Source organism: Streptomyces sp. AHU1 (assembly GCF_045343905.1).
GTDB lineage: Bacteria > Actinomycetota > Actinomycetes > Streptomycetales > Streptomycetaceae > Streptomyces > Streptomyces triticiradicis.
In genome coordinates, this window is sequence record NZ_CP174283.1 from 1 (window position 1) to 227938 (window position 227938).

Genomic DNA, 227938 nt, shown 5'->3' on the forward strand with positions numbered 1-227938 from the left:
GCGTCCCCGCGCGAAAAGCATTCCGCTTCCGGCGGCGGTTTATGAATTTGCCCTCCGGGCGGAATTCATAAACCTGCAGCCTCCGGCACGAATTGGGCGTGTCAGGAATCCTCCGGATTCCTGGAGAGAGAAAGAGAGGGGATCGGATTCCGTGGGGAGAGAAGACCACGGAATCCGGGAGGGTTGGTCCCTCCGGGCCCAACCCGGCCGGGCCGGTGCGGGCGTGAGGGAGTGTCAGAGGGGGTGAGAGGAGCTGTGGGCACCCTCCGGGCGCCCACCCACCCGAGCGCCGCCCAATGGCGCTCCACGCGCCTCCGGCGCCAGCAGGACAACGAACCCCGAATCCCACGAGGCGACCCCGTCCCGTGCCCGCCCGCCTATCAGGGCGGGCACAACGGGACGGGGGAGCTGAGGGGATGTCAGAGCATCACACCACCCGAAAACGCCCTCTGTGCAGGCATGTTCGGCGAGTCCCAGAGGGGAGCGGGAAGAGCTAGCGCAACAGCCAGCGCAACACCTAACGCAACATCAAAAGCCGATCCCGAGGGGGTACCAATCACACGCTAGAGCATCTATTATGGATGCTGCAGGGGCAAGGCGAGCCCCGGCACCGACACCAAGCAGGACAACGAAGGGGAAACCGTGGAAATCAAGATCAGCGGCGGGATCGTACGGCGCGCGATCGGAGGCATTGACGCCCCCATGACGCCTGTTGCAATTCAGGCTCGCACCATCGCGAACCTGTTGCCGCTCATGTGCCAGCGGTTCGGCGCCACGATCGTCCACAACGAAGACGACCTCTACACCGGAATCCAGTTCCACACGAAGGCCGGGGCGGTTGTGCTGGAAATGCCCAAGGCAAACGAGTCCTACCGTCTGGTCCATGAATTCATTGAGCCCGACGCGAAGACGGGCCGCACTCACAAGGTGATCTACCAGATTCCCCAGCTCTACAACGCAAACGGAATTGCTTTCATGGCATCCGAATTCCTGCGCTCGCGTGGATTCCTCGGATAGCGGCAGCACCGCACCGGGGCGCCCGCCGGGCGCCCCGGTATCGACCGGACAGGAATCCACGAAAAGGAGCGGCAATGAACGAGACCCAGACGGGCGCAGCGGCAAAACTCCCGGGCGAGCCGTATTCGGATCTTGAACTGGACCAGTCAGCGCACGCACTCCAGGAGTTGGCCCGAAGCGAGCGCGACCCCGAAGCGCTGCGGGTGCCCGCGCGCTACCTCGAAACGGTGCGCCCCTTCTTCCGGCTGGGTTGGGCAACCGCCGTACGGACGGGGCACACGGGCCCGGCACTGGCCGGGGTGCCCGTCGACGGCGAGACCGTCAACATCGCATTCGTCACCCTCATGGCGGAAACCGTGGCGGACAGGCTTGCACTGGAGACAGCGCGGCGCTTGCCGACCGGCAGCCTGGCACTGTGGCAGAAGGTCACTTACCACGGCAGTCTGACGCTCGCGCACGGTGACTATTGGGTGGTTGGCATGCACATCCACAGCCATGATCTGGGGCAGGAACCGGAAGTCCGGTACGACCTGGGACGAGAAATCGACTCCACCGCCGTGCCGCTGATCAAGACGGTGCGCCGCCAGAGCCTGACTCCGCATGAGGAGTTCCACCGGTACTCATAGCAGCAGGTCAGAGGCAGGGTTCACAGAACCCAAGAAGCATCTATTATCAGTGTTGCCGGGGGGCGATGGCCCCGCCCCCCGGCTCCAGGCAACAGCAGCGAAGGGGAAACGCAGCGATGGCACATCAGATCGAGCAGTTCACCGACGGCACCGCCGCATTCGTGTCCGCCCGCGAAAGCGCATGGCACGGGCTGGGAACCGTCACCGCCGGGGCGCTCACCGCCGAAGAGGCCATGCAGAAGGCTTCGTTGGCCGCGTGGAATGTCCGTCTCCTGGGACTGGCCGCAACGGAGATCACGGAGGACGGCGCCACTCGCGTAGAGGTCCCCGAGCACTTCGCGTCCGTCCGCACCCACCCCAAGACCGGCCGGACCGAGACCCTGGGGGTTGTGGGCAGCGACTACCACCCCGTCCAGAACGAGGAACACGCCGAGTTCCTGAACCTGCTGGCCGACGAGTCTGGAGCGCACTTCGAGACGGCTGGATCGCTGAAGAACGGCCGTCAGGTATTCCTCACGATGAAGATGCCGGAGTCGTTGACTGTCGGCGGAACCGACGTCACAGACCTGTACATCGCCGCGTTCAACAGCCACGACGGATCCGCCGCGTTCCGGATCGTCACCACGCCGATCCGGGTGGTGTGCGCCAACACCCAGCGCGCCGCAATCCAGTCCGCACGATCCAGCTTCACCGTGCGGCACACTGCCGGGGCAAAGGCCCGCATCGCGCAGGCCCGTACCGCGCTGGGACTCACCTTCAAGTACGCGGAAGCGTTCGAGAAGGCCGCAGAGCGCATGGTGCAGGCCGAAATGACGCTCCGCGAACTCCGGGACGTCGTCGACGCCATGTGGCCCGTGGCAGCGGACGACAGCAAGCGGAAGACGGCGAACACCGACCAGCGGTGGGGGCAGATCTCGCACCTGTTCGAGCAGGCCGACACCCAGGCACAGATCCGGGGTACGCGGTGGGCCGGATACAACGCGCTCACGGAGTACCTGAACCACGACGCGCCCAGCCGGGGCAAGAGTGACGACGACAAGCGCCGAGCCCGCGCGGAACGCATCATCAGCGGTGCCGCCGACTCCCTCATGGAGCGCGCGTTTGCTCTGACCACGGTCTGAGGCGGCACAAGCCCCCGTGCGGGCCGGGTGACCCCGGCACCCGGCCCGCACGGGCCCACCCCAGAGCCTGGAGCGCCCCCGAAGCCACCGCATGCACTGCGCACAGCCCCCGTGCGGGCCGGGAAACTCCCCGGCCCGGCCCGCACGGGCCCACCCCAGACCGCGCGCCGAAGAAGCCCGGCGGTGACCGGGTGCGGTGCGCTGCACCCGGTCACCGCCCCACCGCCCCACCGCCGTCCCCGGGCGGCCCCGCCGGCTTTTGCTGCTGCCCCCTCTCGCCAAGGAGTGATTCGTCATGCCCGCGCGCCCCGGCATCAGCCGCCCGGACGAGGCCGCCACCGAAGCCGCCATGGAGCGCACCTTGTTGGCGTTGGCCGCCGTGTTCGAGGCCATCGGCCCCGGGCATCGGACCTTGGATATTGCGATCCTGCGGACCGATGACGTGTCCCTGTGTCAGGCAGTCGAGTTCTCTCCCGCAGCGGCCGTCCAGCTCAGCGGCATTGTCGGTTCTGACGACTTCTACACGCTGGCCGTGTTCCTCGCGTTCGCGCTGGAGGGCAGCACCGTGACCGGCGCCACGCTCATAGCCACCACAGCCGCCGAGCCGCGCCCCCGCACCTGCGGTTGGACGGTACGCGACGGATGGCTGTACCCCATGGACCCCGTCACCGTCGAAGTCGCGCTCATCCCCTGCCCCGGCGTCCCCGCCGAGGACCGCGAGATCTACGCCGCCCCCGCCCTCCAGGAGCCGCCCACCGCCGACAAGGAAACCGGACATGCCTGACACCCCCGCCACCGTGGACCCCATCGACATCCCCGCCCGGCAGCCGCTGCCCGGGACCCGGCTGATTGCCTACCGGGTCCCGGAGTGGGGCATCGAGGGCCCGTACATCCACATGAACGCCGCCGACATCCACGCGCGCTACACCCAGACGGCAGGCCGGGCAGGGGACTTCCCCGCCAGCACCGCCGGGTTCGGCCGCCAGACCGAGGGCCAGGGGCTGGACAACTTCCTGCGCGGCAGCCTCAACTTCTGGCGGTTGAGCGAGGCCCGGATGACGGCCGACGGCGTCATCCGCTACCGCCAGACCCGCAACCACTCCACGACCACGTTCGTCCCCGACAAGGCGTCCGGTGTCCTGATCAACCGGCCGGACGAGCAGGTGACCGCCGCCGCGTACCGCGTCACCGGACCGACCGGCGTCACGCAGCTGTGGCGCGGCCGCGCCGTCCGCGATGCCGTCGCCAGGTGCCGCCGTAAACCCGTTGTCGGGTGGCCCGCAGGGTGGGCCCACCTCATGCCCGACGCGTCCGTCCGGTTCGACCCCGGAGGGTTCCCCTGGAGCACCCCGGACGTCTACACCGCCGCACCGGCCGACGAGCCCGAATCCTGGGGCGCGCCGTGTGCCGAGTGCAGGTATCCGGAGTCCGAACACGATCTCTCGCACCTGTGGCCCCGATCCCGGGCCGACGGCAGCGGTCACACCTGCTGGACCTACACCCTCCCGCAGGCGTAGCCCCCGACTCCGTGTGTCTTTCCGCAGCTCCGCGAGGGGCGCACGGCCCCCGGCCAGCACGCCACTGGCCGCAGTCCGTCTCCCCGCGCCCGCCCTTCCCCTTCGTCGGGCGCGGGGAGGCCGCAACCACCCACCAAGCACCGACCGACCACCCCTGAGGAGCAGACATGCCCACCGACAGCACGCACACATTCCGCTGGACACACCTGCCGTTCGAGGAGGAGGACGAGCCGCAGTCCCTTCTGCTCACCGTGGCGCGGCAGGTTGTCGAGCTTCTCGACGGCCAGTGGGGTGCCGCCGAAGGGCCCGGGGGACGTACCGGGCACCTGCGCGACGCGCAGCAGGGTGTGTTCACCATCGGGGTGTGCGAGGCCGGATGCGTGTTCCTGCGCAACGACGGCTCCGGCGCCGTGATGCACCTGCCGCACGTCGACGCGGACAGCAGCGCCGACGAGATCTCCGAAGTCGTGCACGAGCACCTGCACGAACTGTTCTGACCCCCACCGCCCGTGTGGCCCGGCGCACCTGCCGGGCCACACGGGCGGGGACCGGCCCCGCCCGCGCGCAGCGCGCCGACCGCCCCCAGGAGCAGCCGCCCATGAACCCGAGCCTCACCATCGAGACGCCCGCCGGCGCCGTCCACGCCACCGCCCGGCCCCGTGAGAACGGCTCCGTCGTGTTCGATCTCGGCGGAGTGATGCGCGGGAGTGTGCACGTCACCGGCACCCACCACGTGCGGCACTGGAACCAGTTCACCGCCGTCCGTGCCTGTCTCGGCCCCGTCAACAGCTTCCGGGAGGGCGAGCCCGCGCCCGGCGATGTGCTGCCGCGGCTCGCCCGCAGCCGCGCCGGCTACCGGGGCAGCCTCACCCTCTACCGCGACACCCAGGACGAGCCCGCCCAGGTGTCGGTGTACCCGATGGAGTCCGCCACCGGACACGAACCCTCGCCCAGGACAGCGGCCACGCTCACCGCCGTCCTGCGCGCCTGCGCCGAACACGTCGAGCAGCGGCCCGACTTCCCCGAGATCCTCACCGCCTCCCGCGACCGCGACACCCCCGCCCTGCTGCGCTTCCTCACGTGGTCGGCCGCCTACCACCGCAGCGCAGCCGCCCGACTGGAGGACAAGGCCCGCGCTTCTGGGCCCGCGCTGCGCGCGGCCGTGGCCGCCTGGTGGACCGTCGCCCGATGGTTCACCGCCCAGCCCCACCCCGTCCTGCTGCTCATGCTCGCCGACCGGGACGGATCACTGGCCCGCGAAGTCGACGTCCAGGCATGGCTGGGCCCCTACTGCCTCACCGAAGCCGCCCGCGAACACGACCGCGCCCGCACCGCCGAGGCCGAAGCCGCCTCCCTGCGCGCCCAGCAGCGAACCCCGCGCACGGTTCGCCGCCCGTACACCGCTAGGCCCGCTGTCATAGGTTAAGAGGGGGTTTACACCCCTCTAAAAACATCTATTATAGATAACGCGAGCAGGTACCGCACCCCTCCCGCCCCGCCACCTCTCGCACTCATGCCGGACCGCCGCATGCCGCACATGGGCGCGCACGCGGCCAACCCGGCCAGAACGCCACTGGCCGATGACTGTCGTCCCGCACCCTGCACTCCCCCTCGGCGGGCGCGGGACGACAGAACACCTTCCTAGGAGAGCATTCATGCCCCAGGCCCACGCGTCCGCGCAGCTGATCGGCGACCGTTCCCACCAGTGCGACGCCACCGCCACCTACACCCACGACGGCACCCGCGCCTACGTCCTGTGTGATGGGATCGGATCCAGCGATGAGGTACAGGCCTGGACGCGCGCCGCCGCCCGCCGCATCGCCCGGGCCGCCGCGCGGAGCGGTGAGGCCGAGGCCGGCCTCCGTGCCGTCTACGACCGGTACGCCGCCGAGCCCGCGCGCAAAAGCCCGTTCGCGGACCTGCCCAACGCGTGTGCAGCTGTCGCAGTCGCCGTCCCCGGCAAGTCGCTTACCGTCGCATGGTGCGGCGACGTCCGCGCCTACACCCTCACCCCCGGCGGCACCTTCCGATGCCTCACCGCCGACCACAACTTGCGACGCGTCTTCAAAGGCAACCGCAATGTCGTGACGTCCTACCTGGGAGCCGTCGAGTCCGACGATCAGTGCAAGGGCCGGTACGGACACCCGGCGATCGAGTCCGCCACCGCCCCCGCGGACGCCTGCCGCCTGCTGCTCGCCAGCGACGGCGCGTACGAGCCGCTGGAGGACTCCGCGCGCGACCTCACCCGCTACCTCACCGGGAGCGCGAAGCGGGCCGCCGACACCTTCGTTACCGCCGCCATTGAGCACGCCACAAGCTACGCCGACAACGCGACCGTTCTGGTCGCCGACCTTCCCGCCGGGCCCTGACTGCGTGCGCCCGGAATCCGCCGAGTAGGTATGCGCAGGTCAAGGTGGGGTTCACACTCACAGAAATTCATCTATTATAGATAGCGCGAGAGGGGGGCGCCGCCCACCCCGCCCCCCTCTCGCACCGGAATCCGGCATCCCACCAAGACCGCAGCGTGCGCGACCAGGAGGACGAAGTGCCCGACGGACGCCCCTTCTTCGTCATCGGACAGTGGTCCGGCCCCGACCTCACGGTCTGGCAGATCCAGCAGGCGCCGGACGACCCGGACGAGCTGAACGACGCCTACGAGGAAATCCGCTGGGCCGCCTACGACGCAGACGGAAGCGTCGAGATCGTCTACGCAGCCAGCGCCACGGAGGCCGAGGCAGCCGCGCGCCGCGAGGCGGCGGAGACGGCCGAGCGAAGCCGCCGGGACATGGCGCGCCAGCGGGAGCGGCGCAACGGCACTTCACGCCGCCGCAGGAGGGTCCGCCACCACTACATGTAGCGCGCATCGCGGCCGCCAGCAGCGCGCGACCGCCGGACGAAGGAGAACCGCCCCGTGGCCACGTTCGCCCACATCACCCCCGCGCGCTGCGCCCGGCTGGGCGGCGCCCTCACCGCCGCCGGCCTCGCATGGGAGGACAACGGCAACCAGGACCGCCCCGAGCTGCTCACGTACACCGTCACCGACCCGCACGGCCGTCGCTGGACCATCGACCCGGCGACCAGCAATCAGATCGTCCCGTCTCGGCCGGCGAGCCTGTGGCAGGCCGTGTGCACGGCCCCGTTCCACCGCAGCCAAGTCGTGTCCGCGCGCGTGGTGGCCGCACACATCCGGGACTTTCCCGCGGCCGCGTAGACGGCACGGACGCACCCACCGCCCCCTTCGAAGGAGGAACTCCTCGTGCCAGTGGAGTTGAGCACTCAGGCGCAGTTCGACGTATTCACGGATGCCGTCGCCCGGGAGCTGGGCACGCACTGCCGCACCGCCCCCGGTCTTGACCACATGCTGTCGCGCGTCATCATCGACGACGAGGGGCGCGCCCTGAGTCTGCGCCAGCACGACTCCGACCAGCCCGCCCGCCTCAAGGTCTACGCCGCCCTGCCGGGCGACGCCGACCTCCTGACCCCGTCGATCGGCGTCACGGCCAGCAGCGCCCGGCACGTCGCCCAGCAGATCACCCGGCGGCTGTACCCGCTGCACGCCGAAATCTCCCAGTTGGCCGCCGAACTCGCCGCGAAGAAGGAGGCCGAAGCCCGCGCTCGCCGCACCGTTGCCGAGACCATTGCCGGAGCACTCCCCGGCGCCCGGGTCCATGAGCAGTACCGCCGCACCGACGTGCACTGGCAGCGCGCGCCCCATCCGCAGGGCCAGCCCGGCCCCGTCCAGATCGACAGGGTGGACGTCGTCATCGGGGCCTCAGGAGAAGGCGTGAACGTCGAAGTGTCCGGCCACCTCCAAGGGATCGCCGCCATGCTCGCTGCCTTCGCCGCCGTGCGACAGGACTAGAAAATGCAGGTCAGAGACCGGGTTCACATCCACAATATTCCATCTATTATGGATCTAATCGCCCTCCCCGTACCCAGGAGACGCCATGTTGGGATCGCTGCTCCGCGCCCTGCTCCCACCCGTGATCCGGCTGACCGCTCGCGCGCTCACCACGGGCACCACGCCGCTGCCGCCGACCGCCCGCGACGTATTCGGTCCCGACCTCACGGCGGAACAGGCCACCACCTACAACCGCAGCCGCGTGGCCACCGCCACCGCCCTTGCCCTGTACCGCCACGGCCAGAAGCTCGACGGGCTGAGCGATGACGAACTCGACAGCGCAGTGCGCGCCCTGAAGTTCCCCTACTCCCGCCCCAGCGAAGAGACCCGCGCCGCCATCCGTGCCGCCCTCGGCGTACTGGAAGCCGATCCGACCATCACCCTCATCTGACCCGCCGACCGGCGGCCTGCCGATGGGCTGACCCATAGACCGCCCGGCGGCAGGACATGCGACCGTGTCACGGCGCACCGACTCGCTTCCTGCCGCCGGGCCCAGTACCACCGAACAGGCCGACATACGAGGCCGATTGCTCACGCCGCAACCCGAACCGGAGGGACCCCGTGACCGAGACGACCCCCACGCTCACGACCAACGACGTCACGGTCACGACGGACCACGCCAACCGTCCGTACGCCGTCATCCCCGACGACATCGCCCGCCCGCTCGCCATCGCCTCGCTCAAGGGCATCGACCCCGAGGTGCGCGGCATCTTCTTCGAGTCCGACGCGCACCCGGCCGACTCCTGGGCCGCGACCACCGTGCGCACCATCTTCGAAGCCCTGCTCGCCTCGCCCCTCGCCCGCGAGGACGTCCACACCTGGGGCCTTGGCCAGTACCGGGAGTTCGACGGCGGCACCTTCTACGGGTTCATCGTCGGCGAGAGCGCCTGGGACCCCGAAACCCGCTGGTGGCGCGACTGCGACCGCGCCAGGGACCTGTGCGTCCGCGGCAACGCGTCCATCGCGCCCGCATGCCGCCGCGCCTTCGCCGGGACCTGCACCTTCTGACCGCCACACCGCCCACACCCGACACACGCGCACCCACGGGCGGCCGTCAGCCCAGGCCCGGCCGCCCCGCCCTCGCTCAGCAGCAGGAGAGCCAGCCTTGAGTGCGACCCCGACCAACCAGCCCCGCCCGTGGCAACCCTCCGTGGACTTCCAGGAGCCGTGCGAATCCTGCCACGCCCCCGCCGGACAGTACTGCCGACCGCACTGCGCCAGCGGATACACCGCCGAAGACGCACGGCTGGACAGCGAACGCCGCGAGCAGCAGCGCCCGCCCACCAGCTGAGCCCTTGAACCGTCCACGACGCAGCGGTCCCGCCGGCGCAGCACCTGAAGGGGAGTCCCGGCCATCGATCTGACCACCGCCACCGCCTGACATCCCTTCGCCCGCGACGCCGCCGAGCTCCTCCACCGACGGCCGCATCCTCGAACTCGGCTTCAACTGCCGCCCTCCACCCACGTGACTGTTCGCCCGGTCCTGCCCGCCCAGGCACTCGCGCACGACAGCGAAGTCACGGCGATCCGGCCTACCTCCCGACCCGAACGCATCCGGGCAAGCCCAGAGCCCGCGCAGATCCTCGCCGACCATCCGCTCACACATCGAGCAGGCGCACACCGTGGCGCTGGCCGAGCCGAGCAAGCACATCGCCCCCGGCCCGGCCGCTCCGAAGGCTTACCGCCACCTTGTCCCAGAAGAGATACCTCCGTGTTCCCCGAACCCGAGCCCAGCGAGCACCTCCACCTGGACCCTCACCCCAGCTGTATCTGCACCCGGCTCCCCTGCCGTGGCTCCGTGCTGTCTCCGGGATGCCCCGCGCACGGAATGCTCTCCGGTCGCACCTTCACCTGGCACGACGCGCACGCGTGCCCCGCCCGGCCCCGCCCCTGAGACCCCCGAAGGGACCACACCGTGTCCGACCTCATGCCCCTGCTCGCCACCGCGGACCTTTTCGGGCTCGCCGACCGTGAAGGCACCTGGTTCGCCACCAGCCGCGGCCGTGTCTTCCTCCGCCGCTACGCCCGGCACGGCGACTTCGTCCGCGCCGCCGTACGATCCGGCAACGGCCACGACCGCGCCGCCCTGCTCACCTTCCACCCCGACGCGTACCCGCTCGCCCCGGCGTGGCTGGCCGCCATCGCCGAGGCCGCCCCGGACACAGCCGACCACCGCCCCCCGTCCGCATCCATGGGGTCGGTTCGGCTGCTCGCCCGGATGACACCGGACCACCGCAACGGCATCCCGAGGCTGCGCGACGGATCGGTTGGCTGGAGCATCCCGGGCGCCACCACCCGCGTCTGGCCCAACGGCCGCCTCGAGCTGTGCAGCACCACCGGTCCGGTCCTTGCCGGACAACTGGAGGGCTCGCAGTGGGACCACTTCCAGGTCGCCGCCGTGGCCGACGCCGGCCTACGTCTGCTCTGCGCACCCGAAGCCCGGCACATGACCCGTACCGGCCAGCCGAGCGGCTGGTCACGTCCCTACGACCGCCCCGGGAACACCAGCAATGGGCGTGAACGCAAGGGTGGCCAGATGTACGACGGCTCCACCGCGTCGTCGTGCTCCTGCAGCTGGACCACGACCTCGCCCTCCCAACTCGGCGCCCGCGCCATGGCCGAACAGCACCGGCTCGAAGCCACCGGCAAGGCGCCCGCAGCCGACCGAGCACCGGACGCGTAGCCGAGCCCGCACCGCCGCCCCGGGCGCCCGCCGTGCCCGCGCACCGCACCGCCCACCAGGCGCCGAGGCCCCGCCGTATCCCCGCACCGCCCGAGGAGAGTCCGTCATGATCACGTGGAGGGTCATCAGCCCGGATGGCCCGCTGGCTACCGAGCTGCGCGCGGAGTTCACCGTGTGCCGCCGCCGCGACCGAGCCGTCAGCCGCGCGCCCTGGGTCGACGCCGACCCCGGCGAGGCATGGGCGGCCTGCGGTGCCCCTACGGGGTGGAGCGGCTCGATCTCCCTGTCGGCCGACTGGGACCGTATCCGCATCGCCTTCCAGGCCGGAGAGTTCCACGGCACCGAGTGGGAGCTGCGCCGGACGCCCGTCACCGTGCTGCTCCTGTCCGCGTGGATCAGCGAGGACGGTGCCGTCACCGAACTGCCCGAGACCACCCGGGACGCTGCCTGGACCGAGGGCTTCACCGGTGACTGGGACCGGCACGTCCAGCGCGCCGCCCACTGGATCACCTGCGTCCCCGACCCGAAGGACCCGTTCGACTACAGCCAGACCCACCGCTACCGGGAGGCCTCCGACCGAGCCCTCAGCCGCCTGAAACGGTGGGCGTACCAGCAACTCGCCGCGACCGGCGTCCCATTGCAGTGGCACGTGCAAGACCACCGCATCAGCCTCGCCCACGGCCACTACCGCACACGCGTCGTACTGGCCGGGTCCGACGTCGCCGCCGTGCGCGCCGAGTGGGCCGGCGCCCTGGCCGCCACCCGCGACCAGGTCCTCGCCGAGGACCGGTTCCGCCGGGCCGTCAACAGCCGCGGTACCGTCGTCGACGTCACGAAGATCAAGGCCGGCCCCAGCCTGCTGGACAGGCTTCGCCGCCAGCTCGCCGCGGACCGCGTCCCGCATCCCAGCACGGCACCCTTCAACACGTCATCCTGGGTGGCCTGGACCTGCCCGGACACCGGCACCGAGCGACGCGGCATCGTCGTCGGCGCCACCCGCAGCCGCAACAAGATCGCGGCCGTGCTGATCCTGCCCGACGACGGTACAGACGAGATCGAGGCTCTCGTCAGCGGGGACGCCGGACGGCTCAGGAGCTGCGGACGGATCAAGAAGGGCGAGCCGGGAACCGTGCTGCCCGTGCCGGTTCCCCTGCCTGTGGACGAACCCGCGTAGACACGGGTGCGCTGAGGGTCACCGTCGGCGGGGCCGGGGTGCACCAGCGGCAATAAAAGTGCAGTTCAAGAGGGGGTTCACGTCACACCGATAGCATCTATTATAGAGTTATCGTCAAGGAATCGACCACCTGGAAGGGCGCCGTTCATGAAACCTCCGGAACTGGCAGCGCTGCTGTCCGAGCCGACAAGTCCGCTGCTGCGCGAAGCGATCCGCAGCCTTCCCCTGGATTCGCTGGAGGCACTCGTCATCGAAAGCCTCGCGGCGACGGAGAACGCGCTGCGGCAAGTCGTTGTCGACCGGGTCACTGCATTCGTGGCCGAGCAGGAGGGGGACGGCCCCGCGCCTGTGGCCGCGTACTTCACGCCGACGGAGCGCCGGGCAGCGGGAGGTGTCACGTGGAGCCCGTTCATCGCGGCGCTCGCGAGCACCGAGGAGATGCCGGACCTGCGGCACACCAGCACGCGGGTCGTCAGCGTGCCGGTGGGCGAGGCGGAGCTGGCGGATGCACTGTTCGCCGACCCGGAGCTGGCCAAGGCGCTCGCCCGGCTCGCGGCCATAGATGAGCCCGGCCACCAGGACGTGCTGCGCGTTCACCTGCCCACCCGCCAGGTCACCCGCTTGACGATCTGAACCGCCCCGCCGCTGAGCGCCCACCCACCCTCGGGAAGGAGGAGGAAACCACATGCCCGTTCCGATCCTCTGCGACTGGTGCCGCGAGGGCCGCTACCAGGTCCGGGCAGCCGACACCTACGTCTGCCAGGTGTGCGGCAACCAGACCACTCGTGCCGCGCTCCCTGTCGGGGACGACGAGCGGCTTGTCACCGTCGCGGGCATCCTTCAGATCCTGGACGCGCCGGACGGCCATCAGGTGATCACCCCCGACCGGCGCTGCTACGCCCCGCACCTGGGCGCCAGCCTGGCTCTTGCGCTGCGCCTGCACCAGGCGCGCCCCGGTGCGTTCTCCCGTCCGGAAGAGGTCGAGGCCGCCGAAGACCTTTTGGCACTCCTGGACGCCGACGAGTTCGGCCCCTGGGTCCTCTCACCCCTGCACCTGGATGTTCTCGTCCGCGCCATGGACGTACGCAGCGCCGCCCTGCCCTCGACGGCCCAACAGCACCCCGAGTTCGACGCGAAAGTGCGCAAGGCCCACGCCGACAGTCGGCGACTGCCGGACCAGTGACCAGACCGCAGCGGCTGCGCCCCTGTCGACCCGCACCGACCACAGATCGCCGACGGAAGCAATCCGCCGGCGAGCAGACCCAGGAGACCTCCCTTGCTCCAGCACTCGGTCTACGCCGTCTACGGGGTGGCCATCGAACCACCCGAGGACTTTCGGGTCCTTGACTCCGCCCTCGCGACCCAGGGGCCGCCGGCCGAACTTCCGGGCCCGGAGTGCGCACACGTCGCCCTGTTCAACGTCGGCGACACCGACCACGTCATTCTGGGGACCGCCAGCAAGCCGCTGGCATCCAACGAACTCCTGCCCGCGTCCAGCCTGGCGGCCCGCCCGGCCGACAGGAAGGCACTGCGGCGCATGGTCGAGAAGCTGGGGCTGACTGTCCTGGTCGGGCCGGACTGGCTGCTTGTGCACGACCTGGACTGAACAGCCCCTGGCGCAGCCCTGCGCCGCGCCGGGCCTCCAGACCGCATCACCGCAGGTCAAATGGGGGCTAGCCACACAGCAAGAAACATCTATTATGGATTTTGTCACCGGGTGCTCGACACCCCGCCGCCATCGCAGATGCGGTTCCTGACAAGGAGAGATCCCCATGAGCACAACGCTTTCCCCCACCCCGGACGCCTCCGTCCAGCAGCAGGAGGAGGCCAACCCGCACATCGAACTCCTGGACGCCTCCCGGCTCGTGCGGGACGAGCACAACGCCCGCGAGCACGACACCGAGCCGGACGAGAAGCTGATCACCTCCGTCAAGGAACTCGGTGTCGAGGAGCCCATCAGTGTCCGGCCCAGGCCGGATGGCACGTACGGAGTGTTCAAGGGCTGGCGCCGCGCGCAGGCCGCGCAGATCGCCAACGAGACCGCCGGGCAGGACGGCCGCCCCGTCCGTACGGTCAAGGCGTTCGTCCGTGCCGACCTGGTGGGCAGGGACGGGTACACCCGCTTCCTGTCCCTGGTGGAGAACGACAACCGCCAGGAGATGGGCGCCCGCGACACCCTCAAGGCCCAGGAACTCGCTCTCGTCGGCATGGACGAGGTCGACCAGGCCAGGGCCGCCAAGGCGATGGGCCTCAGGCGCGGAGCGGTCAAGCACCTGCGCACCGCGCAGAAGCTCGACGACGCGACGCTGCGGCAGGCCACGGCCGGAGGCATGGATCTGGAGCAGACCGCCCAGCTCACCGAGGTCGAGGACGTCCCCCAGGCCACGCAGCGACTCCTCAAGGCCCTCGCGAGGGACCAGGCAGAAGGCCAGGGCGGCCGAGGGCACTGGGACCAGGAGTTCGCCCTGCTGAAGGAGGAGCAGGCCAGCTCCCAGGCCCGCGCGGACGCCTTCGCCGCTCTCAAGGAGTCCGGCGTCACCCTGGTGTCGAGCCTGCCCTACGGACAGAAGCAGTCGGCCAAGCCGCTGTCGGGCCTCACGACCGGCCTCGGGGCCCCGCTCAGCGCCGACAAGCATCACGCCTGCCCGGGCCACTGCGCCGCGCTGGACGAGGACAATCAGCCCGTCTGGTACTGCGCCGACCCGGCCACCCACGGCCACAAGGTCCGCAAGCAGCCCAAGCCCTCCCTCACCGCCGAGGAAGCGGAGCGGGCGGCTCAGAAGTCGGCCGAGCGAGCGCAGGTAGTGGCCTGCAACCGGGCGTGGAAGGCCGCAGCCGGACCCCGCCAGCAGTTCATCAGCCGCCTGGTCAGGAGCAAGGCCCTGCCCGACCAGGCCCGGCTCTTCGCCCAAGGGGTGCTGCTGGACCTGCCCCGCTTCTACGGCACGTGGGCCGACAAGGCCGACACGAAGACCCTGGCGCGCTTCCTGGGGGCGAGCGAGGAGGACGAGCGGACCATGCCGTCCACCCTCGCCGCCTCTTTCCCGAAGGCACGGCTGGCGAACCTTGTATTCGCCCAGGTCGCCGCTGCCTACGAAGCCGACATCCGTGAGCCGAAGGTGTTCGACACCTTCCTCTGGAAGAAGATGCACCCGCGCCAGGCCGCCTACCTGCTGCTCCTCGAATCGCTCGGGCAGGCCGACAGCGGCAGCTACGCCCTCTCCGAAGTCGAGGAGCAGGCCGTCGCCGCGCACCGGCCGAAGACGCCGGACGCCGCCTGACCTCACGCCCCACGGCCGGGGCACGGCGTGCCCCGGCCCCATTCCCTCCCGAACACGACCAAGCGCCATGGGAGTTCGTCATGCCATCACCCGCCCCCGCCGACCCCGAGGACACCACGGTCCGGCGAGACCAGCCCCTCACTCTGGCTCACCTGCGCCAGCTCGTCCGCACGGAGTGGGTGCGTGTCCCCGGCAGCACGCTGGTCGTCATGTCCGGCGACAGCGAAGGCAACCGTTACTCGCCGTTCAGCACCTACGGCCGAGGCCGGTACGCCCCCGTCTACGAACTCACCGGCGAGGTCTACCCGCTGGAGAGCGAGATGGCCAAGGACAAGGAACTGCGCGAGCTGTTCCCCCAGATCCCCAGCAACGCCGTCGCGGCCCTCGTCCTGTACCCGCTGGACTGACCGCCCCGCACCGCCCCGGCGGGTGCCACGCACCCGCCGGGCCCGGCCGACACCAGGCCACCCAGCCCCGGTCGCCAGATCCGGCGCCCGGCCCCCTCCCACCAGGAAGAGACCCCTCCCCATGACCACCACGCTCGACGAGGTCCGCACGTTCATCCGCGACCTCCCCGACACCGAAACGCTCGCCGTCGTCCAGGAAGCAGCCACGTCGCGACTGCTCGAACTGGACGCCGCACGGCGCCCGGTCATCACCCCCGGCCGCACCGGAAAGATCAGCAACGACATCCGACCGGCCTGCCTGCGCAAACTGACCGGCACCGTCCAGCAGCCCAACCGCACCAAGACCAGGTTCGACTTCCTCCTCACCGAAGAAGCCACCACCCTGCTGCGCCACCTCCAGGACTCGGACAACCCCCGCTTCAAGATCCCAGCGGGCGTGAAGCGCTACCGCCTGGCCAGGGTCCCGGCCACATGCATCGAACTGGACGACCCGGCCGACTCCTAGACGCCGCTGCTCCGGGGGCAGCCCACCGCGTTGCCCCCGGAGTCCGGCACAGCCCCTCTCCACAGACCCTCGCACGTCGGCGTGCAGGCTCCACGGCTCTCCGGCCGCGCTGCCCAACCCCTGTATCGCCCCAACTGCGCACCCCCGGAAGGGACAGTCCCCGATGCGTGTCCACCTGCACCGCTCTCAGCGCGACTTCCTGCTCGGCTGCTTCCAATCGAACCACCCGTCCGTGCGAGGAGGCCCTGCACTGCTCGCCGCCGTGCAGTCCGCCGGCCTAATCCGCGAGCACTGCTACGTCGAGATGGACGACGAGATGGTGGAGGCCGCCTCCTACCTGTTCCGCTTCGCCTCTCTGCGCAGCGGCCTCTACCGCGCTTTCTCCCGCAACTTCGACGCCTCCAACATCCTCCGCCCCCGCCAGCAGACGCCACGGAAGCGCCTGCTGGCCGCCCTGGAGGCGGGAGCCGAGATCCGCGAGGTCCGCAGCTTCCAGCCCACCTCGTACAAGCCGCGGCGCGAGGGGGACCGCACCCCCTGGGTTGTCCACGACCCCGGCCTCCGCAGAAATTTCCGGCTGCCGGACCGTGACGTCCACCCCGTGTGGCCCCTCCAGCCCACCGCCCCCGAGCCCTCCGCGGCGCACGCCCCGCTCTCAGACGAGGACCCGTCGTGATCGTTGAACTACTCGACCCGCTCGATGCCGCTTCGGTGCTCCGCACGGCAGTAGCGCTCTGGGAGGACAGAGAGCGCGAAGCCCTTTCGCCTGAGCAGCACGGCGCCGTTCACCGGGCCAGCCAGGCGATCACCACAGCCGACGCGGGCACCGTGCTGGCGCCCCAAAGTGAAGACGGCGTCGTGAACAACCCGGCGCCGCTCGCCCTCGCAGAAGGGTTCATTGCGATGTCTGCACGCCGCCGCTCGCAGGGCGGCCAGGACACCAGTGCTGCACGGATGGGGGCTGCGGGCCCGCAGCGTGGCTGGCCGGCGCCGACCTTCCAGGGAGGCATCCGGTGACCGGTGTTCTCCTGATCAGCGACGCCCGGGGGGACGATCCGGCGGGCTTGGGCCCGTGTCGGGTTCCCGCGCAGACGGCCACCGCCGCGCTGTTCACTTTTGACCAATTCCGCAGCGCCTCGCTCGTCATTCTCGACGACCGCATCTGTCAGACGTTCGTCGCGCGACGCATGCCCCGGCGACAGGATCTCGTCGTCGTCAACGCCCACCCCGACGACGCCACGGTGTACGGCCGGGCCGCCGCCTTGGGTGCCTCAGAGGTCCTCGCCGCTGGCGAGGGCTCCGACTGGCTGCGACTGAAGATGCACGCGGCAACGGACTGCCGGTATGCGGACTGGGAGTCCCTCCTAGGCCCCGGTCCTGACGGACCCGCACAGCCGGTCGGCTGATCCCTAGGCGCAGGTTGAGGGGGTAGCCACATTCGATTTTTCATCTATTATGGAAAATGGCGGACGGGACGCTACCCCCTCGCCTCTTCCGAGGGCACCCCGATACTTGTCGCCTTCGTCTACGACGCGGACGAGACCTCGTCATTCATCGACCAGCCGATGGAGCACCGCGCCGGTACCTGGCGCGTGACCTTCGACAACGGCACAAGCGAGCGCGACGTGTTCTACGGACGGCGCGCCGCCCCGGCGACCCCGACCGCCCTGTGCGCCGAGTTCATCGCCGAGTACCTCAGCGCCCCCTCCGCCTGACCCCATCTCCGCCGGGGCGCCGCGTGCGCGCATGCCCTGGCATGCGCCCGGCCTGCCTCAGACCCGCCAGATGCCCGAGGCCGGGCGGTGCAGCCCCTCACCTTGCGAGGCACCCCTCTGCACACCGTCGGCCGTCCCAGCGAAGGAGTCCACGTGAAAGTCACCTTGATCATGGAGCACGCCCAGCTCACCTTCGACGCGCCAGCGCCGGACCTACCGGTCGCCCCCGGTGCCTCCTTCGAACTTCCGCTGGCGGGTTACGTCGTGCACGCGGAGGTCGAGGAAGTCACCCTCTCCTACCCGGCATCCCGGATCGTCCTGGCGAGCCCGGCTCCCAGGGGCCGGAGCTTCCGGGACGTCGCAGCCGCCCTTGCCCGGACCGACTACGCCAGCAACGTGACGGCCGAGGACCTGGAGGACGACGGAGCCGACTGACCGGTGTTTCGGCAGGGGCGTGGGGCGAATCCCCGCGCCCCCCATCCCGCCGACCACAGGCCCGGGCGTGGAGCCCGCTTGCACCCAGTTCGGCCGCCGCTGACCGCCGCCCGGCACGCGCGCACTCCAGACCGCACCGGCCTCCCCCATGCCCGACAGACGCCCGAGGACGCACCATGCAGCCCCTCACTTCGTTCGACCTACCTTTCTCCCCCCAGAACCCGCCGCACACGCCCATGACCACTGCGCAGGCAGGGCCGAAGGCGCGGCAGAAGCGGAAACGGACGGTGCACGCCTCCGTTCCGTTCGTTCCGCGGACGACGGTGCCCGAGGAGCTGTTACGGGACGCCGACTGGGTCGTCGTCTCCAGTTCGGGCGGCAAGGACAGCCAGGCGATGCTCTCCCACGTGGCCCAGCGGACGAGGGCCCTCGGGATGCTGGACAAGGTCGTCGTCGTCCATGCGGACTTGGGCCGGGCAGAGTGGGCCGGTACCCGCGCACTCGCCGAGCTCCAGGCGCGCCTGTGTGGGGTCCGCCGGTTCGAGGTGGTTCGCGCGTCGGGCCCCGATCTCCTCGACCGCGTCGAGATCCGCTACGGCAAGCTCAAGACGAAGGCGGAGAGGGAGGCCCGCGAGGCCGGCGAGGACCCGGCGCGGGCGAAGGTTCCTCCGGCCTGGCCGTCGAGTTCGGCCCGCTGGTGCACCAGCGACGTGAAGCGGGGACCGATCCGGACCCTGTACACGCGGCTCGCCCGTGAACTCGCGCACCTGGCGCGGCCCGTGCGCATCCTGGCGTGCATCGGACAGCGGGCCGCTGAGAGCGACCAGCGGGCAAAGCTTGCCGCAGTAGAGATCGACCGCGGGGCGAGCAACGGCAAGCGGCACATCACCACCTGGCGGCCCATCCACGCGTGGAGCGACCGGAAGGTGTGGCGCGAGATCGCCCGTTCCCGTCTGCCGTACCACCCGGCATACGACTGGGGAAACAGGCGTCTGAGCTGCGTTTTGTGTGTCCTGGGGTGCAACAGCGACCTCGTGAATGGTGCGCGGCGCGTGCCGGGGCTCGCGGCGGCGTATGCGAGGACGGAGGTCACGGTCGGGGCCGACTTCAAGAAGGGCTTGTCGATGCGGGAGATCATCCGGCGCGCTCGGGTGCTCGACGCGCTGGAGGGTCCTGCGGCGCGGCCGCCGATGGGTACGGCGATGGCCGGGTACGTCGGGCGCGCGCAGACCAACAGGTACCGCAGCCGTCAGTCCGTGTTGTACGGCTTGATCGCCTGATCTCGCCGTGACGGCCTGGGGGCGCCGTGGGGGTGTTTCCGCAGGTGAGGGGCGGGTTCACACTTCACTATTTCAATCTATTATGAGCTTGTAGCTTGCTCGCCCCTACTCAGAGACGAGAGACCCGTGCAGCAGATCAGCATCTTCAGTCCGGCCATGAGCCTCGGTCCGGCCGGACCGTCACAGGATCGGGCGGACTTCTCTCCGCACCGCGGACGCGCCGACGCCCGGGAGCTGGCGGAGCGCGTATCGCGGGCCTGGCACGCGGAGCACATGCCGGACGGCATCCGGGTCCCGGTCGGAGTCATCGCTTCGCTCTCACAGCTCGCCGACGCGCCCGGGACCGAGGCGGCGCTCAGGGCACTGGCCCCGGAGGCGCTGTGGCGCCTGCTGGAACGCGTGTGGGCGGTCCGATGGATCGAGCAGCCCGAACTGGCCTCCTGGGCGGCCCCGTTGCACCAGTGGTTGATGATCCAGCCGTCCCTGCAACAGGCCCGCTCCGTGGCCGCGGTGACGCACGCCGCACTCGATGCCGGGTTACTGCAGCTGACCGGCACCCAGGACGCCCAAGCGCGCCGGGAGGCCGACCCACTGGGGGCGGTCCTGACGACCTTACGCAGCAAGGGTGCCCGCCAGGCGAACGCCGAGGAGCACACCCCGTCCGATGTCGCCGAGTTGATGGCGCGGCTGGCGCTGGGGCCGGACCTGCCCGTTTCGGGGTCGCTCTGCGAGCCGACGGCCGGCACGGGCGGGCTGTTCCGTGCAGCAGCTTCCCAGGCAGCGCAGGCCGGGCGTGAGGTGCACGCCTTCGAGTGGGCGATGAACGACGTCGACCCGCTGGCGGCGGCCAGCTGCGCCTCCAACGCGCTTACCTGGGATCTGGGCCCGAACGTCCTGGTGGGCTGCTCGGACGTCCTGGTCACACCCGACTGGGTATCGACCGCCCGCAGGGAGCGCGCGCAGATCCGCACGCGGCACGCCAGGGAGGTGGCGGACGCCCGGGCGCTCGCAGGCCTGCGAGCCCTCATGTCGGGGCCTGCGCCGGAGGCCGGGCAGGCCAGCCCGCCCCTGGGCAGGGGGGATTGACGCCCACCAAAGTGAATCTATTATGAGTAATGGAGGTGTTGTTCATGCCCAAGGCGCCCACTGTCCCGTTCGTCGGTACCGTCACCGGCTCTCCGGAGACACGGTTCACCGGCTCCGGTATCACCGTCACCCGCTTCCGGCTCACGACCGTGCCGAGCGAATGGGACGCCCAGGCCCGCCAGTGGCGCGACGCAGCACCGGTCCACTACATCTGCACCGTTTGGCGAGACCTGGCCCGCAACGCCGCCGAGTCCCTCGTCGACGGCGTGGAGGTCATCGTCCACGGCCGCATCACGGGCGCCCGCGACGGCGACATCCTGGTCAGCGCCGACGAGATCGGGGTGAGCCTGCGCGCCCGGATCGCCTACACCGCCGCCAGCCTCCCGCCCCAGGCAGCCCTGGTGCACGCGCCTCACACCAGCACCCCCGCTCCCCCGCCACCGGCAGTCCAGCCCGCCGCCGCAACCGCGCGGCCCGCGCCCGGCCCCGGCCACCCGCCGCACTGGTGGGAAGAGAAGCGCGCCGAAGGCTGGCCCCGCCGGGTGTAGGCCGCCGCCCGCCCTCGCGTCCTGTCCTTCCCTCCACGCCTTCATCCGACCGACGGAGATCAGCCGTGCCCTCATCCGCCCTGTCCGAGCGTGCCGCCCGTGCCGCGCTCGCGGCCAACTTCACCCCCGAGCAGGTCACTGCCGACCTCGCCCAGCACTCCCCTGCCGAGGTGTGGGAGCAACGTGTGAGCCGCGACAACACCGGCCGCCTGACCCAGTACCGGCCGGAAGCCGAGCTCGCCAACGCCCAGCTGACGTGCCGCTTCCTCATCCCCTCCGACCCGCAGTGGCCCGCCGTCCTAACCGATCTCGGCCCCGCGAGCCCGCTGGGTCTGTGGGTCCGCGGACACGACCGCTTGCACGAGCTGACCACGAGCGCGGTTGTCGTGACCGGCAACCGCGCGGCCGGCCCGGAGACCATCGCTCGCGCCCGGGAGTTCGCTGGGGCCATCGCCGAGAGCGGCCACACCGTCGCCGCGAGCCTCGCCTACGGCGTGGACGCCGCCGCCCACGAAGCCGCCCTGCTCAACGGGCCGACGCTCGCTGTCCTGCCCCGCGGCCTGGACCAGGCCCACCCCCACACCCACGCACCGCTCCTGCGGTCCATCATCAGCGGCGGCGGTGCGGCCGTCAGCCTCTACCGCCCCGGCACCGTGCCCAGCGGCGCAACCCTCAAGGCCAGCGCTCACCTACTCGTGGCCCTCGCCCACGCAGTGATCCTCATCGAGGCCCTGGACCACTCCCAGGCCCTGCGCACCGCGGAGGCCGCCATCGCGCTCAAGCGCCCCCTGCTGGCCCTCCCGTCCGACGGCGGCATCCGCTCCGGCGGCAACGCCTACCTGCTCGCAGAAGGCCTCGCTCGCTCCTGCTCCACCGCCGCCCGGGCGCTCGAACTCCTGTGATCCCACGCCTGCAAGACCGCCCGGGGTCCGGAACGCATCGCATTCCGGGCCCCGGGCTTGAAGAAGAAGGACCTCCGCCGTGACCACCTCCATCACCTGGAACGAGTTCGTCGACGCGACCGCTCGCATCCGTGAAGCCAACGACGCCTTGGCACGCCTGATCGCCGACACCCTCTCCGCGCAGTTCGGCGGTGCTGCCGCCTACCTGGTGCTTCATGAGGCCGAGTCCGCCGATTTCATGGGGCTCGTCAGCGTGCTCGACGCCAAAGGCTTCTGCCTCTTCGAGTTCGGCGACGACACCGCGACGCTGCCTCCACTGCCGCCGGGCTCCCCGCACGGCAGCGCATGGGGCAGCCGCGATCCCGCCGAGCCCTGGACCGTGTGCAGGGCCGTTCAGGGCCTGTACCAGACGGGAGCACTCTTCGACCGGCTGCCGCTGGACTGCCTGCCGCTGGCCTGCGAATCCACGGCCGCCGAGGAGCACTACTGCCTGCTGTTGTCCACCGCCGCGCGACCCGACTTCTGGGACTACGACGCTGCGGACACGGCGCGCCTGGTCCGGCCCTACAGCGCACCGCGGCCCCCCAGCGGCCATCAGGCCCCGCTCCCGATGCCGTCCGACTTCCGGTGAGGACCTCGTCATGCCGTCCGCGCGCACCACCTACACGCCGGCCCTGCCGGGCCTCACCGCTACCGACGACATCGACACGGTCATCAACTGGGGACTGGGCGCCGACTCGACGGCCTACCTCGCGAAGATGCTCACCGACCCGGCGGGCCACGGCATCGACCTGGACCGCACCGTGGTCCTCTACATGGCCACGGGCAGCGAGTGGCCCGAGACCCGGCTCCTGGCCGAGGAGTTCATGCTGCCGCTGCTGCGCGAGCACGGTGTCAGGTTCGTCCAGCTCGCCCGCAACGGGCATCTCGCCGCCGACGGCATCACCGTCCTCGACGACTCCCGGCGTCCCGAGCGTCTTCACGTCCGCGGCGCATGGACGCTGTGGGAGGAGATGGAGTCCGTCGGCACGGTTCCCCAGCAGGCCGGCACCCGTAAGTGCAGCTTGCGGGCGAAGGGTGACGTCGGTGACCGGTGGATCCTCGCCATCATGGGCGGGCGGCCCTTCCGTCAGATCATCGGCTTCAACGCGGATGAGGCCGGACGGTGCCTGAAGGACCAGGCCAACTCCAAGCTCCCCGGCCGCACGGGGGAGTTCCCGCTCGTCGACTGGGGCTGGGGCCGCGCGGAGTGCGAGAACTACCTGTTCGAGCGCTTCGGCGTGCGCCGCTGGCCCAAGAGCTACTGCACCTTCTGCTGCTACCCGATCTCCATGGGCTCACTGCCGGTGCACATGGAACGGATGCGCACCCACCCCGACATCGCGGGCGAGGTGCTGCGGCTGGAGTACACGGCGATGAGCCTCAACCCCAACGCCCGGCTGTACGGGAGGAAGAGCCTGCTGGAGCTCTTCGACCCCACCCGGGAACAGGACCGGGCCTGCCTGGAGGCCTTCGAGCGCGAGCTCGACATGCCCTGGGCCCTCTACCGCGTCCGACAGCTCTTCCTGCTGTCCGCCGACGGCAGCAACCGTCCGGTCATGCGCTCCACCGAGCGCATCGATCTCGGCCGGCCCCAGCAACTCGCCCGCAAGCTGGTCCGCGCGTCCCAGCGGCACGGCATCGACGTCGAACGTGATCACCAGTACGGGCGGGCCCGCGCCTGGCTGCGTCCCCGCGGCGTGGCCCGGCCGATGGCGGAGGAACTCTTCACCACCGCGCCCGCCCGTGTGATCGACAAGCGGGACAAGAACTTCGAGAAGCAGTGGCAGGCGCACCTCGCGGACGCCTCCGCGCAGCTGCCCCTCACCTGACCACCCCTCCCCCATCACGGTCTCGTCCGGAAGGACTCCCTCATGCATGCCCGCATGCCCCCGCGCCCTGCCCATCTCCCGCCTTGTACGCGCCGTGCTGTACCTGGCAACGCCCTCCGGTCCTGAGGTCCGGGCCGTCATGCAGGCCGGTCTGCTCGGCTGCATGACGACACCGGCCCAGGGCAACCTGATCCCGGCCGGCGCCCGGTACGCCTGCGACAACGGCAAGTTCGGCAAGGGGTGGCCCGGCGCCGGCGCCTGGTTCGCATGGCTCACCGCCACCGTCCAGCGCTACGGGCCCGACCTCTGTCTGTGGGCTGTGGCCCCCGACGTCCCCATGGACGCCGCGGCCACGCTCGCCGAATCCCTGCCCTGGCTGGGACGCATCAGCTCGCTCGGGATTCCGGTCGCCTTCGCCGCCCAGGACGGCAGCGAACAGGACGGCCTCATCCCCTGGGACGCGATCGACGTGCTGTTCCTCGCAGGCTCCACCGAGTGGAAAACCTCACCGGCCGTCCACCGCCTGGCCCAGCAGGCCCGCGACCGCGGCCTGGCCGTCCACATGGGCCGGGTCAACTCCCGCCGCCGGCTGCGCATCGCGCAGGCCTTCGGCTGCACCACTGCCGACGGCACCTACCTCGCCTTCGGCCCCGACACCAACCTGCCCCGCCTCCTGGCGTGGGTGCACGAACTTCACACCACGCCCACCCTGTTCGGAGACCTGACGTGACCCCCTCGACCGCCGCGGGCGCACCCCTCACCGGGAGTTCTCGCCCCGGTCCCGCCTGCCCCCGCCTTGCCGGTGAGCGGCGGGCATGTTTGGGCCCGCGTCCCCTCGACACCGGTCACACGCGGCAGGTCACCTGGGCTCGGAATCGGTGATCAGGCTGTTCAGGTCATGGAAGACCTCTTCCACGTCGACGCGGAGGGCGTCAGCCAGGGCGAACACCTTGTCCACGGACACGTTGCGCCGGCCGCCCTCCACTCCCACGTAGAAGACGCGGTTCATTCCGGCGGCCAGCGCCAGCTGGGCCTGGGACAGGCCCGCGCGGCCGCGCAGCTCCTTCAACCGCCTGCCAAGAGCCTGCCGGCGCGCCAGAACGGCGGGGTCGGCGGGGTCCGCTGGCTCGTTCGGCATGAGCAAACGGTATCCGACACAAGGGGTGTCGCCTATACGCGACACCGGGTGTAGCTTATAAGCGACATTGAAGTTGTTTCGCTCTGCCCAGCCCTCACCTCAATTCCTCATCAGGGGTCATCGCGACGGCCCTCGATCAGCTGTCGAACGGTGAACACCCCTGATGTCACGCCGACGGGCGCTCACACGCACGCCCTGCACGAACCGACCCGAACCGGAGGAAGACCGTGGCTCTCCCGCCGCCGACCGACGAACAATGCATCAAGCTGTCCACCTTGCTGGGCGACGTCGAGCCTGCCCCTGACAGCCTGGTCCACCAGCTGGCACGGACCGTGTACGCCTGCATGAACCTTGACGACCACCCGACCCTTCACGGCCTGAGCCTCACCGTGCTCATGGGCGAGGAAATGGGGCCCGTCCTGCGCCGTCTGCTGGACGCCGAGGCCGCGGTCGAGCGCCTCACCGCGGAGCTCGGCACGCTCCGCCGTGCCGCAGCCGGCAGCATCGGTGCCGCCGTGCGCAGCGTCCATCAGCGCGGCCATGAGGTCGACCTGCCGATGCCGCTCCTGGAATTCCTCACCGGCGCCGCCGAGAGCGCCGCCCTGGCCGACCCGGGCGCCCTGCCTCGGGACGGGTTCGAGGTGGTCATCTCCCGCTCCGGTGGCAGTCACACGATCGCGGAGGAGGTCCGCTGCATTCGGTGTGGCGGTATCACCACGCAAGGGGGGTTCGACGGACAGGGCTGGACCCTTGAGCGCCTGGACCGGCTGGCCGACCGGCACCGGTGCCTTCTCAGGGTCACCGTCGACGCCGCGCTGGACGAGATCCAGGACTGCACGTGTGTGGAGTTCTGCAACGAGGACCCGAAGACGGCGTGCAGCCTCTCCGGGCGCCGCCATGTGCACCCTGCCGGTCAGGGAAGCGGGTTCGGGCCGTGCCCTGTTCATCCCGACGCCCCCGGCGACATCTGATTCACCCGTGCACCCGAGGCAGGGGCGCGGCCTGCTCTCTCGCAGGCCGCTCTCCGCACCGGCCGGTGAACGGCACCACCTACCGACGGGCTGCCGCTCCCATCCTGTCCCGCCAGGCGATCTCCATGGGCACTTCCGCCCGCGTCGACCCGCCCGCGGCAGTGCAGCCACGAGCCCAGCGTCGCGCGGGTGGCCAGCGAGCCGGACCCCACAACACGGCGCGCGAGGCGCCCGTTCGCAGCTCTGCACCGGGCCATTCCTCGCTTCACTTCCCGTCCCTTGACTGAAGATCAGGAGTTCGATCGTGCTCGTCACTCTGACCGATCTGTTCTGTGGCGCCGGCGGCTCGACCTGCGGCGCCCTGCTCGTCCCCGGCGTTCGGGTGGTGATGGCTGCCAACCACTCCCGGCACGCCATCAACACCCACCAGCACAACCACCCGACCACCGACCACGACTGTGCCGACATCTCGCAGGTCGTGCCGACCCGCTACCCGCGCACCGACATCCTGTGGGGCTCCCCGGAGTGCACACACCAGACCCGGGCCAGCGGCCGCAAGCGCGGCCACGGAGAGTTCAGCGGCGGCCTGTTCTCCACCGACGGCACCGACGAGGCCGCCATCCGCTCCCGGGCCACCATGCACGACATAGCCCGCTTCGCCGAGCACCACCGCTACCGAGCGATCATCGTTGAGAACGTGCCCGACGCCCGCTGGTGGGGGCCCGAGGAGGCGCCCGGGTTCGCCTTCGACAACTGGGTGCGCAGCGTGGCCCTGTGGGGCCCCTACGAGTACCGGATCATCTACCTAGACTCCGCGCACGCCCAGGCCGCCGGACCCGGCTCACGCTCGCGCCGGCCACGTATGTACGTCGTCTTCTGGCGCAAGGGCGACCGCAAGCCGGACTTCGACAAGTGGCTGCGCCCGTATGGCATCTGCTCACGGCACGGCTGGGTCCGTCTCATCCAGGTGTTCAAGCGGACCAGGGTGTGCAGCCCGGAGCGACCGTGGGGTGTCTACGGCATCAAGAACGGCCAGTACTGGTACCGGTGCCCCGACCGCCGGTGCAGCACCACGCCCGTCGAACCGCAGGTGCGGGGCGCTGCCGAGGCGATCGACTTCACGCTGCCCGCGCGGACCATCGCGGAGCGGAACAGGCCGCTCGCCCCCAACACCATGCGCAAGATCCGCGACGGATGGGACACGTACCGGCAGCTTCATGGCGGGGGCGCGCTGATCGAGCCGTACATGATCGAGCTGCACGGAGGCGGGTCGAAGCACCGGCCAGCAACCCGCCCCATGTCGACGCTCACGGCCGGAGGCCTCAACCACGGAGTCGTCTTCGCCGATCCGGCAGCGCACGCCCTGCTGCCGTACTACGGAAACAGCTCCGCACAGCCGGTCACCGCCCCCATGCCCACCCTCACCACCCGAGACCGACACGGGCTGATCGGCTACGCCGCCAGCCTGGAAGAGTGCCGCTACCGGATGATCCGGCCCCGCGAGGCAGCCCGGGCCATGGAGTTCCCCGAGGAATTCGTCTTCCTCGGCGACCGTGAGCAGACGATCGAGATGATCGGCAACGCCGTCACCATCAACGCCGGCCGCGACCTGGTCGGCATGGTCGTGGAAGCCCTGACGGGCCAGGACATCGACCTCCCTACCCGGAGCGGACCCGTCCTGGCGGTCCCGTCGGGCGGGGAGGCAGCGTGAGCTCCTCGACTCACCTGCTGCCGTTCGAGCACACGCCGGAGGTGCCGACGGTGTCTCCTTGGTGTCAGCGGTGGCGCGAGGGAAGGCACTCCTGGCGGCATCTGCGGGACGGCGGGTTTGACGCCCGGCGCTACCGGGTCGACGTCGTCCCTGAATCGGTGGCCAAGCCTTTCGTCCTCACCCACCACTACTCCCACTCCTACCCGGCAGCGAAAGTCCAACTGGGCCTGTTCGACGTCTCCGGACGGGCACGGCGCCTCACCGGCGTCGCCGTTTTCGGAGTGCCGGTCAGCAGTGCCGTCCTGACCAAACCGTTCCCTGACCTGGAGCCCTTCACCCAATCCGTCGAGTGCTCCCGGTTCGTGCTCCTCGATGAGTGCCCCGGCAATTCGGAGAGCTGGTTCCTCGCGCGCTGCTACGCCGCACTGCTCGAGGACGGCGTGCGGGGCGTCGTCTCCTTCGCCGATCCCGTCCCCAGGCGCACCGCCTCCGGCATCCTGGTGATGCCCGGACACGTCGGGACGATCTACGCCGCCACGAACGCCATCTACGCCGGCCGAGCCACCCCCGGACCGTGAAACTCCTGCCCGACGGCACGGTCTTCAACTCCCGCACCGCACAGAAGATCCGCCGCCAGGAACCCGGCCACGGGTACGCCCAGGAACAGCTCATCGCGCTCGGAGCTCCGCGGCCGCGGCCCGGCGCCGACCCCGCTCTTTGGCTGCGCGAGGCCCTGGCCGCGGTCGGCACCCGCAACGTCCGTCACCGCGGCGCCCACCGCTGGCTTTTCCGCCTCGGCCGCACCGCCTACGAACGCGAGCAGATCCGGCTCGGTCTGTCGGCACAACGTCCCCACCCCAAACAGCCCGACCTCGAGCACGTCGCTTCCTGAATGCCTTTGGGCGCAGTCCCTGGGGCCCGCCTCCGCACATCCCACCTCACCGCCCCCCGTTGGCGGACCGCCTGGAAGGCATACTGAGTGTTATGGCCACCGTCACTGAGCTCCTCCTGCAGCTCGCCGCCGAGTCCGCAACGTCTGCGGATGCACGGTTGCGGCGGCTGCTGTACGAGGGCAACGCTCTCTACCACCAGGGGCTTGAGGAGATGCGCAGCGAGCTCGCGGATCGCTCTCGCGGGGTGTCCACCAGGCAGCTGTGCCTGGACAGCGAGGAGGCGGGCTTTCCCGGTGCCGAGAACCGGGAGGAGGCGTTGAGTCGGCTGGCTCTGGCCTCGTGGCAGCACACGCCGGGCGCGATGGCGTTCGACGAACTGGCCGCGCACGCTGCGCGCCAGGGGGTCTGCCTCCTCGCTGAGAGGTACTGACCCGGCGCAATCGTCGAGAATGATGGCGCCAGCCGCTGGACACCCCTCCGAAATTGCTGCCATTATGGGTTTTGGGTCGGAGGGGCCGGCCCGTCTCGCTCAGAACGGATGCGACCACCATGGCCGGCAAGCCGAAGAAGCAGGACCCCGTCGACTCCAAGGAGCTCGCCGCGGAACTCGGTCTCAGCGTCGGTCGCATCAACTCGCTGTACGCCGAGCGCGAGAAGAACGACTTCCCTGCCCATGTCGACCAGCGCGGCCGCGCACGGCTGTGGGATCTGACCGAAGTCCGCGATTGGTACGAAAGCAGGGAGCCCTCACGCCTGCAGCAGCTTTCGCTCGCTGGCGGGGATCCGGACGAGCTCCTGAACGCCGCGCAGGTCGCGAGGGAACTGGGGTACAAGAACCGCAGCCAGATCACCACCTACCTGATCGAGCACCCCGGCTACTTCCCGGAGCCCGACGAGGTCGAGGATCTCGGCACCTACAGGCGGCAGAAGTGGCGACGCCGAACCATCGCCGACTGGCGCGCCAGTCGGCCGGGCAAGGGCAAGCGGACAGGAGCGACGCGGCAGGCGCCGGCACTGCCCGACGTGCCGGCCGACGGCGACCCTGACGAACTGCTGGCAGGAACACAGGCCGCGGCTCTCCTCGGCTTCAAGAGTCTCAACTCCTTCAGCAGTTCCCTCTCCCAGGGCAATCTGCCGCTGCTGGAGGAAACCGACGGGCTCTCCGACCGCGGCAAGCGGGCATGGACGCGCCGGCGCATCCTCGAGCAGAAGGCGCAGCGCGGCTGACGGGGCAGGTATGTACACCGCCTCCACAATCGCGGTTTTCGGGTATGGGGCTCGTTGTCCTCGCTTGGGCCCGGAGACTGCACGATGGCTGGTATGACGCGGCTCGCCACCACGTCCCGCGCTGGGCTTCAACCCCGGCGCGAGCCAGCCGTCACTCACGGAGCCCCGCCCAACTGGGCGGGGCTCCACCTGTTGAGCATGCGACTCCTTGGAGGAGGCAGCGCCAGAGAGGCCACCGAGCCAGCCAGGCGAGCGGCTCCCTCACTGCTTAGCTGTTCGCTGGGGCCGCCCGGCGGCCCCAGGGGCGATCATCGCCTCCAGGAGTCGTGAGGGTCGCGTTCGGGCATGCGGCTGGGATGGGCGAGTTGGCCGGTCGCCGCTCGGGCGAGCCAGTCGGCCCACCGGCTGATGAACTCGTCCAGGCATCCGAGGACAAGCGGAGTGAAGGGCCAGGCCACCTGAAACATGGCCATCTCTCGGCTGACGGCAGCAAGTGATTCCCGGTGCGGGTCGCGTGTAAAGGGCTCCGTGGTTCCGGTGACGTGCCGCAGCGCGGAGTTCATGAAGGCGGTCTCGAACCACTGGTACTGGCCTTCCGTCTGCGCGTCGGCGTACCAGAGGGAGTGACTACGGCCCTCGTATCCGTGGTAATTGGCGCGGGTCTTCAGGGAGAGGGTGGCGGACGCGATGACGTCGAACGGCGCCGGATTTCGCGTCAAGGTGGGCCAGTCCTTGGGGTCGGTCTCCTTCGGCCCGGACAAGGTCAATTGGGCGTCGTTGATCCGGACGGTCCAGCCTCCCTGGTTGCCCCTGCGGACCTCCGCGCTGGGGGCGGCGGTCGTAAGGGTCGTGAGGAAGGCATCGGCGATGAAAGAGAAGGACGTCGTCGCGGCCTCGAACAGGATCCTACGGCGGCCGGCCTCAGTGGCGTGCTCCGAAGCCAAGCGGTCATCTTCGGCTTGGCGCGCGACCGCGCCCTGGTTGGCCTGTGCGAGCGCGGCCAGCCCGCCGGAGAGCGGGGCCGCTGAGATCTGCCCCAACCGGGCAAGGACGTTACCGGGCGCCGGGCGGCCCTGCGGGGCCCGGAAGAGACACTCGGTGATCAGCGCCGCCAGGAGGGGTGGAGCGGTGGTGAGGGGTGGCGCGACTCCGTGCAGGTGCTGATCTTGGTAGTCGTACTCGTACGGTCCCGTGAAGGGCGGGGTGCCCTGCAGAAGTTCGTACGCCAGAATGCCCAGGGCGTAGATGTCGCTGGCGCTGGTGGCCCGCTGGTTGTTCCAGCGTTCGGGGGCCATGTACGCGAAGGTGCCCGCGAGTTTGAAGGTGCGCTGCGCGGTGGTGGCTTCGGCATAGCGGGCGATGCCGAAGTCGGCGACGCACCAGCGGCCACCGAGCAGCAGGATGTTCTCCGGCTTGAGGTCTCGATGAACGACCTCGCGGTCCTTGAGGTCGGCGAGTGCTTCGGCGACGTCGGAGAGGACGGCGACCACCTCGTTGAGAGGCAGTCGGCCGTGCTCCTGGAGGTGGTCGCGCAGGGACTTCTCCGCGCGGGGCATCACCAGCACCCATTGGTCTTCGCGCTCACCACTGTCGATGACCGGCACCACGTTGCGGACGCCATCCAGGTCGGTGAAGAGCATCTCGCGCTCTGCGCCCGGCGCCTTGGGCACGAGCTTCACCGCCGCCTTCTCGCCAGCGATGTTCTCAGCCTCGAACACGGAGCCGAAGCCGCCGTCCCCGATGCGGGCGCCGACGGCCCACTCCTCGTTCAGTGCCAGTCTCATGGTGCGTGTTGTCTCCATCGTCAACAACTGTCCCGTGAAGGCGGCTTCGCCCTGCTTCCATAGTCTCAGCCATCCCTGACACCGGCGGGTCCCTGTTGTCCCGAGCGCCCCGAGGCAGGCCGCCCACCTGGCCCAGGACGGGGAACCGACGAAATGCGGCTCCTTGAGTGACGGAATGCGTGTTCGTAGCCATCAGCACGGCGGTCGCAGCTTGGGCATGCGAGGATCGCTGGTTGTGGCAGAGGTGTTCACGGTAAAGCTTGAAGTGGGATCACGGGCTCCCGTTCACGTCGTGGCTGGGTTGGTCGCAGACTTCAACGTGGTTACTCAGGGCGCGCTCGAAGTTGCGACCCATGTGGCGGAGGCAGAAGCCGACGCTCACATGGTGCGGCTCGTACGAGAAGGCGGAGTCACTGCTCTTGTGCAGGAAGCTCGCCGGAGAGAGCTCCCAGTCGCAGTGCAGGCAGAGGGGCGCGATCTCGAGCTCCTTGAGCATGATCTACAGGAGTGGCTGTATGGCCCTCCTGACCGTGGCTCACGTTCGCTGTACTGGCTCCTGCTCGGTCCAAGCCAGCGCTACGACCCACTGCCAAGTCTCGTGGGGCAGTTGCGTTCAGGCGAGATGGCGCGGCGCATCCCCGACGTGCCGTACCGATTCGGATCCATCAGGTACAGCAACCCGTTCGTAGTGGAGATCATCACTGCTCTCGGCGGCGCGGCGGGGCTGGCCGCAATTCTCGGAATCATCCGAGACTGGAGCCCGCGGCGTCGTCGGCAGCAGCTTGAGAACGAAGATCTGCAAGACGCGAACTGGTTCAAAGCGCAGCTGCGTCGCGCATACCTGAAAGCGGTCGAACGGGGGGAGGCACCCCCCCTGCCCCCGCCGACCTGGACAGACTCAGCTCTGCCGACTTGGCCTTGGCCGTCGACCGTCTAGCAAATCGGGAATTGGAGGTACAACACTCCAGCACTCCCGATGAGTGATAACCCGGGGACCCCACCCCGAGATGTCGTCAGCCGGGAAATCGCTTACGCGACCACGGGATCTCCACAGAGGGCACCGGGTAACCATGCAGGTCACAGAGTTTCGTCGGTGACCCAGGACGACGCCGCCCACCAGCGGTCCGGCTGTCAGCTGCCGTCGTGGGCGACGTGCCGGCCAACAGCGGTCCAGACCGGCTCGGCCGGCTCTTCGGGCACGGCGCCGGTGAGGCCGTCCAGGTGCTGGACGGCCTCATGGGTGATGTAGCGGTCAGGGTCGGGGGACTGCAGGTAGCGGCACAGCAGGTCGGGGTCGAGGTCCTGGCGCTGGAGATAGGCGGCGAGGGTACCGACCAGGAGGTGGTTGTGGGCGAGGGCGTCGGTCAGGGGGTACAGGACCAGGCGCTGCCACTCGGTCATGCTGACGCCGTGCAGGCTCTGCAGGTGCTGGGCGCGGGCGAGGTAGGCGTTGATGCGACGGCAGTGATAGTTCACCAGCGCCAGCAGCTCCGGTGGCACCTCCTCGCCCACCGGGCGCGGGGCGGGCTCGACCGCGCAGGGTGCGGGCACGGGCGGCAGGGCGTCACGGATCTGCTGCAGGCCCGCGTCCTGCTGCGGACCGCGGGGGATCTCGCTGCGCCGCTGCGGTCGCTTACGCGGGTAGGTGGAGGTCATGGCCGTGCCGTCCTCGCGGCCGGGCCCACGATCCGGCGCCTGACGGGTGGCGTGGCCACACGGGCGGGGCGCTGTGAGTGACGCGGCGCGTCTGGGGCCTACCTGTCCGCGTCAGTCGTGGGCTGATGCAGCACTCGGCCGGGCACCGTCACAGCGCGAATAAGGAGCGGCACCAGCCAGGACAACGACGGTCGTCCTGCCCAGGTCACGGCCCGGCGGCCGGCCGGCCGGGGCCCGGTTGCTCAGCGGCGTGCGAAGGCCGTGGGCTGGATGCTCTTGCGGGCAGGTGCACCGTCTCGGCTAGGACCTGTCTCTTTGACTTCGCGCTGATCGCGCTACGTGCGAGGGTGAGGACCATGCCGCAGCTTGGTCACCGCCTCCGGGCCTTCAAATTCAGGTTCGGGCTTGTCCCGACGAGCTTCGCCGCATGCCTTGAGACAGGTGGCTCGGCTCTGGAGCACGCCATGGCGGATAAGGCGACGCTCTGTGGCATTCCTCAGCGCCAGGTGACGGTCTATCGGCACCTGTTCGCGGCGAGGAGGTCCGGGAGGTGCTCAGACTGCCGGGCGAGGGCAGCCGAGGCATCGTCCAGGCCCTGAGTCAGCCTGGGCGGCGGGCACGGGATGGGTGAGCCAGGTGACCACCTCGCCGGTCAGGTGCTGGAGCCGGTCGAGGGTCTGCGGCGTTCGTGCCCGCTGCCGAGCAGGTAGGGGCCGAGCGGGCTCTTCGCGCGACCGCGATCGTGCTCCGTTGCAGGAGGCCCGCTCAGGCAGGCGCGGATCGCGGCCACCTGGTCGACGAGCTGGACCATCAGTCGCTCGCGGAGAATGAGCGCCCCGGAGACAACGCGGGTGTCGTGCTCCTGCAAGAGGTTGGCGGCATCCCACAGCATGTGCTGCCCGACCTGCGCCGAGCGCCGCAGCTCGTAGCAGTCGCTGCCGTCGGCAGCCTGGTCAAGGAAGCTCTGCATGCTGGTGAGGCGGTGCAGGTAGCGGACGGATGCCTCGCCGTCGACGGTGCGGACGTGCTGCCTGGCTCGAGCGTCCAGTGGCGCGGGCAGGCACTCGGTCAGAAGCGGTGCGAGCAGCATGGCCGGCCACACCACTTCCCAGGGAAGGCCGTGGCGCAAGGCGAACAGGCAGGCGGCCAGGCAGGCGAGCGCGGTGATGGCCGTGCAGGCTCGTAAAGATCCGGGGATGCAGGGCGCAACCGCGATCCGGTGGGCGGGGTGGCGGGTCAGCCAGCGCAGGGCCAGGCGCTGGCAGCGGGTCGCCGTGGGGGTAAGGATCCCGACGTACAGCGGGAGGTCGGGAAGGCTGCCGTCGGCGGGGACGGGCCAGGCGAGCCAGCCCCATCGTGAGGACTCGTGCACCAGCGCGGGCCGGTAGTCGGGCGAGTGGTCGCGGACGTGGCCGCTCGTGCGCAGGGCTCGTGAGCGTTCGACCTCCCACCGGCCCGGGTCGTGCAGGAAGGGGCGCCGGTGCTCCGGGAATGCGGATGTGATCTTGCGGCTGTCCGTCACTGCGTCGTCCTTCCTTGGCCAGTCAGGTGGAGGTGCACGTCGCGCAGCGCCCGTCGCCGTCGGGGTGGGCGCGCCTGCGGGTGGGGCCCGGGCAGGTGCGGCACAGGGGCCAGTCGAGGCAGGCGGGGCAGAGGTCTTGGCCGTCGGCTCTGCCGGGCCGCCCGCAGCCGGCGCACTCGGTCAGTGCTCTGAAGGTGAGGGCTTGGCTGACCGTTCGCGGCTGGTGGGATGCCTGGTCGGTGTCCAGCTGTCCGAGCGTGGGCGCGGTCGCTGTCCAGGCTGATGGTGGCGGGAGGGCTGCGGCGGCTCGGATCCGGGCGCTCACGATGGCGCCCACCGAGGTGTGGATGTCGTCGGGCAGTGGCCGGCCGACGATGACCTGCTCGATTCGGGAGGGGCTCCAGCCCGCGTCGAGCATCTGGGTCACTGTCGCTCCCTGGTCGGCGAGGGTCGGGCCGGTGAGGAGGTAGGCAGAGTGCCGTGCTCCGATCGACAGCAGTACGGCGACGCCCGGTGGGAGCTGGCTGCGGCTGGGCTGTTCGTCTCGGGGCGCGGGGTTGGGTGTGTCCTCGCGCGTGCTCGCGCGCGCGTTAGGGGCGGAGGGACGGACGGATCTGGTGTTCTGCTCGGTGGTCTTCTTGCTCCTGGTCTTCTTAGGGGCACTGCCGCCCAGTGGTGGATGGTCCTGTGGTGGATTTCCCGATCCTGGTGGTGGCCTGCGGGTTTTCTGCCGGGTTGGCGGCGTGGGGGATGCGGTCTCGCCGACGAGGTCGGAGAGGTGGGCGGGCATATCGGTGATCGCGTAAACGGCCTCGGCGAGGGTGCCGTCCTCGCGGCGTGTTCGCTCCCGGGTGAGGTAGCCGAAGCGTTCCAGCTCCTTCAGCCCGGTGGACACCGCGGTGGTCCCCTCGGTGCCGCTGCGCGCGAGCATCGTTACCGTGACCCGCCAGCCGTCCTGGTGGGTGGAGATGAGCCCGAACAGGCCTTTGGCCTTGAAGGAGATCCGCGGGTCGCGAAAGAGCGCGTTGGAGATCTGGGTGAACCGGTCCCCCGCCATCGCACCGCGCCTGATTCCGGCGCCGAACCCTTTCATCAGGCACCCCCGGCGCAACGGTCCGGGACTCGCCGGGCGGCAGGCGGCAGCCGGCCTGCGCAGAGGACGTGCCGTACTGCGACGTTCAGTTGGGTTGCTGAGTGGGCGAAGTCCATGTCGCGATCTCAGCCCGCAGGCCCCACCGATCTGGCACCTGCCAGACCCACATGCGCATCACGATCCGGCGACAGCAGCAGTGGTGGACAGGAAGACCCTCCCGTGGCGGCGCGACTCAGCCGTGCGCACTGGCCGCGCGTCAGCCTGCCTGAGAGTTGCGCAGTGAGAAGTCGAGACGCACCGGAATTGCGCACCGTACCCGTTGCGCGGGCCGTGATGCCGACCCGTGCGCAACACGGCGACCGCATATCCGGCAGTTGCGCAGTGGGCCGTCTACGGGTGTTGCCTTGGTTGCGCAGCCGGTGGATCCGAGGGCGTCCATCGCGGTCGACTCACTCTCTCAGGGCTCTGATCGCTTGCGTCTGGGCGAGGAGTGGTGGGGGTTTTGGTGGGGCCCCACCAAAACCCCCACCGGTGCTTCGTACCGCGTTCGTGATCGTGGTCGGGGCTTGATGGTCGGCAGTTCGGTGGGGGGCGACCGCTTGTCTCAGGTCAGCACCGAATCTGTTCTGACCTGGGAGTGTTCGAGATGGCATCAACGAGCCAGCCACGCGGGGGGCAGGGCCCGTCGTCGGTGGCGGGCATTTCGCTGCGTCGCATGCACCGCAACGTCCGCATCGGCCGGGCGGGGGTGTGGGCGGCTGTAGCCAGCGGTCCGGTCGCCCTCGCCATCGCACTGATGCCCACCTCAGCCGCGGTACCGGCGGCGGCTTCCAAGCCCGTCCCGCAGGCGGCTGCGCAACCGGCACAAGACCCGTCCGGCTACGCGGAGCTGTTCGTGTCGTCGTGGCTGCGCAGCAATGCGCGAGACGAGCAATCTGCGCAGTCCCGCCGCGCACGGGTGCTGGCTCCGGACGTTGCGCTGCCCGAGCCGGCTGCCGCTGTGCAACTGCGCCTGGAGGGGGTGTGGGCGGTGCGCAGCGTGCAGCACGGCCGCGCCTGGGTGGTGACGGTGGCTGCGCAGTACGCGAACGCGGATGTGCGCTACCTCGCGGTGGAGATCAACTCCACTGCTGGGGGCGGGACGTTCACGGTCGCTGGTACCCCGGCTGTGGTGGCCGGTCCGGCAGCCGGTACGGCTTCGGGCTCTCACTTCCGCGTGAGTGTTCCTTCCGGTCCTTTGGCGTCGACCGCGGCTGAGTTCCTGCGGACGTACCTGACGGGGGCCGGGGAGGTCGAGCGTTATCTCGCGCCGGGAACGTCGCTGAGGGGGCTCGAGACGGGTGCCTTCACCTTCGTCGAGGTGGAGGAGGTCATGGCTGCGGATCAGGCTGCGGCAGCCGCGAAGGTGCCCTCCGACCGGACGCGGGTGCGCCTTGAGGTGTCGGTCACCGCTCGCACCGAGGACGGCGGGAGGTGGCCGCTCAGGTACGCGATGACGCTGGCCGTGCGTGATGGACGGTGGGAGATCGCGTCCATGGACTCCGGCGCTGGCTCGACGACGGGGGGTGCCCGATGAAGACAGCGCACTCGCTGATGATGGCCGGGCCCCTGCGGGACTTGGGGAACTCCTGGATCGACATGCTGCAGAACTGGGTGACGCGGGGCCTTCCGGTGGTGCTGCTGACGATCGTGGTCGTGTACGCGCTGCAGCGGTTCTCGTTGAAGGCGGCGATCGGGGCGCTGCTGCTGATGGTGATCGCGCTGGGCATCTACCTGGCCCGCAACACCTTGGCGGGGATGGTCCAGGACGAGGTCGACCATCCGAAGTCGGCGCCGGCCTCAGTGGTGCAGCCCTGGTCTGACCCCGGCGTGGTTCCGGCCCTGGCTTCCGGGAGCACGCTGTGAAAACGGTCGCGGACACGGAGCGGGTGAGCCGGTACTACACGAGAGCTCGTCGCCATCCCTGGGTGCTGGGCAAGGTCGGCGACTTCAAGCTGCTGCTCGGCCCGTACACGCCCGCGCAGATCGTCGTCGGGGCTGTGGGCGCGGTGCTGCTGGGAGCGACGACCTCGTGGTGGCTGTGGATGGGGCCGCTCCCGCTCATCGCGTGGGTGGCAGCGATCTGGCTGGTGCGTAGTCCGCGCATCGCCGGGCGGGCGCCGTTTTCGGCGGCTGTGGGATGGCTGTCTTTGGCGGCGCAGCCCGCGCCGGGGCGGCTGAACGGGCGGGCGGCCCGGGACGCCCGCCCCACCGCCCTGCACGGCGGGTTCGGCATCGAGGTCCTCGAGCCTGCTGTCCCCGGTCCTGCCCGCACGGTCGCCCGCGTCCGTGAGGAGCGGCGTGTGCGTGCGCCGCGGCGGGTGGCCCGCCGTCCGGTGCCGGTGACCGTGGTGCGCCAGCCGGCCCGCACGGCAGTGGAGCGGCTGCTGGTCCAGGCGGCGGCCCGTCATGAGGGGGGATCACTGTGAGGGTGCCGATCCGGCACATCGCCGGTCATCTGGTGTGGACGTCGCACGGCACGGTGTGGGCGCTGTACCGGCTGCATCCGGGCCCCGGTGGGGACGGCCTGCACACCGAGTCGGTGCAGGGCGCCTATCTGCCGGCGCAGGTGCGAGACGAACTCATTGCGCAGGCTGCGCACTTGGTGCGGTCCTTGGCGCTGGCCGGCTCGCCTCGCCTGTACGGGTTGTGTGCGCAGGTTGATGCCGGTGAGGTCGCCCTGAAGATGCTGAAGGGCGCGACCGCGTCGGCGGCTCCGGCCTCGTCGTCGGGTCTGCACCCGTGGGTGGAGGTCGCGGATGCTGCGCTCGATCTTCTGGGCGACCAGGAGATGCATCACCGGACGTTGTGGCTTGCCGTCCCGTTGGCCGCCGAGCGGGGCAGCATGCAGGTTTCTGCGGCCGTCGGCGCGTTGTGGGCCGAGCTGTCCGCCTCGCTGGGGGTGAAGCCTGCCGCGGTGACCCGCCGCGACGTGTCCGCCTACCAGCAACGGGCGGAGCAGGTCGAGCACCAGCTGACGGGGTCGGTGGCGTTCCGGGCAGCGACGCCTGCGGAAGTCGTGTGGATGGTGCAGCACGTGCTGTGCCGGGGCCTCGATGAGCCGCTGCTGTCTCAGGCCACGGCCAGCAGCCTGTACGGCGGGCAGGTGCGGGGCGAGTTCCTGCAGTCCCCCAGCTACGCGGATCTCGGTCAGGTGCGGTTGCTGGAGGGCGGTACGGACGGGCAGCTGGCCCTGGCGCAGGACCAGGTGGACGAGGACGCGGTGAAGGATGGTCGCCGTCCGCGCGGTGGCTGGGGGGCGAGGGGCCCGTGGTGGCGGCGCGGTGACAGCTCGCCGCTGGTGCGCCGCTGGCTGCAGGTGGAGACCGAGCAGGGAGTCGGCTACCAGGCGCATCTGGCGCTGGCAGAGTGCCCTCCGGCGGTGAGTGTGGAGTCCGCCGATCTGTTCGCGCAGTTGGAGTCGCTGGAGTTCCCGGTGGACTTCTGCGTCGACCTGACCATCGTTTCCGCGGACAAGGCGCGGCGTCAGGTGCAGCGCAAGAAGACCGAGCTGGTCGACCAGTCGGACCAGTACGAGGCGCGGCCCACCGGCATGCCGGCGTCGTTACTCAGTGCGGCCCGTGACCTGGGGGATCTGGATGCCCGGCTGGCTCGCACAAGTGTCGAGGTGGAGGTCCAGTCCGTGACGACGCTGACGGTGTGGGGGCCCGATCCTGCGGTGTGTGACGGTCGGGCGCGGGCGCTGGCCTCGGTGCTGGCGATGGCTGACTACCGGGCGGTTCGCCCCGCCGGGATGCAGGAGGCCTTGTTCACGCTCGGTCTTCCGGCCGCCCCGCGGCCGCCTGCGGTGCGTGAGTTTGTCCAGCACCAGGTGTCGGAGGACTGGGCGATGCTGGCGCCGCTGACCTTGAGCGAGTGCGGTGACCCGGACGGGATGCTTTTGGGCGTCGATCTGGACTGCGGGACCACCCGGCCGGTCCTGTTGAACGTCGCTGACGCGCCGAAGGCCGATGCTTCGGCGTCGCTCGCCGTCGTAGCGGACCCGGGCGCGGGCAAGAGTGTGATGCAGAAGCTGGTGACGCAGGCCGTCGTGGACCGCGGGGGCCGGGCGATCTGTATCGACCGGACCCCCCTGCGGGAGTGGGCGACCTTCGCACGCAGTGCGGCGCCGGGCCGCTGCCAGGTCATCGACGCGGCGGCCGCGGGGCTGTCCATCGATCCGCTGCGGATGTTCCCCGGGCGGGCGCAGGGCACCCACTACGCGCTCAGCTACCTCACGCTGCAGTTGGGCATCGGACCGATGACCGTGGCCGGCGGGATGCTGCACCGGGCGGTGGAGCTGGCCGCCGTGAGCTCCCGCCCCTCGATGCAGCAAGTCATCCTCGAGCTGGAGGAGATGGCGGCCACCGCGGAGGGCCCTCGCAAGGATGCCGCGGCCACCCTCGTGGATCTGCTGCGGATCGTCGCGTCCACTCCGCTGGCCGCGATGGTCTTCGATCCGGACCTTGAGCCGGTACAGCTGGGCGACGACGCCCGGGCCGATTTGATCGTCATCACGACCGCGGGCCTCACCCTGCCTCCGCGGGAGGCGCTGGCCAATCCGGAGGTGCTGAAGCAGCAGCCGCTGGAGGCCCTGATCGGCCGGGCGGTGCTCTATCTGATTGCCGCGATCTCCCGGCAGACGGCCTTTGAGGATGTGTCCCGGTTCTGCGCCATCGCCATGGATGAGCTGTGGTGGCTCTCCAGCTCATCGGAGGGCGAAGCTTTGATCGGTGAGGTGCTGCACGACGGCCGCAAGCACTTCGCCGGCCTCATCGCCGGCGCCCAGGACGCTCTGGAACTAGGCAAGGACCGGGGGCTGTTCGCCTACCGCGTGTGCGGGCGCACCAGTGACCGGGAGCGTGCCCGGCGGGCGCTGGAGTTCGTGGGGCAGCCCGCCAACGAGGACATGCTGCGTCTGGTGACAACGGGGCTCTCCCCGGTCGGACACCGGGGCCGGGAGGGCGAGATGCTGCTGACCGCGCCCCGGATGAACACCTCCCGCGTCAAGGTCCTCATACCCCGCGTGCAGCGGCTGGCCGCCGGGGTGACGACCACACCCGGGGACCGGCCGGAAGACGCTTCTCCAGCGGCCGGTGCGGGGTCCGGCCGGGATGCGGCGGGTGCCCTGTGAGGTGGCGCCGGGGTGTGCGGGTGTGGGTGGTGTGCGGGTTCGTGCTGGTGGCCGGCCTCGTTGCGGGGACCTGGCTGCAGCCGTCACGGGAACAGGAGCCGTGTGCCTGGGTGGCTGGGCCTGCGCACGACTACTGCGTCCGCTCGGATGACGAGGTGCAGCCTGCGAAGCAGCCGGAGCCGTTCACGGCCGGTCAGGTCTGGACGCTCACCGGGACGGCGGGCGCTCTGGCCGGGTTGTTGGTGGCCCGGTCGGTGCGGGCTGGCCGTGCCCGGGGACGGGAGCGTAGTCAGTGATGCGCAGGCTGGATCGCGGGTCGCTGCGGACGGCGGGTTGCGCCGTCGTCGTGGCCGGGGTGTTCCTTCTCGTCAACGCTCAAGTCGCCTACGCCGCGGACGGTGGGGACGGGCTGCTGTCTCCGCTGAACGTGGACAGTTCCGAGGGCGCACCCATCGACGGCTACGAACTGTCGGCGCAGGGAGGCTCGGTCTTCGCGCTGAAGTCGAATGCGTACGCGTTCATCATGAGCGGCCTGTTCACGTTGGTGCGTCTGGTGGTCGGACTCGCGTGCTGGGCGATCGAGTTCGCGTTCCGGTTTCCGCTGATCAAGCTGCTCGCCGATCCTGCGCAAAGGGCTGCGGATTCCTACAACCACGCTGTTGTGGACACCCTGGGGCTCAAGGGTCTCCTCCTTGCGTGGGCGTTCGCCTTCGGGCTGGTGCTGTTCGTGCGGGGGAAGGTCAGCAAGGGCCTCGGGGAGATCATGCTGACGCTGGTGATCGCCGCGTTCGCCGCGAGCGTGTTTGTGCGCCCCGACTACTTGCTCGCTGAGAGCGGGCCGCTCGCGCAAAGTGAGCAGGCGGCAGCGCAGGTCGCGCAGGCCACCGTCGATTCTCACAACTGGGGCGGCAAGATCAGTTCGGGTGGGCCGTGCGACGACTTGGCGGGCAACGCCGAACTTCGGTGTCTTCAGCGCGACGACGACACGCCGCTGTCGTCGACCGAGGTGGCCCGCCCCATCCAGGATTCGATCACCAACGCCTTGATCGTCAAGGGGTACATGCTGCTGGAGTACGGGCGCGTCCTCGACCCGGGGAAGGCGTCCGACCGTCAGGCCTATGCGGTGCACCTCAAGTGGGTGATCGGCGGCTACAAGCCCGGCCCGGTTGCCAAGGACGAGAAGGCGGTGAAGGCGTGCGCGCGGATCCGCGGTCCGGCCAGGCCGTACTGCGAGCGTTCGTTCCGCGATCAAGCCTGGGAAGATCGAAAGCTGCCGGAGCTGACGCCGGGCGGGCAGTTGCTGGACAGCGCCACGCCCATCCTTGGCTCGGAGGACGCCCAGTTCGCTGCGTTCCTCGAAGACATGAAGAAGGCCGGGCCCGTCGGCAAGGCGTGCGCTGACTATGCGGCCGAGCCCACGGGATGGCGGGCGTCCGGAGCGCTCATGCTGCTGATCGCGGCGCTGCTGATCTGCGCCATCCCTTTGTCCGCTGCCGTCGTCCTGCTGGGAACGCAGGCCGCCGACGCGGCGGCCGCCGCGGTGGGCGGAGTGACGCTGGTGTGGGCCATGCTTCCCGGGCCCAGCCGGCAGGCGGTCTGGAAGTGGCTGGCTCTGCTGGCCATGAGCATCGCTCTCATGTTCGTCACCTGCATGTTCCTGCCGTTCTACGGAATCGGTATCGATGCCGTCTTCACCGACGGGCCCCAACTGCCGGCGGAGCGGCTTTTGGCCCTGGACATCCTCGGCATCGTCGGCGCGGCCGCCCATCGCCAGCTTCTGCGGTCCGTCACCACGTTCGGACACCGCCTGGCGATCCGCATGCGGTACGCCAAGGTGGGCGGAACTCATCTCCCGGGTGACACCTCAGAATTCGGCGCCGCCCTGGCCGTGCATATGGCGGGCCTCGGCTCCGGCGGATCGATGTCCGGCGGCAGCTGGCTGGGCACCCGGCATCGGATCATGCAGTCCGTGTCGGGGCTGTCCGACGGCACGGGCATGCCCCTCAACTCGGGGCGGATCCTCAGCGACGCCGGCGCGGAGGTCTCCCGCGGCCTTGCGCCCCTGGGCCTCGCCGTCGGCGGTGCCCGTCTCGCAGCACGCGGTGCGTGGGGACTGGTGGTGGGCAGACGGCCCGAGGAGGCCGAGCTGGAACGGCTGCGCAAACCCGTCGCCGACGTCGATGCACCGCCCGGCAGCCTGCCCGCAGGGGCCGGTTCGAACGGCCAGTCCGCCGGGCGGATGCCTCACCGAGGCGGGCCGTCCGACCGGTACCGCGACGCGGAGGGCCAGATCTGGGACCAGGACCGCGGCGACATCCTGCACGACCAGGCAACCGATCGGACGCTGCTGTCGACGCGGGCTCACAACCGGCTCGTGCGGCTGCGCGGCTACCGGATGCTGCACCGCTCGGGCCGGCTCGCCTACGGCGCCACGCTGGGCCTGCCCCGCACCCTCGGTTCGGCGCGTACCCGCTCCTCGCAATACCGCGAGGACGTGGCTCAGCAGTTGCGGGTGTGGGGCCACACCGCCCGCCAGGACCGGCACGGATGGCGGCGCAGGCCGTGACCGGGCAGGTACGTGCTCCCCGGCGGCGTCTTCGGTGGCTGCTCGCCCTGCTGTTACCCCTCGTCGTTGCCGGGTGCTGCGCCATCCCGCTGATCTCCACGATGGACGCGCTCAGTGCCGTCGCGGCGGCCGACAGTGCCGGGGTGGCCGGGACAGGTGACGAGCCGGGCAGTGCCGCTGACATTCCCGCACGCATGCTGACGGCCTACAAGAAGGCCTCCAGCAGCATCCGTGACCAGGTCCCCAGGTGCCGGGGGATGTCCTGGCCCGTGCTGGCTGGCATCGCCAAGGTCGAGTCGAACCACGCCGCAGGCCGGTCCATCGCTGCCAACGGGGACATCCGGCCCAAGATCTACGGGCCGCTGCTGAACGGGTCGGGGGCCGGCGGCAACACCACGCTGTTCCCCGACACCGACCGCGGGAGGTGGGACGGTACGGCTGGCGGTGAACGGGCCGTGGGGCCCTTCCAGTTCCTGCCTTCCACCTGGGAGACAACCGGGCGTGACGGCAACGGTGACGGTGTCCGCGATCCGCACAACGCCGACGACGCGGCACTGGGGGCGGCGGTCTACCTGTGCGGGCGAGGACGCAACCTCAGCGACTCCGGACAGCTTCGCTCGGCGATCTTGCAGTACAACCACTCGGACGCCTACGCCGATACGGTGCTGGGCTGGATCAGCCGGTACCGGTCTGCGGCAGTGCCCGGCGCGGGAGGCCTTTCCGGCCCGGTGAGCGTCGTCGTGAACGCGGCGCTCGCCCAGCGCGGCGTCCCTTACTCCTGGGGCGGCGGCACCGTGCAGGGGCCGAGTTTGGGTATCTGCTGCACGCCCAGCGGCAAGTCCGGGGCGACGGTGCGGGGCTTCGACTGCTCGGGCCTGACGCTGTACGCGTTCGCCAAGGCCGGCATCCGGCTCCCTCACAACGCGGACGCGCAGGCCGCATTCGGGCAGCGGATCCTGGCACGTCGGGGTGTCGGCGCCCTCAAGGTCGGTGACCTTGTCTTCTACGCGGACAGCTCCGGAGTGATCTATCACGTCGGGATCTATCTCGGGAACGGCACGATGGTCGACGCACCCCGCCCCGGCACAAGCGTCCGGACCGACCCGATTGATGCCATGCCCGGATATGCGGGAGGGGCGCGGCTGTTATGACATCGCACACCATCGACCGGCGCCCGTGGTGGATGCTCGGCTGCGCCGTCTTGTGCGCGGTCATCGGCTGCTGGCTACTCACCCCGGACAGCGAGGCCCCCGCCGTCCGGTCTCCGGCACACCAGCAGGCAGACCCGCAGCGGCCACCGCGCGGGGCCCCACCTCAGGCGGTCACGGCCGACGTGCCTGCCGGCACCCACCCGGCGGCCACCCCGGCCAGCTCGCCGCACGCTGCCAAAACCAGTCCCGAAACGGTCCGCGTCGATGCCGCCCTGCAGCGCCACCTGGAGCGCTCCTGGCCGGCGGACCTTCCCCCGACCACGGCCCGTTTTCTGGTGCGCGATGCCAAGGCGGTCCTTGCTGCCGACGCAACCGGTGTGGGCCGGGGCCGCTGGCCGACGGTGTTCGGCGCCGGGCAGGACCCGGTTGTGGCCTCGTTCAGCCGTGTCCGGGTCCAGGCGGCAGTTGCCCGGCGTGACGGCAGTGCCCGTCAGGCCGTGGTGCACCTGGTGTGGGCCGCTGCCGATGCCGGCGGCAGCTACGCCCAAGGACGCATCGCCGACGTGTACTTCACCCTCACCTCCACGGAAGGACATCCGGTGTGGACACCGCAGTCACTTCACTGACCCCTCTTGCCTCCCAGCACCTGTCTCGGTGGATTTCCGTGCCCTTCAACGCGGCATGGTGGCTGGCTGACCACTGGTACTGGCTGGTGCTGGGCGTGATCGCGCTCTGCGTGGCAGGTGAGTGGCTGGCGCGCCGGCTGGCGGCCAAGGCCTCTCGTGAGCGGATGGCGCTGGACCTCATTCCGGCTCCGTACTTCGACCCGAGTCACGAGGAGATCTTCCGTCGTGGTGTGGAACTGATCCGGGCGTGCACGGCGCTGCCGTGGTGGGCGCCGCGGCGCAGCAAGTCGGTCCGCATCCGGCTGTCTGCCGACGGCAGTCGCCCGGTCGTCTACCGCGTCGAGGGGCCGGCCGGCGCGGAACGTCTGCTGTCGACCACGCCGTTCGGTCCACACGTGCGAACGGTGAAGGGGGCGGCGCTGCGGGATGTTCCTCGGGAGCATGAGGTGCGGGCCGAGTTCACGCTGCGGGGTAATCCGGTGGCCGCGTTGCGGGAGGTGCCGCTGGTCCCTGATCCGCTGCAGCCGCTGATCGACGCGGTCGCGGACATCCGCGCGGACCTCGGTGATCTCGCAGAGGTGTGTATCGACCTGCAACGCGCCCCGAAGTGGGCGCTGCGCGCGCGGCGTTTTCAGGTGATGCAGCGCGCCCGCCAGGCCGAGCAGCGGGAGACGGCCCGGACCTGGCGGTTGATGCACCGCAACGCTCTGCGCTGGGGCGATTCCGTGCTGGGGGAGCTGGAGCATCTGACGACCCGCGGCGGCGGGGCGCGCGGCCGGGAAATGGGGCGGGTGCTGGCGCCCCCGGCGCCGGAACGCATCAACCGTGAAGAGGTGCTGGGGAAGCTCGCCGAGGACGACCATCTGGTGCGGGTGCAGATCCTGGTGCGGTGCGCTTCGGATGTGGAGGGCCGGGCGCAGGCCAGGCTGTCGCGGATCCAGGCCGGATTCGACGTCTTCGGTGGTTCGGCCCGGTGGGCGATGCGGGGGCTGCGGATCGGTCCGTGGCGGCTGGGCGCCGACCGCTGGCCGCACCGCAGGCGCTTCGACTTGCGTTGGCGTAGCGGTCAATGCCAGCCGCCTGGCACGAACTGGGTCCGGATCAACGAGTTGCTGGGGCTGTTGAAGCCGCCGACGACGCACTGCCGTCTGCCGCTGCTGCCCGTCCAGCTCCCGACGTTCGCAGCCGGTGACGCGTCGCTGTTGCTGCAGGGCTGGTACTGCGGGCCCGATGGCCGGCGTCGTCTGGTCGCCACGTACGCCGAGGAGACCTTGTTCGCGCTCTCGCTGGGCAAGGCGGGGGGCGGGAAGACGGAACTGGCTCTGGCTCAGGCCATCGCGTACGCGCACGCAGGTGGGGGGTTGTTGTTCATCGACCCGCACCATGATTCGTGGAAGCGGGGTGCCCCGTATCTCGCCGCCGGTGACGTGGTGCAGCGGATCGCGCGGATCGACCTGCGGGGGCAGGGCGGTGGGGTCAGTTCGTGGAATCCGCTCAGCATGCACCACAGCCGGGCCCGCCATGAGGTCGTCGAGGACGTGGTGGACGCGTTCGCGTCGGCTTTCGGCTGGGACGACCAGTCCGCTCCCCGGGCTCTGGCCATCTTCACCGAGGCCTTGACCGTTTTAACCGCCGTCAACGCGGCCGCGTGCCGGGAACAGCGCTTCGAGGACCAGGCCACGCTCTTCCACGTCCGCGCGCTGCTGACGGATCTTGCCTTTCGGGCTGAGGCGCTGGCGGCGGTCGGTGAGGACCTGGATGGCGAGTCGCTCGCGTGGTGGCAGACGGTGGCGCCGACGCTGCCGCCGGACGCTTTCGCGGTCCTGCTCAACCCGCTCGGCAGGCTGGCCGCGAATCCGGTGACCCGGGCGTTTCTCGGGCAGGGCCGCGGCGTGTACGACATCCGTTGGGCGATGGACAACCGGATGGTGGTGTGGATCTGCACTGCCGGCAGCGGTCCCACCGACCGGCTTCTGGTCGCCTTGCTCGCGCGGGACTTGCTGCGGGCGGGACGCTCTCGCGTCGACATCCCGGAGGGGGACCGGGTGCCGTTCCGCGGCTATCTCGACGAGATGATCACGCTGGCGGGGTCCGCGTCCGGGTCGCTGGCCAGTATGTTTGAGGACTTCCGTAAGTTCCGGGTGCAGCTGCATGGCATGACGCAGTTGCTGGGCCGGCTTCCGCAGGCGGTCCAGCACTCCTTGGTGCAGAACGCCTCCACGCTGTCCACGACCCGGGGCGCCAGGGCAGCCGTGTCGCCGATCACCGATGAGTGGGGCGGGTACCCGGAGCCGTCCCACGTGGCCGGGCTGCCGCAGTTCCATCACTACGCGAGTTTCACCGTGCGCGGGCAGCGGATCGGTCCGGTGCTGCTCGAGGGCCCGCACCTGGACGAAGTGTTCGCCGACCTGTCCCGGCCCCAGAAGGTTGCCGCGCTGGAGGCGGCAGCCGACGGACGCGCCCAGGTCCAGTCCGTCCAGCAGCTCAACCGGCAGGCATCCGAGCAGCTGGCCCGTGTGCGGGGTCTGCTGTCAGACCTCGCCGCGGTCTCCGCTATGAGCACCCCGACCAGCCTCTCCGAGCCGAAGGACTACCAGTGACCGCTTCCGTCACCCAGCACGGGCCCTTCGTGCCCCCCGTCCACGAAGCGCTTCCCCATCAGATCGTCGGCGCCCTGGCCCAGCACCGCATGGCCACCACCGCGCAGCTTGGTGCGCTGCTGCGCCCCGATGCCAGCCGGCAGACCGTGTCCAACCCGTTGAGGAGGCTGCACCGCGAGGATCTGATCGACTTCGTGACGCTGCCCGGTACCCGTGCCCGTGCCTGGTTCCTGACCGCCCAGGGAGTGCGGCTGTCGCGGGACTGGCCGCACCTGCGCGGGCGCCCGCCATATCCGGTGACATCGAAGTCGGCTGCCTCCATGAAGACCGCGCACACGCTGACAGCTGTGCGTGCGCATCTGGCGTTCTTGAGCGACGCGCGGCGCCGGGGCGACGAGTACGGCTATCTGGACTGGACTCCGGAGGTGGCCCACCCGCTCGGTGACAGCGGGCGGGTCATCGCCGACGCGCTGATGCACTACGTGCTGCAGGGCGCTGACGGGCGGCGGGCCAAGCTGCGCTGCCTGGTGGAGATCGACCGGGCGACGAGCAGCAGTGAGCGGCTGGCGCGCAAACTGATCGACTACGCGCGGCTATACGCGTACACGCCTGTTCCGGGGCGGCGTTCGCTGGCGGGGCCGGTCGGGCCTGTGTGGCAGCGTTCCTACCCGGTGTTTCCCCGGATCCTGTTCGTCCTGACGGGGGCAGGGGCTGTGACGTTGTCGAACCGGCTGAAGGATCTTCAGGCGATGGCCGCGGAGCATCCGGCGGTTGCCGCATTTGCCCGGACGGTGCCTTTGGGAGCGGCGGTTCTGGAGGACATGGAGGACGGCGGGCCGTCCGCTGCGGTGTGGACCCGGCTGAACGGACGGGGCGGCACGTGCTCATGGACAGAGTTGTGACGCACGCCACACCATTTCAAGGCGTCGCAAATGCACAGATCACCTTGTCGACATACAGCCATTCCGGTGCCCCGGTACGCCCACGTATGCCGGATTCAAGTCCCGGAACTTGCTGGGCAGTTGACTGTCCACTGCGTAGCCTGCCGACTACGGAAGCACGTCGCCGCAGGTGGACCAGGCCGTGTTCAGCGGCTGCCGGCAGCGGGATGCGGCCGGACGCACAGACTCGTTCACACATGCTGTTGGGGGAGACATCGTGACACCGCCACGCCGCCCCGGGAACCGTTTCACCGTTCGCGGACGGAACCGCATCGCAGCAGTCACCCTCACCGGGGGTCTGTTGGTCACACTCGCTGGCTGCAGTTCCAGCGACGACGGCAAAACAGCGGATCCGTCGCCCTCGTCCTCTGCCCGCTCCTCGGCTGCCGCGCCTTCCTCCCCCGCCGATCCGCAGGCCGGTGAGAAGAAGGCGCTGCTGGCCGCCTACGGCAGCTACTGGGACGAGCAGGTCAGCGCCTACAAGTCCGGCACGGTCCAGGGCACCCGGCTGACGAAGTTCGCCACCGGCGACGCACTGGCCCGTGTGAAGAGCGACCTCGCCTCGATGAAGAGCAAGGGTGTCACCGCGAACGGCCACCCCGCCCATGACGTGCGGGTGACGGCGCTGACGACGAGCACGAAGGTGCCGAGCGCGACGCTGTCGGACTGCCTCGACATCTCGTCCTGGCACTTCACCTACCGCAAGACCGGCGCGGCCGTCCCGGCGCCGAAGACGCAGCTCACCCGGTATCGGACCGTGGTGAAGGCCGAGAAGTGGGGGACCCAGTGGATGATCCTCAGCGCCACGCCCAAGGCCACGAAGTGCACCCGCGCCTGAGCAGCAGCCTGGCCCTGCTCGCCGCCTGCGCCGTCCTTGCCGCAGGCGCTCTCACCGGCCGTGCGGCCGCCGCGGCTCCGGACGGCGGAGGCCTGTGCGCGGCGCAGCCCTCGAGCTGGGTCGCGGTGTGCGCGGACGACAAGAAGTCGCAGGGCGGCGCGAGCGGCCACGGCAGTTCACGTGACGAGCCCGCTGGCAAGGGCAACGGCCATGCCGAGGCGCCGGCGCCGTGCGTGGTGCAGAAGATGTCGCCACCCCCGGCTGCGGGCAGCTCCCTGTGGGAGGGCCACCAGCCCGGTGACGGCGCCGTCTACATCCGGATCTGCCCCGTCGCTGCTGCCGGGGCTCAGGCGGCCAGCGGTACCGCCCTGCCGCCGTTCGAGACGTTCTGGTCGGCGACCGAGCCGGTCGCGGCCGTCGACCCGCGGGTGCTCGCGCAGCAGGCCGTGGACAAGATGCTGCTGCGCGGCCCGGACATCATCATCAGCCCCCGGCCCGGCGGGCGGGGCCTGGTCGGCATGCCGGTGTGGATGGCCGCAGGCCGCTCCGCGACTACCTGGGGCCCGAACACGGCCAGTGCGTCGGCGGGTGCGGTCACGGTGAGCGCCACCGCCCGGGTGTCCCAGGTGGTGTGGGCGATGGGGGACGGCACTGCGGTGACCTGCCACGGTCCGGGCTCGCCGTACAAGGCGGTGTACGGGCTGAAGAGGTCGCCGACGTGCGGGCACGTCTACACCCGGCCCTCCAGCACGCAGCCCCGCGGCAGCTACCAGGTCACCGCGACCGCGACGTGGGTCATCGACTGGCAGGTGACCGGTGGCGGACAGGCCGGTCAGCTCACCGAGGTCCGCGATTCCCAGGTTGCGCTGACGATCGCCCAGTCGCAGGCCGTGAACTCCTGACACCGCCTGCCCGTTGACACGAAAGGCACGTGGGCCATGGACACCCAGACATCGTTCGCCCCGCACCTCGACGGGCGGCGGCAACCGGACCTGCCGGTCAGTGCCGGAACGAAGAAGGCGCCGGGCCGGCGCTGGTCGACGACGGTGCTGCTGGTGCTGGTGACCTTGATCGGCGCGCTGAGCGGGGCGGTGGTCGTGGCGCGTGCCGGTGACCGGGTCGACGTCCTGGCCGTGGCCAGGGACGTCCAGGCCGGACAGGTACTGAGCGCACACGACCTGACGACGGTCTCGTTCGCCGAGGATCCCGGGCTGTCCTGGGTACCGGCATCCCGCCGGACGGCTGTGATCGGCAGTCGGACCGCGGTGGACCTGCGCCGGGGCGGGCTGCTGTCCATGGCACAGCTCGCCCCAGGCGGTGGCCTGGGGGATGCGCTGGAGGTCGTCGGGGTGGAAGTAAGGCGCGGGTTCGCGCCGCGTGATGAGCTGCGCCCGGGCGACAAGGTGGCCGCGGTGGTGCTGCCCGCCCCCACCTCAGCAGCCCCAAGTTCCGGTGACGACGCCGGTGACGGCAAGGACTCGGTGCCCCTCACCATTGCCGCAACCGTGCGGTCGGTGGGCACGCCGGACTCCACCGGTTCGCTGGTCGTCAACCTGATCGTCGATCCGAAGGACGGGCCGCTGCTGGCGACGAAGGCCGCGGCCAAGCAGATCGCGCTGGTGCGTGAGCCGCGCGAGAAGGGCGCCTGACATGGCACTGATCGCTCTGGTCTCGGCGACGTCGGGGGCGGTGACCACTGCGGCGGCGGCGCTCGCTTTGGCCAGCCGGCGGCCCGTGCTGCTGGCCGAGCTGGACATGGCGGGCGGCAGCCTGCGGCACGGCCTGCTGCGGGATGTGCCGCGCGGCCCACACCGCGAACCTCTGGACGGACGCATCGGAATCCATCGGCTGCCGCAGGCACAGTGGGAACAGGCGGGCGCCGATGGCGAGTTCACCCCGCAGATGGCCGAGCATCTATGGCCGCTGGACGACAGCGACTACCGGGTGGCGCTGCCGGGCCTGACCGATCCACGGCAGGCTGCTTCCCTGGCGGGGATCTGGCCGACGCTGCTGAACATGCTGCAGCTGACCGACCAGCAACTGCGGTGGGACGTGGTGGTCGACGGCGGGCGCGTGGCCTGGGAGGGCGGGCGGCTGCACCCCGTGCTGACCCCGGCGCCCGTCCTGCGGGAGGCGGATCTTGTGCTCTTGGTGGTCCGCGCGGACGAGGAAGCACAGCAGGCTCTGGCCTACCCGGCCGTGCAAGCCCTGCAGCAGGAACTGACAGGTCACAGCCGTGGCATTCATCCGCTGGGCCTGCTCTTGGTGGGCGACGGCTATCGGGGCGCCGAGGTGGCACGTGCGCTCGGTGCGCCGGTCTTGGCCGCCCTGCCGTGGGACCCCGCGGCGGCCGGCTATCTGCGGTGCGGCGGGCGGATGCCGCGGGCGGTCGGCCGGTCGCGGCTGCTGCGTGCGGCCCGGGATGCGATGGGCCCGCTGCGCGAGCACGCCGACCGGCGGCGCCTGATGCTGCAGATGCGCGGCGCGGTGCCGGCCACGGCCGGGGTGGCCCGCGTAGTGGAGCAGCTCGCCCGGCGCGGCGGCGGACATGACTGACGCCCCGCAGGTGAACGGCAACAGCCTCTCGCACGGGACGACGAGGCTGGGCGGCCTGCTGGCCGGGCACACCCAGGCGGCACCGCCGCTACCGTCGCCCGGTACGACGGGCCTCCACAGGCCGGGACCGGGGCCTGCCGGTGACGCGGGTGGTGCGGCGGGGCCCGCGGACGTCGGCGTTGCGGCGTCGATGCCCGGGGTGCTGCCAGTCGGCTGGGAGGAGATCACCGGACTGCGGCAGCTGGTCGCCGACGACATCGACGTCCTGCGCAAGGAACGGCGCGCCGCCGGCTCCCCGCTCAGGGAGCAGGCGCTCGAGGAGGCGGTGCGGGGCCGGGTGCGGGCCCGGGTCGCCGAGTGGGCGCAGCAGTGGTCGCTGGAGCATCCGCCGTTGACGGCCGGTGAGCTGGAGCGGGTGAGGACCGAGGTCTTCAACCTGCTGTTCTTGGCGGGTGCGCTGCAGCGGGTCCTGGACCGGCCCGGTGTCGAGGACGTCCTGATCGACGGTGTGTGGATGTACATCGACAGCCATGACCGGCCCCGCCAGCGTGTGCCGTCGCCGTTCGCCACGACCGGGCAGGCCGTGGAGTGGGTGAATCAGATGGCGGCGGCCTCCGGGCACGGCGAGCGGCAGTTATCGTATGCCAGCGCGCGGGTGGAGTTCGATCTGCCCGACGGTGCGCGGGTGGCGGCGACGCTGCTCACCGAGGATGTGGTGATCGCGATCCGCCGGCACGTCCTGGAGAAGGCGGGCCTTGCCGAGCTGGTGCAGTGGGGCGCTGTGGACCCGCTGCTCGCCGCGTTCTTGTCTGCGGCGGTCAAGGCCGGACAGTCGATGATCATCGCCGGGGATATGGCGAGCGGGAAGACGACGCTGATGCGGGCGCTGGGGCGGGAGGTCCCGGCCCGGGAACGGCTGGCGACGTTGGAGAGCGAGCCCGAACTACGCCTGAACTTCGACGATCCGGGCTTGCACGCGCACGTGCTGGCTTTCCGGACCAGGGAGGGCAACGGGGAGCGGGACGCGGCCGGCCGGGTGAACCTGCATGACCTGGTGCCGGTGTCGCTGCGCTACAAGGCGACCCGGGTGATGGTCGGTGAGGTCCGGGGCGAGGAGGCCGTGGCCATGCTGGAGGCGATGATCGCAGGCGGATCGGGGTCGATGTGCACCCTGCACGCCAAGGATCCCCAGTCCGTCGTCGACCGGCTGATGGTGCCGCTGGCGCGGGCCGGACTCAGCGACCAGGCCGCCTACCGGCTGATCGCCGCAGCCGTCGACCTGATCGTGTACGTGGACCGCATCGACGAGACCGACCTGGGCGGCCGCGAGCACCGGTTCGTGTCCCACGTGTGGGAGATGGCCGGGCGGGGTGAGGGCGGCGGCGTCGCCCTGTCGCCGGTGTTCGCGCCGGGCGAGGAGGCTGGGGAGGAGCGGGCCGTGCCCACCCGCACCCCTATGTCGGAGCGCCGGATGCGCAAGCTGGAGCGCAAGGGGTTCTACCGACGGTGGCTGAGCGAGTACCCGCACGGGCAGTGGCAGCCGATGCGCCGGGCCGGAGGTGCGGCATGAGCCTGTCGTACCTGTCGGTGCTGGGCATGGCGGCCGGGGCCCTCTGCACGCTGGGCGGTACGGGCGTGGTGGCCGCCGCCCGCGGCTGGCGCCCGCAGATCAGGGCGGGCGGATCGCGTGGTGTGCGGGGAAGGCTGGTCCGTGCGGTGGGAGAGCTGCCTGCCGGGTGGCGGGACAACTACCGGCTGCTGCTGGCCTGTGCGGCCGGCACCGGGGTCGTGATGTGGGCGGTGACCGGCTGGCCGGTGCATGGTCTGCTGACTGCCGCCGCGGTGGCCGGGTTGCCGTTCGTGCTGCACCCGGGCGGCTCGGCGCGGGCGGAAGTGGCCCGGCTGGAGGCGCTGGCGGAGTGGCTGCAGCAGCTGGCGAGCGTCCGCTCCGGAGGCAAGCCGCTGGAGGCCACGATCGTCGGGCTGGACACGGTGCCGGTGCTGCTGGGCGGTGAAGTCGGCGCGTTGGCGGCCCGGTTGTCGTCCGGGATGCCGGCCCGCAGCGCCTACCGGGCGCTCGCCGACGATCTCGGCGACCGGATCGGCGACGACGTCGCCCAGCTGTTCATGGACCACGTCACCACCCGCGGCCCGGGCCTGGCCCGCGCGCTGGCCGCGCAGGCATCGCTGGTGGCCCGGCAGGCCGCGGACCTGCGGGACATCGACGCGGAGCGGGCCAAGGCGCGCTCCGAGGTGCGCCGGGTGTCCTTGTTCGCGATCGCGGTGGTGGGGGCGATCTTGGCCAACACCTCCTACGCCGCCCCGTTCGCAACCCCGCTCGGGCAGCTCGGACTGCTGGCGCTGGCCGCCTTGTTCGTCCTGGCGCTCGTGTGGCTGCGGAAGATGGCCGAGTTGGACGTCGAGCCGCGGACCCTGCTCCCCGCCGGTGAGCGCCCGCTCCCAGGCGAGGAGGGGGTGTGATGAGTCTGTCCGTTGCGGGCATGCTGCTCGGCGCGATGACCTCGGCAAGTGCCGTGCTGGCCGTGCGCAGCATGCTGCCTCGCCGCCCGCCGCTGCAGGAGCTCCTGCGCCGCACCCACTCCCCCGCCCCGCACCAGCGCCCCGCCGCATCCGCGGGCCGGGCGCCGGTGCGCGGGGCGGCGGCGGTGGCGGACCGGGTCGGGGCCCGGCTGATGGCCACGGACGTCTTTGCGGCCCGGCTTCCCGCCCGTGACCTTCACCTGCTGGAGATGCAGCCCGCCGCCCTGCTGGGCCGCTGTGCCCTGTACGGGCTGGCCGGCCTGCTCATCCCGCAGTGGATCCTGTTCCTGCTGCGCATCGGCGGGATCACGCTGCCGTTCGGCGTGCCCGTGGCAGCCGGTCTGGGCTGCGCCGCATTCATGGTGGTCAAGTGCCTGGACGATGTGCGGTCTGTGGCGCGGGATCGGCGGCGCGAGTACCGGTACTACACGGCCTCGCTGCTGGAGCGGGTCGCGCTCGCCCGCAGCTCGGATGCCGGGGCGGCCGAGGCGCTGACGCGGGCGGTGCAGTCCGGGGACGGGCGGGCAGCCGTGCGGATCCGGGACGCGGTGGAGCACGCCCGCCTGGCCGGGGTCAGTCCCTGGGACGCGCTGGGCCGGCTCGGCACCGAGCTGGGTGTGCCGGAGCTGGCCCGTCCGGCGGCGTCGCTGGCCCTGGCCGGGGAGGAACAGGCCGCCGTGTACGAGCAGTTGGAGGCGCAGGCCGAGGTCGTGCGCCGCGCCCTGCTGGCCGATCGCAAGGAGGCCGCGAACGAGGCCACCGAGGCCATGCACACCCCGGCGCTGGCGATCGTGTTCCTCATGGCGGCTTTCCTCATCGCGCCCGCCCTGGTCCGCATCACCGCTTTTTGACCCGGCAGCCGCTGGCCCAGGAACGGGCCGGCCCCCTTTTGTTGAAGGAGGAAGTTCATGAACGTCTTAGTCCGCGGCCGCGTGGCCCGAGTCTGCTCGGCCTGGGTCCGCTCCCGGCTGCTCGCCGTCACGCGAAGCGCTGACCGGGGAGCGTCCGCCATGGAGTGGGCCCTGATCATGGTGGCGGGCGGAACGCTGGTGGGAGTGGTCGCGGCCGCCGCGAACACGACGGTCGGCGAAAAGGCCCTCCAGATCATCGGGTTCTGACCATGCCCCGACCACACCCGAACCGTGTGCGGTGGTGGGCCGCAGACCGCGGGGCCACCGCTCTGGACTTCTCCATGACCGTGCCGCTGGCGTTCCTGCTGCTGTTCGGCCTCATCCAGGGCGGCCTCTTCTTCCACGGCCGGTCCGTCGCCCATCACGCCGCACAGCAGGCGGTCGACGCCCAGCGTGCCTACGACGCCGCCCCCGGCGCGGGAGCGGTTGCCGCCCGCGACTATCTGGCGCGCATGGGCGGCTCCCTCACCGATCCCGGCATCCACGTCGACCAGGACGGGAACAGGGTGCGCGTACGCGTCGAGGGCACCGTGCTCAACCTGGTGCCGGGCTGGAGCGGGCACGTCAGCCAGAGCGTTGCCGCGCCCGTCGAACGGTTCCGGCCGTGACGTGCTTCAGCCGCGTGGCAGAAGACCGCGGGTCCGTTGCCCTGACCACGGCTGTCTTCTGGCCCGTCGGACTGGTCCTCTTCGGCCTGCTCATCGCGTGCGGGCGCATCGCGCTCGCCGAGGGCGCGGCCGATGCGGCCGCCCGGGACGCCGCCCGCACCGCGTCGCTGTCCGCCGACCCGGCCACCGGCCAAGCCAAGGCCCTGCAGGCTGCCCAGGCCAGCCTGGACAGTTCCGGGGTGCGCTGCGCCGACATCACCGTCGCCGTCGACGTGAGCGGACTCTCTGTTCCGGTCGGGCAGGCGGCACAGGTCACGGTCACCGTGTCGTGCACTGCACCCCTCGCGGACCTGCTGCTGCCCGGAGTGAGCGGGGCGAAGACGCTGACCAGCACGAAGACGTCGGTCGTGGACACCTGGGCCAGCCGGAGCACCTCATGACCAGCGCCTGCTGGCCATGGGGGCGCCGGCAGCAGGGCGACCGAGGGGGGATGGAGCTGTTCTACGCCGGCGTCGTCCTCATCGCCTTCCTCGTCATCGGTCTGGTCATCGACGGCGGTCTGGCCCTGGATTCCCAGTCCGACGCCGACTATCTCGCGCAGGAGGCGGCCCGGGCCGGCGCCCAGCAGATCGACCCGGCGCAGGCCATCACCGGCCAGGCCCTCGTCCTCGACCCGGACGCCGCCCGCGCGGGCGCCCGTGCGTTCCTCACCCGGCAGGGCCTGGATGGCGACGTCACGGTCAGCGCCGACGGGCAGATCCTGACCGTGACCGTCCACGACGTCTACCACCCCTACTTCGCATCCCTGATCGGCGTGGACGCGATGCCCGTCGCGGGACACGGCACCGCCACCTTGCTCCATCAGGCCGGAGGCTGACGCATGCCCCATTCCCCCACCCCTCTGCCTGCCCGCGCCCCGGGCCGGGTGCGGACGGTCGTGCGCGGGCTGCTGGCCCTGACGGCACTGGCCGCGCTCGTTGTAGGGACGCCCGTGCTGCTCTGGGCCCTGGGCACCCTGCCCGCGCGCATCCCTTCGATCGGCGAGGCACGCAACGCTCTGCTGTCCCCGGACGACAGCGGAAGCGGCCTGATGACCACGATGACGGTGGCTGCCTGGACGATGTGGCTGTGGCTGACGGTGCCGGTCCTCCTCGAGGTGGCCGCGGTCCTGGCCCGCCGCACCACACCGCGGCTGCCCGGGATGAGCACCGGGCAGCGGCTCGCCGGCTATCTGATCGCCAGCGTGCTGCTCGCCTCCCCCGCCGCGGCCGCCGTCGCCGCCCCCGCCGCAGGGCCTGCGGCCACAGCGCCGCGCACCCCGGCCGCCGCACCCATCTCGGCGCCTTCGCCCGCATCTTCCGCACCTGCCTCCCCGCAGCAGCCGGACGGCGCCACGTCAGCAGCAGCTGCACCCGGGATCGCCTCGTACACGGTCGGTGCGGGCGGCACCACGTGGTGGGAGCTCGCCGAAGAACTCCTCGGCGACGGAGCGCGCTACCAGGAACTGCGCACCCTGAACCCGGGCATCCCCGCCACCGTCTCGGTGCTGCCCGAGGGCACCACCCTGCGCGTCCCGGCCCGCTCCCCCGCCAGCCCCGCGCCGTCCGGGATCCAGCCCGCGGCCTACAGCAGTCCCTCCGCCACGGGGGACACCACTCGTAGCGGGCAGGCGGCGAAGGTGTACACGGTGCGGGCGGGCGACAGCCTGTCGGCCATCGCCGCGCGTGAACTCGGCGACGCCGCCCGGTGGCCGGCCCTGTACACGGCAAGCCGGGACCGGCCACAGCCCCACGGCCTGCCCCGGATCACCAACCCTGACCTGATCCATCCCGGCCAGAGGGTGCAGATGCCCCAGCACGTCGCACAGCCCTCCGGCAACGACGCGGGCGACAGCCGGAACCCTGACCGCACGTCGCCTATACCGCCCACGCACAAGAGTCCCCCCGGGCCTGGAGGACCAGGGCACGACGGCCCGTCCGCCAGCACCTCGAGCCCCACGCCGTCTCGCTCGCCTGCCCGGACGCGGGCACCCGGCGCACAGCGAACCGATCCCGCACCCTCCGAATCGCGCAGCTCTTTGCCCACCGCGAGTTCGGGCAGTCACACGCCGGACCCGGCTGAGCAGCCCTCCGGAGCCTCCAACCGCAGCACCGAACTGCGCACCACACTCGGGGCTTTCGCTCTCCTGGCCGCCGCGGTCACCGGCGCGCTCGCAACCCGCCGCCTGCTGCAACGCCGGCGCCGCAAGGCAGGCGAGACGATCGCCATCGCCGATGCACCGTCCCCGGCCGCAGCCCAGCTCGCCGAACTCGCCGAGCCCACCCTGTCGACGCGCCTGGACCGCGCGCTCCGTTCACTCGCCCGGCACGCCGCCGAAGCCGGGCACACACTGCCGGCACTGCGGGCCGCCCGCCTGAACTCCGACACCCTTTCCGTGCTTCCCGCCAGCCAGTCCCCGCCTCTTGCCCCGTTCACGGCCGGCACGGGCAACTGGTGGATCCTGCCCGACGACGCGCAGCTCCTCACCGAGGAAGAAGCACGTGACGTGCGTGCCCCGTATCCGGCGCTGGTCACCATCGGCGCCGACGAGGACACCGGCGACCTGATCCTGCTGAACCTGGCCGCCGACCGGGTCCTGCTCCTGGACGGCGGTGAGGATGGCCTCCGGCAGGTATGCCGGTCCCTGGTTCTGGAGCTGGGCATGAGCGGATGGGCGGACCGGCTGGAGATCGTCACGGTCGGGTTCGGCGAGGAGCTCACCCAGCTGCTGCCCACCTCACGCATCGCGCACAAACGGCAGGCCGCACATGCGGTCCGTGACCTCGCCGACTGGCTCCTCACCGCCGTCCAGATCCCCGAGGAGGCCGACCAGCACTACCTCCTGGTCTGCGCGTCATCTCTCGACGCCGACACCGCGTGGCAGCTCGCTGAGACACTCGACAAGGCGGCCAGCCTTCCTGCTCTGCTGATCGCCCCGGCCCAGAGCACGGGCCGGCACTTCGCGGACGCTCTGGTCATCGACGCCACAACCACCAGTTCCCAACCGCTCGAAGGCACCGAAATTCAGTTCGTCCTGCAGCGTCTCACCGACGCCGCCTATCAGCAGATCGCCACCGACCTTGCAATCTCCGGTCAGCCGGCGAATCCGGCCGAGGGTGCCTGGCAGCACGTCCCCGACGAGCCAGATGCGGTTGCCCCTCCCCCGGCCAAGCCCACCGGATCGGCAGCGGCGAAGGTTTCCGTCACCGACGACGGCGCAGACACAGACCCTGCGGGCCTCGACGTGTTCCCCGCACTGCTGTCCGCACGGCCCACACCGGAACCGTCCGGCAACCCACCCCCGCCGTCCGGCAAAACCCGGCACGGCTCGGATGAACCACCCGCTCCCGCTCCACCGGACGGAACCGAAAACGAGCCGCGTTTTCCGGCTGCGGACCAGCCGCCCACTCCCCTGCTCAAGGTCCTGGGGCCAGTACAGATCACAGGGGTCAGCGGCAGCAGCCACGGCCCGCGGGAGGCCCAGCTTGCCGCCTTGCTCCACTTCAAGCCCGGCCGCGGCGCGGACACCCTGTGCACGGACATGGACCCGCTCGCCCCCTGGACGAAGCGGACCCTCAACTCCCGCATGGGCGATCTGCGCCGCACCCTCGGCGATGATCCAGAAGGAAATCCCTACGTACCGCGACGGACGACCAGCGACGACCCCTACGTCATCTCCACCCTGGTCCGGTGCGACTGGGACGAGTTCCAACAGCTCGCCGAGCACGCCCTGGCCCTCGGGCCGACGGGCGTCGACAGCCTCGAAGCGGCTCTCGCTCTGGTGCGCGGACGGCCCTTCGGCTCGCAACCCCTGCCATGGGCGGAACCCCACGCCCAGGAAATGACCACCCGAATCATCGACGTGGCCCACACCGTGGCCACCTACCGCACTCCCGCGGGACCGCTCCACGATCTCAGCACGGCCCGCCAGGCCGTCGCCACCGGTCTCGACGTCGACAACAGCGCAGAGCTGCTCTACCGCGACTGGCTCCGGATCGAACACGCCGCCGGAAACCGACAAGGCCTGCACACGGCAGTCACCCGCATCCAGCAGGTCAACCTGGCACTCGACTGCTCGCTGGAGACCGAAACAGAAGACCTCATCAACCAGCTCCTGCACAACAGAACTATCAGGATGCCTGCATTACGACCACGGCCACAGGCAAGAACCAGCAGCACGAGAGCATGAAAATGGCCTCATCTGTCCAACTCAGCCGCTCACACAAACTCCTGATTGGCGTAGTTGTCGTCGGTGCGCTCGTCATCGCCGGAATCGGCTTCGCCGGTTCGTACGCGGCGGTCCGTGAGCTGGCGCTGAAGAAGGGGTTCGGGAACTTCTCGTACGTCTTCCCGATCGGCATCGACGCGGGCATCGGCGTCCTGCTCGCCCTCGACCTCCTGCTGACCTGGATCCGCATCCCGTTCCCGATGCTGCGCCAGACGGCGTGGCTGCTGACGATGGCGACGATCGCGTTCAACGGCGCGGCGGCCTGGCCGAACCCGCTGGGCGTAGGCATGCACGCGGTCATCCCGGTGCTGTTCGTCGTCGCGGTCGAGGCGGCCCGGCACGCGATCGGCCGCATAGCCGACATCACGGCCGACAAGCACATGGAGGGGGTCCGCCTCACCCGCTGGCTGCTCTCCCCCGTCCCCACCTTCCTGCTGTGGCGCCGGATGAAACTGTGGGAGCTGCGCTCCTACGAGCACGTCATCAAGCTGGAGCAGGAACGTCTCGTCTACCAGGCCCGGCTGCACTCCCGCTTCGGCCGCGCCTGGCGCCGCAAGGCCCCCGTGGAGGCGCTGATGCCGCTGCGCCTGGCCCGCTACGGCGTTCCCCTCGCGGAGACGGCCCCGGCGGGTCTCGCGGCGGCGGGCATCGAGCCCGCGGTACTGCCACCGGCGCCCGGTAGCAGCTCTACATCAAACGCTCCGCAGCTTTCGGTACCGGCCGCCGGTCATATCTCCGAGATCGATGGTGTGGGAGAGCGGCGCGCTCTTCCGATACCGGCACGCAAAGAGATCACTGCGGACGCCGGGTACCCGCCGCATTGCCACCGGAAGGCTACCGGTCCGCGCATCGAGGCAAACGGTGTGTTCGCCGAGGCTTACCGGACCTGGCTCGGCCACTTCCAGATGGAACCGACACCCCTGCAGTTCGCAGCCTTCCTCCAGGACCAGTACGCCATCACCACTGCAACCGGCCGTCCTCTCTCCGACGAGCAACTTCACCCCATCCTCCGCAGCCTGCAGGAGCGCTACGCAACGCCCGACGAATCTGCCACTCCGCAAGACTCTTCGCCGGAGCCGGTCGAGAGTGCGGCAGGTGGCCTCGAGTGGGAGGAATTCTTCTACCGAGCCTGGCAGGACTACGGCCAAGAACACAGCCGGTATCCCGACGCCGAACAGCTTGCCACCTACGTCTTCCGACGCGACGGCATCACGAGCGCCAAGGGGCAACCCCTCGCAGGCGCTGACATCGACTCGTTTATCGCCGCGTTTCGACAGCGCGATCTCGACGACGCTGTACCGGACTCCTCGGATCCCGCAGACACAAGGGTGTCCTTGCCCGTGCAGACCGGCCCCCAGGACGAAGGCAGCAAGACGGCCCAGGACAACGTCACGGACGGCAGATCAAAGGACTGGGGTTCGCTGACCACCGTGGACCGCTACTACCTGGCATGGACCGACTACCAGACGCAGCACGGGCAGGAACCCAAGGACCGCCAGCTCTCGATCTTCCTCGCGGAAAAACACGGGATTCTCGGGCGTGGAGGCCAAAGCGTCAGTCCCAGCACGCTGCGCAGGTACCTGCTCGGCTTCCGTATCTACACCGCATGGTCCGCATTGCGTGAGCAGACGAAGACTCCCACCGCACAAGACGTCGCCCGCGAATGCGTAACGCGCGAGATCACCGTACGCAAAACACCCGTCACTGCCGAAATGATCGAACCTGACTTCCCTGACTTCGAACGCCGCTGGCAAGCCATCCGAGCAGATCAAAGCCGAGGCGAAACACGGTCCTGATCCTGCCTTGCTGATCAGCCTCTGCAGAACGGACAGCGGCTGCGGCCACCTGCATCCGACCGAACGAGTACAAGTGCCGAGCCGTCCGTCGGGAAAGATGTCTCGACCTGCACGACGCCTTCGTCTCCCTGGCCTGGGCTTCATTTGCCGAAGACTCTTCAAAAACCGCACCCGGTGAAGATGGTAGTAGGCGTCTCGAGGACGGCGTGGGGGGCAGGCAGACCGGCACCGTCGGCAGCGGACGAGGGATCCCTCTGTCCCGTGATCACCGATGGCGCCACAATGTCACGATGGATCACGTGGAGATCGCCGGGGAACTGGTGCGGAACCGTTTTCCCGGGGCTCGGGCCGCCTTCCTGGCCGGCAGCGTGCTGACACACCGCCGTACGCACACCTCAGACCTGGACGTCGTGGTGCTGCTGGCCGGGCCGCCCGCTCCCTTCCGGGAGAGCCTGATGCACGAAGGCTGGCCGGTGGAACTGTTCGTCCAGACCGAGGCCGACTGGCGTCTGTTCGTCGAGCGGGAGACAGCGGCCCGCAGATCCCCGCTGCTGGCCATGTGCGCGGAAGGCGTGCTGCTGACCGATGCGGACGGGCTCGGAGCCGCCCTGCAGGCAGAATCCCGGGAACGACTGGCGGCCGGGCCTCCTCCCGCGTCAGCGGCAGAACTGGAGGACCGGCGGTACGCGCTCACCGACACCCTGGACGATCTCCGCGGCTGCACCGACCCGCTGGAGCGGACATACATCGTGGCCGACCTGCTGCAGCGAGCCTCGGAACTGGCCCTGCTGACGGGCGGGCACTGGCTCGGCGGCGGCAAGTGGCTCTCCCGGCGGCTCGCCGCGGCCGAACCTGAACTGCACAGTCACCTGACAGCGGGCGCGGCTGCAGCGATGTCCCACTCGGTCGACGGAACGGACCGCTTCACAAAAGTGGTGAACGACGTGCTGAAGTCGGCCGGCGGGCCCCGGTGGGCCGGGTACAGCCGCGGATGAGACCGGGCGGCAGCTGCCATCGGCCGGGACGTCTCGCGCGTTCCCGCCTCAGCGAGGAGCAATCTCAAGATCGGTAGCGATGCGCAAGATCGTGCTAGCCGCTCTCACTCGGCTGATTCCATCGACGTCTTGACGCCCTGGATGAAGGTTGTCCAGGCAGCGGGCGCAGCCCGTAGAACCCCACGGTCACGGCCCTTGGTGTCACGCACCATGACGATCTCCGGGTCGTTGTCGGCCACCTCTACGCAGGAGTCCTGTGACGTGTAGGTACTGGTGTGCCAGTTCGGCTTCTCGAGCATGGGCAGGTGGTCTCCTAGTTTGCAGGCATGCGGTCGTAGTGCTGGATTGCTGTGAGGATCAGCTCTCGAACGGCTTTTCCGTATACGGCCGACTGCTGCAAGAGAGCGAAGGCTTTGGCATATAGCTCGATCTCTCGGGGCTGAGAGACGGACAGTTCGGCGGAGTAGGTCTCCACAAGGACGAGTTTGTCGTCGAACATCGAAAACGAGTTGCCGGGCCAGATGGCGGCTGGCGCGGATCGTGGCACGATGCCGAGGCTGAGTCGGGGAAGTCGCATCACTGCCAGGAGCCGGTCGAGCTGTCCTTTCATCGTTTCGGGGCCGCCGAAGTTGGTGTAGAGGGCCTGCTCTCCGAGCAGTACGTTGAAGATCCGTTCGCCCTGGTAGAGGTACTGCTGGCGCTCAAGGCGTTTCGCGACGGCGGCCTCGGAGTCGTCGAGGATCTCGTAGTAGTTGACGACCTGTTCGAAAACGCGGGCGGCGTAGTCGGTGGTCTGCAGGGTTCCCCAGACGACGGTGGGGTGCCAGATGCGGAATACCTTGGTTTTGGCGTACACCGGGATGGCTTTGTGCTGTCGACGTTCTGCTCCGGTCTGGAACTGGCGGCGCCACTCAAGCCAGAGTTCATCGACGTGGCGGACGATCGCGATCAGGTCACCCAGTTGATCAGCTTGGCCGGTGATCGCGCACCATGTGCGGATGTCGTCCTCGCTCGGGCGTTGTTTGCCGTGTTCAATGCGGGAAATCTTTGATTCGTGCCATGCGATGGCATGCGCGAAGGCCCGGCCGCTGGTGAATCCGGCGTCCTTGCGAAAGCCGCGCAGCCGGGCGCCGAGCGCTTGCAGTGCTTCGTCTACTTGTGCAGTCACGGGTGGTTCAGGGTTTGTAGTCGGCGTGAGGGATGGCAACGCTCCACAGCTGGTCGCGTAGGGCTGCGCATGCGGCGACTGTGGCCGGGTCCCGGATGAGCTGTGAGCCGAGGACTCGGCCGTCCGTGTCGAAGTGGCCCACTGCCAGGAGTTGATCGTCGTACAGCCACCAGTCTCTCCCGTCGAAGGGGAAGGTGATGGTCTGGGGCAGGAGGTGGCGGGGCAGCCAGCGGATGTCTTCTCCTGCTTCCTCGTTCTGCGGTGTGAGCGCATGCTCCCACTGGATGTAGGGAGTTATCGGCTCGGTGACGACGCGGACCCGACGTACGGTCATGCCCCGCTCGGTGCACTGGCGCACGAGTTGTGTCCAGGGGGTGAGGTAGGAGGGGTCGGTGTCTCTGCCGTTGAGCCAGGTGCGGAATGGAGTGTCTTCGTCGGGAACCGAGTAGTCGTCTCGCAGCTCGAGGTGGAAGGCATCGCGTCTGAAGCGAGCGAAGAGCAGGTTGCGCTCAGTGCTGGAAATCAGTTCCACTCGGTTCCTCCGCCAAGCCGGCGATCTCTGATTTCGTGACCTCGACGCAGGTCTCGTAGTGCGGGATAGACATCTGCGACAGGGCTTCCGCGTCGGTCACTACTTTGCCCTGGACAACGCAGGTGCCCTGCGGGGTGATGATCATGACTGGTGCCTGGGCATGTGCGATTTGGCCGTCTGGGAGTCCGTCCTCCTTCAAGTACTCGAACAGTTCGGTGGGTACCTCGACCGCGCTCTCGCCATCAGGGATGTCGAGTTGCATCAGCAGGTCGTTCGCGAAGAGCTGCCAGCCCTGGACGATGTAGGTGTCCCGGTCGGTTGCATACAGCGTTGGGCAGTCTCCCCCAGTGGAGTTGCTGCCAAGGAAGCGTAACTTCACGGCCTGTCTCCCGTCTTCATCCTTGCTCAGGTTTGCTGGACATATCGATGGTCGTCTGGGTGTCCATGCTCGTCAATCAGCCTGCTGCAAACTCGTGCAAGTTCTTTGAGAGTTGAGCCGCAGGAGTCCTACGGTCTTCCTCAGCGGTCAGCAGGCCCGGCATCTGCATCGGAATCCAGCCCTGCTGCCGGTAGCCGCGCACCAGCAGCAGCTGTCTTCGATCGCCGAAGTGCCCGCCCGAGCACAAACCCATGGGAGTCTCCCGTGAACCCACCTGAGCAGCGCCCAACCATCTCTGCAGAGGCAGCGGTGGCATCACCGCCCGCGAGCACGACCGCGCTGCTGCCGGTCACGGTGGACAAGCCTCTGTTCCAAAAGTCCTGCCACCTCACCGCCAACGTGGGCGCGGGGCCGAATGCCCGGCTGCGCGTTCGTACATGGCTCACGGTCGGGCACTGGAGTGGCGACATCGACAAAGCCGCGCGTATCGCCGACAAGCTCGTCGACAACGCCGTCAGGCACGGCAAGCCTCTTCCTGATGACCGCGTAGCCCTGCGGGTGATCGGCCTCGCCGACACCGGCGAGCTGGTCATCGAGGTCGAGGACGCGCTTTCCGACTTTCCCGGCTTCGAAGAGGTCGCCCACCAGGCTCATGACGTGCAGGAAACACGCACGGGGCTGTGGTGGGTGGCTCACTACCACGGTCGGCTGTTCTGGGACGTCATGAAAGACGTCGACGGTCTGGTCGTCGGCAAGACCGTGCAGGCGCTCCTGCCCGTGACCTGGAAGGACTCTCAGTGATGCTCACGCCACTTCCCCAGCGCGCGGCGAACCCCCGCGGCAGCGCCCCGGCCGGCAGCGTCGACTTCACGGCGCACGCCCAGAACGTCGCGCCCGAGGACGTCGCACCGGACATGCGCGATCTTGCCGCGCGGGTGCGGAATCTGATGAATCTCCAACGGGGGCGGCCGCTGCGCCTGCCGTTGGGCGGCCGGTTCTTCGACATCGTCGTGACCGCCTCCGGCCCCGAGGCCTACGCCGTCGTGGACCTCATGGACCAGGTCCAGCACGTCCCCGGCTGGCGCCCCGACGCCTGCGGGCCCGTGATCGAGGACCCGGAACGGGACTGGCTCATCTGGCTCGTTCCCCCGGGCACGCGTGAGAGCTGGGAGCCCCACCGCTACGGGGCGTGCCTGGGCAGTCCGTACGAGCTCGCGCTGCCGCCGCTGCTGCAGACGGAGCCGCCGGGACCGTACTGGCTGCGCCCGTGCCGCGGGGACCGTCTCGTGCCGCCCTTGCCGCTGGCCGACTTCCTCAACCGGTTTCAGCCCGGCCCCACACCGCATGAAGAACTCCTCGGATCCGTGCTGAACACGATCTCCTGATCTCCGCATGCGGTGGCGGTGAACACTCCCGAACCCCTCCACCGCACGCGGTCCCACACCCCCGCCCCCGGACAAACCACCATCCCCGCTGGCGGCAGGAACCCCCTTCTGGGGGAGCACGACGTGACCCCACCCAGCCGGCACCCGGCACTCTCCGCCACACCTGGAAAGACGCTTCCTCCATGCCTTCCACCGCAGCCGCCGTCGTTCCGTACATCATTCAGCGCAGAGGTGAGGAGCCTGCATCCGAGAGCAGTCTCGTCATCGAGCAGGCCGCGCCGGGCCGAAGCCGCCTGTGCTACCACGATGAAGACCCCCGGGACCGTGATCCGCGGGGAGTGCTGTACGGGCGCGTCGGTTGGAACCCGCTGGGGGCGGACGGCATGCCGAGCGGGGAGCCGCAGTGGAAGTTCATGCATCCCCACCGGCAGATGATGACCATGCAGGCCCTGCGGTGTCAGGTGTGCACCCAGCCCGCCCGTACGAAGGCGGGTCTGATCTTCCTGGCCGGCCCCGATGACGAGGACCTGGCCCAGCCGGAGATCCTGACGAATCAGCCTCCCGTCTGCGCGAAGCATGTGCGCACCGCTGCCGCTTTGTGCCCGCACCTGGAGAAACGGCCGATGGTGTTCCTCGCCCAGAGCGCGCCCCTGTACGGCGTGGGCGGAGTCCTGTACGGGCGCCTGGCCCGCGGGGGACTGCACGTCGTTGCCCGCCCGGACTTCGCCGTGCCCTACGGAAACCCGGACCTGGCCACCTTCCTCGCCTCCCAGATGGTCCGCCGGCTGTCCATCTTTCGCGTCCTTGACCTCGACGAACTCCTCCACACCCTCGGCGTGACCGCGCAGGCCTCTGCCCGGTAGCGCGCACGGCATCGTCGCCATCGCACGAACCGTCCTCACCACCGACAACAATGCGTACACGGAGCTGCTCGAACGGCTCCACCACCGCGGTGTGTTCCTGCCCTCGAACAGGGTGTGGGACACCTCCGCTCGAGCGGAGGTGAACCGTGCGACTGTGTCGCGCTTTCGTGCACCCAGGCCTTTCGGACCCACGCTAGGAGACAAGTCACGCCAGCTGATGTTCCGACGGCTAACGGCGCCTCCGCTGGCCCGTAACTGAGCCTGAGTCGCTAATGTTTCCTCAGCGATCCGACGAGGATCGGGAAGACGGCCACAAGAGGCCCTACCCCTGCAGGGGTAGGGCCTCTTTGCGTCGCAAGGGGTCTGCGTCGGAGGTGCTTTCGTGCCCGGCGCTTCAGCTGGAAGCCCTCCCGGCTGTAGCCGGGACGGCCTGCTGACGGGGGCTTCCCTGGGTCCAGTCTGGGTCCGGAAGGACGGTGCAACCCCGTGAATGATCAACACAGCCGAGGTAGCACCACGGCTGCTGACCTGCACAGACGAGGAAAAGGGGGTGTCCAGAGAAACCCGGGGCAAGGTTTTGACGAGGCGGCGATGCGCAGGGCGGCTCGCCGACTCGGGTGGAAGGTCACCACGATCGGGATGATCGGCACTCGCTTCGGCACGATGGTCGCCATCCAGGACACCCGGGAGGTCCCCGAAGAATTCCGGGCGGTGGTCGAGGCAGCGATGTACGAGCGCATGGGTGCCGCGGTGGTCAGGATTTCGGGTGAGCCGGGCGAGGTTCCTGTCCAGCGTGGCTCGATCACTCTCATGACGCAGGAGTTCCGCGCGGCGGTCGCCTCTGCGACGCCCGTCTGATAGGGCACGGCTTACGGCCGTGCCCGGCACATCGGGCCGCCGCTGTGCTCTCTGACCGGAAAGCGCGCGGCCCGCCTCTACCCACCGGACTCGCCTTCTCCACGCTCGAGATCGGAACCGGTCTCGGTGCTGTCACCGGTGATCAGACGCGTCTCCTCGGCGGTTTGGCCGCGCTAGGGCCTGTTGTGAAAGTCCCGGTCGCGCGGGGTCTGGTGCCAGGAGGCGGTGCCGTTGTCAGCGGTGCTGTGCATGATGGGCGCGTCAGCTCGTCCTGGAGAGGGAAGTGCCGTGCCGATCACAAACCAGCAGGTGTTGGGACACGCGTTCCTGCAGGAGATGTTCGACGACTCGTTCTTCCCTGATCGCGTAGTCGGCCGGGGCCGAGCGGTCCTGCTGCAACTGTGCGAGCGCATCGAGGCCGAGCGGCCGTCGGATCTGGAAGCCCTGTATGCGCTCACTGAGGCTGCCACCGAGGAGTTCAACCTGCTGGAAAGGGAGTTCGTAGCGGCCGGGAGCGAGATCGAGACAGTCGCTCGCGAGTGGATCTGCGACGAGTTCCGGTTCGTCGCGTCGGCCTACGGGTTCGCGGACGCGGATGCCGAGAAGCTGACCGCTAGCCGTGACTGGTGAGCACGGACGGGATAGCGACCGCGGTCAGAGCCATTCGTTGAGGACTGCGATCAGCACGGTCGCCTCGTAGCGGACGGCGAGCTTGTCGTACCGCGTGGCGACAGCCCGGTGCCTCTTGAGGCGGTTTATGCCGCATTCGACCGCATGACGCTCACGGTAGTCAGCCTTGTCGAACTTCGGCGGTCGACCGCCTCGGGAGCCGAGCTTTCGCCGGTTGCGCGCCTGGTCTGCCTTGTCGGGGATGGTGCAGCGGATCCCGCGGCGGCGCAGGTAGGCACGGTTCTTGCGGGAGGCGTAGGCCCGGTCCGCACGCACGCGATCGGGACGGACCCGCGGCCGACCCGGTCCGACGCGGGGCACGCGGACCTTCTCCAACACGGCCTCGAACTGCGGCGAGTCTCCGCGCTGTCCAGCGGTCACCACGATCGAGATGGGCTTCTGGCCCTGCTCCACTGCGAGGTGGAGCTTCGTGGTGAACCCGCCGCGCGATCTCCCCAGCCCATGGTCACCGGGCTCGGTGAAGATGCCGCCCGGCGGCTCCTTCTGCAGGTCGCCGTGCGTGCGGGCGCCGGCCGCATGCTGATGCGCGCGGCAGACCGTGGAGTCGACGCTCAGGTCCCATGTGATCGCCCCCTTCGCGTCGGCCATGGACTGGAGCCGGGTGATGATCCGCTGCCAGGTGCCGTTTCGTTGCCATCGGCGGAAGAGGTCGTAGACCCGGCTCCAGGGTCCGTACTCAGCGGGGACGTCCCGCCACGGAACGCCCGTCCGGACACGGAACCGTATGCCGTCGATCAACTGCCGCCGAGCCCACACCGGCGGTCGTCCCACCCTGGCGCCCGTCGGCAACAACGACTCCAGCACCGCCCACTGCTCGTCCGTGAGATCTCCGCGACCCATGAAACGTGATCATCCACAGCCCAAGATCCACTTTCGATACACGGCCTAGCGGCCCCGCCGCGGACATCCCGCCCGACGGTGCCCAAGTCAACGCCACCGGGGATCCACCGAACGCCGACCCGGATGAGCTGTCGGCGTTCGGCGGATCAGTCCTCGGCCGTCCCAGGATTCAGATGCGGGATGCGGCCGGTCTGCTGTGGCTGCGCGCATCGTCCAGGGTCACGCCAAGAGAGCGGAGACGGGCGATGAAGTCCGTCGGCCCGGTGAACAGATGGGCCTGCAGCCCCACGGCTTGTGCGACGTGGACGAAGGTGGGCTCGTCATCGAAGTAGGCCAGGGCCTCGGCGGGGATGCCCATGCGTTCGGCGGCGGCGCGGTAGGCGTGCGGGGAGGGTTTGTCAACGCCGAGTTCCGCGGAGGAAAAGACGTGGTCGAAGGTGATGCCGTGGAGGCGGAGGTCGTTGTGCAGCGCGTCGGTGCAGTTGGACAGAACGCCGACGGGAAGGTGGCGGCGAAGCTGTGCGAGCAGGGCGGCCATGACCGGGTCGGGTTCGCCTCGGTCGGTGCGCCAGGGGCCGAGGGCCTTGGCGGCGGCGGGGCCGAAGTCTGCGGTGATGCGGGCAGCGACGTCGTCGGCCCATTGCTGGTCGGTGAGGACGCCGACGCGGGCCAGGCGGTATGCGGGGTGGTCGTAGGCGTAGCGGGCGATGGTGCCTTCGGGCAGGCCGGCCAGTTGTTCGCTCTTGCGCGCGCCGGTGTTGTGCCAGTGCCGGAAGAGGCCGTTCATGTCGAGCAGCAGCCCGTCGATGCGGGTGGGCATGGGACTCCTTGGGTGCGTGGCGGGTGTCAGTTCGCTGTGCCGGCGGTGGCGTAGACGGTGAGGTAGTGGTCGGCTGTACGGGTCCAGCTGTAGGTGTCTTCGATGTGGCGGCGGCCGTTTGCGCCGCGGCGCTGGCGTTCGCGGGTGTCGGTGACCGCGGTGATGAGGGTGCGGGCCAGGTCGTCGGGGTCGTCGGGGCGGACGAGCCAGCCGGTGGCGTTTGGGCCTGTGGGGTTGATGGTGCGGGCGGGCCCGCCGGTGGCGGTGGCGATGGGTGCCGTGCCGGTGGCCATGGCTTCGAGGTAGACCATGCCGAAGGGTTCGTTCACGGCCGGGGCGACCATGAGGTCGGCGCAGTTCAGTTCGGTGACCAGTTCCTCGTGGCCGCGCCAGCCGGCGAAGAACACGTCGCGGGTGATGCCGAGTTCGGCCGCGAGGTCGGCGGGATGGTCGCCTTCGCATTCGCCGGGGTAGCCGCCCCACAGCAGCAGGGCGGGGGCCGGGTCGAGGCGGGTTCGGGCAGCGGCGAACGCCCGCAGCAGGACGGGGAGTCGTTTGAAGTCGAGGAAGCGGCCCACCCACAGCAGGATCGGGCGCAGTCGGCCGTCGGGGGTGCGGAGGCGGGCCAGGTCGTGGTCGGTGTAGCGGATGCTGCCCGGTGTGCCGCCGGGTTTCCAGCCGCGGGGGTCGGTGACCAGCCAGCGGCGCAGGTGGGCCAGGCGCTGGTGGTCGTCGAGCGGCTGGGGCTGGAAGGCGGTGGTGTCGACGCCGTTGGGGATGACGGGGAGGTCGTGGGGCAGGTGGAGCAGGCGGGCGGCAAGTTCCTGGTCGTGTTCGGAGACGGTGACGAGTTGTCCGGCGTGCTGGACGCTTTGGCGCAGGCGGGTGAGCCAGTACGGCGAGTGGAGCCACTTCTGCCAGGGCGTGTCGATGAGGAGCCGGGTGTCCTGGTCGTCGAGGCCGGCGGTCTTGGCCAGGCGCAGTGCCTCGGCGGTGCGGTGCGGGTTGTCGCTGTGCAGGAGGCGGGCCAGGTCGGTCAGGGAGGCGCGGACGGCGTCGGCGAGGCGGATCCGCTGCTGCATGGCGTCGATCAGCTTGAGTTCGGTGCCGTGCAAGGTGGTGATCCGGGGTACGCCGGGGTAGGCCGCGCGGGCGCTGGTCTGCAGGTGGCTGAGGTGGTGCAGGTGAACCAGGCTGGGGCGGGTGCTGCGGTGTGCGGTCAGGTGCCGGGTCCAGGCGCGGGTGAGGTGGTCCGCGGCTGCCGGTGATACGGCGCTGAAGAGGGGGTCGGGGCAGTTGCCGCGGTCTTCGTAGGAGGGGTGGAACGGCCAGGCGGTGCGCTGCGGGTCCTGGCCTGTCTTCCATGCGGCCAGGGCGTCGCTGTGGTCGTAAGAGTGCAGGTCCAGGCCCCGGTAGAAGGTGGGCGCGTGGGAGGGCTCGCCTGCTTCGCCGAGGGATCCGGCGTGCAGGCGGGTGGTGTGGCCGCGCGTGTTGAGTTCGCGCAGGAGGTAGCGGATGACCTGGGCGCTGCCGCCGCGGGGCCAGAAGAGTACGGCGGTGTCCACGGTGATTTCGGGCATAGCGAATCCCTTGCATGGGCTGACGGGCGGGGCGGGGGCCTATTGCGGGGCGTCGATGACCAGGGGTTGTCCGCCGGCGAGGCGGCCGGGCCAGTAGCGCTCGGCGGGGTGGTCGGGGGCGCGGACGGTGAGCGCGAGGACCTGGGCGATGTTGTGGCGGTCGCGCAGGGGCAAGGGCTCGGCGAGTACGAGGGTGCGGGTGGCCGCGTTCAGGGTGTACGGCACGTGGGGGTGGCCGAGCCGGGCGAGGTGCTGGTCGATGTCCCTCTCGTGCACCGGCTGTCGGGGTGCGGCGTGCCGGCAGCGGTCGCGCTGGGCTGTGGGGCAACGGTTGGCGCTCAGACAGGTCGGGGTGTTCAGGACGCCGGCCCGGTCGGATCGGTGCAGGACGTAGGCCAGGGCGCAGCTGTTGGTCTGGAAGATGGGGTGGTGGGCGTAGCGGTCGGGGACGTGGCGCAGCCACTCCCAGGCGGGCCGGGGCCACAGGGAATCGGCGGCCTGCGGGTCCAGGTGCGGGTCGGCGAGCTGCGGCCACAGGCCGGTGATCTGCTGCAGTGCGGTGGGTTTGATTTTGGTGCCCACCGCGACGGTGGCGTCGGCGTACCGGGTGACCCAGTCCATGACGTGGTCGATGACGTCCGGTGTGCTGTTCTGCGGCAAAAACGGCCGCCAGTAGTGGATCAGCGGGATACCGGCGGCGTGCAGGCGGGGGAAGGTGGCGCGCAGGGCGTCGTGGTCGATGCCGCGCTCGATGTCGGGGCCGAGTCCGGAGTAGCTGAGGTAGACCTGGATCGGCAGGCCGGCCGCGCGGTTGCGGGTGATGCAGTCCACGACGTCGTCCGGGACGGCGCATTTGGTGATCAGGCAGACCGGGTTGCGGACCGGGGAGGCGCCAAGGACGTCCAGGAGCCTGGTGAGGTGGGCGCGTGTGACGGGGGTGGCGAGGGCGTCGGTGCAGGTGTAGAGCGCGAGCGTCAGGTCGCGGTGGTAGTAGCGGTGGGCAAGGAGCTGGCTGAGGGTTTCCTCAGGGGTGACGAGGACTTCGGGTTTGGTGCGGGTGAGGCCGAGGTCCTGGAGGTAGCAGTAGCCGCAGTTCTTGGGGCACCCCTGCACGGGGTTGATGGCCAGCCAGGTGTCGTGCTGGTCGATGACGGGTTCGAAAAGGCGTTGAGATGCCACGGGGGTCTCCCTGTGTGGGCCGCCGGCCGTGGCCGGCGGCCCACACAGAAAGGGCGGCAGCTCAGGTCACGGTGGTGGCGGATGTGTCGGAGTCGGGGCGCTCGTCGAGTTCGGCGACGAGGCCGCGCAGGACGGGCCCGTACTCGGGATGGGCGAGGGCGAAGGCCATCTGGGCGACCAGGTAGTCGGACGGGTTGCCGGTGTCGTACCAGCGGCCCTGGATGACCTGTCCGTAGACGGCGCGGGTGGAGGCGTAGGCGTTGATGGCGTCGGTCAGGTAGATCTCGCCGCCCTGGTGCTCGGTCCAGCGGCGGGTCTGCTCGCGCAGCTCGTCGATGATGCCGGGGGTGATGACGTAGCCGCCGATGGCCGCGTACGAGGACGGGGCGTCCGCGGGCTTGGGCTTTTCGACCAGGCCGGTGATGCGCAGCAGACCGTCGTCGAGGTCTTCCTTGACGATCGGCACGCCGTAGCGCTGCGAGTCACCGGCGTCCATCGGCATGAGGGCGAGCACCGGGCAGCCGGTCTGTTCGTAGGCGCGGATCAGCTGCTGGGCGCGCGGGACCTTGGCGACGAACACGTCGTCGGGCCACAGCACGAGTACGGGTTCGTCGCCGGTGTTGCGGGCGGCGTTGAGCACCGGGGTGCCGTTGCCGTAGGGGCCGTGCTGGTCGAGGTAGGTGATGTGGCCCTGGCGGGCCAGTTCGGCGACCTCCTCCACGGCGTCCGCGTACGCGCTCTTGCCGTCCGCGCGCAGCTGGGCGACGAGTGCGGGGTTGGGCCGGAAGTGGTCTTGGATGAGGGACTTGCCGCCGGAGATGACGATGGTGATGTCCGTGATGCCGGACGCTACGAGTTCGCGCACCGTGTGCTCGATCACCGGCTTGTCGCCGACCGGCAGCATTTCCTTCGGGGTGGCCTTGGTCAGGGGAAGCAGCCGGGAGCCGAGTCCGGCGGCGGGGATCACGGCCCTGCGGATCGTCGGGGGCATCAGGTCTCTCTCGGTCGAACGGCCCACCGTGCCGGACGGCACGGTGCAAACCGACGCTATCAACGCGAGGCGGCACGCCCGGACGAGACTGCTTTTTCCCCGATGTCCTGATCGTCACCGGCACAGGAAGCTTCCGGTGTACTTGGTCACCGCGAAGTACCCGGCATCGGCGATCGCCTCGAGGACCTGGGTGCGGACCCGGTCGCGCAGCTCGTGGAAGAAGCCGTCGGTCAGACGTGCGTCGGGTTCGGAGGAGGCACAGCAGTGGTTGTGGCCGACCTGGTAGAAGGCCATGAACGGCTCCGGGTCGGTGAAGCGGAGCTGGTCCTGCCAGACCACGGTCTCCACCTGGTCGAAGTGCTTGCCAAGGAGCTGTCCGCCGTTGGTCAGCGATAGCCTTCCCTTGGGGGATGCCTTGAAGAGGTCCTCGGGGGCGTTCATCGCCTTCAGCGCGGCGAAGTGGACCTGGTACATCTCCAGCATGCTGTCGGTGCGGTCGGTGGTGAGCTGGAAGATGCCGCCGTCGCGCATCACACGGCGGACCTCGGTGAAGCACCGGTCCAGGTCGGGAACGTAGTGGATCATGTAGTTGGCCATGACGCGGTCGAACGCGTTGTCGCCGAGCATGGACAGGTCGTCCGCGCTGCCCTCGATCCACCGGCACGGTGTGGCGGTGCCGCGCAGCCGCTGTGCGGCGGCCTCCAGCACGGCCGGGGCGATGTCCAGGCCGGTGATGGTGCCCTCGGCGAAGTGGGGCCGCAGGCCTTCCAGGATGAAGGCGTTGCCGCATCCGAGGTCCAAGAGGTCTTCGGTGCCGGTCAGGGCAAGGTTGCCGATCATGTGGTCGAGCATCGACTGCGGGTTGGTGCGAAAGGCGTTGTGGACCCACTGCTTGGCGTCCAGCATGCGGGTGTCGTTAAAGAACCGGTCCCGGGCGGTTTCGGTCGAGAACTCGAAGTGCCGGGCCGGGATGATCTCCTGCGCGAGGGCGTCGAGTTCGGGGGTGCGGAAATCGGTCAGGTCCATGGGATATCTCCTGTTCCAGGGGTGATACGGGCCGGGTAGGGATGGTCGGGGGTGGCGGGCCACTTGGTGCCCACGTACTTGTGCGGGAGCAGGCCGGCCAGCGGCGCCAGAGCGGGCGTGCGGCCCGGCGTGACGGCGCGCAGGTTCGGCGCGTGGTCGAGGAGGAGTTCACGGCACAGACCGCACGGGGGAACGATGCGGGCCACCGGCGGCTCGGTCGGCTTGGGGTAGCGGACCGCGGCCACCGCCACTAGGTCGGCGCCGGTGGCCAGCCGGGCCGCTGAAAGGGCACCGGCCTCGGCGCAGACGGAGGCCCGGCCGACCATGGCGTCCAGGTGCAGGCCGATGTGAATGGTGCCGTCCGCGTCCTGGAGTGCTGCGGCGATCTGATGGCGGGCGAGCACGTACCGTTCGCTGATCGTGGCGAAGGCGACGGACACCAGAGCTCTGGCCAGCGGGTCGGCGCAGTCGGCAGCCGGGTCGTCCACAGTGCGGCCGGTCATCGCACGGCCTGCGCCATGTCGTGGTGGATCTTCGAGGGCTGCGGGCCGCGGGAGCCCTGGTACTTGCCGTCGTACAGGACGATGTCGCCCTGCACGCGCCAGAACGTCACCTGCGCGAGCCGGTCCCCGGCATAAACACGGACCGGCTGGACCGCGTGCAACTGGAACGTGACCTGCCCGATGGATCCGATGTCGATCAAATCGGCGGTGACGTGGAGGAACAGTCCGAGCCGGGCGGCGCCCGAGCGGGAGCGGATGATCGGCACATGGTGCCGGCTGCCGAGGACTTCGATGCTGGAGCCCAGGTAGATGCGGTCCGGCTGGAGCACGATGCCGCCGTCGGGGATGGTCAGGATGGTGTGGGGGTTCTCCTCGCGGGTGTCGAGTACCTCGCTGGTGTAGACGGCCAGGGTGGGGCCGAGCGTGAGGTCGAACGAGTTCGGCTGGACGCCGTCCTGGTGGAACGGCTCCAGGATCAGGCGGCCCATTTCGCGTTCGCGGGCGATTTCGGGTCCGGTGAGGATCACGGCAGTGCCTTTCAGCGTGCAGGGGGCTGGAAACAGCACGATCAGCGGGCGGGGGCGAGCAGACCGGCCGACGGGAGGGTCGCGTCGGAGAGACGGCCAAAACGTCCGCGGTAGGCGAGGGCGTCACCGGCGGTGGACCAGAACGTCACCTGGCCCGCGGGCATCCCCGCATAGACGCGGGTGGGCTGAACCACCTTGATCTCCAGCGTCCAGCGGTGACACGACCCGACCTGTCCCAGGTCCGCGCTGTACTGCAGGAACATGCCCAGACGCCCCAGTGAGCTGCGTCCGATCAGCGACGGGACGAACTCACTGCTGCCGATCACCTCGGCGGTCGTCCCGAGATACACCCGCCCGGGACGAAGGACGAAGCCGCATTCCGGAATCTCGAACTCGTCCAGACCGTGATCGGCGTGCGTGTCCGTCACCAGGGCCTGATGAGTCTTCAAGACGGTGCCGAGACGGTAGTTGTAGGACACCGGGTTGAGCTGGAGGGGACGGAAAGGCTCGATCGTCAGCGCGCCGCGTCTGCGCTGGCGCACGATTTCGGGGCCGGTGAGGATCACCGTCGTATCTCCGCTGCCAGGCAGGCTGCTTGCGCGCGCAGGTCCTCGAGGCTGCCGTTGTTGTCCACCCGCCGCCACGGAATGGCGGTGACGGGGGCTTCGGTGGGGTGGCTCTCGCTGCCCGAGGACAGGTCGGCTCGGTACCGCTTGCGCAGCCGCCGGACGGCATCGGGCGCGGTGACCTCCACCAAGCTGAACCCCAGGGCCCTTACCGCGTCGATGTCCGGGGCCCGCAGGTCGTCGCACACCAGCACGGCCGACGGGTCGCTCCGCTCCGCCTGGAGAACCCGGAGGGTGAACGCCTCGGTCAGCGCGTGGGGGTTGATGCGCCGCAGGTGCATGCCGAGCGCGTTGAGGAGCTGGCCGTCCTGCGCGCTGCCGTCCAGCAGGGGACGCCCGGCCATCGCGTGGACGATAGCCTGCAGTTCGTACAACGGAGCCGCGAGCTTCAGCTTCACCGCCGGTGATCCCCCTGCCGCCAGCTCCTGCATGAGCAGGCCAGCGAAGGTGCTCTTGCCGGCACCAGGCCTGCCGTGCAAAGCGATCCTGGGCATGACTGATCTCCTCTCGGCGGATCCGGATGGCAGGCCTGAGTCGAAAATCCAACGCGTTGGCGTGTGACCGGCGTTGGTGCGCGTTTCGTGCGCTCAAGGGCCTGTGACGACCATGGTGGCCGTCCGCGGTGCCCTGCGGGAAGTGGTGGCTGTCCGCACTTGTCCGCACCTCACGGACAGACAGCCGAACTGATGTCCGAATGGTGTGTGCTGGTCACAGCAGTGCAGGGGCTGTCCGCACGGCGGTGCGGACAGCTGCAGCGCCACAACGATGTGGAGACCGTGATGGCAGAGAAGGTGACCTTCGCCGCGGAACTGCGACGGCTACGGGGAGAACTGACGCTGCGCGACCTCGCCCGCCGGGCCTTGTGCAGCAAGAGCCTGATCAGCGACCTCGAACACCGGCGCAGATCACCGACACTTCCGATCGCTGCCGCTCTGGACAAGGCACTCGGCGCGGACGGCACACTGGTAGCCCTGGCCGAAGCCCAACGAAACTCAAGCAGGGTGAGCGCACAGGCGGCTCCGGAGGGAGACGCGGACGACATCCTGCGGGAATGGGACGACGTGTGGCGACGAGACTTTCTCAAGAACGCCGGCGCGGCTACTGCAGCCCTGGCCACCGGTCTGCGCCCAGGAACCAATGCCGTAGGTGGCCGCGACCTGATGGACGCGCACATCGCACTGCGGGCCGCTCACGGCCGGCTGGACAACCTTCGCGGAGCATCCGCCGTCTACGCGCAGGCCATCGACCACCACCAGCAGATCTTGTCCTGGCTCGGCACAGCCACCACCACAGCCGAGCGGCAGCAGATCGCCGCCCTTGCCTCCGACACCGGGGGTTTTGTCGGCTTCCTCACCTACGACCTGGGCATGAGCGAAAACGCTGTCACACACTTCCGTGACGCTGCTGCCCATGCCCGCCAGGCAGGCGACCTCTCTTCCTGCGTCTACCAGGTCGGCCAGATGAGCCGCATCCTGACCGACCAGGGCCACCACCGCCGCGCTCTGGCTCTCGCCGACGGCGCCCTCGATCTTGGCGGCACCGCGGCCCACCCTGCCGTACGGTCCTGGCTGCACGCCGTCCGCGCCCACCATCACGCCTGCCTCAACGAGGCCCGCAACGCACAAACCGACCTCCATACCGCCTGGAAGCTGCTCGAACGCGCCGACGACGGAGAGAAACCCCCCTACATCGGCTATCTGAGCGAAGCAGAGCTGAACAAATGGACCGGCCATGCCGCAGTCCGACTCGGCCCGACCACCCCAGCACTCTTCAGCGCAGGCAAGACCGCTCTCGACGAAGCACGCGCGGCCTGGCCGACGACCATCGTCCGCGGTTCGGCGGAAGTCCTGACCGCCAGCGCCCGCCTCTACGCGGCCTGCGGCGACCGCGACGTCGCTGCCGAACTCGCCTCACGTGCCGTCGCCATCGCCACCAACACAGGATCAGCAAGGAACCTGCGCGCCGCACTGGCCGCTGTGAACGCATGATCACCGCCGTCGGTGATCCGGAGCCGCTTCCCATTCACCCCTTGCCGTAGTCACAGGGAGTCTGGAGGGGTCTGCCACATCTGGCGCAGCCTTTCGCAAGCCCTCGCGGCTTCCGCGTGCTCGCGAAGGTGCTGGAGCCATGCACTGTCAGGCGGAGGCATGGCGCGGCCTCGGCCGGGGGCATCTCCGCATGCTCGGGCTGCGTAGATCTCCCGAGGACTGGGGGCGTCGGTCCAGGTATCGGTTGGCAGAGACGCAAGGAATTCTTCTTCGGGCTCGCGGAGCGTCGGCCGGTACACGTACCCGTTCCTTTGATCGTTTTGCCGGCGTCGACGGCGGGCGAGTTCGTCACGCAGGGGTTGTCGCAGCTGCTGGATGTAGCGCTGCCAGGCGGGAGTGTGGCGGGCCCGGTCGCGGAGCATGGCCTCATAGCGTGTGCCGTCATCGGCTAAGAGGCTGTGTGCGGGCGACACGGTGGGCGGGAGCTCGCCGAGGTGCTGTCGGCGGTGCAGTTCGTGGTGGAGGTAGGCGGCCGGGTCCCTGAGGTGGGCGGGGACGCCCCAGGCGGACACTTCGGCGGCGAGTTGCGCTGCCGTCCAGCCGGCTGCGATGAGGGGGCGCAGCGCGTAGGCGATGCGGCGGGAGCAGGTGTCGTAGAGCCACCACACCTCGCGCTGCAGCTGCTTGGCCAGAGCGATTCCCTGCCGGCATTCATCGGATGTGAACGGTGCAGGCAGGCCGCGGGCGCGGCACTGTGTCCGGGCTCGCCGCGTGTTCTTCTTCTCCCCCGTGACTACCTGCAGACGAGATGGGGCTGAGGTGACCACAACAGAAGGGGTGCAGCGGGCGGGCGGCCGTGGCCGCGTTCTTGGCTTGTGGGCCCGGGCGGCGGCGGCCCGGGCCCGGCCCTTTGCCGTGTAGCCGATCAGGCGGGCCCGGTAGCCGGTTCCGCGGATCCGGTGGCCCTGGACCTGATCCCAGAGGAGCGGGGCGACCGGAGCGTAGATGGTGGCTGTTCCGCGGTAACCGTCGCCGGGCGTCCAGGAACTGCCGCGAGTGCGGAGGACGTTGCGTTTCGAGCCATGCTCGACCCAGGCGATGAGACCGAGCTCGCGCAGGTAGCGGGCGTGGGCCAAAACGGTGCGGCGGCTGACGCCCAGTTCATCGACGGTCGCCGCGAGGTTGAAGGCAATATGGCCATGCTGGCTGCGGTGCATGCGGGCGGCGAAGGCGGCGGCTAAGCGCAGGGTGGTCGTCCCGGCTCGCGGGTGGTGACGGATCATGTAGCGGGCCGCGGTGAGGAAATCGGAGCCCCGGCGCAGCTGCCGCGAGGCTGTGGTGTTCACTTCCTGCTCGCCCGGCGCCTCGATGAGCGTGAACGCCGTGCGTGAACTCGGTTCGGGCGTACGGGTGTTGCCAGCAGATGGTTTCCGGCAGGCGTGGCGGCTGACTCTGCGGTCGGGCATCATGGTTCCTGTCGCGGGGCTGCGCCTCGTGGCATGAGGCCGGAAACGGTCTGGTTCGTGGAGAACCTGTTGTGCCGGACGGGGACTGCAATCCCTTGATCCGGTGTATTGAGCGGTCGAAGGCTCGGTGGGGACCGGGCCGGTCGACAGAGGGGCGGCAGCGGCCGTGACGGCCGCGGTACCGCCCCTTTCTCTTTGGGTGCTGCTAGCTGCTCACCCGCGGGCGATCTGGGTGATGAGCAGGGCGGCCCACACGAGCGGGACGAGCGCCACGTACGCCTGGGGGCGGCGCAGCACGGGCTTTCCCGGCACGATCGAGTCCCTGCCCGCTGGGGGTGTAGAGACGGGCAGCTGTCGGAACTTGCGGTAGGCGTGCGCGTTGCGGGCCAGGGTCAGCGGTGTGTGGACGAGCAGGCTGAGCAGGCCCCACCAGCCCTGCCAGAGGGTTCTGGTGGTCATGGTGCGTACCAGGGCGATGCCGCACTGCCGGCAGAAGGGGCCGGGGACGGTTCGGGTCTGGCCCCAGAAGATCATCCCCGTGTGGGATCTGATGTCCGCGGGGGCGGCCGGCCGGGCCTGGCAGACGTGGCAGCCGGGCTCCGGCGCGGGGGCGGCGCCGGCCGTGTGCCATGGGACATTGCTGTCCGGGCCTCCCGCGGTGAGCGGGTCTGTGTACCAGGCGGGCGCCTCGTACGGCGGGAGTCCGTCGTCGAGGGAATCACCGAGGGGACTGCTCATCGGCCGGCCTCCATGGAGTCGGCCGGTGCGACTGCCTGGGGATGGAAGTCGGGCGTCCATTCGGGGTGGCGGGACCAGCGGCTGTGGGCGGCCTGCCTGAGCACCCAGCCGACGGTGTCGAGACAGGCCCGTGCGGTGGGGTCCTCGAGGCTGTCGGCGCGTGCGGCCGTCCATGCGGGCAGGACGGTGAGAATCCAGCCGAGTGCCTGCAGCTCGCCGTGGCAGCTGGTCGTCTCCGCGATACGCATCCGCTGGGCGAGGAAGGCGGCGAACCGGCTGTCACGGTCGGCGGCCCATGCGGCAGCGTGCTGGTCACCCGCAGGGGCAAGACCGGGAAGGAGAGGAGGGGAGGTGGTCTGCGCGGTCACCGGGAATCCACCATCCGGTACTCGTATGCGAGTACGTGCGGCGTGCCGGAGGGTGTCAGGGTCGCCAGGGCCTGGCCCTGGAACTCGTCGGTGATGACGGTTCTTCCGGCGGGGTTGTAGAGCGCCTCCACCTTGTTCGGGTTGATCTTGTAGTTACTCCGGTACGCGGGGCGGAGCAGGGTTTCCTGGTTGTGCGCGGTCGGGAAGGCGGCGAGGACGCCGCCGTCGGCCAGGTGCAGCGCGTACACCTTCGAGGCCTTCACCTTGGTGGCGAAATACTTGGTGGTGGCGTACTTGCTGTCATCGCGTTTGCCGCGGTTGGTGTAGAGCGTGCGGGCGTCCTTGACGGCAGGGGTGGATGCGAGTTTCTTCCCGGTCTTCTTGCCGCCGGTCTCGGCCAGGTCCTCGAAGGCGCTGCTCAGCTGGGCCGGTGCGAGGGAGCCCACCGGTGTGGCGGGGTCGGCCGGCTTGGCCAGGCCGTTCTTGTCGAGGGCGACTGCGGGAATGGTGCTCTTGTCGACGTAGAGGGCCAGCACCATCTTGTAGGCCGGGCCGTCCTTGTCGAAGATCAGCAGTGAAGGGCTCTTGCTCTTGGTTCCGGTTGCTACGGCCTTGACCGCGAACCAGGTGGCCGTGCCCGCCGGGGGGATCATGTAGGACCGGTGCGTATACCGGAACGGGCTGCCGTAGTAGGCCTGCTGCTTTGCCGACCACGTCTTGAATTGCCGGTAGTCAGCCCGCGACTGGGCGTTCAGCTGACCTCCCTCGACCTTCGCCAGGATCTCCTCGCTGCGGACCTTATTCGCACGATTGTTCGAATTTTCGTAGGCGGTTAGGAGCCTGGATGCTTCCTGCACCGTGACGACGCCCCGGGGCGCGCGGTTCGCCCTGGCGGTTGTGTGGGTGCTGGTCGTAGGGGTGCTGTCCGGGCCTGACGAGCATGCGGTCAGGGCGATGGCCGTGAACGCGCCCGCGGCGAGGAGCGGCAGACGGTGCGAGCGCCGGGAAGGGATGGTCTGACGGGGCATAGGGGTGTGTTCCTCCTCCTGGAACGGCGGGTTGACGAGCGTGAGAAGGGTGTGGGGTCCTGGGCGGGCCTCGTTCACCTGGTGATCGCCAGCGGCTACGCGGCTGCCTCGTGGGAGGTGCTGAGCGCGGACACCGTGGAGGTCCACCGGGGCCCGTAGTTGCGTTTGTAGGACTCCTGCGGGCCGGTGGTGCGGCCCAGGTCGAGGGTGTGGAAGCCCTCGCCGGCCAGGTCCTCGATGAGGTGGCGCAGCAGGGCGTGGCCGGGGGCGAGATGCCGGTGGGCGGCGTTCATCGCCGGGATGAGGGAGTAGCAGCGGGTGCCCCGGGTGAGGAGCAGTTGCGCGGCGATGACGGTGTCGTCGACGGCAAGGCTGGCGATGCAGGCGTGGGCGGCGCCGAGCTCACGCAAAACGCTCCGCCACTGCTCGTGTTCGGCTGTCCGAAGGCTCCCGGGCAGCGGGGTGTGGCCTTCCCATTGCCGCTGGTGCAGCCGGCACAGAACGTCGAAGCCTTCCAGCAGGTCCTGCGTGTGCCGGGTACGGGAGTAGGTGATGGTCCGGGTGTCGGCCAGGCGTGTCCAGGTGCGGCGCCGGCGGGCATGCTGGCGCTGCGCGGAGGGCGGCAGGCTGTCGTAAGGGACCGGCAAAGGGATGGCGGCGCAGGCCGTGGTGGTGCAGTCCCAGCCGGTGTCCTTGCACAGCAGCGTCAGGAATTCGCCCAGGGCGCTGGTGGCGGGCACATCGGTCATGACGACGTCGGCTCCGATGTCGTCGGCGAGCAGCAGGTGGAAGGCGAATGCTCTGGCGACCGTGGGGTCGTCGGCGTGCGGGCCGACGGGGCGGACGCATTCGGCGTGGGGGGCGGACAGCGGCAGGATCCGGGTTCGGCCGGTGCCGGTGTCGGTGTGGCGGGCCAGGGCCAGCGCGGCGAGGATCCTGCCGGTGGGGCTGGTGGCGGCCAGCACGATCGGGGTGGCGGTGAACGGCAGGTGCCGGGCCCACGCGGTGAGCCAGAGCGGTGACTGGTAGGGCGTGGCGAGGTCGTCTTCGGTGTACAGGCTGCCCCACTGGGTGGCCAGGAGGTCCATGGCGTCAGGACCAACGTGCTCGCGGACGGAAACGGTCGTCATCGGGGACCTCGGTCTGGGTCGGGCTGGGCATCTGGGCGCAGGGCGGCCGCGAATTCGCGGCTCACGGCGGCCGCCGCGGCGATCTGTGCACGGGGCCTGGCCTGCATGCGGCGGATGACGGCGGAGCCGACGGCCACGAGGTCGGCTGATGCGGCGGCTGTTCGGGCCTGGGCCGGGGTGGAGATCCCCAAGCCCGTGGCTATCGGCAGGCTGGTCAAGGCGCGAAGTTGGGCACTCAGGTCGGGCAGTTGTGGGCTGATGGGCTGCGCCGTGCCGGTCGGACCGTCGGTGGCCGGTGCGTAGACCATGCCGGTGGCGCCGGCGACGATGGCGGCCAGCCGGTCGGGCCGGGTGCGCGGGGAGATGAACGGGATCACGGCCAGGCCCACGCCTGCGGCGGTCTTCAGCCACCCGTTCTCTTCGTGGGCGGGCAGGTCAGGGATCATGACGCCGCAGATGCCGACGGACGTTGCCTCGGCTGCGAATTCGGCCAGGCCGTGATCGCGTATGGGCTGCCAGGACGCTGTCACCAGCAGGGCCGTCGACGAGGTCGCGGCCAGCTCGCTGGCCGCGTCGAAAACGTCCTTCATACAGAAGCCGGCGGTCAGCGCGATGCGGGAGGCTTCCTGGATGTCCGGGCCGGCCAGTACTGCCTGGGGGTCCGGGACGCCCAGCTCGATGACATCGGCGGCCTGCGCCAGCAGGTGCAGAGCGTCCCTGCCGGTGAGCCGGTCGGGAAAGCAGACCGGCAGGTAGAGGGACAGCGCGGACCGGTTCTGTGCCTGCGCCGCCGCGACGGCCTGGGCCAGGCCATCGCCTGCGGGCGCAGACGGCAGCCACCACCGCCACGCGGAACCGGAGACCGGAGCCGGGGCCGGGGAGGCAGAGTCCGGCCTCACCGGGGCACCGTCCCGGCGTAGAGTCCGTGCGCCTCGAGCGCACGGATCGTCTGGTAGTCCTCGGTGATGGCGCGGGCGTTGTCCGAGGCCAGGACCAGACGCCCCGGCGAGGTCAGCAGGTCGACCGTGCGGCGCACGGCGGCGCCGGGGACCAGGTTTCCGACGTGGCCGCGGACCGTCGGGAGGGCCAGCAGGGTGTGCAGCAGTGCTGCATCGAGCGCACCGTCGCGCTCCGCGATGAGCGATACCTTGGTGACGAACTGGTGCGGACGCCGTACCGCCAGCCGGTCCGGCCTCCCTGTGATCACCGCGTGGACGGCGTCCCGTACATGGTCGCTGCCGGTTGCCGCCCGCATCGCCGCCGGGTCGTAGGACCCTTCCGGCCGTGCCCCGCTCTCGATCAGAACCGGACCGCGGCCAGGTACGGACATCACCTCGGTGTGGGCCGGCCCGACGACGATGCCGAGCGCGTCCAGGACCTGTGCCGTGTACGTGGCCAGCACGCGCGGCATCAGCGCGGTGGGCTTCAGCAGGTCCAGCCGGTCGTAGAGGTGGGTGCCGGTGCGGTGGTCGGCCCAGAATTCGGTGAAGGCGTGCCGGGTCCTGCCCGCGGTGGGCGCGGACACGGAGTTGATGACGTACTGCGTGCCGCGCAGCCTTTCCTGCAGAACCAGGCAGGTGTTGGTGCCGCCCATCGCGTTGGGGACCTCGTGGAGCATCTGCCACGCGGCACGGAGCTCGTCCGGGCTGGAGCAGAACATGACGCCGTCCGAGCCGGCACTGTCGGCCGGTTTGAGGACGAATTCGGCTCCGTCCTGCATGTCCGCCCAGGCCAGCGCCTCCGTGAGCTGTCCGGTGACCAGGCTGCGCGGGCCGTCGATCCCCGCCCTCACCAGCGCGGCCGCCATGGCGCCCTTGTCGCGGCGCCGGGGCGAGGTCAGGGGTGCGTTGCCGGGTAATCCCAGCCGGTAGGACAGCTGTTCCGCCAGGGGCACCCCGATCTCGGTGCCGGCGACGATCGCGGTCACCTGCAGTGCGCGCAGCGCCCGGGCGCTTGCCTCGAGGTCGCCGTCATGCACGACCACGGCCAGGTAGTCGGCCGGATCGAGGCTGCCGCGGAACAGGTCGGGCAACGCGTCGTCGGCGGGGGTGACGGCGACGCACTGCCAGCCGTGGCGGGTGAACTCCTCCCGGTAGTGCCTGCCGGTCGAGTAGGGGGCGACCACCGCCGCGACCCCGGCAAGCGGGAGCGTGCTGGTACGGGGGATGGTGGTGCCGGGAGAGGACAAGGCCATCAGGGCCACTCCAATTCGGTTGCAGGGTAGTGGGGGCTGGCTTGGGCGGGTCAGCGGACGCACGCAGTGGTCCGGCCGGCCGGGTGGATTCGAGGTGGGGTGCCGGGCGCGGCAGTGGTGAGCGCCATGCCCACCAGCGCGCGGGGATTGGTGAACCAGCGCGTCAGCTCCAGCCCGGCGCTGTGCAGCTCACCGGCCAGCGTGCGGAGCCGGAACTTTGCGCTGATCTCGGTGAGCAGGTCCTCGCCCTGGCCGAAGTGGACGAGCAGGTCGAGGGCGGGGATCTTCACGGTCTGCTCGGTACGGGACCGCAGCCGCATCTCGATCCACTCGCGCTGCGCGTCCCAGAGCGCGACGTGGTCGAATGCGTCCAGGTCGAAGTCGGCGTCGAGCTCGCGGTTGAGGACGCTCAGGACGTTCTTGTTGAACGCGGCGCTCACCCCGGCCGGATCGTCGTAGGCGGCGACCAGGACCGATTCGTCCTTGACCAGGTCGGCACCGAGCAGGAACGCGTCGCCCGGCTCCAGCAGGGAGCGCACCGCGGTGTAGAACGCTGCACGTTCAAACGGCAGCAGATTGCCGATCGTGCTGCCCAAAAGGGCAACGAGCCGCGGTCCTGGACTCGCAGGGAGAGCGAGACGTTCGGTGAAGTCGGCGATCAGCGCATGCACGCTCAGCGCGGGCCGCTCGTCGGCCAAGGCCGAAGCGGTCTTCCGTAGCGCGCTTTCACTCACGTCGACGGGAATGTAGGTGTGCAGGCCAGGCAGCGCGTCCAGGAGGCAGCGGGTCTTGTGCGACATGCTGCCGGACCCCAGCTCGACGAGGGTGCGCGCACGGGTGGCCGCGGCGATGTCGCCGGCCCGCGCGGCAAGGAGCTCTTGTTCGGCGCGGGAGGGGTAGTACTCGGGGACCTCGGTGATCTGCGCGAAGAGTTCGCTGCCGCGGCGGTCGTAGAACCATTTCGGCGGCAGCGACTTGGACGTCTGGGTCAGGCCGGCACGGACGTCGGCGCGCAGGGCGGCCGCGGTGGCGGACTCGGGCATCGTGCGCGTGATGCTGAACGTGCTCATCAAAGAACTCCCTCGAGGGCCGGGCAGGACGCGGGCGGGGTGCGGTCGGCGACGGCCAGAAACCGGCGCGCCAGGACGAGGACGGCTGCTGCAGCTCCGGCCCCGGCAGGCAGGAGAGCGGGGGCGGGCAGCAGGCCGGCGGCCGCCGTGCCGAGCGCGCAGCCGACGTCCAGCGCGGCGACCAGGAGGGCGTAGGCCTCGGTGACGGCCCGGTGCGGGGCGAGGACCCCGGTGAGGGCGACCGCGCTGCCCAGCAGGGGAGCCATGGCCAGTCCGGCAACCGCTGCGGCAGCAGCTGCTGCTGCCGGGCTCCTGGCCGCTGTCAGCGGCAGCCAGCCGACCGTGAAGGCCGCGGACAGGACCGTCAGGTGCCGGAGCGGGGTGCCCGGCCAGGTCCGGGATCCGTACAGGAGGCCGCCGAGCACGGCGCCGGTCGACAAGACGGCGGGCAGCACGCCCGCCAGAACCGGAAGGCGGAAGCGGGCGCCGGCCGCGACGGCGAGCGGGGTGAGCGCTCCGATCGGCATGCCGACGCCGATCATGGCCGCGTACAGGATGCGCAGACGCGCCGACCGCACCGGGCCCAGCCAGTCGAGGCGGCCGGGCGAGGCCTTCCAGGACCGGGAAACGGGTGTGCCGGTGACGACGGCGGTGCTGGCCAAGCCCAGAGCGGCCGTCGCCAGCAGCGCCCCGTACCCGGAGGCCGTCACCGCGATCACCACCACCATGAGCGGCCCGAACACGTACAGGACTTCCTGCGCCGCGGCGTCCAGGGCGAGGGCGGTCTGCTGATGTTCGCGGCTGGGCATCACCGAGCCGGGAGCTGTCCCCCCCAGGGCCCTGAGCCCTGATTCGAGCGGTGGCCGGGCGGCTCCCGCCACCAGCACGCACGTTTCAGCCCAGCCGGGCCGGGATGGTCCGCTCACCACCGCCACCAGGGCGGTGCTGCTGAGGGCCGCGCATGCCAGGAACGCCCGCGGCTGCCCATACCGGTCGACAGCCCGGCCCGCCAGCGGGCCTCCGGCCGCGCTGGCCAGCGGATACAGCGCGGCGAGCACACTGGCCGCACCGTATCCGCGGTCCTTAACGGTGCAGACGAGCAGGGCGAGCGGGGCCATGGCCGTGGGGAGCCGGCCGACCAGCGTCCCCACCAGCAGGCGCCGTGCGCACGGCACCCGCAGGACGTCCCGGTATCCGATCCTGGGACCGGGCCGTGCCGGCCGAGGCAGGGGAATGTCGGCGGGCAGCAGGGCTCCCGGGCGAGCCGCCCCCGGTGTCGGCAGGACGAGCGGAGAGGGTTGGGCCGCGAGCGGGCCGGGCTGGCCGGGGACGAGTGCGCGGCGGCGGAGGGCGGGCATGGGGGTCAGGCGGTGAACTCGTGGAGAGCAGAGCAGTACTGCGGCCTGCCGCCCGTCTGCACGACGCAGACACGGATCTTGTAGGTGGCGCCTTCCTGGAGATCGAAGGACGAGGCGCCGCGTGACGTGCACCGGCCATCGACCTTGGTGTCGGCGACCTGGTAGAGACGGCTCTCGTTCACCGTGGCGATCTGCACCAGGGCCAGGTAGCCGTCCCCCGCGATGTCGCAGGCGGTCGTCTTGTCGCCGTACGCGGTGAAGTAGCCCGACGCACCGCCGTTGGTGCTGAACCACCAACCGGAGTTGGCGTTGGCGGGCGTGGTCATCGTCAGGGTGAGAGCGCCGCCGAGCGCGAGTGCGCCCAGGGCTCTTTGGGAACTGCGCGTGAGTCTCATGAAAGCCGTCCAAGGATCGAGGGCACGTCCGGCCGACTGGCCGGTGTGCGAGGTGTGTAAGTGAGGTCCGGCTGTGCGGTCCGGGCCCGGCGGTGGTGCCGTGCGCCGGCCCTGCCTCGGTTGCTGCGGTAGGGCTGTTGGGCGCCGCGGGGCGTGATGGTGGCCGGGCGGCAGCTGAGCCGGGTGAGCGGGATGCACAAGACGGCCCCCAGGGCGCCGGCGCCGAGCGTGGTGAGCGCGACGAGGCGGTGGCCGCCTGCGGTCAGGGATGTGGCGGCAAGGACAGGGGCGATGATCACCGCGATGGCGAGGGTCGAACCCCAGATCCCGGCGTACAGGCCACGGTTGTTGTCCGGGGAGATCTTGTTGAGGACGTCGGATGCGGCGATGAAGAAGGCGATCTCGCCGGGGACGGCGGCGGCGACGGCGAGGCAGTAGCCGGTGGTGGTGTCGGCAAGGCCTGCGCTTCCCATGCCCGCGCCCAACAGGAGCGTGCTGGCCGCGAGCATCCCGATCATGGGTCGCTCTGCGGCACACCGGCAGCTGAGCCAGGGCGTCAGAAACGGGGTGAGCAGGACCACGGTTGCGGCGTTGGCGACCTGGGTCCATCCGTAGGCGCCGGCGGGGAGCCCGTCGTCCTCCATCAGCATCGGCAGCGCCGTGAACATGCTGGTCACGCAGGTCAGGGCGGAGATGCTGGCTGCCGACACCAGCCACAGGCGCCCATCGCGCATCGTGGCGTGGAGGAGGACGCGGGTGCGGGTCGGGCGGGAAGCCACAGAGAGGGCCGGGGTGGCGTCCAGATAGTGGTGGGCGATCAGGGCGCAGGCCGCGCAGGCGCCGGAGTTCAGCCAGAACAAGGCCTGGAAGCCGAGACGCTCGGCCAGGAAGGCGCCGGCAGCCCCGGTGGTCGCCGCCCCCAAGTTCACCGCACCATGGCGCCAGCCGTTGACCGCGGCGCGCTGCGCGTCGTCGGTGATGAGATCGGCGATGAGTGCGGAGACGACCGGCCGCGGTGCGTCGTAGACGATGCCTGCGATGAGGGACCCGGTACAGACCGCCGCGACGGCGTGCAGCTGCGCCAGAATCGGAAGGCAGCAGGCGGCCACCGTCATGGCGGTCACGAGGGTGCGCCGCTTGCCGAGCCGGTCGGCGGTCCATCCGATGAGCAGCTGACCGATGAGCCAGCCGATCCCGAAAACGGCGAGGGTCCGCCCGATGACCTGGGTGGAGAAGCCCAGGCTGTTGAGGTGGTAGCTGAGGAACGGATACACGAAGCCGAAGCTGCGCGCCATGAGGGTGATGGCGAGCACGGCCCAGACGGCGGCGGGCCAGCGCGTTTGCCGCGGGCGGAGGCCCTCGGCGGTGACGGCGTTCATGGTGGTGGCTGACACGGACGCTCCAGGAAAGGCGGATCCGGGGACGCTTCTGGGGGTTGCCGGAGGCAGCGTTTTGCTGCGTTGGGCGCAGGGGTGGGGACGCCGTCGTCAGGGGACGGCGTCCCCACCGGGGCAGCCGGTGCCCGGGCCGCGCAGGGGGTGGCGGCGCGTGACCGTTCGGGGGTGTGAACGGCGGGCTGACTGCGTCTTTGGCGCGGCACGGGCCGGGCCTGGGCAGTTGCCGAAGGGTTGCGTCAGCTCAGGGGCATCGAGGGCCGGTCAGAGTTTCTGCGCCGCAAAAAGGCGCAGTCCCTGGAACCGGGAGCGGACGGGCAGGCCCAGCACCGGCAGGCGCTACGGCACGAACAGCCGCCAAGGGATCGGTTCCTGCCGGGTGCTGCTCGCTCGGGCACGTATTCCTGTCCGGCGGTGGCCAGCTGCGGCCGCACGGTCCTTCTCTCCCCGCAAGCCAGGCCAGTACTGGCCGCTAAGCCTGATGATGCCGAGGTCCTGAATGCGGAGAGGCTTTGTCGGGGAGTGCCGGCCGCCGTCGGCCGTCATCACCTCTGACCGCCGTGCTGGTTGGACCGTGTGGTGCGTGTTCATTCGCTTTGCCCCGATGCTTGGGGGGCCTGGCGCTGAGAGGAGACGGACAGCCACGCTGTTGCGGTGGGTCGTCCTCGTCTATTCTGAGCTTCGCCGACGTGCTCGAACACGACGGCGCAAGACCCCAGTTGGTTGATTCCCTGCTGGTGGTGGCTCTGCTGAGAGTCGTTCTGAACTGGCCCGGTGCAAGGGCCTGGTTGTGCACTGGCGGCGGGCAGTCCGGCGGAAGCGGCGCCAACCGCTCCCCGGCTCCCGCCTCCTGGTGTATGACGACGGCTTCCGTCATTCACCCCGCAGATGCGCCCATCTCCTTGGCCGAGCCCGATGTCTGGCCGTGCCTCCGTGTCGAGGTGTCCGGCCCGGGGCCCGTTGCCGTGCGCGGCAGTTGCCCCGCGCGGGTTCAGAGCATGGGATCTGGCTGGGCTTGCACGGGCAACGCTATGCATATGCGCAGGGCACCGCCATGACGTGCGTGCACAATCTGGCCGCTGTGACCTATCGGTTGTGCACCACTGTCCATGATCGTGGCTCTGCGGTGCACTTTTGCCGCCTCCGGACTTACGCAAGTGCACAATGGCGCATGCAATTGCAGCCTGCAATTGCACGGATTTACCTTTCGATACAATGGTCAAGATTTCCTAAATTCCCTTTTCCTTTTCGGTGGGCCAGGGATGCTCCCGCAGGTCCACTCCGGACCGGCGGCGAGCAGCGAGGGAGCACCAGAGAGGCCGGCTCGCCCCGGCAAGAGCGCCGGACCGTACCGAATGCCCGAGGAAGTCGCATATGGCTTCACCCTCAGAGAGTGCGGCGCCCGGGGCGGGAGGCGCGGAATGCAGGCGGTCCGCCGAGAAACGTACAGCGGAACCGGTTTTCCTGCTGGCTGGGCAGGGAAACTCAAAGGGCATTCCTCGTGAAAAGGAAGACTCCTGGAATTCGGTTTTACTGCTCGCCCGGGATGCGGGCATGGCCGCTGACCGCTTCGCGGCAGCACCGAAGCCCATGTTCGGCAGACCCCCGCCGGCTGGAGCCGGGCAGGGGCCTGCTGGGTGATGTGGCACAACTGGCCGCTCTCGCCACGAAGAGCTGAGCGTTGTCCTCTCGGCTGCCTGGCTGGACAGCGCGTACCCGTCTCAGCTGTGGCGCGACAGCGGCCTGGCACTCATGCGACCGCACACAGCTCGCGGCTCGCCTCCGGGATCCCCGGCTCTCCTGTCATCAGATACAGCGCGACCAGCAGGTCGCGCATGCCGTTCAGAGACGAGAGGTCCCGGCCCAGATGGCCTTCCAGCGCCCTGATGTGGGAGCGGACCGTGGCCTCGGAGAGTCCAAGGGCGCGCGCGGTCGGTTCGAAGTGCGCGTCGAAGGTGAGCCAGGCCGTCGCCGTGTCGAGCAGAGCGCGCTTGTCCGTACGGGCGGTGCTCAGCTGTGATTCGGCCCAGGCGCGGATGTGGGGAGCATCGAGCAGTTCCTGCAGCGTCGGCGCCTCGCCGCTGAGGGGGCCGGCGTCGCTTTCGGGCAGGTCGTGGTGGGTGACGAGTTCGAGTGCCAGGCTGACGGCGATGCGGTCCTTGAGCGTGGCGAAGTCCCTGTCCAGCAGCTCGGCTGCTCGTGCCACGCGCCGGGTCACTGTGTTGCGGTGCAGGTCCAGGCGGCGGGCGGCGACGATATAGGGGTAGGCCAGGGCCGTGGGCAGGGTCTCGCGGAGGTGTTCCCACTGGGCGTCGGGCTGCATGAGGGGCTGCAGAAGAGTGCGGGCCCACGCCTGCGCTTCGCGCGGTGCAAGGAGGCTGACCAGGCAGGTGTCCTGTACGGACAAGGCCACCGAGTCCGGCTGGTGGACGGCGAATCTCTGAGCGTTGACCGCCTCCTGGAGGGCGTCGGCGAGCAGAGTCAGGGAGTAGATGCCGCTGCCTCCCAGCGAAGTCCGGGCGCCGAGCGCGGAAACCAGGCGGGTCAGTTCCACGGCAACGATGTCGTCGGCATCGTCCGGCTGCACTGGTTGGATCACGAGGATCCGGCTGCGCTGGCGCGGGTCGGCGATGACCAGGGCGTGGCCGGCTGTGGCGGTCTCGCAGCGGCGCACGACGGCATCCCGGCGGTCGTTCGAGGTCTCGACGACAAAGACGCGGACGGACTCTGGATCGAGAAGTCCTGGTGCCAGGCTCGCCATGACCCGTCGGGCTTTGCCGACTTCGCCGTCCAGCAGGAGTTCCACTGCAGCCGTGCGCGCCGCGGCGGCGGCGGTGTCCGCAGCTTGGTATTCACGGCATGCCTGGTCGACGAGGCCGAGGAGCTTGGCGGCGTGCCGCAGCAGCCGCAGGTCGGCCTCGTCGAAGGGGGTTTTGCGGGCGACGGCCAGGACGCAGTGCCCGCCGGAGGCCGGGGCCAGCGGAATGAGCTGGGTGTGGGGGCCCGAGGGGCCTTCGGCGTTGTTGCCTTCCACCGACTGGTGGATGATCGCGTGGGCCAGGTGCTCCACGGCCGTGGCCGGTGAGGCGGCCAGGACGCGTTCTTGTTCGCTGACGAGGACCTGGGCGTCCAGGGCCTGGGCGAGCCAGTCCGCGATGCGCTGCATGGACTGCTCGTCGCCGAGCTGCGCCGGCAGTTGCTGGACCAGGGAGCTGAGCCGGTTCGCGCGACGCTCGGCGGCCGCGAGGCGGTGTCGTTGGATGCCGGCGTGCACGCCTGCCCAGCATTCTTTGGGGGCGGTGGTGACCAGCAACGGAATGTCGACCTTGTCTGATATGTCGCGGATCGACTGCGGGAAGGGCTGGTGTACTCCTGGTGCGGCGGTGACGATCAGACCGGCGCATTCCTCGAGGGCCATCTGCTGCAGAAGGGTTTCCATGGCGGCTTCGATGCGGCCCCGGACCCGGAAGGGCATCGTTCCGGTGACCAGAATCAGGGCGCCGGCGAAAAGGGTGTGCGGGACGCTGGCCTCCAGCAGCGTCGTCAGGGGCAGGGTGATCAGCCCTGTGACGGCCGTCGGCTGGTGAGGTGCGGAGTTCCGCGGCCACACGAATGCGAGCTCGAGGGAGGGGTGGTGGGCGGACAACGAGCCAAGGGTCGGCATGAGCTCTCCTCGCGGGCCCTTCAGGCAGCCCGGTCCTTGCACGAGCGGAAAGGCTGGGGATCCTTCTGCTTCGGCCAGCGGGCGTGCCGGGCCGGTCTCAGTGCCCCATGCCTGCGCCGCCGTCGACGGGAATGACGGCCCCGGTGATGTAGGAGGCACCGGGTGAGGCGAGAAAGGCCACCGCGACCGCGATCTCCTCGGGGGTGGCCATGCGCTCCAGCGGGATCTGCGCGATGAGAGCCGTGCGCTTGTCTTCGGGGAGCTGGCGCACCATGTCGGTGTCCGTGAGCCCGGGAGCGACGACGTTGACGGTGATGCCGCGCGGCCCGTACTCGCGTGCGAGGGAGCGGGCGAGTCCGATCAGACCGGCCTTGGAGGCGGCGTAGTTGCTCTGTCCCGCCTCACCGCGAAGGGCGACGGCGGAAGCGATGAGGATGATGCGGCCGCTCCTCTTGCGCAGCATGCCTTTCAGCGCTCGGCGCGCTACGCGCGCGGGGCCCAGCAGATTGGTGTCGACGACGGTGGTGAGGTCGTCGTCGCCCATGCGGAGCAGGAGCCCGTCGCGGGTGATGCCCGCGCTGGCGACGACGACGTCGACGGGGCCGTGGGCGTTCTCGACCTCGGTGAACGCCTTGTCGACCTGATCGGTGTCCGTCACGTCGCATCGCACGGCGAGCACCCCGTCGGGTGTGCTGCCCGAGCGGTGGGTGATGGCCACCTGGTCGTCCAGCTCAAGGAACCTGCGGGCGATCGCCTCGCCGATGCCGCGGTTCCCGCCGGTGACTAAGACGGAACGGCTCATGGTGTCTCCCCCTGCCTGGGCCGTCCCGGAGTTCCCGGATCCGGCGTCCTCAACTCACATTTTTCGAACTAATGAACGACGCATCGTGGTGCGCCGCTTGTATGGTTACCGCCACGTAGCGGGCTCCGCTGCAGGTCAGCCGAAGCGCCCACCCCCGGACGGGAGAGCCGTGAAGATCCGGACGCACCCCCTGCGCGCAGCTTTCTGGGCCGGCCCGGGAGGAAGGGCGCACCATGCCGCAGGCCGCGGCCGGCAGTCAGCGCTGCGCGGTCGTGCACCGTCAGACATGTGCGCATGAGAGGGCACCCCCACCCTTTCCGCGATCCGGGAATCCGAGCCGTTTCCCGATCCTGGCTGACCGGAGCGGACTGTTCTACGGCAACTTTTTTGCACCAATTCCCGTCCCTGGCAACGCAGGGTTCACAGCAGTCACAGGCAAGGAGAGAACGTGGCGAAAAAGGTCAGGACGCGTCAGCACCCTCTGGGACTGCTGCTTGCACCGAAGCGGCGACTGATCCGCCCGGAGTCCCTCGGGCTGCCCAAGCGCGTCGCCGGCCGCCCCGGGCCCAAAGCCGAGGGCCTGACCCAGAGCCACATGGACATCCTGCTTGAGCGGGCCCAGCGGACCTACAACCGTTTCGAGCGCGGGCAGTTACCCCACCCGCCCGAGGACTTCCTGGTCAAAGTCGGCCAACTGCTGGAACTCACGCCGGACGAGTACACCATGATGTGGCTCTACGCCCGCGGGCACCGCCCCACCCATCCGCTCGCCCCGCCGGCCGGCCTGCACTCCCCCGAACTGTGGCAGCAGGCCTGCGAGGGCATGAGGCACATGATGTACGTGACCGACCTGGCCTGGAACACGGTCGCCCACAACACCGCCTTCGCCGACATGTTCATCGGCGGTAAGGCACCCAAGAACACGGCGCGCTGGATGCTGCTGACCGAAGAGGGCCGCACCACGCTCATGGACTGGGAAACCACCTGGGCCCCGTCACTGTCGGCGCAGCTCAAAGCCGCCATGGCCGAGCATCCCGACAACCTCGATCTGCGCCAGATCGACGCCGACGTACGCGCGGACCCGGTCGCCGGACCGATCTACCAGTCCGACTCCAAGCCATCGATCGCACCCGACGGCGTGGTGCGCAGGCTACGCCACCCGCTGTACGGACCCGGGCTCGCCAAGATGGTCGCGGCAACCCCCATCGCCTCCCCCGGCTCACGGCTGATCATCGTGATGTTCAAACCTGAGGCACCATCACCAGCCACCCCAGACGCAATACTTGCCGCTACACCCAAGGCAACCTAGAGCGATACGTGGCCTTCGTCACACCGTTCGAACACGCGAGCCTAGCCACAATGCGCATATGTACATTCCTTCTGGCCTGACCGAAATCGCTCCAGGAGTCCACGCGTGGCTCCCTGACTTTCCCGGCACCTGGGGCATGGCGAACTGCGTGCTCATCGCGTCCGGTCCGGCTGCCCTGCTGGTGGACACTCCCTACACCGCGGCGCTGACACGATCCCTGACAGCCGCCGCACACCGCGTCCTGCCGCCACAGGCCGCGATATCCACCGTCGTCAATACTCACGGCAACGGGGACCACTCGTACGGAAACGGGCTGTTCCCCGACGCCGAGATCATCTCCACGCACGCCAACCTCGGACACCTGTGCGCCGAGCCGGAACCGGAGCAGTTACACGCACTGCTCGACCAGTGCGACAGCGGCGATCTCTTCCAGCGGTACATGCTGGCCCACTTCGGCCGCTACGACTACCAGGGCCTGAAGCTGACCCCGCCAACCCGCACCTTCACCGGCCGACTCGAAGTGGAAGTCGGCTCCACAGCGGTGGAGTTAATCGAGGTCGGTCCCGCCCACACCTCAGGCGACCTGATCGTGCACCTCCCGGACAGCCAAGTGGTGTGCGCCGGCGACGTGCTCTTCATCGGCGACGTCCCCGTGCACTGGGCCGGCCCCCTCGGCGGCGTCATCGACGCCTGCCAGCGCATCCTCGACCTCGACCCGCGCATCGTCGTCCCCGGCCACGGCCCCCTCGTCGGCCCCGCCGAGGTCAGCACCTACATGAACTTCATCGACGACGTCCGCACCCGCATCCACGCCCTGCACGCGAGCGGCCTGAACACCGAAGAAGCCGCCCGGATCCTGCTGCGGGAGCACCAGGACACCGACCTGGGCCTGGTCGAACGGCTGGCAGTGCTGACCGCCACCGAGTACCGCCACCTCAACCAGGACACCACCCCGCTCGAACTCGTCGAGGTCCTCGGCGCCGCGGTACGCCTTGCTCCCGACTGCGTCCCGGCCACCGTCCCCGAGCGCGCTGTCCTTCTCGCGGACTTCCACGCACGTCTTTGATCCGCAGCCGTCCGCCACCCTGCCCTCCCCCGGAGCTCTCATGCCGTCTGCGTACGTCAGCCGTCCGCGCATCGCCCTGCCGGCCCACCGCGTCACCGTCGACGAGATCTGCGCGAACATCCAAAGCGCCCATCCGACCCTGCCCCGCCTCGGCGCCATGCTGCGCTACGCCCGCCACACCCAGGTCGCCACCCGCCATTTCACCCGGCCTCTGGCCGACCGGACAATATCGGGCGAGGCGCAGATAGCCGAGCGCAACGAGGTCGCGTTCGCCGACGCGGCCGACCTCGCCGTCCACGCCGCCCACCAGTGCCTCGACGACACCGATCTCAGGGCATCGGACGTGGACTGCGTCATCACCTCACACACCACGTCATGGACCGTGCCGGGACTGGACGTGCACCTCATCGAAGAACTCGGCCTGCGCCCCGACGTCCGCCGGGTGCCGCTGAGCACCCTCGGCTGCGCCGGCGGCGCCCACGCCCTGACCGCGGCCGCCGACCACGTGACCGCCCACCCTGGCAGCACGGTGCTCGTCGTCGTCGCGGAGATGCTCAGCACCGTCTACTCCCACCACGACACCAGCCCCCAGGCCATGATCTACAAGACGCTGTTCGGCGACTCCGGCGGAGCGTGCCTGGTCACCAGCGAGCCCCTTGGACCGGGCCTGCGCATCGACAGCACCTGGCAATACGTCCTTCCCGACAGCCGACGGCGCTACGCCGGACGGCTCGACGCCCACGGCCTGCACTTCGACTCGGAAAAATCCGCCATCAACGCGGTCACCGACATCATGCCCGCCCTGCTGAACTACCTGAAGGAACAAGAAATCGACGACATCCAGTTCACGGTGCTCCACCCCGGCGGCCCACGGATCATCGAGGACGCCGAACGGGGACTTGGCCTGGATCAGAGGAACGGCCTCGAAGACAGCGCCAAGGTGACCCGCCACACCTGGGCCACCTTGCGCGAGGAAGGCAACCTCGGCGGTGTCGGCGTCCTGGCCGTCCTCGCCCGCACACACGACGATCCCCCCGCCGACGGCACCCGTGGCCTGCTGCTCGGAGTCGGACCGGGCTTCGCCGCCGCCGGAGGCACCGCCACCTGGCAGACCTGACCACCCCCAGCTGCCTTGAGCCCCTTCCAACCTCCCAAGGGCGACTGGGTGTTGGGCGGGCCTGCGGAATGGCGAAGCTCCTGGTAGACGAGTTGTCGATCAAGATCAACCGTCGTTCCAGGAGCTCCGTGTGCTTGTCTACCCGTCGGCCATCGACCTGTCCACCGCGCAGCTGCGTCACCTGAGCCGGGAGCTGGCGGCACGACGTCGGGAGATAGGCAGTCGGTGGCGGCGGCTGACTCCCCGGCGCCAGGCCCTGCTGGCCCTGGCCCACCTGCGGTGCGGCGACACCTACGCACAGCTCGCGGCCGGGTTCGGTATCGGGATCGCCACCGTGTACCGCTGCATACGCGAGGCGATCGACGTCCTGGCCGCGCTCGCGCCCACGCTCAACGAGGCAATGGTGACGGCCCGTTCGAAGGCGTACGTGATCCTGGACGGCACCGTGCTGCCGATCGACCGGATCGCCGCGGACCGGCCCTACTACTCCGGCAAGAAGCGGCACCACGGTATGAACGTGCAGGTGCTGACCGATCCGTTCGGCCGGCTGCTGTGGGCCTCGCCCGCGCTACCCGGCGCGACACACGACCTGAAGGCGGCCCGCGAGCACGGCATCATCGACGCCCTCGCCGAAGCCGGCCTCAAGTGCTGGGCAGATAAGGCGTATCAGGGCGCGGCCCGCAATGTCCGAGTCCCGTTCAAGGGGCGCCGCCTCAAGCGGTGGCAACGACGTCACAACACCACCCATGCCAAGATCAGATGCGTCGGCGAACAGGCGATGGCCACGCTCAAGGGCTGGCGTCTCCTGCGCAAGCTGCGCTGCAGCACCAACCACATCACCGCGATCGTCAAGGCTGTCCTCGCCCTTCATCTCGCGGCCGCGTCAGGATGAAAACACCTCAGTGAACCGGCAGCGCGGTGACAAGGCGAGCAGTGGGCCATCATCCCCACCGCAGCCACCAGTTCCACGCCCGCAAAGGCCACCTGCGTCCTGTACCGAAGGGTCACGTCGTTCGTTTCGGCGCCAACCAGCGCTCTGCCCGATCCCGCATATTCTGATCGCTGGAAGTTTGAGCCTGTTGCAGGAGACGGAGTCTCACAGGTTCGGGGAGGCGGGCAACGTCTCTTTGCTGCTTGCGTCGACTCTTCCAGCCAGTAAGATGACGCACTGCCCCCATATAGTGTCGAGAGTCGGCCTGAGGGTCCTCCAAAGCGGCGATGATCTCGGCGATAGGCATGTCCTTGAGCAGTAGGCCGGGAACTGATTCGTGCAGAGGATATCCGGAAGCACGTCCGGTTCCTGCGCCGAACCAGGCCATCAGCGCCAGCGCCCGGTCGGCCGGATCAGGGAAAGCTAGATTCATCCGGTCCTGCAGTTCGGTCCACAGCTCAGGAGATGCGTCTTCGCCCGTCTCTGACATCGCGAAAAGTTGGTCGGCGAGGTCTTGTACTGCAGTCGGCATCGATGCCCGCCAGTGGGCTCTCGCGTCTTGTCTTCTTTCTTCCTCGCGCTGATCGGCTTCCATCTGGCGCAACGGACCGGGCACTCCATGGTCATTGAGCCAGCGCAGGAGACGGTGCCCGTCGGCAAGTACCGCATGGCCGTTCCAACCGAGCCAGCGTAGAGATTCACCATGATGAAGGACCACGACTGCCAGCGACTGGGCATCCGCATCGAAGAATTCAAAACGGATGTCTCCCCCGCAGGCGCACACATATCCGGGCAGGGACGTGACCGACATGACACTTCGCAGCCTGTCGAGCTCGGCCGGATCCGAAAGATCCACCTCGATTACACCCTTAAGGAATCTTTCGGGCGCAACCGGAGCGGTCATCCGGACACGGCTAGCGTCCTGCAAGACGGCGTCCAACGAGGACGTGTCAGACATGATCAGTTCCAATCCATTCATTTTGTAGCAATTTCAGTGCCGAGGGCTGCTCTGACATCGCAGCTTCCCGCAGGGTATGCGAGACCTATATAGCTGGCCGAACGGTTCCGGTCACGGCAGCGTCAAGATCAACATAGGTGATCTTCGGGCCGTTCCGCCGACGCCCGATAGAGGTGGGGCTGCGGCATTGCCGAAGCCCCACCTCTACGTAAGATATGAAACGAGTACCTCTCCGACTACAGGGAGGGATTCACAATCCCAGTGCGTCGTTGCGACTCAGGGTTCTCTATTTTCTTACACCCGGTTCAAATTCTTCCCAGGAGCCAAGCGGCCCGCGCTCCGTCTCGGATACTCGAGTACGGCCATTCGACCATATATGAACCGTATGCGTTGGCGCTAGGACCTTCACGCCCAGCGAATTGGCCAGGTTCTGGGCCGCAGTGCCATTGCAGGCGCCTGTCGAACAAGACATCAACCGGATCGGCCCGCCGTTCCAGTTCGGATCGCTCCTGATGAATTTTGCAAGAACCCGATGGCTGAAGTTTTGCCCCAGCCCCCATGATGCTTCAGCGTGCCCAAAGTCGCGGGGTGTACCGTGCACGATTACATCGTAGTACCCCTTCTTTTCAAGCGTTTTATGGGCTAGCTCTCCGAAAGCGTCACCCTTATACATGAGATTGAGCTGTTGCCTGCCACCCTTACTGATGGCGCCGATGAGATTCGACGACTGGTTTACGCCAGCACCGCCGGCAGCTGCGCTTGACGCCTCTTCTGCGCAGGCGATGATGGCCGCGAGACAGGCTGGCACCGCAACAGATGCGATTGGCGCTACTGCTACGGCAAGGCCTACAACTGCGGCAACCCCAATTACGACCTTCTGGATGGTTGACCGCTTTCCGCGGTCAATCCAATCATCGCCGCCCTCAAGGCTGTAGTCCTTGTTCATTCCCATGCCATAGACATGAGAAATGACTTCCTTGCGCGGCTTAGGCCCCTTCTTGAATACGACCTTGACCCCGGTGTATACGCCGTCGTGGTTCGTCACCGTGGTGGTCAGGGTCCCATTGACTCCCTGAATCGTTACCTGGGTTACATAGATGGTGGTAGTGGGGACGTATTTCCATCCGCCATGGCCGTCAGGTGACATTTTGTCGAAAGCGGTACCGCCGTGGCCATCACTACAGCCGCGATCACATTCCGTGACGGGCTTGAGGCCGGTGGGGTCGCTTGCGGTGACGGGCGTGTTGTTGGCGTAGGCGTAACCGTTGAGGGATTCGTGGTCGTCGGCGGCGAAGACGGGGTCGACGGACAGGAAACGGCCGATGGCTGGGTCGTATTCACGGGCGTCGACGTGGGTGAGTCCGGTAGTGGCGTCAGCCGTCTTCCCCAGGAACCCCTTGTCGTCGGGCCATGAAGCGAGAGTGCTGCCGCGTGCGTCACCGAAGGGCTTCATGTAGCGGCGTGTGACCTGCTGAGTCGCGGCGTCGACGACCATGGTGGCTGTGCCGTGGTGGTCTTCCTTGATCCAGTAGAGGCCGGTGTTAGTCCGCAGAGCAGTGCCGTCGCCGGCGCTGTAGTAACGCTGCGCGGTGAACTTCTTGGCGACGGGGTCGTAGTGCACCTCTTGGCCTGGCAAGTACAGAACCGTCTCAGACGGGCCCTGACGGATGAGGAGCTGACCGGATGCGTCGTAGAGATAACTAGTGGTCTTGCCGCCCTCGGTGAGGGTGGCAAGGTCGGCTTCGGTGTTCCAGGCGAGGGTCTGGGTACCTGATGCTCCGGGCCGCTGAGCGGTGTTGCCCTGTTCGTCGTATTGGTAGGTGGTGGTCTTACTTCCGGTGACGGTCGAGGTCAGCGTGTGAGGCTGGCCGCCGCCGTTCGCGTTGACGGGCGCGTAGTTGTAGGTGGTTTTGGTGTCACCGCTGGCCGTGTGGACGGTCTGCGTGTCCCGCATTCCTCCGACGGTGTAGGTCCAGGAGTTCCAGTACGGAGCTGGGCCGCCCAGAGCGTTCGCCGAGCGTGTGGCGGAGCAGTCATTGGATGCGGGTGTCCATGCCTCGGTCAGACGGCGGTGTCCGTCGTAGGCGAAGCACTGGGAATCCGCTGTGCCCGCCTTTTCGGCGATCGACTTGACGTTGCCGCTGTCGTCGTAGGCGTAGTCGACGTCGCTGGTGTAACCGGTGTTCGTCTGGTCGAGAGTGTGGGTGTTGAGAAGTCGCCGGGTGCCGTCTTCGTAGCGGTTGACGACCTGGAACTGCTTGGCCGTCGTGGAGGTGCCGAGAGTGGTCTGTAGGGGTTCTCCGTACTGCGTGTAGCCGATGCTGCGGACGTAGTCGGTGTTGCCGCCGACGGTGTTGACCATGCCGAGTTCGTTGTAGGTGTAGGAGACGGTCTCGACCGGCAGTCCGCCTGCAGCCGGCAGGATCGTGTTGTTGACCGTGTCGTCCAGGTTGTAGGCCGTCGTGGTCGTGAAGGTCTGCGGCAAACCGGCCTGGACCAGCGGGTCCGTGGCTGCGAGGACCGTCTTGATTCCTGTGGGCCGGTACAGGTTGTCGTAGCCGGTGACCTGGCTGGCGTAGATCTTTCCGGTGGTGCCTCCGACGTAGCGGATAGATGCTGTGAGCTGGCCCTTGGCGAGGCTGTCGTAGGTGAACTTGGTCAGCTGGTGGGCGTTGTCCTTCACCCCGTCCCAGGTGCCGGTCTTGCGGCCGAGGGTGTCGTACTCGTTGATGAGTGTCTTGAACGTGCCGTCCTTCAGTTTGAGGGCGGCGGTCAGGACCTGGTCGGCGTCGTCGTAGGTGAGGCTGACTGTGCCCTTGTCAGGGTCAGTTGCTTCGATGTCTCGGCCGAGAAGGTCGTATTTGTGGCGCCAGACGGCACCATCGGGTCCAGTGACGGTGTCGACCAGTCCACCGGCGGTGTAGGTGTACTTGGTGCTCGTGTAATCAGTGCCGGTCGGGTTCGGCCCGGAGTACTCGCGGCGTTCGCTGACCCGGCCGCGGGCGTCCTTGATGGTCAAGGTGCCGGAGCCGCCCTGTGCTGCTGTGACAGCTACCTGGTCACCCTGATCGTTCGTCTTGGTCCTCCACCGTTCCTGACCATTGACGCGGAAGATGGAGTCGGTGGGGCGTCCGGCGCCGTCATAGACGGTCTCGGTGGACGCGGGGACAGAGCCAGGCAGAGTGTTGGCCAGCACACCGGTCGGCGCGTTGTTGTCATAGACCTGCTCGTTGGCGAGGTAGGCGAGCCCCCGGTCGTCGTACAGGGTCTCGGAGATCGTGCGGCCGCCACCAGGGACGGGAGCCTGCATCTGACGGCCACGCAACTGCGCGTCGTAGATTTCGTAGGAGGTGTTATACGTCTTGCCGTCTGCCTTCAGCGTGTCCGTGCGGACCCAGGGAGCTTGGTTCTTGGTGAGGCTGTAGGCATAGACGAGGCTGGCGGCATCCGCGAGGGCGCGGGACCGATTCGGCTTCCAGATCGAGGTGACGCGGCCGAGGGAGTCGAACTGCCACTCGGTGATTTTGCCGTTGGCGTCAGTGATCTTGGTGGCTTGCCCCCAGGCAGGGTCTACTTCGGTGGTGGAGGTGTAGCCCTTCGGGTCGGTGACGACCGTCTTGGTGAGGGGGCCGTAGCTCGTGTCGTTGGGGGTGTAGTCGGTGGTCGTCGAGCGGTTCAGCGCGTCGGTCGTGGTCTTGGGCCGGCCGAGCGCGTCATAGGTCGCGGTGGAGACCTTCTGGTAGTCGGGAAGCCCGCCGGTGTAGCCGCTGACCCGATAGGAGGTGGTGCTTTCTCCCTTGGTCGGCGCCGTGCCCACGGCTTGGTTGTCGTAGCCCGTGGTGAAGTCGGAGATGGTGTCGTCGGGAAGCTTCGGCGTGGTCGAGCAGCCGACGGCGTACGTTTCGACGCGGGAGGAGAACTGGACGAGGTAGTCCGCGGTGTTGCGGGCGTAGGTGGACTTGGTGCAGGTCTCATCGCCGGTCTTGGCGGTGTCGCCCTCGTCGTCGACCTTCAGCGGCATGCCGTAGGTGGTGTCGTAGCTGGTGGTGCTTTTAGAACCCCTAACGAAATGATCTTCGAAGTGGTTGGATCACTCCGGGACCGATGATCCGGAGGTGTGCGGTGGCGCGGCCGAAGCCGTGGGAAGTCGACGACGAACTGTGGGCAGTGATCGAGCCACTACTGCCCAGGGTTGAGCGCCGGACCCGCCACCCAGGACGCAAGCGGCATCCGGACCGGCTGGTGTTCCAGGGCATCCTGTTCGTGCTGCACACCGGGATCTCCTGGGAACACCTGCCGCAAGAACTCGGCTTCGGGTCGGGCATGACCTGCTGGCGCCGCCTGGCCGAGTGGACCGAGGCGGGGGTGTGGTCCCGGCTGCACGAGGTTCTCCTCGCCAGGCTCCGCAGTGCGAACGCGCTGGACTTCTCCCGGGCGGTGGTCGACGGCTCTCATATCCGAGCATTAAAGGGGGAGCCAAGACCGGACGAAGCCCTGTCGACCGGGGCAGAGCGGGCAGCAAGCACCACCTGATCACCGATGCCACCGGCATCCCGCTCGCCGCCACCTTGACCGGCGGCAACCGCAACGACGTCACCCAGCTGATCCCTCTTCTCCAGGCCGTGCCGCCCGTGCGGGGCAAACGCGGCCGGCCCCGGCGCCGCCCGGACGTGGTGCTGGGCGATCGGGGTTACGACCACGACAAGTACCGCCGACTGGTCTGGGATCTCGGCGTGAAGCCGCTGATCGCCCGCCGCGGCACCGAGCACGGCTCCGGTCTGGGCACCCAACGCTGGGTCGTGGAACGAGCGTTCGCCCATCTGCACTGGTTCCGCCGTCTGCGGATCCGCTGGGAGATCCGCGACGACATCCACGAAGCCTTCCTCACCCTTGGATGTGCACTCATCTGCTGGCGGCGACTGTGCGCCCTGGCGAGCGATGCCCTGGTCTAGTCAGCCGCCGCCAGTCGGTTGAGAACTTCCATAGGGGTGAAATCCCAGCCGACCAGGCGCGGCCCGCTCCAGTTGATGCCGATCTTGAGTCTATCCCGGGCACAATCGGGCAGTTCGCGATCGCGCCAGGTCTCCAACGGCATGGATTCAACGCGTAGCCCATGCCCCCAGATCTTCGCTGCCCTCTGGGCGCGGGCCGAGGTCGACCAGAAGGGAAGACTTCGTGTGCCGTCCGCAGAGAGGTGGGTCGGCATTCCGTCGTCATCCCGGACAAGCCAGACGACTCTGCTTTGGCGGACATCTCGGAAGAACACTGCCGCTTGCGAACCGCTCTGACTCATGGCCACTGAGACTAGCGGTACCCGCCACTCATTTCGTTAGGGGTTCTTAGAGGTCGCGCAGATAGGCCGGTTGGGGACCCCGGCAGCAGAACGGACACAGATCCGGGTGATCATGGAGTTATGACGCTCTGTGAGCGTCGGGGAGACCTGTGCCCGTGCTGCCATCATGGCTGGCAGAACCGCTCCGAGGCCCATTGGTGGCTCTGCTTCCCAAGAACCCGGAATTCCACCCGGGCTATCCACTCGGCTGCCACCGCCGATGCATCGGTGACCGGTTCATCTTCGACAAGATGCTGCAACCGCTGCGCTTCGGCTGCTCTTATGAGGCCATCGCCGACACAACCTGCTCGGCCACCACGATCCGCAGCCGCCGCGACGAGCAGGTCGGGGGGGCCGATGTGGCGTGTCACGGCCTATTGCCGCTCCGGGGCGCGCCTGCACCGGACGCCGGTCAGCTTGCGGTTGCCCGCCGGATGTGTTCAGGACGGCACTGAGTTGACAGTCCGGATGAACGCCGTCGTCGCTGAGGGTTGCCGCGAAGGCGAGCGATCGTCGAACGGCAGCGGCTCGTAGCGCCGCACCGCGTCAACTCGTGCGTACCACCCGGATCCCAAGTGTGCTGGAACGGTAACAACAGCGTTGTGGATCAAGGAACTCACGGGTCACAGGGTTCCGAGCAAGGCATGGTGATCACAGCACAGTTCACAGACGTCAACCGCTCGCATTCCCCGGAAGGATCCTCCCCATGGCCTCCCTGCGTACCCGTTCCATTCTGGTCGCCGCCGCGTTCATCACGGGCGCCACGCTGCTGACCGCTTGCGGCAGCAGCAGCGACGGGGCGTCCTCGGCCGGCACCGCCTCGGCCGCCTCGGCACAGGCGGCCGCCGGGGACCAGAGCGATCCCGCCTCGCCCGTCGCCACCGCCTCGGCCCCGGCCGCCTCCGGCAAGTCCACCTCGAACCCGTCCGGTTCGGGCAGCAGCTCCGGCGAATCCGGTTCGGGCTCGTCCGGCTCCGGGTCGGGCAGCTCGACCACCACCGAGGGGATCAACAGCGGCAAGGGCGTGAACGGCCAGTGGCACGGGATCGTGCGCTACATGGCGCCCGGCAAGTTCACGGTGAGCGACCTCAAGGACCAGGAGCAGCAGTTCTTCGTTTCGGACAGCACCGCGATCTGGAGCGCGGGCACGGTCTGCGCTCAGGGCAAGGAGTGCACCGAGGCCCAGCTGGAGACTGCCGCGAAGAAGGGCTTCGAGGCCGACGTGAAGATCAACAACGGGATAGCCACCGAAGTCCGGGAGGGCTGACGGCACCTTCGCCGGCCCCGGCTTGCTGACGCCCCGGGTCGCTTCCCCCGCTTCGGCAGGCAGAGCACCCGGGGCAACTGGTTTCAGCGGCCGCCATGGTGAACGACACCACCGAGGCCCTGGTTCAGCGCGTGCGCAGCCGGTCCTTCGTCCAGCCAGGCGGCGAGCTGAGAGGTCGCGCGGATAGGCGTGCGGTCATGGTCGGCGGTTCGGGCATTCGTCCCGGCGGTGAGTCGTCCATGCCTGCCGGATCAGGCTACGCACGGTGATGACCATGTCGGCGAGGTCGAAGAAGGCGTCGGTGACGGTGGTGCGCCGCTGGTAGTAGCGGGCGAGCCGGTAGAAGGCGTTCTGCCAGGCGTGGGTGCGCTCGACATGCCAGCGCCGGCTGGCCTGGATGGGTGCCTTCTCCCTCTTGCGTGCAATGCGTCCGCGCAGGCCGCGCTCATTGAGCAGAACCCGGGTCCTGTCCGAGTCACAGCCGGTGACCAGGTGCACGGTGATGTCGTCGGGCAACGGACCAGATCGTCCAGGCGGTCCAAGGCCGTGGCGAGCAATGGGGGGTTGTGGCAGTTGGCACCGGCCAGGACACGCCCCAACGCAATCCCGTACTCGTCCGTCATGCCCGACGCTTGAGCCCCTGTTTGCCGCGGTCGACCGGCGCCCCCGCCGCCTCCAAGCACCTCGGTGATGGAGTCGTCCACGGCGATTTGATCGAGGACGAGGCCGACGATCAGGTCGTAGGACTCCAGCGCGATCTGCTTGAGCCGGGCAAACACACCGAGTCGGCTCCACTCGTCGCGGCAGCTGCGGATCGTGGTGGCCGAGCAAATCGTGTCGGCGATGGCCTCATAAGAACAGCCGAAGCGCAGCAGTTGCAACATCTTGCCGAAGATGACCTGGTCACTAATGGGTCGGCGGTGGCAACCGAGCGGATGGCCCGTGGCTTCGTAGGTGAGAACGGGGTTCTGGCACAGATCTTGGGCTCTGGCTCACTTTCGGTGGTAACGCCGAGTAAGTTCGAGTGCGCAGAGTAGTAGCTGCTGGTCAAATCGCGATATGCGCTGCCGGGGCCTCTGAGATGCAGCTCCCAGAGCGTGACCCCGACGGTCGGGAGCGTCTCCCTCGAGCTGCTGCGGAGGCCTTCAGGGGCGACCTCCGCAGCATGACGCTCCGTTACCACCGAAAGTGAGCCAGAGCCTACTTCACGTGAACGAAGAAGCCACTTCCCACACCGCCACGGGCTTGAGGAAGTCAGCGGGAACGTCGCGATGCGGGTCTCTTGTCAGCGGCACCTCCTACACTCCGCAGATGCGACAGGCCAGGATGATGAGCTGCCTGGCCGTGGCCTCCAGGCCACCAGGGCTGACGGGCACGGCGTCTGCCAGGCTCCTGCATGTCCCACAGGTCGCCGACAGCACGCGCCGACAGAGCTTTCACGAGGTGTGACGGTCTCCGGTGCGGATGTCGGAGAGGGTTCCATTACCGTCCTTGTCCAACAGGGGGATTAGAGCTGTGCCTTCCGCTACTGACTTGACCGACCTGCGCGAGCAGTGGATCCAGAAGATCTGCGCGGGGATTGCCACCTCTGTCGGTCGCCACCACCCGTTGCTGGATCCGACGCGGATCGTCGGTAACCCGAGTGATCTGGATCTATTGCGTGCCCTCCTGATCCTGCGGATCGCCGTCTTAGACGCGCGTGGCCGGTCCACCGCGCACATCACGGGACTGCTGGCAAAGCACCCGGTCTTCGCCGATCCCAAGCCTGACACGGATCAACTCACCAGCCTGGTCGAGCATGTCCGCCGACACGTGGAGCGCGATGGCCTTGTCGGTTCCGTCCTGCTGTTCGGCCTCGGACTGCGCGCTGCGGATCCAGAGAGCACGTATGCCCTCGTCCTGGACCACTGGTCACGTCGGTCGTCCCGCGCGGCGACCGCCGCCCAGGTGGCCAGGGAACTGGCCCGGCACTGGGGCGTGGAGGCTCGCACCGGAGAGGCTCTGGTGCCTCTCTCAGTCATATCTCTTGATGCGTACTCCGACACCATCTGGTCCAGGCTGGAAGCGGAACGCGACGCTCATGTGCGGCGTGCCGCCTCAGTTGCCTTGATCAGGAAGGGCAACGACGCTCATCGCCTGTGGCTGGCGCAGTTTCCCGCCGACGAGGCCAAGCACCTATGGAAGTTGGGCGCAGATGTGGCCTACTGCACCGCGGCCAAGGAGCACCTTCGAGAGGTAAGCCGACAGCTCCAGACGAATCACGCTCTGCGGCCAGTGATCGCCCGAGCCTTGAAACTGGTCAACGAGCAGCTAGAGATGCTCGGCGAGGCGATCGGCTGCCTGAGCGACACAGAGCGCGACATGCTGCGGGCGCGCACCCACCAGGAGCGCTTCCAGGACGCCTGCATTCAGACCTTCCTGAACCACTCCCTCGACTTCCGGCAGTCGTCCCCCCGCAGTTCCTTCGTTCCTGATGCCGAAGCGGTACACGGCACCTTCGGCCCTCTGCCCTGGTGGAACATCATCGTCCGAACCGCAGCAGAGGCGGAGGCTGCCCTCGCCGCATTCACAGAGGGGGTGCTGCCCCTCGGTTTCGAGCGGGATCCCGAACACCGGAACCGCCTTCTACTCATCTGCCGTAAGCCCAGGACGGAGTCCCCGGGCATGCACGCCCACTTCGTCTTCGACCTGGACAACCCAGGCCACGCCTGCGAGCTGCTCCTCATCGCGAAGCGTGCCGGCGTCCCTATCGACCTCTATGCCCAAGCACACAACGAGTACGACGAAATCGAGTCCACCCACCTAGGCACTGTTTACGCACACATCGGTCCGGAGCTCGCCAGTCTGATCACGGAAGCCGCCACCAATGCACTGGCCCGATCACTGCCAGACTTCCGTAACCGCGACTACGACGAACATGAGGGGACCGAACCGCTCGAAGAAGCGTTGCGCTGTCTGTCTCGCGCTGAGGTGGAGCACTTCTCCTCGGGACGCCGCATCACCGTCTCATCCCGTCACAACCTCGAAGGTGGGATCGAAGTACTGTCGTCCGACCCTCCAGTCACGCTCTCCGGATTCTCCAGGGGCACCAAGAGGCACCAGAAAACCGGCAGCTCACGGAAGACGGGCAACGGGACTCCTCTGCCCCCTCCTCGGACCACTGGGTTCGTGTACGTCCAGCGGAACCCTGCCTTCCCAGACATGCTCAAGATCGGCTACACAGACCTGCTCGCGGAGGACCGAGCCAAGAACCTGTCGGGCACATCGGTCCCCTTCCCCTTCGACGTGCTCTTCAGGACCCACACATCCCGACCCAAAGACGTCGAACAGGCTGTCCACCGCCTCCTCACCGCCCAACGCGTTAACGCAAGCAAGGAGTTTTTCCGCGTCTCCCTGGACACGGCCATCGAGGCGATCCGCCGGTGCCAGAGGGAGGTAACCGGTATCAACAGCTGGGAGCCGATCCCTGCGCTTCATCGCCTGCCCGCGAATGACCGAGTCGTCCTGCCCCTGAGGGAAGGGCAGTTGTTCGTGCTCACCGCGTACCCCCATCTGCTCAGCTCGTCCGCTGAGGTTCTCAACATCTGGATGGCCCACGCGGACGGCGACCTCCTGGAGATCCACTCCACGCATGACCCCGGGCACGTGGCCGGAATCAGCGACAACGATCCCGGCGCTTACGAGGACCCCGTTCCCTTCCTCGACAGAGACGGAACCGTGCGGAACGGCATGCTCCATGGCAGGGAGCGCCTGGTAGCCGGCGACCGGCTGATCTGGTTCTCGGACGAGGAGGGGCCGACCGACGCCCGCGGCGTCGTCTTTGAAGCGAACGCCTCCTGCCAGGTCACCTACCGGACATCAGCCCCCCGACGGGGCCCGCTGGGTATTCCTCTCCTGCTGAACGACCCTGACCGGGACCTTCCTAATGCTATGGGGGCACTCCTCAAGGATGTCCTCGCGCTGCGCCCACCGCGCACCTGGGCTCCCCGGAACCCTCAAGAAGAGGACGGCTGGGCGGTAGCAGCCACCGATCCCCAGCCACCCGAGCACTGGCTCCCTCAACTCGAACGACGGCGCAAGGACGTGCGCCGGGACCGACCCTGAGTACCGTGCGGTATGGGGGGCCAGCTCGACGAGTCCATGTCCAGCGCCAGGACCGAATTACCAGCCGGATCGATTGCGCCGCGGCTCCGTAGACGGCTCGATACCCGGCTCCGGGAGCGGTCTGAGCACATGCCAGAGTGAACCGCATGATCCCCGCGCACATCCCCGACGAGCCGCCGCTAACCTACCCCGACAGCTTCGACATACCAGTCCTGTTCCGAAACGGACCCGCGAAGAAGCCTCGGCGGCAGTGGCGGACGGCCAAGCACAAGGCGTGGGCGGGATCGGACGGGCTCCCGGCGGCCGACGGCTGGTACGCCCCGACCACCACGTGGCGGGAGATCATCAAGGCTGCAACCGAAGTCGGCCGGGACGTCACCCCGCACCTGCAGAACCAGCCGCGCTACGCACACGGGGAACTGGTCGCTCGGGTCTCTCCGCTGTACGCCTACCTTGGCGCGCACGTCGTCGAGCCCCGTCACCCCGTGCCTGGGTACAAGGGGCGGCGCCTGACCTGGAACCCGGTATACGCGCACGGCACCGAGCGCAGCGCGAAGAACGCCGCCGGCTACCGGCTGGGCATGACGATGACCGAGTGGGCCTGCCGTGCGTTGCTGGGCCTCGGCCAGACCGAGCACCTCGAACTCGGCGGGCCCATCCCCGCTCTGTATCACACGTTCAAGGACCCGAAGAAGAAGCTGCCCGACCTGTGGGGGCGCCACGAGGCAGAGGAGAGGTACTGGCTGATCGAGGCCAAGGGTGGCGACGTCGGCCTGGGCACGCTCCGCAAGGGGTGGGCGCAGCTGGCGGCCGGCAGCAAGATCCTCGGCGCGTATGCGCATCGCACCGTCCTGGTCGGAGCGTCCGTACGGCCCGGTGACGATCTTTTCCTCACCATCGACCACGACCTGCATCCTGGCCAGCCGCCCCTCCGCCCTGACGGGTCCGGCATCGACGAGGAGGCGGCGGGCGCGGGCAACCTGGAAGACCGCCTCGGCGACAGCGACGACGCGCTCATCGGCGCGGCCCGCGCCCAGATGCTCGCCTATCTCGCCTTGCGCTCCGCTCCCGCCTCGCAACTGCGCACAGTGCCCGTGCCCGCCGACCGCACTTCTCGCCATCGGCGCACCGGACTCACCACGCCCCTGGAGCACGACGGCCTCACCCTCGCCATGCGGGCCGATGCCCGCGGAGCAGCGCTCCAAGCCGAGCAGCACACCTTGCGCACCGGTATTCGCTCCATGGGGCTCGACGACTTCCTAACCTGCCGCATCCCCGGAACCGAAGTGCACCTCGGCATGTCCCGGAAGCTCTTCGCCGCCTGCAAGCGCCTCCATGAGGAAGACCTCGCCATCGCCCGGCGCACTCCAGGACTGCGCGCCGAGGACGAGCCGAGCGCTGACCAAGAGCTCAGCGACGAAGCCCAGGAAGAGCAGCGGCTCACCCAGCGGCGGATCTTCCGCGAGCAGCAGGAGGAAGCCCGCCCCCGGCTGCGCCTCCTGCTCCGCGACGCCTACGAGCGGGGCGCAACGAGCGACTGGAGCAGCCTGCTGCGCCGATCCCAGGAACCGGCACTCGACCTGGAAGGCAACGAGAGCCTCCTCGAAGCGGCGACACCAGAGACGTACCTGGCGGTCAGCCGCTACGACCTACCCCCGGCACGCGCCTGAATCTCCACATCAGCCGATACCAAGCGTGCGGGGGTGCGCCAAGGAGCAGCTCCCCTTGTCGGCATGACGGGCAGCAGCTGGCGCCTGGCGGTTGGATCGCCGAACGCACAGAGCCGATTCGCCGCTGTGGGGGCGTGGCTGAACAGTCGGGCGCGTGATGGCATCGATCGAGGTATCAGGGTAGACCGAAGGGTGTTCGCAATGGGATCTCTGGCCGCTGCCGCGAGGGCTGCCCAGCAGCAGCCGGGCTGATGGCGCCCTACGTTTTTCCTACGGAACGATCGGGCCACTCGTAAGGTTCTGTCACCCGGGGGCGCTGGGTGTGGCTGTGACGGCGCTGCCGCTGGTGTGGCTGGCACGAGCGAGCAGTCCACGGGGCACGGCCGCGATGTGGGTGCGTGATCGGCTGGACGGCCTGTTCACGGATGCCGATTTCGCCAACTGGTATCCGGCTGACGGACGGCCTGGGTTGTCGCCGGCTCAGCTGGCTCTGGTGTCGGTGCTGCAGTACGCGGAGAACCTCACCGACCGGCAGGTGGTGGACGCGGTCCGCTGCCGCCTGGACTGGAAGTACTGTCTGGGACTTGAGTTGGACGATCCGGGGTTCGACTTCACGGTCCTGAGCGAGTTCCGTGGCCGGGTGGCCGAGGGCGACCGCGCGGACCGGCTCCTGGCGCTGGTCGTGGACCGGCTTGCGGAAGCCGGGCTGATCAAAAGGCGGGGACGGATCCGAACGGATTCCACCCACGTGCTGGCGGCGGTCCGCCGTCTGAACCGGGGCGAACTGGTCGCCGAGACGCTGCGCTGTGCTCTGGAGGAACTCACGCTGCAGGGCGAGGAATGGCTGGCCGGGCTCGTCACTTCCGGCTGGGCAGACCGCTATAGCCGACCGGTCCGCTATGAGCGGCTTCCCCGTGGCGGTGACGCACTGGTTGCCTGGGCGCTGCAGGTGGGTGAGGACGGGCTGCATATCCTGCGCACCGTTTATCGTGACGATGCCCCGCCTGGCTTGCGGGAGTTGAGGTCGGTGCAGGTCCTGCGACAGGTCTGGGTCCAGCAGTACTGGCACGACGAGACGGGCCAACTCCGTTAGCGGACAGCGAAGTCGACACGTGACCGGGCCACCCGGAGGGCGACCGATCAAAGGAATACGGGCAAGTCCTCAGCGGACGGCCGACCGGATCCTGCTTCAGCACGAGTGCCGTGGTCGACGATGGAGATCGTCACCCCGCACGATCCCGAGGCCCGTTACAGCCAGAAGGTCACCGCGGCCGGCCAGCGCGACTGGATCGGCTATCGCGACCACCAGACCGAGACCTGCGACGAAATAAGCCCCAACGTCATCGTCCAGGTCCTCACTCAGCCGGCGCCGCAACAGGACATCGACGCCCTCGACGACATCTACCAACAGCTCGCCCACCAGGGTTTTCAGCCCCTCGAGCACATCGTCGACGGCGGCTATGTCACCCCGGACAGCATCCACCAGGCAGCCATGACCTGGGATATCTCCATGCTCGGCCCAGTCCGCGAGGACCCACACGCCGCTCAGCGGCCGGGCTTCACGAAGGAGAACTTCCACATCGACTGGGACAACCGCACCCTCACCTGCCCGAACGGCATCACCAGCCCACCCTGGAAACCCACCCTCGGCGACGGACACCCCCGACTGTCCGTCCTCTTCCCCCGCAAGGCATGCCGGGAATGCGGGGACCGCCTGAAGTGCACCGGCAACGTCGATGGCAAAGGACGCCACATCCTGCTGCTGACCGAGCCCCAACAGAAGATCCAGTCCAAGGCCAGGAAAGACCAGAAGACCAGCAGTTGGCAGCGGCGCTATGCCATCCGCGCAGGCTGCGAGGCCACTGTCTCAGAAACCGTTCACGCTCACGGCCTGCGTCACTGCCGCTATCGAGGGCTGGCGAAGACACACGTCCAACACGTGCTCACAGCAGCCGGAACCAACATCATCCGACTCAGCGAATGCTTCCCGCCCGGCACCACACCGGCTTCTCCACCACGACCATCCAGCCACTTCCGGCAGCTCTGCGAAAGGCTGCCGACCTAGAGATCACCAACAACATCCAGAACCTGAGCCAGAGCCACTTCTCGTGAACATCCACGAGCCGGCTGAACATGAACAAAGCCAGGTGACGCGGCCGCAGAGTGCTCCCGCGTCGACTGTCCTTCTACCGGCCGCGGAGGCCGAGGCCGAGGCAGAGCCGTCGCAAAACACCTGGGTGTCAGGAGCGCTTCACATGCCGCGATCAGGGCCGTACCAAGACTCGGGCCGTTCGCCGGGGGACATCGGCAGGTGCCGCAGTTGTACAGGGCCTGGATAGAAGGCCGCGCTGTTGGAACCGGTCATGTCTTCACCGATGAGATACCGATAGAGCCATTCGGCGCAACACATGCGGTGCTCTGCTCAGGTTTCGTCATAGTTGACCACGATCCTGGTGGCATCGGCGGCTGCGTCGAGGAAGGCCATCTCTCCCCGGTCGGTGCTCGCGATCGGCCACAGGCCGTTTCGGGTGCCGAAGCTCAACTCCTCGAGTCCGAAGAGCTGGCGGGGGTCCTCGTCCTCGTCCAGGTCGAGCTCGTCCCAGGGCACTTGTGACCACGCCTGGATGGTGTCCCGGATCCACTGGCCCAGGTTCCAGCGCTCCGTCGCGGGGTGCGGCAAAGACAGATGGCCGTTGAGCCGGATCGGGACGTACCCGTCGACGATCACACGGTAGTCGGGTGGCAGCCGTATGCCGAGATCGGCGTGGAGGCGGTCCCATGCCGACGGCTCGGCATAGCGGTTCTGGGCCGGTCCAAGTATCGCCATGGTGCCAGCCAGGTAGTCGGTCATGAGATATCTCGTTGCTATGGATCGTCACTGAGCAACAGGCCAGCGGCAGGGCGAGATCGCCGAAATGCGTTAAGACAGCGTTTCTGATGGCTGTCTCGGCTCGTTGGTTTGGTGTGATGAGTCTTGCTGAGCGGCTAGGCCGTGTGTCGAAAGTGGATCTTGGGCTGTGGATGATCACGGTTCATGGGTCGGGGAGATCTCACGGACGAGCAATGGGCGATGCTGGAACCGCTGCTGCCTAAGAGCACGAAGGCAGGTCGGCCACCTGTCTGGTCCCGGCGGCGGTTGATCGACGGCATACGGTTTAGGGTCCGGACCGGTGTGCCGTGACGGGACGTGCCCGCCGAGTACGGACCGTGGAGCCGGATCTACGACCTGTTCCGCCGATGGCAGCGGAACGGCACCTGGCACTGGATACTCACCCGGCTGCAGTCCTTGGCCGACGCGGAAGGTGCGATCACATGGGACCTGAGCGTCGACTCCACGATCTGCCGTGCCCATCAGCATGCGGCCGGGGCCCGCAAGCAGGGTGATCTACAGAAGGAACCGCCGGGCGGTGTCTTCAGCGAACCTGGTGATCACGGACTTGGGCGCTCGCGCGGCGGGTTCACCACCAAGCTGCACTTGGCCGTCGAGCAGGGCCAGAAGCCCCTGTCGATCGTCATCACGGCCGGGCAGCGCGGCGACTCGCCGCAGTTCGAACCCGTACTGGAGAAAGTGCGTGTGCCCCGCATCGGGCCGGGCCGGCCACGAGTCCGCCCCGACCGGGTCCGCGCGGACAAGGCATACGCCTCCCGCAGGAACCGCGCCTACCTGCGTCGCCGCGGGATTCGCTGCACCATCCCTGAGAAGGCCGACCAGGCGCGCAACCGCCGAAGGCTCGGTTCTCGCGGCGGCCGGCCGCCGCGCTTCGACCCGTTCGACTACCGCGAGCGCCATGCGGTCGAGTGCGGGATCAACCGCCTCAAGAGGAACCGCGCGGTCGCCACGCGCTACGACAAGCTAGCCGTTCGCTACGAGGCGACAGTCCTGGTCGCGGCGATCAACGAGTGGCTGTAATCCTTCACTGAAAAGGCGTCGGGGTCCACGGCAACGCCTCCCGCCATCCCTGTCGATCGTGAGCCCAGTCCATCATGACCTTGGCGGTCGACTCTTCCGGGCCGAACACTTCATGGAGCCTTGGAACGTGGGCCTGGTAGTGCTTGTCTGCGCTGCCTTCGCGGTACTCGACCTGGTAGCTGAGGTCGTCGTTCAGGTACACCTGAATGTAGTGCTGATCCACAGGCTCCAGATCGAGTCTTTCCAGGATTACAAACCGGTGCGACAGGTTCATCTCGGACAGCAGGTCGTGCAGAGCCTCCTCGGTCGGATCGTCCACGGCACGACCGCCCGCTTCAACTACACGCAGCAATGGCTTCAGCATGCACGCGACTGTACCGACCCACAGGAGTCAACTGCCCCGCAAGGCACTTCCGCAACAGGCCCTAGGCCGTGTGTCGAAAGTGGATCTTGGGCTATGAATGATCACGGTTCATGGGTCGGGGAGATCTCACGGACGAGCAGTGGGCGGTGCTGGAACCGTTGTTGCCGAAGGGTGCCAGGGCGGGGCGGCCACCCGTCTGGCCTCGGCGGCAGCTGATCGACGGCATACGGTTCCGGGTCCGGACCGGAGTTCCGTGGCGGGACATCCCCGTCGAGTACGGGCCGTGGAACCGGGTCTACGACCTGTTCCGCCGCTGGCAGCGGAACGGAACCTGGCAGCGGATCCTCACCCGGCTCCAGTCCCTGGCCGACGCGAAGGGCGCGATTGTCTGGGACCTGAGCGTCGACTCCACGGTCTGCCGCGCCCATCAGCACGCGGCCGGGGCCCGAAGACGGGGTGACCTGCAGAAGGAACCACCGGGCGGCATCTTCACCGAGCCCCATGATCATGCGCTGGGACGGTCGCGCGGCGGGTTCACCACTAAGCTCCACCTGGCCGTCGAGCAAGGTCAGAAGCCCATGTCGATCGTGGTGACGGCAGGACAGCGCGGGGACTCTCCGCAGTTTGAACCTGTGTTGGAGAAGGTCCGCGTGCCCCGCATCGGTCCGGGCCGGCCACGCGTCCGCCCCGACCGCGTCCGGGCCGACAGGGCATACGCCTCCCGCAGAAACCGCGCCTACCTGCGCCGACGCGGGATCCGCTGCACCATCCCGGACAAGGCCGATAAAGCGCGCAACCGCCGGAAGCTCGGTTCCCGCGGTGGCCGGCCGCCGTACTTCGACCCGGCCGACTACCGCGAACGCCATGCGGTCGAGTGCGGGATCAACCGCCTCAAGAGACATCGCGCCGTCGCCACCCGGTACGACAAGCTCGCCGTCCGCTACGAGGCGACCGTGCTCGTCGCGACCATCAACGAGTGGCTTTGAACGGAGGTAGCCCTCCCGTCCTGGTTCACCAGTCCCGGCCGGAGGTCAGCTCCTCTGCATCCGCTTCCGTGAACCCGTATGCCGACGCGACGAAGCAGAACTCGTCACAGATCCACTCCCGCGCCACAGTCTCGATCTCGCTCCCGGCCGCCACGAACTCCCTCTCCAGCAGGTTGAACTCCTCCGTCGCAGCCTGGGTGAGTGCATACAAGCTCTCCAGGTCCGACGGCCGCTCGGCCTCGATGCGCTCGCACAGCCGCAGCAGGATCGCCTTCCCATGGTCGACCACGTGATCAGGGAAGTACGAGTCGTCGTACATCTGCCGCAGGAATGCGCGTCCCGCTATTTGCTGGTTTGTGATCGGCATGACACTTCCCTACCTCCGCGAAAAGCTGACGCGTCGATCATGCACAACACCACTGACAACGACGCCCCCATGGACGCCAAACCTCACGCGACCAGGACTTTCACAACAGGCCCTAGCCCGGTGGCAGCTCCAGCCCAAGGTCTCGGAGCCACCCTCTCACCGTCTTCGACCACAGGCTGGTGGCCCTACGTGTCCGTGCGCGTCTTACTGGCCGCGGGCTTCTGCTGATAGAAGGCGTCTGCTCCGAACCCTTCCCAATCAATGGTCATGGACTTGCTTGACAGCCCATACACGCGCCCCACGGTCCGGTCAGTATTGCCGTCATCGCACTTAAGTCTGATGACATACAGTCCAGCCTCTTTGGACGCGTTGCCTCGACAGTGATGTTTGCCGTTCAGCTCGACTTGTTGGCCGTCGACAAGGAGGATGACGGCGCTTCCGCCGTTATCCCAGGCGGGGTAGAGCCACTGGCCATCGAGTGAGGGTTCAGCCTCGCCTCCGACAGCCTGAGCGCTGGGTGTGCCGGCCTTGCCGTCAGAGCTCGCCGTCGACGTGGGCTCCAAGGAGGACCCCGCTCCCCCAGGCCCTGCGCCGCCGCACCCGGAAACAACGACGGCTGCCACCAGGACCATCCCGGCAACCTTGCGAACTCGCTTGATCACGTCATCCCCTCGAAAGACCCACCTGGACACGCCCAAAGCGGCAGGTCAGCAGCCGATCATAGCTTCCAGGGAACCCCTGACACAGCCCCAGCACATCAAGCCAAGACCGCCACGGTCCTGCAGCCCGCGGTCTGGAGCAGCGCGGCAACGTCGCAAACTGAATAGGCCAGGTCAAGGATCGCCCCGTCTGCGCGGACGCGGCGGCCACCGCCCTCGTCAGGCGGGTACACGATTACCGGAATGGTCAGACACTCAGCTTGGCCGGCTACAGGGCGCGGTGGGCTCGTCAGCGCGAGGGAATGCCGAGCCCGCCCGCCCTCATGTCGCCTGGGGTGCTGAGGACGGGCGGCCAGCCGACACCAGCCCGCCCTTGGCCCAAGGAGCGGGTCGGCCCTCTACGCCGCCGACCAAGGGGCCGACCCACGTCAGATGCGGGTGCCCACGGCGAGGGTGTCGCTGCCAGCGAGGCGTGCAATGGCGCGGAGCATGATCGCCAGGCGCCGTTCGTCGAGGTCGGACACTGCGGCCAGCGAGACGCTGCCCATGCCGGTCATCGAGAGGGCAAGGCCGAGGAACGCCCACTGCTCCTCGTCCAGGCCGAGGCCGTAGACGCGGCCCATGAGCCCCTCCCAGCAGACCGGGAACCAACTGGGTCCATCGAGGAGGCCCAGCGCCCGCTGACCCTCTCGCGGGCGAAGGTCGGTGGAGGATGCGGGCAGGCCTCGGGGAAAGCGTTGTCATCCGATCGTGCGGTGATCCCGGACGCTCGCTCAATATTGATCATGCTGTGACCTGGCTGTGCACACCTTGGAAGCCCTGATCAATACGGTCTCACTGTGTCTAGCAACGAGAATCCACTTCCGAACAACCACAGGCCAGGCGACGACCAGTGGAACGCGGTGCGCAACGATGACTTCGTGCAGTGGGCCAGCATCGAAGAAGGCTTGGTTCCCGTCCGGAAGCGTATATGGCCCCGGAACGCCGCGTTGTCGGCAGCGGCGGCCGCCCTGGTCACGGTAGCCCTCCTTGCTGTGAATCACAGAACCTCGTCGTCCCCTGACCACAAAGCTGCCGCACCCACGGCTACAACGGCCTCACCCACACCGCGCGTCTCAGCGACGACCGCTCGTGCGGCAGAGCGACCAATCATCCACCTGTCTGAGGCGTTCCCGGTTCAGGTGGCGGACGGTGACGGTGGGACCTTCACCAGACTGGGCTCCGCCGTGTTGAAGTCCTGCACCGAGCCCGACTCGGTCGGGTCGGTACTGGCCGCCGAGATCGCCGCCGGCAAAGGCTGTCTCGGCGAGGAGATCGCTCTCTACAAGGACACACACGACAACCAGTTCAACCTGGCCATCTTCACAATGAAGGACCCTCAGGAGACGGTGAAACTGGTGACCCAACTGACCATGAACTTCAACGACTATGAGGTGGCCGCGCAAGCTCCACCGCCCGAATCCGGCCTGTCGGCCCTACCGGCTGACAGCGGAATGGTGCAGGCCTTCACCGGGCAGGGCCGTGCCATGGTGGTGGGACTCGGTCAATGGTCGGACGGTCGGACGGTCGAGTACCAGAAGCTGGTTGATCGCTTGGAACCCTTGCTCAAGGCTGTCTCGAAGAACGTCGCCCGCTATGAGACCGCACACTGAACCTCTTTCAGGCTCGGGCTGCTGCACGGCGGGCCCAGTGTCCTGATCCAGCACGACGGGGAGCCACTGCTGGGCCAGGAACGCGGGACGCGGTCGGAGCGTCGATCACGTCGATGTCGACGGTGATGGGCCTGACCGTCGAGCTGCTGGAGGAGCTGGATCTGCGCCCACGGCTTCGGGTGCTGGACGTCGGGACGGGCGCGGGGGTGACCGCCGCGGTGGCCTGCCAAGTCTGCGGCAACCAAGGGGTGGCCACCCTCGACCAGGACCGGCACATCACCGCCGCGGCTGCCGCCCGCCTGGCAGATCTCGGCTTCCGGCCGCAGGTTGTGTGCGGATCGGGTGGACAGGGCTTGCCGGGAAGGGAGTTCGAGCGGATCTTCGTGTCGTACGCGGCGGAGTGCGTGTCAACAGCGTTGGTCGAGCAACTCGCTCCCGGTGGCACACTGCTGGCACACGTGACCAGCGCGTGCCCGTCGCGGCCCGGCCTCGCCGTCGTCCGGCGCACTATCGACGGGCATGTCACGGCGGAGCTGCGGGCCGTGGAGTTCGCCCACCGTGCCGGGCACGGCATGGCGCGGATCTGGCTCAGCAAGGAACTCCGGTAGCGCATCGCCACCGAGCCCGGCACGTGGACCCAGCGGAGCAAGCGAACACCGCCCGCGGACCGCGACCGCGGTTTTTGGCTGGCTGCCGACCACTTCCTCAGAGGTCTGGTGCGAGACTTCGGCTCTGAGCACCTCGCGATAGCCGCACGCGCCTGCGGATCCTGGATGCGCGCGGAGCCGGTGGGCCACCTGCGCTGGAGCCCCACCGTCCACAGGCCGCGGGCCGCGGGACATCTGGGAATTGCGAGGACGGCTGCAGAACCAACCGTCTCAGCCGTGATATTTAGTGAGCAGCGAGCAGGGCCAGCAGTAGCGCGGAGGCCGTGCCGGAGATGTCCACCGCCCAGCGGACATCATCTGCCAGCTCCAGGATCTCGCCGAGCGCGGTCGGAATCGCCGACTCGTCGTTGTCGATCTTCTTCGACCACAGGGTCGCCCCGGGCTCGTCGACCGCCGCGGCCCAGTGGTGGCGCTTACCCGCGTCGATGCCAGCCCAGATGCGGGCCCGTCGCTTGCTCACTTGCCCCTCCTCGTTCCCCACGGTATGCCGTCGGCCCGAGGAACACCCCGCTGTCATCTCCGCAATCAGCGACCGAAGTGCACATCTCAATCAGCGGCCAGGGCGCCCTGGAGGGCCGGGCGGCCACTCCCGCAGAGCCACTGCAGACAAGAACGCCTGTGCCACACCCAGCCCTCCCGGGCCACCCAACAACTTACGGAGAACGCCTGGGTGGGGGTGCCCCCGGACGGAGTCTGGGGGAGAGTTCACCTCGCTCCTGCGGTTCGACACCGGGATACGGCGCATCGTCTGCACGACGAAGGCGACCCGGGCGGTCAGGCGTCTCGGGATTCGTTCACTCAGCGAGGAGAGCGGACAGCTGCGGCGAGAACGTCGAGTGCAGTACAAGGGCGGCACCGCCCACCACGGCGGCGTCCGCGCCGAGGGGGGACGCTTTGGCCTCGACAACCCGAACGCTGCGAGACAGCGGTCTGGTTGCCAGCGCCGAGGCGACGGCGTCGACGTACCGCGACTCCACATGTTGGATGCCGTGGCCGCCGAGAACGATGAGATCCACGTCGATAAAGTTGACGACGTTGACCGCGACCGAAGCGACGTGTTCTGCGGCCTCGTCGATGACGGCGACGGCGACGGGGTCGCCGGCCGCAGCGGCGAGCCGAATCGCAGCATGGTCAACAGAAGCCGGATCCCGGTCAAACGCTTGCGACAGCTCACTCCCGTCTTGGGGCCGGCGAGCGAGCCGACGACTCACCTCGGCCACGATCGCCGAGGGGTTGACCAGCCGCTCCAGGCAGCCCCGGTTGCCGCAATAGCATTCCGGTCCATCGGGCAGTACAGGCGAGTGGCCGAACTCTCCCGCGTTCAGCGAACCACCTCTGTACACCTGGTGGTTGAGGATGAGGCCGCCGCCTATACCGGTTCCGAAGAAGAAGTAGGCGAAGTTCGCCACGCCCTTGCCTGCACCTGACCAGCGTTCGCCGACCGCGGCAGCTGTGGCGTCGTTGTCCAGCGTCACCGGCAGTCGGGTGGCGACGCTGAGCATTCTTTGCAAGGGAACACGGTTCCAGTGTGCGAGCTGGGGCGGAGTGACGATCATGCCGAGCTCCTGGTCGATCGGTCCCGGGGCGGCGAGGCCCAGGCCAAGCACCTTGTCTCGCGGGACGTCGGCTTCGTCCAGCACTTCGGCGACCAGCTCGGCCATGGCCGCCACCACATGGGACGGGTCGACGCTGGGAGGAGTAGGGCGCTTCTTGACGAGCAGAGGGCGTCCTTGCAGATCGACCACGGAGCAGGTCAGCTCGATCGGGTCGAAGTGCAGTCCGACCGCGTTGCCCGCGTCGGCGTTGAGCCGCAGCGTGGTGCGGGGTTTTCCGCCACTGGCGACCCGGCTGGCGCCGTCTTCCCGGACTATGCCCTCGTCGAGCAGACGGCGCACGATGCCGGAGACGGTCTGCGGGGTGAGGCCGGTCTGCTGGGCGATCTCGACCCGGCTGACGCCGTCGGCGAGCTGGATCTGGTCCAGGACGACTGCCCGGTTGTACCGCCCGACCTTGGGGAGGTTGGTTCCTGCCTGCCGCACCTGCGGTCCTCTCTGTCGCTCTGCATAACCATTCTGTCACGAGCGTTGACCTTGTAAATCAAATGGATTTACTGTCCCGGCACGCAGTTGTTAGCACCCCGGAAACAAGGCACAGCCCAGTGCCATCGGAGGCAAGCCGATGTTCACGAAACCCCGCATCCCCGAAGGCTCGGCCCCAAGAGTCCGGCGCGGACCGAACGGTGCGGAGCCCTGCTCATGACCAAGGTCCCGCCCCTGCTGGAGATGCGGTCGATCACCAAGGCCTTCCCCGGCGTCACGGCACTCGCCGACGTCAACCTGGCCGTCCGAGAGGGCGAGATCCACGCGATCTGCGGCGAGAACGGCGCCGGCAAGTCCACTCTCATGAAGGTGCTGAGCGGGGTGCATCCGCACGGCAGCTACACCGGTGACATCGTTTTCCGGGGGGAGCAGGTCCGGTTCGACGACATCCGGGCCAGCGAGCGGTCCGGCATCGTGATCATCCACCAGGAGCTGGCTCTGGTGCCCGGTATGTCGATCACCGAGAACCTCTTCCTCGGCAACGAACCGCGCCGACGCGGTGCCATCGACTGGAAGACCGCCCAGCGCCAGGCCCTGGAGCTGATGGAGCAGGTCGGACTCCGGGAGGACCCGGACGCCCTGATCAAGGACATCGGTGTCGGCAAGCAGCAACTCGTCGAGATCGCCAAGGCGTTCGCGAAGGACGTCAAGCTGCTGATCCTCGACGAGCCGACCGCGGCCCTGAACGAGGATGACTCCCGTCACCTGCTCGATCTGCTGCGCGGCTTCCGGGAACGGGGCATCACTTCGATCATCATCTCGCACAAGCTGAACGAGATCGAGGCGGTGGCCGACACCATCACGATCCTGCGCGACGGCCGCACCATCGAGAGCCTCGACGTCAAGGCCGACGGCGTCAACGAGGACCGCATCGTGCGGGGCATGGTCGGCCGGGAGCTGAGCAACCGCTTCCCCGACCACACGCCCGACATCGGCGAGATCTTCTTCGAGGTCCGCGACTGGACGGTGCGCCACCCCAGCTCGGACGAGCGGCTGGTGTGCAAGGGCTCGACGTTCCACGTCCGCCGTGGCGAGATCGTCGGTTTCGCCGGGCTCATGGGCGCGGGCCGCACCGAACTCGCGATGAGCCTCTTCGGCCGCACCTACGGCACCTGGCTGTCCGGTCAGATCTTCAAGGACGGCGAGGAGATCCGGCTGAAAACCGTGCCGGACGCCATCCGGCACGGACTGGCGTACGTCAGCGAGGACCGCAAGTCGATCGGCCTCAACCTTCTCGACGACATCAAGACGTCGATGGTCGCCGCCAAACTGCCGAAGATAGCCAAGCGCGGAGTCATCGACCCGGTGCGCGAGCACCATGTCGCCGAGGAGTACCGCCAGAGCCTGCGGATCAAGACGCCCAGCGTCGACGAGGGTGTCGTCAAGCTCTCCGGTGGCAACCAGCAGAAGGTCGTCCTGGCGAAATGGATGTTCACCGACCCTGACCTGCTGATCCTCGACGAGCCGACCCGCGGCATCGACGTCGGCGCCAAGTTCGAGATCTACGGGATCATCCAGCGGCTCGTCGCCCAGGGGAAAGGCGTCGTCGTCATCTCCTCGGAGCTGCCGGAGTTGATCGGCCTGTGCGACCGCATCTACACGGTGTTCGAAGGAACCATCACCGGTGAGGTAGCCCGCCGCGACGCCGACCCAGAACTCCTTATGAAGCAGATGACCGCCAAGAAGAAGAGCCCCACCTCATGAACCGTATGAAAGACCTGCAGAAGAACCTCTTCGGAGGTACGACCTCCAACGCTCGTCAGTTCGGCATGATCTTCACTCTGGTGGCGATCGTCCTGCTGTTCCAGATCTTGACCGCAGGCCTGACCCTGACCTCTGGCAACCTCATCGCAGTCGTCAGCCAGTACTCGTACATCCTGATCCTGGCCATCGGAATGCTGATGGTGATCGTCGCCGGACACATCGACCTGTCGGTCGGCTCCGTCGCGGCATTCACCGGCATCATCGTCGCCAAGGCGATGGAGGAGTACTCGCTTTCCTGGCCGCTCGGCATTCTGCTCGGCCTGCTCGTCGGCGTGCTGATCGGCGCGTGGCAGGGCTTCTGGGTCGCCTATATCGGCATACCGGCCTTCATCGTGACTCTCGCCGGGATGATGTTGTTCCGCGGCGGCAACCAGTACATCGGCAACGCTGACACGGTTCCGGTACCTGAGGGCTTCCGCGAGATCGGCGCCGGCTTCCTGCCCGAAGCAGGTCCGGACACCGGATACAACAACCTGACGCTGCTGCTCGGGCTGGCCGCCTGCGCGGGCCTGGTGTGGCGCGAGTTCAAGGCGCGCCAGACCCGCCATGAGATGAAGGCCGACGTCGCGCCGCTGTGGATCACGGGCATCCGGCTGGCCGTCATGATCGGCGTGATCGTCTTCGCGACCCTCCGTTTCGCTGGCGGCCGGATCGGTACCAGCCTGCCGATCTCCGGCATCATCCTGATCGTCCTGGTTCTCGCGTACTCGTATTACACGCGCAACACCATCGGCGGCCGGCACATCTACGCCGTCGGCGGCAACGCCCGTGCGGCCGAACTGTCGGGTGTGAAGCTCAAGAGGGTCAACTTCCTCGTCATGATGAACATGTCAGTGCTGGCTGCCCTGGCCGGCATGATCTTCGTGGCCCGGTCCGCGGCCTCCGGCCCTCAGGACGGTCTGAGCTGGGAACTGGACGCCATCGCGGCTGTGTTCATCGGCGGTGCGGCGGTCTCTGGCGGTCTTGGCACGGTCAGCGGCTCGATCGTCGGCGGTCTCGTCATGGCCCTGCTCAACAACGGCCTCCAGTTGGAGGGTGTCGGCTCGGACATGGTCCAGATCATCAAGGGTCTGGTCCTGCTCCTCGCCGTCGCCTTCGACGTCTACAACAAGAGCCAGGGACACTTCTCGATCATCGGGGCGCTGATGCGTCCGCTCCGGCGTGACGACGCCACGGCCATGCCGAAAGAGCCGCAGCCCCCGGTCCCCGACACCGACACGACGAAGGTCGCGGGCTGACGCCCGCAGCCTCAATCGCCCCTTCTCCCCTCCCCCTCGACGACCGGGTACCCGGTTACCTGACCACCGGGTACCCGGTTCCGCCCCCCGGTACGACCGGACACGGGCACACAGTCCGGCGGTGTCCCACCGCACCGCCATCGCTGCGCTCGACGGCGCAGCGCAACTCCTGCAACCAGCACAGCACGAAGGGTTCGACTCCACCATGCGCTCACTCGTCATCAGAAGCATCGCCGCAGCCGGCGCCGTCGCACTGCTCGCCCTGGGTACGGCCTGCTCCAACGAACGTGAGGGTTCCACCGCCGGCGACAGCGCCGACGGCAAGGGCTTCGCAAAGGACGCCCTGATCGGCGTCGCCCTGCCGGCCAAGACCTCGGAGAACTGGGTGCTCGCTGGTGATCTGTTCACCAACGGTCTGAAGGACGCAGGTTTCAAGGGCGACGTGCAGTACGCGGGCGCCTCGACCACCGTCGCCGACCAGCAGGCGCAGATCTCCTCCATGGTCACCAAGGGGGCGAAGGTCATCGTCATCGGTGCGACCGACGCCTCCCAGCTCGCCACCCAGGTGAAGCAGGCCAAGGAGGAGGGTGCCACCGTCATCGCCTATGACCGCCTGATCACCAACACCAAGGACGTCGACTACTACATCGCCTTCGACAACTACAAGGTCGGCCAGCTCCAGGGCCAGGCGCTCATCGACGGCATGAAGGCCAAGAAGCCCAAGGGTCCGTGGACGATCGAACTGTTCTCCGGCTCGCCGGACGACAACAACTCGAAGGTGTTCTTCGACGGCGCGATGAGCGTGCTCAAGCCTCTCATCGACAAGGGTGACATCGTTGTCGGATCCAAGCAGACCGACATCAAGCAAACCGCGACCCAGGGCTGGAAGGCCGAGAACGCCCAGCAGCGCATGGACTCGCTGCTGACCTCGGCGTACGGCGGCAAGAAGACCCTCGACGGTGTCCTGTCCCCGAACGACACCCTGGCCCGCGCGATCCTGACCTCGGTCAAGGGCGCTGGCAAGGCGGTCCCGGTCGTCACCGGCCAGGACTCCGAGGCCGAATCGGTCAAGTCCATCATGGCCGGCCAGCAGTACTCGACCATCAACAAGGACACCCGCAAGCTCGTCGCCGAGACCATCAACATGGTCAAGTCCCTGCAGAAGGGCGGCAAGCCGACCGTCAACGACACCAAGTCGTACGACAACGGCGCCAAGGTCGTCCCGGCCTACCTCCTCCCGCCCGTCATCGTGACGAAGGAGAACGCGGCCGAGGCCTACGCCAACGACCCCAAGCTGTCGCTGCTCACCAAGTAGCACCGTCCCGTACCGTCGCGCGCCCCAGGAAACCCGTCGGGGCGCGCGACGACACGGGACACCACGCCATCAGGGAAGAGACAACGTCATCGCGCGGTGACACCTGCCTGAGAAAAGCCCCAAGAGAAGGAATGGATGCGCTCGTGTACGGAGCACTCGACATCGGTGGTACCAAGATCGCCGGAGGAATCGTCGACGCCGACGGTCACCTGGTGGCCCGGTCGCAGTGCGCCACGCCCGCCCACGGCACGGCCGAGGACATGATGGCCGCGATCGGCGAGGTCCTGGATGACCTGGCCGTTCACCCGGGGTGGACGTCACTATCCCGCCTCGGCATCGCCAGCGCGGGCCCGGTCGACACCGCAGCCGGGACAGTCAGTCCGGTCAACATTCCGGCCTGGCACACCTTCCCACTCGTCGACCGGGTGCGCGCGCATCCCCACGCCCCCCGCGGCGTCGAGCCCGTTGTGGTGGGGGATGCGGTCGCGATGGCCGCCGGTGAGCACTGGATGGGCGCCGCCAGAGGAACCGACAACGCCCTGGGCATGGTGGTCTCCACCGGCATCGGCGGCGGCTTGATCCTCAACGGGACGTTGCATGCCGGCCCGTCGGGCAACGCCGGACACATCGGCCACATCAGCGTCGACCACACCGCAGGGCCCGAGTGCCGGTGCGGGGCGCGCGGCTGCGTGGAACAGTTCGCCAGCGGCACCGCGATCGCCGCCCACGCCGTGGAATCCGGCTGGGTGCCGCCCACTGGTGTCGCCCCGACGGCCGCAGCGGTTGCGAATGCCGCCCGCGCCGGTGATCCACGAGCCGCTGCGGCGTACGACCGTGCCGGACGGGCCCTTGCCGCCGCGATCGCCGCCACGGCCGCCCTCGTCGAACTCGACCTGGTCGTCATCGGCGGCGGTGTCGCCCAGGCCGGTGGAACACTGTTCGAGCCCCTCCGACGCCACCTTGCCGACTACGCCGCCCTGGATTTCACCCGCAATCTGCCCGTCGTGCCCGCCAAGCTCGGGACGGACGCGGGACTCATCGGAGCGGCCGCCGTAGCCGGGCTGAAGCATTCCGGATGCGGGGCGCCCCGGCCGCCCGCTATCCACCCATAGCCGACCGGAGCCAAGATCTCGTGGATCTGCTCACCACCACCATCCAGCCCTACGCCTGGGGCTCCACCACCGCCCTCGCGGAGTTCATGGGTCTACCACCCACCGGCGAGCCCCAGGCCGAACTGTGGCTGGGCGCCCACCCAGCCGCCCCGTCCTGCATCGACCGGGGGCGAGGGCCCCTCGCCCTCGACAAGCTGCTCACCGCCAGTCCGTTGCCGGAACTGGGGCCTGCCCTCACGCGCCGGTTCGGCCCGCGGCTGCCATTCCTGCTGAAGGTACTGGCCGTCGATGCCCCCCTGTCGGTCCAGGTACACCCCGACCCAGCACAGGCAGCCGCCGGCTTCGCGCGGGAGAACGCCCAGGGGATCCCTCTCGAGGCTCCTCATCGCATGTACCGCGACGACCAGCACAAACCCGAGATGATCGTCGCCCTAACCCCCTTCCGGGCCCTGTGCGGCTTCCGGTCTCCCGAACGCTGCGGCGATCTCCTGGAATTCCTCGGTGTTCCCGACCTCAGGCAGTATGCCGCGCTGCTTCACTCTCACCCGGGAGAGACCGCCCTCCGACAGGTCTTCACCGCATTCCTTTCACCGCCGCGCGGCCTCCTCACTGCCGTCACCGAGGCCGTGCGGCGGGCGTCCGCACGCGGCGGGCCGTTCGAGGCAGACCTTGCCGCGTACGCTGCCATCACTGACGCTCACCCGGACAACCCCGGCCTGCTACCCGCCCTCATGCTGAATCACGTGGAGCTGGAACCCGGGCAGGCGCTGTTCCTCGGCGCGGGCATCGCACACGCCTATCTGTCCGGCCTCGGCGTGGAGATCATGGCGAGTTCCGACAACGTCCTGCGCTGCGGACTGACATCGAAGCACGTGGATACGGCCGAACTCCTGAAGATCGTACGTTTCACCACGCGCCCGGTCCAAGCCGTCGCCGCACGATGGGACGCGGAGAGCGGCGAGCACGTATACCCGGCGCCTGTCGACAACTTCAGACTCTCCCGGTTTGATCTTGTGCGAACGGACGCGCCGCACACGCTCACGGCCGCCGCGCCGCAGATCGTGTTGTGCGTCCGCGGTGAAGCAACCACCGCTTCGGAAGGGGGCTCAGTGAAACTCGGTCCTGGCCGCGCCGTATACGCCCCCGCAGGCGACGCCCTCCGACTCAGCGGAGAGGCAGTGGTATTCCGCGCCACGGTCGGACCCGCTCGCCCAACCGCCTGAGGACTCGGCCCGCACCCATGGCTCGCCTCAGACCGTCTGTTCCAACTCGCGCTCTAGGCTGCGTGCCGGGAGGCTCGTCACGTCAGGCTGGACGGCACGATCCCGTAGCGACGCATCTTGCGGTACATCGTGGCGCGGGAGATCCCGAGGTCCTGCGCGGTCTGCTGGACATTGGAGTTGCGGGCCATCAACCCACGCAGAATGGCGTCGCGTTCCAGCGCCTCGATGGTGGTGAGGACCTTGCTCGACGACACCCGGCTTTCCGGCGGCAGGTCGTCCACGTGGATCACCTGGCCCGAAGGCCGCCGTGCCAGGCCCCGGATCACCGAATCGAGCTGTCGGACGTTCTCGGGCCAGGGGCAGTGCTGCAGCATGGTCAGCGCGTCCGGGGAGAACCTGCACTCGCCGCTCGGCCGGTACTTGCGCAGGAAGTACCGCATCAGGTGATCGATGTCCCCGAAGCGGTGACGCAGGGGAGGTATCTCCACCGACGCATGACAGAGCTGGTCGAGCTGGTCATCGGCGCTGACCATCGACGGCTGGCTTGTCATGACCAGTTGCCCGGTCGGGCTGCCGTCCAGTTGCACCAGCAGGTTTGTCAGCTGCTGCCGCAGTCGGTCGCCCAGCAGGTGGACGTCGCTGATGACGAGCACGTTGGACGGAATGACAAGAAGCTGTCCGACGTCGTGCAGCCAGCGCTCGGTGACGGCCGGCGCAGCGGACAGCGGCGCTTCCGTCATCTCCAGTCGGCGTCCGGTGGGATGGGCCCGGTGGAGGGCCTTGACCAGTGTCCTCTTGCCGACGCCCGCTTCGCCCAGGAGATGGAGCCATGTCCCGGCGACGAACGCGGTTTCGCTGTCGGCGACCGCACGCAGCCAGTGCGGGGATGAGCCCACCAGTCCCAGGTTGGAGTGGGCGAGCCCGGCGGAGACTGCAGGTGTGGGCTGGGGCCGTCCGATCAATCGGACTCGGAAGACGGCGCCTGCGTCGTTGTCCTCGCGCCGGCAGCGACTGATCCTGAGTTCGGCGACCCGCCCCGAGGGCAGGGCGATGCTGCGGGTCCCCTCCAGCTCGGAGTGGCCGGCGATCTCACGGGCGTGGTCGAGCAGCGCATAGTGATCCGGGCCGGTTACGGCGGCACTGAGCTGCTCGTTCATCATGACGACGTCGCGGTTGAGGGCCAGCACAGGTCCGGGGCGCGTTGAGGAGCACGCCTCCATGTAGTCCTGGAAAAGGGCCCGCTCGCGCCGTGAGGTGATCGCGGCGATTTCGGCCTCGATCTGGGCCGCGACCGAGCGGGCGAAGGCCATCAGCATGCCGTCGGAGCCGTCACGGATGGTGGTGAGGTTGAAGGCTCCCAGCAGGGTGCGCCGGGTGGGATGCAGGATCGGTACGGCCGCGCAGCGGAAGTCCCGCAGGGCCTCGACGTAGTGCTCCGTTCCGGCGATCATGACCGGGCGGCCGCTGGCCAGCGCGGTGCCTATGCCGTTGGTGCCTACGTAGCGCTCGGCAAACACATGACCCGGGGCCAGGTGCACGCGGTTGAGGTTCGTCGTCAGTCCCTGGTGAGAGACCTTCCGGGAGAGGACCACGCCATTGCGGTCTGTGATCATCATGGAGACGGGGTCGTCGGCGAGCTGCTCGTGCAGCTTGTCCAGGATCGGCAGCGCCGCCTTTGCCAGGGGGCTGTCCAGTTCGGGGTTGTCCAGGTACGGAGCGTCGAGGCTGCTCGGCTTCACCTCGAATTCCATCGAGCGATGCCACGACGCCACCACGAGCGGCCGGGCGCTTGGATCCTTGGTGACCTCCACGTAGAAGTCTCTGGCTGCTCTCAGCGAGCTTCTGGCTGGTTGGCGGGGCATTAACACTCCCGTACTGCGCGCGTCACAATCCTCGGTTCAGTGATTGGACCAGTTCGATCGCGTGACACCTAAGGCGTGTCTCACATTGAGACATTCGAGGACGGATTCTGAGACATCGGCCTGGAAACGGCGGCCTGTGTAATCGGCGCATCATCCGCCGATTCACAGGGAGCCTCTATGAAAGCCGTGCAGGTCATCAAGTACGGCGAGCCGCCTGAGCTCGTGGACGTGCCGGACCCGCAGATCACCGGTCCGCTGGATGTGATCGTGAAGATCGGGGGCGCCGGAGTCTGTCGGACCGATCTTCACATCCTCGAAGGACAGTGGAAGGAGAAGAGCGGGGTCGCCCTTCCGTACACAATCGGTCACGAGAACGCTGGCTGGGTTGCGGAGGTCGGGCAGGCCGTCACCAACGTCAAGGTCGGTGACCCGGTTATCCTGCACCCCCTGCTGACCTGCGGTCTTTGCCGGGCCTGCCGGGCCGGCGACGACGTGCATTGCATGAACTCGGCCTTCCCCGGCATCGACACCGCCGGGGGCTATGCCGAGTACCTGAAGACCAGTGCCCGCTCGGTCGTACCTCTTGCCCCGTCCCTGGAGCCGGCCTCGGTGGCAGCTCTTGCCGACGCCGGGCTCACGGCGTATCACGCCGTCGCCAAGGCTGCCCAGGTGCTGCGGCCGGGTGACAAGGCCGTGGTCATTGGCGCCGGGGGACTCGGACACATCGGAATTCAGGTGCTCCGGGCCCTGTCGCCGGTGGAGATGATCGTCATCGACCGCAGCCCGGAGGCTCTGGCTCTGGCCAAGGAACTGGGCGCCGACCACACCCTGGTCGCGGACGGAAGCGAAGCCGAGCACGTACAGCACCTCACCGGCGGTCACGGGGCGGAGGTCGTCCTGGACTTCGTTGGCGAGGGGGGTGCCGTGGAGACGGGCGTGGCCTGCCTGCGCCGCAACGGCAACTACTACGTCATCGGCTACGGCGGCCACCTCCACGTGCCGACGATCGACGTCATCTCCACTGAGATCAACTTCATCGGCAACCTCGTGGGGTCCTACAACGACCTCTCCGAGCTGATGGTCCTGGCAGCCCAGGACAAGGTCACCCTGCACACCCGGCGATACCCTCTCGCCTCCTTCCGGCAGGCCCTCGATGACCTGGACACCGGGGCCGTACGCGGCCGAGCGATCTTGATCCCCTGACACCGCAGGAGAAGCCCCCATGCGCAGCAGACCGTACACAGCCCTGGTTGCCGTCGCCGTGGCCCTGACCGCCACCGCGTGCACCGCCCAGAGCCAGGAACAGCAAAAGCCCAAGGACAAGGCAGCGCTCTTCAAGTCCGGCTCGGAGATCAGCTACAAGAAGTACGGCAGGGACTACCCGGCGACCAAGGTCAAGGACATCCCAGGTCCCTGCAGCTACGAGTCGATCAGCCGCAAGGACTACTCCGGACAAACGCTGAAGATCATCAGCCATGCTGTTCCCGTCATCGGCGAGCCGACCCAGCTGCACGCTAAGCAGTTCGAGGACATCACCGGCGGGAAAGTCGAAGTGGTCAACGTTCCCTTCGGCGAACTGCATCAGAAGATCCTCACGCCCCTCCAGGCGGGCCAGCCAGCGTATGACGTCATGTTCTACCCGTCCCTGTGGATAGGCGACATGGCCCCGTACCTGGCCGCGGTACCGAAGTCGTACCTGAACACGCCCGGCATGAAGGACGTCACCAAGGCCTACATGGACGTGGCGACCTGGAACGGGAAGGTCCTGCAGTACCCGGTGGACGGGGACCGGCACTACCTCAAGGTCCGCACCGATGTGCTGATGGACCCTAAGCGGCAGGCGGAGTACAAGAAGGCCACGGGCAAGGAGCTTAGGGTCCCCAAGACGTGGGACGACTACCAGAAGACCGCTGAGTTCTTCAGCGGCAAGGACTTCGATGGCGACGGCAAGGCCAACTACGGCAGTGCCGAGGTGACCAAGCGCGACGATCTGACCTTCTCGGCGTTCATCAGCCGTGCGGCGCCGTACGTGAAGAACCCTGACGTCAAGGGCGGTGTCTTCTTCGACGTCAAGACCATGAAGCCGCTGATCAATACCCCGGGCTTCGTCCGCGCCCTGGACGACATGGTGAAGGCCAAGTCGACCTGGGCGCCCGGCGGCGCCAACTTCGGCCTGGGGGACGAGATCTTCTCCTTCGGAGGCGGCCAGACACTCATGTCCTACTCATGGGACGACGCTTTCATCCAGGCCCAGCAGTCGGACAGCAGGATCCGCAACAAGGTCCAGGCGGCGCCGCTGCCTGGCTCCACCGAGGTCTACAACCGCACCACGAAGTCGTGGGACAAGAAGGCGAACCAGGCGCCCTATTTCACATGGGGATGGACCTCAGCGGTGGCCAAGGCATCGCGCCACCAGCAGATGGCCTTCGACTACCTCTGCTTCTTCGGGAACGAGGCCAACACCGCCCTCGACCTGACCATCGGCCGATTCGGAGTCAACCCCTACCGCAACGCCCACTTCGACCCGGCGTTCTGGGAGAAGCTGGGCTGGAACAAGGACGTCGCCGAGTCGTACGTGCACACGCTCTCCGGCATGGAGAAGAGCACCAACCGCGTCTTCGACCTTCGCGTTCCCGGTGTCAACCAGTACATGTCCGCGCTGGCCAACGGCGTCGCTGCGGCTCTGGCGGGACAGAACTCCCCCCAGCAGGCACTGGACGACGTGGCCAAGGACTGGTCCAAGATCACCGACCAGATCGGCAAGGACAAGGTCCAAAGCGCCTACCGCAACGTGGTCGAGCTTGAGGACAACTCCTGACCCACCGCAGGACGCCCCGGGCGGCCGGACCGTAGGGGCCGGCCGCTCAGGGGCTCCCGCCCCCTTCCGCAAGGAGAACTATGGACGGCCTGCGCCGGCACAAGAGCATGTTCCTGTTGCCGGGACTGCTCACCCTCTTCCTGATCATCATTTTCCCGCTTCTGTTCACCATCCGCGTCAGCTTCTCCGGCTGGAACGTCAGCAACCCTCAGATGGACTTCATCGGAGGCGCCAACTACACGGCGATGCTGCATGACAGCCGCTTCTGGGAATCCATCACCCGGCTGATCCTGCTCGCGGGCGGCACGGTCCTGATCCAGTACGTCATCGGATTCGGTATGGCCCTGCTGGTCTGGCGCGAGGCACGCGGCCGCAGACTCTGGCGGGTGCTCTTTCTCGTCCCCATGATGACCACGCCCGTCGTGATGGCCGCCATCTGGCAGACGATCTTCCATGAGTCCCTGGGGCCAGCGAACGACCTGCTGGAGATGCTAGGACTGACAAGAATTCCCTGGCTCACCGAGTCGGGCCCGGCGCTGGTCGCACTCATGACCGTCGAGGTCTGGCAGTGGACCCCCTTCATGTTCCTGCTGCTGCTGGCCGGCTTGCTCAGCCTTCCCAAGGAACCGTTCATGGCCGCCGCGATTGACGGCGCCAGCACCTGGCGCACCTTCTGGAAAGTGACCTTCCCGCTGATGGCACCCGTCTCGGTCGCCGCGGTCATCATCCGGCTGATCGAGGCGTCCAAACTCTCCGACAGCGTCTACGTCCTGACGTCCGGTGGGCCGGGGTCCTCCACAGAAACGCCGGGCTATTACCTCTACATCCAGGGGCTCCGCGATCAGCAGACCGGCTACGGCGGGGCGATGTCCCTGACCTACCTCGTCCTCATGATCGCCACGCTCACGGCCGTTGCCGCCCTGCTCACCAGGGCCCTCAAACTGAAGGGGGACTCATGAGGTCGCACGTTTATCCCGTCTTCAAGTACACCGTAATCGCACTGTGGGCATGCTTCGTCGCCGGACCGTTCTTCTGGGCGATGACGACCAGCTTCAAGAACGCCAACGCCGTCCAGGGCGGCCCCACCTACATACCCTGGGTGCAGTACAAACCCACACTCACCGGCTGGCGCAACATCTTCGGCGGAGCCGGCGGCATCGATGTGGTCGACCCCTTCATCAACAGCGCGATCATCACCATCGCCGCGTCCGCCATCAGCCTCGCCCTGGGGTCCCTGGCCGCCTACGCGCTGTCCCGATACCGGTTCAAGCTCGGCTTCATCAAGAACAGCGACATCATCTTCTTCTTCGTCTCCCAACGGATCATGCCGCCCGTCGTCCTGGTGATCCCCTTCTTCTACCTCCTGCAGTGGGGCGGCCTCCTGGATAGCATCCTGGGCCTGGTCATCGTGACAGTCGCGCTGCTGCTGCCCATCGCGGTCTGGGTGATGGTGGACTTCTTCAACGGCATCCCCCGGGAGATCGACGAGATGGCGATGCTGGACGGCTGTCCCCCGTTCCAGACCTTCGTACGGGCGATCCTGCCGAACTCTCTGCCCGGGCTGACTGTGGCGGCGATGTTCTGCGCCGTGTTCGGCTGGAACGACTTCTTCTTCGCCTTCCGGCTGACCTTCACCGAGGTCCAGACACTGCCCCAGGCGGTCGTCGCTCTCAACTCCTCCATTCCACCGTGGTGGACGCTGTCCGCCGCCGCGCTCTTCGGCGTGGCACCGCTGATCCTGCTCGCCCTCTGGGTGGAGCGCCTACTGTCCAAAGGGAACCTGTCGGGAGCGGTCCGATGAACCTCAACGCCTCTGATCTGTGCCTGACCGTCGACGGCGTCGACCACCTCAAAAACGTGACCGCCACCTTCCAGCCGGGACGCCTCCACACCGTCATCGGCCGCACAATGGCCGGGAAGACGACGCTGCTGCGGGCCTTGGCCGGCCTGCAGAAAGTGGACTCCGGATCTCTGACCCGTGCAGGAGCAGACTTCCTTAAGACTCCCGTGTGGCGGCGCGACACTGCCATGGTCTACCAGCAGTTCATCAACTACCCGCATCTCAACGTGTTCGGCAACGTGGCCTTCCCGCTCAAGCGGGCCGGGCTGTCACGGGACGCGATCCAGCAACGCGTCCGCCAGAGCCTGGCGAGCGTGGGCCTTGCAGACTTCGAGAAGCGCAAGCCCTCCCAGCTCTCCGGCGGCCAGCAGCAGCGCATCGCGATGGCCCGCGCCCTGGCCCGGGACACCGGCATCCTCCTGCTCGACGAGCCACTCGCCAACCTGGACTACAAGCTGCGCGAGCAACTACGCGACGAGTTGAAAGCCCTCTTCTCGGACCAAGGCGACACGATCGTCATCTACACGACCACCGAACCCGCCGAGGCGATGATGCTCGGCGACGTGGTCATGGTCATGCACGAGGGACGCATCCTCCAGACCGGCACCCCGCAAGAGGTCTACGAACACCCGGCGACCACCACAGTGGCGTCCATCATCAACGACCCACCCATGAACATCTTCCAGGGCCGGCTCGACGGCGGCCAGGTCACGGTGGCCGGCTTCCAGGCCACGCACGCCTCCGCACACCTGGCCGACCTGGACGACGGTGCCTACCAGTTCGGGCTACGCGCCACCGACGTCAGCCTGGCGTCCAGCGGGGTCGAGGGCCAGGTCACCTTTGTGGAGATCTCCGGCTCCGAGACCTTCGTCCATGTGGCCGTCGGCGAGACTCCCTTCGTCGTACAGATCGAAGGCATCCACGATGTCGCCTTCGGCGACCTGGTCAGACTCCGGCTCCGTCCCGACCGGCTGTTCGCCTTCGACGAGCAGGGGATGCTCGTGCGGACACCTTCATACGATCTCGCTTCAGCGGAAGGGCGTTGACATGGCGCAGTTGGACATCGTCGACGTCGGGCACGCGTACGCGCCGGGAGCCGAACAGGAACGGTGGGCTCTCAAGCCGCTGAAGCTGACCTTCGAATCCGGCAAGACCTATGCGCTGGTCGGACCCTCGGGCTGCGGCAAGACGACGCTGCTGAACATCCTTTCCGGCCTGGTCAGACCCTCCCAAGGGCAGGTGCTGTTCGACGGCATCGACGTCACCGCCCTGCCCACGAAGGCACGCAATATCGCCCAGGTCTTCCAGTTCCCCGTCATCTACAAGTCAATGACGGTCTACGAGAACCTCGCATTCCCGCTGCAGTGCCGACGCTGGGACAAGACAAGGATCGACGCCAAGGTGCATCAGGTCGCCGAGGCCCTGGACCTGCACGACCGGCTGCGGCAACCCGCTCGCGGACTCACCGCCGACGACAAACAGCTGATCTCACTAGGCCGCGGCCTGGTCCGTGACGACGTAGCCGCAGTACTGATGGACGAACCACTCACCGTCATCGACCCGCAGCTGAAGCACTCGCTACGGCGCAAGATCCGTGAGATCACCGAACAGTTCCAGCCTACGGTGATCTATGTGACCCACGACCAGTACGAGGCGATGAGCTTCGCGCAGGAATTGCTGGTCATGAAGGATGGCCGCGCTGTGCAGCAGGGCACCCCCGAGCAGCTTTTCGAGGCGCCCTCCTCTACATACGTCGGCTACTTCATCGGCTCACCGGCGATGAACTTCCTGACCGTAGACCAAAGCGGCGGGCGCTTCACGCTGTGCGGCCGAACGCTATCCGCTGCCTGGGACATCATTCCCCAGAGCACGACCGAGGTGCAGATCGGTGTTCGCCCCGAATACGTCAAAGTCGTCAAGGGCCCCGGCCCCAATACCTTCCCCGGCCGGCTGCGGGGCGTCAGCGACCACGGCGCACAGCGTGTGCTCGAGGTCGAGGTCGCTGGGCAACTCGTCACAGTCAAGACGCCGCGGGAGGAGGGAGTCCCTTCCGGTGAGGAGGTCCTCGTGCACCTGCCGCGCGCCAAGGTTCTTCCGTACGCGGACGGTCAGCTGGTACTGCGATCTTAACGATCGCTTCGGGCGGCCGGCCGCAGGACGACTCTGCGAGCCCGTGGTCGACGCGCTGCTCCAGAAAGGCTTCGGGGGCTGGCGACGAGCGTGCTCGGGCAGGCGATGACCAAGGTTTTCGCGAGACTCCTCGGCATCACCGACCGCACATAGGTGCTGGTCTCACCGTCACACAATCCGCCACACTCCAGGCGGCCGTAAGTCTGGGACCCGGCAGGTATCCGGGCCCAGCTCGCCTGGCGGATCGAGGAAGTGATGGGGCCTGATGCCTTCTTCTTCGACGACACCGGGTTCCTCAAGGACGGGACGGCCTCGGCATGCGTGTCGCGGCAGTACAGCGGCACCGCGGGCAAGGTCACCTACTGCCAGCTCGGCGTCTCGCTCCACCTTGCGTCCGACCACGCCTCGGCAGCGATCAACTGGCGGCTGTTCCTGCCCGAGACCTGGGATCCCGCCTCGCCGAAGGCCGAGGCGGGCACGGTCGCCCGCAGCGCATCCTGTGGCGTCCCCGGGGACGTCGGGCATGGGAAGTGACTCCTCGGGTCCGACACTTCCGTTTTATGCCGCGAGGTCCAGCCGCTGGTGGCAGCGGACCCTCGCCTGGTATGGCGTGACGTAGCCGATGGTGGAGTGAATCCGCTTCCGGTTGTAATGTTCCGCGATCCACCCAAAAAATGTCCTGCCGGGCCTGCGCCTTCGTCTCCCAGACCGTCAGGTTTGGTCTTAGAGAAGCCGGGATGCGACGAATCAGCTCACATGGCACTCGCTTTGCGTCATGTCTCACCGCTCTCTGCGTGCCTGCCTATCGTCGTCGCCATGCAACTCTGGGAAGGTGTGGTGTGGGGTGCTTTCGGCGGGTTCGCCATGGAGGCACTCGACTTCATCATCGCGGTTCGCCGGTGGCACAGGCTGCCGTGGTGCGTAGGGGCGAGCACGCTGACTCCGAACCGGGCCGCTGTTCCCACCCGGCTGGGGCACCAGCCCCCACAGGAGTTGGCCGCGCCGGGCCTGCTTGCCTATGGCGTCGCTGGCACACTGCGCGTCATGGTCGGCGGAGGCCTGTCAGCAACCGTGGTGAGTACCTCACCTCAAACTGCCTCGGCCTGGATTTCTGTGCTCACAGGTGCCACTGCTCCCCTCCTTCTGGAGAAAGTGACGACCCTGGTTCCACTCCTCGTTCACGGCGACAAGAGCATTTCCCCGTCCCAGGCGGAGGACAGCGCGGTCGACGGTTCCTGGCAAGCAGGAGGACCGCTGTCCTCCTCTGAGCCGGCAGTCGGCCAGGCAACCGGCGCAACTGAGGGAGAGTGACTGCGGTGCGAGCAGACAGTTTTGTCGGCCGGGTCGTCTCGGTTCTCTCACGTCGCGCAGCGGCCTTTTATACCGCGTCCAGCCCAGACACGACGGGCGTCCGTCAGCGAAGGACCGCGTCCAGACGCCGAGTCAGCGCGGCTGCTGAGGGCAGCAGCGCGCAGTTGGTGAACGTGGGACTGCCTAAAGCCAGTCTCCGCGGTGCGGCACTTCGCGGTGCGAATCTGCGTGGGGCTGATTTACGAGACGCAGATCTGAGGGATGCTGACCTCCGTGGCGCCAATCTGCAAGTAGCCAACCTCACCTTTGCGAGTCTGGAGGGTATTGATCTGCGCAATGCCGATCTCAGGGACGGCCATCTGAACAGCTGTGACCTGCGGCAGGCGGATCTATCGGATGCTGACTTGCGCAATGCGCGCCTTACGAAAGCAACCCTTGGACATGCCCGGCTCTCTGGTGCGGACCTGCGGGAAGCAGTGCTCTGTGACGCGATGTTGCGCGGTGCCGACCTTCAAGGTGCCGACCTGAGAAACGCCGACTTGCACCACACAGACCTGCACGGCGCCGACTTGCGAGGCGCGCGGCTCCGAACAGTGCTTCACACAGCCAACCTGGAGGAAGCCGACCTCAGCGGCACAGACCTACGGCGCCAACTACTCAGGAATGGTCACTTCCACGGCTGCAACTTGAGAAGAGCCGATCTGCGCGGTGCCATCCTCGCTGGCGCAGACCTGCGGGACGCCGACTTGACTGGTGCCCAGCTCTGGAAGACTGACTTTGAGGAAGCCGATCTCAGCGGTGCCGTTTTCGACGACATCGACACCGGCCCCTGGCAACACACCGGCCGCGGCCTCCTCTACCTTTCCGGAGCTCGCTGGAGTGCGGCCACCCAGTGGCCACCAGACCTGGAGAGCCTCATGATGGCCCGGTCTTTGTGCGTAGGTGACGGGATGTGGGTCGTCCTACGCACAAGAGTCCACCGGCTTACCGTCTCACCGTTGAAACGCTGAACCTCAGAGGCAATGCGTCTGAGGACGGTTCGGCTGAGACCGCCCGAATCAGCGCCCGCAGCCAGCAGGGCGGCGGGCGTGGAGCGCTGCGTACGGTACGTCAGCAGGGCAGCACCGATGCCGGTCAGCATGCCGAAGACGAGGACGATGGCGCTACGGAGACCGAGCAGTGGGGGGCATCCCGACTGCTGAGGGGCAGAAGCCATGGTGAACCCTGCGGCCTGCAGGCGCTCGAGGATCCGCAGAAGGCTCGTCTGCCACACGTCATCAGCGTGCTGACGCGATGCGCTTCTTGATAAGCGGCTTGAAGCGTGGAGGGGGCTGCCAGTTCCCACGGTCCGCTCCTGCGGGTTCGCGTATGGTGCTTCGCACAATCAGCGTCGCGAAGAGCTTGCTCCTCGCAGCACCACCAGGGGCGGGGGACGAATGAGTCGTGATGCCGGAGGGTGCATAGGCGTCGCACTCTTGCTCGTTGGCGTGAGCTACGGGATCCACGACTTCTTTGCAGAAGACTCCGAGCCGGCCCCGGGCTCTATCGCCGTTGAGGAGGGCCACCACTACAACGCCTATCAGGAGAAATTCCTGGAGGCTGTACGGCCCCTGGAGTACCCGCCGGGCGTGACGGAGAAGGACGCACTGTTTGGTGCGCTGGGAGCGTGTGCGACGCTCAAGGACGATCCGGTCACGGACGCCGCGATCCTCGCGCACAACACCAGTGAGGACATTGGCTTGAGCCTGGCCGACGGTTCCACGTTCGCCCTGGCGGCAGAAGCCGTCTTCTGTCCCGGCGGGCAGATAGCTGCCTCCGAATGACCTTCACTTCCATGGGCCGGGACCGCCACGCAGGGCCCGGAGAACGGGCGAAGCAAGCCCGGCAGCTCCCTATGATCCGCGCAATGACTGAGACGCCAAAGCCTTTGCCAGTCCGCAGCCGCCCAGAGACTGCCCACCCGCTATCACGCACCAACTCGTCAGGAGCGGGATCGGATCTTTGCCGGAGGATGCTCGATGATGACGAGTGCTGCTGTTCTACCTGCTCAACGCCACCAGACATCCTGGACGATCCCGCTCATGACGTCTGGGCCGAGCTATCCGCTCACACGGCCTCGCAGCCACGGTCAGTCTGCAGTGAGACCTCTACCCGACGTGCCGCGTGCGGCCGTCGCTCCTGACTCCTTACTCAGGACCGAGGGCGCACACCGTCGTCGCACCCCGGACAGTCCTCTGTGTCGAGGGCTTGGACCCGCCGGCAGTGGTTGCAACTCCAGTGCGTCGGGGCTGGCGTGGTTTGATGAGCGTCCTTCGGACGGACCGACAGGTCGGCGTCCCGGCGTAGCGCCTCCATGATGGAACCGTTGGGGTCGAGATGTGGTACGGCAGAGATCAGCATGCTCGCCGCCACCCGGTGGTCCGCCGATTCCGAGGAAGCAGCCTGTGCCAGGAGCGAAGAGCGCCGATCGCCTGAGGTCATGAGGGCGATGGCATGGAATAGGGCCGCTCGGCCGCGAGGCCAATGGGTCATGTTCCTGTCGAACAGCTTCTGACCGTCCCACGGAACGCGCCCCTCCTCCAGGTTGATCAGTACGTTGGCTGCCGACCAAGCCATCCACGAGGAGTCCGCTTCTAGGCACGCCAGCAACGTCGTCTGTTGGGCGTCTGTGAGGATTAGCCCGACGCCTGGGATGGGCGAGGGCTTGACCAGAGGGGGTGTGCCCGTGACGAGCCATTCTTCCAGCAGAGCATCGGGCATGCTGATCTTCTGGAAATGACGAGCCTGGGTTGCCACGGCTGCCTTGTCGATGCCGTACGCGTCAGCCATCGCGTCGAGCCACGCCCGGCGCTCCGCCGCGCTGTCGTGGGCGAAGGCGCGGTCGATCTCGATCACCGAGGACTCGGAGTATCCCGTCGCCGCGAGAAGGTCGCCGAGGGCGGTGAGCGACCAGAAGTCCCCGCCCGCGGACTCCGGGCACGGGTTGTGGAGCGACACGAGGTCGGAGAGGAGGGCCGCCCTGTCGTCTTGGGCACCGGATGCCCAGTCTCGCAGCTGGGCGGCCATGTTCCCCCAACGCCGACTCGTGTCGAATCCCGCGCGTGTGAGTGCGGCGTAGATCCTCTCGGCTACGTTCCCAGGCGTGCGCCCCGCGAGGGCGAACACGTACTCACCTGCATCATTGGGAAGCACTGCCAGGTGTTCGGCCATGCCCAGGGCGACTTGCTCAAGCCCTGGTGTAAGGCGGCCGCCACTGACCATCTTCCAACTGCGCCTCCCTTTCTTCACCATCTCGGATTCCTGCGGCAGGGGAAGCGCCAGCACCGCGCGGAGCGCGTCGATCTCCGCTCCGCTCAAGGGGGCAGCGTCCGTACGAGCGTCCGTCAGCACGCACAGGGCCTTTGCGATCGACTCGGCAATGTCATCGAGTTCGGACAGCTCCACAAGGTCCGCTCGCCGATTCCTCGATGTCGAGGGCAGCGCCAGCAGGCATGCGGCCTCCACGAAGGGCCAGGGCCCCGCGTGGCGCGTCTTGTCCCACAGCGCCGGGAGGAACTCCGGGGGTTTTCCAGGGCCGCGCGGGAGTACTGGCTCGCCCGCGAGCGCGCCGAGAGCACCGGCCGTGAGCTGGTCCAGGGCTCGTTCCAGTTCGCCGTGGGAAAGGGTCACGACACCGCGCGCCGCGAGCTCGGCCACCATGAGGGCGGCTTCCCGCTGTGTCTCGCCGACGTCGAGTAGAGCCTCAGCCGTGCGGGAATCGAGTCCGGCAGCAAGGGCGATAGCCCCGTCGGAGTCCGTGTGTACGAGGGCGTGGCGCAGCCAACCTTGTAGTTCATCGGCCCCGCACGACTGTGCCCACATGGCCGTTGCGATCTCAGCGAAAACTTTGCTGCGGGCGGTGAGGTCGCCCGCACCGTTCACCACAAACACAGCTACGTGCTCATCCCAGAACCGGAGGACATGCTCCGCCACCTCGCTGGCTGCGGCGGGCGGCATAGCCCATCGCAGCGGGTCCCTCAGCATGCCGGTCAGTGACTCGAGGGCGCGTTCTGCTGGAGGGGTCACCTCGCTGACGAGGAGCCGTCCGAGCGTGACAAATCCGTCGAGGAGCATGTCTGTCGTCAGGGCGGGTGCCCAGGGTCGGGCCGGGTCGAGTGTCCCCCGTAGACGCTCCCACCGGTGCACGGACTGTTGTACCGCGCGATGCAACAACGCCGCACGCCCTTTGGGAAGGTCTGAGTCCCGCGTGTTCGCGCAGACGAGGGCGAGCAGAGCGGCGAGCAGTGGCACCGCGAGCAGGTGCGCGTGCTCCTCTTTTGCATCCTTGATCCAGGCGCGTCGCATCGCCAGGAAGGCCGCGCGGTCTGGCTCTGGAATCCGTGCGTCGGCACAGGCGACGAGGATGCTGTCGACCGTTGCGTCGAGATTTTGTGGAGGCGCGAGCTCGACCCGGGGCAGGCCGAGTCGGGCCGCCGCCCCTTGCGTGTTCGCTCGTGTCGTGATCACGAACCCGCAGGAGGGGTGCAGAGACGCTTGAATCTCTTCGAGTTGTTGCGCGACCCATGGCGCGCGTCCCCCGCATTCGTCTAGCCCGTCGCAGAGGAGGAGGACGCGCCCTTGATCGATTTCCTCATGCAGGTACGCGGCGAGCGGTTCTCGGTCCGTGTCCGCCACGGTGTCTGCGATGGCGTCATTGACCAGGCTGTCGAGGGTCAGGCGTTGTGGCTGTCTCTTCAGCAGACGTGACAGCGACACAGGGATCGGGGTCGGGGCGTCGGCGTGGCTGGCGCAGTGGGCCGCGATCTCGCGTACCGCTACCGACTTGCCTGAGCCCGGTTGCCCCACGATGAGCATGCGACGCCAGCGCCTCAGGTATTGGAGGAGAAAGGAGGAAGTACGCTCGCCCTCCACGTCGATCCGGAGGTCGCCGACGAGATCGTCGACGACGAGGGGTGGGAGATCGTCGGCGAGCAGGCTGAGGTCGATCCGTCCAGCCTCCGCTGTGAGTCGGGTCCGGTACGAGTCGACGGCGTTCCGACGGGAGGCCAGGCGCATAGCCAGTGGACCCCGGTGGTCCGGGAGCACAGTCACGCCCGAGGTGGTCAGGGCAGCAACCCAGTCCTCGGCGGAACTCCCGAGCGCCTCGCCCGCCTGCCGATGGAAGAAGTCGGCCAGGGCGCTCACGGCACGGTGTCCCTGAGCGTCCGCCACGACGAGGTCCATCAGGGCAGCTAGAAAGTCGCGGTGCGGCGCCGGTCCCGTCGAGCCGGGCAGGTGGAGAACACGCGCCCGGTCGAGGACGAGTTCGCGGACCCGCGACGGAAGCCGGTCGGAGAGGAGTGCGAGGGCCCTGGACTCGTCACCAGTCTCCATGCGCAGGCCCGCACGGTGGCGTCGTAGAGCCCGGTTGAGGTTCTTTACCGGACCGACGAGTTCCTCGCCAGCGATGACCAGAAGATCGTCGGGACCGAGCGTTGAAACCTGTCCCACCCACCCCGTTAGTGTCTCTTCCAGCGGACGCCCTCGGTTGATCTTCCGCTTCGCGGACACATAGGCGCGGCGCCCGTCGGAGAAGGTGACACGGATGTCGTCGGTCGGGTCGCTGGTCTCGAAGTCCAGCCGGACGGGGCACACCTCTGCGTGAACGTCCAGCCCCGACACCGGGCGGCCACGGAGCCCGTGTACGGCCAAGTGCACGGCCAGCTCGCACCGGAAGACACTGCCGACTTCCCCGGCCTGTCCCGCCCTGCTCACCCCGACCGCACCCCGATCTACCCACGCACACTGTTTGCTCCGAACCTCCGGTGGAGCAGCGTCCCATGATAGGAGGTCATAACCGATAGGTGGGGCGTGACAAGGACGGTTCGCATTCGGACGCCTGGGCCCTCGCCCTGCGAAGGTTCGGACGCGATCAGCGTCCACGAGGTGGATGCATGCGGGGGACTTCAGCGTGATGGCGTGCGAGCCCAACGGTGTCCAGTGCTCGGCGCTCACGCTGGCTTCCTTGTGCAGCTCGCGGAGAGGGCACTCTAGGGCCTGTGTGACGTCGTGATCAGCCTGGAGTCTTCAGGAGGTCGTCGATCCAGATCATCGAGGCGCGGAGGTGGAGGCCGGCGAGGTAGCTCTCGGGTGACTTGTCGTATCGGGTGGCGATTCCTCGCCAGGCCTTCAGTTTGTTGATCAGGCGCTCGACGGTGTTGCGCTCCTTGTAGAGATCGGTGTCGTGGCTGACGGGCCGGCCGCCCCTGGCGCCCTTCTTCTTCCGGTTGGCGGCCTGGTCCTTCTTCTCCGGGATGACCGCTTTGATGTTGCGTCTGCGCAGGTGGGCGCGGTTTCCGCGGGACGAGTAGGCCCTGTCCGCGGCGACCGCACCGGGCCTGGTGCGGGGACGGCCGACGGGCAGCCGGATGCGCACTCTTTGCAGTACGGGGATGAACTGCGGACTGTCACCTGCATGCCCTGCGGTCAGGACGAGCGTGAGCGGGCGGCATCTGCGGTCCGAGGCGAGATGGATTTTGCTGCTCAGGCCACCCCGGGACCTGCCGAGCAGGGCTTGCTTCAAGCGGATCCTGCGCCGGCGTCGGATGCGTTGCCGCTCGGCCTGTCCGTTCTGCTCCTGCGGCCCGCCCCCTTTTGCCGGGCCCGCTCCTGCTCCCGCGCGGCCTCCTCGAGGACTTCCATGAGGTCCTCACTCACTCGCATCCCCGCGGCGTCGTGGTGGGCACGGACCGTCGTGGAGTCCACACTGACCAGCGACAGATCCGTCTGGTCCACGCGGGCTGCTGCGGCGATCATGCCTTCCAGCAGAGCGGAGAAGACACCGGCGTTGCGCCAGACCCGAAATCGTCCGTAGACGGTGGCCCAGGGGCCGAACTCGGCGGGCATCTCCCGCCACTGGCCACTGGAGCGGAACCGCCAGATCACTCCCTCGAACTGCTCTCGCAACCGCTCGGGATAGGGGCCGTACTCACCGATCGGCAGGTACGGCTCGATGAACTTCCACTGATCGTCGGTGAGTTGCCTACGAATCACAACCGATGTCCTACCGGTTTCTACTGCCCGAAGAGGGAAGAACCCGCCAACTGATCACGACATCACACAGCCCCTAGGGGGCGCCCAGGCAGTAGGCCCCACACCGGAATCGGCAGCCAGTCGTGTCACCAGCCTCCCCGAACAGCACAGCAACTGCACCAGGTTACGGGCGTGGCTCAGTGACACGATTTCATGGGTGAGCGGCAGAACGCGGGTGTCCGGTACCCCGCTGGGTTCGGCCATCCGCTGCCGGGTGCTGCCGGGAGCGGTGCAGAAGGGGCAGCGCGATCAAGGGGAAGAAGACCACGGAGAGCAGCCCGGCGGCGACCAGCGCGGACGCGTTCTCGGGCCGAATGACGTCCAGTTTCAGGCCGATGGTCGCCGCGGCCACTATGACTGGCAGTGATGTGGCCTGGAGCAGAGCGCCGGCCGCGACATCCGGCCAGGAGAGTCCGGCTGCGCGGTACAGCAGTGCCGGAAGGCCGCGGACCAGCAGCAACGCGGCCAGGAACATCGGCACCCGGAGGACGGTCCCGGCGTTCTCGAACAGGGCGCCGAGGTTGAACTGGATACCGCTTGTCACGAAGAACACAGGAACGAGGAATCCGTAGCCGAGGCCGGCGAGCTTCATGTGGAACCGGGGTGGGACCGTTCGGCGTCGGGGTCGACCAGCCGGAGGACGGCACCTGCGACGAAGGCGCCGAGGATGGCCTCGAAGCCCAGGTGGAGCGCCATCGCCGAGAGTCCGACGACCAGCAGCATCGCCAGCCGGATGCGGATCTGGGCACTGGTGTCGGCCAGCCGGTCGAGGGTGCCGGTCAGCCAGGCCCACTGTCCGATGCGTACGGATGCCGCGACGATGAGCGCCGAAATCCCGGCCAGGGCAAGGAGAAGGAGGATCTTCGAGCCCGCACCGGAGCTTCTTTCCGTGAAGAGCAGCGACAGAAGGATGACGGCTCCGACCTCGCCGGACGATGCGCCGCCGATCGTCAGCTGTCCCACCGGCTGGTCGATCGCTCCGGAGTCCTTGAGGATCGGGACCAGCAGACCGAGCGCCGTCGCCATGAGAGCAGTGCCGATCAGCAGGGGGTTCTCGACGAGTCCGGCGATGTGCATGAGCCAGCCGACCGCAGCCGCAAGGGCAGTCGAGGCGAACAGGCCGGTGCCGATCAGCTGCGCGCGGGGCCCGCGGAGCTGCTGGATGTCGATCTCCAGGCCGGCGAGGAACAGCAGGAAGCCCAGGCCGATGACCGACAGCATGTTGACGGCGGTGTCCGCCTTGACGACGTTCAGCACGGCCGGGCCGAGGACGATGCCCGCCAGGATTTCGAGCACCGCGCCGGGGAGGGGAAGCCGGGGGACTGTGGCGAGCAGAAGCGGCACACCGGCCGCTATGGCCAGCACGATCAGAAGGTTGTCGTAGCCCATGGGGACTCCAGTGGCGAGGGATGTGTGGTCCGTCAAGCCGACGTTCGTGGCGTGGACGCTCCCACGACAGCCGGGGCTGTTGCGCGGACGGGGACCCACCGTGCCGTGCGTGGTGCGTTTTGCGCGGCACCGTGGCGAAGCCGGGGTCCGGTGGATATTCCGCTGTGGAACGGGTGGGTGAATGTTGCCGCTTCCGGGTGGCGCGGGCCTGCGGCCGTTCGGGCTCGCACCGGAGCTGTTCCGGGTCCTGGGTTACGCCTGCGAACGCCCCTCCTTCTGCCGACCGTACGGCTGGTGTGACACGGTTCCCGGATCTGGCTCCCAAGATCCGGCGGCGTAGTCAGACTCTAGCAATTTTGCATTTCTGATGCATATTTAAAGAGTGTGATGCGTACCGCATGGGCAGTACCCTGCGGCCGCCGCGACAGTGAACCGTTGTCCGCTGGTTCGTGGTTTGTGCGTTCTGGGCGGGGTGGGCAAGACAGAAGAGAAAGAGAGTGAAGGTGGCGGGCGGGCGGCGAGAGGGATCCGAAGAAAACGTCGCGCAGCAGTCTGCGACAGGCGACCGTCTCGGCTCTGACTGTCCAGGGCTATGGCACGTCAGGCCCCGTAGCTGGCCTCTCATTGAGGGACCGTGTGCCGCTGCGCGTTCCCTGCTCTCGTTTGTAGACTGCGGTGGCTTCGACGACAGCATGGTGCCAACTGGGGTAGCCGCCCCCGTGCTCACGAGCGAGATCCGCCGCTAGGCAGTTTCGTTTGGATCAGGTGGTCGTTGGTCTGGGTGTGCCGTTAACAGATGCGCAGTGGGCGCGGATCGAGCCGTTGCTCCCGGACCGGACGCCGCAGCGGGGTGGTCGCTGGCGGGATCACCGAGAGGTGATCGACGCGATCGCGTTCAAGTTCCAGACCGGGACGCAGTGGGTCCACTTGCCGGACAGGTACGGCAAGTGGCGGGGTATCTACAACCGGTTGCGGATGTGGGCTGTGGACGGCACCTGGGAACGCGTCTTCACCGCGCTGATGGCCCAGGCCGATGCGGACGACGACCTGGCCTGGGCCGTGTCGGTGGACTCCACGATCGTGCGGGCTCACCAGCACGCTGCCGGGGCTCGCAAGGGGCCCCGGCCGGCGAACCCGCCGACCACGCCATCGGCAGGTCCCGCGGCGGGCTGACCACCAAGATCCACCTCGCGGCCGATTCCCGCTGCCGGCCCCTGGCGTTCGTCCTCACCGCCGGGCAGGCGGGTGATGCACCCGCTTTCACCGCCGTCATGGCCCGCCTGCGCGTTCCTCGGCGACGAGGCCGTCCGCGCACCAGACCGGACATGGTCCTGGCGGACAGGGCCTACTCGTCCCGCGCGATCCGCGACCATCTGCGCAGGCGCGGCATCCGGACGGTGATTCCGGTCCCGGCGGACCAGCGCGGCCACCGCCTCCGACGGGGCAGTCGGGGCGGCAGGCCGCCGGCCTTCGATCGCGAGATCTACAAGCAGCGCAACACCGTCGAACGGTGCATCAACCGCCTGAAGCAGTGGCGAGGCATCGCGACCCGCTACGAGAAGACCGCGACCATCTACCTGGCCGGACTCCACATCGCAGGCATCTTCCTATGGTCCGCCCGGTGATCCAAACGAAAGTCCCTAGGCCGCGGCGAGGCCCGCCAACCAGGCGCAGCTTGTCCAGAACAACCCCGACAGCCCGGTCCCGGACCTGGCGCCCAGAGCCCCCTCCACGGGCTCCTTGCCCGTCTCGCGGCCGCCGGCCAGAACCAAGTCGGGGCATTGCCCACGTCCTCCTGCCAGGCCGCCCAGAAAGCCTCCACGGCCTGCTGATCGAAATAGTGCCGACGATCCACGACACAAGCGCGCTTTGGTTGCCGCAACTGCGCAGGCTGTGTGCTCCGCTGGGCGTACCACCGCGCCACCGTCGAAACGGCCGCCCCCGTGTACTCGGCGATCCACTCACGGTGCCCGTCGAGAACGGTGAGTGGCTCGTCAGCCTGGGCGGCACGCGCGGCGGCGAACCCACTGCCAGTAATGAGGATTTTACCGAGTTCGCTCTCGGCCTGCGGCACCCGATCGTGGGCGAGCTCGTTGTCGGCGCCGAGCCTGTCACTGACGTGGTTTTGAGCCGGAGCACGCGCAAGCGCGCCGCTACTTCGAGAAGGCTCGCGCCTGGCTGGAGGGCTTCATCGTCCTGGGTGATGCCGTCGCCACCTACAACCCCGTGTACGGCCAGGGTATGTCAGTGGCAGCGTTGGGAGCGAAGGCGCTTCAAGCGGAATTGCAGAAGGGCGGCGCCGAAGCTCCTGGGCTCGTGCGCTGTGTCCAGCAGGCTGCGGCGAAACCCGCAGAGGCCGCCTGGGCGTTGAGTGTGTCTGTAGATCGACAGTTCCCGAACGTGGAAGGAAATCCGCCCAACTCTGTTGAGCCGGCTCTTGGCTGGTACGTACGCCGCATGACCAAGATGGCCACCACCTCCTACCGGGTGTCCTCCGCCAAGTGCGACGTGACCACGCTGCATAAGGACGCGCTCTGGCTGGTGCACCCCTCGCTCCTGCTCGCCACGCTGGCCGGGCCGGTCCTGCCGCCGCTGGAAGGGCCGCCGCTCACCGAGGCGGAACGCTTTTTCTTCGGCTCGTACGTTGCGACGGCCGGCTGAACAACGCCTCGCGAGAATGCGGGACGCACAGCTAGAGGAGCCGTCGCCGAGTGCTGTTCGGGCGCCCGGCGGCGGAGAGCGGTAACCAGCGATGGTTAGGCGACCTCACGGTCGACGGCGGCCCGCATGCTCGGTCGCCCCGCTCGGCGCCAATCGCACACCCAATACGCTCGTGGTGCGCGCACCGAGCCGCGCCAGGGTGTTCCTTGGAGCATCCCTCCCACTGACCGATCGCTGCGAACGAACGCACTCCGGCCACCACCGCCGAACAAGCAAACAGCAGCACGCTCCGTTAACCGGAGTTTCGCTGTATACGTGGTGGGCGCCGAGCGCATCGTTACGCTGCTGCGACCAGCGCAGTTCCTTGACCGCCGGGACTTTGAAATTGCCCTGATGACCGCATGTCTATCAGTGCAACTTATGTGCACGATTGGCCAGTTGACGGTCGGTCTCCCCTGTAAGAAAGAATCTACTGCGTCATCAACAGACGTGGCCCAAGCCCTGTGATGACACGCTTGCGTCCAACTGGGTCACGCCGCCTGAGGAATTGATGTCATTGCATACACACGCCGCGGTGTTCTGGGCCCTGGTGGTCGGTCTGCTTGTTGCCACGGGCGCCGCACTGCACTGGTGGCGCTCGGCCACGGCCGAGCGCAGACTCACCGCCGCACTGCAGCGGAGCCTAATCGACCGTGACGAAGAAGCCAGGCACCTGATAGATGCACGGCTGCCGGCGGCGGCTGAGGCCGCTTACAGCCGTGGTGTTCCGGTGCCGCCGCTGCTCAATTCCCGACTGCTGGAATCGCCGTTCGGTCGGAACCTTGACGCGGCGGCCGACGTGTTCGCCGCGTTTGTGGGGAGTGCGCGGTCCCGAGCCGACCGGGCCACCTATGCCTCACTGGCTTCCGCGATGAAGGCCGTGCAGGGGCTGGCTAACGAACAGCAGCGGGCGATCTCTGCCATGCAGGAGCGGCACGAGGATCCCGAGGTGCTCCAGGGCCTGCTGGAGGTCGACCACATGAACGCGCAGATCGGCCGCCGTGCCCAGGCGATCGCTGTGCTCTCGGGCTCGTGGCCCGGACGGCAGCGGGCCGCATCTCCCGTGCTGGCGGTAGTACGCGGAGCCACCTCCCGCATACGCGACTACCGTCGGGTGCACATTCGCGGCCAGGTCGATCTGGCTGTGGTCAGTCGCGCCGTCGAGCCCACCGTGCTGGCCGTCGCCGAGCTGCTGGACAACGCTGCCCGGCACTCCCAGCCCGACACTCCGGTCGAGGTGAGCATCCAGTCAGCGCACAACGGTGTCACCATCGTGATCGACGACTGCGGCGTCGGCATGCTTGAGGATGAGATGCGGCAGGCGGCCGAACTGTTCTCCGGAGAGCGCGGTGTGGACGTCACCCGGCTCGGCGACCCGCCTGCCTTCGGCCACGCGGTGATAGGACGGCTTGCCGCACGGTATGGCTTCAGGGCGTACGCCGACTCCGTGTCGCCGTTTGGCGGCCTGCGTGCGGCGATCTTCCTGCCCAGCGCTCTGCTCATCCCGGTCGACCAGTCCACCGACCGGGCGTCCGTGCAGGCCGCTCGTTTCCGGCGGGAGCGGCTTCCGGCTGCCACCGCGTCGCGGGCGACGGACCGGACATCTGCGGAGACGCCGGCTGCCCCTGTTCCATTGACCGAAGACGGTCTGCCGCAGCGCCGACGCCGCCGGCCTGCCGCTGCGGATTCCGCGGCGATTGCGTCGGAAGCCCCGCAGGTACCCGCAGTGCGGTCCGCCCGGCGCGACGCTGCGACACTCGGCGCCTTGCAGCGCGGCAGCCGGGCTGGACGTGGTGTCCCCACCCCTCGGATCGAGGAGCTGTCAGCCGACGGCGGACCCGGAGACACGGAAAGGCAGTCGCAGTGATGAACCACGACGGCACTCTCGACTGGATGCTGGACGAGGCCCTCGGCATGTCGGAGACACTGCATGCCATCCTGCTCAGCCGGGACGGCCTGCTGCGGGCCCGCTCCCAGGGTCTCGCCCTAGACCAGGCAGAACGTCAGGCGGCCGCACTGTGTGGAGTGGTCTCCATCAGCCGCAACACTGCGGGCTTTTGCGGTTACGCCGACGACGAACCCAACCCGCCGTGGCGGCAGACTCTGATCGAGTTCGACGACGCCTACGTGCTCGTGATCGCCGCAGGCGAAGGCTCCTACCTGGCTGTTTCGGCCACCGAGCGCGTGGACCTGGAAGCCTGTAGCTTCCGGATGCATCAGCTCGTCGAGCGTCTGGGCAAGGCCATGGGCAGTCCCACACGACAGGACGACGGCAGTCCGGCATGATGGCCCGGCGCCGGGACGACGCACTGGTCAGACCATACGTGGTCACCGACGGCCGGGCCGTGCCAAGCCGGAACACCTTAGATCTGGTCACCGTGGTCAGGTTTACCGGTGGCTCGCCCTCTGGCCTGCTTAGCCCCGAGAAACATGCCTTGCTGGCGTTGTGCAGAAGCGGCGCCCTCACTGTCGCAGAGGTCAGCGCCTTCCTGGCACTGCCGGTCAGCATCTGCAAGGTACTGATCGCCGACCTGGTGGACGAGCGCCTGCTCTCCACCTGCTCCCCCATTCCCCGGGCCGAGCGTCCGGATCGCGACCTCGTAGAGGAGGTACTCCGTGGTCTCCGCGCCCTCCGGTGATATCCGCTATCTGTCAGAATCCGTGCAACGGGCAATCAAAATCGTGGTGGCGGGTCCCTTCGGCGTCGGCAAGACGACGATGGTGCGCACGCTCTCAGAAATCAGCCCGCTGTCCACCGAAGAGACCATGACGCAGGCCAGCGCGGCCATCGATGACCTCGCCGGCATCAAGGACAAGACGACCACAACGGTCGCCATGGACTTCGGTCGTGTCACGCTCAACAAGCAATTGGTGCTCTATCTGTTCGGAGCCCCGGGGCAGTCTCGGTTCCAGCGTCTTTGGCAAGACCTCACCTACGGCGCCTTCGGTGCCCTGGTGCTCACCGACACCCGCCGCCTCGACCAGTCCTTCAACGCCATCGACCGGTTGGAGGAGGCAGGGCTGCCCTACGCGGTCGCCGTCAACGAATTCCCCGACTCGCCGACATACGACGAGGAGCGGCTGCGTAAGGCTCTCGACCTGCTACCCGAGACCCCACTGGTGATCTGCGACGCGCGCGATCGGATGTCGGCCACCAACGCGCTGATCAACCTTGCCGAACATCTCCTCACCCTCAGCTGACCTGGAGCCCCCTAAACCGTGACCGCCTCCTCCCGCTCCACCGAGTCGGCTGAACCGGACTCGACGCCATTGCCGGACTGCCCCGCTCACGCGGACGGCATCGGTACCGCCATTCCGCTGTACGGGCCGGAGTTCGCCGCCGATCCGGACACCGTCTACGCCCGGCTGCGCCGGCACGGCCCGGCCGCGCCGGTCGAGATGGCCCCAGGAATCCACGCCACGCTGGTCACCTCGTACGACACCGCGCTCAAGGTGCTGCGGAGCCCGCAGACCTTCTCCAAGGACTCCCGTCGGTGGCGGGCCAAAGCCGAAGGCGAAGTACCCCCCGACAGCCCGGTGGCTCCTCTGATGAGCTATCGGCCCAACGCCCGGCACGTTGATGGCGACGAGCACAAGCGGCTGCGCTCGGTCATCACCGAGAGCATGGACCGGGTGGACCCTCATGAACTGCGTCACTACATCGAGCAAGGCGCAGACGAATTGATCGACAGGTTCGCCCCGAGCGGTGAGGCGGACCTGCTGGGCGACTATGCGAAGCTTCTTCCACTGCTGGCCTTCCGGCACCTCTTCGGCTGTCCCGCCGAGATCGGGGACAGGATGGTCGCCGGTATGATCGGTCTCTTCGACGGCGCCGACGCGGGAAACGCCAACAAGATACTCAGTCAGGCCGCGATAGACCTCATCGCCCTCAAGCGGGAACGTCCCGGTTCCGACGTTGCTTCCTGGATGCTGTCCCACCCAGCGGAGCTCTCCGATGAGGAGGTCGCTCACCAACTGGCACTCGCCCTGGGAGCTGGCACCGAGCCGGAGCAAAACCTCATTGCGAACGCGCTGCTGCTGCTACTTGACGATGACCGGTTCGCGGGCAACCTGGCCGGCGGCAGCCTCCCTGTGGAGGATGCTCTCGACGAGGTGCTGTGGACCACCTACACCCCGCTGGCCAACTGGTCCGTTCACTTCCCCGTAAAGGACACCGAGTTGGACGGGGTGCGGCTGCGCGAGGGTGATCCGGTTGTGATCTCCTTCGCCGCCGCCAACACCGACCCGACGCGACCCACGAGCCACAGTGCCGGCAACCGCGCGCACCTCGCCTGGAGCGCCGGGCCGCATACCTGCCCCGCCAAGGGCCAGGCCCGGCTGATCGCCACCGTGGCCATCGAGAAGCTGCTGGACCGGCTGCCGGACCTGGAACTGGCCGCCCCAGCGAAGGAACTCCGCTGGCGCCCAGGCCCGTTCCACCGCGCACTAACAGCACTTCCGGTCCGCTTTCCCCCTTCCGCGACAACCGCCCCAACCATCGAGAACTCAGGAGCACATTCGTGGGCCTGCAGCCAACCTGCCCCTTCCGTCTCGACGCCTCAGGCAGAGACCTCCACGGGGAAGCTGCAAGGCTTCGCGACCTCGGCCCCGCGACGCGGGTCGAGCTTCCGGGCGGCGTGGAGGCGTGGTCGGTAACCAGTTTCGGTCTGCTGAAGAAACTGCTCAACGACCCGCGGGTCTCCAAGGACTCCTACCAGCACTGGCCCGCTTTCATCAACGGTGAGATATCCCGCGACTGGCCGCTTTTCCTCTGGGTCTCGGTGCGGAACATGTTCATCGCCTACGACGAGGACCACACGCGTCTGCGCAAGTTGGTCGCCAAGGCTTTCACCCCGCGCCGCACCGCGGCCATGCGGCCTCGGATCGAAGAAATCACCCACGATCTGCTGGACGCATTGGCCACCGGTCCGGTGGGCAAGCCCGTGGATCTGCGGGCGTCGTTCGCCCGGCGACTAGCGATCAAGGTGATTTGCGACCTGTTCGGCGTCCCTGAGGAGATGCACGACGAGCTGTGCCGCGCGGTGGACAGCGTCTTCAACTCTGCGGCGTCGACGGAGGAGGTCGCACAGAACTGCGACGGCGCAGGATCTTGCCTGTCATCTCCCGCAAGGGTCAGCACGACATCCAAGGTCTGGGCAGGCTGCGATACGTCGTGGAGCAGACCTTCGCCCTATTGCACCAGTTCAAGCGGCTCGCCATCCGCTGGGAACGTCGTCCGGATCTTCATGATGCCTTCGCCTCGCTCGCCTGCTCCCTCATCTGCTGGAGGAGGCTGAGGAAGAGGTAGCTTGATCGTCTTGCGGCAAGGACGAGGTTGGAAAGGCAGGACGAATGTCGGAGCAAGCGGTGAGGCCAAGTGAGCTCCTGGCCGAGGGCGAGGTCCGACTGCTGCGACGAGCTCTGGGCGAATGGGGCGGGCCGGCCCGGTGCAGTAACCAACTCGCCTTCGGCATGGGGTTCGCGGACGCTCACGATCTGCTCGATCAGTGCGGCCTCCTGAGCCGTGCTCTGGCTGACGATGATCCGATCAAGCCCATCGATTGGGCGCGGACTCTTCTGGCTACGGAGATCGTCTTCGTCAGCGACCTCGTCGGTTCAGGCGTCGAGTGGCAGACAACCACCGGGCTCAGTGACGAGGCCACGCTCCCAATCCTCCGAAGGATCCAGCGAAAGCTGGCCAGGACCGTGAGCGCGTACTACGGGAAACGCCCGGCCGCATAGCCAAGATCGTGTTACGAGCTCTTAGCCGCAACACGCCGAGGGCTCTGTCGTCGCAGCTTGCTCTGGTCGACGGCACCGGCAGCGTGGCTGAGGCTGGTGGGGGTGTAGCGAGGCCACGCGTGCGTGGTCGGTCGGCGTACCCGCCGTCGTGGCTGATTGTCGTCGGCTGAGGTTCAGTCGGGACATGTCGAAGGTACCGACCGTCGGTCGAGCGCGCCAAAGCTGGGCCGTCTCTGGGCCGTCCGAGGTTGCTCAACAGCGGCCAAGGACGACCAACGATGACGGTCAGGCGTACGAGCCCACCGTCCCTGAGCAGCGAAGACCCAGCTCACCAAGATCCCCGGTAAGACCCAGCAGTTCCTGCAATAGGTCGAGGACGCCAATCCGAACGGGGAGATCTGGGTCGTCACCGACAACCTGTCCAGCCACAACAACCTGTCCACCCGGACCTGGCTCGAGGACCACCCCCGCATCCACCACGCCTTCATCCCCGCTGGCGCCCGCTGGCTCAACCTCCAGGAAGGCTGGTGGCGCATCTTCCGCAAGACCGCCCTCGCCGGCCGCTCCTTCGCCAACCCCGACGACATCGCCTACGCCACCGCCCTCGCGACCAGCCAACTCAACTCCCGCGCGAAGCCATGGATCTGGGGCAGACCGGCACCACCAACCCGACAACTACGACGCCGATATATGTACAGAGTTTGAGGAATCCAGCACTAGAGATCGCAAGAGGCAACGCCCGGCCTTGACGGCTCAAAGGTGTTCGAAGAGGCCTGCATGAACCAGTTTGAACATCTACGAGGGGAATCCTGGGCAACGGCTCGCCCCGATCAGCATGCACGAGCTGCTGCCCAGAATATGGAGATCTCCTACCTACCGGCCTCAGGGAAACCTGTGAAGACGGGCATGCCGAGATCAACCAGCTGTGGCCGGCCGTCGATGGGTGTGCGCTTGAGGCTGTGCAGCTTGGCGTTGGGTGGTGGGGTAGGTAGTGGTGTCCGAGTGGCTACTCCAGGTCGGCTACCTCACCGGGCAGGTACTACCCCACTGCGATGTCGCGCAATGAGCACCGTCCATCCTGTTGCCGCCGATGACCGTACTACAGCGTGATAGCGGGCAGGACGTGGTGGTTGAGTAGGCGCCACGCAGGGACTGACCAATATCACGGTCAGCCCGTAGCCAGCCCTGCCGCCGGGCGCCCCCGGCACCGTCACACCATCCCGGCACACCCGGGGTGGCGCGTGCGCGTTCATCCGTACAAACGTGAGGATCTTCGCGAATGACTCCCGTACCGTTCCGCCCTCCCCGTCTTGTCGCCACCGATCTCGACGGCACCGTCGTACGTCCCGACGGCACTGTCTCTCCCCGTACCGCAGCCGCTTTCACGCGGCTCGCCGACGCGGGCACCGAACTCGTCTTCGTCACGGGCCGCCCGCCCCGGCTGATGGAGCCCATCGCCGAGGCCTTCCCCGGGCAGGCAATGGCCATTTGCTCTAACGGCGCCTTCGTCTACGATCTGGCCGCCCGAACCGTGACGCGCGAGCGCGCCATCGGCACCGACATCCTCGAGGAGGCGGCCCGCCGGCTGCGCGCCGCCGTCCCCGGGATCGGCCTCGCCGTGGAGTACGCCCACGAGATGGCTGCCGACGAGGTATACGAACCCTGGGACTGGGACGCCGACACCGTCGTGCACCGTCTGGACGAGGCGGCACTGTGGAGCCGTCCCGCGCCGAAACTCGTCGGCCGCCATCCGGTGCTGACGGAGGACGAGCTCGTCGCACTCGCCCGCCCCGCGATCGGGGATCTCGTGACGGTCTACCACGCCAATGGCCTTCGCCTGGTGGAGGCCATCGCTCGCGAGGTGAGCAAGGCCCATGCCCTGGCCGAGTACGCCACCGGCCTCGGTGTGCTCCCCGAAGAGATCGCCGCCTTCGGTGACATGCCCAACGATCTGCCCATGCTCGACTGGGCCGGCACCTCCTACGCCGTGGCTAACGCCCACCCCACCGTGCTGGCAGCCGCCGACCACGTCATCCCGTCGGTCCACGCCGACGGCGTGGCTCAGACGCTCGAAGATCTCTTCCCGGCCGTGCTGCCACGGTGAGACGTGACGAAGCGCCGGGCGCCGGAACCGACCGGCCCCGGCGCCCGGCGCGATCCCGCTCAGCTCATGCGGACGGCCTTCGCCCTTGCACGGCATGTCCGGTCCCAGCCCGCGGGCGAGGGCGAGTTCGTACGCCAGGAGCTGACGCGGCAGGAGCTCCGGCAGCGGCAGCAGCTTGTCCGGCGCCGCGCAGACCGAGAAGGCGAACTCGCGGCCAGCGGCCTTGACCTGCCATACGCCCCGTACCACGGCGAGGTCCGCGTCGGCCGTGCAACCGGGCGAGGACGGGGGCCGACGCCTCGCCCACCAGGCCGGGCGGCACGACCGCGACGACTGGTGCGTCCTGGTCCAGATGTCTTTCGGCGAGGGTCGAGCGGGTGAAGAACAGCAGTGAGATTGTGGGGATCCCGGAGGCGTACGACCTCACGGCGAGTTACCGTGCTGCGGACGAGCTGGCCGAGTGCGACCACCATGCGGTTGCCCGGCAGGTGAAGATGCAGCCCAGGGGCGGAATCTGGAACAGCGCCGTCCCCGATCTCGTGCGATCGACGACTATCTGCCGAAGATCGAGGAACTGCTGGTCCGCTCGGACGGCCGGGTCCGCGCGGACGTGGTCTGCAAGAGGATCGCCGCCGCGATGGCCTTCCCGGCACTGAACGAGCAGATCATGCAGGGGGAGTTCGCGTTCCGAATGCACGACGCCTTCGGCGATGGGCCGGTGTTCGCCCTTCTCAGTTCGGCCGCGGCGGAAGGTGGTCACGGCCTTCTTGATCGAGTCATCGTTCGCCTCCGCTCTGGTACGGCCGACACATCCGCCGACTAGGTGCTGTCTCTTTGGCTCGTGCTATGAGTCGGATGCGTTTGAGGTCGGTCAGTGGCTCGACGTGGCTGACCGCGTGAGCGCCGATGGATGATGTTCCGCATGATGATGCGACCTCCTCGCCGAGGCATAGATCCTGTCGTGCCGCCGGTCGCGACGTCCTGGCGCCGCATCGACGCCTGGTTGTCCCGACACGCGTCGAAGGCTCTGACAGACCTCAGGCCCCCGGCTTCGTGGCAGTCCATTCAGGAAGCCGAGGCACGCTTGGGGTTCCCGCTTCCTGTGGATCTCCGCGAGTCGCTGCGGTGCCACGACGGAGATACATCCCTGCTGGGTGTGCTTCCCTGCCGAAAGCTGTATTCGGTGTCGGAGATCATCGAGGTCCGCGAGATGCGGATGGAGATATGGGAACCGGACGACCCGGACCAGGCGGAAACGCCCTGGTGGGGAGCGAGGTGGGTCCCCATCTCCGGAGGTGACGGAGACGACCACTTCATCGATGCCGGGGAAGGGATGTGGCGCAACCACCTCGGCGATGCTGTTCACGATGACCAGGCATGCTTTCTGGGCTGGCCCAGCCTGGGGTCATGGCTCCACGAAGTGGCGGAATCCATGGAGCATCACAGCCAATCCTGGTTCGGCGCGGTGACCGCCCCCAAGGTCGACAGCAGCGGGGACATCGACTGGTGGGACTGACTCCTTGCCTCATTGATCACCTTCGCACCCGGATGAGAATGCTCGCGAGGTGGAGTGCTGCCTGGTAGACGATCGCGAGCTTGTCGGTTCGCATGGCCAGGCCGCGCCACTGCTTGAAGCGGTTGATGCATCGTTCGACTGTGTTGCGCTGCTTGTATGCTCCGACGTCGAAAGCGGGCGGGCGGCCGCCGGCCCGGCCGCGGCGGAGACGGTGGCCCACATGGTCGGTGGGCTGAGGGATGACGGCACGTATGCCGCGCCGGCGAAGGTGGCTCCTGATAGCGCGGGATGAATAAGCGCGGTTCGCCAGGACGGCATCCGGCCGCGTCCTCGGCCTCCCCGGCCCACTTCGTGGAACGCGGATGCTGGCCATGACGGCCTCAAAGACCGGAGCGTCACCTGCCTGACCCGCGGTGACGCGGACGGCCAGCGGCCGCGCCTGGCTGTCGCTGACCAAGTGGACCTTCGTGCTCAAGCCGCCTGGGGAGCGTCCCAACGCGTGGTCTTCGGGTTCGGCCCGGCCCGGCGCCCCCTTTTCCAGGCACCGGCAGCGTGCTGGTGGGCTCGGCAGACGGTGGAGTCCACCGACACGGTCCAGCCGATGTCGTCAACGTTATCGGCCGCTGCCAAGAGCGCGACGAAGATCCGTTCCCAGGTGCCGTCCACGGCCCACCTGAGCAGCCGTTTGTGAGCGGTCTGGAACGAGCCGAGCTCGTCCGGCAAGTCTCGCCAGGGTGAGCCGGTGCGGTACTTCCACGCGATGGCTTCAAGGGTTCGACGATGGTCGGCCCACCGCCGTCCACGGACCGGATCGGCCGACATCAGCGGCTCGATCCGGTCCCACATCACATCAGTGATCACTAACCGGACGGACACATCCGATCAACCGACCAACCGATCAAAGAGACACGGCCTAGGGCGAGGGTCGCGGTAAGTGCTGCAGCGAGTGCTCTCAGCCTGATGGTGCGGTGTCCTGTGTGCAACAGTGCCCGTCCCGGAGGCCCAACGTTCATGCGCACCGTTCGCAGGACGTGAGGAGAGACGGTCACCGGATTGGGCTCGGGCAGCTGAGAGCCACCCACTGGTCAGGAACGTTCTCTAAACCGTGCGCGGACAGTGGAATTACGCATGTGGGGACGCGTCAAGAGCCTTGCTCAAACTGCCGTGACGCCGACGTTACTGTTCCGCAAGTCAGCTGCCTCCTGCGCTAGTTAACCGAAATGCAGTTGCAAGAAAATCGGTCCAGACCATTGACCGCACCCTGTCGCATCGAGATGCTGTACCGCGCCATTGAGCGCAATGGTGAACCATGTCCAAGTACATGAACATCCCTTCAGGAGGAGCAGCCATGAACACCAGCCGCAGGTCAGTGCTGGGTGCGGCCCTGGGTGGTGCGGTCGCCGCCAGTGTCGGCGTTTCCGCAACTCCCGCGAGCGCCGCATCCTGGGTGCTGAAATGGTCCCCGTCCGCATACACCGACGGACTGAACGCCTTCGAGACGGTCGAGGACGACCGAGCGGACTCGCACCCGGCCGGCCAGCCGCACATCTACCCGGAGAGCGAGCACTGGCGCTTCAACATGCACATGGTGGATCGGGACACCATGACCGACCGTCAGCGTCAGGAGGTTACCGGTCTGCGCACGCCCTCCGGCTACCTGCAGTGGCTGCCGGGGCAGACCTGGCGGGTGACGTATTCGATGTACATCCCGAGCTCGCTGAAGGCCACGACGACTTTCACGCACATCATGCAGATGAAGGAGCCCGGCAGTGGCAGTTCGCCGATCGTGGTGCAGTCTCTGCGTCGGGTCGACGGCGCCCAGACCATCGAACTCCAGCTGCCGATCTCCGGGATCATGGTCGGCCGTACCTCGCTGGACCCGCTGCACGACGCGTGGACCGACGTCGACTTCCAGATCAAGGTCGGTGACGGTACGTCCGGCTCGGTGCGCTGGATCCTCAAGAAGAGCGGCACGACCCTGATCGACAAGGCACGCACGGGCGTCGACACCTTCCTGGCCGACCGGGTGCGCCCCAAGTGGGGCATCTACCGCAGCCTCGGCGACACTTCGGGCTCACTCCAGGACACTCACCTGCTGCTCAGGAACTTCCGGGGCTACCAACTCCTCTGAGCGCACAGCCGGAAGACGCACAGACCCCGCAGCACCCACATTCTTCAAAATCAAGCCGACGCATGCCTATTGAATGTTAGGAAACTTTCCTAACATGCCGTTCGCACCTCTCGAACCGGCTCTCCCGGAGGTTGACCCGTGAACCACCCCGCTCACAGACGCCTTCCCCACCCCGGCATGATCCTGACCGCCTTGTGCGGTCTGCTGCTGTCCCTGCTGTTCACCGCACCCCCGTCGTCCCACGCCGCCACCACCTCTACCGACTACCAGGCGGAGGACGCGACGATCGCTCAGGGCACGGTGGCGACGAACCACACCGGCTACACCGGATCCGGATTCGTCGACTACGCCAACACCACCGGTTCGTATGTGGAGTTCACGGTCGACGCCACCACCACCGGCACCGCGACCCTGACCTTCCGCTACGCCAACGGCTCCACCGTCGACCGCCCGGTGAACATCTCCGTCAACGGCACGGTCGTGGTATCGAACCTCTCCCTCGCGCCCACAGCAAACTGGGACACCTGGGCCACCAGGACGGCGACCGTCACCTTGAACGCGGGCGCCAACAAGGTTCGCGCCACCGCGACTACCGCGAATGGCGGCCCTAACCTCGACAGGCTCAGCACCGGCACGACGGCCCTCTCACCGGGCATGGCGGTGGCCCCCTACGAGTACTTCGGCTGGGGCAACCCGCAGAGCCCGACCAGCGTGATGTCCGCGACCGGCGTCAAATGGTTCACCCTCGCCTTCATCCTCTCCGACGGCACCTGCAATCCGGCCTGGGACGGCTCACGCCCGCTGACCGGCGGGGACGACCAATCAAAGATCAACGCGATCCGGTCGGTCGGCGGTGACGTCATCGCGTCCATCGGCGGCTGGAGCGGCAACAAGCTCGGCGAGAAGTGCACCAGCGCCTCGGCACTCGCGGGCGCCTACCAGAAGGTCGTCAACGCATACGGCCTGAAGGTCATCGACATCGACATCGAGAACACCGAGTGGGCCAGCGCCACAGCCCGCCAACGCGTCGTCGACGCACTGAAGATCATCAAGACCAACAACCCCGGCATCAAAACCATCATCACCTTCGGCACCGCCACCTCCGGCCCGGACTCCACCGGCGTCGACATGATCAACCGGGCGGCCACCTCCGGTCTGGCCAACGACATCTGGTGCATCATGCCGTTCGACTTCGGCGGCGGCACCACCAACATGGGCACGCTGACCACCCAGGCGATGGAGGGCCTCAAGGCCCGCGTCCAGTCCGCGTACGGCTACAGCGACTCGACCACCTACGGGCACCTCGGACTGTCTTCCATGAACGGCAAGACCGACGACGCCGGTGAACTGGTCCGCCTCTCCGACTTCCAGACGATGCTCGCCTATGCCCAGCAGCACCACATCGCCCGCCTCACCTACTGGTCCGTCAACCGCGACCGACCGTGCACCACCGGGTCCGACGGGGACTCCTGCAGCGGTGTGTCGCAGCAGCAGTACGACTACCTCAAGGTCTTCGTCCAGTACACGGGCTGAGAAAGGGCGCTGTCATGAAGAGAACACTCAACGGGACCACTCTGTCCTGGTGCACCGCCCTCGCGCTCGTCGTGCCGTTACTCGGCTGGGCAGGCGGCGGCACGGCGCAGGCCACGACCCTGCGATACGAGGCGGAGAACGGCACGATCTCCTCCGGGACGGTGGCGACGAACCATCTCAACCACTCCGGCACCGGATTCATCGACACGACCAACGCCAGCGGTATCAAAGTTGAGTTGACGGTGAACGCGACCACGTCCGGAACCGGTTCGTTCACGATTCGCTACGCCAACGGCTCGACGAACGACCGCCCGATGAATGTCTCTATCAACGGCACCGTCGTCGCCTCGAACGTGTCCTTCCCGCCGACCGGGAGCTGGGACACCTGGGCGACGAAAACGGTGACAGGACCCGTCACCGCGGGCACCGACACGCTGCGGCTGACGGCCACCAAGGCCGACGGCACCCCGAACCTGGACTACGTCGACGTCGACGTTACAGCCGCCGACTACCAGGCCGAGGACGCGACGCTCTCGCAGGGCACAGTCGCCGCGAACCACACCGGCTACACCGGCACCGGGTTCGTCGACTACACCAATGTCGCGGGCTCGTACGTGCAGTTCACCGTGAACGCCTCCACCGCCGGCCAGACGAGTCTGCAGTTCCGGTACGCCAACGGCTCGACCGCCGATCGACCGATGAACATTTCCGTCAACGGCACCGTCGTTGCGTCGGGCGTGTCCTTCGCACCTACCGCGAACTGGGACACCTGGGCGACAAAGACCGTCAACGCCACGCTCAACGCCGGTACGAACACCGTCCGCGCCACCGCAACCGCCGTGGCGGGCGGCCCCAACCTCGACAAGCTCGCGGTCGGGGCACCAGCCACCGGCAGCCCCGCCGTCCCCTTCGGCAGTCACGCATTTCCTTACGCCTCGGGCACCTTGAAGCCGAGCGGCACCCAGTCGACGCTCGACCAGGCCGTGATCAGCAAATACAACGCCTGGAAGGCCGCGTTCGTCAAACAGAACTGCGGCAACGGCTGGTACGAGGTCCTCTCCCCCGACGCCGACCACCCCTACGTCGCCGAGGGCCAGGGCTACGGCATGGTCGTCACCGCCCTGATGGCCGGCGCCGACCCGGACGCCAAGAAGATCTTCGACGGCATGGTCAAGTACATGCTGGCCCACCCCTCCGTGCACAACTCCGACTTGCTGGCCGCCGAACAGGACGCGTCCTGCACGAGCGTCGACGGATCGGACTCGGCAACGGACGGCGATCTCGACGTGGCGTACGGCCTGCTACTCGCGGACAAGCAATGGGGCAGCGCGGGCACTTACGACTACAAGACTCTCGCCGTCAAACACATCAACGCCATCAAGGCGAACGAGATCAACACAAGCACACACCTGCTCAAGCTCGGCGACTGGTCCACCTCCGGCGACCAGTACTACTACATCACCCGCTCCTCGGACTGGATGATCGACCACTTCCGAGCCTTCAGGCGGGCCACCGGCGACACCGCCTGGGACACCGTCCGCACCGCCCACCAGAACCTGATTACCTCGCAGCAGACCAACTACGCCCCCACGACCGGTCTGTTGGCGGACTTCGTCGTCAGCACCAACACCACACCGAAACCCGCGAGCGGCCAGGTACTGGAGAGCCCCAACGACGGCGACTACGGCTGGAACGCCTGCCGCGACCCGTGGCGCATCGGCACCGACGCCGTCACCAGCGGCGACAGCTCCTCCCTCGCCTCCGCACGCAAGCTCAACTCCTGGATCAAGGCGAAGACCGGTGGCAATCCCGACACCATTCTCACCGGCTACCACCTCAACGGATCGGCATTCGACACCGGGCACGACATGGCGTTCACCGCGCCGTTCGTCGTGACCGCGCTCACCGATCCCGGATCCCAGGCGTGGCTCGACGCCCTGTGGAACAAACTCGCGGGCACAGCGATCAACTCTTCGCTGTACTACGGCGGCAGCGTCCAGCTCCAGTCGATGATCGTCGCATCCGGGAACTACTGGGTTCCCTGACGCACCCCCTAGGAGGCGCTGTAGCGGACTCAGGCCCGGTACAGCGCCTCGCTTGCCGGGCCGTCGGCATCGCGGCCCGCGACGGGAACGGGTGGGCGGAATGCCGCGGACCAGCGGGATGAGGGCCTGGCTGTCGTGGAGGTTGGCGGCGGAGATGCCGATGGACAGGGGCAGGCCCTGACGGTCCACGATGAGGATGCTGATCGGAAAATCGATGTGCGGCAGGGCAAGCGGCAGCATCCGGGCCGCTTGCGGACTGGATGACGGTGTCGGGGCGGTCAGGCTGATGCCGGGCTGAGCGCGACTTGGTGGCCGAGGGCTTGGAGCTGGCGGACGAGATCGCGGGTCTTGCGGGCGGGGTCGAGATGGCGGCGGTGCCAGTCGGCACCGAGCTCCTGGTAGGAGGCGTCCGGGTCGCCGATCAGGTGCCAGGCGATGACGAGTATCGAGCGGGCGACAGCGACCAGGGCTTTGGCGTGGCCGCGGCGTTTGACGATGCGGCGGTAGCGGGCGCCGAGGAAGGTATCGGTGCGGGCGGCGGCGTTGGCGGCCTCGTCGAGGGCGCCCTTGAGCCAGGGGTTGCCCTTCCCGGCCGGCCCCGAGGTGTTCTTCGCTCCGGACTGGATCGTGAGGGGGCACATCTTGGCCCACGAGACGAGGTGTTCCGGGGTGGGGAAGCGGCTCATGTCCGCGCCGATCTCGGCGAGGATGTTCTGCGCGATGGTCGGCCCGATCCCGGGAACGGCGTCCAGCTTCTGGGCCAGAGTCCGTGCACTGACCCCGGCGACTTCGTCCCTGGCGACTGTGCTGCCTGGTGGAGTGGTGATCTCCTCCAGCGTCCGAGTGATCAGACGGTCGAGTTCGCCGATCTGTGTGGTGAGGTGGTCGACGGTGGACAGCAGCACCCGCAGCAGCCGGGCGTGCGCCGGTCACCAGAGCCCCATGAGTTTGTAGGGCGGCCGCTGCAACGTGATGCGCAGGTTGGCGAACCTCGACTCGACGAAGGGCTCGGGCTGTACCGTCATTGCGCAGTGCTCGGCCGGGCAATTGCTGTACACGGGCTGCTTGTCGGGTGCCACCGGCCGAGTGGCTGTCTTCGCGGCCCGAGGTATCTGACCTGTGGTTCGGGAAGCTCAGTCCGAATCCGGTCGTGTTCAGCCAGGCAGGGGGACAGAATCACTGCCATGTCAGAAACCTCCTGGGTCGCCCTAGGCTCGATCGGCACCATCTTGGCGTTCGGCGTCGTCGCATGGCAGGGATACCTCACCCGTCAAACACTTAAGGTCAGCCAGCTCATGACCGTCGACGCCATCCGCAGCCGACTCGACTCGCAAGCCCCGAAAGTCACCCTCAAACTCAGTCCCCCTCCATGGGAGCCGCTCGCGGCAACCAACATGGGGATGCCGATCAACCCCTGGCCGACAGGACATACCTGGCACTTCCCTGCAGAGCAGGAGGGCTCCAACCGCGTCGTCCTGCAGCAGATCCTGGTCCTGGAGAACCTCAGCGACCGGCGTGTGCAGGCCCGATTCGATGGGGACCTGGTCGTGGCCGATGCAGACCGGCGGCCTGCTGCGGCCGGCGTCATCCTCCTGGAGCCCGGCGAGGTGAGCCGAGACGTTTACCTGCAGCGCGAGTTCACCATCAAGGAGCTCTCGGAGAACTACACAGCGAAGCAAGTCGGCCAGGAGCTGCCGCACAGGGTGGTCGGTACGGTGACTGTGGAGGACGACCGGGACAACGGCTGCACGGACCGCTGGGACTTGGTGCTGACCGGCTGCCCGGTCGAACCGGTACCGGACCGGGAGGGCCTGTGGATGATCGCGCCCTTCCACCTGACTGAGGGCTCCGGACTGCGCACTTTGACGTACAGCCTGCTACCGTCGCGTCAGCGCATCCACTGGATCTCACGGACAAGGGGGATCCAGCTTCCCTCTCCGGAAACCGCATGATCCCGGGAGATGAGTGGGCTTCTACGATGGGGGCGTGAATCTCGACGGCCTCGCGGTCTCAACTCAGTTCCGCAATAACGGAATTACTTTTGAAGAGTTCCGCTCGAATCCCGTGATCGCATCACTCCATTGGCCCGACGATGTCTTCGAGCAGTTCCTCTACGACCACGGCGACTACGGACACTTCATGCGTGACTACAAGAGCGTCGACTTGCGCCGGGTCGTGTGGGGGATTGAAGAGATTGGTGCCGAAGAACTGAGCGAGATGCCGACCGGCGCATCGGAAACCGGCTGCACCGAGGAGTACGCCGCCAATCCGGATCACTGGCTCGGTGTCCGCCGCCCGGAGATCACCCGGCACCACGACCCAGCCGGACCATCAGCGCCCCGCACTCCTCCACCAGCCTGCGCTCCAGCACACTCCTCACCACAGCACCGGCTCCCTGAATAGGCCGGCCGCGGCCGTTCCTGGATAACGGCATATCGACGAGTTCGGGGGCTCACGCTCGATCTGGTCCTTAACGCTCTTGAGGTTCATCGGTCCCGGCTCCCGCCACGACAGCGCGAAGTCGCTTCTTGTCGATGCTGGTACCAGCAGGCGTCGATCTCACGTCCGTCGCCCAGCGTGAAGCGCGGCGGTCCCGACACAGGAGTAAAGCCGGCTGCCTCGAGTGCTTCTCGAGAGGCCTTGTTCGTAGGTTCCGCGCCCGCGCGTACGACGTTCAAGCCCAGATGCCGGTGACCGAGCTGAACGGCCGCACGGAACAGTTCGATGCCCAGTCCCTGCCGACGGTAGGCCGGGGCCAGCCAGCCGCCGATCTCGCCGGATTCCAGGTTGATGCTCGTCGCGCCCGCATACCGGCCGTCGGCCCTGTGCACGGCGGTCAGCTGAACGAAGCGATCGGAGCCGAGCTCGAGCTTCCTCATCATCTTCAAGCGGTCGCGCGCCTCGAACCCTGATAGGTCGTCATCCGCGCGCATGGACAAGAACAACTCTCGCGTGTCCTCGTTCTGCACGAGCTCGTCGCTTCTGGACCCCAGCCAGCGCTGCGCCTCGGCGTCAGATCCCGCTGCGGCAGAAGCCATGAAATCCAGGGCAATGAGCGGCGTGTAGAGCAGCAACCGCTCGCTGCGCAACACGTGCCGGCCCGCACCGCACTTCCCGCGTACAGGTGGGTGAAGCGGTTCCGCAGACCGGCGAAACAGTGGTTTCCACATCATGCCCCACCCCCGGAAGAAGACCGCTGACCTGCTACTCCAGCACAGCGCGATGGCCGAATATAGCTCGTGCCTGCAGACACCTGTGAGCCTGGGTGTCGGCGCTGAGTGAAGATGGAAAGAGCTCAATACCGACGGCGACGTGCGGATGGTGTGGCGCGTACGTAGCCATGATTGCGGTTGACCTCGCTGTGAGTGCCACCGGCAGCAGAACTTTCCTCAGCACCGCGCCCCCGGCTCGACGCCCCCGGATCGGGACGCTCAGCTGGCGCATGTATGCCTGCCCGTCCTGCCAATCAGCAAGCCTTGCGTTGATGGCGGTGGAAAATGGATAGAACGGAGAGGAAGAAGTCCGGCGGTGGGCACCCGACAAACCACCGGTGAAGGCGTACCCCGACAGCGTGCCTATGACTATTGTCGCAGCCGCTGCTGAGGCCCACAGCTCACTTCGGGTGGGCAACATCCAGGCCGCTGTCCTTATGGCCAGGACGAACGTGGAGGCGACGGCCAAGGCGAAGGGGATTACGGCAGGCAACCTCGTCGCGAAGATCGATACTCTCTACGCTCAGCACCTGATTTACGAGCACATCCAGGATGCCGCACACGAAGTTCGGTTCGCAGGCAACGACGCAGCCCACGGCGACCTTGTCGACGATCCGATCAGCGCTGAAGAAGCGGAGTCGATTGTCGAACCGATGGACATGCTGATCGAAGGAGTTTTCATCGCTCCAACGAAGACAGCAACCCAGGCCGCCGCCCAGCTGGCCCGAAAGAACACCGGCACAGCAAGCGTCAACGGCACTACAGCGGACAGTTCCTAAGCGACCCGGTAGCCAATCAGTGTGTCCATCGTCCGTCGGATCCGGTTCGCCGAACGGGGACAGCACCGCTGCGGCCTTTGCCCAGGCCACGCCCAGCGCAGCGAGGCGGCCTGCTGCTCCGCGCTGAGCTTGTCGCGCCGGGTTTTGGTGTTGGAGACCCATACGCCGAGCTTCACGGCCAGCGGTTCCGCCTCGGGCCCAAGCCGGGCCTGGCGAAGCTGGAGTGCGTCCAGTCGATGCTGTGGGCGGTGGAGCTGATGGAGAAGGGCCTGAACCCGACCCGCCACATCAAGAGCGGCGACGCCGTCCTGAACGGCGGGGAGTAGATGGTGGAGGAGATCGACGACGCGATCGAGCAGGCCAACCGCGAGACGTTCACCAAGGATCCGCCCAAGACGTTGAAGGACCAGATCGAGTTCCAGCTCAAGCAGTTCGGCAACGCGAAGGCGGTCGCGGCACAGCTCGGGATCACCGCCGACTCCGTGAACAGGTACTGGCGCGGCGCCCGCAAGCACGCCCGCGCTGACGTCGCCGCGAAGATTGACGACGCGGTACGGCAGCGGTGACAACCGCTGGTGCGCAAGCGCCGGCAGAAGAAGGCGGCCACCACGGGCAGGATCACGGTAGAGACGAGGGCCCAGTTCGGCTACACCGCGCCGGTCGGCACGACAGATGGTTCCGACGACTACCCGTGCACCTTCCCCCGAAGCACGCATAGCGCCTCTTCGACGCCCGCGACGCGGGGGCCAGCGACCAGCAGATGCGCCAAATCGTCGCTGAAAGATTTAAGGAAGTAAATTTCCAGGACAGCGGCGGGCGCGCTATGGGGCTGCAGGACGTGGAAAACAACGACATCGACTACCTCGATCTGGATTACTGACTAGGAGCGAAAGCATGACCGCTGAATTTCCGCTGCCCGAGCCGGTGCTCACCGATGCCATCGCCGCGGAGATCCTCAACCACCCCGGCTTCGTCACCGCCGATGCGGACTCGCCGCGCAAGGACACCATCAAGTCCCGCAACCAGGTGCACCACCACCTGGTCCCGGACGCCGACCGCAGCAACACCCTCACCCCGAAAGACCTGTCCACCCCGGCCGTCGACGTAGCCCTCGCCGCCGACAAGCTGCTCGCCAGCGACCCAAGCGACTCAGAGCGCGCCATGGCCGAACTCCTCAACTACGTGGCCGCCACCTGGGACAAACAGGACCTGCCCCTGCGCGAGCGCGTCCAGGCCGTCGCCCGCACCCTGCGCACCCAGTAGGAGGGGATCCGTCCATGCCTGCACCCACGGCCACCCGGCGCGCGTACCGTAAAAGGAGGAACCGCGGGGAGGACCAGATGAGCGCGCAGCTCGACCACGCCCCCGTCACGCCGTACACCCCCGCGCCCGGGGCACCGGCCGAACTCCTCGCCCAGCTGCGTGCCGACAAGCGCGCCGACACCTGGGTGCCGGCCTTCGAGCGGGAGTGGGCGGCCGCCCTCGAGAAATCGCAGCGCACGTTCTCCCTCGCCGGGCTGTACGAGGTCGTCCAGGACTGGCAGGGCCGTCTCGCCTCCGCCCCGGCTGTCGACGCGTTCGTCGCCTCCGGCTACGACGACAGCAAGTTCATCGATATGGCGGAGTTCCGCGAGCGGCGCCGGTGACCGAGCAGCCGTACGCGGTTTACTTCTCCGCCCCGGCCGCGAAGGTCCTCGACACCCTGCCCGAGCAGGTCGAAGACATGGTGTGGGACGTCCTGGACGCCACCGCAGCCGATCCGTGGGGCTTTGAGCAGTGGAACACGGAGGACCCCGAGGGCGAGAACGTCCGACACGCCTCCGTCGGCCAGTTCTCCCTCACCTACTGGGTGAACCGGCGCCTGTCCGTCCTCACCATCACCTGGCTCAGATAGCCGCCCGTGCAGGCGCCCCGACTCCGGCATCACAACTGCCGGGGTCAGCTTTTCCGATCGTAACCATGGCCGTACCCACCGGTTGCCACCCGGGCTCGGGCAGCAACCGGTAGTCACCAGTTGCCGCGGAGCCGTTCGGCACCGAGCTGAGCCCCGCGCCGGCACTCCGGCAGGCCCTCCACCCGGTGCGGCCTTATCGCCTTTCACCCAGTAGAACCCGCACAGCGCCGTGTTCGAGTAGAGATCCACCTGATCATCCTCTCAGGCGTGCGCGCCGTGGCCCGGCACCATCCAGGTGAACGTCGCCTCCCCGTCGTACACCGGTTCGTTCTTGGTGCAGCGCATCCGCAGATCAGCCCCCATACAGTGCTTTCCGTACCGGATCTGCGAGCTGGCATCATCCGCGTCCGCGAGGCGCTCGCAGGACAGGTCGTAGCCCCTCATGTGTTCCCACGAGCACGGCTTCTGCTCGCACATCAGTGAGCGGAACATCAACAGCAGCCGCGCCAGGTCGTGCTGATCGACCCGGCCCGTCTGCGTCTTTATCCAACGCCATCGCCGCGTCCCTCTCCGCCCACCACTCATAGACCACCTAGGGCGTGTATCGAGTTGTGATCAATCTGCGGGGTTCGCTCTCGCGGCGGGGTCTGGTCCGGTAGACCTTCTTGTGTGACGCGAGGGCAACTGACGGACGCAGAGTGGGAGTTCATCGGGCCGTACCTGCCGATCGGCGAGTACGGCCCGTACCCCGAGCGGCTGCGGCAGCAGTTCGAGGGTGTGATCTGGCGGTTTCGGACCAGCGGGCAGTGGCGGGAGATGCCACAGGAGTTCGGCGCCTGGTCGACCGTGCACAACCGCTTCCGGCAGTGGCGTGACGCCGGCGTCTTCGAGGCCCTGCTGGAGGGCCTGATCGCGGAAGCGGCGAAGCGGGGCGAGGTGGACCTGTCCCTGGTCAGTATCGACTCCACCACCGTGCGGGGACACCACGATGCCGCCGGGATGCACCTGGGCGAGGACGTCGTCACCGCCCTGGAGAAGGCGGCTGCCGAGGAGGAGAAGGCCAGGTCAAAGGGGGCAGCCTCGAAGAACAAAGCGGGCAGGACGCCGATCCCGAAAGGCAGGAGCGGCGACGCGTCCGGCGTCGGCGAAGAGTCCGCCTGAAGGCCGCTCTCCTGGGACGTTCCAGGGGCGGGCAGACCAGCAAGGTCCATCTGGCCGCCGACCGCAAGTGCCGCCCGCTGGCGTTCGTGCTGACCGCGGGCCAGGCTGCGGACAGTCCACAGTTCATCCCGGTGCTCAGGAAGTTACGGGTCCGCGGCCCCGCCGGCCGCCCCCGCACCCGGCCGGACGCGGTTGCCGGGGACAAGGCCTATTCGTCCCGCGGCAACCGGGCCCACCTGCGCAAGCGCGGCATCAAGGCAGTGATCCCGGAGAAGAGGGACCAGGCCTCCAACCGGAAGAAGAAGGGGTCCAGGGGCGGTCGGCCCGTCAGCCACGACGCCGCCCTCTACAAGGAGAGGAACACCGTCGAGCGCCTGATCAACAAGCTCAAGGCCTGGCGAGGCATCGCCACCCGATACGACAAGACCCCGGACAGCTACCTGGCCGGCCTCCACCTCCGAGCCTCGATGATCTGGATCAAAGACCTCACCCGAACCACCAATTGATCACGACTCGATACGCGCCCTAGTGCCCGAGTTGGGTGACACCTCGAGCTACCAAGAGGCCCTGTTCCCATGCCCGCGGCCAGCAGCGATCACCGATCGAGACTCCCGTGCGACGAACACCTCTCAAGGCCGGAAAGACAACAGCTACTTATTGGCAAGGTGACAGTTGCGCCCTATTAACCGGACCCGGGAATCGACCCCGCTGCGCGAAACCCCGCCGATCGCCACACCTCCAGGCCATGGCCCCTGATACACGCTTCCGGCTGATGAAGGCGTGTCGGCTGCGTCCGAGGAAGTGGTGTACGGATTCGACCTTACTCAGGGATTCGCTCCGGCATCGAGATGGTGGCGCTGGAGATGTGACGATGGTCCGGGCATCGAGTCAGCGGTCGTGCTGTGATCGCGTCCGGTGGCTCATAGGACCGGGGAAGTGCTTTGGGGGCCTGATGAGTGATGTATTCGTGGGGCGTGCCGACGAGCAGAGGCGGTTGCGACAGCTGTTGGGTCAGTTGGACGGGCCGGGCCCCGACGAGGGTCATGTGGTGCTGGTCCGCGGTCAGGGCGGGGTGGGCAAGAGCACGCTGCTTGCCCGGATGCGGGAGATCGTGGCGGAGGAGCGTCCGAGGCGTGGTTGGCGGCGTGGTCGGTTAACAACGGTGTTCTTGGACTGGGGCGAGGATCCGTTGCGTTCGGTGGCTGCCACGTCGGCCGATGGGCTGGAAGTGTGGCGGTTGCTGGCCGCAGTGGAGGCGGCGCTTGGGGAAGTGTGCGGGACGACGGCGGAACGGGCTTTCGACGATTTTCGCCGGCAGGCGTCGCAGCTGCCCGAGTTGGTGGAACGGGCTAAGAAGCTGACGGTGTTGGACGAGCAGGGCGGTGTCCGGCCGGTGCTCGACGCGAAGGATGCGCAGGCGTTGGTTGCGGATCTGGGGGCTCTGGGACTGACCGGGGTCGGTGTCCCGGTCGGGCAGAAGTCCGTGGCGAAGGTGGTGGCGGGGGCGTTCGCGGCTGGGTCGGTGGCGCGTCGACTGCGGCACGGGAGCGTGGATGCCCAGTTGTTCCGGCAGTTGGTGGATGCCAAGTCGGAGTTGGTGCTGGCCTTCGGGAGGGGCGTGCGGGCGCTGGCCGGGCGGTGGCCGGTTGTGGTCGTCATGGACACCTGTGAGCTGCTGGGTCCCACGCTGCTGGAGTTGCGTCAGATTGTGGCCCGCAGCGGTGCGCGCAGCGTGTGGGTGCTGGGGACGCGTCTGGAGGACGGACAGCAGCGAGCCGAGGACAGCGTGGCGGAGCGGTTGCTGCGAGGCATTCCCGACACCCGGCTGCACGACATGCCCTTGCTGGTGTTCGACGACGGCAGTGCCGCCGCCTATCTGTCCGCACGTCGGCCCGAGCTGTCTTCCCAGGAGATCGATCGGGCGGTCGGCTTCAGCCGGGGGCTGCCTTTGGCACTGGCTCTGGTGGTGCAAGCGCTGGAGGACGGCATGGAGATCGAGGAGGTCTGTGAGCGGCCGAGCGATGATCACGGTCTTCCTTCCGATATCGTGCAGAAGCTGGCATTGCGCTACCTCACCCACACCGCCAGTGTTCCCGCGCTGGCCGGTGACCGTGCCAGGCTGAGTGCTCTGGCTCTGGCCCGGCACAGCGACCCCGATGTGCTCGCCGTCTTGTGGGACGTGCCGGTCGGTGACGTCCGTGCGGTGACGGATCGGCTGACTGCCCGCCACGACTTCATGAGCAGTCACCACCGTGTGCTGCACGACGATGTCCGGGGCGCCATCCTCAACCTGTTGCTCCGCGAGGATGAACGTGCAGCCGTCCGGGAGGCCAATCAGCGGGCCGCCGACTTCCTGCGTGGACGCGCAGCTCGTGCGGGACACCGGTCCGTCGATGAACAGCTCACCGACGAACAGTGGCGGCGGGACATCTCCGCGCTGGTCTGGCACGCCCTGTGGGCCGACCCCCGCGCCGGAACGGCTCTGCTGTTACAGCTGCTGCCCTGGGCCGAACCCGTCCCCGACCTGCGCGACCAGCTCATCCAGCACGCCCAGTTCTTCGCACCGACCTGTCTCCCGGACGACCGCACCACCCTCACCGCGCTACAGGCCTTCAGTGACATCTACTGGTGGCGTGTGTCGGATGTGGGAGAGCGCGAACACTGTGAGGCCCGCCAGCGTGTGCTGACCGCCTGCACGACTGTTCCTGCGGATATCGCCGCACAGCCCCCGGTCGACCTCTACCGCAGTCTGTGGGCGGCAGCCACCGCGCCGGCAGGCGGGCTGCCACTGGCCGCCGCTGTGGCCTTTCTGCAGACGGCCTCACACCACACTCTGGCTCCAGACACGGCCACCGCTCGCCGCATCGCCAGCCTGGCCTCCGACCTGACCCGCGGGTGGCGCGCCATGCGCGGCATGAGCAGCACGGAGCAACAGGACGAACTCCGTCTCCACCAGATCATCGTCCGCCACGACCCCACCAACAGCAGCGCCCACAACAACCTCGGCAACTGCTTCGCCGGAGCCGGTCGGTGGGCCGAAGCCGAAGAAGCCTTCCGCCAAGCCCTCCGCCACGACCCCACCAACAGCAGCGCCCACAACAACCTCGGTAACTGCCTTTTCGAGACTGGCCGGCTGACCGAAGCAGAAGACGCCTACCGCCAAGCGCTCCGCCACGACCCCACCAACAGCAGCGCCCACAACGGCCTGGGTTTCTGCCACGCCAAGGCAGGCCGGCTGACCGAAGCCGAAGAAGCCTTCCGCCAAGCCCTCCACCACGACCCCACCAACAGCAGCGCCCACGGCAGTCTCGGGTATGTGTCGTGGCTGCAACTGGACGTAGCAGCTGCGGAAGCTTCGTACCGGTCGGCGCTGCGTACAGATCCAACGCATTCGAACGCAGGCTTCCGTCTGGGTCTGCTTCTGCTTGACGCGGGGCGGACAGACGAGGCACGTACAGTCCTGGAAAGCGCACGCCCGGGCGAGGTACCCAGAGAGCTGCTCTTGGCCGCCGCCGTGCACCCTGTGGAACCGGCTCGCGTTTCCTCCTGTCTGCAGGCTGCACTCGCGGCATGCGAGCGCGGCCCCGGCAGCGTCAGCACGATGCGGATCGTCACCCCGTTCATGCACGCCGAGGAGAAGGCACTGACCCTGGCTGCGGCAGGGCGGGGCGCGCAGGGCGCTATGGGCCTGAGATCGGCATCGGAAGCACGCTTGGCTGGTGAGGTGTTCGAAAGGCCCTGGTACGACCAGCTCACTGCTGTGACTGATGCTGTCCAGCTGGAACCGGTCCTGCAGGTATGGCGGGAGATCATCGCATCCGACCCGCATGCTTGCGGCCCCTGGGGACCCCCGTCATCCCCTGACACGGGCTCGCAACCCGGCGAGCAGTCATTCCAGAGGTGACCAGGCTCTGTCGCGCTATCAGCCTTGGTTGAAGCCGTGTCCTGGCAATCAGCCCGTTCTCTTCGCCCCCAGCGTCTCCTCCAGACCGAGGCCATAGCTTCCCCGCTCCACTTCAGCGTCGCGCCACCCACCGTTGCCCACCCGCTAGCCCAGCTGAAGCAAAAGAGGATTCAAAGCCTCGGGGACCGTCGCCCGCAGTTCCCTCACCAAGGCGCGCACGACCGCTGTCGCGGCCAGTTCGGTGGTGGTGACATAGCCGACCCGGCGCGTCGGGCGGTCGACGCCGAGGTCGGTGATCCCGACCGAGTCCGCCGCCCCGGCCAGGGAGAGCGCCGGCATGATCGCCATTCCGTGACCCGCGCTCACCAAGGAGAGCACCGCTCCGTCGTCCTCGGCCTCGACGGTCGCCTTCGGGATCCAGTCCTGTGCCGCCCACCAGTCGCGGGTGTACGAGCCGCAGTTCTCGGCCCAGTCGACCAGCGGCAGCGAGCGCGGAGCGGTGTGACCCGCCGGATGCACCAGGGAGTACGGCTCTTCGAGGAGTCCGCCCGTCACCAGACCCGGCGGCAGCGGCGCGGAACCGCCCAGCGTGGCGATGGCCATGTCGGCCTTCCCGTCGGCCACTTCGCCCGCCGTGCCGCATCCCACCTCTCGTACGATCCGCACCCGGGGCTCGATCCCGGGATGCCGGGCGCGCAGCCGCTCGAGGACGGGCGGCAGCAGGTGCAGTGCCGCGCTGCGGAAGGCCGCGATCCGCAGCGGCCCCTGCGCCGCGCCGGACCGGGCCGCGCCACGTGCCTCGACGGTCAGGACGTCCAGCAGGCGCAGGACGCGGCGGGCGTGCGCCACGGCCTTGTCTCCGGCGAGCGTGGGGCGGGCGCCGGTGCGGCCGCGGTCGAAGAGCACGGCCCCGATCTTGCGTTCGCTGCCCCGTACCGAGTGGGAGACCGCGGACTGGGTCAGGCCGAGTGCCTCGGCCGCGGCCGAGAAGGCGCCGGCGTCCGCGACCGCCACCAGGACGCGCAGTTCCTGCGGGGCGAGGTCGGAGTCGGTCGTGCGGGCCACGGGGCGCTCACCTCACGGTATGAGAACTGCTCATGGAACGGTGTGTCGCATGAGCCCAACCGGCTGACCGGACGACGCATTCCCGCTCTACGGTCCGGACATGACCGAGACCGCGCTCACCGTGCACCAGACCGCCCGCCCCCACGGCTTCCCCACCGCCGACCACTTCGCCTTCACCAAGTCCCCACTGCCCGAACCCCCGGCCGGTAGCGCGCTCGTGGAGAACCTCTACTGGTCCGTGGACCCGTACCACCGCGAGATGATGGACGACCTGCCCGGCGGCTTCGCGCTCCGCGCTCCGCTGGAGGGCCGCACCCTCGGACGGGTCATCGCCTCACGCACGCCCCGGCTGGCCGAGGGCGAGATCGTGTTCCACCGCAAGGGCTGGCGCACGCACGCCACGCTCACGCCCGAGGAGACCCGCCGACTGCCCCGCTTCGACGGGGTGCCGCTGACCGTGTACCTGAGCACCCTCGGCGGCACCGGCCTGACCGCCTACGTGGGCCTCACCCGCATCGCCCGGCTCCAGGAGGGCGAGGACCTGTTCGTGTCGGCCGCCGCGGGCGGGGTCGGCACGGCGACCGGGCGGTTCGCCAGACTGCTCGGCGCCGGACGGCTCGTGGGCAGCGCGGGCTCGGCGGCGAAGGCCGCCCACCTCACGCGGGAGGTGGGCTACGACGCCGCCTTCGACTACCACGACGGGCCCGCCGCCGACCTGCTCGGCAAGGCCGCGCCGGACGGCATCGACGTGTTCGTCGACAACGTCGGCGGCGAGCAGCTGGCCGCGGCGGTGGGGGCGCTGCGTGAGTTCGGGCGTGGCGTCCGCGTCGGCACCATCAGCCAGTACAACATCCCCGGCGCGTCGTCGCCGCCCTTCGACTACGCGGACATCGTGGAGAAGAGCCTGCGCATGGAGGGCTTCCTGGTCCGCAACCACCTTGATCTGCAGGAGGAGTTGTACGAGTTCGCGGTGCCGCATCTGCAGAGCGACCGACTGGCCCTGGACGAGACGGTGGTCGACGGTTTCGAGCACATCGTGGAGGCGTTCCTGGGAATGCTGCGCGGCGAGAACACCGGCAAGATCATCGTGCGGGACCGCACGCAGACCCCGTCCGTCGATTGACCCCCGAGCTGGCTCGTAGGAGGCGGGATGCCAGCGGGCACCGATCGTCGTTCAGGGCCGCCGGCGCGGGGGCTCGTCGTCGGGGGTCCGGGCCGGCGAAGCGGAAGGGAACCGAGAGGTGGGCGGCGAGGGCGCGGCCGGCCCGTTCGGCGGCTACAGCCGCGGGACGACGCGGGTGGTGGTCGTCGTCCTCGCCGAGGTACCGCTTGGCCGTTGACCAGTGGACGGTGGCCATATGGACCTCTCCCACGGGGCCGGCGGAGATGGCCAGCACCCTCACGAACCAGTCGTGGACGATGTCACCGTTCCAGATCGCCTCGACCGCCACGACGCGGCCACCGCACCCGGCCGCCCGACAGGCCAGCGAATCCAGGTCGAGGAGGCTCTCCGGCCTGCGGGCGACCCGGTCTCCGTAGTGGAGGTAACGGTCGTTGGCGATCAGCTGAACACTGCCGACTCCTATGTCATGGGGAACGAGGCCGATCTCGGTGATGACCTTCACCGCTATGAGGAGGGAGTCCTGAAGGACGTACCCGTCGATCTCGTCTCGGATTCCGGTCAGCAGGCTCTTCCACCACTCGGTCCTGGCCGCCTCGTTCATGCCCATCGAGAGCCCCCCGTCGGCTTGGCGGCCCCAGGAATCGAGGCTTCGCGCCACTTTATGTCGTCGGACCAGCACCGTCCACGACTGCTGTCGCGCAGCGATTCGTCCGGCACATCGCGCTCACCGGATTTCTCCGAGGACGCCTTGGCCTTCAGGCCGAGGAGGAATCGGATTCCTGCAGAGCAGGCCGAGGGGCAGCGGGGGCGATTCGGTGCCTGTTGCAGCGGCGCGGTGTTCGCCCCCGATGCCCCGTGGAGGATCTCGGAGTTGAGCGGTCGTCGGCCGGTCTTGGCGCGGGTTGTGAGTCGAGCATGGGATGCGGTGGGCAGGAGGAGGATGCGGGCTTTTTCATGATTCGTGTCTCCTGGCATGGTGGTGCGGTGGCAGCATGACGCCATGACGACCGTGGATGGTGTGGGGGAGATTGGGCTTGCCCGGTACACCTACCGTCTTCGTGTGTCGTCGACCGCGCTGGCCCGGCTGGATGCGGAGTGGGCGCGTTGTCGGTGGGTGTGGAACGAGTGCGTGGCCGTGTCCCGCAAGATCCACGGCCTGAACCGGGATGCCGTCGAGAAGATGACGTGCGGTCCGGCGCAGCTGGATCGGATGCTGACAAAGGCCCGCAGCGCGATGGCGTGGTTGCGTGAGGGCAGTTCGGTGCCCCAGCAGCAGACGGTCCGGGACTTCGCCAAGGCCCGGGCGAAGGCCCTCGCGGACGTCAAGGCGGGATTGCCGGTGCGGCGGCGGGCCGGGATGCCGCGGATCAAGCGCAAGCGTGAGGCGCCGGTGTCGCTGAACTACACCCGGCGCGGCTTCCGGCTCAAGGACGGCCGCCTGCACCTGGCCGGCGACATCGCCTTGACCGTGGTGTGGTCCCGCGACCTGCCCGCTGCCCCGACCTCGGTGCGCGTGTACCAGGACAGTCTTGGCCACTGGTACGCCTCCTTCGTCGTGGAGACTTGCATCGAGCCATTGCCAGCCACCGAGCGCGTGATCGGCATCGACTGGGGCGTGAAGGAGACCGCCACCACCACCTCCGACGCCCACGACCTGCCCCACCCGCAGCACGGCAGGACCGCCGCGCAGCGCCTGGCCCGCTACCAGCGGATGATGGCCCGCCGCAAGCCGAAGAAGGGACAGGCCGCGTCCAGGGGCTACCGCGAGGCCCAGCAGCAGGCGGCGAAGCTGCACAAGAAGGTGGTCCGGCAGCGGCAGGACACCGCCCGTAAGTGGGCCAAGAAAGTGGTGAGCGACCACGATGCCGTCGCGGTCGAGGACTTCCGGCCGAAGTTCCTGGCGAAGACCACGATGGCTCGCAAGGCCGCCGACGCCGCGATCGGTGCCACGAAGAATGCCCTGATCGAGATGGGCCGCAAGCACGGGCGGGACGTCCGCCTCGTACACCCAGCACACACCACCATGGACTGCGCACGGTGCGGAGCGAGAACCAAGCACGCACTTCCGCTGTCGGAACGTACCTACACCTGCACCGCGTGCGGATTCGTGTCCCCCAGGGACAAGAACTCCGCCCGCGTGATGCTTGTCCGGGCTGGTCTCACCCCGGCTGGTGTCGAGGGCACAAGACCTCCGGGAGCGCTGCTCCCGGAGGCAGCCTGAGCCAGGAATCCCCTCCCTTCAGGGAGAGGAGGATGTCAAAGAGCCTGCTCGGCCACCGGCCGGGCGGTGTCCCGGGTGGCTCCCCCGCGCCCGGCCAGAGCGGACAGGGACAGGGCGCCGGGTCCGAAGAAGACCAGGAGCAGGAATCCCCAGCAGAACAGCGCGGGCGACAGGCCGCCGTTCTGCAAGGGGAAGAGGCCGTTCTTCTGGTGCTCGGTGAAGTAGGCGAAGGCCATGGCCCCCGAGCTGAGGAACGCGGCGCTGCGTGTCGCGGCCCCCAGGAGTACGAGAACGCCGCAGACCAGTTCGATGACCCCGGCGTACCAGAACGGCCAGTCGCCCACGGGGCTGCTCCGCCTCCCCAGTATCCCGAAGATCGTGGCAGCGCCCTCGCTGGCGAAGAGCAGGCCGAGGACGATACGGAACAGGCCGAGGACGAGGGGCTGGTGGCTCGACAGCCGGTCGCTCAGGCGTGCGGCGCTCATGGGTGCGTACTCCTTGGATCGGTCGGGTGCGTACCCGGGTGGTGGCATGTTGGGTCGGGCCTTGTGGTGGAGGCCGTGCCTCTCCCTCTACGTACGCGCAGGATCATCGGTTCAGCGCGACATCCTGGTGTTTGCCACCTCGGCCCGGCAATCCCCGGGACGATCCGTTCTGCCGCGTCCCGCACGGCGGATGGGGATGACGTGCCGTCCGCGACCGGGGAAGGACCGCGGCCCGGGCACGCGGGTCGCGTGTCCGGGCCGTGCGGTTCGGCGGCGCCGCGGTCGCCCGCGGGGTCGGTTCCGGGTCAGGCGGACAGCGCCTGGTGGAGGGCGTCGAGACCGTCGCGGTAGATGCCGGCGAACAGGTTCTCGGCCTCGGCGTCGGTGACGCCGTCGGGGGTGAAGCGGCCGGACCACTGGACCTCGGCGACGTCGTCCCGGCCGGCGACCGGGTGGACGCGGAGGGTGGAGAGGTAACCCGTGACCGGGAACGGAGCCTCGAGGATGGCGTAGCTGTAGTGGCGGCCGGCCTCGTCGAAGGAGACCAGACGCTCGACGATGGCGTCGCCGTCCGGGTTGGTCAGGCGGCGGACCCGGCCGCCTTCGAGCGCGGTGCTCTCGGGGATGTAGGGGAGCCAGTCGGGGAGGGCGTCGAAGCCGCCGATGAGGTCCCAGACCTGCTGGGGGGAGGCGGGGACGACACGGGAGACGGAGGTGGAGGCCATGGTCTTCTTTCCTGGGAAGCGGTGGGGGGAGGGCGGTGGGGGGGAGATCAGGCGTTGTTCGGGAGCGGGGCGGCCGGGCTGACCAGGCCGGCGGCGCGGAGGTCGGTCCAGAACGCGGCCGGGACGGTCTCGTTCAGGGCCGCGGTGTCCTCGGCGATACGGCCGGGGCGGGTGGCACCGGGGATGACGGCGGCGGCCGCGGGGTGGGCGAGGGAGAACTGCAGCGCGGCGGCCTTGATGCTCACGCCGTGCTTCTCCGCCAGGGCCTTCAGCCTGCCGACCCGCTCGACGATCTCGGCCGGGGCCTGCTGGTACTCGAAGTGGGTGCCGCCGGCGAGGATGCCGGAGCTGTAGGGGCCGCCGACGACCATGTCGACGCCCTGCTCCTGGGCCATCGGCAGGAGGCGCTGGAGGGCGTGGTCGTGGTCGAGGAGGGTGTAGCGGCCGGCGAGGAGGAAGCCGTCGGGACGGGGCTCGTCGAGGGCGAGGGTCAGCTCGATGGGCTCGGTGCGGTTGACGCCGAGGCCCCAGGCCTTGATGACGCCCTCCTCGCGCAGGCGGGACAGGACGCGGAAGGCGCCGGTGCGGGCTTCCTCGAACTTCTGGAGCCACAGGTCGCCGTGGAAGTCCTGGGCGATGTCGTGGACCCAGACGATGTCGAGGCGGTCGGTGCCGAGGCGCTTGAGGCTGTCCTCGATGGAGCGCTCGGTGGCCTCGGCGGTCCACTCGTGGACGATCCTGTTCGGGTTGCCGTGCTCGAACAGGCCACCCTTCTCGCCGAGGTCGCGGGTGGCGGTCTCGTGTTCGTCGAGGATGACCCGGCCGACCTTCGTGGACAGGACGTAGGAGTCGCGGGGCTCGGCCGCCAGGACCTCGCCGAGGCGGGTCTCGGCGAGGCCGGCGCCGTAGAAGGGGGCGGTGTCGTAGAAGCGGATGCCGTGGTCCCAGGCCGCTTCGACGGTGGCGCGGGCCTCTTCGTCGGGGATCGCGCGGAACATGTTGCCGAGCGGGGCGGTACCGAAGCCGAGGCGGCCGGGAAGGATCTTCTTGAGCGACATGACAGTGCCTTCATTCGTGTGTGGGGGTGTTCCCGTGCGGGTGGCACGAGAGGCGCAGTTGTTTACAGGAGTGCCTTGCATGCAAAAACAATACTTGCATACGCGGGCTATTGCAAGCGAGGGCTTTCTGGCTGGACCGTCCGCGCCGCCGGCGTGCGGAAATGCGGCAGCACGTCCTCCGCGAGCTCCTGCAGCAACTCGTTCACGGGCCTGTCGTTGGGCCGCAGGTTGAACGACACATGGGCGACTCCGAGTGCGCTCGCCGGGGCTCCTTCGTGGATACTCCCGGCTTCAGCTGGGAGAAGGAAACGAAGCTCCTGCGGAGCAGGGCAGGGAAAGCCGGTTCGCCCCTGGGCGGAACGGTGTTGTCAGTGACGGCCAGTATGTTGGCCACGTGCATCTGAGGTATTCTTTCCGGCTCGAGCCGACGCCGGGTCAGCGCATTGCGCTGGCTCGTACGTTCGGCTGTGCCCGGGTGGTCTACAACGATGCGCTGGCCGCCAGGAAGGCCGCTTATGCGGTGGACAAGTCGCATGTCGCGACGGGTGTTCTGGCGCGACGGGTGATCACGGAGGCGAAGCGGACGCCCGAGCGGGCGTGGCTGGCCGAGGTGTCCGTGGACGCTTTGCAGTCTTCCTTGCGGGATCTTGATGCAGCGTATGCGAACTTTTTCGCGTCGGTGTCGGGAAAGCGGCGTGGTCGCCGTGCGGGCCTGCCCCGGTTCAAGTCGAAGCGGGAGATGCGGCAGTCGGTCCGGTTCTCGAAGAACGGGTTCCGGCTGCGGGACAACGGCCGTTTGAACCTCGCGAAGATCGGTGACGTGCGGGTGCGCTGGTCGCGTCCGCTGCCGTCGGCTCCGTCGTCGGTGACCGTGATCAAGGATCCGTCGGGCCGGTACTTCGCGAGTTTCGTCGTGGAGGTCGAGCCCGAGCCGCTCGCGCCCGTCACGTCCGAGGTCGGCATCGATCTTGGCCTGACCCACTACGCCGTTCTCTCCGACGGCAAGGTGATCGACAATCCGCGCTTCCTGTGCCGCGCCGAGCGGAGGCTGAGGAAGGCGCAGCAGACCTTGAGCCGCAAGGTGAAGGGGTCCGCGAACCGGGCCAAGGCCCGCATCCGCGTCGCCCGTGCTCACGCACGGGTGGCCGACGCGCGCAGAGACTGGTGTCACCAGATTGCTTCGGGGCTGGTCCGTGATAACCAAGCGGTTTACCTCGAAGACCTGGCGGTCTCCGGCCTCGCGCGCACCCGCATGGCCAAGTCCGTCCACGATGCCGCGTGGGGCACGTTCCGCCGCGTGCTGGAGGACAAGGCCGCACGAGCCGGCCGTCACGTCGGTGTCGTCTCCCGCTGGCTGCCGTCGTCGCAGACGTGTTCGGTGTGCTGGGTCGTGGACGGGAAGAAGCCGCTGCACGTACGCGCCTGGCGGTGCAGCGGCTGCGGTACTGAGCATGATCGTGACCTCAATGCGTCGCGTGTGATCCTCGCCGCCGGGCAGGCGGAGAGGCTAAACGCCCCTGGAGGGCCGGTCAGCCCTGGCGCGGAAAACCCGTGTCAGGCACGGCTCGTTGAACGGGGAACCCATCCGAAGCCCCGGCCGGTGACCACCGGCAGGCAGGCGGGAATCCCCGTCCTTTAGGGCGGGGAGGATGTCAAGTGCTCCAGATGGTCGACCAAGGCCCGGTTTCCTGTGCTGAGGCCGAGCCGGATGGGACGCGGTGCGGCGCCCGGGTCCTCGCACAGGTTCAGCACCATCGGCGCGAGGTACGGATTGCCACCGTCCCCGTGAGCCGCCACCATTCCCACGCCTTCACTCTCAACGCGCCCAGGTCACGCGGGGAGTCGAGGGAAGCCTCGGCGTGGTCGGCGATCTACTCAGCGGTCTGCTGCGCGCCTCCGACGACCACGATCCACGGTGGCGGCGGCCTTGGCGACGAGCAGGGGCTCGCGCAGGGGCAGCACCACCGCGGCGGTGCCGAGGACGACGTGGTCGGTGACGGCGGCCAGATGGCCGAGGTGGGTGAAGGTCTCGAAGACCGATCCGGCGTCGCCGAAGTGGGCGGGGTCGTGGAGCGGCACATCGCGCAGCCACAGGGCGGCGAAGCCGAGCCGGTCGGCGAGCCGGGCGAGCCCGGTGTGCTCGGTCAGGTCGGGGCCGCCGAAGGGGCAGCCGGCCGCGCGGTCGGCGTCCTGCCGGGACCGGCCCCGGTCGTTGTCGAGGGGCAGTTCGAGGCCCAGGGTGAGTCGGCCGCCCGCCTCGGCGGGGGTCAGGCGGGCGAGTGCGGGATGGAGGGGCGTCACGGCGGATCCTTCCGGGACGGACGGGTGAAGGGCAGAACGGGCGGGCGGGCGAACGGAAACGGGGCTCCGTTCGAGGGCGTCTGCCCGGAACGGAGCCCCGCGGGGAGGGGACGTGTCGGCTCAGTCGAGTTCGTCGGGGTGCGGACCGGTGCGCAGGCCGCGGTCGAGTGCTGCCACGGCCCGCATCTCCTCGTCCGTGAGGGCGAAGTCGAAGACGTCGAAGTTCTCGCGGATCCGGGCCGGGGTCACCGACTTGGGGATGACGATGTTGCCCAGCTGCAGGTGCCAGCGCAGGACCACCTGGGCGGGGGACTTGCCGTACCGGGCGGCCAGGTCGCCGACGGCCCGGTCGTCGAGGACGGCGCCCTGGGCGAGCGGGCTCCACGCCTCGGTGGCGATCCCGTGCTCGGCGTGGAACGTACGCAGCTCGGCCTGCTGCAGGCCCGGGTGCAGCTCGATCTGGTTGACGGCCGGGACCAGCGCGGAGCCGTCCATCAGCCGCAGCAGGTGGCCGGGCTGGAAGTTGGAGACGCCGGCGGCGCGGACGCGTCCCTCCTCGGCGAGCCGCTCCAGGGCGCGCCAGGAGTCCCGGTACAGGTCGCGGGCGGGCGCCGGCCAGTGGATCAGGTAGAGGTCGACGTGGTCGAGGCCGAGCTTGGCGAGGCTCGCGTCGAAGGCGCGCAGGGTGGCGTCGTACCCCTGGTCGGCGTTCCACAGCTTCGTGGTGACGAACAGCTCCTCGCGGGGCAGCCCGGAGGCGGCCAGCGCGCGGCCGACGCCGGCCTCGTTGCCGTAGATCGCGGCGGTGTCGATGCTGCGGTAGCCGGTCTCCAGCGCGGCGGTGACGGCGGCGGCGGTCGCGTCGTCGGGGACCTGGAAGACGCCGAAGCCGAGCTGGGGGATCTCGACCCCGTTGTTCAGGGTCACGGTGGGGACGGTGGAGGGTGCCATGGTGTGCGGGTGCTCCTTCACGGGGTGCGGGGGGTGAGGGTGTAGCGGACGGTCTGGGCGCTGATGAGGCCGTCGCGGAAGACGAAGGTGTCGACGCCGTCGGTGACCTGGTGGGTGGCGCCGGTGGCGGACCACTGCAGGAACAGGACGTCCCCGGCGAAGCTCGTGGTCAGCCGCCAGTCGGCGTCGGGGAGGTCGGCCAGCAGCCGGCCGATGCCCTCCTGGACGCCCCTGCGTCCGGTCAGGACGCCGTCGGGGGTCACGAAGACCGCGTCCTCGGTGTAGTTGCGGCTGATCAGGTCGAGGTCGCCGGTGCCGAGGCGGGTTCCGTGGTCGGCGAAGACCTCCTGCGGGGTGCGGGTCATCGGGACAGCTCCTCGAGTGCGGTGGTGGCGAAGGCGTGGTCCTGCTCGGGTGCGCCGCCGCCCACGCCGATGGCTCCGACGAGCCGGCCGTCGCGGTGGACGGGGATGCCGCCGGCGATGAACAGCAGCGGCCGGTCGAGCGCGGTCGGCAGTGAGTGGAAGGGACCGTCGGGCTTGACCAGGTCGACCAGGTCGGCGGTCGGGGCGCTCAGCTGCAGCGCCGTGTACGCCTTGCGGGTGCTGGTCTCGCCGGAGATCAGGACCGCCCGGTCGTCGCGGCGGAAGGCGAGCGGGTGACCGCCTGCGTCCAGGACGGTGACGCTGACGGCGACCCCGGCGGCCTCGGCGGCGCGGCGGGCGGCGTCGACCAGGATCTCGGCGTCGGCGGTCGTCAGCGGGGTGACGGCGGTGGTGGTGCTCATGGCGCTTCTCCTTGGGTGATGTACGGCGTCGGAGGGGAGGAAAGTCAGTGGTGTACGGGGGTGAGGGCACCGGCGTCGGCGGCCGGCTCGGTCGCGGGGGCGCGGCGCTCCAGGGCCGCGGACCAGAAGGCCAGGCCCAGCGCGGCGGCGGCGAGGGCGGCGCCGACCCAGTTCGGGGACGTGTAGCCGAAGCCCCCGGCGATCACGAGGCCGCCGAGCCAGGCGGCCAGCGCGTTGCCCAGGTTGAAGGCGCCGATGTTGACGGCGGAGGCCAGCGTCGGCGCGCCGTGCGCCTGGTCGAGCACCCGCTTCTGCAGCGGCGGCACGGTGGCGAAGCCGAGCGCCCCGACGAGCAGGACGGCGATCGCGGCGAGGACCTTGTCGTGCGCGAACAGCGTGAACAGCGCGAGCACGACCGCGAGCCCGCCGAGCGTGACGTACAGCAGGGGCATCAGGGCCCGGTCGGCGAACCGGCCGCCCAGCAGGTTGCCGAGGAACATGCCGATGCCGAAGAGGACCAGGAGCCAGGTGACGGCGCCGTCGGAGTAACCGGCGACATGGGTCATCATCGGCGCGATGTAGGTGATCGCGGCGAAGACACCGCCGAAGCCGAGCACGGTCATCGCCATGGCGAGCAGTACCTGCGGGTTGCGGAAGGCGGTCAGTTCCCGGCGCAGGTGGGCGCCCTGCGGGCGCGGCATCGCGGGCACGAGCTTGAGGATGCCGAGCAGTCCGATCACGCCGAGCGCGGCGACGATCGCGAAGGTGGTGCGCCAGCCGACCGCCTGCCCGATGAAGGTGCCGAGCGGCACGCCCACGATGTTGGCGACGGTCAGGCCGGTGAACATGGTGGCGATGGCGCCGGCCTTCTTGTCCGCGGCGACGAGGTCGGCGGCGACGACGGACCCGAGGCCGAAGAACGAGCCGTGGGCGAGCGAGGTGATCACGCGGCCGGTCAGCATCATCCCGAAGCTGGGGGCGAGCGCGGACAGCAGGTTGCCGAGCACGAACAGGCCCATCAGCAGCATGAGCATCCGTTTGCGGCTCACCTTGTTGCCGAGCACCGTCAGCAGGGGGGCGCCGAGAACGACACCGAGCGCGTAACCGGTGACCAGCAGGCCCGCGGTGGGGATGGAGACGCCGTAGTCGGCGGCGATCTCGGGCAGCAGCCCCATGATCACGAATTCGGTGGTGCCGATTCCGAAGGCACCGATGGCCAGGGCGAGGAGTGCGAGAGGCATGGGTCGACCTTCACGATTGCTTGAGTGAGCTCCTTAGAGGCTTAGACAATAATTGCATACGCGCTATAAAGGCAAACGCCGCCAACCCTCGTCCGGCACGACCGCGGCGACGGGGTCGGACCGCGAACCGGGCCTCACGCCGAGGTGCGGGCGGAAACGGGGCCACGGCACCGGCGAGGACGGAGCACGACAGGGCACGACGGGGCACGACAGGGGAAGAAATATTTGCATCCGCCCGCTATAGGCCCTAGCCGGTATTTTTCTCCGCGCCTATCCTTGTTCCCGTCCCCCGGAAGGAGACACGGACCATGACCGCCACAGACCCCGCGCTCACCGCCCTCGCCAGCGGATGGGGGGCGCTCTCCCTCCTGCACGGCAAGATCGAGACGCGCATCGAGCGCGCCCTCCAGTCCGGGCACGACCTGAGCGTCCGCGAGTACTCGCTCCTCGACGTCCTCAGCCGTCAGCACGAAGGCGAGGGCGGGCACCTGCAGATGAAGCAGGTCGCCGACGCGGTCGTGCTCAGCCAGAGCGCCACCACCCGCCTGGTCTCCCGCCTGGAGGACCGGGGCCTGCTGTCCCGGTACCTGTGCCCCACCGACCGCCGCGGCATCTACACCGACGTCACCCCGGCCGGCCTGGCACTCCTCGACGAGGCCCGGCCGACCAACGACGCGGCCCTGCGCGAGGCGCTCGACGAAGCGGCGAAGAACCCGGAACTGGCCTCGCTGGTCGAAGCCGTCGAGGCGGCGAACGCCCCGGCGTCGCGCCCGTAGCGATCGGACCACGCGGCGAGCCGCCCCCACTCCCCCGCGGCACGACCGCGCCGCACCCCGGAGCCGCCCCCCGGCCGCGCTCGGCCACGGGTCAGGGATCAGGGATGGTGGGCGGCGTTCGCGCGGGCAGCGGCGGTGGCGGTGGTCATCGCGGCGAGGAAGCGCCCGGCGGTATCGAGTTCGGCCGGGGTGAAGGCGTCCATCGCGCCGAGCAGCGTACCGATGGCGGGGCCGAAGAACGACCAGCCGAGGTCGACCGCCCGCGGTTCGACGGTGAGCAGGACCCGCCGACGGTCGGCGGTGTCGCGTTCACGGCGGACCAGGCCGAGCCGCTCCAGCCGGTCGATGAGGGTGGTGGTGCCGGCGGAGTTGAGGCGGAGCTGCTCGCCGAGCCGGCCGGGGGTCACGGGGCGCTCGGCCCGGGCGGCGTCGAGCAGGGCGATCAGGGCCCGCAGATCGGTGGGGTGCAGTCCGTGACGGGCGGCGAACTCCGCGGCGAGCAGGTCGAACTCCACGGTCGCCGCGCGCAGTTGATGGACCAGTCGCAGGCGGGGGTCCCGCCGGTCCTCCTCGGTGCTCATGGACGCACCGTCCTCTCGCTCACTTAGTATCTCGCTGAGCGAGAGAATAGGTCATACGATCTCCCGAGGAGCCGATGTGTCCGAGACGTTCTTCGCCGCCTATGACGCGCTGCTGGCCCGCTGGCCGGCCGGCACCGCCGAGCTGACGGTGTCCACGCCGTACGGTCCGACCAGGGTGCACGCCTACGGCCCGCCGGACGGCCCGCCGCTGGTGCTGCTGCACGGCGGAGGGGCCACCGGCACGGCATGGTTCGCCAACGCCCCGGCGCTGGGTGCCCGGCACCGGGTGTACGCGGTCGACATCCTCGGCGACGTCGGCCGCAGCGAACGCGCGGGCCTGCCGCTGCGCACGCCGCGGGATCTCACGGCGTGGCTGGATGCCGTGCTGGACGGGCTGGGGCTGTCGGCGGCCGCCCTGTGCGGGCATTCGTACGGTGGCTGGGTGGCCGCCGCGTACGCGCTGCACGCCCCACGGCGGGTGCCGCGCCTCGCGCTGCTCGACCCGACCCAGGTGTTCGGCGGGTACCGGCCGGGCTACCTGCTGCGCGTGCTGCCGATGCTGCTGCGGCCCACCGCGCGGCGGGTCGGCGCGTACCTCGACCGGGAGACCGCGGGAACGGGCGTGGACGAGGACTTCAAGCGCCTGTACGTGCTGGGCGCGACCCTGCGGGGGCGGGGCCGGCCGGTGGTGGGGCGGACGCTCGACCCGACACCGCTCGCCATGCCGGTGCTGGCGCTGTTCGCCGGGGACAGCCGGGTGCACGACGCCGGAGCGATGGCGGACCGGGCCCGCCGGCTGCTGCCGCGGGCCCGGGTCGAAGTGCTGCCGGGGCTGGGCCACCACGTGCTGCCCACCGCCGGTGCCGCGGCCGTGGACGCGATCGTGCTGGAGTTCCTCGGGGCGCCGACCGCGGAGGGTCATCCACCACGTTGAATTCCCCCCATCGGCCGACCGGCGGCTTCGGGCCCATGAACTCCCGCTCCGCATCCGCCAGTTGCGCTCGCTCGCACAGCCCGGCGTACTGGATCAAGATCCAGCGAGAAAGAGGTCCCGCAGGTCGGCCACCGTTCGGCACATGCACACCTAACCGGCCCGCAGAGCGGCGAGGAGCCTGGTCAGCAGGAGTTGTACGGCCGGGGAGTGCTGACCTCGGCGGGTGACGAGTCCGAGCCGGGCGGGCGTGGCGGCGTCGGTGAGCGGGACGGTCCGCAGGCCGGTGCCCCGCGCGGAGGACGCGCTGAGGACGGCGACGCCCGCGCCGCGCTCGGCGAGGCGGAGCAGGGTGACCGGAGAACTGGCGTCGATGTCCACGCGCGGGTCGAGACCGGTCCTGCGGCAGGAGTCCTCGTAGGCGGCGCGGATGCCCGTACCCGGGGAGAGGCAGAGGATCTTCTCGTCCCGCAGGTCGCCGAGGCGCAGTTCCGGACGGTCGAGGGGGTGTCCGGCCGGGACGACGGCGGTGACCGGCTCGTCGACGACGACGCTCACCTCCAGACCCGGGGCGACGTCGCCCGCGTAACCGATCAGGGCGAGGTCGAGAGAGCCGGCGAGGACCTGGGCCTGGAGGTCCTCGGAGTAGCCCTCGTGGAGGCTGAGTTCGATGCCGGGGTGGGTGCGGCCGAGGCCGGCGACGGTGTCGAGGAAGGGCGGGATCGAGCAGCCCATGATCATGCCGAGACGGACCCGGCCGCGGACGGCATCGGCGAACTCGGCGGCGGTGTGCTTGATGGCCTCGAGAGTGGCGAGGACGTTCTTGGCGAGGGGGAGAACGGCCTCACCGACCGGGGTGAGACGGATGTGACGGCCGGAGCGGTCGAACAGCTGTTGCCCCAGTTCCAGCTCCAGCTTGGCCACTTGGGTGCTGATGCCGGACTGACTGACGTGCAGGCGATGGGCGGCGGCGGTGAAGGTGCCCTCGTCCATGACCGCCGCGAAGTAACGCAGCTGATGCATCTCCATATCCAGCAATGATAGATGCCATCCGATCCATATGTTGGACTGATGGATGAGAGCGCCGGAGGATGGAGGCATGACGACGACGAAGACCGTGCGAGAGCTTGCCGAGACCTACTTCACCGCCTGGGAGGCGGGCGACTTCGACACCTTGCGGGAGCTGCTGGCCGAGAATGTCGACTTCGTCGGAGCACTGGGAACGGCGTCCGGGGTGGAGGAGGCGCTCGCCGGGCTGAAGGGGCTCGGTCGGGTGCTGGAGAAGATCGACGTGAAGGTGCGGGTGGCGGAAGGCGATGAAGTGATCACCTGGTTCGACCTGTGCACGAGCGTGGCGCCGCCCGCCCCGACGGCGAACTGGATGCACGTGGAGGACGGGAAGATAGCCCGGATCCGGGTGACCTTCGATCCCCGCGCCCTGCTGGCGGGATTCGAGAGGCGGAACTGAACGAGGAGGACCCCGGGGACCATGAATACCCCGGGGACCATGTCGATCGGGACTCGATACGCGCCCTGACGGAGTTCGGGCGCCACCCGGGACCGACGGGCGCCGACCGCCCCGATGCCGCCGGCTTGTTCTGTGCCTCGGCCGGCGGCGGGAGCGGACCGCTGCAGCCCGACCCGCCTCTGTTCCACCGCCGCCGTCCTCGCCCCGGAGAGGCGCCGCTGAAAGCCCTCAGTAGGTCAGCGCGTCCTCGGCGGTGCCGAAGAAGCTGGTGACCTGGCTGTCGTTGACCGTGATGGGGCCATCGCCGACCGGAACGGTCGTCGGGTCCTCGGAGGCGGTGAGCGCCACCTCCACCTTGTCGGCGCTCTTGCCCCCCGCGGTGTCGGCGCGCGAGAACATGATCCCGGCGTACGCGCTCTCGCCGGGCTTCAGAATCCAGTCCTTGCCGTCGGGTCCCATGTGCTCGGCGGCGCCGTCGAGCCCCGGAATCGTGATCACCAGCTCGTTCGCCGGCAACAGGCAGGGGTCGCTGCCCTTGTTGCCGGCCGTCAGCAAGGCGTGGTTGACGGGCCTGGACGCGACGGTGACCTTGTAGGTGAGATCGGCCGTCTCGCACATGCCGACACCTCCGTCCTGATCGTCGTCGGCTCCGGGCTTCGGCGACGACGCCGGGGTGCTGGGGCTGTGGGAGGACTTCCCGCTGCCGCCGCCACCGTCACCCGGGGCGGCCGACGAGGGCGTGTCGGTGCCCTTGTCCGCACGCGTGGCGGAAGGGCTCGCGTGCGTGCCCGGGGCGGCCACGTCGTTCTCGGTGTCGCCGTTGCATGCGGTCAGGGCCAGGAGGCCGATCGACAGGGCGGCGAGTGCGGCGGTGGTACGGCGTGAACGGGCTGTGTGAGCCATGAGAAGTCCCCCGGGATTCGGAATGTCCCGGTGATCGTGCCTCATGGGAGCGGTGCTGCAGCCCGATCGCACCGAGTGGGAGCGGTCTTCGAACAGATTCGTGACATTGTGCCCGTGACCGTGACGAGGGAGTACCCGGCATCGAGCGGCAGCAGGGGCCGGAGCGTCGCCGCCCCGGCCCCTGCCCGCTCTGTCCGCTCCGTCCGTTCTACGGCTCGGTGCCCCAGACCAGGGTGCCCGACACGTACACGGTCACCTTCACCGCGTCCGCGTAGGAGCTGTTGGTGCCGCGGCTGTAGTCGTTGGACTCGTCGAAGTTCGACCAGTCCGACTTGGCCATGCGCAGCTGCAGATCACCGCTGTCCGCTCCGGCCGCCAGCGAACCGGAGTTGAAGCCCACCTCCAGGTAGTGGTCCGCGCCCGTGCGGCTCGGGGACACGGCGCCGACCGAGGTCTTCACCGTGGAGCAGCCGAGCTGCGCCCAGTCGCAGAAGGTCTGGTAGCCGGCGGAGGAGGACTCCCCGGTGAACCAGTAGCGGACGGTCACCTTGGACAGATCGACCGCGGCGGAACCGCCGTTGACCAGCTTGAGACCGGGCCTGACCTGGTTGTCACCGGTGGAGGAGTCGTTGTTCTTGTACTGCGCCTTGAGCCCCGTCGAGCCTCCTCCCCCGCTCGACGCCTTGGTGGTGGCGGACACCGCCGTGGACGAGGCCGAGACGTTGCCGGCCGCGTCCTTGGCCCTGACGGTGTAGCTGTAGGTGGTGGAGGCAGTGAGCCCGCTGTCGGTGTAGGACGTGCCGGTGGCGCTGCCGACCTTGGTACCGTCGCGGTAGATGTCGTATCCCGTGACCGCGGTGTTGTCCGTGGACGCGCTCCAGCTCAGCGAGACGCTGCTGCTCGTGGTGGAGCCGACCGTGAGGCCGCCGGGGACGGTGGGGGCCTGCGTGTCGCTTCCGCCGCCTCCACCCGATCCGCTCAGCGGCGGGTTGGCGTTGGCGAGCAACTGGCGGAACTGGGCGGAGAACCAGTGCCCGGCGAGCGGGGAGTTGGGCAGCGCGCCGGTGAGGTTGTTCCCGTTGCGCCCGTTCCCGGTGTACGTGGGGTCGCACATCCGGTCGAAGCCCTTGCCCTCGTCGTTGTCGACGGCCTGGCTGGCCCCGTCCGACTCACCCGGCGGCTTGGCCCACACGTAGGCGTCGATCCCGGTGTCGGGCGCGGTCGCCGGGCGCTCGCCGAGGCCCGCCCCGCTCTGGTTGCACCAGTTTCCGGCGTGGATGCGCCGGTCGATGCGGCCGCCGTCCACGTACGCGTCGACGCTGGTCGTCGGGCCGGGACCGGTCGGCCGGGCCGAACCGCCCCAGCCGTTGCGCGAGGTGTCGATGAGCATGCCGATGCCGGAGTCGAAGCCCTGCGCGACGAGCGCGGTGCGCAGGCCCTGCGCGTACGAACTCTCGTCGTCGTACTGGTTCCAGTCGATCCACTTCGACTGCCGCACCGTCTGGCCGTTCACCGTGTCCGTGATCTTCACGTACGGCTCTTTGGTGGGAGAGTAATTGGCGGTGTTGACGATGAAGCCCGTCACGTCGTTCACGGTGGCGCCGTTGGTGGTGGCCGCCTTCTTGAACTCCTGGGCGGACGGGTTGAGGTTGCTGTCCCAGCCGAGCCAGCCGTGGTGACCGGCGTCGATGTAGTTGTAGGTGTTGGGCAGGGCGCCGAGCGTGTGGAGGGCGTAGCCGACGCCCTTCTCGTAGTTGCCGTTCGCCTTCATGGTGGCGCACTGGGTCGTGGAGCCGGCGGTGCCGCCCGCGTTGGTCACGAGGTTGGGAAGCGAGTCGGGCTCGATGAGGTTGACGATCCGAAGGCTCGCGTAGGCCGGGTCGGCGAGGATCGCGGCGATCGGGTCGATGTAGCCGCTCTGGTAGGTGGCCAGGTCGTCGGGACCGAGTTCGCCGTTGGAGGCGAGGGCCGCGCAGTCCCGGCCCGGCAGGTCGTAGATGACCAGCTGGACGAGGTTGGCGCCCTGCGCCTTGGCCGCGTCGAGGTGCGCTCTCAGACCACGGGCGCCGGTGGTGCCCTGGATCGCGGCCATCCGGTCCAGCCAGACGAAGGTGGGCTGGTCGGAGACGGCCGAACCGCCCGGCTCGGCCGCGGCCCTGGCCGACCAGTCGGGGTTCACGTAGGCCTTCGCACCGACGTAAGGGTTGTCGAGTTTGGCGGCCGCGGTCGCGGTGGCCGGGAGGGCGGTGACGGACAGGGCGCCGAGGAGGGCGCCGACGGCCAGGGCGGCGGTCCGCTTGGATCCGCTTCGGCGCACGGTGGAGTCGGGTCTACGGGAAGGCATCGGCCATCTCCTGGGGAGAGCGGGCGGGTACGGACGGTGTGCGGGGCGCAGGCGGCCGTCCGGTGTGCCACGGCCGGGCACACCGGAGGGAAGCCCGCCGGTCGGGCGTCGCGTTCAGGCATGCCGGTGGTGCGACCGCATGCGTCGCGCAACGTGGAGCTGGGACCACCCGGGCACGAGCGTGCAGCGGCGTCGTCCGGACGGGGGTCCGGACTTCTCGCCGCCTCGCGCGGACGGTGACCGGTCACCGAGGTGACGGCGGGACAGGGCACTGCGGTGGGAGCGCTCCCAAACTGCGGCGTTCGGACTGTGAATGTCAACACCCGTGCACGGAGTGTGTTTCTGACACCTCATCATCCGATGACTTCAACGCATGGATCCGCTGCGACCCCCGCGGACGCGCGCCAGGTGGCGACACGCGGAAGGCACCGGAGGGACCCCTGTCGGCGTCCGGCGAGGAAACCGGGCGCCGGATCGACACCTCCGCGACCGGAGCGGCGCGGGCCTGGCCGAAACGGAGCGCACCCATGGCCGACAAGCCTCGAAGGAACGCGATCCCCGCGCGAAGTATTGACGCGAACACGCTTAGTGGCTTCCATGTGCGCAGTCCGGCTTCGACGAGCCGGCCGCCGGGGGCGGGACACTCCCGGCGGTCCGCGGGAGCCGCCGTGCCGGACGCCCATCATCCTGCCCGCCCGGAGACGCGCGCCCGCGAATGGGAGCGCTCCCACCCGGAGAGGACCCCCACACCATGCGTCACCCACCCTCATTCCGCGTCAGGCGTGCCCTGGTCGCGTTCCTCACCGCGGCCCTCGCGGCTCTCGTTCCCTTCACGGTGGCGGTGCCCGCGCAGGCGGCCGCCGCCCCCTCGTCCCCGTCGACCACGGCGGCCGCGTCCGGCGCCGGATACTGGCACACCGACGGCCGCAAACTCCTGGACGCGCAGAACCAGCCGGTGCGCATGGCGGGCATCAACTGGTTCGGGTTCGAGACGTCCAACTACGTCGCGCACGGCCTCTGGTCGCGCGACTACAAATCGATGATCGACCAGATGAAGACCCTGGGCTACAACACCATCCGCCTGCCCTACAGCGACGACATCTTCAAGGGCACCCAGCCCACCGGCATCTCGTACGCGGGCGGTCTGAACGCCGACCTGCAGGGTCTCGACTCCCTCCAGGTGATGGACAAGATCGTCGGTTACGCGGGCTCGGTCGGGCTCAAGGTCGTACTCGACCGCCATCGGCCCGACTCCTCGGCCCAGTCGGCGCTCTGGTACACCTCCGCCGTCCCGGAGACGACCTGGATCACCGACCTCAAGGCTCTGGCGACGCGCTACCAGGGCAACACCGCCGTCATCGGGATCGACCTGCACAACGAGCCGCACGACCCCGCCTGCTGGGGATGCGGCGACACGAGCACCGACTGGCGGCTCGCCGCCGAACGGGCCGGCAACGCGGTCCTGTCCGTCAACCCCAGCCTGCTGATCTTCGTCGAGGGCGTCCAGACGGTGAACGGCCAGAGCACCTGGTGGGGCGGCAATCTCGCCGGGGTCGCCAACGCGCCGGTGCGCCTGAACGTCGCCAACCGCCTCGTCTACTCGGCCCACGACTACGCCACCAGCGTCGCCCAGCAGCCGTGGTTCAGCGATCCGTCGTTCCCGGCGAACATGCCGGCGATCTGGGACAAGTACTGGGGCTACATCTTCAAACAGAACATCGCTCCCGTCTGGCTCGGCGAGTTCGGCACCACCCTGCAGTCGGCCGTCGACCAGAAGTGGCTCGCGGCGCTCGTCGACTACCTGCGTCCCACGAGCACGTACGGGGCCGACAGCTTCAACTGGACTTTCTGGTCGTGGAATCCGAACTCGGGTGACACGGGAGGCATCCTCAAGGACGACTGGCAGACCGTGGACACCGTCAAGGACGGCTACCTGGCCACGGTCAAGGCCCCCGGATTCACCGGCGGCGGGGGCGGCGGTGAAGACACCACCGCGCCCTCGACACCGACCGGACTGGCCGTGACCGGCACCACCGCGTCGAGTGTGTCCCTGTCGTGGAAAGCCTCCACCGACGACACCGGGGTGACCGGCTACGACGTCTACCGCGGCACCGTCAAGGCAGGTCAGGTCACCGGCACGTCCTTCACCGACACGGGCCTCACCGCCGGGACCCGGTACGACTACACCGTGCGGGCTCGCGACGCGGCCGGCAACACGTCTTCGGCGTCGGCGTCGGTCACCGCGACGACGACCGGTGCCGGGGGCTCCAGCGGATGCACAGCCGCCTACAAGGTGAGCAGCGACTGGGGCAGCGGGTTCAACGCCGACATCACCGTCACCAACACGGGCACCTCGGCGACCAGGTCGTGGCAGGTCACGTGGGAGTGGCCGGGCAACCAGACCATCTCCTCGATGTGGAACGCCTCCTACAGCCAGGTGGGCAGGGCGGTGACCGCGAGCAACGCCGACCACAACGGAACGATCGCGGCCGGCGCCTCGACCGGCTTCGGGTTCGGCGCGGCGCCGGGTGGCGCGGGTTCGCCGGTCCTGAGCTGCCGGGCAGGCTAGGGAGAGCACCTGGACCTGTCCCGACGCGACCGCGGCACGCCGCACGGTGCGGCAGACGACACGGCAGGCCTCGCCGTGCGGCGGCACGCGTCCACGCGTCGTCGGGGGGCGGATCCGTCGAAAGGCGGCCGGCCCCCACCGCCGAAGGCGCCCCGCACGGCATCCGCGCCGACCGCGTCGGCCGGGCACTCACGTCGTGCTCTCCACCGGGACGGCCAGGGGTGCGAACACCTGGCGCAGGTCGGTGACCCCGCCCGCCGCCTTTCCCCGCACCCAGGCGAGCGGGGCGTAGTGCGTCTCGATGCCGGCGGGTGGCTGGAGCAGGGGCCGCCGGGCGGTGTCGCGGGGCCACTCCACGCTTCCGGTGGCGGTGCGCGCGGGCACGATCCAGTGGTCGCCCGGCCGGTAGGCGCCCCCGGCCCTGAAGAGGACCTGGACGCCGTCCTCCAGGTCGATCCAGGTGCCTTCCCTGTCCTTGAGGGCGAGCGCGCCCTCGACGAGCCTCGGGGCGCCCCGGCCGGTGCTGCCGCGGTGGTCCCAGCGCCGCAGGAACGGGTGGCGGTCGGCCCGGCGGCCGGTGCCCGGCGCGGGTTCCGCCGACAGCCGTACCCGCCGCCCCGGCAGGTCGACCTCCTCCACCCGCAGCAGCGGCGCCCGCTCGTCGCGGCTCTCGTGGGCGGCGTCGGCCACCTCCACCCAGTCGCCCGCGTCGATGTCCAGCTTGTCGTCGCTGCCGAGGGTGGCGAGGGTGACCCAGGCGCCGTCCAGGGACGCCACGGGCAGGGTGACGCTGCCGTTCTCCCGGGACCACTTGAAGGTGGCGCGGTCGGCGGTGCCGCCCCGGTGGACCTCGACGCGGTAGAGCTGGTTCTCCGGGCCGCGGTAGCGGGCCTCGGGGTGGGTCGGGCAGGGTTCCTCGTCGGCGCGGGAGGGCCGTTCGGCCCGGGCGGCCAGCCAGGCCGCGGGGGCGCCGCGCCCGGCCACCCACCGGTCGAACGCCTCGCGGACGTCGGCGGGCGTGGCCTTGGAGCGCGCGGTCAGCCCCAGTTCCGCGCCGGGCACGGGCAGCACCTGCCAGACGACCTTGCGGCGGGCCGCGGTGTCGGGCATGGCCGCTCCGAGCGCCACTTCGCGGATCTCGGGGTCCTCAACGGCCGTGACGGCGCGCTCCCACACCTTGAGGCAGACCAGGTAGGGGAACTTGTCGGGCAGCCGGTCCGTGGCGCGCTCGGGATCGCGGTAGCCGTCGGGCTGCGTCCAGTAGCCCCACACCGTGGCGTCCTCCCCGTCGTCCTGATCGCCGTCGTCGGTCTCGGCGGGGACGCCGGGGGCGGGGCGGGTCGCGTCCAGGAGGATGCCGTCCACGTAGTAGCGGCCGCCGCCGATGGTCAGGTCGTCCGGCACCCGGTCGCCCGGCTTGTAGCCGATGAGGAAGCCGGGCGCGGCGGCCGGACCGCCGTGCCGGCCGACGAGGTCGGTGACGGCGGTGCGTTCGCGGTGCAGGGCGATCGCCGTCTGTTCGTTGGCGTCGGCGTCCAGCTGGACGCGGCCCTGCTGCGCCAGCACCGCGGAGTAGTGCTTGCCGGGCCTGAAGGTCACACGGGAAAAGTCTGCGTGCATGGCTGTGGTTCCTTCTCGGGGCGGTGGGGCGGGGTGGTCAGGTGACGTGGATGATCCCGGCGTCGGTGCCCGCCGGGACGTACTCGTCGAGCCGGGCGCGCAGGGCGTCCTCCCGCTGGGGCTGGAACAGGTCGTGGAACGCGCCGAGTTCGGAGCCGTCCTCGGCGCCCCGGGTGATCTCCGGCGCGCAGTGCTCGGCCGGCCGGGCGTAGTCGGGGGTGCCGTAGCGCTCGCTCGTGAACAGCGGCCGCACCCGGTGTGCCTCGGCGTCCTGGAGGCCGGGCAGGTCCGCGGGGTCCGCGGCGCCGTCCTCCCGTACGGCCGCCCGGGCGTCGTCCGGCTGGCAGCGGTGGCGGCGCGGGGTGCGTGAGCCGGGCGGGACGTAGCAGTACCGCAGACAGCCGATGCCGCGGCGGGCGACGTGCATCCGCCCGGTGAAGACGCTGTCCTGGGCGATCTGCACGGCGTGCGTGTGGACCTCGCCGATGACGGTGGTGCGGTGGGCGTGCAGGACGGCGTGCGCGTGCCGGCACTCGGGCGCGGACAGGGCCTCCCGCCGGTGGCCGGTGGCGTCCAGGACGCTGTCGGTGAGGTGCAGGTGCACGGGGTCGGTGCCGGTCTCGTTCCCGGAGACGAGGATCGTGCCGAGGATGCTGCGTTCGATCTGCACACAGGCGGTGGTGCGGTCCAGGACGAGGCTGGGCTCCTCCGGCGAGTGCGGCTCGCAGCGGGGTTCCAGGGACCAGCCGGGCACCAGGGTGCAGTGCCGGATCACCACCGTGCCGACGGATCCGGTGACGTTGACGCCGCGGCCGGTGATCAGCAGTCCGTCGAGGACCATGCGCGGCGGCGGTCCGTCGCCCGGGTTGCCGCGGATGTTGAGCGCGTCGGGGCGGTTGCTGTACCAGTCGAGGAGGCGGACGACCGGCCGGGTGCCCTCGGCGGCGCGCAGTTCGAGGCGGTCGCCGGGCCGCAGGTCGAAGTCGAGCTGTTCCTGGTAGGTGCCGCTGTGGGTGATCTCGATGACGGCTTCGGCGCCACCGTCCGCGCGCCACTGCTCATAGGCGTCGTTGATCCGTTCGTGGGGCCGGCCGGGGCCGACCCGGTAGACGGCCGCGCCGCGCGGTGCGGGCCGTTCGCGCAAGTATTCCCCGCCTCCGGTGTCGTCGGCGAAGGCGTAGTGGTAGGTGACCCAGACGCCTCGGCGCGGGGCCGACCGGGCGCCGAACGCGATCCTGCCGAGGACCGGGTCCACGGCGACCTGGCCGCGGCGGGGCCGGTAGGTCCAGCCGGAGAGGTCCGCCACGACGAGGTCGGCGGGCGGGACCGGGTCCTCGTGCCCGTCGCGCCAGATGGTGAAGGACTTCCCGGGCCCGTAGTGGTCGGTGAGCCGGTCGGCGAGCGCCCGGCGGCGCAGGTAGGCGGGCACGTGGTCGGCGGTGGCGAGGTGGGACGCCGACGGTTCCGGCTCGGGCCGGGTCACCAGCGGGGTGTCGTTGCCGAGCAGGGAGAAGGTGTACAGGTTCCTGGCGCGGTCCACGCAGTAGGCCGGCGCCCGGGTGACCGGGTACGGCTTCAGCCGCCACACGAACAGTCCGAGGCCCGCGGGCGTGTACCCGCCCCGGCGGCGCGCGGACCCGGCCCGGCGGACGTCGACGGTGTGCGCGGACGGGTCGAACGGGCCGCCGAGCAGGTCGAGGGCGGCGCCGTCGCGGACGTCGGCGAGACGGCCGCGGGCCGACCGGCGCGCGTCGGCCGCCTCCTCGCCCGCCCCGTACAGGCGCACCGGCTGGGCGGCGGACAGCAGCCTGGAGAACTCGACGGCCCGCGCGGGCCAGTCGGCGACGGACAGGGACAGTTCCTCCAGCAGGGCGAGGGTGCCCTTGCGGCGGCGGGCGGCGACGGTGTCGGCCACGTCCCGGCGCGGGACGGGCGAGGCGGCGGGCGGCCGCGCCGCGCCGTCGGGCGTCCGGTACCCGACGAGGTCGCCGAGGTAGGGCACGGCCCAGTCGGCGCACGTCTCGATGAACCAGTCGTCGTAGGTCTGCTCGATGCCGGAGCGCACCAGGTCGACCTGTTCGGCGATCACCGCGAGCAGGGCCCGCAGCGGCTCCCCGGCCTCGGCGTCGCGCAGCCGGTGCCACTGCGGCAGCAGTTCCAGCAGACCGTCCGGCTCCCTGGTCATGCGCGGACCTCCTTCAGGATCAGCGTGTCCGGCACGTCCGGGGAGAGCAGCGCGAGCTGCGCCGGGCGGACACCGCGGAAGACGAACACCGAACGGCCCCTGCGCAGCGGCCGGGTGTCGGTGATGTCGGGGTTGAGGCGCAGCAGTTCGGCGACCGTGATGCCGTGCCGGGCGGCCACGTCGGTGAGGGTCTCCCCGTCCCGCGTCACCCGGTGCACCTCCTCGGCGTAGCGGGCGAGTCGTGCTTCCACCACGGGCTGGGGTGTCGCCAACCGCCCGGCGAGCGTTTCGAGGCCGGCTGGGGTGATGTTTCCGGGCACCCCGGCGAACGCGTCCACGTCGACGTGGTCGACGCCGGGTACCGCCTGGGCGGCCGCCAGCACCTCCGACAGGTGGGCGGACTGGCCGAGTTCACGTCCGGCGTAGCCGAGCCGGGCCAGCAGCGCCCGGCGCACCCGCGGCTCCACCAGGTCCCAGCGGTGGTCGGGGGCGACCTTGACGCCGGCCACGACGACCAGCAGCACCAGTTCCCGTACGGCGACGCCGATCGCGAGACGGGGGTCGCCCTGGGCGGCGAGCGAGGCGTGCAGGGTGCGCACGACGTCGGAGTCCTCGGTGAGCGGGATGTCGTCGACGCCCGCCACCGTGACGTGGACGATCTGCCGGGTGCCGTCGGTGAGCTGCCGGGCCGAGGCGCGGCCGATCCCGGCCCGGGAGCGGGCGAAGTCCTCGTGATCGGGCACCGAGACGAGCCGGTCCAGGGCGGTCAGGGCGAGGGGGATGGTACGGCGGGCCGATCCCGGCCCGTCCGGGTCGGCGCCGCCGGTCGCGGGCAGCGGGTTGGTCACCGCGGTGACGCCGAGCGGGCGGGTGGTGAGCTGGGTGACGCGGTCGGCCGCGACATCGGCGGCCCGGCCGACGCCGACCCGGTAGCGCGCCCGGACGTTCTCCTGCCCGGTGGGCAGTCGCGCGCCCTGCGCTCCGTCGCCGAAGGTGACGGTGGTCCGGCCGTCGCCGGTGGTGCCGGTGACGTAGACCCGCTCGGTGGGACCGCGGCCCGCGAGGCTGTCCACCTCGTGCCAGAGCACCCCGTCGACCCGTACCTCCAAGGTGCTGCTCGCGCCCAGCGGGGTGTCGGCCGCGAGCCAGGTGAGCGGGGCCTGCCACAGCGCGAACGTCTGGCCCGGCCGGGAGGCGTCGCCGCTGCCGATGGGCTCGTCGCGGGTGGCGCCGTGGGTGGCGTGCACGACGTTGCCGAGGACGCGCACGGTGTCGCGCCGGTAGCTGTGGGCCAGGGCGGCGGTCAGCGTGAGCGTGGTGCGCACGGTGTCGCCGGGCAGGCCGGGGTCGACGGACTGCTCGACCCCGGCGATCATGGTCAGTTCGGTGCCCCGTACGCCCGGGGTGGCGGGGATGTCGGTGCGTTCGCCGGTGACCACGATCCAGCGGCCGAGGTCGAGTCCGTCGTACAGCTCGGCCAGTTCGATCCGGTTGCCGCCGACGTCGTCGGTGACCGGCTCGTCGGCGACGGTGAGGGCGTCGCCGCGCGCGTGGACGGTGGTGTCCCTGATGTGGGAGAGCAGGACGTCCTGCTCGTCCAGCCAGCGGTCCTCCAGGGTGAGTTCGGTGACCTTGCCGGTGATGCCGAAGTCCGCCCGGGACAGCACCCGCACGCCGGTGACCCGGGTGATGACCAGGGACAGCCCGGGGTCCCCGGGGATCTGGCCCGTGGCTCCCTTGCGGGGCCGGTGGACGGCCACCCAGCTGCCGGGGGCGATGCCCTCGTACACGGCGTCGAGCGCGATGACGTTGCGGGAGGTCTGTTCGAGCCGGGCGGAGAGGGTGATCTCGACGGCGGGGTCCGTGCCGGCGGCGGTCCTGCTCACGCTCACCTGGAGGCCGCCGTGGTCGGCGGGGGGCGGCCGGTCCCCCGCCGACAGGTGGTGGTCGAGGGTCGTGCCGTTGCTCACGGTCACGTGGACGCGGTCGTCCTCGATGCCGGCGGGCCGGGACACGAACAGGGTGCGTACGGGGAGTTCGGCCTGGAGTTCCGCCGTGACGCCGGGTTCCGGGGGGTCGGCCGCGACGCCGGGTCCCGGGTCCGGTTCCGGTTCCGTCGTCGTCAGCTTGATCCTGCCGGGGCCGAAGTCGACCGTTCCGTCGAACGGCAGCGCGTAGCTCGCCCGCACCGATCCGCCGCCCTCGGTGTAGGTGAAGTCGGCGCGGTTCGGCACGGCGCCGGTCTCGTCGTAGCCGATCTTCATGCCGATGAACTTGGAGCCGGTGAGCGGCCAGTCGTCGTAGCGGACCACCTGGTTGCCCTGGTAGACGGGTTTCAGGGGCGCGGTCGCGCCGAACGGGGTCGCGGTCACCCGCATCGCCCGCAGCTCGCGCAGTGCCGGTGGCGCCGTGGCGTCGGTCCGCCGCCAGGCGTCGAAGAGCCCGTCGCGCAGCCGGGGATCGAGTCCGGCCAGCAGCCGCGGGCCGAGGTCGGCGCCGGGTGCGAAGACCTGGGCGGGGTCGCGGGCCAGGTGGCGGGCGTTCAGCGGCGGCCGGACGGGGGCCGTGCGCAGCGCGGGCAGCAGCGCGCCGAGGGCCGCGAGTGCCGGGAAGCCCGGCTCGGGGGTGCCCTCGTCGTCGTCCCGCACCGGCTGCGGGGGCTCCAGCGCGCGGGCCTGCTCGATCAACCGGCCGAGTCCTTCCGCCAGTCGGCCGAACCAGTCGGCGACCTCCTCGTGGTCGCCCGCCAGGTCCTCGGCCTCCCGGGCGCGTGCGACCGTCCCGGTCAGCCGGTCGGCGAAGGCGGTCGGTGTCGTCGGCTCGTCCAGGTCGGCGCGGAGCGGGGTGAGCACCTGGTCGTCGAAGTCCACGACGATCCGGCTCCCGGCGGGCCAGGGACTGCCGGGGCCGCCCTCCTCGTCGGTGATCCACTCCCGGGCCTGATCGGTCAGGTCCTCCAGGGAGGGCAGGGCGGTGCCGGGCAGGCCGACGACCGTCACGTCGCCGTCGCGGTCGAGGCGCACGTCGGAGACCGTCAGCAGGGTGCGCTGTGAGCGGTCCGCGGTCTTCTCCGCGCTGAAGACCGCGAGCAGCTGGTCGCCGGCCTTGAGGTTGTTGGCGGTGCCCTCGACGGTGAGCCGGTTCCGGTCCGTCAGGCCGCTCGCCGTGATCCGGTAGGGGCGGCGGCGCAGCACCCGCAGCTCGTTCCAGGACCAGCGGGCCGTCAGGTCCTCGGCGGTCTCGAACGACTGGGCCTGCTCTCCCGGCCCGGGAACGCTCTGGCTGCGCGCGCCGCGCGCGATCGTCACCGTGGGGTCCTCGCCCGCGCGCGGATCGCGGTCGAGGGTGTAGGCGAGGTAGGTGTCGGCGGCGACTCCGGGCCGGGCCCGGTGGCCGACGAGCCGGCCGAGCAGGGCGAGGGACTGTTCCTCGGTGGCGGTGCGCAGATAGCCCTCGTTCGCGATCCGCTCGGAGTAGAACGTCAGCAGGTCGCCGAGGACCGCCCAGGCGTCGAGGAGCGCGACGGCCGGGTCGTCGGGCGTACGTGCCGTCAGGCCGCCCAGTGCCGGATAGGCGGGCCCGGACAGGCGGGCGAGCATGGCGGACAGGAAGTCGGCGTGGGTGCCGGACCGCAGGGCCGGGGCGTCGGCGCCGGACGGGCCGACCGCGCCGGTGGCGCTCTCCTCCCCTCCGCAGCCGCAGTGGCAGGTGCCGGTCATCGGCCGCCTCCGATCACGAGGGCGAACCGGCCGTTCTCCGGCCGGTCGGGGTCGTTGTCGCACTGGGCGATCTCCAGGGGGCCCAGCCGCAGCACCCCGGCCTCCAGCTCTCCGTCGTCGGCGCGGAAGAGCCTGCGCAGCCTGGTCACCCGGGCGCTGAGCACGCCGGGCACCGCGGCCGCGGCGGCCACCAGGCGGCTGACGCGCACGGGGTCGCCGAACGTCAGCGCGTCCGGGTGGAAGAGCCCGGTGCGCCCGTCGCCGAGGGCGGTGGTGCCGAACACCCGGCGCAGTTCCGTGCGCACGGGGTCGCGCGGGCGCCCGGGGGCCACGCACACCGTCAGCTCGATGTCGAGCGGGACCGTGCGGGCGGTGTGGACCACCACGTCGTGGCCGATGAGCCGGCAGCCCTCCAGGGTGTCCGCCACGACGTCCAGGAGCTGCGGGGCCGCGCCGGTTCCGCCGAGCGGGTCGACGGCGACGTGGACCTCCGTGACGCTGCCGGTCCAGCGCAGATCGGCGGCGGCGCGCTGGACTCCGGGCACGGCCGTCGCGAGCTGCGCGTAGTCGTCGGCGGTCACCGCGCGCAGTCGGGTCCGGCGCGGTGCGAGCGGGGCGGACCGGCGTACCTCGTCCAGGGTCTCGGGTGCCGTGCCTCCGACGGCGGGCAGCGGGTTGCGCACCCGGAGCACCCCGTCGGGGGGCGCGCACCGCCGCGTGCAGTGGACGAGGTGGTTGACGGACTCGGCGCCGACGTTCCCCTCGGGACCGTTGCCGGTCCGGTAGGAGACGTCGAGGTCCGCGCCGGGCGGTGGCGGTGCCCCGTGCCGGCCGTCCCCGAAACGCAGGGCGAGCCGGCCGTCGTCCTCCACCTCGCCCACGAAGTGCCTCTCGCGCCGCCCGTCAAACAGCAGGTCGCGACGGGGCGTCCACACCTCGCCGCCCGCGGTGGCGCGGACGGCCGGCAGCGCCGCGCGGGGGTCCTGCGCGGCCAGGGCGGCGGCCGGCCCGGTCAGCGCGGGGTGCGCCGGGTCGAGACGGTCGGCGTGGGCGCGGCCCCAGGCGTGGCGGACCTCCCAGACGATCCGGTCGTCGAGCACGTGACCGGACCGGGCGCGGGCGACGAGCACCGCGAGCCGGCGGAGCTTGCCCGCGAGGAGCCGGGTGTGACGGAACAGCAGCTCGCGCAGCGCGTGGGCGGGCCGCTCGGTCAGCCGCACCTCGTCGAGGACCCGGGCACCGAACAGGACGGTCAGCTCGGCGATCTCCTCGCGGGACAGGTCGTGGTGCTCCCGGGCCCGGCGCGCCAGTTCCTCCAGTCGGTCCCGCACCCGCTGCGGAACGCCGGCCAGCAGCTCCGCCTGGGCCGCGGCGATCCGCCGCGGGTCCGGGTACGGCGCGGCCTGTGTGACCGGCGCCCGCCCCAGCACGGGCCGGAAGCGGACCGGGATCCGCGGGTACGTCACCTGGGCGAGCAGCGTCCGCAGGGCCGTGGCCTGCGCGTCCGCGGTGGGTGGCGTGACCCGTTCCGCGGGCTGCGACCCGGCGGCCAGGTGCAGGTGCGTCTCGATCCCGGCGCGGGTCACCGCCTCCTCGCCGACCAGGGTGTGCAGCTCCCTGACCCGGTCGGGTGTCAGCTGGTGCCCGGCGTCGGCCAGGGCGAGCAGCCGGTGCAGGTCCTGGGCGGTGGCGCTGCCCCCGGCCCGGTCGCCGCAGCCGGAGTCCGGCGGCCCGCACGGCGGGAGGACGACCGGCTCGGGCGGTACCCGGAACCGTTCCGGGTCGCCGCCGCAGAACGTCAGGGAGCGGCCGTGGTCGGCCGGCACCACGTTGCCGCGGGCGAGGCTGACGTCGTCGACGAGCACGCAGTCGGGGCCGCCCCGCGCGGACAGGCACACCGGGAAGGACAGGGCGTCCTCCGCACCCCACGCGACCTCGACGACCGGCTGGTCGTACAGCTCGTCGACGAACGCGGTGACGGAGGTCAGGCGGACGACCTGCCGGTGCGCCGGGTCCGCGTCGGCGGGCGCGCCGGTACGCGGACCGAGGACCTCCTCGATCAGCAGTAGGTCGCCGGGGGCCAGGGCGAGCAGCCGCTGCCGCTCGTCCTGGTCGTCGTGGCCGCCGTGGCCGTGGCCGTCGTCACCGTGGCCGTGGCCGTGGTCATGGGGCCGGCGGTCGTGGTCATGAGGTTCGTGGTCGTCGGTCCACTCGTCGCGCAGGGTGGCCGAGGTCGCTCCGGCGGGCAGTGAGCACTCCTCGTCGCCCCAGTTCCAGAAGCGGATCGCGTTGTGCTGCGGCCGCAGGGTGACGTCGCGGGCGCCCAGTGGTTCGAACACCTCCAGCAGCGCGGCCCGGTCCCTGAGCGCGTCCAGGTCGTCGTCGGCGACGACCGTGCCCAGGCCGGGTCGCTCCCGGGGGTCGAGACCGTTGAGGTCGACGGCCGCGAAACGGTAGGTGCCGGCCCGTAGTTCGACCTGGCGGTCGACCTCCAGGGTGACGAACGTGCGGGCGTTGCACCCGTCGTGCATCGCGTAGTCGACCAGCCGCACGTGGCGGCGCACCGACACCCGTCGCCGAGCGGTGTCGAGGTACGCCTCCGTGGCCACCGCGTCCTGCTGGTAGGCGAGTCGGTCGGCGGTGTGGGCGAGCAGTTCGACGAGGGTGACGCCCAGGTCGGGAACGTGCCGCTCGACCTGGCCCGGCACGGTGAGGCTCATCCGGTCGAGCAGCAGACGGCGCAGGCTGTCGTAGTCGCGGGCCGTGTAGTCGATGACGGGACGGTCGGCGCCCGGGGGCGGGCACTCCGGTCGGCCGGGGGGCGCGCAGTCGAAGGGGGTGGGGCCGGACGGCGCGAAGGTGAAGTCGGCGCCGCTGTAGCGGACGTCGAAGCCGCGGTGGGGCATCGTGCCGGGCCGTCCGTGGGCGTCGCTCTCCACCACGCTCAGCCGGTACGTGGAGGTGTCGCCGGTCCGGTCGAGCACGACGTGCATCCGGTCGTCGAGCTCCGGGTCCTCCTCGGTCTCCAGGCTCACGGCGACCGCGCGGATGCCGGTGACGCGGCGGCCGCCGTCGACGCGGACGTTCTCCGGTCCGAGGCGGTGCGGTGCCTTGCCGAGGAAGGTGACGGTGAGGGTGCGTCCGTCGTCGCCCGCCTCGACACCGTCGACACCGTTGAGACGGGCCGCCCGGACGTCCGCCCTGCGCCGCTCCGTACGACAGCCGCGTGCGCTGCCGCTGCCGGTGGGTGGTGTCACGCCGCTCCCCTCCCCTCGAACTCGTCCTCGCGGCGCGTGCCGGTCCGCTGGACCGCGTAGGACAGGCGCACCCGCACCACGTCGTCCTCGCTCACCACGTCCAGCGACTCCACCGTGATCACGTCGCCCAGCCAGCGCTGGAGGGCGGCCTGCACGGACAGGTGCAGGGTGGCGGCCAGCTCCGGGCTGTTGGGCGCGAAGAGCAGGTCGAGCAGGCCGCACCCGAAGTCGGGACGCATCACCCGCTCGCCCGGACTGGTGAACAGCAGTTGCTCGATCATGTCGCGGACATGGTCGTCGTACCCGGCCTCCGCGGTGCGTCCCCTGCGGTCGATCCGCAACGGGAAGGCGAGGTCGGTGCGCCGGGCGCGGACGGGGGTCACCGGCCCACCACCCGCTGCTGCACGACGGAGACCGTCGAGTTGCCCTGCGGTGCCTGCTCCGCGCTGTGCCCCGTCCCGGTGGAGGACTCCAGCAGGACGGGAACGCCCCGCACCCGGATCCTGGTGGAGGGGCCCTGCCAGCGGATCGTCGTGCACGGCTGCGGCTTGTTGCCGACGGTGAACGGGCACCCGGTGACCGTGTAGAGGTCGGCGGTGGTGGAGGCGGACTGTCCGCCGACCATGACGCCGGACTGCGTCGGCAGGACGGTGGCGGGCGCGCCGTGCGGACAGGTGACGGTCGCGTTCGCGTGCAGCACGTTTCCGGACATGGGCTTCCCCCGTCAGGTGACGCTGAAGGCGTCGTCGTTGATGGTCACGGTGTTGCCGGACAGCGAGACCTTCGCCCCGTTGCCGTTGTCGATGTGGATGCCGGAGGCGTTGACGACGATCGAGGCGCCGTTCGGTGCCTTCAGCGTCAGCCCGGTCTCGGGGTCGTCGGAGAGGACGATGCGGCACTGGAGCCCGGTCTGCAGGACGGTGTTCCGGCGGCCGGTGAGACCCGCGTCGGCGGCCTGCGGGACCTCGGCGGAGGAGCCGTACCAACACCCTGTCCACACGGGGAAGTTGATGTCGCCCTGCTCGAACTCCAGCCACACCCCGGCACCGGACGGCGGTACGGCGTAGTGGCCCATGCCGGGTCCGGCCACCGGGAAGCTGGGCAGCGCCCAGGTCGAGGGTTCGTCGCCGAGGACGTCGGGCACCTTGGCCGTGATCCGGCCGATGCCCAGCGGGTCGGCGGTGTCCTCCACGGTGCCCCGGTACTTGCCGAGGTAGCGACGGGCTGGTTCTGCGGCCATGCGGGGCTCCTGGACGGTCGTGCGGGTCGGACGGTCGGGTCACGGGCCGGGGTTCAGGGGACGACGGCGGGGGTGAGCGGGATCAGGCCTTCGCGGGCGAGGGTGAAGTTCTGGGTGTAGGCGCCGCGCTGGAGGTTGTGGGTGACGCTCTTGACGAAGTACAGGCCGTCGTACGTGAGGCCCGCTCCGCGGACGCCGACGAGTTCGCGGGGCCGCAGCACATGGCCGTAGCGGACGACGTCGAGCTGTCCGGATCCGGTGACCGCGTCCGCCGACTCCGCGGCTTTGGCGAGGGTCTCCGCGACGACCTGGCCGGGGTCCTTCTTGGCGGTGTCGGCGATGACCTTCTTCTTCAGGGCGGGCGCGGGCTTGAGGGCCAGCGGCGGACGCAGCACGCTCACCTCGGGGACGGGCAGGACCGCGGAGACGCGGGTGGCCGGGATCTGGACGCGCGCCTCGGGTTCCTCGCGGGCCGTGCCGTCGAAGGCGAAGGTCAGCTGGTCGACGTTGGAGAGCGCGTCCATGTTGACGTTGAGCGCGTGCTGCGGGACGCCGAGCCGCACCTCGGGCCCCCAGTAGGCGCGGCTCATGCCGGGCAGGGGGCCGGGGTCGAGGTAGAAGACGTAGCCGTTCGCCTTCGCCAGGTCGGTGACGTAGGCGAGGTCGGTGCCCTTCTGGAAGTCGATGCGCCGGGTCGGCATCGGGGTCTGCGGCACCAGTTCGGGGATGACGAGCGGGGTGATCCCGTACTGCGCGTACTGGGAGATGATCGCGGCGACGCGGGCGGCCGGTCCCATCGCGGGGTAGGGCACCGCCGCCCGTTCCTCCAGGTCCATCAGGACGGTCAGGTCCTCGCCGGTGACGGTGAGGGTGGACTGGCCGGGCTGGTTGCTGACGCCGACCTCCTGGCGGATCAGCACCCCGTCCATCAGGACGGTCACGGTGCCCTGGACGGTCGCGGCGAGGACGACGCGGACCTTGGGGTCGAAGAACCCGGCGGGCAGCAGGGTGGTGTTGATGAGTCCGGCCTTCGACAGGTCGAACGCGAGCTGGAACCCGCTGCGTTGTCCCGAGGCCACGGTGACCTGGGCGGAGAGCAGGGCGTCGGTGACGGGCGCGGGGACGGGGACCGGGATCCGGGGTCCCATGAGCAGGGTGAGGTGGATGGGTCCGGTGGTGACGTCAGCCATGCGCGCCTCCGTCTCCGACGACGCCCGGGACGCCGGCGGGGAAGGCGACGCGGATCCGCCGGCCGGGCGTGCGGGTCAGGTCCCCGGGGTCGAGGACCGGGTTGGCGTCGGCGATCTGCCACCACTGGTCGGCGCTGCCCAGGTAGCGGTGGGCGAGGAGGTCGAGCCGGTCACCGGCGCTGACGGTGTGCTCGGCGATGCCGCTGAGGCCGGCCGGGTCGGGCAGCAGCCTGCGGCGCAGGTAGGGGATCTCGCGCCCGTCGGGCCCGGTGTGCACGGCGACGGGGGTGTCGTGGTAGCGGCTGGTGCGGGGGTAGGTGGTGGTGGCGGTGGGTACGGCGGCGAGGGGGTCGGCGGTACCGCCGGTGTCGGCCATCAGAACGCTCCTCCGTTGCCGAGTCCCAGGGCGGTGGTGCGCCCCGGTGCGAGCCGGCCGGCCAGTTGTTCCTTCTGCGCGAGGTGGGCCAGGTACAGCTCGGCTCCCCGGTGACCGGTCGGCAGGTCGTTGACGTTGAGCACCCGCAGGCCGATGCCGACGGTGGCCCGTAAGGGGTTCAGCTGCACGTCGAACGCCTCCTCGGTGACGGTGAGTTCGGTCAGCCGGACGGGCAGGACGCGTTTGCCGCCCCAGGTGAACAGGGTCAGCGGGCTCTCGACCGGTGTGATCTCCAGCGTGCCGAGGGCAGCGAGCGCCTGGTTCTGCCGCACCTGTGCGGTGGGGGGATGCACCAGCATCTCCAGCGCCGCCAGTTCCGGCTGGATGCCGTCGGGCGCCGCGATCTCCATCTGGTCGGTGGCGTCGATCTCCGCGGTGAACTTCCACGTCTCGACGGCGGGCCCCTTCAGCCGCAACGCCTCGGTCCGGTCCCCGGCTCCCTCCGCCCCGGCCCCCTGCGGAGCGAGCGACCGCTCCAGGGAGTCGGGGTTGAACTGGAGCACGATGACGCGCTGGGGGGTACCGCGCAGGGGGTCGATGAGCACGAGCCCGGAACGAATGGGCTTGGGAAGGTCGGCGTAGCGGGTCATCGCTCCCCGGATCCATTCATCGAGCCCCGGTCTTCATTCCTGGCCATGGCGGCGGATGCCCTCCAACAGGATTTCGGCGTTCTGCCTGACCAGCGGATCGGGATCGTCGCGTCGCATGGTCTCCACCAGTGCCACCAGGTCCGGCCACGGAAGGTATCCGGTGGCCATGACGACGGCTTGACGCATACCGACGTCGGAATGACGGGCCGCCGCCCGGAACTGTTGCAGTACCAGCTCACGCCGGTCTTCCGTCGCGTTCAGGGCAACGGCGTAGAAAGCCCTCAATTCACTGTCGCGATCAGCCGCGCCACGCAAGGTCTGCAACGCTTCCGAGAAATCCAGGATCTCGAAGTTGCCGCGGATGTCCTCGTCAACCTCTTCGAGGTTCTCACCCCTCAGCGTGAGGTAATTCAGCCCGATGGGACGGTCCTCGACATAGTGAATCTCATTCTTGCCGTCATCCGTGGACCACACGTCGACATATACGTCCGCCTCCTCGTTTCCCATCGCAGCGAGATTCCAGTCCCGATCCCAGGCGAGCAGTTCGACATCGGAACGGCTGACATGCGGCTTGAGTACGTACCGCCGCGCGAAGTTCGTCATCCATCACCCCTTTCCGGCACAGGTCACAAAACCTAGTGCAAACCGTAGAACCTCATCAACAGTGCGGTGATTTTCTCCCTCCCCTCCTTGACGGCCGCGTCTTTGGTGGCACCCACTATTCCTTCACCTTTGGTGACCGCCCGAGCCCATGCCTCCGCCAGTTCGGTCTCGCGACGCACCAGCTCCGCCCGGTCCGCGGCGGTGCCGCCTTTGTGCACGGGGCCAGGCGGTTTCCCCGCTTCCTCGGCCTCGACCCCGCGGGTCGCCCGTGCCGCGTTCTGCATGGACATCGGGAACCGCCCGCGCCCACCGGTGGCGCCACCGTCCTCGAACTCCGCGAACGCCTGCCGCCACGTCATACCGCCGCGGCTCGGGCCGCGCTGGACGAGATCGGTGGTCATCGCGGCGAATCCCAGGTTGGCCGGGTTCCTCACGGATTCCCGGACGAACATCAGCCACATGGTGTTCCGCAGCAGCGCCTGCTGTTCGAGGGTGACGCCCTGCGGAAATGTCCCCGTCCTGACATAGGCCCGCATGATACTGGCGATCCGCTGGTCCGGGAGTCCGGTGTCGGCGAGGCGCTGCGCGATCTGCGGATAGGCGAGGACACCTCTCGTGAACGCATTGGTTTCGCCGGGGGTCTTCATCTCCTTGACCGGCGCCAGATCCCGTCCGACACGGTACACGTCATCCTTCCAGGTGCGCGGAGCGGCGGGGTTGACGCGGTAGGTCTTTCCGCCCGGAGTGGCGACGTCCAGGTGCTGCGCGCGTTCCCGCAGATAGCGAACCGCGGCCGGGAGATCCGCGGCCTCGGAACTCTCGATGGGATGAGAAGGATTGCGTGCGTTCGTCAGGCGCATACGTCGCGCCCGTTTCTCCACGTCCGGCCGCTTCAGCAATTCCTGCGCGATCTCGTGGACGAGCAGGCGGATGTCCTCGCCGGTGAGGCGGAATCCGCCGGTTACCGTCTCTTCCGGATTCAGACGCGCCGTGATGTCGAACGCGGGCGACCCGATGTCCACCAGGCTCGTCAAGCGGTACCAGACACGCATCCCCATCAGGACGCCGGTCAGGACCACTCCGGTGAGACCTCGCTGGAGCAGCCGGACGAGCCTGGGCCGTATACGCGAAATGATCCTGGCCAGACGCGCTTCCTTCGCCTGTGGCGAGTTCTCGCGCTTCTTGTGCTCGTCCCGTCGCCGCTTCCGCTCCGCCCGCCACTTGTTCCACCGCTCCCGCAACCGGTCCCGCTGCCTCTTGAAGGCGTCGCGGACCTTGCGCGCGTTGTTCGTCAGGGCTCGGCCGAGTTTGCTGTTCTTCAGCTTCCGGCCCAGGCGGCGGGTGGTCTCGCGGACCTTCCTCAGGGCGTTCTTCGCCGCGTTGCGAGTGGTGTCCAGGGCTCGGCCCACCAGGGAGGTGGGACGCTCGGCTGCCGGGCGGCGGGACTGCTTGGTGCGACCAGGGGTGCGGCGGGGGCCGGACGCGGGGCGGGACGGTCGGCGGCGGACGGGGGCGAGTGCCTGGCGGGCGCGGCGGAGGCTGTCCTTCGCTCGGTTGACCATCGTGCCCAGCGCCTTGCGGGGACCCCGCGCCGCCTTCTTCAGGCCCGCCATGATCTTCTGGGCCATCGCCTTGAGCCGGCCGCCGACGCCCTTGGCGGCCATCTTCAGGCGGGAGAGGAGGAAGTTGGTGATGAACTCCAGCAGGGCCACCACACCCGCCGCCACGGCTTCCGCGAACAGGCACGCCGCCGGACCCGCCCTCACCGCCTTCAAGTAGGCGAAGAACTTCCCGAACCCCGCGATGATCCTGCTGATGGTGCCCCAGGCCGCCATCAGCCCCTGGACGATCGTCAGGATCGCCCCCACCGCGGGGACGATCAGCGAGACGACCTTCTCGACGACGATCGAGACGATGATCATCGGCAGGGACCGCACCAGCGCCTGCCACGCCATCCGGCCGATCTGCGCCATCGACACACAGCCCTTGAGCAGCACATCGATGACCATCCGGCCCAGCCCGAGCACCGACTCGACCTTGTCGTCGAACCACTTCCTGACCGCCGTCTTGACGGCGCCCCACAGATGGACCTGGATGCCCTCCCTGGCCGAACCGCCCATCTTCCTCAGCCAGCCGCCCGGATCCGGCGCGATGTCCGCCACCAGCGCCGCGAACTGTCCCAGTGCCGCGATCGCCTTCTGCGCGAACTCGATCGCCGACACGACCGCGTTCCGCACCATGTCGACGGCGGCCTTGAGTCCGGCTTCGAGCAGGCCCAGCAGCTTGTTCAGGCCGGCCGCGAGGAGGTCCAGCAGCTTGTCGACCGCCGCCTTGAGCTTGTCCGCCCATTCGTTGACCTTGGCGATCGCCCTGTCACGCCATTCCTCGATCTTCTTGCGGAACCTGTCCCGCAGCTCCGGGAACGCCGCCAGTAGCACGTCACCGATCGCGACGAGCGCGTCCGCCAGCTTCTTGATCAGCTCGACGGCGAACTTCCTGGCCTGGTCGATGGCCCAGTTCGCGAACTCACGGAACTTGTCGATGATCCCGTTGATGATCCCGCGGAAGAAGTCGAAGATGCCGGTGACCACACTGAGCAGCGCGTCGAACGCGGCCTTCACCTTCGACTTGACCCAGCCCCACCAGCCGGAGGACTCCTCCTTCTTGGCCTCCTTCTCCTTGCGTGCCTTCTCCTCCGCCTCCTTCCTGTTGTCCTGGATCTTCTTGTTGTCCTCGTCCTGCCGCTTGCCGACGTCCCGATCGGTGTCGGTGCGCCTGGTGTCGATCTCCTCGTTCTTGTCCGTGTGCTCCTTCGTGGCGTCGCTGTCGGCCTGCTCGGTCTTCTTGTCCTGCTCGCCCCGCCACAGGGTCCGCTCGGTCCTGACCTGCCGGGCCGCCTGCCCCCGCTCGCCGGCCTGCGCCTCGGCGTTCTCCGCGACGGCCCGGTCCTGCTCCTCCTGACTCCTGCGCCGCTCCTCGGCCTCGTCCTGCTGCTGCTTCGTCTGCTCGGTGGCCATCCGGCCCTGTGCCTGGCCGACCGACGCCTGGATCCGCGGGCCGCGCTCCTGCTGGGCGACGGCGGCGACACCGGGATCCGCCCCGGCCACCGTGCCGCCTCCCGCCCGGCGGCGCCCGGTACCGCCCCCGGCGGGAACGTTCCCGGTCAGCGTCTCCGCGGGGACGTCCGGGTAGATCTGGTCCTCGCCCATCGGCTTGGCGGTGTCCTCGCGGCCGACCGCGAGGATCCGTCCCGAGGTCTTCCTGAGGTTCTCGGCCTGCCTGTCGGTCCGCGCGGGGTCGCTCTCCCCGGAGAGCTCCACCTTGGGCGCCGTGACCGTGGCGTTCAGGGCCGGGTCGGTCGTCGGGACCTCGCCGACCGCGTTCTGCATGTTCCGTACGTCGTCGGCGGTGACCTGGTTCGCCGCGTCGTCGCTGACGTCGGGCCGGCTGACATCGGCGGCCGGGTTGCGTCCCCCGGCCCTGTCGCCCTCGGCCTTCTTCTGGTCCTTGCCGTTCTCGGCGCCCTCGCGCTCGACGTGTTCCGTCACCTGGGGGGCGGGTGCCGCCTCCACCGGCGCGCCGTGCAGCGTGCGCGGGGCACCCGAGGGGCGTTGCGCGGTCGGGGCGTCGGCCTCCAGCCGGGCGTGCCGCTCGTCCACCGAGCGGTCCACGGCGCCGTCCACGCCGTCCAGCGTCGACCGCATCTGGTCGGGCGGCAGCGTCCCGGCCGTGGCGAGCGCGCTCTGCGGGTCCTGGCCCGAGACGTCCGGGGGCGCGGGCTTCTCCTCCTGCCTGGTCTCACCGCCCTTGCCCGCCGTGCAGGCGCTCTCGGTCTTCTCCTCGGTGGTGGGCTGCTGCGGACCGGCACAGCCACCGCCGCCCGGCTCCAACGAGGCGTCCTGTCGCGGTGCCTGGACGCCGGACGCGTCCAGGGAGGCGGGCGCGTCACCGGCCCGGTCACCGGTCGTGCCGAGTTCCAGGGGCACCGGTTCACCGGGTCCCGGGGGTGCTCCCGGAGGTGCCTCCGGGACGGTGGTCAGGGTGGCGGCGGCCGACGTCACGGGGCCGTTCCCTCTGTCCGCCCCCTCCGGGGACGCCCTGTCCGCCCCGTCCGCTCCGGGCTCACCGATCCCGCTGTCCCCGCGGTCCGCAGCGGCAGCCGGTTCCGCCGTCCCGGGCTCTGGGCCGACCTCCTGCTCGACGGGCTTCTCCGGCCGCAGATCGCGGTCGGTCCGGTCGTCCTGCCGCGTCTCCGGCTCCGGCTCCGGCTGCCGCTGGAGGGCGGACGGTTCGGCTCGCGATGCCGCTTTCCGCTCCGGCGCCGGGGGTTCCGGCGTCGCTTCCCGCGCCTCGTCGTCGGGAGCGTTCTCCCGCTCCTCCCGTACCTGTTCCGCCTTGGTGGGCGGCGGTTCCGGGAAGCTCGGCGCCTGCTGCGGGGCGGGCGGCGACCCACCGGCCGGGAGCGAGAGCTGGTCCGCCGTGGGGACCGCGGAGACGTCCGGGTCCGTGACGGGCAGGAAGTCGTCCGGCTTCAGGCCCGGTTCCACGGGAGCGGGAGGCGGGGCCGGTTCGTCGTCCTTCGGTGTCTCGATCTCGTGGTCCGCGCCCGGTTCGAGGTCGAGCGGCTGTTCCTCCTCGCGGGGCTCGGCCTTGTCGTCGTCGAGGAGACCGTGCCGTTCGAGGGGGCTGTCCTCGGCCTCGCCGAGCTTGTCCACCTGCTCCGGGCGTGCGGGCGCCGGTTCCGCCTGTCGGCGCCGGTCGAGATCCCTGGGTGTCGAACCCCGCACCGGCTGCTGCTCCGGGGCGGCGACCAGGGTGCCGGCGGTGGAGGCCGCCGGTCCGCCGCTCGTGGCCGCGGACGGTGCCACGGCACCGAGCGCGGCGCCGGGCACGGCACCGGCCTGCGCGCCCTCGGGGGCCGTCTTCGGGCGCCCCTCCCCGGTCGCACGCTCGGCCTCCCCCTTCTCGCCCTCGCCTTCTTTCTCGTCTTCGTCCTGCTTCTCACCCTCGTCCTGCTTCTTGCCCTCGCTCCCCTTCTCCCCCTCGCCCTTCCACTCCCCCGCCTTCTCCTTGTCCGGCTCCCCGGCATCCCTTGTCGACTTGTCCCCTTCGGACTCGACCGCCCCTTTCCGCTCCTCCTGCGCGGGCACGCGCTCGGGCTCCGAGGGCTCATCGCGGCCGGCGGGGTCCATGACCGGCTCCGGTGTCCGGCCGGTGTCCGTCGCGGGCGGAACGCGCTCGCTCTCCTCGACGAGTTCGAGGACCCGCAGGTAGTCGGTGGACGGCAGTCGGCGTTCCAGCCGGCTCACGACCGAGTCGCGCAACTCGTCAGCGAAGCCGGCCAGTTGCAGCCGTACCCGGCCCGCGGCATCGGTGGGGTCGCCGCGCAGGGAACGCAGGATGCCGGCGGTCAGCCGGTCGGCCAGCGTGGCGGGATCGAGGTGCTCGGTACGGAAGCGATCGGCCCTGACGGTCGCGTACCGCAGCCAACCGGGGGCGGCGCCGTGGATTACCTCGGGACGTGGTTCCGCCGAGCGCGCTCCCTGTTCCGCCTCCCGTTCCACGGCGTCCCGCGGCGAGCTGACCGTTCCCAGGTCGCGGCCCGCCCGCAGGGCGCCCGGCTGGTGCGGGGACTGGACGGTGTGCAACAGCTCGTGGGCGAGGAGGCGGCGGCCGTCGTCCGTGCCCGGGCGGAACATACCGGGCGCGAAGAAGATGTCCCGTCCGACCGTCACCGCGTCCGCGCCGACCAGCTCGGCCAGCGCGGCGGAGTCCCGGTCGGTGTGGACGCGGACCTGGCTGAAGTCGTGACCGAGACGGGCCTCCAGTTCGCGGCGGACCCCGGCGTCGAGCGGATGGCCCGCCGCCGTGATGATCTCTTTCGGTTCAGGGGTACGGGTACGGACCCCGCGGTCGCGGGACTTGTTCCGGCGGCGCTGCGTCCCGGCCGTGGCGGGATCGGTGGCGCGGGCGTGGGTGCCGGTCATGGGCGCCCCGGCTCCGGGCGGCGGCCGCGCCCCGTGGTCAGGCCCGCGTGCACCGAGCGCGCGAGCGCCATGCCCAGGCGGTCCGACGACACGGTGTACGGCAGCGGCGGCAGACCCCGGACGACGTCCAGGGCGAGTCCCGTGTCGCCGTCCCCCTCGCCGTGGCCGTCGCTCACGAGGTCGTCGGCGACCGGCACGCCGTACTCCCGCACGAGCCGCGTCAGCTCGCGCCGGAACGCCTCCGCCACCCGGTCGCGGTCGACACGGGGGAAGCCGTCGAGCACCAGCTCGCCGATCTCCACGTCGATCCGGCCCGCCCGCTCCGTGTGCGTCAGGTCCATCCGCCGACCTCCGACGGAGTCAGGGCGCGCTCCAGCTTCAGGTACTCGGTGCGGGTGGCGGCCAGCATGTGCCGCATCTGCACCGGGCAGCCCTCCTCCGCGGCGAGGAAGGCTCCGGCCAGCGCGATGTTGCGGATCGAGCCGCCGGTGACCGTGAGCTGGGCGAGCCGGTCGACGTCCAGGCCCTCCCGGGGGGTCCGCTCGGGAATGACGCGGCGCCAGATCTCGGCGCGTTCGTGCACTCCGGGGAAGGGGAAGTCGACCACGAAACGGATGCGGCGCATGAACGCCGGGTCGAGCGCCTTCTTCATGTTCGTCGTGAGCACGGCGAGGCCGCGGTACGCCTCCATGCGCATCAGCAGGTAGCTGACCTCGAGGTTGGCGTACCGGTCGTGGCTGTCCTTGATCTCGCTGCGCTTGCCGAACAGCGCGTCCGCCTCGTCGAACAGCAGCAGCGCGCCGCCCCGTTCGGCCGCGTCGAAGACCCGGCGGAGGTTCTTCTCCGTTTCGCCGATGTACTTGCTGACGACCTGGGAGAGGTCGATGACGAACAGGTCGACGCCCAGTTCGGCCGCCATCACCTCGGCGGCCAGGGTCTTGCCGGTGCCGGAGCCGCCCGCGAACAGGGCGGTCACCCCGAGTCCGCGCCGCAGCAGCGACTCGAAGCCCCATTCCTGGTAGACGGTGCCGCGCTGCCGTACGTGGGCGACGACCTCCCGCAGCGTCTCGCGCTGCCGCTCGGCGAGCACCAGGTCCGCCCAGCCGGCGCGCGGTTCGATCCGGCGGCCCAGCTCGTCGAGGGCGACCCGGGCCTCGGTGAGCCCGGCCAGCCACGCCAGCCGACCGGCCCCGGACGGCTCGCTCCCGACGGCACGCCGCACGGACGCCCCGGCGGTACGGATGACGTGGGCGGGCAGTGAGAACTGGGCCACCAAGGCGCGCAGTTGGCCCTGGCTCAGCTCCGGGACGCCATCGAGCGCGTCGCTCCACAGCCGTAACTGCTCGTCGGGGGTGAGCGGCTCGACGGTGACGCGTTCCCGGCTGCCCGCCGCCGAGTCCGCGGGCGGTGGTTCGGAGCTGGACACGACGAGCGGTACGGCGAGTTCGGCGAAGAACGCCTCGGCCGCGGCGGTGGCCGTGCGCCCGGCGCCGGTCCGCTCACCGGCCTCCACGAGCAGTGCGGCCGGCAGCAGGATGGCCTCGCGTTGCCAGAGCCGGGCGAGCCGGTCGCGTTCCGCCGGTTCCGTGGGCAGGTCCTCGGCCGCCGCCGCGTAGAGGCCGAGCCCGCAGTCCTGGGCGGCCCGGGCGGCGACCTCCCGGCGCGTCGCCCGGTCCGCTCCCACCAGTTCGACGTGCGGCAGTCCGTCCAGAGCGGTCCGGGACCAGGCCGTCGTCACCGCCTGAGCGGCCCGCTCGTGCGGCGGGGGCGGCTGTCCGCGGCCGTCCTTCGCGTCGGGTGCGACGAGCCGGCGGCCGAGCAGCCCGTCGAGCCGGGTGTCCAGGTACGGCACGCCGACGAGGAAGTGCAGGATCCGCTCGTCGATCCGCAGCCGTGCGGCGGTCAGCGAGGCGTCCTCCTCCCGTTCGATCAGCCGCCAGCGGCGCAACGGGCTCACCGGTGCCAGCGCGCTCCAGTGCGGGGCGTCGAGCACCGCCAGCGCCAGCGAGAACGTCGGATACGCGCGGGCCGGATCACCGCAGGCGGCCGCGCAGCGGGCGGCGGCGGAGGGGTCGATCTCCACGGCCGCGCACAGCACGACGACGTCCCGCTCGAACGGCGTCAGGGCGAAGCACGAACACAGCGTGTCGAGGGCACCGGCGGGTTCGGCCGCACCGTCCGTGAAGGGCGCGTCGGCTTCGGACGCGGATCCGGCGTCCCTGGACGCGCCGCCGTTCGAGGCGTGGGCGTCGAGGCGGGCGAGCACCGCCGCCACCGCGGCGGACAGCGCCCGGTGGTCGACGCCGTGCGCGTCGTCCCCGGTGTCCGGCCGACCGGCCTCGCCTGTCATCGTCCCGTCCCTCCTCTCTCCCTCGTCCCCGTCTCCGTCAGTCCGTGGCCGAGAGGTCGGCCACGGGACCGGTGAACGTCCCGTCCCCGGACCGCTCCAGGGCGCTCTGCACTCCGTCCACCTGGATCCGCACCAGATAGGTGACCGGCCGTACGCCCGTCACCCGGATCCGGACCGTGTGCGGGTCGGGTCGGCCGGACAGCGGGAACGGGGCCCGGAACTGGTGGCTGGAGGCGGCCCGGTCCGCCGGTGGCGCCACCTCGTCGAGCAGCAGCAGGACCCGCTGGTCGTCGCGGACGGGCATGTCGAGGCCGAGCGCGAGCCAGGCGCCGACCAGGCCGTCGTCCTCGGTCCGCTCCGCGACGCCGACCGGCCCGGTGATGCCCGGCCGACGGGCGAACGTCTGCGCGTTGGACTCGATCCCGCGGTGCGGGCCCGGGGGTTCCCCGAGGTCGAGGCCGTGCAGGAGCTGGAGGGCGTAGACGCCGGGTTCCAGTTCGCCGGGCACCGCGAGCACCACCTGGTCGTCGCGGACCCGGTCGGCGGGGACGGGGACGTCGTGGGTGCCCAGCCGCGCGGTCACCCGTTCGGCCCGCAGCCCGGAGCCGGTGACCACCAGTTCGTGGTTCTTGGGCACCGGTCCGTCCTCCGGCGGGGTCCGTTCGTCCGCGCCGGCCGGCCGGGACAGCACCCGGTCGACGAGGGGGCCCCGGGAGGGGACGGCGCGCACCGTGCGGCGCAGCACCGGTTTCCCGGCGACGGGTTCCTGACCGCTCTCCACGAAGACCGCCGCGCCCTGGTAGACGACGGAGAGCGCGTAGGGCGTCTGGAACATCGTCGACCACAGCTTGGACAGGTCGTCGACGTCCATCGGTGTCGGCGTGAACCTGACCTGCTGCGGCGACGCGGCCAGGTCCGACCCGGCCAGGTGCGGCATCGTCCTGGCCTCCTCGATCCGTGCGCGCGGCAGGACCGGCGCTTCGTGGAGCCGTCGTACGACGCAGCCGAGCAGCCGCTGGGCGACCAGGAGGGTCTCGTCGCCGTAGAGGCTGATGAGGTAGTGCAGGTCGAGGGCGGCGGCCGGCCTGGCGAGGAGGGTGCCGTCGGCGCCACGGGTCGGTGTGTCGCGATGGCGGAGCGCCGGGTCGGGGGTGACCTGGTAGAGGAAGACGGTGATGGTCGGTTCCGCGGGCGGCTCGGCCGGCGGTTTGCGGGGGACGACCTGGACGGCGAATTCGAGGTCGGGGGTCAGGGCGTCCGCGATGTGCAGGCACAGTGCCTGGGTCGCGGTCGCGATGGCCAGGTGATTGCTCACCGCTCGTCCTCCCTGCCGGACCGGGACAGGTAGCTGTCCAGGCTCATGACGGGTGCGGACCGCACGGACCGGGACTGTGCCGCCTCCTGCTTCCGGCCGGAGCCGTTCCGGGGCCGGCCGGCGGCCGTGACCTCCAGCCGCCCGATGGAGACGTGCACGACCCGCTCCGGACGGCGTCCCTCTCCACGGCCGTCCCGGTCCGACCGGGCCGCGCTCCCGCCGCCCCTGCCGCCGGCCGGGCCGACCGGACGGGCGGTCGCGGGAACGGGGCGCGCCTGCCCGGCGGTTCCCGGGCCGGGCGTCGCCGCGGTGTCCCGGTCGCGGCCACGGGCGGCGGGCTTCCGTCCGGCGTCCGTGGCCCGGTCGGCCGTCCACGCGTCGGACCGGGCGCGGGCGGATCCGGGTCCGCCGGTGGGTGCGGGTCCGGCCGGCGGCAGGGGCGGTGGCACGAGCAGCGGGGCCACCGGCACCGCGGGCAGCGCGGCACGGCCGTACGACGGCTGCGGGCCCCTCGGAGGCGTGGTCGCCGGGCGCTCGGGCGGCAGGTGCCGGACAGCCGTGTGCCGGGGTGGTCCGGGCTCCGGCGGCAGGGCCGGACCGCTGCTCGCCGAGGTGCCGGCGCTCTCGGTGATCCCGTCGTCCAGCGGTGTGGGTCCTCGGGCGCCGCCGAGCGTCTCGGTCCGTTCGAAGGGGCCGGGCAGGCGCGGACGCACCCGCACCGCACCCGGCGAGCCGTCGCTGTCCGCGCCGGGGGCGCTCCACGCCAGCAGGCGGTCGAAGTAGTCAGCCATCAGCGCACAGCTCCAGGTAGTAGCGGCGCCGCAGGGGACTCAACGCCAGGATCTCCTGCTCGCTCCAGCCGTACGCGGTGGCGAGCAGGTGGACGTCGAGGAGGGTGCCGCGGGCCCAGGCGTCCAGTTCGGTCCACAGGTAGGAGGCGATGTCCAGTTCCGCTCTGGTCGCGTGCCCGCAGGCGGGGCAGGCGACGTTCAGGGTGACGTCGGCGCAGGGATCGGCCGCCGCGGCGACCTCGGCCATCCGGCGCTGCACCCTCTCGGGCAGCAGGCCGGGCAGTTCGCCGACCGCGACCGGCGTTCCGTCCCGTTCCGCCGCCACGGCGCAGCGGGCCAGCAGGACGGAACGGGCCCGCACCGCGTCGCCCGGACGCTCGGCCGCCACGGCCGCCAGGTCACCGGCGGTCGGCAGGCGGAAGGTGACGGCCCAGCCGTCCTCCTCGACCCGCAGGCCATCACCGTCGCCGCCCGCGCCCCCATCACTCGCCGCGGCCGCTTCGGCGCCCCGGCCGGCCCGCCCGCCCTCGGTCAGTTCGTCGGGGTCGAAGTCGAACTCCATGGCCTCCGAGCAGTCGCCGCACTCGACGCGCACCTCCAACGTGTCCCCGAAGAGGACCCGGCGCAGGGCGAACAGGTCCGCGTCGCGTCGTCCGACCGGCACCGACAGCAGTTCCTCGGGATCGGCCGTCGGCCGGGCGACGGTGTGCAGGAGCAGGGCACGGCCGAAGTGCCCGGCCGTGAGACCTGCCTCCCACGCGGCGAGAAGATCCGCGGCCCCCGTGCGTTCCATGCGGGCTGCCCCGTGTCCCTCACGCCGGCTGGGTGAACGAGGGCTCTTCGGGTTCGGGGACCTCGTAGTCCCGTTCCCAGCCCTCGCACTCCAGCTTCAGGCTCTGGATGGCGACCGCGTTGGCGTTGGCGTCCAGCTCACCGACGACCTGGTACTCGCTCGGCCAGGCCCGGTACAGCTTGTGCGATACGGCGACCTGGCCGGCCTCGTTGAGGACCTGGATGACGATGTCCTTGCGGAAGTCGCTCAGGGAGACCTCGGAGCCGAGCCCGGCGCCGACCTGCCAGACCTTGTTCGCCCAGCGGTCGAACTCGGGGTCGTGGGTGACCCCGCGCTCCAGCGTGACGGCCTCGTACTCGGTGCGGCCGGGCGACTTGCGCGGAGAGCTGGGGTCACCGCCGTGACGGTGCTTGACGACCTCGGTGGTGCGCTTGAGCGGGCTGATCTTGCTGACGCCCGCGACGGTGCGCCCGTCCCAGAGGACGAGGAACTTGAAGTTCTTGTACGGGTCGAACCGGTGCGCGTTGACCGTGAACTCGGCCATGGAGCTCCTATGCCTTTCGTGCCTCCGCGCCGGGGCAACCGCTGGCGCATGTCCGACGGGTGACGGGTCGGGCCGGGAAGGGGAGATCGGCCGGACGGCCTAGGTCAGGACCTGCCCGGCCATCTGCTCGATCTTGACGATCACGAACTCGGCCGGCTTCAGCGGCGCGAAGCCGACGACGACGTTGACCACGCCCCTGTTGACGTCGTCCTGGGTGGTGGTGTCCTTGTCGACCTTGACGAAGTACGCCTCCCGCGGCGAGGTGCCCTGGAAGGCCCCCTGCCGGAACAGCGTGTGGAGGAACGCGCCGACGTTCAGCCGGATCTGCGCCCACAGCCGCTCGTCGTTGGGTTCGAAGACGACCCACTGCGTGCCGCGGTACAGGCTCTCCTCCAGCATGAGCGCGAGACGCCGCACGGGCACGTACTTCCACTGGGAGCCCAGCGCGTCGGAGCCGTCCAGCGTGCGTGCGCCCCAGATCACCGGGCCGACCACCGGGAAGGTCCGCAGGCAGTTGACGGCGACGGGGTTGAGCAGGCCGTTCTCGCGGTCGGTCATCGGGACGGTGAGCGACCGGACGCCGTTGAGCAGCGCCTCGGTACCGGCCGGTGCCTTCCAGACCCCGCGCTCACTGTCGGTGCGCGCCATGATCCCGGCGACGGTGCCGGAGGGCGGGAAGCCGCGCAGCCGCCCGGTGAGCGGGTCGACCACCTCGACCTGGGGGAAGTACAGGGCCGCGTGATCGCTGCGGACCACGTCGAAGTCGGCACGGCCCACGCGTGCGGCGTCGATGTCCGTCCAGTGGGCGGGGGCGTCGACGAGCAGGAACATCCTCTTCTCACGGCACAGCGCGTCGGCCGCGGAGATCACGGCGAGCATGTCGTCGGTGCTGTCGTACCCGGCGAGTTCGGGCAGGGCGAGCAGGTTGACGTCCTGGACCGCGCGCAGCGCGTGGATGCCGGTCTTGCCGGCCTCGCTGCCCATGAGGTCGGCGGCACCGGGAGCGCCACCGTCGGCACCGCCCTCCAGGAGGAACACGGGCGGGTTCACCGAGCCTTCGAGCCCGAGGTCGTTGGCGTTCTCGCCGGTGAAGCGCACGAGGTCGTCGGGGCTGTCGGAACCCGCGACCACTTGCAGTCGCCGGCCGAAGGCGGTCACCCGGGCGCCCGCGAACACACGCTTGCCCGGCAGGTCCGGCAGGGCCCGCAGCTTGCGCTCCAGCAGCAGCGCGAGCGCGGTGACGGTGGCCGGCGCGGTGTCCCCGTCCTTCTCCTGGTCGTAGATCTTGAAGGTGTGCGACTTTTCGCCGATCTTCACGTCGACGTCCCGGGAAAGGACGTCGGCCGCCGGAACGGAGTCGAACTTCTTGGACACCGTTCCCACCGGATTCGGACGGCCGTCCCGGTTCAGGACCGCGATCCGAATCACCGCGGAACTGGAATTGACCATGGAATCCGCGGACCGCGGGTCGCTCTCCGCGGTACCGAGTCCGGTGAACGACTCCTGTACGGCGCCCGAAGAATCAAAAACGCGTAGGTTGTAGGTTTTCTCCGGGTCTTCCGTGTCGTAGTCGACCGAGACGCGCAGTCCCGATCCCCAGGTGCCGGGTTCTTTCGCGGTGATCTCCAGCACGGCGGCCGCGGGAGTGATCTCGGCGGAGGACAGGCGCACGGCGGCCGATGATCCGCTGCCCGAGTCCACCCGTACGACGACGGCGACGGATCCGCCGTTCAGGAAGAACTGCCGCACGGAGTGACCGAGCACGCCGTCGGGGTCAAGTCCGCCGAAGCGGCGTTCGAAGTCAGCGAAGCTGGTGACGGTGACGGCGCTGTTCAGCGGGCCGCGACGGGTCCGGCCGACGAAGGCGCACACTGACGTGGTGACGGCGGTGATGGTGCGGACACTGCTGGGAAGCTCTTCGACGTACACGCCCGGATAAGTCGGAAGCGTCGCCATTCCCCCTCCTTTTCCAATGAACGGCAGGAGACATGGACAAGGAAGGGGCCGCTCACGTCTGCTACTTCAGTAGCGTGCGACTCCCGAATCTCCTGAGCATCACATATGCCAGTCACCCTCAAGGCTTCTCACGAGAACGCAGCAATACTCCCTGTGAATCTTCGTCTCGCGCCCTTGCGTAAATGAGTATGGCCAGAAGGAGATGCCGCCACCTAGGGAATGTTCGGTACTTGACTCAAACCTTCTGCAAGCGTTCGGCGATGAACGATCAATTCCAGTAAGCAGACGTGTTGATTCACCAGCTCATCCGACAAGATCGCTGGTCGATTTCACCGCGAGGGACATGCCCATTGCGGCCGTACCGCGGATATCCGCCGGACGGCGG

At 69.0% G+C, this 227938-nt stretch carries 207 protein-coding genes and 11 pseudogenes; 132 read left to right on the forward strand and 86 right to left on the reverse strand.

From position 1 onward, the window contains the following. Positions 1–642 precede the first annotated feature (642 nt). The 34 genes from ACICHK_RS00005 (at position 643) to ACICHK_RS00170 (ending at position 24799) form a co-directional block, all read left to right on the forward strand. Positions 643–1017, forward strand: a complete 375-nt coding sequence (locus tag ACICHK_RS00005) for a hypothetical protein (protein WP_406834780.1) — start codon at positions 643–645, stop codon at positions 1015–1017. 74 nt (positions 1018–1091) lie between these two features. Then, on the forward strand, positions 1092–1643 hold the full coding sequence (locus ACICHK_RS00010) for a hypothetical protein (RefSeq protein ID WP_406834782.1): 552 nt from the start codon (positions 1092–1094) through the stop codon (positions 1641–1643). A gap of 116 nt (positions 1644–1759) precedes the next feature. Beyond that, entirely contained in the window at positions 1760–2764 is a 1005-nt protein-coding gene (locus ACICHK_RS00015; RefSeq protein WP_406834783.1) for a DUF932 domain-containing protein, read from the forward strand. Positions 2765–3059: 295 nt separating this feature from the next. Further along, a complete protein-coding gene (locus ACICHK_RS00020) occupies positions 3060–3548 on the forward strand; it encodes a hypothetical protein (protein ID WP_406834785.1) in 489 nt (162 codons plus the stop codon). Next, positions 3541–4281 (forward strand): hypothetical protein, encoded by a 741-nt coding sequence (locus tag ACICHK_RS00025; RefSeq protein WP_406834786.1) that lies wholly within the window; start codon positions 3541–3543, stop codon positions 4279–4281. The genes ACICHK_RS00020 and ACICHK_RS00025 overlap by 8 nt, the downstream gene beginning before the upstream one ends. 167 nt (positions 4282–4448) lie before the next feature. Continuing rightward, complete coding sequence (locus ACICHK_RS00030) at positions 4449–4778, forward strand: hypothetical protein (protein WP_406834788.1); 330 nt, start codon at positions 4449–4451, stop codon at positions 4776–4778. Between the two features lie 101 nt (positions 4779–4879). Next, positions 4880–5707: a hypothetical protein gene (locus ACICHK_RS00035; protein ID WP_406834790.1), complete on the forward strand. Its 828-nt coding sequence runs from the start codon at positions 4880–4882 to the stop codon at positions 5705–5707. A 229-nt stretch (positions 5708–5936) separates the two neighbouring features. Then, positions 5937–6650 carry a PP2C family protein-serine/threonine phosphatase gene (locus ACICHK_RS00040; RefSeq protein ID WP_406834792.1) on the forward strand — a complete coding sequence of 238 codons (714 nt, stop codon included), beginning with the start codon at positions 5937–5939 and terminating at the stop codon, positions 6648–6650. A gap of 155 nt (positions 6651–6805) precedes the next feature. Continuing rightward, positions 6806–7138 carry a hypothetical protein gene (locus ACICHK_RS00045; RefSeq protein ID WP_406834793.1) on the forward strand — a complete coding sequence of 111 codons (333 nt, stop codon included), beginning with the start codon at positions 6806–6808 and terminating at the stop codon, positions 7136–7138. A 54-nt stretch (positions 7139–7192) separates the two neighbouring features. After that, positions 7193–7492: a hypothetical protein gene (locus tag ACICHK_RS00050; RefSeq protein WP_406834795.1), complete on the forward strand. Its 300-nt coding sequence runs from the start codon at positions 7193–7195 to the stop codon at positions 7490–7492. Positions 7493–7537: 45 nt separating this feature from the next. Next, positions 7538–8143: a hypothetical protein gene (locus ACICHK_RS00055; RefSeq protein ID WP_406834796.1), complete on the forward strand. Its 606-nt coding sequence runs from the start codon at positions 7538–7540 to the stop codon at positions 8141–8143. A gap of 85 nt (positions 8144–8228) precedes the next feature. Continuing rightward, positions 8229–8573, forward strand: a complete 345-nt coding sequence (locus ACICHK_RS00060; RefSeq protein WP_406834798.1) for a hypothetical protein — start codon at positions 8229–8231, stop codon at positions 8571–8573. A gap of 170 nt (positions 8574–8743) precedes the next feature. Next, positions 8744–9190 (forward strand): hypothetical protein, encoded by a 447-nt coding sequence (locus tag ACICHK_RS00065; RefSeq protein ID WP_406834800.1) that lies wholly within the window; start codon positions 8744–8746, stop codon positions 9188–9190. A 97-nt stretch (positions 9191–9287) separates the two neighbouring features. Continuing rightward, entirely contained in the window at positions 9288–9473 is a 186-nt protein-coding gene (locus ACICHK_RS00070) for a hypothetical protein (RefSeq protein ID WP_406834801.1), read from the forward strand. A gap of 624 nt (positions 9474–10097) precedes the next feature. Continuing rightward, positions 10098–10865 (forward strand): hypothetical protein, encoded by a 768-nt coding sequence (locus ACICHK_RS00075; protein WP_406834802.1) that lies wholly within the window; start codon positions 10098–10100, stop codon positions 10863–10865. A 106-nt stretch (positions 10866–10971) separates the two neighbouring features. Further along, a complete protein-coding gene (locus tag ACICHK_RS00080) occupies positions 10972–12039 on the forward strand; it encodes a hypothetical protein (protein ID WP_406834803.1) in 1068 nt (355 codons plus the stop codon). A 147-nt stretch (positions 12040–12186) separates the two neighbouring features. Next, the gene (locus ACICHK_RS00085) at positions 12187–12672 is read left to right on the forward strand and encodes a hypothetical protein (RefSeq protein WP_406834805.1); all 486 of its coding nucleotides are present in this window, start codon (positions 12187–12189) and stop codon (positions 12670–12672) included. Between the two features lie 52 nt (positions 12673–12724). Beyond that, positions 12725–13222, forward strand: a complete 498-nt coding sequence (locus tag ACICHK_RS00090) for a hypothetical protein (RefSeq protein ID WP_406834806.1) — start codon at positions 12725–12727, stop codon at positions 13220–13222. Between the two features lie 93 nt (positions 13223–13315). Continuing rightward, a complete protein-coding gene (locus ACICHK_RS00095; RefSeq protein WP_406834808.1) occupies positions 13316–13645 on the forward strand; it encodes a hypothetical protein in 330 nt (109 codons plus the stop codon). Positions 13646–13811: 166 nt separating this feature from the next. Next, a complete protein-coding gene (locus tag ACICHK_RS00100; protein WP_406834809.1) occupies positions 13812–15320 on the forward strand; it encodes a ParB/RepB/Spo0J family partition protein in 1509 nt (502 codons plus the stop codon). Positions 15321–15400: 80 nt separating this feature from the next. Continuing rightward, positions 15401–15727, forward strand: coding sequence for a hypothetical protein (locus ACICHK_RS00105; protein ID WP_406834810.1), 327 nt, complete (start codon positions 15401–15403; stop codon positions 15725–15727). A 121-nt stretch (positions 15728–15848) separates the two neighbouring features. Further along, entirely contained in the window at positions 15849–16232 is a 384-nt protein-coding gene (locus tag ACICHK_RS00110; RefSeq protein ID WP_406834811.1) for a hypothetical protein, read from the forward strand. 163 nt (positions 16233–16395) lie between these two features. After that, a complete protein-coding gene (locus ACICHK_RS00115; protein WP_406834813.1) occupies positions 16396–16908 on the forward strand; it encodes a hypothetical protein in 513 nt (170 codons plus the stop codon). Continuing rightward, a complete protein-coding gene (locus ACICHK_RS00120) occupies positions 16905–17249 on the forward strand; it encodes a hypothetical protein (RefSeq protein ID WP_406834814.1) in 345 nt (114 codons plus the stop codon). Before ACICHK_RS00115 ends, ACICHK_RS00120 begins: the two co-directional genes overlap by 4 nt. Next, on the forward strand, positions 17246–17638 hold the full coding sequence (locus ACICHK_RS00125; protein WP_406834815.1) for a hypothetical protein: 393 nt from the start codon (positions 17246–17248) through the stop codon (positions 17636–17638). Before ACICHK_RS00120 ends, ACICHK_RS00125 begins: the two co-directional genes overlap by 4 nt. A 159-nt stretch (positions 17639–17797) precedes the next feature. Next, complete coding sequence (locus ACICHK_RS00130) at positions 17798–17947, forward strand: hypothetical protein (protein WP_406834816.1); 150 nt, start codon at positions 17798–17800, stop codon at positions 17945–17947. A gap of 153 nt (positions 17948–18100) precedes the next feature. Then, entirely contained in the window at positions 18101–18382 is a 282-nt protein-coding gene (locus ACICHK_RS00135) for a hypothetical protein (protein ID WP_406834817.1), read from the forward strand. Positions 18383–18618: 236 nt separating this feature from the next. Then, positions 18619–19662, forward strand: coding sequence for a phosphoadenosine phosphosulfate reductase family protein (locus ACICHK_RS00140; protein WP_406834818.1), 1044 nt, complete (start codon positions 18619–18621; stop codon positions 19660–19662). Between the two features lie 126 nt (positions 19663–19788). Continuing rightward, complete coding sequence (locus tag ACICHK_RS00145) at positions 19789–20748, forward strand: hypothetical protein (protein ID WP_406834819.1); 960 nt, start codon at positions 19789–19791, stop codon at positions 20746–20748. Between the two features lie 44 nt (positions 20749–20792). After that, positions 20793–21296 (forward strand): single-stranded DNA-binding protein, encoded by a 504-nt coding sequence (locus ACICHK_RS00150; RefSeq protein WP_406834820.1) that lies wholly within the window; start codon positions 20793–20795, stop codon positions 21294–21296. A 65-nt stretch (positions 21297–21361) separates the two neighbouring features. After that, positions 21362–22198, forward strand: a complete 837-nt coding sequence (locus tag ACICHK_RS00155; RefSeq protein WP_406834821.1) for a DNA-processing protein DprA — start codon at positions 21362–21364, stop codon at positions 22196–22198. 79 nt (positions 22199–22277) lie between these two features. Beyond that, positions 22278–22829: a hypothetical protein gene (locus ACICHK_RS00160; RefSeq protein ID WP_406834822.1), complete on the forward strand. Its 552-nt coding sequence runs from the start codon at positions 22278–22280 to the stop codon at positions 22827–22829. A 10-nt stretch (positions 22830–22839) separates the two neighbouring features. Beyond that, positions 22840–24069 carry a hypothetical protein gene (locus ACICHK_RS00165; RefSeq protein WP_406834823.1) on the forward strand — a complete coding sequence of 410 codons (1230 nt, stop codon included), beginning with the start codon at positions 22840–22842 and terminating at the stop codon, positions 24067–24069. A 46-nt stretch (positions 24070–24115) separates the two neighbouring features. Further along, on the forward strand, positions 24116–24799 hold the full coding sequence (locus ACICHK_RS00170) for a hypothetical protein (RefSeq protein WP_406834824.1): 684 nt from the start codon (positions 24116–24118) through the stop codon (positions 24797–24799). Between the two features lie 129 nt (positions 24800–24928). Here ACICHK_RS00170 and ACICHK_RS00175 read toward each other — a convergent pair whose 3' ends face one another. Beyond that, positions 24929–25207, reverse strand: coding sequence for a helix-turn-helix transcriptional regulator (locus ACICHK_RS00175; RefSeq protein WP_406834825.1), 279 nt, complete (start codon positions 25205–25207; stop codon positions 24929–24931). Between the two features lie 227 nt (positions 25208–25434). On the opposite strand from ACICHK_RS00175, the gene ACICHK_RS00180 reads away from it, so the two are divergent. From ACICHK_RS00180 to ACICHK_RS00205, 6 genes are all read left to right on the forward strand, one after another. Then, positions 25435–26178 carry a hypothetical protein gene (locus ACICHK_RS00180; RefSeq protein ID WP_406834826.1) on the forward strand — a complete coding sequence of 248 codons (744 nt, stop codon included), beginning with the start codon at positions 25435–25437 and terminating at the stop codon, positions 26176–26178. A gap of 304 nt (positions 26179–26482) precedes the next feature. Then, the gene (locus ACICHK_RS00185; RefSeq protein WP_406834827.1) at positions 26483–27889 is read left to right on the forward strand and encodes a DNA cytosine methyltransferase; all 1407 of its coding nucleotides are present in this window, start codon (positions 26483–26485) and stop codon (positions 27887–27889) included. Continuing rightward, positions 27886–28467 (forward strand): hypothetical protein, encoded by a 582-nt coding sequence (locus tag ACICHK_RS00190; RefSeq protein WP_406834828.1) that lies wholly within the window; start codon positions 27886–27888, stop codon positions 28465–28467. The genes ACICHK_RS00185 and ACICHK_RS00190 overlap by 4 nt, the downstream gene beginning before the upstream one ends. Then, positions 28464–28781 carry a hypothetical protein gene (locus tag ACICHK_RS00195; RefSeq protein WP_406834829.1) on the forward strand — a complete coding sequence of 106 codons (318 nt, stop codon included), beginning with the start codon at positions 28464–28466 and terminating at the stop codon, positions 28779–28781. Before ACICHK_RS00190 ends, ACICHK_RS00195 begins: the two co-directional genes overlap by 4 nt. Before the next feature lie 92 nt (positions 28782–28873). Then, a complete protein-coding gene (locus ACICHK_RS00200) occupies positions 28874–29212 on the forward strand; it encodes a hypothetical protein (protein WP_406834830.1) in 339 nt (112 codons plus the stop codon). Between the two features lie 119 nt (positions 29213–29331). Continuing rightward, entirely contained in the window at positions 29332–30009 is a 678-nt protein-coding gene (locus tag ACICHK_RS00205; RefSeq protein WP_406834831.1) for a helix-turn-helix transcriptional regulator, read from the forward strand. A 308-nt stretch (positions 30010–30317) separates the two neighbouring features. Here ACICHK_RS00205 and ACICHK_RS00210 read toward each other — a convergent pair whose 3' ends face one another. Next, entirely contained in the window at positions 30318–31793 is a 1476-nt protein-coding gene (locus tag ACICHK_RS00210; RefSeq protein WP_406834832.1) for a serine/threonine-protein kinase, read from the reverse strand. 235 nt (positions 31794–32028) lie between these two features. On the opposite strand from ACICHK_RS00210, the gene ACICHK_RS00215 reads away from it, so the two are divergent. Beyond that, the gene (locus ACICHK_RS00215) at positions 32029–32730 is read left to right on the forward strand and encodes a hypothetical protein (protein ID WP_406834834.1); all 702 of its coding nucleotides are present in this window, start codon (positions 32029–32031) and stop codon (positions 32728–32730) included. A 194-nt stretch (positions 32731–32924) separates the two neighbouring features. On the opposite strand, the gene ACICHK_RS00220 is transcribed toward ACICHK_RS00215, so the two are convergent. The 3 genes from ACICHK_RS00220 to ACICHK_RS00230 all read right to left on the reverse strand — a co-directional run bounded on the left by ACICHK_RS00220 (position 32925) and on the right by ACICHK_RS00230 (position 36064). After that, entirely contained in the window at positions 32925–33449 is a 525-nt protein-coding gene (locus tag ACICHK_RS00220; RefSeq protein ID WP_406834835.1) for a hypothetical protein, read from the reverse strand. Between the two features lie 652 nt (positions 33450–34101). Further along, positions 34102–34971, reverse strand: coding sequence for a hypothetical protein (locus tag ACICHK_RS00225; protein ID WP_406834837.1), 870 nt, complete (start codon positions 34969–34971; stop codon positions 34102–34104). 22 nt (positions 34972–34993) lie between these two features. Continuing rightward, complete coding sequence (locus ACICHK_RS00230) at positions 34994–36064, reverse strand: hypothetical protein (protein WP_406834838.1); 1071 nt, start codon at positions 36062–36064, stop codon at positions 34994–34996. A gap of 715 nt (positions 36065–36779) precedes the next feature. Here ACICHK_RS00230 and ACICHK_RS00235 point away from each other — a divergent pair. The 23 genes from ACICHK_RS00235 (at position 36780) to ACICHK_RS00345 (ending at position 63633) form a co-directional block, all read left to right on the forward strand. Further along, positions 36780–37640, forward strand: coding sequence for a conjugal transfer protein (locus tag ACICHK_RS00235; protein WP_406834839.1), 861 nt, complete (start codon positions 36780–36782; stop codon positions 37638–37640). After that, on the forward strand, positions 37637–37969 hold the full coding sequence (locus ACICHK_RS00240) for a hypothetical protein (protein ID WP_406834840.1): 333 nt from the start codon (positions 37637–37639) through the stop codon (positions 37967–37969). The genes ACICHK_RS00235 and ACICHK_RS00240 overlap by 4 nt, the downstream gene beginning before the upstream one ends. Next, positions 37966–38532, forward strand: a complete 567-nt coding sequence (locus ACICHK_RS00245; protein WP_406834841.1) for a hypothetical protein — start codon at positions 37966–37968, stop codon at positions 38530–38532. Before ACICHK_RS00240 ends, ACICHK_RS00245 begins: the two co-directional genes overlap by 4 nt. Next, positions 38529–41237 (forward strand): ATP-binding protein, encoded by a 2709-nt coding sequence (locus tag ACICHK_RS00250; protein WP_406834842.1) that lies wholly within the window; start codon positions 38529–38531, stop codon positions 41235–41237. The genes ACICHK_RS00245 and ACICHK_RS00250 overlap by 4 nt, the downstream gene beginning before the upstream one ends. A gap of 295 nt (positions 41238–41532) precedes the next feature. Next, complete coding sequence (locus ACICHK_RS00255) at positions 41533–43803, forward strand: hypothetical protein (protein WP_406834843.1); 2271 nt, start codon at positions 41533–41535, stop codon at positions 43801–43803. Further along, complete coding sequence (locus tag ACICHK_RS00260) at positions 43785–44954, forward strand: NlpC/P60 family protein (RefSeq protein WP_406834844.1); 1170 nt, start codon at positions 43785–43787, stop codon at positions 44952–44954. The genes ACICHK_RS00255 and ACICHK_RS00260 overlap by 19 nt, the downstream gene beginning before the upstream one ends. Before the next feature lie 182 nt (positions 44955–45136). After that, positions 45137–45580: a hypothetical protein gene (locus tag ACICHK_RS00265; protein ID WP_406834845.1), complete on the forward strand. Its 444-nt coding sequence runs from the start codon at positions 45137–45139 to the stop codon at positions 45578–45580. Continuing rightward, positions 45556–48180, forward strand: a complete 2625-nt coding sequence (locus ACICHK_RS00270; protein ID WP_406834846.1) for an ATP/GTP-binding protein — start codon at positions 45556–45558, stop codon at positions 48178–48180. Before ACICHK_RS00265 ends, ACICHK_RS00270 begins: the two co-directional genes overlap by 25 nt. Beyond that, positions 48177–49082 (forward strand): replication-relaxation family protein, encoded by a 906-nt coding sequence (locus ACICHK_RS00275; RefSeq protein WP_406834847.1) that lies wholly within the window; start codon positions 48177–48179, stop codon positions 49080–49082. The genes ACICHK_RS00270 and ACICHK_RS00275 overlap by 4 nt, the downstream gene beginning before the upstream one ends. Before the next feature lie 340 nt (positions 49083–49422). Next, entirely contained in the window at positions 49423–49959 is a 537-nt protein-coding gene (locus tag ACICHK_RS00280; RefSeq protein WP_406834848.1) for a hypothetical protein, read from the forward strand. Then, the gene (locus tag ACICHK_RS00285; RefSeq protein WP_406834850.1) at positions 49944–50861 is read left to right on the forward strand and encodes an ATP/GTP-binding protein; all 918 of its coding nucleotides are present in this window, start codon (positions 49944–49946) and stop codon (positions 50859–50861) included. The genes ACICHK_RS00280 and ACICHK_RS00285 overlap by 16 nt, the downstream gene beginning before the upstream one ends. A gap of 36 nt (positions 50862–50897) precedes the next feature. Next, positions 50898–51608 (forward strand): SAF domain-containing protein, encoded by a 711-nt coding sequence (locus ACICHK_RS00290; protein ID WP_406834851.1) that lies wholly within the window; start codon positions 50898–50900, stop codon positions 51606–51608. A gap of 1 nt (position 51609) precedes the next feature. Further along, positions 51610–52515 (forward strand): hypothetical protein, encoded by a 906-nt coding sequence (locus ACICHK_RS00295; protein ID WP_406834852.1) that lies wholly within the window; start codon positions 51610–51612, stop codon positions 52513–52515. Continuing rightward, complete coding sequence (locus ACICHK_RS00300) at positions 52508–54085, forward strand: CpaF family protein (RefSeq protein ID WP_406834854.1); 1578 nt, start codon at positions 52508–52510, stop codon at positions 54083–54085. Before ACICHK_RS00295 ends, ACICHK_RS00300 begins: the two co-directional genes overlap by 8 nt. Continuing rightward, positions 54082–54996 carry a type II secretion system F family protein gene (locus ACICHK_RS00305; RefSeq protein WP_406834855.1) on the forward strand — a complete coding sequence of 305 codons (915 nt, stop codon included), beginning with the start codon at positions 54082–54084 and terminating at the stop codon, positions 54994–54996. The genes ACICHK_RS00300 and ACICHK_RS00305 overlap by 4 nt, the downstream gene beginning before the upstream one ends. Continuing rightward, positions 54996–55907 (forward strand): type II secretion system F family protein, encoded by a 912-nt coding sequence (locus tag ACICHK_RS00310; protein ID WP_406834856.1) that lies wholly within the window; start codon positions 54996–54998, stop codon positions 55905–55907. Before ACICHK_RS00305 ends, ACICHK_RS00310 begins: the two co-directional genes overlap by 1 nt. A gap of 57 nt (positions 55908–55964) precedes the next feature. Next, positions 55965–56174 (forward strand): hypothetical protein, encoded by a 210-nt coding sequence (locus ACICHK_RS00315; protein ID WP_406834857.1) that lies wholly within the window; start codon positions 55965–55967, stop codon positions 56172–56174. A 2-nt stretch (positions 56175–56176) separates the two neighbouring features. Next, entirely contained in the window at positions 56177–56575 is a 399-nt protein-coding gene (locus ACICHK_RS00320) for a TadE family protein (RefSeq protein WP_406834858.1), read from the forward strand. 14 nt (positions 56576–56589) lie between these two features. Then, positions 56590–57015 carry a pilus assembly protein gene (locus ACICHK_RS00325; RefSeq protein ID WP_406834860.1) on the forward strand — a complete coding sequence of 142 codons (426 nt, stop codon included), beginning with the start codon at positions 56590–56592 and terminating at the stop codon, positions 57013–57015. Next, a complete protein-coding gene (locus tag ACICHK_RS00330) occupies positions 57012–57452 on the forward strand; it encodes a pilus assembly protein TadG-related protein (protein ID WP_406834862.1) in 441 nt (146 codons plus the stop codon). The genes ACICHK_RS00325 and ACICHK_RS00330 overlap by 4 nt, the downstream gene beginning before the upstream one ends. Positions 57453–57455: 3 nt before the next feature. Continuing rightward, positions 57456–60803 (forward strand): LysM peptidoglycan-binding domain-containing protein, encoded by a 3348-nt coding sequence (locus ACICHK_RS00335; protein WP_406834863.1) that lies wholly within the window; start codon positions 57456–57458, stop codon positions 60801–60803. 2 nt (positions 60804–60805) lie between these two features. Continuing rightward, positions 60806–62638 (forward strand): DUF2637 domain-containing protein, encoded by a 1833-nt coding sequence (locus ACICHK_RS00340; RefSeq protein WP_406834865.1) that lies wholly within the window; start codon positions 60806–60808, stop codon positions 62636–62638. A gap of 290 nt (positions 62639–62928) precedes the next feature. Continuing rightward, the gene (locus ACICHK_RS00345; protein ID WP_406834866.1) at positions 62929–63633 is read left to right on the forward strand and encodes a nucleotidyltransferase domain-containing protein; all 705 of its coding nucleotides are present in this window, start codon (positions 62929–62931) and stop codon (positions 63631–63633) included. A 104-nt stretch (positions 63634–63737) separates the two neighbouring features. On the opposite strand, the gene ACICHK_RS00350 is transcribed toward ACICHK_RS00345, so the two are convergent. From ACICHK_RS00350 to ACICHK_RS00365, 4 genes are read right to left on the reverse strand one after another with little or no spacing between them, the layout of a single operon-like run. Further along, positions 63738–63932 (reverse strand): DUF397 domain-containing protein, encoded by a 195-nt coding sequence (locus ACICHK_RS00350; protein ID WP_406834867.1) that lies wholly within the window; start codon positions 63930–63932, stop codon positions 63738–63740. Between the two features lie 14 nt (positions 63933–63946). Further along, on the reverse strand, positions 63947–64801 hold the full coding sequence (locus tag ACICHK_RS00355) for a helix-turn-helix domain-containing protein (RefSeq protein ID WP_406834869.1): 855 nt from the start codon (positions 64799–64801) through the stop codon (positions 63947–63949). 7 nt (positions 64802–64808) lie between these two features. Next, positions 64809–65333 carry a DUF6879 family protein gene (locus tag ACICHK_RS00360; RefSeq protein ID WP_406834871.1) on the reverse strand — a complete coding sequence of 175 codons (525 nt, stop codon included), beginning with the start codon at positions 65331–65333 and terminating at the stop codon, positions 64809–64811. Next, a complete protein-coding gene (locus ACICHK_RS00365) occupies positions 65311–65712 on the reverse strand; it encodes a hypothetical protein (protein ID WP_406834873.1) in 402 nt (133 codons plus the stop codon). The genes ACICHK_RS00360 and ACICHK_RS00365 overlap by 23 nt, the downstream gene beginning before the upstream one ends. 264 nt (positions 65713–65976) lie before the next feature. Here ACICHK_RS00365 and ACICHK_RS00370 point away from each other — a divergent pair, with 264 nt between their 5' ends. The 5 genes from ACICHK_RS00370 to ACICHK_RS00390 all read left to right on the forward strand — a co-directional run bounded on the left by ACICHK_RS00370 (position 65977) and on the right by ACICHK_RS00390 (position 69448). Further along, complete coding sequence (locus ACICHK_RS00370) at positions 65977–66513, forward strand: hypothetical protein (protein WP_406834875.1); 537 nt, start codon at positions 65977–65979, stop codon at positions 66511–66513. After that, complete coding sequence (locus ACICHK_RS00375) at positions 66513–67097, forward strand: hypothetical protein (protein WP_406834876.1); 585 nt, start codon at positions 66513–66515, stop codon at positions 67095–67097. Before ACICHK_RS00370 ends, ACICHK_RS00375 begins: the two co-directional genes overlap by 1 nt. A gap of 182 nt (positions 67098–67279) precedes the next feature. Continuing rightward, positions 67280–67960, forward strand: a complete 681-nt coding sequence (locus ACICHK_RS00380; RefSeq protein WP_406834877.1) for a hypothetical protein — start codon at positions 67280–67282, stop codon at positions 67958–67960. Between the two features lie 591 nt (positions 67961–68551). Beyond that, positions 68552–68818, forward strand: a complete 267-nt coding sequence (locus ACICHK_RS00385; protein ID WP_406834878.1) for a hypothetical protein — start codon at positions 68552–68554, stop codon at positions 68816–68818. A gap of 288 nt (positions 68819–69106) precedes the next feature. Beyond that, positions 69107–69448 carry a DUF5713 family protein gene (locus ACICHK_RS00390; protein ID WP_406834879.1) on the forward strand — a complete coding sequence of 114 codons (342 nt, stop codon included), beginning with the start codon at positions 69107–69109 and terminating at the stop codon, positions 69446–69448. Between the two features lie 24 nt (positions 69449–69472). Here the strand turns inward: ACICHK_RS00390 and ACICHK_RS00395 are convergent, their stop codons facing one another. The 10 genes from ACICHK_RS00395 to ACICHK_RS00440 form a co-directional block, all read right to left on the reverse strand. Next, positions 69473–70348, reverse strand: coding sequence for an IS5 family transposase (locus tag ACICHK_RS00395; RefSeq protein ID WP_406834881.1), 876 nt, complete (start codon positions 70346–70348; stop codon positions 69473–69475). A gap of 169 nt (positions 70349–70517) precedes the next feature. Continuing rightward, on the reverse strand, positions 70518–71168 hold the full coding sequence (locus ACICHK_RS00400) for an HAD-IA family hydrolase (RefSeq protein ID WP_406834882.1): 651 nt from the start codon (positions 71166–71168) through the stop codon (positions 70518–70520). Between the two features lie 26 nt (positions 71169–71194). Beyond that, the gene (locus ACICHK_RS00405) at positions 71195–72748 is read right to left on the reverse strand and encodes a glycosyltransferase (RefSeq protein ID WP_406834883.1); all 1554 of its coding nucleotides are present in this window, start codon (positions 72746–72748) and stop codon (positions 71195–71197) included. A gap of 39 nt (positions 72749–72787) precedes the next feature. Beyond that, positions 72788–73927: a hypothetical protein gene (locus ACICHK_RS00410; RefSeq protein WP_406834885.1), complete on the reverse strand. Its 1140-nt coding sequence runs from the start codon at positions 73925–73927 to the stop codon at positions 72788–72790. 61 nt (positions 73928–73988) lie between these two features. Continuing rightward, positions 73989–74918 carry a UTP--glucose-1-phosphate uridylyltransferase gene (locus ACICHK_RS00415; RefSeq protein ID WP_406834887.1) on the reverse strand — a complete coding sequence of 310 codons (930 nt, stop codon included), beginning with the start codon at positions 74916–74918 and terminating at the stop codon, positions 73989–73991. 114 nt (positions 74919–75032) lie between these two features. Further along, the gene (locus ACICHK_RS00420; RefSeq protein ID WP_406834889.1) at positions 75033–75944 is read right to left on the reverse strand and encodes a class I SAM-dependent methyltransferase; all 912 of its coding nucleotides are present in this window, start codon (positions 75942–75944) and stop codon (positions 75033–75035) included. Then, a complete protein-coding gene (locus ACICHK_RS00425; protein WP_406834890.1) occupies positions 75935–76447 on the reverse strand; it encodes a hypothetical protein in 513 nt (170 codons plus the stop codon). The genes ACICHK_RS00420 and ACICHK_RS00425 overlap by 10 nt, the downstream gene beginning before the upstream one ends. Continuing rightward, positions 76444–76974 carry a dCTP deaminase domain-containing protein gene (locus ACICHK_RS00430; RefSeq protein WP_406834891.1) on the reverse strand — a complete coding sequence of 177 codons (531 nt, stop codon included), beginning with the start codon at positions 76972–76974 and terminating at the stop codon, positions 76444–76446. The genes ACICHK_RS00425 and ACICHK_RS00430 overlap by 4 nt, the downstream gene beginning before the upstream one ends. 41 nt (positions 76975–77015) lie before the next feature. Then, positions 77016–77540, reverse strand: a complete 525-nt coding sequence (locus ACICHK_RS00435; protein WP_406834893.1) for a dCTP deaminase domain-containing protein — start codon at positions 77538–77540, stop codon at positions 77016–77018. Then, positions 77537–78094: a hypothetical protein gene (locus tag ACICHK_RS00440; protein ID WP_406834894.1), complete on the reverse strand. Its 558-nt coding sequence runs from the start codon at positions 78092–78094 to the stop codon at positions 77537–77539. Before ACICHK_RS00440 ends, ACICHK_RS00435 begins: the two co-directional genes overlap by 4 nt. Before the next feature lie 285 nt (positions 78095–78379). Here ACICHK_RS00440 and ACICHK_RS00445 point away from each other — a divergent pair, with 285 nt between their 5' ends. Next, a complete protein-coding gene (locus ACICHK_RS00445) occupies positions 78380–79588 on the forward strand; it encodes a helix-turn-helix domain-containing protein (RefSeq protein WP_406834896.1) in 1209 nt (402 codons plus the stop codon). Between the two features lie 50 nt (positions 79589–79638). Here ACICHK_RS00445 and ACICHK_RS00450 read toward each other — a convergent pair whose 3' ends face one another. From ACICHK_RS00450 to fabG, 13 genes are all read right to left on the reverse strand, one after another. After that, positions 79639–81057, reverse strand: coding sequence for a hypothetical protein (locus ACICHK_RS00450; RefSeq protein ID WP_406834897.1), 1419 nt, complete (start codon positions 81055–81057; stop codon positions 79639–79641). A gap of 210 nt (positions 81058–81267) precedes the next feature. Continuing rightward, positions 81268–81792, reverse strand: coding sequence for a hypothetical protein (locus tag ACICHK_RS00455; protein WP_406834898.1), 525 nt, complete (start codon positions 81790–81792; stop codon positions 81268–81270). Then, positions 81789–82160, reverse strand: coding sequence for a hypothetical protein (locus tag ACICHK_RS00460; protein ID WP_406834899.1), 372 nt, complete (start codon positions 82158–82160; stop codon positions 81789–81791). The genes ACICHK_RS00455 and ACICHK_RS00460 overlap by 4 nt, the downstream gene beginning before the upstream one ends. Continuing rightward, positions 82157–83188: a hypothetical protein gene (locus ACICHK_RS00465; RefSeq protein ID WP_406834901.1), complete on the reverse strand. Its 1032-nt coding sequence runs from the start codon at positions 83186–83188 to the stop codon at positions 82157–82159. The genes ACICHK_RS00460 and ACICHK_RS00465 overlap by 4 nt, the downstream gene beginning before the upstream one ends. Before the next feature lie 95 nt (positions 83189–83283). Further along, on the reverse strand, positions 83284–84318 hold the full coding sequence (locus ACICHK_RS00470) for a GNAT family N-acetyltransferase (RefSeq protein ID WP_406834903.1): 1035 nt from the start codon (positions 84316–84318) through the stop codon (positions 83284–83286). Then, positions 84315–85217, reverse strand: a complete 903-nt coding sequence (trpA, locus tag ACICHK_RS00475; protein ID WP_406834905.1) for a tryptophan synthase subunit alpha — start codon at positions 85215–85217, stop codon at positions 84315–84317. The genes ACICHK_RS00470 and trpA overlap by 4 nt, the downstream gene beginning before the upstream one ends. Beyond that, positions 85214–86512, reverse strand: a complete 1299-nt coding sequence (locus tag ACICHK_RS00480; RefSeq protein WP_406834906.1) for a hypothetical protein — start codon at positions 86510–86512, stop codon at positions 85214–85216. Before ACICHK_RS00480 ends, trpA begins: the two co-directional genes overlap by 4 nt. 50 nt (positions 86513–86562) lie before the next feature. Continuing rightward, complete coding sequence (egtD, locus tag ACICHK_RS00485) at positions 86563–87582, reverse strand: L-histidine N(alpha)-methyltransferase (RefSeq protein ID WP_406834907.1); 1020 nt, start codon at positions 87580–87582, stop codon at positions 86563–86565. Beyond that, complete coding sequence (locus ACICHK_RS00490) at positions 87582–88940, reverse strand: MFS transporter (RefSeq protein ID WP_406834909.1); 1359 nt, start codon at positions 88938–88940, stop codon at positions 87582–87584. The genes egtD and ACICHK_RS00490 overlap by 1 nt, the downstream gene beginning before the upstream one ends. 5 nt (positions 88941–88945) lie before the next feature. Then, the gene (locus ACICHK_RS00495; protein WP_406834911.1) at positions 88946–89335 is read right to left on the reverse strand and encodes a hypothetical protein; all 390 of its coding nucleotides are present in this window, start codon (positions 89333–89335) and stop codon (positions 88946–88948) included. Next, complete coding sequence (locus ACICHK_RS00500; protein ID WP_406834913.1) at positions 89332–90729, reverse strand: MFS transporter; 1398 nt, start codon at positions 90727–90729, stop codon at positions 89332–89334. The genes ACICHK_RS00495 and ACICHK_RS00500 overlap by 4 nt, the downstream gene beginning before the upstream one ends. Before the next feature lie 1750 nt (positions 90730–92479). After that, the gene (locus tag ACICHK_RS00505; RefSeq protein ID WP_406834915.1) at positions 92480–94393 is read right to left on the reverse strand and encodes a helix-turn-helix domain-containing protein; all 1914 of its coding nucleotides are present in this window, start codon (positions 94391–94393) and stop codon (positions 92480–92482) included. A gap of 97 nt (positions 94394–94490) precedes the next feature. Next, on the reverse strand, positions 94491–95195 hold the full coding sequence (gene fabG / locus ACICHK_RS00510) for a 3-oxoacyl-ACP reductase FabG (RefSeq protein ID WP_406834916.1): 705 nt from the start codon (positions 95193–95195) through the stop codon (positions 94491–94493). 448 nt (positions 95196–95643) lie between these two features. Here fabG and ACICHK_RS00515 point away from each other — a divergent pair, with 448 nt between their 5' ends. The 4 genes from ACICHK_RS00515 (at position 95644) to ACICHK_RS00530 (ending at position 99579) form a co-directional block, all read left to right on the forward strand. After that, positions 95644–96504: an XRE family transcriptional regulator gene (locus ACICHK_RS00515; protein ID WP_406834918.1), complete on the forward strand. Its 861-nt coding sequence runs from the start codon at positions 95644–95646 to the stop codon at positions 96502–96504. A gap of 58 nt (positions 96505–96562) precedes the next feature. Then, on the forward strand, positions 96563–97570 hold the full coding sequence (locus ACICHK_RS00520; protein WP_406834919.1) for an MBL fold metallo-hydrolase: 1008 nt from the start codon (positions 96563–96565) through the stop codon (positions 97568–97570). Positions 97571–97610: 40 nt separating this feature from the next. Further along, positions 97611–98687, forward strand: coding sequence for a PhlD (locus ACICHK_RS00525; protein WP_406834921.1), 1077 nt, complete (start codon positions 97611–97613; stop codon positions 98685–98687). A 130-nt stretch (positions 98688–98817) separates the two neighbouring features. Continuing rightward, a complete protein-coding gene (locus ACICHK_RS00530; RefSeq protein ID WP_406834922.1) occupies positions 98818–99579 on the forward strand; it encodes a transposase family protein in 762 nt (253 codons plus the stop codon). A gap of 112 nt (positions 99580–99691) precedes the next feature. On the opposite strand, the gene ACICHK_RS00535 is transcribed toward ACICHK_RS00530, so the two are convergent. Beyond that, positions 99692–100588, reverse strand: a complete 897-nt coding sequence (locus tag ACICHK_RS00535) for a hypothetical protein (protein ID WP_406834923.1) — start codon at positions 100586–100588, stop codon at positions 99692–99694. A 274-nt stretch (positions 100589–100862) separates the two neighbouring features. Further along, positions 100863–104597, reverse strand: a complete 3735-nt coding sequence (locus tag ACICHK_RS00540; protein WP_406834924.1) for an RHS repeat domain-containing protein — start codon at positions 104595–104597, stop codon at positions 100863–100865. Between the two features lie 83 nt (positions 104598–104680). Between ACICHK_RS00540 and ACICHK_RS00545 the strand changes: the two genes are divergently transcribed. Beyond that, positions 104681–105528 (forward strand): IS5 family transposase gene (locus tag ACICHK_RS00545; RefSeq protein ID WP_406834925.1). Its coding sequence is split into 2 segments (ribosomal slippage): positions 104681–105035 and positions 105035–105528, totalling 849 coding nucleotides; the frame shifts between segments, so codons are not numbered across the junction. Here the strand turns inward: ACICHK_RS00545 and ACICHK_RS00550 are convergent. Beyond that, entirely contained in the window at positions 105525–105869 is a 345-nt protein-coding gene (locus tag ACICHK_RS00550; protein ID WP_406834927.1) for a DUF2750 domain-containing protein, read from the reverse strand. The two genes, ACICHK_RS00545 and ACICHK_RS00550, sit on opposite strands and share 4 nt — an antisense overlap. 149 nt (positions 105870–106018) lie before the next feature. Between ACICHK_RS00550 and ACICHK_RS00555 the strand changes: the two are divergent. Together ACICHK_RS00555 and ACICHK_RS00560 are read left to right on the forward strand one after the other, a co-directional pair. Next, positions 106019–106255, forward strand: a pseudogene (locus ACICHK_RS00555) (IS5/IS1182 family transposase); the annotation flags it as partial. Between the two features lie 359 nt (positions 106256–106614). Beyond that, on the forward strand, positions 106615–107175 hold the full coding sequence (locus tag ACICHK_RS00560) for a hypothetical protein (protein WP_406834929.1): 561 nt from the start codon (positions 106615–106617) through the stop codon (positions 107173–107175). 195 nt (positions 107176–107370) lie between these two features. Here the strand turns inward: ACICHK_RS00560 and ACICHK_RS00565 are convergent. Next, positions 107371–108152 (reverse strand): annotated as a pseudogene (locus tag ACICHK_RS00565) (IS5/IS1182 family transposase). Between the two features lie 556 nt (positions 108153–108708). On the opposite strand from ACICHK_RS00565, the gene ACICHK_RS00570 reads away from it, so the two are divergent. The 4 genes from ACICHK_RS00570 to ACICHK_RS00585 all read left to right on the forward strand — a co-directional run bounded on the left by ACICHK_RS00570 (position 108709) and on the right by ACICHK_RS00585 (position 115014). Continuing rightward, on the forward strand, positions 108709–111279 hold the full coding sequence (locus ACICHK_RS00570; RefSeq protein WP_406834930.1) for a GIY-YIG nuclease family protein: 2571 nt from the start codon (positions 108709–108711) through the stop codon (positions 111277–111279). A gap of 146 nt (positions 111280–111425) precedes the next feature. Further along, positions 111426–112949 (forward strand): gamma-glutamyltransferase, encoded by a 1524-nt coding sequence (locus ACICHK_RS00575; protein ID WP_406834931.1) that lies wholly within the window; start codon positions 111426–111428, stop codon positions 112947–112949. A gap of 328 nt (positions 112950–113277) precedes the next feature. Further along, positions 113278–114042, forward strand: a complete 765-nt coding sequence (locus ACICHK_RS00580) for a transposase (protein WP_406834933.1) — start codon at positions 113278–113280, stop codon at positions 114040–114042. 120 nt (positions 114043–114162) lie between these two features. After that, a complete protein-coding gene (locus tag ACICHK_RS00585; RefSeq protein ID WP_406834934.1) occupies positions 114163–115014 on the forward strand; it encodes a transposase in 852 nt (283 codons plus the stop codon). Between the two features lie 357 nt (positions 115015–115371). Here ACICHK_RS00585 and ACICHK_RS00590 read toward each other — a convergent pair whose 3' ends face one another. Further along, a complete protein-coding gene (locus tag ACICHK_RS00590) occupies positions 115372–115800 on the reverse strand; it encodes an SMI1/KNR4 family protein (protein WP_406834936.1) in 429 nt (142 codons plus the stop codon). Between the two features lie 183 nt (positions 115801–115983). On the opposite strand from ACICHK_RS00590, the pseudogene ACICHK_RS00595 reads away from it, so the two are divergent. Further along, positions 115984–116859 (forward strand): annotated as a pseudogene (locus ACICHK_RS00595) (IS5 family transposase). Between the two features lie 4 nt (positions 116860–116863). Here the strand turns inward: ACICHK_RS00595 and ACICHK_RS00600 are convergent. Then, positions 116864–117223, reverse strand: coding sequence for a hypothetical protein (locus tag ACICHK_RS00600; RefSeq protein WP_406834938.1), 360 nt, complete (start codon positions 117221–117223; stop codon positions 116864–116866). Between the two features lie 110 nt (positions 117224–117333). Between ACICHK_RS00600 and ACICHK_RS00605 the strand changes: the two genes are divergently transcribed. Further along, entirely contained in the window at positions 117334–118209 is an 876-nt protein-coding gene (locus ACICHK_RS00605) for an IS5 family transposase (protein WP_406834940.1), read from the forward strand. A 25-nt stretch (positions 118210–118234) separates the two neighbouring features. Here ACICHK_RS00605 and ACICHK_RS00610 read toward each other — a convergent pair whose 3' ends face one another. The 3 genes from ACICHK_RS00610 to ACICHK_RS00620 form a co-directional block, all read right to left on the reverse strand. Next, positions 118235–118576 (reverse strand): DUF5713 family protein, encoded by a 342-nt coding sequence (locus ACICHK_RS00610; protein ID WP_406834942.1) that lies wholly within the window; start codon positions 118574–118576, stop codon positions 118235–118237. A 185-nt stretch (positions 118577–118761) separates the two neighbouring features. Beyond that, positions 118762–119238 carry a hypothetical protein gene (locus tag ACICHK_RS00615; RefSeq protein ID WP_406834943.1) on the reverse strand — a complete coding sequence of 159 codons (477 nt, stop codon included), beginning with the start codon at positions 119236–119238 and terminating at the stop codon, positions 118762–118764. Positions 119239–119663: 425 nt separating this feature from the next. Continuing rightward, the gene (locus ACICHK_RS00620) at positions 119664–119858 is read right to left on the reverse strand and encodes a hypothetical protein (RefSeq protein ID WP_406834945.1); all 195 of its coding nucleotides are present in this window, start codon (positions 119856–119858) and stop codon (positions 119664–119666) included. A gap of 216 nt (positions 119859–120074) precedes the next feature. Between ACICHK_RS00620 and ACICHK_RS00625 the strand changes: the two genes are divergently transcribed. Continuing rightward, positions 120075–120887 (forward strand): hypothetical protein, encoded by an 813-nt coding sequence (locus ACICHK_RS00625; protein WP_406834947.1) that lies wholly within the window; start codon positions 120075–120077, stop codon positions 120885–120887. Positions 120888–121000: 113 nt separating this feature from the next. Beyond that, positions 121001–121495, forward strand: a complete 495-nt coding sequence (locus ACICHK_RS00630; RefSeq protein ID WP_406834949.1) for a protein-L-isoaspartate O-methyltransferase family protein — start codon at positions 121001–121003, stop codon at positions 121493–121495. A 286-nt stretch (positions 121496–121781) separates the two neighbouring features. Here ACICHK_RS00630 and ACICHK_RS00635 read toward each other — a convergent pair. Next, a pseudogene (locus tag ACICHK_RS00635) lies at positions 121782–122015 on the reverse strand (transposase); the annotation flags it as partial. A 334-nt stretch (positions 122016–122349) separates the two neighbouring features. Next, on the reverse strand, positions 122350–123594 hold the full coding sequence (locus ACICHK_RS00640; RefSeq protein WP_406834951.1) for an ROK family protein: 1245 nt from the start codon (positions 123592–123594) through the stop codon (positions 122350–122352). Positions 123595–123810: 216 nt separating this feature from the next. Between ACICHK_RS00640 and mmsA the strand changes: the two genes are divergently transcribed. The 5 genes from mmsA (at position 123811) to manA (ending at position 130306) form a co-directional block, all read left to right on the forward strand. Then, positions 123811–125358, forward strand: a complete 1548-nt coding sequence (gene mmsA, locus ACICHK_RS00645) for a multiple monosaccharide ABC transporter ATP-binding protein (RefSeq protein ID WP_406834953.1) — start codon at positions 123811–123813, stop codon at positions 125356–125358. Then, positions 125355–126656, forward strand: a complete 1302-nt coding sequence (gene mmsB, locus ACICHK_RS00650; RefSeq protein ID WP_406834955.1) for a multiple monosaccharide ABC transporter permease — start codon at positions 125355–125357, stop codon at positions 126654–126656. The genes mmsA and mmsB overlap by 4 nt, the downstream gene beginning before the upstream one ends. Before the next feature lie 205 nt (positions 126657–126861). Further along, positions 126862–127971: a substrate-binding domain-containing protein gene (locus ACICHK_RS00655; protein WP_406841127.1), complete on the forward strand. Its 1110-nt coding sequence runs from the start codon at positions 126862–126864 to the stop codon at positions 127969–127971. Between the two features lie 131 nt (positions 127972–128102). After that, positions 128103–129083 carry an ROK family protein gene (locus tag ACICHK_RS00660; protein ID WP_406834957.1) on the forward strand — a complete coding sequence of 327 codons (981 nt, stop codon included), beginning with the start codon at positions 128103–128105 and terminating at the stop codon, positions 129081–129083. A 20-nt stretch (positions 129084–129103) separates the two neighbouring features. Beyond that, positions 129104–130306 carry a mannose-6-phosphate isomerase, class I gene (manA, locus tag ACICHK_RS00665; protein ID WP_406834959.1) on the forward strand — a complete coding sequence of 401 codons (1203 nt, stop codon included), beginning with the start codon at positions 129104–129106 and terminating at the stop codon, positions 130304–130306. A gap of 77 nt (positions 130307–130383) precedes the next feature. On the opposite strand, the gene ACICHK_RS00670 is transcribed toward manA, so the two are convergent. After that, positions 130384–132117 (reverse strand): sigma-54-dependent Fis family transcriptional regulator, encoded by a 1734-nt coding sequence (locus ACICHK_RS00670; protein WP_406834960.1) that lies wholly within the window; start codon positions 132115–132117, stop codon positions 130384–130386. A 228-nt stretch (positions 132118–132345) separates the two neighbouring features. Between ACICHK_RS00670 and ACICHK_RS00675 the strand changes: the two genes are divergently transcribed. The 10 genes and pseudogenes from ACICHK_RS00675 to ACICHK_RS00720 all read left to right on the forward strand — a co-directional run bounded on the left by ACICHK_RS00675 (position 132346) and on the right by ACICHK_RS00720 (position 142090). Continuing rightward, positions 132346–133371 (forward strand): NAD(P)-dependent alcohol dehydrogenase, encoded by a 1026-nt coding sequence (locus ACICHK_RS00675; protein WP_406834962.1) that lies wholly within the window; start codon positions 132346–132348, stop codon positions 133369–133371. Positions 133372–133390: 19 nt separating this feature from the next. Then, complete coding sequence (locus tag ACICHK_RS00680; protein WP_406834964.1) at positions 133391–134986, forward strand: extracellular solute-binding protein; 1596 nt, start codon at positions 133391–133393, stop codon at positions 134984–134986. An 80-nt stretch (positions 134987–135066) separates the two neighbouring features. Further along, positions 135067–135945, forward strand: a complete 879-nt coding sequence (locus ACICHK_RS00685; RefSeq protein WP_406834966.1) for a carbohydrate ABC transporter permease — start codon at positions 135067–135069, stop codon at positions 135943–135945. Beyond that, positions 135942–136787 (forward strand): carbohydrate ABC transporter permease, encoded by an 846-nt coding sequence (locus ACICHK_RS00690; protein WP_406834968.1) that lies wholly within the window; start codon positions 135942–135944, stop codon positions 136785–136787. Before ACICHK_RS00685 ends, ACICHK_RS00690 begins: the two co-directional genes overlap by 4 nt. Then, the gene (locus ACICHK_RS00695; protein WP_406834970.1) at positions 136784–137872 is read left to right on the forward strand and encodes an ABC transporter ATP-binding protein; all 1089 of its coding nucleotides are present in this window, start codon (positions 136784–136786) and stop codon (positions 137870–137872) included. Before ACICHK_RS00690 ends, ACICHK_RS00695 begins: the two co-directional genes overlap by 4 nt. Position 137873: 1 nt before the next feature. Continuing rightward, complete coding sequence (locus ACICHK_RS00700; protein WP_406834972.1) at positions 137874–138956, forward strand: ABC transporter ATP-binding protein; 1083 nt, start codon at positions 137874–137876, stop codon at positions 138954–138956. A gap of 204 nt (positions 138957–139160) precedes the next feature. Further along, positions 139161–139481, forward strand: a pseudogene (locus ACICHK_RS00705) (transposase); the annotation flags it as partial. A gap of 291 nt (positions 139482–139772) precedes the next feature. Next, a complete protein-coding gene (locus ACICHK_RS00710; RefSeq protein ID WP_406834974.1) occupies positions 139773–140267 on the forward strand; it encodes a hypothetical protein in 495 nt (164 codons plus the stop codon). Between the two features lie 167 nt (positions 140268–140434). Next, positions 140435–141277, forward strand: a complete 843-nt coding sequence (locus tag ACICHK_RS00715) for a pentapeptide repeat-containing protein (protein WP_406834976.1) — start codon at positions 140435–140437, stop codon at positions 141275–141277. 477 nt (positions 141278–141754) lie between these two features. Continuing rightward, positions 141755–142090 (forward strand): hypothetical protein, encoded by a 336-nt coding sequence (locus ACICHK_RS00720; RefSeq protein WP_406834978.1) that lies wholly within the window; start codon positions 141755–141757, stop codon positions 142088–142090. A 367-nt stretch (positions 142091–142457) separates the two neighbouring features. Here the strand turns inward: ACICHK_RS00720 and ACICHK_RS00725 are convergent, their stop codons facing one another. From ACICHK_RS00725 to ACICHK_RS00740, 4 genes and pseudogenes are all read right to left on the reverse strand, one after another. Next, a complete protein-coding gene (locus tag ACICHK_RS00725; protein WP_406834980.1) occupies positions 142458–146021 on the reverse strand; it encodes an NACHT domain-containing protein in 3564 nt (1187 codons plus the stop codon). Between the two features lie 298 nt (positions 146022–146319). Further along, positions 146320–147299 (reverse strand): annotated as a pseudogene (locus ACICHK_RS00730) (IS5 family transposase). A 190-nt stretch (positions 147300–147489) separates the two neighbouring features. After that, a complete protein-coding gene (locus tag ACICHK_RS00735) occupies positions 147490–147930 on the reverse strand; it encodes a cation:proton antiporter (RefSeq protein WP_406834982.1) in 441 nt (146 codons plus the stop codon). Further along, entirely contained in the window at positions 147927–148763 is an 837-nt protein-coding gene (locus ACICHK_RS00740) for a cation:proton antiporter (RefSeq protein ID WP_406834984.1), read from the reverse strand. Before ACICHK_RS00740 ends, ACICHK_RS00735 begins: the two co-directional genes overlap by 4 nt. A 741-nt stretch (positions 148764–149504) precedes the next feature. On the opposite strand from ACICHK_RS00740, the pseudogene ACICHK_RS00745 reads away from it, so the two are divergent. From ACICHK_RS00745 to ACICHK_RS00805, 13 genes and pseudogenes are all read left to right on the forward strand, one after another. After that, positions 149505–150352: pseudogene (locus tag ACICHK_RS00745) on the forward strand (IS5 family transposase). 832 nt (positions 150353–151184) lie between these two features. Further along, positions 151185–151388 carry a hypothetical protein gene (locus tag ACICHK_RS00750; RefSeq protein WP_406834986.1) on the forward strand — a complete coding sequence of 68 codons (204 nt, stop codon included), beginning with the start codon at positions 151185–151187 and terminating at the stop codon, positions 151386–151388. A gap of 574 nt (positions 151389–151962) precedes the next feature. Next, a complete protein-coding gene (locus ACICHK_RS00755) occupies positions 151963–153294 on the forward strand; it encodes an ATP-binding protein (protein ID WP_406834987.1) in 1332 nt (443 codons plus the stop codon). Continuing rightward, positions 153294–153713: a roadblock/LC7 domain-containing protein gene (locus tag ACICHK_RS00760; protein WP_406841128.1), complete on the forward strand. Its 420-nt coding sequence runs from the start codon at positions 153294–153296 to the stop codon at positions 153711–153713. The genes ACICHK_RS00755 and ACICHK_RS00760 overlap by 1 nt, the downstream gene beginning before the upstream one ends. A 38-nt stretch (positions 153714–153751) precedes the next feature. Next, complete coding sequence (locus ACICHK_RS00765) at positions 153752–154066, forward strand: DUF742 domain-containing protein (RefSeq protein WP_406834989.1); 315 nt, start codon at positions 153752–153754, stop codon at positions 154064–154066. After that, complete coding sequence (locus tag ACICHK_RS00770) at positions 154044–154628, forward strand: GTP-binding protein (RefSeq protein ID WP_406834991.1); 585 nt, start codon at positions 154044–154046, stop codon at positions 154626–154628. The genes ACICHK_RS00765 and ACICHK_RS00770 overlap by 23 nt, the downstream gene beginning before the upstream one ends. Positions 154629–154646: 18 nt before the next feature. Continuing rightward, on the forward strand, positions 154647–156083 hold the full coding sequence (locus tag ACICHK_RS00775) for a cytochrome P450 (RefSeq protein ID WP_406834993.1): 1437 nt from the start codon (positions 154647–154649) through the stop codon (positions 156081–156083). 376 nt (positions 156084–156459) lie between these two features. After that, a complete protein-coding gene (locus tag ACICHK_RS00780; protein ID WP_406834995.1) occupies positions 156460–156735 on the forward strand; it encodes a transposase in 276 nt (91 codons plus the stop codon). Between the two features lie 44 nt (positions 156736–156779). Continuing rightward, on the forward strand, positions 156780–157169 hold the full coding sequence (locus ACICHK_RS00785) for a hypothetical protein (protein ID WP_406834997.1): 390 nt from the start codon (positions 156780–156782) through the stop codon (positions 157167–157169). A 396-nt stretch (positions 157170–157565) separates the two neighbouring features. After that, positions 157566–157874 carry a transposase gene (locus ACICHK_RS00790; RefSeq protein ID WP_406841129.1) on the forward strand — a complete coding sequence of 103 codons (309 nt, stop codon included), beginning with the start codon at positions 157566–157568 and terminating at the stop codon, positions 157872–157874. A 574-nt stretch (positions 157875–158448) separates the two neighbouring features. Continuing rightward, a complete protein-coding gene (locus tag ACICHK_RS00795; RefSeq protein WP_406834999.1) occupies positions 158449–159273 on the forward strand; it encodes an HAD family hydrolase in 825 nt (274 codons plus the stop codon). Between the two features lie 377 nt (positions 159274–159650). Further along, positions 159651–159907, forward strand: a pseudogene (locus tag ACICHK_RS00800) (IS21 family transposase); the annotation flags it as partial. Between the two features lie 294 nt (positions 159908–160201). After that, complete coding sequence (locus ACICHK_RS00805; protein ID WP_406841130.1) at positions 160202–160789, forward strand: SMI1/KNR4 family protein; 588 nt, start codon at positions 160202–160204, stop codon at positions 160787–160789. Between the two features lie 16 nt (positions 160790–160805). Here ACICHK_RS00805 and ACICHK_RS00810 read toward each other — a convergent pair. Continuing rightward, a protein-coding gene (locus tag ACICHK_RS00810) for an IS5 family transposase (protein ID WP_406835000.1) occupies positions 160806–161665 on the reverse strand; the annotation gives its coding sequence in 2 pieces (ribosomal slippage) (positions 160806–161314 and positions 161314–161665; 861 coding nt in all). A 472-nt stretch (positions 161666–162137) separates the two neighbouring features. Between ACICHK_RS00810 and ACICHK_RS00815 the strand changes: the two genes are divergently transcribed. The 3 genes from ACICHK_RS00815 to ACICHK_RS00825 all read left to right on the forward strand — a co-directional run bounded on the left by ACICHK_RS00815 (position 162138) and on the right by ACICHK_RS00825 (position 166498). Beyond that, positions 162138–162920 carry a Tat pathway signal sequence domain protein gene (locus tag ACICHK_RS00815; RefSeq protein WP_406835002.1) on the forward strand — a complete coding sequence of 261 codons (783 nt, stop codon included), beginning with the start codon at positions 162138–162140 and terminating at the stop codon, positions 162918–162920. A 177-nt stretch (positions 162921–163097) separates the two neighbouring features. After that, positions 163098–164453 carry a carbohydrate-binding protein gene (locus ACICHK_RS00820; protein WP_406835003.1) on the forward strand — a complete coding sequence of 452 codons (1356 nt, stop codon included), beginning with the start codon at positions 163098–163100 and terminating at the stop codon, positions 164451–164453. A gap of 14 nt (positions 164454–164467) precedes the next feature. Continuing rightward, complete coding sequence (locus ACICHK_RS00825; RefSeq protein ID WP_406835005.1) at positions 164468–166498, forward strand: glycosyl hydrolase family 8; 2031 nt, start codon at positions 164468–164470, stop codon at positions 166496–166498. A gap of 51 nt (positions 166499–166549) precedes the next feature. Here ACICHK_RS00825 and ACICHK_RS00830 read toward each other — a convergent pair. Together ACICHK_RS00830 and ACICHK_RS00835 are read right to left on the reverse strand one after the other, a co-directional pair. Beyond that, a pseudogene (locus tag ACICHK_RS00830) lies at positions 166550–166693 on the reverse strand (IS5/IS1182 family transposase); the annotation flags it as partial. Between the two features lie 83 nt (positions 166694–166776). Next, positions 166777–167403, reverse strand: coding sequence for a transposase (locus ACICHK_RS00835; RefSeq protein WP_406835007.1), 627 nt, complete (start codon positions 167401–167403; stop codon positions 166777–166779). Between the two features lie 279 nt (positions 167404–167682). Here ACICHK_RS00835 and ACICHK_RS00840 point away from each other — a divergent pair, with 279 nt between their 5' ends. Together ACICHK_RS00840 and ACICHK_RS00845 are read left to right on the forward strand one after the other, a co-directional pair. Beyond that, entirely contained in the window at positions 167683–168450 is a 768-nt protein-coding gene (locus tag ACICHK_RS00840; protein WP_406835008.1) for a hypothetical protein, read from the forward strand. A gap of 34 nt (positions 168451–168484) precedes the next feature. Next, positions 168485–168901 (forward strand): hypothetical protein, encoded by a 417-nt coding sequence (locus ACICHK_RS00845; RefSeq protein WP_406835009.1) that lies wholly within the window; start codon positions 168485–168487, stop codon positions 168899–168901. A gap of 83 nt (positions 168902–168984) precedes the next feature. Here the strand turns inward: ACICHK_RS00845 and ACICHK_RS00850 are convergent, their stop codons facing one another. Further along, positions 168985–169590 (reverse strand): GNAT family N-acetyltransferase, encoded by a 606-nt coding sequence (locus ACICHK_RS00850; RefSeq protein WP_406835010.1) that lies wholly within the window; start codon positions 169588–169590, stop codon positions 168985–168987. A gap of 458 nt (positions 169591–170048) precedes the next feature. Between ACICHK_RS00850 and ACICHK_RS00855 the strand changes: the two genes are divergently transcribed. The 5 genes and pseudogenes from ACICHK_RS00855 to ACICHK_RS00875 all read left to right on the forward strand — a co-directional run bounded on the left by ACICHK_RS00855 (position 170049) and on the right by ACICHK_RS00875 (position 172383). Beyond that, positions 170049–170489, forward strand: coding sequence for a DUF4145 domain-containing protein (locus ACICHK_RS00855; RefSeq protein WP_406835012.1), 441 nt, complete (start codon positions 170049–170051; stop codon positions 170487–170489). 329 nt (positions 170490–170818) lie between these two features. Next, a pseudogene (tpg, locus tag ACICHK_RS00860) lies at positions 170819–171369 on the forward strand (telomere-protecting terminal protein Tpg). A 14-nt stretch (positions 171370–171383) separates the two neighbouring features. After that, positions 171384–171752 (forward strand): hypothetical protein, encoded by a 369-nt coding sequence (locus tag ACICHK_RS00865; RefSeq protein ID WP_406835014.1) that lies wholly within the window; start codon positions 171384–171386, stop codon positions 171750–171752. 77 nt (positions 171753–171829) lie between these two features. After that, positions 171830–172135, forward strand: a complete 306-nt coding sequence (locus ACICHK_RS00870) for a DUF6247 family protein (RefSeq protein ID WP_406835015.1) — start codon at positions 171830–171832, stop codon at positions 172133–172135. Next, the gene (locus ACICHK_RS00875; protein ID WP_406835017.1) at positions 172132–172383 is read left to right on the forward strand and encodes a hypothetical protein; all 252 of its coding nucleotides are present in this window, start codon (positions 172132–172134) and stop codon (positions 172381–172383) included. The genes ACICHK_RS00870 and ACICHK_RS00875 overlap by 4 nt, the downstream gene beginning before the upstream one ends. Positions 172384–172644: 261 nt before the next feature. On the opposite strand, the gene ACICHK_RS00880 is transcribed toward ACICHK_RS00875, so the two are convergent. Continuing rightward, positions 172645–172827, reverse strand: coding sequence for a hypothetical protein (locus tag ACICHK_RS00880; protein ID WP_406835018.1), 183 nt, complete (start codon positions 172825–172827; stop codon positions 172645–172647). Positions 172828–173052: 225 nt separating this feature from the next. Here ACICHK_RS00880 and ACICHK_RS00885 point away from each other — a divergent pair. Together ACICHK_RS00885 and ACICHK_RS00890 are read left to right on the forward strand one after the other, a co-directional pair. Continuing rightward, positions 173053–174050: pseudogene (locus ACICHK_RS00885) on the forward strand (IS5 family transposase). 446 nt (positions 174051–174496) lie between these two features. After that, positions 174497–177448: a tetratricopeptide repeat protein gene (locus ACICHK_RS00890; protein WP_406835019.1), complete on the forward strand. Its 2952-nt coding sequence runs from the start codon at positions 174497–174499 to the stop codon at positions 177446–177448. Between the two features lie 144 nt (positions 177449–177592). Here the strand turns inward: ACICHK_RS00890 and ACICHK_RS00895 are convergent, their stop codons facing one another. Then, positions 177593–178513, reverse strand: coding sequence for a LysR family transcriptional regulator (locus ACICHK_RS00895; protein ID WP_406835021.1), 921 nt, complete (start codon positions 178511–178513; stop codon positions 177593–177595). A 100-nt stretch (positions 178514–178613) separates the two neighbouring features. On the opposite strand from ACICHK_RS00895, the gene ACICHK_RS00900 reads away from it, so the two are divergent. After that, positions 178614–179636, forward strand: a complete 1023-nt coding sequence (locus ACICHK_RS00900) for a zinc-binding dehydrogenase (protein WP_406835022.1) — start codon at positions 178614–178616, stop codon at positions 179634–179636. Here the strand turns inward: ACICHK_RS00900 and ACICHK_RS00905 are convergent. Continuing rightward, on the reverse strand, positions 179596–180243 hold the full coding sequence (locus ACICHK_RS00905; protein WP_406835024.1) for a hypothetical protein: 648 nt from the start codon (positions 180241–180243) through the stop codon (positions 179596–179598). The genes ACICHK_RS00900 and ACICHK_RS00905 overlap by 41 nt on opposite strands. Positions 180244–180636: 393 nt before the next feature. On the opposite strand from ACICHK_RS00905, the gene ACICHK_RS00910 reads away from it, so the two are divergent. Then, complete coding sequence (locus tag ACICHK_RS00910) at positions 180637–181857, forward strand: RNA-guided endonuclease InsQ/TnpB family protein (protein WP_406835026.1); 1221 nt, start codon at positions 180637–180639, stop codon at positions 181855–181857. A 35-nt stretch (positions 181858–181892) separates the two neighbouring features. Here the strand turns inward: ACICHK_RS00910 and ACICHK_RS00915 are convergent, their stop codons facing one another. The 3 genes from ACICHK_RS00915 to ACICHK_RS00925 form a co-directional block, all read right to left on the reverse strand. Beyond that, entirely contained in the window at positions 181893–182342 is a 450-nt protein-coding gene (locus ACICHK_RS00915; protein WP_406835027.1) for a DoxX family protein, read from the reverse strand. Between the two features lie 305 nt (positions 182343–182647). Further along, positions 182648–183067 carry an SRPBCC family protein gene (locus ACICHK_RS00920; protein WP_406835029.1) on the reverse strand — a complete coding sequence of 140 codons (420 nt, stop codon included), beginning with the start codon at positions 183065–183067 and terminating at the stop codon, positions 182648–182650. Between the two features lie 47 nt (positions 183068–183114). Further along, entirely contained in the window at positions 183115–184125 is a 1011-nt protein-coding gene (locus ACICHK_RS00925; RefSeq protein WP_406835030.1) for an aldo/keto reductase, read from the reverse strand. Positions 184126–184519: 394 nt separating this feature from the next. On the opposite strand from ACICHK_RS00925, the gene ACICHK_RS00930 reads away from it, so the two are divergent. Then, complete coding sequence (locus tag ACICHK_RS00930; RefSeq protein WP_406835031.1) at positions 184520–185764, forward strand: RNA-guided endonuclease InsQ/TnpB family protein; 1245 nt, start codon at positions 184520–184522, stop codon at positions 185762–185764. A 236-nt stretch (positions 185765–186000) separates the two neighbouring features. Here ACICHK_RS00930 and ACICHK_RS00935 read toward each other — a convergent pair whose 3' ends face one another. The 5 genes from ACICHK_RS00935 to ACICHK_RS00955 all read right to left on the reverse strand — a co-directional run bounded on the left by ACICHK_RS00935 (position 186001) and on the right by ACICHK_RS00955 (position 189405). Next, positions 186001–186426 (reverse strand): LLM class flavin-dependent oxidoreductase, encoded by a 426-nt coding sequence (locus ACICHK_RS00935; protein WP_406835033.1) that lies wholly within the window; start codon positions 186424–186426, stop codon positions 186001–186003. A gap of 120 nt (positions 186427–186546) precedes the next feature. Continuing rightward, positions 186547–187377, reverse strand: coding sequence for an aldo/keto reductase (locus ACICHK_RS00940; protein ID WP_406835034.1), 831 nt, complete (start codon positions 187375–187377; stop codon positions 186547–186549). A 17-nt stretch (positions 187378–187394) separates the two neighbouring features. Then, a complete protein-coding gene (locus tag ACICHK_RS00945; protein ID WP_406835035.1) occupies positions 187395–187742 on the reverse strand; it encodes a nuclear transport factor 2 family protein in 348 nt (115 codons plus the stop codon). Beyond that, a complete protein-coding gene (locus ACICHK_RS00950; protein WP_151467556.1) occupies positions 187739–188164 on the reverse strand; it encodes a heme-binding protein in 426 nt (141 codons plus the stop codon). Before ACICHK_RS00950 ends, ACICHK_RS00945 begins: the two co-directional genes overlap by 4 nt. A 44-nt stretch (positions 188165–188208) precedes the next feature. After that, positions 188209–189405, reverse strand: coding sequence for an MFS transporter (locus ACICHK_RS00955; RefSeq protein WP_151467558.1), 1197 nt, complete (start codon positions 189403–189405; stop codon positions 188209–188211). A gap of 308 nt (positions 189406–189713) precedes the next feature. Here ACICHK_RS00955 and ACICHK_RS00960 point away from each other — a divergent pair, with 308 nt between their 5' ends. Further along, on the forward strand, positions 189714–190181 hold the full coding sequence (locus tag ACICHK_RS00960; RefSeq protein ID WP_406835036.1) for a MarR family winged helix-turn-helix transcriptional regulator: 468 nt from the start codon (positions 189714–189716) through the stop codon (positions 190179–190181). A 98-nt stretch (positions 190182–190279) separates the two neighbouring features. Here ACICHK_RS00960 and ACICHK_RS00965 read toward each other — a convergent pair whose 3' ends face one another. Beyond that, positions 190280–190762 carry a MarR family winged helix-turn-helix transcriptional regulator gene (locus ACICHK_RS00965; protein WP_406835038.1) on the reverse strand — a complete coding sequence of 161 codons (483 nt, stop codon included), beginning with the start codon at positions 190760–190762 and terminating at the stop codon, positions 190280–190282. Positions 190763–190838: 76 nt separating this feature from the next. Here ACICHK_RS00965 and ACICHK_RS00970 point away from each other — a divergent pair, with 76 nt between their 5' ends. After that, on the forward strand, positions 190839–191696 hold the full coding sequence (locus ACICHK_RS00970; RefSeq protein WP_406835040.1) for an alpha/beta fold hydrolase: 858 nt from the start codon (positions 190839–190841) through the stop codon (positions 191694–191696). A 150-nt stretch (positions 191697–191846) separates the two neighbouring features. Here the strand turns inward: ACICHK_RS00970 and ACICHK_RS00975 are convergent, their stop codons facing one another. Beyond that, a complete protein-coding gene (locus ACICHK_RS00975) occupies positions 191847–192722 on the reverse strand; it encodes a LysR family transcriptional regulator (protein ID WP_406835042.1) in 876 nt (291 codons plus the stop codon). 70 nt (positions 192723–192792) lie between these two features. Between ACICHK_RS00975 and ACICHK_RS00980 the strand changes: the two genes are divergently transcribed. After that, positions 192793–193161, forward strand: coding sequence for a nuclear transport factor 2 family protein (locus ACICHK_RS00980; RefSeq protein WP_406835044.1), 369 nt, complete (start codon positions 192793–192795; stop codon positions 193159–193161). 228 nt (positions 193162–193389) lie between these two features. Here ACICHK_RS00980 and ACICHK_RS00985 read toward each other — a convergent pair whose 3' ends face one another. Both ACICHK_RS00985 and ACICHK_RS00990 read right to left on the reverse strand, forming a co-directional pair. After that, the gene (locus ACICHK_RS00985; protein WP_406835045.1) at positions 193390–194064 is read right to left on the reverse strand and encodes a DUF4232 domain-containing protein; all 675 of its coding nucleotides are present in this window, start codon (positions 194062–194064) and stop codon (positions 193390–193392) included. Between the two features lie 208 nt (positions 194065–194272). Continuing rightward, complete coding sequence (locus ACICHK_RS00990; protein ID WP_406835046.1) at positions 194273–196408, reverse strand: glycoside hydrolase family 6 protein; 2136 nt, start codon at positions 196406–196408, stop codon at positions 194273–194275. A 751-nt stretch (positions 196409–197159) separates the two neighbouring features. Here ACICHK_RS00990 and ACICHK_RS00995 point away from each other — a divergent pair. Further along, positions 197160–198977, forward strand: a complete 1818-nt coding sequence (locus ACICHK_RS00995; protein WP_406835048.1) for a cellulase family glycosylhydrolase — start codon at positions 197160–197162, stop codon at positions 198975–198977. Positions 198978–199166: 189 nt separating this feature from the next. On the opposite strand, the gene ACICHK_RS01000 is transcribed toward ACICHK_RS00995, so the two are convergent. The 19 genes from ACICHK_RS01000 to ACICHK_RS01090 form a co-directional block, all read right to left on the reverse strand. Next, complete coding sequence (locus tag ACICHK_RS01000; protein WP_406835049.1) at positions 199167–200597, reverse strand: DUF6519 domain-containing protein; 1431 nt, start codon at positions 200595–200597, stop codon at positions 199167–199169. 37 nt (positions 200598–200634) lie between these two features. Continuing rightward, positions 200635–202782: a hypothetical protein gene (locus tag ACICHK_RS01005; protein ID WP_406835051.1), complete on the reverse strand. Its 2148-nt coding sequence runs from the start codon at positions 202780–202782 to the stop codon at positions 200635–200637. Next, on the reverse strand, positions 202779–206501 hold the full coding sequence (locus ACICHK_RS01010; protein WP_406835052.1) for a putative baseplate assembly protein: 3723 nt from the start codon (positions 206499–206501) through the stop codon (positions 202779–202781). Before ACICHK_RS01010 ends, ACICHK_RS01005 begins: the two co-directional genes overlap by 4 nt. Further along, positions 206498–209758: a putative baseplate assembly protein gene (locus ACICHK_RS01015; RefSeq protein WP_406835053.1), complete on the reverse strand. Its 3261-nt coding sequence runs from the start codon at positions 209756–209758 to the stop codon at positions 206498–206500. Before ACICHK_RS01015 ends, ACICHK_RS01010 begins: the two co-directional genes overlap by 4 nt. After that, positions 209755–210141 (reverse strand): GPW/gp25 family protein, encoded by a 387-nt coding sequence (locus tag ACICHK_RS01020; RefSeq protein WP_225860336.1) that lies wholly within the window; start codon positions 210139–210141, stop codon positions 209755–209757. The genes ACICHK_RS01015 and ACICHK_RS01020 overlap by 4 nt, the downstream gene beginning before the upstream one ends. Next, positions 210138–210470: a hypothetical protein gene (locus tag ACICHK_RS01025; protein WP_151467581.1), complete on the reverse strand. Its 333-nt coding sequence runs from the start codon at positions 210468–210470 to the stop codon at positions 210138–210140. Before ACICHK_RS01025 ends, ACICHK_RS01020 begins: the two co-directional genes overlap by 4 nt. Positions 210471–210482: 12 nt before the next feature. Then, positions 210483–210998, reverse strand: coding sequence for a phage baseplate assembly protein V (locus ACICHK_RS01030; protein WP_151467583.1), 516 nt, complete (start codon positions 210996–210998; stop codon positions 210483–210485). Positions 210999–211051: 53 nt separating this feature from the next. Next, on the reverse strand, positions 211052–212188 hold the full coding sequence (locus tag ACICHK_RS01035) for a hypothetical protein (protein WP_406835054.1): 1137 nt from the start codon (positions 212186–212188) through the stop codon (positions 211052–211054). Next, the gene (locus tag ACICHK_RS01040; RefSeq protein ID WP_406835055.1) at positions 212181–212564 is read right to left on the reverse strand and encodes a LysM peptidoglycan-binding domain-containing protein; all 384 of its coding nucleotides are present in this window, start codon (positions 212562–212564) and stop codon (positions 212181–212183) included. The genes ACICHK_RS01035 and ACICHK_RS01040 overlap by 8 nt, the downstream gene beginning before the upstream one ends. Beyond that, positions 212564–213214, reverse strand: coding sequence for a hypothetical protein (locus ACICHK_RS01045; protein WP_406835056.1), 651 nt, complete (start codon positions 213212–213214; stop codon positions 212564–212566). Before ACICHK_RS01045 ends, ACICHK_RS01040 begins: the two co-directional genes overlap by 1 nt. 33 nt (positions 213215–213247) lie before the next feature. Then, positions 213248–213817, reverse strand: a complete 570-nt coding sequence (locus tag ACICHK_RS01050; protein ID WP_406835057.1) for a HEAT repeat domain-containing protein — start codon at positions 213815–213817, stop codon at positions 213248–213250. 32 nt (positions 213818–213849) lie between these two features. Beyond that, entirely contained in the window at positions 213850–219804 is a 5955-nt protein-coding gene (locus ACICHK_RS01055) for a DUF4157 domain-containing protein (RefSeq protein WP_406835059.1), read from the reverse strand. Then, entirely contained in the window at positions 219801–220145 is a 345-nt protein-coding gene (locus ACICHK_RS01060) for a hypothetical protein (protein ID WP_406835060.1), read from the reverse strand. Before ACICHK_RS01060 ends, ACICHK_RS01055 begins: the two co-directional genes overlap by 4 nt. Next, complete coding sequence (locus tag ACICHK_RS01065) at positions 220136–222154, reverse strand: ATP-binding protein (protein ID WP_406835061.1); 2019 nt, start codon at positions 222152–222154, stop codon at positions 220136–220138. The genes ACICHK_RS01060 and ACICHK_RS01065 overlap by 10 nt, the downstream gene beginning before the upstream one ends. Before the next feature lie 37 nt (positions 222155–222191). After that, entirely contained in the window at positions 222192–223469 is a 1278-nt protein-coding gene (locus ACICHK_RS01070) for a DUF4255 domain-containing protein (RefSeq protein WP_406835063.1), read from the reverse strand. Next, the gene (locus tag ACICHK_RS01075) at positions 223466–224260 is read right to left on the reverse strand and encodes a hypothetical protein (protein WP_406835065.1); all 795 of its coding nucleotides are present in this window, start codon (positions 224258–224260) and stop codon (positions 223466–223468) included. Before ACICHK_RS01075 ends, ACICHK_RS01070 begins: the two co-directional genes overlap by 4 nt. Continuing rightward, positions 224253–225053, reverse strand: a complete 801-nt coding sequence (locus ACICHK_RS01080; protein WP_406835067.1) for a hypothetical protein — start codon at positions 225051–225053, stop codon at positions 224253–224255. The genes ACICHK_RS01075 and ACICHK_RS01080 overlap by 8 nt, the downstream gene beginning before the upstream one ends. A gap of 19 nt (positions 225054–225072) precedes the next feature. Beyond that, on the reverse strand, positions 225073–225597 hold the full coding sequence (locus ACICHK_RS01085; protein WP_151467602.1) for a phage tail protein: 525 nt from the start codon (positions 225595–225597) through the stop codon (positions 225073–225075). Between the two features lie 99 nt (positions 225598–225696). Next, the gene (locus ACICHK_RS01090) at positions 225697–227553 is read right to left on the reverse strand and encodes a phage tail sheath family protein (protein ID WP_406835069.1); all 1857 of its coding nucleotides are present in this window, start codon (positions 227551–227553) and stop codon (positions 225697–225699) included. Positions 227554–227938: the final 385 nt, after the last annotated feature.

What these genes read in the sequence shown, in the direction of transcription:
- ACICHK_RS00010 (WP_406834782.1), top strand. Translation starts at nt 1,092, where the DNA reads ATGAACGAGACCCAGACGGGCGCAGCGGCAAAACTCCCGGGCGAGCCG.
- ACICHK_RS00015 (WP_406834783.1), top strand. Translation starts at nt 1,760, where the DNA reads ATGGCACATCAGATCGAGCAGTTCACCGACGGCACCGCCGCATTCGTG.
- ACICHK_RS00020 (WP_406834785.1), top strand. Translation starts at nt 3,060, where the DNA reads ATGCCCGCGCGCCCCGGCATCAGCCGCCCGGACGAGGCCGCCACCGAA.
- ACICHK_RS00025 (WP_406834786.1), top strand. Translation starts at nt 3,541, where the DNA reads ATGCCTGACACCCCCGCCACCGTGGACCCCATCGACATCCCCGCCCGG.
- ACICHK_RS00030 (WP_406834788.1), top strand. Translation starts at nt 4,449, where the DNA reads ATGCCCACCGACAGCACGCACACATTCCGCTGGACACACCTGCCGTTC.
- ACICHK_RS00035 (WP_406834790.1), top strand. Translation starts at nt 4,880, where the DNA reads ATGAACCCGAGCCTCACCATCGAGACGCCCGCCGGCGCCGTCCACGCC.
- ACICHK_RS00040 (WP_406834792.1), top strand. Translation starts at nt 5,937, where the DNA reads ATGCCCCAGGCCCACGCGTCCGCGCAGCTGATCGGCGACCGTTCCCAC.
- ACICHK_RS00060 (WP_406834798.1), top strand. Translation starts at nt 8,229, where the DNA reads ATGTTGGGATCGCTGCTCCGCGCCCTGCTCCCACCCGTGATCCGGCTG.
- ACICHK_RS00080 (WP_406834803.1), top strand. Translation starts at nt 10,972, where the DNA reads ATGATCACGTGGAGGGTCATCAGCCCGGATGGCCCGCTGGCTACCGAG.
- ACICHK_RS00085 (WP_406834805.1), top strand. Translation starts at nt 12,187, where the DNA reads ATGAAACCTCCGGAACTGGCAGCGCTGCTGTCCGAGCCGACAAGTCCG.
- ACICHK_RS00090 (WP_406834806.1), top strand. Translation starts at nt 12,725, where the DNA reads ATGCCCGTTCCGATCCTCTGCGACTGGTGCCGCGAGGGCCGCTACCAG.
- ACICHK_RS00100 (WP_406834809.1), top strand. Translation starts at nt 13,812, where the DNA reads ATGAGCACAACGCTTTCCCCCACCCCGGACGCCTCCGTCCAGCAGCAG.
- ACICHK_RS00105 (WP_406834810.1), top strand. Translation starts at nt 15,401, where the DNA reads ATGCCATCACCCGCCCCCGCCGACCCCGAGGACACCACGGTCCGGCGA.
- ACICHK_RS00110 (WP_406834811.1), top strand. Translation starts at nt 15,849, where the DNA reads ATGACCACCACGCTCGACGAGGTCCGCACGTTCATCCGCGACCTCCCC.
- ACICHK_RS00115 (WP_406834813.1), top strand. Translation starts at nt 16,396, where the DNA reads ATGCGTGTCCACCTGCACCGCTCTCAGCGCGACTTCCTGCTCGGCTGC.
- ACICHK_RS00130 (WP_406834816.1), top strand. Translation starts at nt 17,798, where the DNA reads ATGGAGCACCGCGCCGGTACCTGGCGCGTGACCTTCGACAACGGCACA.
- ACICHK_RS00140 (WP_406834818.1), top strand. Translation starts at nt 18,619, where the DNA reads ATGACCACTGCGCAGGCAGGGCCGAAGGCGCGGCAGAAGCGGAAACGG.
- ACICHK_RS00150 (WP_406834820.1), top strand. Translation starts at nt 20,793, where the DNA reads ATGCCCAAGGCGCCCACTGTCCCGTTCGTCGGTACCGTCACCGGCTCT.
- ACICHK_RS00165 (WP_406834823.1), top strand. Translation starts at nt 22,840, where the DNA reads ATGCCGTCCGCGCGCACCACCTACACGCCGGCCCTGCCGGGCCTCACC.
- ACICHK_RS00170 (WP_406834824.1), top strand. Translation starts at nt 24,116, where the DNA reads ATGCCCGCATGCCCCCGCGCCCTGCCCATCTCCCGCCTTGTACGCGCC.
- ACICHK_RS00175 (WP_406834825.1), bottom strand. Translation starts at nt 25,207, where the DNA reads ATGCCGAACGAGCCAGCGGACCCCGCCGACCCCGCCGTTCTGGCGCGC.
- ACICHK_RS00200 (WP_406834830.1), top strand. Translation starts at nt 28,874, where the DNA reads ATGGCCACCGTCACTGAGCTCCTCCTGCAGCTCGCCGCCGAGTCCGCA.
- ACICHK_RS00205 (WP_406834831.1), top strand. Translation starts at nt 29,332, where the DNA reads ATGGCCGGCAAGCCGAAGAAGCAGGACCCCGTCGACTCCAAGGAGCTC.
- ACICHK_RS00210 (WP_406834832.1), bottom strand. Translation starts at nt 31,793, where the DNA reads ATGAGACTGGCACTGAACGAGGAGTGGGCCGTCGGCGCCCGCATCGGG.
- ACICHK_RS00220 (WP_406834835.1), bottom strand. Translation starts at nt 33,449, where the DNA reads ATGACCTCCACCTACCCGCGTAAGCGACCGCAGCGGCGCAGCGAGATC.
- ACICHK_RS00230 (WP_406834838.1), bottom strand. Translation starts at nt 36,064, where the DNA reads ATGAAAGGGTTCGGCGCCGGAATCAGGCGCGGTGCGATGGCGGGGGAC.
- ACICHK_RS00235 (WP_406834839.1), top strand. Translation starts at nt 36,780, where the DNA reads ATGCACCGCAACGTCCGCATCGGCCGGGCGGGGGTGTGGGCGGCTGTA.
- ACICHK_RS00240 (WP_406834840.1), top strand. Translation starts at nt 37,637, where the DNA reads ATGAAGACAGCGCACTCGCTGATGATGGCCGGGCCCCTGCGGGACTTG.
- ACICHK_RS00255 (WP_406834843.1), top strand. Translation starts at nt 41,533, where the DNA reads ATGCGCAGGCTGGATCGCGGGTCGCTGCGGACGGCGGGTTGCGCCGTC.
- ACICHK_RS00260 (WP_406834844.1), top strand. Translation starts at nt 43,785, where the DNA reads ATGGCGGCGCAGGCCGTGACCGGGCAGGTACGTGCTCCCCGGCGGCGT.
- ACICHK_RS00290 (WP_406834851.1), top strand. Translation starts at nt 50,898, where the DNA reads ATGGACACCCAGACATCGTTCGCCCCGCACCTCGACGGGCGGCGGCAA.
- ACICHK_RS00295 (WP_406834852.1), top strand. Translation starts at nt 51,610, where the DNA reads ATGGCACTGATCGCTCTGGTCTCGGCGACGTCGGGGGCGGTGACCACT.
- ACICHK_RS00300 (WP_406834854.1), top strand. Translation starts at nt 52,508, where the DNA reads ATGACTGACGCCCCGCAGGTGAACGGCAACAGCCTCTCGCACGGGACG.
- ACICHK_RS00305 (WP_406834855.1), top strand. Translation starts at nt 54,082, where the DNA reads ATGAGCCTGTCGTACCTGTCGGTGCTGGGCATGGCGGCCGGGGCCCTC.
- ACICHK_RS00310 (WP_406834856.1), top strand. Translation starts at nt 54,996, where the DNA reads ATGAGTCTGTCCGTTGCGGGCATGCTGCTCGGCGCGATGACCTCGGCA.
- ACICHK_RS00315 (WP_406834857.1), top strand. Translation starts at nt 55,965, where the DNA reads ATGAACGTCTTAGTCCGCGGCCGCGTGGCCCGAGTCTGCTCGGCCTGG.
- ACICHK_RS00320 (WP_406834858.1), top strand. Translation starts at nt 56,177, where the DNA reads ATGCCCCGACCACACCCGAACCGTGTGCGGTGGTGGGCCGCAGACCGC.
- ACICHK_RS00330 (WP_406834862.1), top strand. Translation starts at nt 57,012, where the DNA reads ATGACCAGCGCCTGCTGGCCATGGGGGCGCCGGCAGCAGGGCGACCGA.
- ACICHK_RS00335 (WP_406834863.1), top strand. Translation starts at nt 57,456, where the DNA reads ATGCCCCATTCCCCCACCCCTCTGCCTGCCCGCGCCCCGGGCCGGGTG.
- ACICHK_RS00340 (WP_406834865.1), top strand. Translation starts at nt 60,806, where the DNA reads ATGGCCTCATCTGTCCAACTCAGCCGCTCACACAAACTCCTGATTGGC.
- ACICHK_RS00345 (WP_406834866.1), top strand. Translation starts at nt 62,929, where the DNA reads ATGGATCACGTGGAGATCGCCGGGGAACTGGTGCGGAACCGTTTTCCC.
- ACICHK_RS00350 (WP_406834867.1), bottom strand. Translation starts at nt 63,932, where the DNA reads ATGCTCGAGAAGCCGAACTGGCACACCAGTACCTACACGTCACAGGAC.
- ACICHK_RS00375 (WP_406834876.1), top strand. Translation starts at nt 66,513, where the DNA reads ATGCTCACGCCACTTCCCCAGCGCGCGGCGAACCCCCGCGGCAGCGCC.
- ACICHK_RS00380 (WP_406834877.1), top strand. Translation starts at nt 67,280, where the DNA reads ATGCCTTCCACCGCAGCCGCCGTCGTTCCGTACATCATTCAGCGCAGA.
- ACICHK_RS00385 (WP_406834878.1), top strand. Translation starts at nt 68,552, where the DNA reads ATGCGCAGGGCGGCTCGCCGACTCGGGTGGAAGGTCACCACGATCGGG.
- ACICHK_RS00395 (WP_406834881.1), bottom strand. Translation starts at nt 70,348, where the DNA reads ATGGGTCGCGGAGATCTCACGGACGAGCAGTGGGCGGTGCTGGAGTCG.
- ACICHK_RS00400 (WP_406834882.1), bottom strand. Translation starts at nt 71,168, where the DNA reads ATGCCCACCCGCATCGACGGGCTGCTGCTCGACATGAACGGCCTCTTC.
- ACICHK_RS00405 (WP_406834883.1), bottom strand. Translation starts at nt 72,748, where the DNA reads ATGCCCGAAATCACCGTGGACACCGCCGTACTCTTCTGGCCCCGCGGC.
- ACICHK_RS00415 (WP_406834887.1), bottom strand. Translation starts at nt 74,918, where the DNA reads ATGCCCCCGACGATCCGCAGGGCCGTGATCCCCGCCGCCGGACTCGGC.
- ACICHK_RS00420 (WP_406834889.1), bottom strand. Translation starts at nt 75,944, where the DNA reads ATGGACCTGACCGATTTCCGCACCCCCGAACTCGACGCCCTCGCGCAG.
- ACICHK_RS00425 (WP_406834890.1), bottom strand. Translation starts at nt 76,447, where the DNA reads ATGACCGGCCGCACTGTGGACGACCCGGCTGCCGACTGCGCCGACCCG.
- ACICHK_RS00440 (WP_406834894.1), bottom strand. Translation starts at nt 78,094, where the DNA reads ATGCCCAGGATCGCTTTGCACGGCAGGCCTGGTGCCGGCAAGAGCACC.
- ACICHK_RS00445 (WP_406834896.1), top strand. Translation starts at nt 78,380, where the DNA reads ATGGCAGAGAAGGTGACCTTCGCCGCGGAACTGCGACGGCTACGGGGA.
- ACICHK_RS00450 (WP_406834897.1), bottom strand. Translation starts at nt 81,057, where the DNA reads ATGATGCCCGACCGCAGAGTCAGCCGCCACGCCTGCCGGAAACCATCT.
- ACICHK_RS00455 (WP_406834898.1), bottom strand. Translation starts at nt 81,792, where the DNA reads ATGAGCAGTCCCCTCGGTGATTCCCTCGACGACGGACTCCCGCCGTAC.
- ACICHK_RS00465 (WP_406834901.1), bottom strand. Translation starts at nt 83,188, where the DNA reads ATGCCCCGTCAGACCATCCCTTCCCGGCGCTCGCACCGTCTGCCGCTC.
- ACICHK_RS00470 (WP_406834903.1), bottom strand. Translation starts at nt 84,318, where the DNA reads ATGACGACCGTTTCCGTCCGCGAGCACGTTGGTCCTGACGCCATGGAC.
- ACICHK_RS00480 (WP_406834906.1), bottom strand. Translation starts at nt 86,512, where the DNA reads ATGGCCTTGTCCTCTCCCGGCACCACCATCCCCCGTACCAGCACGCTC.
- egtD (WP_406834907.1), bottom strand. Translation starts at nt 87,582, where the DNA reads ATGAGCACGTTCAGCATCACGCGCACGATGCCCGAGTCCGCCACCGCG.
- ACICHK_RS00490 (WP_406834909.1), bottom strand. Translation starts at nt 88,940, where the DNA reads ATGCCCGCCCTCCGCCGCCGCGCACTCGTCCCCGGCCAGCCCGGCCCG.
- ACICHK_RS00495 (WP_406834911.1), bottom strand. Translation starts at nt 89,335, where the DNA reads ATGAGACTCACGCGCAGTTCCCAAAGAGCCCTGGGCGCACTCGCGCTC.
- ACICHK_RS00505 (WP_406834915.1), bottom strand. Translation starts at nt 94,393, where the DNA reads ATGCCGACCCTTGGCTCGTTGTCCGCCCACCACCCCTCCCTCGAGCTC.
- fabG (WP_406834916.1), bottom strand. Translation starts at nt 95,195, where the DNA reads ATGAGCCGTTCCGTCTTAGTCACCGGCGGGAACCGCGGCATCGGCGAG.
- ACICHK_RS00520 (WP_406834919.1), top strand. Translation starts at nt 96,563, where the DNA reads ATGTACATTCCTTCTGGCCTGACCGAAATCGCTCCAGGAGTCCACGCG.
- ACICHK_RS00525 (WP_406834921.1), top strand. Translation starts at nt 97,611, where the DNA reads ATGCCGTCTGCGTACGTCAGCCGTCCGCGCATCGCCCTGCCGGCCCAC.
- ACICHK_RS00540 (WP_406834924.1), bottom strand. Translation starts at nt 104,597, where the DNA reads ATGCCGCTGAAGGTCGACGACGAGGGCGACACCGCCAAGACCGGCGAT.
- ACICHK_RS00550 (WP_406834927.1), bottom strand. Translation starts at nt 105,869, where the DNA reads ATGAGTCAGAGCGGTTCGCAAGCGGCAGTGTTCTTCCGAGATGTCCGC.
- ACICHK_RS00560 (WP_406834929.1), top strand. Translation starts at nt 106,615, where the DNA reads ATGGCCTCCCTGCGTACCCGTTCCATTCTGGTCGCCGCCGCGTTCATC.
- ACICHK_RS00575 (WP_406834931.1), top strand. Translation starts at nt 111,426, where the DNA reads ATGATCCCCGCGCACATCCCCGACGAGCCGCCGCTAACCTACCCCGAC.
- ACICHK_RS00585 (WP_406834934.1), top strand. Translation starts at nt 114,163, where the DNA reads ATGGAGATCGTCACCCCGCACGATCCCGAGGCCCGTTACAGCCAGAAG.
- ACICHK_RS00590 (WP_406834936.1), bottom strand. Translation starts at nt 115,800, where the DNA reads ATGACCGACTACCTGGCTGGCACCATGGCGATACTTGGACCGGCCCAG.
- ACICHK_RS00600 (WP_406834938.1), bottom strand. Translation starts at nt 117,223, where the DNA reads ATGCTGAAGCCATTGCTGCGTGTAGTTGAAGCGGGCGGTCGTGCCGTG.
- ACICHK_RS00605 (WP_406834940.1), top strand. Translation starts at nt 117,334, where the DNA reads ATGGGTCGGGGAGATCTCACGGACGAGCAGTGGGCGGTGCTGGAACCG.
- ACICHK_RS00610 (WP_406834942.1), bottom strand. Translation starts at nt 118,576, where the DNA reads ATGCCGATCACAAACCAGCAAATAGCGGGACGCGCATTCCTGCGGCAG.
- ACICHK_RS00620 (WP_406834945.1), bottom strand. Translation starts at nt 119,858, where the DNA reads ATGGGCCGCGTCTACGGCCTCGGCCTGGACGAGGAGCAGTGGGCGTTC.
- ACICHK_RS00630 (WP_406834949.1), top strand. Translation starts at nt 121,001, where the DNA reads ATGTCGACGGTGATGGGCCTGACCGTCGAGCTGCTGGAGGAGCTGGAT.
- mmsA (WP_406834953.1), top strand. Translation starts at nt 123,811, where the DNA reads ATGACCAAGGTCCCGCCCCTGCTGGAGATGCGGTCGATCACCAAGGCC.
- mmsB (WP_406834955.1), top strand. Translation starts at nt 125,355, where the DNA reads ATGAACCGTATGAAAGACCTGCAGAAGAACCTCTTCGGAGGTACGACC.
- ACICHK_RS00655 (WP_406841127.1), top strand. Translation starts at nt 126,862, where the DNA reads ATGCGCTCACTCGTCATCAGAAGCATCGCCGCAGCCGGCGCCGTCGCA.
- ACICHK_RS00660 (WP_406834957.1), top strand. Translation starts at nt 128,103, where the DNA reads ATGGATGCGCTCGTGTACGGAGCACTCGACATCGGTGGTACCAAGATC.
- ACICHK_RS00675 (WP_406834962.1), top strand. Translation starts at nt 132,346, where the DNA reads ATGAAAGCCGTGCAGGTCATCAAGTACGGCGAGCCGCCTGAGCTCGTG.
- ACICHK_RS00680 (WP_406834964.1), top strand. Translation starts at nt 133,391, where the DNA reads ATGCGCAGCAGACCGTACACAGCCCTGGTTGCCGTCGCCGTGGCCCTG.
- ACICHK_RS00685 (WP_406834966.1), top strand. Translation starts at nt 135,067, where the DNA reads ATGGACGGCCTGCGCCGGCACAAGAGCATGTTCCTGTTGCCGGGACTG.
- ACICHK_RS00690 (WP_406834968.1), top strand. Translation starts at nt 135,942, where the DNA reads ATGAGGTCGCACGTTTATCCCGTCTTCAAGTACACCGTAATCGCACTG.
- ACICHK_RS00695 (WP_406834970.1), top strand. Translation starts at nt 136,784, where the DNA reads ATGAACCTCAACGCCTCTGATCTGTGCCTGACCGTCGACGGCGTCGAC.
- ACICHK_RS00700 (WP_406834972.1), top strand. Translation starts at nt 137,874, where the DNA reads ATGGCGCAGTTGGACATCGTCGACGTCGGGCACGCGTACGCGCCGGGA.
- ACICHK_RS00710 (WP_406834974.1), top strand. Translation starts at nt 139,773, where the DNA reads ATGCAACTCTGGGAAGGTGTGGTGTGGGGTGCTTTCGGCGGGTTCGCC.
- ACICHK_RS00735 (WP_406834982.1), bottom strand. Translation starts at nt 147,930, where the DNA reads ATGAAGCTCGCCGGCCTCGGCTACGGATTCCTCGTTCCTGTGTTCTTC.
- ACICHK_RS00750 (WP_406834986.1), top strand. Translation starts at nt 151,185, where the DNA reads ATGACCAAGATGGCCACCACCTCCTACCGGGTGTCCTCCGCCAAGTGC.
- ACICHK_RS00760 (WP_406841128.1), top strand. Translation starts at nt 153,294, where the DNA reads ATGAACCACGACGGCACTCTCGACTGGATGCTGGACGAGGCCCTCGGC.
- ACICHK_RS00785 (WP_406834997.1), top strand. Translation starts at nt 156,780, where the DNA reads ATGTCGGAGCAAGCGGTGAGGCCAAGTGAGCTCCTGGCCGAGGGCGAG.
- ACICHK_RS00795 (WP_406834999.1), top strand. Translation starts at nt 158,449, where the DNA reads ATGACTCCCGTACCGTTCCGCCCTCCCCGTCTTGTCGCCACCGATCTC.
- ACICHK_RS00805 (WP_406841130.1), top strand. Translation starts at nt 160,202, where the DNA reads ATGCGACCTCCTCGCCGAGGCATAGATCCTGTCGTGCCGCCGGTCGCG.
- ACICHK_RS00815 (WP_406835002.1), top strand. Translation starts at nt 162,138, where the DNA reads ATGAACACCAGCCGCAGGTCAGTGCTGGGTGCGGCCCTGGGTGGTGCG.
- ACICHK_RS00820 (WP_406835003.1), top strand. Translation starts at nt 163,098, where the DNA reads ATGATCCTGACCGCCTTGTGCGGTCTGCTGCTGTCCCTGCTGTTCACC.
- ACICHK_RS00825 (WP_406835005.1), top strand. Translation starts at nt 164,468, where the DNA reads ATGAAGAGAACACTCAACGGGACCACTCTGTCCTGGTGCACCGCCCTC.
- ACICHK_RS00840 (WP_406835008.1), top strand. Translation starts at nt 167,683, where the DNA reads ATGTCAGAAACCTCCTGGGTCGCCCTAGGCTCGATCGGCACCATCTTG.
- ACICHK_RS00865 (WP_406835014.1), top strand. Translation starts at nt 171,384, where the DNA reads ATGACCGCTGAATTTCCGCTGCCCGAGCCGGTGCTCACCGATGCCATC.
- ACICHK_RS00870 (WP_406835015.1), top strand. Translation starts at nt 171,830, where the DNA reads ATGAGCGCGCAGCTCGACCACGCCCCCGTCACGCCGTACACCCCCGCG.
- ACICHK_RS00880 (WP_406835018.1), bottom strand. Translation starts at nt 172,827, where the DNA reads ATGAGGGGCTACGACCTGTCCTGCGAGCGCCTCGCGGACGCGGATGAT.
- ACICHK_RS00890 (WP_406835019.1), top strand. Translation starts at nt 174,497, where the DNA reads ATGAGTGATGTATTCGTGGGGCGTGCCGACGAGCAGAGGCGGTTGCGA.
- ACICHK_RS00900 (WP_406835022.1), top strand. Translation starts at nt 178,614, where the DNA reads ATGACCGAGACCGCGCTCACCGTGCACCAGACCGCCCGCCCCCACGGC.
- ACICHK_RS00905 (WP_406835024.1), bottom strand. Translation starts at nt 180,243, where the DNA reads ATGGGCATGAACGAGGCGGCCAGGACCGAGTGGTGGAAGAGCCTGCTG.
- ACICHK_RS00910 (WP_406835026.1), top strand. Translation starts at nt 180,637, where the DNA reads ATGACGACCGTGGATGGTGTGGGGGAGATTGGGCTTGCCCGGTACACC.
- ACICHK_RS00915 (WP_406835027.1), bottom strand. Translation starts at nt 182,342, where the DNA reads ATGAGCGCCGCACGCCTGAGCGACCGGCTGTCGAGCCACCAGCCCCTC.
- ACICHK_RS00920 (WP_406835029.1), bottom strand. Translation starts at nt 183,067, where the DNA reads ATGGCCTCCACCTCCGTCTCCCGTGTCGTCCCCGCCTCCCCCCAGCAG.
- ACICHK_RS00925 (WP_406835030.1), bottom strand. Translation starts at nt 184,125, where the DNA reads ATGTCGCTCAAGAAGATCCTTCCCGGCCGCCTCGGCTTCGGTACCGCC.
- ACICHK_RS00940 (WP_406835034.1), bottom strand. Translation starts at nt 187,377, where the DNA reads ATGGCACCCTCCACCGTCCCCACCGTGACCCTGAACAACGGGGTCGAG.
- ACICHK_RS00945 (WP_406835035.1), bottom strand. Translation starts at nt 187,742, where the DNA reads ATGACCCGCACCCCGCAGGAGGTCTTCGCCGACCACGGAACCCGCCTC.
- ACICHK_RS00950 (WP_151467556.1), bottom strand. Translation starts at nt 188,164, where the DNA reads ATGAGCACCACCACCGCCGTCACCCCGCTGACGACCGCCGACGCCGAG.
- ACICHK_RS00955 (WP_151467558.1), bottom strand. Translation starts at nt 189,405, where the DNA reads ATGCCTCTCGCACTCCTCGCCCTGGCCATCGGTGCCTTCGGAATCGGC.
- ACICHK_RS00960 (WP_406835036.1), top strand. Translation starts at nt 189,714, where the DNA reads ATGACCGCCACAGACCCCGCGCTCACCGCCCTCGCCAGCGGATGGGGG.
- ACICHK_RS00965 (WP_406835038.1), bottom strand. Translation starts at nt 190,762, where the DNA reads ATGAGCACCGAGGAGGACCGGCGGGACCCCCGCCTGCGACTGGTCCAT.
- ACICHK_RS00975 (WP_406835042.1), bottom strand. Translation starts at nt 192,722, where the DNA reads ATGGAGATGCATCAGCTGCGTTACTTCGCGGCGGTCATGGACGAGGGC.
- ACICHK_RS00980 (WP_406835044.1), top strand. Translation starts at nt 192,793, where the DNA reads ATGACGACGACGAAGACCGTGCGAGAGCTTGCCGAGACCTACTTCACC.
- ACICHK_RS00985 (WP_406835045.1), bottom strand. Translation starts at nt 194,064, where the DNA reads ATGGCTCACACAGCCCGTTCACGCCGTACCACCGCCGCACTCGCCGCC.
- ACICHK_RS00990 (WP_406835046.1), bottom strand. Translation starts at nt 196,408, where the DNA reads ATGCCTTCCCGTAGACCCGACTCCACCGTGCGCCGAAGCGGATCCAAG.
- ACICHK_RS00995 (WP_406835048.1), top strand. Translation starts at nt 197,160, where the DNA reads ATGCGTCACCCACCCTCATTCCGCGTCAGGCGTGCCCTGGTCGCGTTC.
- ACICHK_RS01000 (WP_406835049.1), bottom strand. Translation starts at nt 200,597, where the DNA reads ATGCACGCAGACTTTTCCCGTGTGACCTTCAGGCCCGGCAAGCACTAC.
- ACICHK_RS01005 (WP_406835051.1), bottom strand. Translation starts at nt 202,782, where the DNA reads ATGACCAGGGAGCCGGACGGTCTGCTGGAACTGCTGCCGCAGTGGCAC.
- ACICHK_RS01010 (WP_406835052.1), bottom strand. Translation starts at nt 206,501, where the DNA reads ATGACCGGCACCTGCCACTGCGGCTGCGGAGGGGAGGAGAGCGCCACC.
- ACICHK_RS01025 (WP_151467581.1), bottom strand. Translation starts at nt 210,470, where the DNA reads ATGTCCGGAAACGTGCTGCACGCGAACGCGACCGTCACCTGTCCGCAC.
- ACICHK_RS01030 (WP_151467583.1), bottom strand. Translation starts at nt 210,998, where the DNA reads ATGGCCGCAGAACCAGCCCGTCGCTACCTCGGCAAGTACCGGGGCACC.
- ACICHK_RS01035 (WP_406835054.1), bottom strand. Translation starts at nt 212,188, where the DNA reads ATGGCTGACGTCACCACCGGACCCATCCACCTCACCCTGCTCATGGGA.
- ACICHK_RS01040 (WP_406835055.1), bottom strand. Translation starts at nt 212,564, where the DNA reads ATGGCCGACACCGGCGGTACCGCCGACCCCCTCGCCGCCGTACCCACC.
- ACICHK_RS01045 (WP_406835056.1), bottom strand. Translation starts at nt 213,214, where the DNA reads ATGACCCGCTACGCCGACCTTCCCAAGCCCATTCGTTCCGGGCTCGTG.
- ACICHK_RS01050 (WP_406835057.1), bottom strand. Translation starts at nt 213,817, where the DNA reads ATGACGAACTTCGCGCGGCGGTACGTACTCAAGCCGCATGTCAGCCGT.
- ACICHK_RS01055 (WP_406835059.1), bottom strand. Translation starts at nt 219,804, where the DNA reads ATGACCGGCACCCACGCCCGCGCCACCGATCCCGCCACGGCCGGGACG.
- ACICHK_RS01060 (WP_406835060.1), bottom strand. Translation starts at nt 220,145, where the DNA reads ATGGACCTGACGCACACGGAGCGGGCGGGCCGGATCGACGTGGAGATC.
- ACICHK_RS01065 (WP_406835061.1), bottom strand. Translation starts at nt 222,154, where the DNA reads ATGACAGGCGAGGCCGGTCGGCCGGACACCGGGGACGACGCGCACGGC.
- ACICHK_RS01075 (WP_406835065.1), bottom strand. Translation starts at nt 224,260, where the DNA reads ATGGCTGACTACTTCGACCGCCTGCTGGCGTGGAGCGCCCCCGGCGCG.
- ACICHK_RS01080 (WP_406835067.1), bottom strand. Translation starts at nt 225,053, where the DNA reads ATGGAACGCACGGGGGCCGCGGATCTTCTCGCCGCGTGGGAGGCAGGT.
- ACICHK_RS01085 (WP_151467602.1), bottom strand. Translation starts at nt 225,597, where the DNA reads ATGGCCGAGTTCACGGTCAACGCGCACCGGTTCGACCCGTACAAGAAC.
- ACICHK_RS01090 (WP_406835069.1), bottom strand. Translation starts at nt 227,553, where the DNA reads ATGGCGACGCTTCCGACTTATCCGGGCGTGTACGTCGAAGAGCTTCCC.